This window comes from Klebsiella sp. BIGb0149 (genome assembly GCF_004362605.1).
Taxonomy (GTDB): domain Bacteria; phylum Pseudomonadota; class Gammaproteobacteria; order Enterobacterales; family Enterobacteriaceae; genus Klebsiella; species Klebsiella terrigena.
Genome location: NZ_SNYG01000001.1, coordinates 1 through 228934, shown reverse-complemented (window position 1 = coordinate 228934; position 228934 = coordinate 1). Strand labels below are relative to the sequence as shown.

At 57.7% G+C, this 228934-nt stretch carries 217 protein-coding genes, 1 tRNA gene, 1 other RNA gene, 1 pseudogene and 1 other annotated feature (1 of these 221 cut by a window edge); of the genes and pseudogenes, 107 read left to right on the top strand and 113 right to left on the bottom strand.

From position 1 onward, the window contains the following. Together folD and ybcJ are read left to right on the top strand one after the other, a co-directional pair. Positions 1-234, top strand: the final stretch of a protein-coding gene (gene folD, locus EDF75_RS01110) for a bifunctional methylenetetrahydrofolate dehydrogenase/methenyltetrahydrofolate cyclohydrolase FolD (protein WP_041144398.1). Its footprint begins 633 nt before the window's first position; only the last 234 of its 867 coding nucleotides appear in the window; its start codon lies beyond the left edge, outside the window; its stop codon occupies positions 232-234. Position 235: 1 nt separating this feature from the next. After that, complete coding sequence (gene ybcJ, locus EDF75_RS01105; protein ID WP_045854288.1) at positions 236-448, top strand: ribosome-associated protein YbcJ; 213 nt, start codon at positions 236-238, stop codon at positions 446-448. Positions 449-554: 106 nt separating this feature from the next. Here ybcJ and cysS read toward each other — a convergent pair whose 3' ends face one another. Continuing rightward, positions 555-1940, bottom strand: a complete 1386-nt coding sequence (cysS, locus tag EDF75_RS01100; RefSeq protein ID WP_133596518.1) for a cysteine--tRNA ligase — start codon at positions 1938-1940, stop codon at positions 555-557. Between the two features lie 173 nt (positions 1941-2113). Between cysS and ppiB the strand changes: the two genes are divergently transcribed. The 5 genes from ppiB (at position 2114) to mnmH (ending at position 6215) form a co-directional block, all read left to right on the top strand. Then, positions 2114-2608 (top strand): peptidylprolyl isomerase B, encoded by a 495-nt coding sequence (gene ppiB / locus EDF75_RS01095; protein ID WP_041144395.1) that lies wholly within the window; start codon positions 2114-2116, stop codon positions 2606-2608. 3 nt (positions 2609-2611) lie between these two features. After that, positions 2612-3334, top strand: a complete 723-nt coding sequence (lpxH, locus tag EDF75_RS01090; protein ID WP_133596516.1) for a UDP-2,3-diacylglucosamine diphosphatase — start codon at positions 2612-2614, stop codon at positions 3332-3334. A 119-nt stretch (positions 3335-3453) separates the two neighbouring features. Continuing rightward, positions 3454-3963, top strand: a complete 510-nt coding sequence (gene purE, locus EDF75_RS01085; RefSeq protein ID WP_095094553.1) for a 5-(carboxyamino)imidazole ribonucleotide mutase — start codon at positions 3454-3456, stop codon at positions 3961-3963. Further along, complete coding sequence (gene purK / locus EDF75_RS01080; protein ID WP_133596514.1) at positions 3960-5027, top strand: 5-(carboxyamino)imidazole ribonucleotide synthase; 1068 nt, start codon at positions 3960-3962, stop codon at positions 5025-5027. The genes purE and purK overlap by 4 nt, the downstream gene beginning before the upstream one ends. A gap of 111 nt (positions 5028-5138) precedes the next feature. Beyond that, complete coding sequence (mnmH, locus tag EDF75_RS01075) at positions 5139-6215, top strand: tRNA 2-selenouridine(34) synthase MnmH (RefSeq protein WP_133596512.1); 1077 nt, start codon at positions 5139-5141, stop codon at positions 6213-6215. 60 nt (positions 6216-6275) lie between these two features. Here mnmH and EDF75_RS01070 read toward each other — a convergent pair whose 3' ends face one another. Continuing rightward, on the bottom strand, positions 6276-7421 hold the full coding sequence (locus tag EDF75_RS01070; RefSeq protein WP_133596510.1) for a porin: 1146 nt from the start codon (positions 7419-7421) through the stop codon (positions 6276-6278). A 316-nt stretch (positions 7422-7737) separates the two neighbouring features. Between EDF75_RS01070 and EDF75_RS01065 the strand changes: the two genes are divergently transcribed. After that, entirely contained in the window at positions 7738-8046 is a 309-nt protein-coding gene (locus tag EDF75_RS01065; RefSeq protein WP_133596508.1) for a monooxygenase, read from the top strand. Positions 8047-8132: 86 nt separating this feature from the next. On the opposite strand, the gene ybbP is transcribed toward EDF75_RS01065, so the two are convergent. Further along, the gene (gene ybbP, locus EDF75_RS01060; RefSeq protein ID WP_133596506.1) at positions 8133-10547 is read right to left on the bottom strand and encodes a putative ABC transporter permease subunit YbbP; all 2415 of its coding nucleotides are present in this window, start codon (positions 10545-10547) and stop codon (positions 8133-8135) included. After that, complete coding sequence (ybbA, locus tag EDF75_RS01055) at positions 10544-11230, bottom strand: putative ABC transporter ATP-binding protein YbbA (RefSeq protein WP_041144387.1); 687 nt, start codon at positions 11228-11230, stop codon at positions 10544-10546. Before ybbA ends, ybbP begins: the two co-directional genes overlap by 4 nt. Here ybbA and tesA point away from each other — a divergent pair. From tesA to EDF75_RS01040, 3 genes are read left to right on the top strand one after another with little or no spacing between them, the layout of a single operon-like run. Then, the gene (gene tesA / locus EDF75_RS01050) at positions 11198-11824 is read left to right on the top strand and encodes a multifunctional acyl-CoA thioesterase I/protease I/lysophospholipase L1 (protein WP_095094542.1); all 627 of its coding nucleotides are present in this window, start codon (positions 11198-11200) and stop codon (positions 11822-11824) included. The genes ybbA and tesA overlap by 33 nt on opposite strands. Beyond that, positions 11814-12623, top strand: coding sequence for an SDR family oxidoreductase (locus tag EDF75_RS01045; protein ID WP_166646109.1), 810 nt, complete (start codon positions 11814-11816; stop codon positions 12621-12623). Before tesA ends, EDF75_RS01045 begins: the two co-directional genes overlap by 11 nt. A 58-nt stretch (positions 12624-12681) precedes the next feature. Continuing rightward, positions 12682-13536 carry a thioredoxin family protein gene (locus tag EDF75_RS01040; RefSeq protein WP_133596502.1) on the top strand — a complete coding sequence of 285 codons (855 nt, stop codon included), beginning with the start codon at positions 12682-12684 and terminating at the stop codon, positions 13534-13536. A gap of 53 nt (positions 13537-13589) precedes the next feature. On the opposite strand, the gene fetB is transcribed toward EDF75_RS01040, so the two are convergent. Together fetB and fetA are read right to left on the bottom strand one after the other, a co-directional pair. Beyond that, positions 13590-14372 (bottom strand): iron efflux ABC transporter permease subunit FetB, encoded by a 783-nt coding sequence (gene fetB / locus EDF75_RS01035; protein ID WP_133596501.1) that lies wholly within the window; start codon positions 14370-14372, stop codon positions 13590-13592. After that, positions 14359-15036 (bottom strand): iron efflux ABC transporter ATP-binding subunit FetA, encoded by a 678-nt coding sequence (gene fetA / locus EDF75_RS01030; RefSeq protein WP_133596499.1) that lies wholly within the window; start codon positions 15034-15036, stop codon positions 14359-14361. The genes fetB and fetA overlap by 14 nt, the downstream gene beginning before the upstream one ends. A gap of 137 nt (positions 15037-15173) precedes the next feature. On the opposite strand from fetA, the gene EDF75_RS01025 reads away from it, so the two are divergent. Then, positions 15174-16091 carry an SPFH domain-containing protein gene (locus EDF75_RS01025; protein WP_045854276.1) on the top strand — a complete coding sequence of 306 codons (918 nt, stop codon included), beginning with the start codon at positions 15174-15176 and terminating at the stop codon, positions 16089-16091. Next, positions 16088-16552, top strand: coding sequence for an NfeD family protein (locus tag EDF75_RS01020; RefSeq protein ID WP_133596498.1), 465 nt, complete (start codon positions 16088-16090; stop codon positions 16550-16552). Before EDF75_RS01025 ends, EDF75_RS01020 begins: the two co-directional genes overlap by 4 nt. Here the strand turns inward: EDF75_RS01020 and cueR are convergent. Next, positions 16549-16959 (bottom strand): Cu(I)-responsive transcriptional regulator, encoded by a 411-nt coding sequence (gene cueR, locus EDF75_RS01015; RefSeq protein ID WP_041144379.1) that lies wholly within the window; start codon positions 16957-16959, stop codon positions 16549-16551. The two genes, EDF75_RS01020 and cueR, sit on opposite strands and share 4 nt — an antisense overlap. A gap of 287 nt (positions 16960-17246) precedes the next feature. On the opposite strand from cueR, the gene EDF75_RS01010 reads away from it, so the two are divergent. From EDF75_RS01010 to ybaK, 14 genes are all read left to right on the top strand, one after another. Continuing rightward, positions 17247-19379 (top strand): TonB-dependent receptor plug domain-containing protein, encoded by a 2133-nt coding sequence (locus EDF75_RS01010; RefSeq protein WP_133596496.1) that lies wholly within the window; start codon positions 17247-17249, stop codon positions 19377-19379. A 2-nt stretch (positions 19380-19381) separates the two neighbouring features. Further along, on the top strand, positions 19382-20203 hold the full coding sequence (locus EDF75_RS01005; RefSeq protein ID WP_133597957.1) for a heme/hemin ABC transporter substrate-binding protein: 822 nt from the start codon (positions 19382-19384) through the stop codon (positions 20201-20203). Between the two features lie 20 nt (positions 20204-20223). Then, on the top strand, positions 20224-21561 hold the full coding sequence (hutW, locus tag EDF75_RS01000) for a heme anaerobic degradation radical SAM methyltransferase ChuW/HutW (protein WP_133596494.1): 1338 nt from the start codon (positions 20224-20226) through the stop codon (positions 21559-21561). Positions 21562-21573: 12 nt separating this feature from the next. After that, complete coding sequence (gene hutX, locus EDF75_RS00995; RefSeq protein ID WP_133596492.1) at positions 21574-22068, top strand: heme utilization cystosolic carrier protein HutX; 495 nt, start codon at positions 21574-21576, stop codon at positions 22066-22068. Beyond that, on the top strand, positions 22068-22691 hold the full coding sequence (gene chuY, locus EDF75_RS00990) for an anaerobilin reductase (RefSeq protein WP_133596490.1): 624 nt from the start codon (positions 22068-22070) through the stop codon (positions 22689-22691). Before hutX ends, chuY begins: the two co-directional genes overlap by 1 nt. Positions 22692-22742: 51 nt before the next feature. Then, the gene (locus EDF75_RS00985) at positions 22743-23735 is read left to right on the top strand and encodes a FecCD family ABC transporter permease (protein WP_208113305.1); all 993 of its coding nucleotides are present in this window, start codon (positions 22743-22745) and stop codon (positions 23733-23735) included. Then, complete coding sequence (locus EDF75_RS00980; RefSeq protein ID WP_133596487.1) at positions 23732-24502, top strand: heme ABC transporter ATP-binding protein; 771 nt, start codon at positions 23732-23734, stop codon at positions 24500-24502. Before EDF75_RS00985 ends, EDF75_RS00980 begins: the two co-directional genes overlap by 4 nt. 206 nt (positions 24503-24708) lie before the next feature. Continuing rightward, positions 24709-26103, top strand: coding sequence for an MFS transporter (locus EDF75_RS00975; protein WP_133596485.1), 1395 nt, complete (start codon positions 24709-24711; stop codon positions 26101-26103). Between the two features lie 106 nt (positions 26104-26209). Further along, positions 26210-27265, top strand: a complete 1056-nt coding sequence (locus EDF75_RS00970; RefSeq protein WP_133596483.1) for a LacI family DNA-binding transcriptional regulator — start codon at positions 26210-26212, stop codon at positions 27263-27265. Continuing rightward, a complete protein-coding gene (locus EDF75_RS00965) occupies positions 27255-28232 on the top strand; it encodes a nucleoside hydrolase (RefSeq protein ID WP_133597955.1) in 978 nt (325 codons plus the stop codon). Before EDF75_RS00970 ends, EDF75_RS00965 begins: the two co-directional genes overlap by 11 nt. Positions 28233-28295: 63 nt before the next feature. After that, positions 28296-29009, top strand: coding sequence for an MgtC/SapB family protein (locus tag EDF75_RS00960; RefSeq protein WP_133596481.1), 714 nt, complete (start codon positions 28296-28298; stop codon positions 29007-29009). A 95-nt stretch (positions 29010-29104) separates the two neighbouring features. Then, on the top strand, positions 29105-31606 hold the full coding sequence (gene copA / locus EDF75_RS00955; protein ID WP_133596479.1) for a copper-exporting P-type ATPase CopA: 2502 nt from the start codon (positions 29105-29107) through the stop codon (positions 31604-31606). Positions 31607-31749: 143 nt separating this feature from the next. Next, positions 31750-32544 (top strand): TraB/GumN family protein, encoded by a 795-nt coding sequence (locus EDF75_RS00950; protein WP_133596477.1) that lies wholly within the window; start codon positions 31750-31752, stop codon positions 32542-32544. 201 nt (positions 32545-32745) lie between these two features. Next, complete coding sequence (gene ybaK / locus EDF75_RS00945; protein ID WP_133596475.1) at positions 32746-33225, top strand: Cys-tRNA(Pro)/Cys-tRNA(Cys) deacylase YbaK; 480 nt, start codon at positions 32746-32748, stop codon at positions 33223-33225. A gap of 68 nt (positions 33226-33293) precedes the next feature. Here the strand turns inward: ybaK and ushA are convergent, their stop codons facing one another. Continuing rightward, complete coding sequence (gene ushA, locus EDF75_RS00940; RefSeq protein WP_133596473.1) at positions 33294-34946, bottom strand: bifunctional UDP-sugar hydrolase/5'-nucleotidase UshA; 1653 nt, start codon at positions 34944-34946, stop codon at positions 33294-33296. A gap of 163 nt (positions 34947-35109) precedes the next feature. Between ushA and EDF75_RS00935 the strand changes: the two genes are divergently transcribed. Beyond that, positions 35110-36330, top strand: coding sequence for an MFS transporter (locus tag EDF75_RS00935; RefSeq protein WP_076944705.1), 1221 nt, complete (start codon positions 35110-35112; stop codon positions 36328-36330). Between the two features lie 323 nt (positions 36331-36653). Continuing rightward, on the top strand, positions 36654-38330 hold the full coding sequence (gene ybaL / locus EDF75_RS00930; RefSeq protein ID WP_045854259.1) for a YbaL family putative K(+) efflux transporter: 1677 nt from the start codon (positions 36654-36656) through the stop codon (positions 38328-38330). An 81-nt stretch (positions 38331-38411) separates the two neighbouring features. Here ybaL and EDF75_RS00925 read toward each other — a convergent pair whose 3' ends face one another. From EDF75_RS00925 to EDF75_RS00885, 9 genes are all read right to left on the bottom strand, one after another. Further along, positions 38412-39716: an inosine/guanosine kinase gene (locus EDF75_RS00925; RefSeq protein WP_133596471.1), complete on the bottom strand. Its 1305-nt coding sequence runs from the start codon at positions 39714-39716 to the stop codon at positions 38412-38414. A gap of 63 nt (positions 39717-39779) precedes the next feature. Further along, positions 39780-40742, bottom strand: a complete 963-nt coding sequence (gene hemH, locus EDF75_RS00920) for a ferrochelatase (RefSeq protein WP_133596469.1) — start codon at positions 40740-40742, stop codon at positions 39780-39782. Between the two features lie 127 nt (positions 40743-40869). Beyond that, positions 40870-41514 (bottom strand): adenylate kinase, encoded by a 645-nt coding sequence (gene adk / locus EDF75_RS00915; protein ID WP_128878903.1) that lies wholly within the window; start codon positions 41512-41514, stop codon positions 40870-40872. A 192-nt stretch (positions 41515-41706) separates the two neighbouring features. Continuing rightward, positions 41707-43581: a molecular chaperone HtpG gene (gene htpG / locus EDF75_RS00910; RefSeq protein WP_132511343.1), complete on the bottom strand. Its 1875-nt coding sequence runs from the start codon at positions 43579-43581 to the stop codon at positions 41707-41709. Between the two features lie 159 nt (positions 43582-43740). Further along, positions 43741-44346: a recombination mediator RecR gene (recR, locus tag EDF75_RS00905; RefSeq protein WP_041144365.1), complete on the bottom strand. Its 606-nt coding sequence runs from the start codon at positions 44344-44346 to the stop codon at positions 43741-43743. Continuing rightward, entirely contained in the window at positions 44346-44678 is a 333-nt protein-coding gene (locus EDF75_RS00900; protein WP_041144364.1) for a YbaB/EbfC family nucleoid-associated protein, read from the bottom strand. Before EDF75_RS00900 ends, recR begins: the two co-directional genes overlap by 1 nt. Positions 44679-44735: 57 nt before the next feature. Continuing rightward, entirely contained in the window at positions 44736-46643 is a 1908-nt protein-coding gene (gene dnaX, locus EDF75_RS00895; RefSeq protein WP_133596467.1) for a DNA polymerase III subunit gamma/tau, read from the bottom strand. After that, positions 45339-45403 (bottom strand) — a sequence feature (DnaX frameshifting element). It overlaps the preceding gene by 65 nt. A gap of 92 nt (positions 46644-46735) precedes the next feature. Further along, a complete protein-coding gene (apt, locus tag EDF75_RS00890; RefSeq protein ID WP_041144362.1) occupies positions 46736-47287 on the bottom strand; it encodes an adenine phosphoribosyltransferase in 552 nt (183 codons plus the stop codon). Positions 47288-47437: 150 nt separating this feature from the next. Continuing rightward, on the bottom strand, positions 47438-47815 hold the full coding sequence (locus tag EDF75_RS00885; RefSeq protein WP_041147537.1) for a DUF454 family protein: 378 nt from the start codon (positions 47813-47815) through the stop codon (positions 47438-47440). 69 nt (positions 47816-47884) lie between these two features. Between EDF75_RS00885 and priC the strand changes: the two genes are divergently transcribed. Beyond that, positions 47885-48412, top strand: coding sequence for a primosomal replication protein N'' (gene priC / locus EDF75_RS00880; protein WP_133596465.1), 528 nt, complete (start codon positions 47885-47887; stop codon positions 48410-48412). A gap of 14 nt (positions 48413-48426) precedes the next feature. Beyond that, a complete protein-coding gene (rsmS, locus tag EDF75_RS00875) occupies positions 48427-48600 on the top strand; it encodes a pleiotropic regulatory protein RsmS (RefSeq protein ID WP_072051774.1) in 174 nt (57 codons plus the stop codon). A gap of 39 nt (positions 48601-48639) precedes the next feature. Here the strand turns inward: rsmS and mscK are convergent, their stop codons facing one another. Together mscK and acrR are read right to left on the bottom strand one after the other, a co-directional pair. Further along, positions 48640-51984: a mechanosensitive channel MscK gene (gene mscK, locus EDF75_RS00870; RefSeq protein WP_133596463.1), complete on the bottom strand. Its 3345-nt coding sequence runs from the start codon at positions 51982-51984 to the stop codon at positions 48640-48642. A gap of 142 nt (positions 51985-52126) precedes the next feature. Continuing rightward, positions 52127-52777, bottom strand: coding sequence for a multidrug efflux transporter transcriptional repressor AcrR (gene acrR, locus EDF75_RS00865; RefSeq protein WP_133596461.1), 651 nt, complete (start codon positions 52775-52777; stop codon positions 52127-52129). 142 nt (positions 52778-52919) lie between these two features. On the opposite strand from acrR, the gene acrA reads away from it, so the two are divergent. The 5 genes from acrA to maa all read left to right on the top strand — a co-directional run bounded on the left by acrA (position 52920) and on the right by maa (position 59093). Beyond that, positions 52920-54101, top strand: coding sequence for a multidrug efflux RND transporter periplasmic adaptor subunit AcrA (gene acrA / locus EDF75_RS00860; protein WP_133596460.1), 1182 nt, complete (start codon positions 52920-52922; stop codon positions 54099-54101). A gap of 34 nt (positions 54102-54135) precedes the next feature. Then, a complete protein-coding gene (gene acrB, locus EDF75_RS00855; protein WP_133596458.1) occupies positions 54136-57282 on the top strand; it encodes a multidrug efflux RND transporter permease subunit AcrB in 3147 nt (1048 codons plus the stop codon). A gap of 475 nt (positions 57283-57757) precedes the next feature. Then, positions 57758-58132, top strand: a complete 375-nt coding sequence (gene tomB / locus EDF75_RS00850; protein ID WP_041144356.1) for an Hha toxicity modulator TomB — start codon at positions 57758-57760, stop codon at positions 58130-58132. 26 nt (positions 58133-58158) lie between these two features. Then, positions 58159-58377 carry an HHA domain-containing protein gene (locus EDF75_RS00845; protein ID WP_041144355.1) on the top strand — a complete coding sequence of 73 codons (219 nt, stop codon included), beginning with the start codon at positions 58159-58161 and terminating at the stop codon, positions 58375-58377. 149 nt (positions 58378-58526) lie between these two features. Next, entirely contained in the window at positions 58527-59093 is a 567-nt protein-coding gene (maa, locus tag EDF75_RS00840) for a maltose O-acetyltransferase (RefSeq protein ID WP_041144354.1), read from the top strand. Here the strand turns inward: maa and EDF75_RS27525 are convergent. Further along, entirely contained in the window at positions 59065-59202 is a 138-nt protein-coding gene (locus EDF75_RS27525) for a hypothetical protein (protein WP_371823018.1), read from the bottom strand. The genes maa and EDF75_RS27525 overlap by 29 nt on opposite strands. On the opposite strand from EDF75_RS27525, the gene EDF75_RS00835 reads away from it, so the two are divergent. Next, positions 59192-59659: a YlaC family protein gene (locus tag EDF75_RS00835; RefSeq protein ID WP_133596456.1), complete on the top strand. Its 468-nt coding sequence runs from the start codon at positions 59192-59194 to the stop codon at positions 59657-59659. The two genes, EDF75_RS27525 and EDF75_RS00835, sit on opposite strands and share 11 nt — an antisense overlap. Here the strand turns inward: EDF75_RS00835 and pdxR are convergent. Next, a complete protein-coding gene (pdxR, locus tag EDF75_RS00830; protein WP_133596454.1) occupies positions 59631-61088 on the bottom strand; it encodes a MocR-like pyridoxine biosynthesis transcription factor PdxR in 1458 nt (485 codons plus the stop codon). The two genes, EDF75_RS00835 and pdxR, sit on opposite strands and share 29 nt — an antisense overlap. Positions 61089-61189: 101 nt before the next feature. On the opposite strand from pdxR, the gene EDF75_RS00825 reads away from it, so the two are divergent. After that, positions 61190-61900: a GNAT family N-acetyltransferase gene (locus EDF75_RS00825; RefSeq protein ID WP_133596452.1), complete on the top strand. Its 711-nt coding sequence runs from the start codon at positions 61190-61192 to the stop codon at positions 61898-61900. On the opposite strand, the gene ykgO is transcribed toward EDF75_RS00825, so the two are convergent. The 3 genes from ykgO to EDF75_RS00810 form a co-directional block, all read right to left on the bottom strand. Further along, on the bottom strand, positions 61897-62037 hold the full coding sequence (gene ykgO / locus EDF75_RS00820; protein WP_003859006.1) for a type B 50S ribosomal protein L36: 141 nt from the start codon (positions 62035-62037) through the stop codon (positions 61897-61899). The two genes, EDF75_RS00825 and ykgO, sit on opposite strands and share 4 nt — an antisense overlap. Then, the gene (locus tag EDF75_RS00815) at positions 62037-62300 is read right to left on the bottom strand and encodes a type B 50S ribosomal protein L31 (RefSeq protein WP_133596451.1); all 264 of its coding nucleotides are present in this window, start codon (positions 62298-62300) and stop codon (positions 62037-62039) included. The genes ykgO and EDF75_RS00815 overlap by 1 nt, the downstream gene beginning before the upstream one ends. A 118-nt stretch (positions 62301-62418) precedes the next feature. Further along, entirely contained in the window at positions 62419-63492 is a 1074-nt protein-coding gene (locus EDF75_RS00810) for a LacI family DNA-binding transcriptional regulator (protein WP_041144349.1), read from the bottom strand. A gap of 269 nt (positions 63493-63761) precedes the next feature. On the opposite strand from EDF75_RS00810, the gene EDF75_RS00805 reads away from it, so the two are divergent. After that, positions 63762-65033: a maltoporin gene (locus tag EDF75_RS00805; RefSeq protein ID WP_133596449.1), complete on the top strand. Its 1272-nt coding sequence runs from the start codon at positions 63762-63764 to the stop codon at positions 65031-65033. Positions 65034-65250: 217 nt separating this feature from the next. Here EDF75_RS00805 and EDF75_RS00800 read toward each other — a convergent pair whose 3' ends face one another. From EDF75_RS00800 to EDF75_RS00775, 6 genes are all read right to left on the bottom strand, one after another. Beyond that, complete coding sequence (locus EDF75_RS00800) at positions 65251-65565, bottom strand: glucose PTS transporter subunit EIIB (protein ID WP_041144347.1); 315 nt, start codon at positions 65563-65565, stop codon at positions 65251-65253. A gap of 67 nt (positions 65566-65632) precedes the next feature. Continuing rightward, on the bottom strand, positions 65633-67690 hold the full coding sequence (locus EDF75_RS00795; protein WP_133596448.1) for a beta-galactosidase: 2058 nt from the start codon (positions 67688-67690) through the stop codon (positions 65633-65635). Between the two features lie 131 nt (positions 67691-67821). Beyond that, the gene (locus EDF75_RS00790) at positions 67822-69024 is read right to left on the bottom strand and encodes a glycoside hydrolase family 53 protein (RefSeq protein ID WP_133596447.1); all 1203 of its coding nucleotides are present in this window, start codon (positions 69022-69024) and stop codon (positions 67822-67824) included. 4 nt (positions 69025-69028) lie between these two features. Then, complete coding sequence (locus tag EDF75_RS00785; protein WP_041144345.1) at positions 69029-69880, bottom strand: sugar ABC transporter permease; 852 nt, start codon at positions 69878-69880, stop codon at positions 69029-69031. Positions 69881-69890: 10 nt separating this feature from the next. Continuing rightward, positions 69891-71198, bottom strand: coding sequence for a carbohydrate ABC transporter permease (locus EDF75_RS00780; RefSeq protein ID WP_045854241.1), 1308 nt, complete (start codon positions 71196-71198; stop codon positions 69891-69893). A 133-nt stretch (positions 71199-71331) separates the two neighbouring features. Beyond that, positions 71332-72564, bottom strand: a complete 1233-nt coding sequence (locus EDF75_RS00775) for an extracellular solute-binding protein (protein WP_133596446.1) — start codon at positions 72562-72564, stop codon at positions 71332-71334. A gap of 354 nt (positions 72565-72918) precedes the next feature. Between EDF75_RS00775 and EDF75_RS00770 the strand changes: the two genes are divergently transcribed. Then, positions 72919-74028: an ABC transporter ATP-binding protein gene (locus EDF75_RS00770; RefSeq protein ID WP_133596445.1), complete on the top strand. Its 1110-nt coding sequence runs from the start codon at positions 72919-72921 to the stop codon at positions 74026-74028. Positions 74029-74293: 265 nt separating this feature from the next. Then, positions 74294-75853 carry an EAL domain-containing protein gene (locus EDF75_RS00765; RefSeq protein ID WP_133596444.1) on the top strand — a complete coding sequence of 520 codons (1560 nt, stop codon included), beginning with the start codon at positions 74294-74296 and terminating at the stop codon, positions 75851-75853. A 67-nt stretch (positions 75854-75920) separates the two neighbouring features. On the opposite strand, the gene EDF75_RS00760 is transcribed toward EDF75_RS00765, so the two are convergent. Further along, positions 75921-76274: a DUF1428 domain-containing protein gene (locus EDF75_RS00760; RefSeq protein ID WP_045855408.1), complete on the bottom strand. Its 354-nt coding sequence runs from the start codon at positions 76272-76274 to the stop codon at positions 75921-75923. Between the two features lie 92 nt (positions 76275-76366). After that, positions 76367-76981: a membrane protein YczE gene (gene yczE, locus EDF75_RS00755; protein ID WP_133596443.1), complete on the bottom strand. Its 615-nt coding sequence runs from the start codon at positions 76979-76981 to the stop codon at positions 76367-76369. Positions 76982-77068: 87 nt separating this feature from the next. Here yczE and yczR point away from each other — a divergent pair, with 87 nt between their 5' ends. Beyond that, on the top strand, positions 77069-78496 hold the full coding sequence (yczR, locus tag EDF75_RS00750) for a MocR-like transcription factor YczR (RefSeq protein WP_133596442.1): 1428 nt from the start codon (positions 77069-77071) through the stop codon (positions 78494-78496). A 132-nt stretch (positions 78497-78628) separates the two neighbouring features. Here the strand turns inward: yczR and EDF75_RS00745 are convergent, their stop codons facing one another. From EDF75_RS00745 to yeiL, 3 genes are all read right to left on the bottom strand, one after another. Further along, a complete protein-coding gene (locus EDF75_RS00745; protein ID WP_045854236.1) occupies positions 78629-78844 on the bottom strand; it encodes a hypothetical protein in 216 nt (71 codons plus the stop codon). Next, positions 78841-79098, bottom strand: a complete 258-nt coding sequence (locus EDF75_RS00740) for a hypothetical protein (RefSeq protein ID WP_045854235.1) — start codon at positions 79096-79098, stop codon at positions 78841-78843. Before EDF75_RS00740 ends, EDF75_RS00745 begins: the two co-directional genes overlap by 4 nt. A 474-nt stretch (positions 79099-79572) precedes the next feature. After that, positions 79573-80268 (bottom strand): transcriptional regulator YeiL, encoded by a 696-nt coding sequence (gene yeiL, locus EDF75_RS00735; RefSeq protein WP_133596441.1) that lies wholly within the window; start codon positions 80266-80268, stop codon positions 79573-79575. A 139-nt stretch (positions 80269-80407) separates the two neighbouring features. Between yeiL and rihB the strand changes: the two genes are divergently transcribed. The 3 genes from rihB (at position 80408) to EDF75_RS00720 (ending at position 83426) form a co-directional block, all read left to right on the top strand. Beyond that, positions 80408-81340: a ribosylpyrimidine nucleosidase gene (gene rihB, locus EDF75_RS00730; RefSeq protein WP_133596439.1), complete on the top strand. Its 933-nt coding sequence runs from the start codon at positions 80408-80410 to the stop codon at positions 81338-81340. 76 nt (positions 81341-81416) lie between these two features. Continuing rightward, complete coding sequence (locus EDF75_RS00725) at positions 81417-82667, top strand: NupC/NupG family nucleoside CNT transporter (protein WP_133596438.1); 1251 nt, start codon at positions 81417-81419, stop codon at positions 82665-82667. A 192-nt stretch (positions 82668-82859) separates the two neighbouring features. Next, positions 82860-83426 carry an HD domain-containing protein gene (locus tag EDF75_RS00720; RefSeq protein ID WP_133596437.1) on the top strand — a complete coding sequence of 189 codons (567 nt, stop codon included), beginning with the start codon at positions 82860-82862 and terminating at the stop codon, positions 83424-83426. Positions 83427-83586: 160 nt separating this feature from the next. Here EDF75_RS00720 and arsC read toward each other — a convergent pair whose 3' ends face one another. From arsC to EDF75_RS00700, 4 genes are all read right to left on the bottom strand, one after another. Next, positions 83587-84012: a glutaredoxin-dependent arsenate reductase gene (gene arsC, locus EDF75_RS00715; protein ID WP_095094441.1), complete on the bottom strand. Its 426-nt coding sequence runs from the start codon at positions 84010-84012 to the stop codon at positions 83587-83589. Positions 84013-84027: 15 nt separating this feature from the next. Further along, the gene (locus tag EDF75_RS00710) at positions 84028-85317 is read right to left on the bottom strand and encodes an arsenic transporter (RefSeq protein ID WP_133596435.1); all 1290 of its coding nucleotides are present in this window, start codon (positions 85315-85317) and stop codon (positions 84028-84030) included. A 46-nt stretch (positions 85318-85363) separates the two neighbouring features. Continuing rightward, complete coding sequence (locus EDF75_RS00705) at positions 85364-85684, bottom strand: metalloregulator ArsR/SmtB family transcription factor (protein ID WP_133596433.1); 321 nt, start codon at positions 85682-85684, stop codon at positions 85364-85366. Between the two features lie 185 nt (positions 85685-85869). Further along, positions 85870-86778, bottom strand: coding sequence for a LysR family transcriptional regulator (locus EDF75_RS00700; RefSeq protein ID WP_095094437.1), 909 nt, complete (start codon positions 86776-86778; stop codon positions 85870-85872). 95 nt (positions 86779-86873) lie between these two features. Here EDF75_RS00700 and EDF75_RS00695 point away from each other — a divergent pair, with 95 nt between their 5' ends. Then, positions 86874-87710, top strand: a complete 837-nt coding sequence (locus tag EDF75_RS00695; RefSeq protein WP_243733494.1) for an SDR family NAD(P)-dependent oxidoreductase — start codon at positions 86874-86876, stop codon at positions 87708-87710. A gap of 119 nt (positions 87711-87829) precedes the next feature. Further along, a complete protein-coding gene (locus tag EDF75_RS00690) occupies positions 87830-89077 on the top strand; it encodes an MFS transporter (RefSeq protein WP_241722147.1) in 1248 nt (415 codons plus the stop codon). Positions 89078-89166: 89 nt separating this feature from the next. On the opposite strand, the gene ffs is transcribed toward EDF75_RS00690, so the two are convergent. Continuing rightward, positions 89167-89263: signal recognition particle sRNA small type (gene ffs, locus EDF75_RS00685), an RNA gene on the bottom strand. A 283-nt stretch (positions 89264-89546) separates the two neighbouring features. On the opposite strand from ffs, the gene EDF75_RS00680 reads away from it, so the two are divergent. Both EDF75_RS00680 and EDF75_RS00675 read left to right on the top strand, forming a co-directional pair. After that, positions 89547-89954, top strand: coding sequence for a hypothetical protein (locus tag EDF75_RS00680; protein ID WP_045854230.1), 408 nt, complete (start codon positions 89547-89549; stop codon positions 89952-89954). Positions 89955-90019: 65 nt separating this feature from the next. Beyond that, positions 90020-90331: an MGMT family protein gene (locus tag EDF75_RS00675; protein ID WP_041144334.1), complete on the top strand. Its 312-nt coding sequence runs from the start codon at positions 90020-90022 to the stop codon at positions 90329-90331. A gap of 32 nt (positions 90332-90363) precedes the next feature. Here EDF75_RS00675 and EDF75_RS00670 read toward each other — a convergent pair whose 3' ends face one another. Then, positions 90364-90891, bottom strand: a complete 528-nt coding sequence (locus tag EDF75_RS00670; RefSeq protein WP_041144333.1) for a YbaY family lipoprotein — start codon at positions 90889-90891, stop codon at positions 90364-90366. Positions 90892-91110: 219 nt separating this feature from the next. Between EDF75_RS00670 and tesB the strand changes: the two genes are divergently transcribed. Next, positions 91111-91974, top strand: coding sequence for an acyl-CoA thioesterase II (gene tesB / locus EDF75_RS00665; RefSeq protein WP_133596431.1), 864 nt, complete (start codon positions 91111-91113; stop codon positions 91972-91974). Positions 91975-92039: 65 nt separating this feature from the next. On the opposite strand, the gene amtB is transcribed toward tesB, so the two are convergent. From amtB to EDF75_RS00640, 5 genes are all read right to left on the bottom strand, one after another. Beyond that, a complete protein-coding gene (amtB, locus tag EDF75_RS00660; RefSeq protein WP_166646108.1) occupies positions 92040-93329 on the bottom strand; it encodes an ammonium transporter AmtB in 1290 nt (429 codons plus the stop codon). Positions 93330-93362: 33 nt separating this feature from the next. Further along, positions 93363-93701 carry a P-II family nitrogen regulator gene (gene glnK / locus EDF75_RS00655; protein WP_004858743.1) on the bottom strand — a complete coding sequence of 113 codons (339 nt, stop codon included), beginning with the start codon at positions 93699-93701 and terminating at the stop codon, positions 93363-93365. 242 nt (positions 93702-93943) lie between these two features. After that, entirely contained in the window at positions 93944-95722 is a 1779-nt protein-coding gene (locus tag EDF75_RS00650) for a SmdB family multidrug efflux ABC transporter permease/ATP-binding protein (RefSeq protein ID WP_133596427.1), read from the bottom strand. Beyond that, a complete protein-coding gene (locus tag EDF75_RS00645; protein WP_133596426.1) occupies positions 95715-97487 on the bottom strand; it encodes a SmdA family multidrug ABC transporter permease/ATP-binding protein in 1773 nt (590 codons plus the stop codon). The genes EDF75_RS00650 and EDF75_RS00645 overlap by 8 nt, the downstream gene beginning before the upstream one ends. A 42-nt stretch (positions 97488-97529) precedes the next feature. Beyond that, the gene (locus tag EDF75_RS00640) at positions 97530-97988 is read right to left on the bottom strand and encodes an Lrp/AsnC family transcriptional regulator (RefSeq protein ID WP_133596424.1); all 459 of its coding nucleotides are present in this window, start codon (positions 97986-97988) and stop codon (positions 97530-97532) included. A gap of 115 nt (positions 97989-98103) precedes the next feature. On the opposite strand from EDF75_RS00640, the gene EDF75_RS00635 reads away from it, so the two are divergent. After that, positions 98104-99156, top strand: coding sequence for a PLP-dependent cysteine synthase family protein (locus EDF75_RS00635; protein WP_133596422.1), 1053 nt, complete (start codon positions 98104-98106; stop codon positions 99154-99156). A gap of 59 nt (positions 99157-99215) precedes the next feature. Here EDF75_RS00635 and cof read toward each other — a convergent pair whose 3' ends face one another. Next, positions 99216-100034: an HMP-PP phosphatase gene (gene cof, locus EDF75_RS00630; protein WP_133596420.1), complete on the bottom strand. Its 819-nt coding sequence runs from the start codon at positions 100032-100034 to the stop codon at positions 99216-99218. A 488-nt stretch (positions 100035-100522) separates the two neighbouring features. Between cof and EDF75_RS00625 the strand changes: the two genes are divergently transcribed. Both EDF75_RS00625 and queC read left to right on the top strand, forming a co-directional pair. Further along, complete coding sequence (locus EDF75_RS00625) at positions 100523-102223, top strand: SgrR family transcriptional regulator (RefSeq protein ID WP_133596418.1); 1701 nt, start codon at positions 100523-100525, stop codon at positions 102221-102223. A gap of 66 nt (positions 102224-102289) precedes the next feature. Further along, positions 102290-102985, top strand: a complete 696-nt coding sequence (gene queC, locus EDF75_RS00620) for a 7-cyano-7-deazaguanine synthase QueC (protein WP_133596416.1) — start codon at positions 102290-102292, stop codon at positions 102983-102985. A 101-nt stretch (positions 102986-103086) separates the two neighbouring features. Here queC and EDF75_RS00615 read toward each other — a convergent pair whose 3' ends face one another. The 9 genes from EDF75_RS00615 to bolA all read right to left on the bottom strand — a co-directional run bounded on the left by EDF75_RS00615 (position 103087) and on the right by bolA (position 113585). After that, complete coding sequence (locus EDF75_RS00615) at positions 103087-103485, bottom strand: YbgC/FadM family acyl-CoA thioesterase (protein WP_041144323.1); 399 nt, start codon at positions 103483-103485, stop codon at positions 103087-103089. 110 nt (positions 103486-103595) lie between these two features. Further along, positions 103596-103979, bottom strand: a complete 384-nt coding sequence (locus EDF75_RS00610) for a ComEA family DNA-binding protein (protein ID WP_133596414.1) — start codon at positions 103977-103979, stop codon at positions 103596-103598. 148 nt (positions 103980-104127) lie between these two features. After that, the gene (ppiD, locus tag EDF75_RS00605) at positions 104128-106002 is read right to left on the bottom strand and encodes a peptidylprolyl isomerase (protein ID WP_133596412.1); all 1875 of its coding nucleotides are present in this window, start codon (positions 106000-106002) and stop codon (positions 104128-104130) included. Between the two features lie 213 nt (positions 106003-106215). Beyond that, a complete protein-coding gene (gene hupB / locus EDF75_RS00600) occupies positions 106216-106488 on the bottom strand; it encodes a nucleoid-associated protein HU-beta (RefSeq protein ID WP_002444653.1) in 273 nt (90 codons plus the stop codon). A 207-nt stretch (positions 106489-106695) separates the two neighbouring features. Further along, positions 106696-109050: an endopeptidase La gene (gene lon, locus EDF75_RS00595; protein ID WP_133596411.1), complete on the bottom strand. Its 2355-nt coding sequence runs from the start codon at positions 109048-109050 to the stop codon at positions 106696-106698. A gap of 184 nt (positions 109051-109234) precedes the next feature. After that, the gene (gene clpX, locus EDF75_RS00590; protein WP_041144319.1) at positions 109235-110509 is read right to left on the bottom strand and encodes an ATP-dependent protease ATP-binding subunit ClpX; all 1275 of its coding nucleotides are present in this window, start codon (positions 110507-110509) and stop codon (positions 109235-109237) included. 132 nt (positions 110510-110641) lie between these two features. Next, positions 110642-111265 (bottom strand): ATP-dependent Clp endopeptidase proteolytic subunit ClpP, encoded by a 624-nt coding sequence (gene clpP / locus EDF75_RS00585; protein ID WP_003021624.1) that lies wholly within the window; start codon positions 111263-111265, stop codon positions 110642-110644. Positions 111266-111624: 359 nt separating this feature from the next. After that, a complete protein-coding gene (tig, locus tag EDF75_RS00580; protein ID WP_133596409.1) occupies positions 111625-112923 on the bottom strand; it encodes a trigger factor in 1299 nt (432 codons plus the stop codon). Between the two features lie 344 nt (positions 112924-113267). Then, a complete protein-coding gene (bolA, locus tag EDF75_RS00565) occupies positions 113268-113585 on the bottom strand; it encodes a transcriptional regulator BolA (RefSeq protein ID WP_041144317.1) in 318 nt (105 codons plus the stop codon). A gap of 303 nt (positions 113586-113888) precedes the next feature. On the opposite strand from bolA, the gene EDF75_RS00560 reads away from it, so the two are divergent. The 7 genes from EDF75_RS00560 to cyoE all read left to right on the top strand — a co-directional run bounded on the left by EDF75_RS00560 (position 113889) and on the right by cyoE (position 121295). Then, positions 113889-114467 (top strand): lipoprotein, encoded by a 579-nt coding sequence (locus tag EDF75_RS00560; RefSeq protein WP_123706769.1) that lies wholly within the window; start codon positions 113889-113891, stop codon positions 114465-114467. Positions 114468-114512: 45 nt separating this feature from the next. After that, positions 114513-115988 (top strand): muropeptide MFS transporter AmpG, encoded by a 1476-nt coding sequence (gene ampG, locus EDF75_RS00555; RefSeq protein ID WP_133596407.1) that lies wholly within the window; start codon positions 114513-114515, stop codon positions 115986-115988. A gap of 519 nt (positions 115989-116507) precedes the next feature. Beyond that, positions 116508-117455: a cytochrome o ubiquinol oxidase subunit II gene (gene cyoA, locus EDF75_RS00550; protein ID WP_041144314.1), complete on the top strand. Its 948-nt coding sequence runs from the start codon at positions 116508-116510 to the stop codon at positions 117453-117455. Between the two features lie 19 nt (positions 117456-117474). Next, entirely contained in the window at positions 117475-119466 is a 1992-nt protein-coding gene (cyoB, locus tag EDF75_RS00545) for a cytochrome o ubiquinol oxidase subunit I (RefSeq protein ID WP_041144313.1), read from the top strand. After that, positions 119456-120067: a cytochrome o ubiquinol oxidase subunit III gene (locus EDF75_RS00540; protein ID WP_041144312.1), complete on the top strand. Its 612-nt coding sequence runs from the start codon at positions 119456-119458 to the stop codon at positions 120065-120067. Before cyoB ends, EDF75_RS00540 begins: the two co-directional genes overlap by 11 nt. Continuing rightward, positions 120067-120396 carry a cytochrome o ubiquinol oxidase subunit IV gene (locus EDF75_RS00535; protein ID WP_045854213.1) on the top strand — a complete coding sequence of 110 codons (330 nt, stop codon included), beginning with the start codon at positions 120067-120069 and terminating at the stop codon, positions 120394-120396. The genes EDF75_RS00540 and EDF75_RS00535 overlap by 1 nt, the downstream gene beginning before the upstream one ends. Positions 120397-120407: 11 nt before the next feature. Then, positions 120408-121295: a heme o synthase gene (gene cyoE / locus EDF75_RS00530; RefSeq protein ID WP_045854212.1), complete on the top strand. Its 888-nt coding sequence runs from the start codon at positions 120408-120410 to the stop codon at positions 121293-121295. 50 nt (positions 121296-121345) lie between these two features. On the opposite strand, the gene EDF75_RS00525 is transcribed toward cyoE, so the two are convergent. After that, positions 121346-121603 (bottom strand): hypothetical protein, encoded by a 258-nt coding sequence (locus EDF75_RS00525; protein ID WP_133596406.1) that lies wholly within the window; start codon positions 121601-121603, stop codon positions 121346-121348. A gap of 43 nt (positions 121604-121646) precedes the next feature. Between EDF75_RS00525 and EDF75_RS00520 the strand changes: the two genes are divergently transcribed. Together EDF75_RS00520 and EDF75_RS00515 are read left to right on the top strand one after the other, a co-directional pair. Continuing rightward, positions 121647-122825 (top strand): Gfo/Idh/MocA family protein, encoded by a 1179-nt coding sequence (locus tag EDF75_RS00520; protein WP_133596404.1) that lies wholly within the window; start codon positions 121647-121649, stop codon positions 122823-122825. A 156-nt stretch (positions 122826-122981) separates the two neighbouring features. Further along, a complete protein-coding gene (locus tag EDF75_RS00515; RefSeq protein WP_133596403.1) occupies positions 122982-124346 on the top strand; it encodes an MFS transporter in 1365 nt (454 codons plus the stop codon). Between the two features lie 27 nt (positions 124347-124373). Here EDF75_RS00515 and EDF75_RS00510 read toward each other — a convergent pair whose 3' ends face one another. Further along, positions 124374-124865, bottom strand: a complete 492-nt coding sequence (locus EDF75_RS00510; RefSeq protein WP_041144301.1) for a YajQ family cyclic di-GMP-binding protein — start codon at positions 124863-124865, stop codon at positions 124374-124376. A 198-nt stretch (positions 124866-125063) separates the two neighbouring features. On the opposite strand from EDF75_RS00510, the gene panE reads away from it, so the two are divergent. Together panE and yajL are read left to right on the top strand one after the other, a co-directional pair. Beyond that, positions 125064-125975 (top strand): 2-dehydropantoate 2-reductase, encoded by a 912-nt coding sequence (panE, locus tag EDF75_RS00505; RefSeq protein ID WP_133596402.1) that lies wholly within the window; start codon positions 125064-125066, stop codon positions 125973-125975. Next, positions 125938-126531 (top strand): protein deglycase YajL, encoded by a 594-nt coding sequence (gene yajL, locus EDF75_RS00500; RefSeq protein WP_133596400.1) that lies wholly within the window; start codon positions 125938-125940, stop codon positions 126529-126531. Before panE ends, yajL begins: the two co-directional genes overlap by 38 nt. Before the next feature lie 110 nt (positions 126532-126641). On the opposite strand, the gene thiI is transcribed toward yajL, so the two are convergent. Further along, the gene (gene thiI, locus EDF75_RS00495; RefSeq protein WP_133596398.1) at positions 126642-128090 is read right to left on the bottom strand and encodes a tRNA uracil 4-sulfurtransferase ThiI; all 1449 of its coding nucleotides are present in this window, start codon (positions 128088-128090) and stop codon (positions 126642-126644) included. A gap of 285 nt (positions 128091-128375) precedes the next feature. On the opposite strand from thiI, the gene xseB reads away from it, so the two are divergent. The 4 genes from xseB to EDF75_RS00475 all read left to right on the top strand — a co-directional run bounded on the left by xseB (position 128376) and on the right by EDF75_RS00475 (position 132438). Beyond that, entirely contained in the window at positions 128376-128618 is a 243-nt protein-coding gene (gene xseB, locus EDF75_RS00490) for an exodeoxyribonuclease VII small subunit (protein ID WP_041144297.1), read from the top strand. After that, entirely contained in the window at positions 128619-129518 is a 900-nt protein-coding gene (gene ispA, locus EDF75_RS00485) for a (2E,6E)-farnesyl diphosphate synthase (protein WP_045854206.1), read from the top strand. Between the two features lie 18 nt (positions 129519-129536). Beyond that, positions 129537-131399 (top strand): 1-deoxy-D-xylulose-5-phosphate synthase, encoded by a 1863-nt coding sequence (gene dxs, locus EDF75_RS00480; protein ID WP_133596396.1) that lies wholly within the window; start codon positions 129537-129539, stop codon positions 131397-131399. Between the two features lie 64 nt (positions 131400-131463). Next, positions 131464-132438, top strand: a complete 975-nt coding sequence (locus tag EDF75_RS00475) for an aldo/keto reductase (protein WP_133596394.1) — start codon at positions 131464-131466, stop codon at positions 132436-132438. A 58-nt stretch (positions 132439-132496) separates the two neighbouring features. On the opposite strand, the gene pgpA is transcribed toward EDF75_RS00475, so the two are convergent. From pgpA to nrdR, 6 genes are all read right to left on the bottom strand, one after another. Continuing rightward, positions 132497-133009, bottom strand: a complete 513-nt coding sequence (gene pgpA, locus EDF75_RS00470; RefSeq protein WP_166646127.1) for a phosphatidylglycerophosphatase A — start codon at positions 133007-133009, stop codon at positions 132497-132499. Beyond that, positions 132990-133967 carry a thiamine-phosphate kinase gene (thiL, locus tag EDF75_RS00465; protein ID WP_133596390.1) on the bottom strand — a complete coding sequence of 326 codons (978 nt, stop codon included), beginning with the start codon at positions 133965-133967 and terminating at the stop codon, positions 132990-132992. Before thiL ends, pgpA begins: the two co-directional genes overlap by 20 nt. A gap of 97 nt (positions 133968-134064) precedes the next feature. Beyond that, a complete protein-coding gene (gene nusB / locus EDF75_RS00460; RefSeq protein WP_041144291.1) occupies positions 134065-134484 on the bottom strand; it encodes a transcription antitermination factor NusB in 420 nt (139 codons plus the stop codon). A 22-nt stretch (positions 134485-134506) separates the two neighbouring features. Continuing rightward, entirely contained in the window at positions 134507-134977 is a 471-nt protein-coding gene (gene ribH, locus EDF75_RS00455) for a 6,7-dimethyl-8-ribityllumazine synthase (RefSeq protein WP_041144290.1), read from the bottom strand. Between the two features lie 197 nt (positions 134978-135174). Beyond that, positions 135175-136278, bottom strand: a complete 1104-nt coding sequence (ribD, locus tag EDF75_RS00450; RefSeq protein WP_133596389.1) for a bifunctional diaminohydroxyphosphoribosylaminopyrimidine deaminase/5-amino-6-(5-phosphoribosylamino)uracil reductase RibD — start codon at positions 136276-136278, stop codon at positions 135175-135177. Positions 136279-136281: 3 nt separating this feature from the next. Beyond that, positions 136282-136731 carry a transcriptional regulator NrdR gene (gene nrdR / locus EDF75_RS00445; protein WP_004858609.1) on the bottom strand — a complete coding sequence of 150 codons (450 nt, stop codon included), beginning with the start codon at positions 136729-136731 and terminating at the stop codon, positions 136282-136284. Between the two features lie 148 nt (positions 136732-136879). On the opposite strand from nrdR, the gene EDF75_RS00440 reads away from it, so the two are divergent. Then, positions 136880-137422 carry a SadB/YajI family lipoprotein gene (locus EDF75_RS00440; RefSeq protein WP_076944655.1) on the top strand — a complete coding sequence of 181 codons (543 nt, stop codon included), beginning with the start codon at positions 136880-136882 and terminating at the stop codon, positions 137420-137422. Positions 137423-137712: 290 nt separating this feature from the next. After that, entirely contained in the window at positions 137713-138597 is an 885-nt protein-coding gene (locus EDF75_RS00435) for a nucleoside-specific channel-forming protein Tsx (protein ID WP_045854198.1), read from the top strand. 51 nt (positions 138598-138648) lie between these two features. On the opposite strand, the gene EDF75_RS00430 is transcribed toward EDF75_RS00435, so the two are convergent. From EDF75_RS00430 to queA, 7 genes are all read right to left on the bottom strand, one after another. Next, positions 138649-139344 (bottom strand): helix-turn-helix transcriptional regulator, encoded by a 696-nt coding sequence (locus EDF75_RS00430; RefSeq protein WP_128878946.1) that lies wholly within the window; start codon positions 139342-139344, stop codon positions 138649-138651. Between the two features lie 49 nt (positions 139345-139393). Further along, on the bottom strand, positions 139394-139771 hold the full coding sequence (locus EDF75_RS00425) for a VOC family protein (protein ID WP_133596387.1): 378 nt from the start codon (positions 139769-139771) through the stop codon (positions 139394-139396). Between the two features lie 271 nt (positions 139772-140042). Then, a complete protein-coding gene (gene secF, locus EDF75_RS00420; protein ID WP_045854195.1) occupies positions 140043-141014 on the bottom strand; it encodes a protein translocase subunit SecF in 972 nt (323 codons plus the stop codon). A gap of 10 nt (positions 141015-141024) precedes the next feature. Beyond that, positions 141025-142872, bottom strand: coding sequence for a protein translocase subunit SecD (gene secD / locus EDF75_RS00415; RefSeq protein WP_072051773.1), 1848 nt, complete (start codon positions 142870-142872; stop codon positions 141025-141027). Between the two features lie 25 nt (positions 142873-142897). Further along, positions 142898-143230 carry a preprotein translocase subunit YajC gene (yajC, locus tag EDF75_RS00410; protein WP_041144282.1) on the bottom strand — a complete coding sequence of 111 codons (333 nt, stop codon included), beginning with the start codon at positions 143228-143230 and terminating at the stop codon, positions 142898-142900. Between the two features lie 22 nt (positions 143231-143252). Continuing rightward, positions 143253-144380 carry a tRNA guanosine(34) transglycosylase Tgt gene (gene tgt, locus EDF75_RS00405; RefSeq protein WP_041144281.1) on the bottom strand — a complete coding sequence of 376 codons (1128 nt, stop codon included), beginning with the start codon at positions 144378-144380 and terminating at the stop codon, positions 143253-143255. Between the two features lie 53 nt (positions 144381-144433). Next, complete coding sequence (gene queA, locus EDF75_RS00400; RefSeq protein ID WP_133596385.1) at positions 144434-145504, bottom strand: tRNA preQ1(34) S-adenosylmethionine ribosyltransferase-isomerase QueA; 1071 nt, start codon at positions 145502-145504, stop codon at positions 144434-144436. A 367-nt stretch (positions 145505-145871) separates the two neighbouring features. On the opposite strand from queA, the gene acpH reads away from it, so the two are divergent. From acpH to fba, 7 genes are all read left to right on the top strand, one after another. Next, a complete protein-coding gene (gene acpH, locus EDF75_RS00390) occupies positions 145872-146453 on the top strand; it encodes an ACP phosphodiesterase (protein ID WP_041144279.1) in 582 nt (193 codons plus the stop codon). A gap of 169 nt (positions 146454-146622) precedes the next feature. Beyond that, positions 146623-147225, top strand: a complete 603-nt coding sequence (locus EDF75_RS00385) for a peroxiredoxin (RefSeq protein WP_004858569.1) — start codon at positions 146623-146625, stop codon at positions 147223-147225. A 441-nt stretch (positions 147226-147666) separates the two neighbouring features. Beyond that, complete coding sequence (locus EDF75_RS00380; RefSeq protein WP_133597949.1) at positions 147667-148110, top strand: PTS sugar transporter subunit IIA; 444 nt, start codon at positions 147667-147669, stop codon at positions 148108-148110. Between the two features lie 5 nt (positions 148111-148115). Then, positions 148116-148403: a PTS sugar transporter subunit IIB gene (locus EDF75_RS00375; RefSeq protein WP_041144277.1), complete on the top strand. Its 288-nt coding sequence runs from the start codon at positions 148116-148118 to the stop codon at positions 148401-148403. 20 nt (positions 148404-148423) lie between these two features. Next, positions 148424-149815, top strand: coding sequence for a PTS ascorbate transporter subunit IIC (locus EDF75_RS00370; protein WP_045854191.1), 1392 nt, complete (start codon positions 148424-148426; stop codon positions 149813-149815). Positions 149816-149881: 66 nt separating this feature from the next. Then, positions 149882-150844: a carbohydrate kinase family protein gene (locus EDF75_RS00365; RefSeq protein ID WP_133596383.1), complete on the top strand. Its 963-nt coding sequence runs from the start codon at positions 149882-149884 to the stop codon at positions 150842-150844. Between the two features lie 29 nt (positions 150845-150873). After that, positions 150874-151734 (top strand): class II fructose-1,6-bisphosphate aldolase, encoded by an 861-nt coding sequence (gene fba, locus EDF75_RS00360; RefSeq protein WP_133596381.1) that lies wholly within the window; start codon positions 150874-150876, stop codon positions 151732-151734. Between the two features lie 75 nt (positions 151735-151809). Here fba and EDF75_RS00355 read toward each other — a convergent pair whose 3' ends face one another. The 3 genes from EDF75_RS00355 to EDF75_RS00345 all read right to left on the bottom strand — a co-directional run bounded on the left by EDF75_RS00355 (position 151810) and on the right by EDF75_RS00345 (position 155274). Further along, positions 151810-153678, bottom strand: coding sequence for an amidohydrolase (locus EDF75_RS00355; protein ID WP_133596379.1), 1869 nt, complete (start codon positions 153676-153678; stop codon positions 151810-151812). Between the two features lie 24 nt (positions 153679-153702). Next, positions 153703-154248 (bottom strand): antibiotic biosynthesis monooxygenase, encoded by a 546-nt coding sequence (locus tag EDF75_RS00350; protein WP_133596377.1) that lies wholly within the window; start codon positions 154246-154248, stop codon positions 153703-153705. A gap of 384 nt (positions 154249-154632) precedes the next feature. Continuing rightward, a complete protein-coding gene (locus tag EDF75_RS00345) occupies positions 154633-155274 on the bottom strand; it encodes a hydrolase (RefSeq protein WP_133596375.1) in 642 nt (213 codons plus the stop codon). A 292-nt stretch (positions 155275-155566) separates the two neighbouring features. Between EDF75_RS00345 and EDF75_RS00340 the strand changes: the two genes are divergently transcribed. Further along, positions 155567-156469, top strand: a complete 903-nt coding sequence (locus tag EDF75_RS00340) for a LysR family transcriptional regulator (protein ID WP_133596373.1) — start codon at positions 155567-155569, stop codon at positions 156467-156469. Here the strand turns inward: EDF75_RS00340 and malZ are convergent. The 5 genes from malZ to phoB form a co-directional block, all read right to left on the bottom strand. Beyond that, complete coding sequence (malZ, locus tag EDF75_RS00335; protein WP_133596371.1) at positions 156460-158283, bottom strand: maltodextrin glucosidase; 1824 nt, start codon at positions 158281-158283, stop codon at positions 156460-156462. The two genes, EDF75_RS00340 and malZ, sit on opposite strands and share 10 nt — an antisense overlap. 162 nt (positions 158284-158445) lie before the next feature. Continuing rightward, positions 158446-159819 carry a proline-specific permease ProY gene (gene proY / locus EDF75_RS00330; RefSeq protein WP_133596369.1) on the bottom strand — a complete coding sequence of 458 codons (1374 nt, stop codon included), beginning with the start codon at positions 159817-159819 and terminating at the stop codon, positions 158446-158448. A 123-nt stretch (positions 159820-159942) separates the two neighbouring features. Then, the gene (gene brnQ, locus EDF75_RS00325; RefSeq protein ID WP_133596368.1) at positions 159943-161262 is read right to left on the bottom strand and encodes a branched-chain amino acid transporter carrier protein BrnQ; all 1320 of its coding nucleotides are present in this window, start codon (positions 161260-161262) and stop codon (positions 159943-159945) included. Positions 161263-161671: 409 nt separating this feature from the next. Continuing rightward, positions 161672-162967, bottom strand: a complete 1296-nt coding sequence (gene phoR, locus EDF75_RS00320) for a phosphate regulon sensor histidine kinase PhoR (RefSeq protein ID WP_133596366.1) — start codon at positions 162965-162967, stop codon at positions 161672-161674. Between the two features lie 21 nt (positions 162968-162988). Continuing rightward, a complete protein-coding gene (gene phoB / locus EDF75_RS00315) occupies positions 162989-163678 on the bottom strand; it encodes a phosphate response regulator transcription factor PhoB (protein ID WP_133596364.1) in 690 nt (229 codons plus the stop codon). A 181-nt stretch (positions 163679-163859) separates the two neighbouring features. Here phoB and sbcD point away from each other — a divergent pair, with 181 nt between their 5' ends. Both sbcD and sbcC read left to right on the top strand, forming a co-directional pair. Further along, the gene (sbcD, locus tag EDF75_RS00310; protein ID WP_133596362.1) at positions 163860-165062 is read left to right on the top strand and encodes an exonuclease subunit SbcD; all 1203 of its coding nucleotides are present in this window, start codon (positions 163860-163862) and stop codon (positions 165060-165062) included. Next, on the top strand, positions 165059-168193 hold the full coding sequence (gene sbcC / locus EDF75_RS00305) for an exonuclease subunit SbcC (RefSeq protein ID WP_133596361.1): 3135 nt from the start codon (positions 165059-165061) through the stop codon (positions 168191-168193). Before sbcD ends, sbcC begins: the two co-directional genes overlap by 4 nt. A gap of 69 nt (positions 168194-168262) precedes the next feature. Here the strand turns inward: sbcC and mak are convergent, their stop codons facing one another. Next, positions 168263-169168, bottom strand: coding sequence for a fructokinase (gene mak / locus EDF75_RS00300; protein ID WP_045854180.1), 906 nt, complete (start codon positions 169166-169168; stop codon positions 168263-168265). A 91-nt stretch (positions 169169-169259) separates the two neighbouring features. On the opposite strand from mak, the gene rdgC reads away from it, so the two are divergent. Then, the gene (gene rdgC, locus EDF75_RS00295) at positions 169260-170171 is read left to right on the top strand and encodes a recombination-associated protein RdgC (protein ID WP_041147534.1); all 912 of its coding nucleotides are present in this window, start codon (positions 169260-169262) and stop codon (positions 170169-170171) included. Between the two features lie 81 nt (positions 170172-170252). Here rdgC and ppnP read toward each other — a convergent pair whose 3' ends face one another. The 4 genes from ppnP to aroL all read right to left on the bottom strand — a co-directional run bounded on the left by ppnP (position 170253) and on the right by aroL (position 172567). Then, positions 170253-170537, bottom strand: coding sequence for a pyrimidine/purine nucleoside phosphorylase (gene ppnP, locus EDF75_RS00290; RefSeq protein ID WP_045854179.1), 285 nt, complete (start codon positions 170535-170537; stop codon positions 170253-170255). Positions 170538-170703: 166 nt separating this feature from the next. Beyond that, positions 170704-171381, bottom strand: a complete 678-nt coding sequence (locus tag EDF75_RS00285; RefSeq protein WP_133596359.1) for an AroM family protein — start codon at positions 171379-171381, stop codon at positions 170704-170706. Between the two features lie 340 nt (positions 171382-171721). After that, a complete protein-coding gene (locus tag EDF75_RS00280) occupies positions 171722-171913 on the bottom strand; it encodes a YaiA family protein (RefSeq protein WP_133596357.1) in 192 nt (63 codons plus the stop codon). A gap of 123 nt (positions 171914-172036) precedes the next feature. Next, complete coding sequence (gene aroL, locus EDF75_RS00275; protein ID WP_133596356.1) at positions 172037-172567, bottom strand: shikimate kinase AroL; 531 nt, start codon at positions 172565-172567, stop codon at positions 172037-172039. Between the two features lie 335 nt (positions 172568-172902). Here aroL and EDF75_RS00270 point away from each other — a divergent pair, with 335 nt between their 5' ends. Further along, positions 172903-173604 (top strand): DUF2076 domain-containing protein, encoded by a 702-nt coding sequence (locus EDF75_RS00270; protein ID WP_133596354.1) that lies wholly within the window; start codon positions 172903-172905, stop codon positions 173602-173604. A 1-nt stretch (position 173605) separates the two neighbouring features. Here the strand turns inward: EDF75_RS00270 and EDF75_RS00265 are convergent, their stop codons facing one another. Beyond that, positions 173606-174058 carry a YaiI/YqxD family protein gene (locus tag EDF75_RS00265; RefSeq protein WP_045854174.1) on the bottom strand — a complete coding sequence of 151 codons (453 nt, stop codon included), beginning with the start codon at positions 174056-174058 and terminating at the stop codon, positions 173606-173608. A gap of 116 nt (positions 174059-174174) precedes the next feature. Between EDF75_RS00265 and proC the strand changes: the two genes are divergently transcribed. Then, positions 174175-174984 carry a pyrroline-5-carboxylate reductase gene (proC, locus tag EDF75_RS00260; RefSeq protein ID WP_133596352.1) on the top strand — a complete coding sequence of 270 codons (810 nt, stop codon included), beginning with the start codon at positions 174175-174177 and terminating at the stop codon, positions 174982-174984. 42 nt (positions 174985-175026) lie between these two features. On the opposite strand, the gene psiF is transcribed toward proC, so the two are convergent. From psiF to EDF75_RS00225, 7 genes are all read right to left on the bottom strand, one after another. Continuing rightward, complete coding sequence (psiF, locus tag EDF75_RS00255) at positions 175027-175347, bottom strand: phosphate starvation-inducible protein PsiF (protein ID WP_041144255.1); 321 nt, start codon at positions 175345-175347, stop codon at positions 175027-175029. Between the two features lie 91 nt (positions 175348-175438). Beyond that, entirely contained in the window at positions 175439-176869 is a 1431-nt protein-coding gene (gene phoA, locus EDF75_RS00250) for an alkaline phosphatase (RefSeq protein ID WP_076945460.1), read from the bottom strand. An 87-nt stretch (positions 176870-176956) separates the two neighbouring features. After that, the gene (gene iraP / locus EDF75_RS00245) at positions 176957-177217 is read right to left on the bottom strand and encodes an anti-adapter protein IraP (RefSeq protein ID WP_041144254.1); all 261 of its coding nucleotides are present in this window, start codon (positions 177215-177217) and stop codon (positions 176957-176959) included. A 365-nt stretch (positions 177218-177582) separates the two neighbouring features. Beyond that, entirely contained in the window at positions 177583-178575 is a 993-nt protein-coding gene (gene idnR / locus EDF75_RS00240; RefSeq protein WP_133596348.1) for a DNA-binding transcriptional regulator IdnR, read from the bottom strand. Between the two features lie 66 nt (positions 178576-178641). Further along, on the bottom strand, positions 178642-179931 hold the full coding sequence (locus EDF75_RS00235; RefSeq protein WP_045854169.1) for an MFS transporter: 1290 nt from the start codon (positions 179929-179931) through the stop codon (positions 178642-178644). A 110-nt stretch (positions 179932-180041) separates the two neighbouring features. After that, the gene (gene idnO / locus EDF75_RS00230) at positions 180042-180806 is read right to left on the bottom strand and encodes a gluconate 5-dehydrogenase (RefSeq protein WP_133596347.1); all 765 of its coding nucleotides are present in this window, start codon (positions 180804-180806) and stop codon (positions 180042-180044) included. A gap of 176 nt (positions 180807-180982) precedes the next feature. After that, entirely contained in the window at positions 180983-182182 is a 1200-nt protein-coding gene (locus tag EDF75_RS00225; RefSeq protein ID WP_045854167.1) for a multidrug efflux MFS transporter, read from the bottom strand. Positions 182183-182518: 336 nt separating this feature from the next. Between EDF75_RS00225 and ddlA the strand changes: the two genes are divergently transcribed. Further along, positions 182519-183616, top strand: coding sequence for a D-alanine--D-alanine ligase (ddlA, locus tag EDF75_RS00220; protein WP_133596345.1), 1098 nt, complete (start codon positions 182519-182521; stop codon positions 183614-183616). Positions 183617-183692: 76 nt separating this feature from the next. On the opposite strand, the gene EDF75_RS00215 is transcribed toward ddlA, so the two are convergent. Then, complete coding sequence (locus tag EDF75_RS00215; protein ID WP_045854165.1) at positions 183693-183896, bottom strand: DUF2754 family protein; 204 nt, start codon at positions 183894-183896, stop codon at positions 183693-183695. A gap of 254 nt (positions 183897-184150) precedes the next feature. Between EDF75_RS00215 and EDF75_RS00210 the strand changes: the two genes are divergently transcribed. Continuing rightward, on the top strand, positions 184151-184453 hold the full coding sequence (locus tag EDF75_RS00210; RefSeq protein WP_133596343.1) for a DUF2755 family protein: 303 nt from the start codon (positions 184151-184153) through the stop codon (positions 184451-184453). On the opposite strand, the gene EDF75_RS00205 is transcribed toward EDF75_RS00210, so the two are convergent. The 3 genes from EDF75_RS00205 to EDF75_RS00195 form a co-directional block, all read right to left on the bottom strand. After that, positions 184450-185559, bottom strand: a complete 1110-nt coding sequence (locus EDF75_RS00205; RefSeq protein ID WP_133596341.1) for a DUF1615 domain-containing protein — start codon at positions 185557-185559, stop codon at positions 184450-184452. The genes EDF75_RS00210 and EDF75_RS00205 overlap by 4 nt on opposite strands. Before the next feature lie 18 nt (positions 185560-185577). Then, positions 185578-186798: a peptide antibiotic transporter SbmA gene (gene sbmA / locus EDF75_RS00200; RefSeq protein ID WP_133596339.1), complete on the bottom strand. Its 1221-nt coding sequence runs from the start codon at positions 186796-186798 to the stop codon at positions 185578-185580. 117 nt (positions 186799-186915) lie between these two features. After that, positions 186916-187428 carry an isochorismatase family protein gene (locus EDF75_RS00195; RefSeq protein ID WP_166646107.1) on the bottom strand — a complete coding sequence of 171 codons (513 nt, stop codon included), beginning with the start codon at positions 187426-187428 and terminating at the stop codon, positions 186916-186918. 221 nt (positions 187429-187649) lie between these two features. Here EDF75_RS00195 and ampH point away from each other — a divergent pair, with 221 nt between their 5' ends. Then, positions 187650-188807, top strand: a complete 1158-nt coding sequence (ampH, locus tag EDF75_RS00190; protein ID WP_133596336.1) for a D-alanyl-D-alanine-carboxypeptidase/endopeptidase AmpH — start codon at positions 187650-187652, stop codon at positions 188805-188807. On the opposite strand, the gene iprA is transcribed toward ampH, so the two are convergent. Both iprA and ehaB read right to left on the bottom strand, forming a co-directional pair. Beyond that, entirely contained in the window at positions 188808-189431 is a 624-nt protein-coding gene (iprA, locus tag EDF75_RS00185) for a hydrogen peroxide resistance inhibitor IprA (RefSeq protein WP_133596334.1), read from the bottom strand. A 91-nt stretch (positions 189432-189522) separates the two neighbouring features. After that, positions 189523-192474 (bottom strand): autotransporter adhesin EhaB, encoded by a 2952-nt coding sequence (gene ehaB / locus EDF75_RS00180; protein WP_133596332.1) that lies wholly within the window; start codon positions 192472-192474, stop codon positions 189523-189525. Between the two features lie 503 nt (positions 192475-192977). On the opposite strand from ehaB, the gene hemB reads away from it, so the two are divergent. After that, positions 192978-193952, top strand: coding sequence for a porphobilinogen synthase (gene hemB / locus EDF75_RS00175; RefSeq protein WP_133596330.1), 975 nt, complete (start codon positions 192978-192980; stop codon positions 193950-193952). A gap of 155 nt (positions 193953-194107) precedes the next feature. Next, entirely contained in the window at positions 194108-195808 is a 1701-nt protein-coding gene (gene olsF / locus EDF75_RS00170; protein WP_133596328.1) for a bifunctional ornithine lipid synthase OlsF, read from the top strand. Between the two features lie 32 nt (positions 195809-195840). On the opposite strand, the gene tauD is transcribed toward olsF, so the two are convergent. The 6 genes from tauD to mmuP all read right to left on the bottom strand — a co-directional run bounded on the left by tauD (position 195841) and on the right by mmuP (position 201800). After that, positions 195841-196692: a taurine dioxygenase gene (gene tauD, locus EDF75_RS00165; protein ID WP_133596326.1), complete on the bottom strand. Its 852-nt coding sequence runs from the start codon at positions 196690-196692 to the stop codon at positions 195841-195843. After that, on the bottom strand, positions 196689-197516 hold the full coding sequence (tauC, locus tag EDF75_RS00160; RefSeq protein ID WP_133596324.1) for a taurine ABC transporter permease TauC: 828 nt from the start codon (positions 197514-197516) through the stop codon (positions 196689-196691). Before tauC ends, tauD begins: the two co-directional genes overlap by 4 nt. Continuing rightward, entirely contained in the window at positions 197513-198280 is a 768-nt protein-coding gene (gene tauB, locus EDF75_RS00155; RefSeq protein WP_041144239.1) for a taurine ABC transporter ATP-binding subunit, read from the bottom strand. Before tauB ends, tauC begins: the two co-directional genes overlap by 4 nt. Before the next feature lie 10 nt (positions 198281-198290). Then, positions 198291-199253 (bottom strand): taurine ABC transporter substrate-binding protein, encoded by a 963-nt coding sequence (tauA, locus tag EDF75_RS00150; protein ID WP_041144238.1) that lies wholly within the window; start codon positions 199251-199253, stop codon positions 198291-198293. Positions 199254-199474: 221 nt separating this feature from the next. Further along, positions 199475-200407, bottom strand: a complete 933-nt coding sequence (gene mmuM, locus EDF75_RS00145) for a homocysteine S-methyltransferase (protein WP_133596322.1) — start codon at positions 200405-200407, stop codon at positions 199475-199477. Further along, on the bottom strand, positions 200394-201800 hold the full coding sequence (gene mmuP, locus EDF75_RS00140) for an S-methylmethionine permease (protein WP_133597948.1): 1407 nt from the start codon (positions 201798-201800) through the stop codon (positions 200394-200396). Before mmuP ends, mmuM begins: the two co-directional genes overlap by 14 nt. 236 nt (positions 201801-202036) lie before the next feature. Here mmuP and EDF75_RS00135 point away from each other — a divergent pair, with 236 nt between their 5' ends. From EDF75_RS00135 to eutC, 4 genes are all read left to right on the top strand, one after another. Next, a complete protein-coding gene (locus EDF75_RS00135) occupies positions 202037-203419 on the top strand; it encodes a glycoside hydrolase family 28 protein (protein ID WP_133596321.1) in 1383 nt (460 codons plus the stop codon). A gap of 159 nt (positions 203420-203578) precedes the next feature. Further along, positions 203579-204958 carry an ethanolamine permease gene (gene eat / locus EDF75_RS00130; RefSeq protein ID WP_133596320.1) on the top strand — a complete coding sequence of 460 codons (1380 nt, stop codon included), beginning with the start codon at positions 203579-203581 and terminating at the stop codon, positions 204956-204958. 9 nt (positions 204959-204967) lie between these two features. Then, on the top strand, positions 204968-206341 hold the full coding sequence (locus EDF75_RS00125; RefSeq protein ID WP_133596318.1) for an ethanolamine ammonia-lyase subunit EutB: 1374 nt from the start codon (positions 204968-204970) through the stop codon (positions 206339-206341). An 11-nt stretch (positions 206342-206352) separates the two neighbouring features. Further along, on the top strand, positions 206353-207132 hold the full coding sequence (gene eutC / locus EDF75_RS00120; RefSeq protein ID WP_133596317.1) for an ethanolamine ammonia-lyase subunit EutC: 780 nt from the start codon (positions 206353-206355) through the stop codon (positions 207130-207132). Between the two features lie 106 nt (positions 207133-207238). Here eutC and EDF75_RS00115 read toward each other — a convergent pair whose 3' ends face one another. Beyond that, the gene (locus EDF75_RS00115; RefSeq protein ID WP_045854146.1) at positions 207239-207415 is read right to left on the bottom strand and encodes a hypothetical protein; all 177 of its coding nucleotides are present in this window, start codon (positions 207413-207415) and stop codon (positions 207239-207241) included. Between the two features lie 273 nt (positions 207416-207688). Here EDF75_RS00115 and EDF75_RS00110 point away from each other — a divergent pair, with 273 nt between their 5' ends. The 8 genes from EDF75_RS00110 (at position 207689) to phnE (EDF75_RS00075) (ending at position 214555) form a co-directional block, all read left to right on the top strand. Beyond that, positions 207689-208498, top strand: coding sequence for an ABC transporter substrate-binding protein (locus EDF75_RS00110; protein ID WP_045854145.1), 810 nt, complete (start codon positions 207689-207691; stop codon positions 208496-208498). Position 208499: 1 nt separating this feature from the next. After that, entirely contained in the window at positions 208500-209318 is an 819-nt protein-coding gene (locus tag EDF75_RS00105; RefSeq protein ID WP_133596315.1) for an amino acid ABC transporter ATP-binding protein, read from the top strand. Further along, positions 209315-210067 (top strand): amino acid ABC transporter permease, encoded by a 753-nt coding sequence (locus EDF75_RS00100; RefSeq protein ID WP_133596313.1) that lies wholly within the window; start codon positions 209315-209317, stop codon positions 210065-210067. The genes EDF75_RS00105 and EDF75_RS00100 overlap by 4 nt, the downstream gene beginning before the upstream one ends. Further along, complete coding sequence (locus EDF75_RS00095; protein WP_133596312.1) at positions 210057-210752, top strand: amino acid ABC transporter permease; 696 nt, start codon at positions 210057-210059, stop codon at positions 210750-210752. The genes EDF75_RS00100 and EDF75_RS00095 overlap by 11 nt, the downstream gene beginning before the upstream one ends. A gap of 179 nt (positions 210753-210931) precedes the next feature. After that, on the top strand, positions 210932-211774 hold the full coding sequence (phnC, locus tag EDF75_RS00090) for a phosphonate ABC transporter ATP-binding protein (RefSeq protein ID WP_133596310.1): 843 nt from the start codon (positions 210932-210934) through the stop codon (positions 211772-211774). 23 nt (positions 211775-211797) lie between these two features. Then, positions 211798-212739 carry a phosphonate ABC transporter substrate-binding protein gene (gene phnD, locus EDF75_RS00085; RefSeq protein ID WP_133596309.1) on the top strand — a complete coding sequence of 314 codons (942 nt, stop codon included), beginning with the start codon at positions 211798-211800 and terminating at the stop codon, positions 212737-212739. A 68-nt stretch (positions 212740-212807) separates the two neighbouring features. Continuing rightward, on the top strand, positions 212808-213680 hold the full coding sequence (phnE, locus tag EDF75_RS00080; RefSeq protein ID WP_133596307.1) for a phosphonate ABC transporter, permease protein PhnE: 873 nt from the start codon (positions 212808-212810) through the stop codon (positions 213678-213680). Beyond that, on the top strand, positions 213677-214555 hold the full coding sequence (gene phnE / locus EDF75_RS00075; RefSeq protein WP_133596306.1) for a phosphonate ABC transporter, permease protein PhnE: 879 nt from the start codon (positions 213677-213679) through the stop codon (positions 214553-214555). Before phnE (EDF75_RS00080) ends, phnE (EDF75_RS00075) begins: the two co-directional genes overlap by 4 nt. Before the next feature lie 46 nt (positions 214556-214601). Here the strand turns inward: phnE (EDF75_RS00075) and EDF75_RS00070 are convergent, their stop codons facing one another. The 4 genes from EDF75_RS00070 to EDF75_RS00055 form a co-directional block, all read right to left on the bottom strand. Beyond that, complete coding sequence (locus tag EDF75_RS00070) at positions 214602-215264, bottom strand: HAD family hydrolase (protein WP_133596304.1); 663 nt, start codon at positions 215262-215264, stop codon at positions 214602-214604. A gap of 165 nt (positions 215265-215429) precedes the next feature. Continuing rightward, positions 215430-217220, bottom strand: coding sequence for an aryl-sulfate sulfotransferase (locus EDF75_RS00065; protein ID WP_133596302.1), 1791 nt, complete (start codon positions 217218-217220; stop codon positions 215430-215432). An 11-nt stretch (positions 217221-217231) separates the two neighbouring features. After that, a complete protein-coding gene (locus EDF75_RS00060; RefSeq protein WP_133596300.1) occupies positions 217232-217990 on the bottom strand; it encodes an ABC transporter ATP-binding protein in 759 nt (252 codons plus the stop codon). After that, positions 217987-219555, bottom strand: coding sequence for an ABC transporter permease (locus EDF75_RS00055; RefSeq protein ID WP_133596298.1), 1569 nt, complete (start codon positions 219553-219555; stop codon positions 217987-217989). The genes EDF75_RS00060 and EDF75_RS00055 overlap by 4 nt, the downstream gene beginning before the upstream one ends. Positions 219556-219778: 223 nt before the next feature. On the opposite strand from EDF75_RS00055, the gene EDF75_RS00050 reads away from it, so the two are divergent. Then, positions 219779-220846 carry an ABC transporter substrate-binding protein gene (locus EDF75_RS00050; protein ID WP_133596296.1) on the top strand — a complete coding sequence of 356 codons (1068 nt, stop codon included), beginning with the start codon at positions 219779-219781 and terminating at the stop codon, positions 220844-220846. Here EDF75_RS00050 and EDF75_RS00045 read toward each other — a convergent pair. Beyond that, positions 220843-221787, bottom strand: a complete 945-nt coding sequence (locus tag EDF75_RS00045) for a LysR family transcriptional regulator (protein ID WP_095094211.1) — start codon at positions 221785-221787, stop codon at positions 220843-220845. The genes EDF75_RS00050 and EDF75_RS00045 overlap by 4 nt on opposite strands. A gap of 326 nt (positions 221788-222113) precedes the next feature. Here EDF75_RS00045 and EDF75_RS00040 point away from each other — a divergent pair, with 326 nt between their 5' ends. Beyond that, positions 222114-222677: a C40 family peptidase gene (locus tag EDF75_RS00040; protein ID WP_133596294.1), complete on the top strand. Its 564-nt coding sequence runs from the start codon at positions 222114-222116 to the stop codon at positions 222675-222677. Positions 222678-222765: 88 nt separating this feature from the next. Here EDF75_RS00040 and phoE read toward each other — a convergent pair whose 3' ends face one another. Next, positions 222766-223818 carry a phosphoporin PhoE gene (gene phoE / locus EDF75_RS00035; protein WP_133596292.1) on the bottom strand — a complete coding sequence of 351 codons (1053 nt, stop codon included), beginning with the start codon at positions 223816-223818 and terminating at the stop codon, positions 222766-222768. Positions 223819-224106: 288 nt separating this feature from the next. Here phoE and proB point away from each other — a divergent pair, with 288 nt between their 5' ends. The 4 genes from proB to EDF75_RS00015 all read left to right on the top strand — a co-directional run bounded on the left by proB (position 224107) and on the right by EDF75_RS00015 (position 228026). Continuing rightward, positions 224107-225210, top strand: a complete 1104-nt coding sequence (gene proB / locus EDF75_RS00030; protein ID WP_041144214.1) for a glutamate 5-kinase — start codon at positions 224107-224109, stop codon at positions 225208-225210. A 10-nt stretch (positions 225211-225220) separates the two neighbouring features. Beyond that, positions 225221-226474, top strand: coding sequence for a glutamate-5-semialdehyde dehydrogenase (gene proA / locus EDF75_RS00025; RefSeq protein ID WP_133596290.1), 1254 nt, complete (start codon positions 225221-225223; stop codon positions 226472-226474). 115 nt (positions 226475-226589) lie between these two features. Further along, positions 226590-226662: transfer RNA gene (locus EDF75_RS00020), tRNA-Thr, on the top strand. A 791-nt stretch (positions 226663-227453) separates the two neighbouring features. Further along, positions 227454-228026, top strand: coding sequence for a hypothetical protein (locus tag EDF75_RS00015; protein ID WP_133596288.1), 573 nt, complete (start codon positions 227454-227456; stop codon positions 228024-228026). Positions 228027-228079: 53 nt separating this feature from the next. On the opposite strand, the gene EDF75_RS00010 is transcribed toward EDF75_RS00015, so the two are convergent. Then, the gene (locus EDF75_RS00010) at positions 228080-228346 is read right to left on the bottom strand and encodes a tyrosine-type recombinase/integrase (protein ID WP_279538252.1); all 267 of its coding nucleotides are present in this window, start codon (positions 228344-228346) and stop codon (positions 228080-228082) included. An 80-nt stretch (positions 228347-228426) separates the two neighbouring features. Here EDF75_RS00010 and EDF75_RS00005 point away from each other — a divergent pair. Then, positions 228427-228934, top strand: a pseudogene (locus tag EDF75_RS00005) (transposase); the annotation flags it as partial.

Below are 228934 nucleotides of genomic sequence, written 5' to 3'. Positions count from 1 at the left end.
AAGCCGGGCTTTATTCCGGGCGAATGGATTAAAGAAGGCGCGATTGTGGTCGATGTCGGGATTAACCGCCTGGAAAGCGGCAAAGTGGTTGGCGACGTGGTCTATGAAGATGCCGCCGCGCGCGCGTCATACATCACGCCAGTCCCTGGCGGCGTCGGCCCGATGACCGTTGCCACCCTCATTCAGAACACGCTGCAGGCGTGCGAAGAGTATCACGACATTCAGGAGGCCTAAGATGGCGACTTTTTCTCTGGGTAAACACCCGCACGTTGAGCTCTGCGATCTGCTGAAGCTGGAAGGCTGGAGCGAAAGCGGCGCGCAGGCAAAAATCGTCATTGCCGACGGTCTGGTGAAAGTTGACGGCGCGGTTGAAACCCGCAAGCGCTGCAAGATCGTTGCCGGCCAGACGGTCAGCTTTGAAGGTCAGAGCATCACCGTGACCGCCTGACCGCCGTCGCTGAATAAAAAAATGCCGGGCCCTTAAGGTCCGGCATTTTTATTTCGCTAAAGGCTGCGCTGCCCCCTGGCGTCTCGCCCGGAGTTCAGGCCTGAGACTACTTGCGGCGCCAGGTGGTGCCCTGAGCGCCATCTTCCAGCACGATCCCCATCTCGTTGAGACGGTCACGCGCGGCGTCCGCTGCGGCCCAGTCCTTCGCTTTACGCGCGTCGAGACGCTGCTGAATCAGCGCTTCAATCTCAGCCACTTCGCCGTCATCCGCCTGCGCCCCGCTCTGCAGGAACACGTCCGGCTCCTGCTCCAGCAGGCCCAGCACGCCGGAGAGCTTACGCATATGCGCCGCCAGCGCGTTCGCCGCCTGCGCATCTTCGGTTTTCAGCCGGTTCACTTCGCGCGCCATATCGAACAGCACCGAATAGGCTTCCGGGGTGTTGAAATCGTCGTCCATCGCTTCCACAAAGCGCGCTTCAAACGCCTCGCCGCCGGCCGGGGCTACGCTGCCATCGGTACCGCGCAGCGCGGTGTAGAGACGCTCCAGCGCGGAACGCGCCTGCTTCAGGTTCTCTTCGCTGTAGTTCAGCTGGCTACGATAGTGGCCGGACATCAGGAAGTAGCGGATGGTTTCGGCATCGTAGTACTTCAGCACGTCGCGCACGGTAAAGAAGTTGCCCAGCGATTTCGACATCTTTTCGCGGTCAATCATCACCATGCCGGAGTGCATCCAGTAGTTCACGTATTCGCCGTCGTGCGCGCAGGTGGACTGCGCGATTTCGTTTTCGTGATGCGGGAACATCAGATCCGAACCGCCGCCGTGAATATCAAAATGGTTGCCCAGCTGCTTGCAGTTCATCGCCGAACATTCTATGTGCCAGCCCGGACGCCCGGCACCCCACGGCGACGGCCAGCTCGGTTCGCCCTCTTTCGACATCTTCCACAGCACGAAGTCCATCGGGTTGCGCTTGACGTCAACCACGTCAACGCGAGCGCCGGCCTGCAGCTGCTCCAGATCCTGACGCGACAGCTGACCGTAGTTCGGATCGGTCGGAACCGAGAACATCACGTCGCCGTTGTCCGCCACATAGGCGTGCTCGCGGGCGATCAGCTGCCCGGTGATTTCAATAATTTCCGGAATGTGGTGCGTCGCACGCGGCTCGAGGTCCGGGCGCAGAATATTCAGCGCATCAAAATCGCTGTGCATTTCGCCAATCATGCGATCGACCAGCGCCACGAAGCTTTCGCCGTTCTCATTCGCACGCTTAATGATTTTGTCGTCAATATCGGTGATGTTGCGCACATACTTCAGCTTATAGCCGAGAAAACGCAGGTAGCGGGCTACGACGTCAAAAGAGACAAAAGTACGGCCGTGGCCGATGTGACAGAGATCGTAAACGGTGATACCACACACGTACATGCCAACTTCCCCGGCATGAATAGGTTTAAACTCTTCTTTTTGGCGCGTCAGTGTATTAAAAATTTTTAACATCGAAGATTCCGTGTAAACGTGTGTAGTGATAAGCCGCATATTCTAACCTGAATTCAACCCCGAAGCAGCACACAATGCAAGGTGATCCAACCCCGCGGTTATGCTATAACAGCCCCCTATGTCACGCCCAACCTTGGGTTCAAGCACCACAATCATCGGAACAGGATGCAAAAATGGTTACTTTCCACACTAATCATGGCGATATCGTAATCAAAACCTTTGACGACAAAGCGCCGGAAACAGTTAAAAACTTCCTGGACTACTGCCGCGAAGGTTTCTATAACAACACCATTTTCCACCGTGTTATCAACGGCTTTATGATCCAGGGCGGCGGTTTTGAGCCGGGTATGGAGCAGAAAACAACCAAGTCGCCGATCCAAAACGAAGCCAACAACGGCCTGAAAAACACCCGCGGCACTCTGGCGATGGCCCGTACTCAGGCGCCTCACTCCGCCACCGCGCAGTTCTTCATCAACGTGGCTGATAACGACTTCCTGAACTTCTCTGGTGAAAACCTGCAGGGTTGGGGCTACTGCGTATTTGCTGAAGTCGTTGAAGGCATGGACGTGGTAGACAAAATCAAAGCGGTTTCTACCGGCCGCAGCGGCATGCATCAGGATGTGCCGAAAGAAGATGTTGTGATCAAAAGCGTCACCGTCAGCGAATAATTCGTGGCGACACTTTTTATTGCAGACCTGCATCTGCAAACCGAAGAACCGGCGATCGTCGCCGGTTTTCTCCGCTTTTTACGCGGCCAGGCCCGCGAGGCGGACGCGCTCTATATCCTTGGCGATCTGTTCGAAGCCTGGATCGGCGATGACGATCCTAACCCGCTGCATCAGGAAATCGCCGCCGCGCTCAGCGCATTGACCGACTCCGGCGTCCCCTGCTTTTTCGTCCACGGCAACCGCGATTTTCTTATCGGCCAGCGCTTTGCCCGCGCCTGCGGCATGACGCTGCTGACGGAAGAAAACGTGCTCGATCTCTACGGCCGCCGCGTTTTAATTATGCATGGCGACACCCTCTGCACCGACGATGCCGGCTACCTGGCGTTTCGCGCCAAGGTGCATACGCCGTGGATCCAGCGCCTTTTCCTCGCTCTGCCGCTGTTTATTCGCCGCCGCATCGCCGCGAAAATGCGCGCCAACAGCACCGCGGCCAACAGCAGCAAGTCGATAGAGATCATGGACGTTAACCCGCAGGCGGTCACGGCGGTCCTCGAAAAGCATCGCGTCCAGTGGCTGATCCACGGTCATACCCATCGCCCGGCCATCCACCAAATAGAAGCAAACGGCATGCCGGCCTTTCGCGTGGTCCTCGGCGCGTGGCACAGCGAAGGCTCGATGGTGAAGGTCACCAAAGACGACGTTGAACTGATCCCCTTCCCGTTTTAATTATCGCGCTATTTTCCGCCGCAATCGGCCTACGCAACCGTTTTCCTCGCCCGTTTATCGTGTTATTCTCTGTGGCCTCTAAAGCAGTGTGAAGCACACCCACAGGAGTTTTAAGACGCATGTCTTCCCGCAATAATTCGGCGCGTATCGCCATCGTGATGGGGTCCAAAAGCGACTGGGCTACCATGCAGTTTACCGCAGAAATCCTTGATGCCCTGAACGTTCCGTACCATGTTGAAGTGGTCTCCGCGCACCGTACTCCCGATAAGCTGTTCAGCTTCGCCGAAGGCGCGGAAAGCAACGGCTATCAGGTGATTATTGCCGGTGCGGGCGGCGCGGCGCATTTGCCGGGCATGATTGCGGCGAAAACGCTGGTCCCGGTGCTCGGCGTGCCGGTGCAGAGCGCGGCGCTGAGCGGCGTTGACAGCCTCTACTCTATCGTCCAGATGCCGCGCGGGATCCCGGTCGGCACGCTGGCCATCGGTAAAGCCGGCGCGGCCAACGCCGCCCTGCTGGCGGCACAGATTCTGGCGGTGCACGACGCCGAACTGCACCAGCGCCTGAGCGCATGGCGCCAGGCGCAAACCGATGAAGTGCTGGATAATCCGGACCCACGGGGTGCGGCATGAAGCAGGTTTGTATCCTCGGCAACGGCCAGCTCGGCCGCATGCTGCGCCAGGCCGGAGAGCCGCTGGGTATCGCGGTGTGGCCGGTTGGCCTTGAGGCCGATCCTGAAGCGGTGCCGTTTCAGCAAAGCGTCATCACCGCTGAAATCGAACGCTGGCCGGAAACGGCCCTCACCCGCGAACTGGCGCGTCACCCGGCGTTTGTTAACCGCGACGTGTTTCCCATTATTGCCGATCGCCTGACGCAAAAGCAGCTGTTCGACAGGCTGGGCCTCGCCACCGCGCCGTGGCAGCTGCTGGCGGATAAAAACCAGTGGCCGGAGATTTTCGCGACCCTCGGCGAGCTGGCTATCGTTAAGCGCCGAGTGGGCGGCTACGACGGGCGCGGCCAGTGGCGCCTGCGTGAAGACGACTGCGCGCAGCTGCCCGACGATAACTACGGCGAATGCATCGTCGAACGGGGAATTAACTTCTCCGGCGAAGTGTCGCTGGTTGGCGCCCGCGCCCGGGACGGCAGCACGGTGTTCTATCCGCTGACCCGCAACCTGCATCAGGACGGAATTCTGCGCACCAGCGTCGCCTTCCCGCAGGCCAACGCCCGCCAGCAGGACCAGGCCGAAGGCATGCTCTCCGCCATTATGGACGAGCTGCAGTACGTCGGCGTCATGGCGATGGAGTGCTTCGTCACCGCCGACGGTCTGCTGATCAACGAGCTGGCCCCGCGCGTGCACAACAGCGGCCACTGGACGCAGAACGGCGCCTCCATCAGCCAGTTTGAGCTGCATCTGCGGGCCATTACCGACCTGCCGCTGCCGCCGCCGGTGGTCAACAGCCCGTCGGTGATGATCAACCTGATCGGTACCGATCTCAACTACGACTGGCTGAAGCTGCCGCTGGTGCACCTGCACTGGTACGACAAAGAGGTTCGTCCGGGCCGCAAAGTGGGCCACCTGAACCTGACCGACAGCGATACCGACCGCCTGAGCGCCACGCTCGAAGCGTTGAAGCCGCTGCTGCCGCCGGAGTACGCCAGCGGTATTTTCTGGGCGCAGTCGCAGCTCAGCTAAGCCTTTCGTGCCGGGGGAAGCGCGTTATTCCTTCCCCGGCACGCCTTCAGGCGCGTAGAATCCCTCCTTCGCTTTACAGAAAATCTCGGTTTCACTGCAAAAGGAAGACCCATGAATAATGGGACGGATTACCGCGCCATTCTCGCCGCGGATACCCCACTCATTGACGTACGCGCCCCGGTTGAATTCAGCCAAAGCGCGCTCCCCGCAGCGCTCAACCTGCCGCTGATGGACGATGAAGAACGCGCCGCCGTCGGCACCTGCTATAAACGTCAGGGGGCAGAAGCCGCCCTGGCGCTCGGCCATCGCCTGGTCAATGGCGACCTTCGCGCCCAGCGCATGCGGGCGTGGCGTGAAGCCTGCTTACGCAATCCTCAGGGCTATCTTTGCTGCGCCCGCGGCGGCCAGCGTTCGCACATTGTTCAGCAGTGGCTGCGCGAATCGGGCGTCGATTATCCGCTGATCGTCGGCGGCTATAAGGCGCTGCGCCAGGCCGCCATCCAGCTGACGCAGGAGCTGGTCCAGCGCTCGATAGTGCTTATCGGCGGCTGCACCGGCAACGGTAAAACTCAGCTGGTCGGCGCGCGGCCCGACGGAATCGACCTCGAAGGCCTCGCCCACCATCGCGGCTCCTCCTTCGGACGCACGCTGCGCGAGCAGCACTCTCAGGCGACGTTTGAAAACCACCTCGCGGTAGCCATGTTGAAAAAAGCGGCCAGCCAGCGCCGCTGGGTGCTGGAAGATGAGGGGCATATGATAGGCGCCAACCATCTGCCGGAATGCCTGCGCGAGCGCATGGCGCAGTCGCCGCTGGCGGTGGTGGAGGATCCGTTTGACGTCCGCCTGGCGAGGCTGCGGGAGGAGTATTTTGACCGGATGCACCGCGACTTTATGGCCGCGTACGGTGAAGAGCAGGGCTGGCAGGAGTACAGCGCCTATCTGCACCACGGCCTGTTTGCTATCCGCCGTCGCCTGGGGCTCCAGCGTTTTGCTCAGCTCACCGCCCTGCTCGATGATGCGCTGGCTGAACAGCTGCGCACGGCAAGCACCGAGGCGCATTTTGCGTGGCTCGTTCCGCTATTGAAGGAGTACTACGACCCGATGTATCGCTATCAGCTGGGTAAAAAGGCGGAGAAGATTATCTTTCGCGGAAGCTGGCAGGACGTCGCCTCCTGGCTGGCGCGGTAGCCCGCGTAAACGCAGCGCAAGCCGGGATTTTCGGCGTCGCGCTGCGCGGGAGGTCGCGGTTTAGAAGTCGTAGCGCAGACGCACCAGGTTCATATCGCCCAGGTTGTCGGTGCTCGACGTAAAGACGTGTTCGTAGTCAACGCGGAAGCCATAATCGAGTTGGAAGCTGATCCCCAGACCGTTATCAATGCGCTGGTAGTTACGTCCGTTAACGTATTCCAGGCGGTCGCCCATAAAGTACGGCTGAACGGATTTAAGCGCGTACTGGCCAACCGGGATTTTATACCCCGCGAAGTACTCAATACCCCAGGCATCGCCGGCGAAGTAGTTATTCACATCGGCTTTTTTGGTGGTCAGGAAGTTCTGATACCAGCCGCCGCCGAAGGAGAAGGTCCAGTTATCCGGCGTCCAGCTTAGGGCGGTACCGAGGATATTCTGGTCATAGGTTTTATTCTCAGCGCTCGACGGATCGCGCATTTCGGCACGCGTATAGTTCCACGCCGTACCCCAGGTCAGGTCCTTCATGATGTGGTAGTCCACGCCAACGGAGCCCCCGCCTTTACGCTTATAGCGCAGGCCATTTCCCGGCAGATACTCATTATCTTCAAACAGATAAGAAGCATACAGATCGACGTCACCGGCCGATTTTTTGTACTTGAGCATATTGCGCGAGCGGTAGGAACCATCATAATCGCCGTTGATCCCGTTACCCGGCGCCTGGGCAATCATGTCGTAATCCCAGATATCGGTTTTGGCGCCCACCACATCGTAATAAATACTGTTTTGCTGACCGTAGGTTAGCGTCCCCCAGGTGTCGCTCTTCAGCCCGGTATAGAGCATACGGCGAGAGGTGTTATTGGCGCCTTCCGCATAGTGATTATCCCAGTCGAACAGCGCCGGAATATTGACCCCCAGTTCGTAATAGCTGATCCAGCTGATATCGTCGAACAGGTAATAATCAGCGGCGAAGCGGAAACGGGTGCCGCCGTCGAAGCCGTTACGCTTATAGGAGCCTTTGTCGCCATCGCCGGACATCATGTTGAACTGCGGACGAATACTCCCGCCGACGGTGAAGTTCAGACGGCTTAACGGATCGCCGGCCTGCGGATCTTGTTTCAGCAGCGTTATCTCGGCCTGGGAAGCAAAAGAAGTGACTGCCAGCGCTGCGCCGATCGTTATCGCCAGCGCTTTTATTTTATGTGCCATGCTTTTTCCTTGAGTAATAAGCAACCTTATATTTGCAAGGTGAATATTAACCGTGATTACCAACTCCGTGTTGTCGCTTTTTTACGCTTTCGTGCTCTTAAAAATCAGTGACTTACCATTTTGTGCCGTTAACGGAAAGCCGCCGCAAATTTCATTCAACCGTCATTAACCTGCGCTAGCTGCGTCGCGCCCGCAGGGGCTCGCTTTGCCGTCGCCGATCTATTGCGGGTATAGTTGCCAATGCACGGCGCTCCCGGGGAGTACCGCTCTGCCGACGGCGCGCTGGCGACCCCTACGTCGAGCCCATGGAGGAGTTATGTCGAATAAACTGCTGCAGCTTCACTTTGCCTTTAACGGCCCGTTTGGCAGCGAGATGTCCCGTCAGCTGGTGGAGCTTGCCGAGTCCATCAACCAGGAGCCGGGTTTTATCTGGAAGATTTGGACCGAAAGCGAAAAAAACTACGAGGCGGGAGGTATCTATCTTTTTGCGGATGAGGAGACGGCGCTCGCCTATCTCACGAAGCATACCGCGCGCCTGAAGTCGCTGGGCGTCGAATGCGTGGAGTACAAACTTTTTGATATTAATGAACCGCTGACCGCGCTGAACCACGGCCACGCCCGCTAGCCGGGCGCCTGGCTTAAACGCAACGCAGTAAAAAGCCCGGGGCGCTGATGCTCCACCCCGGGCCTGCAGACGATCCGCCCGCTGAATTACTGGCTAAACAGGCGGAACAGCGCCTTGCCTTTTAACAAACGCAGCCCCAGCCAGCCGCCGCACAGGGAGAGCAGCAGCGCCCCGCAGAGCGGCAGCATCACCCACAGCCGCCAGTCCGGCGACCACGGGAAATCAAAGACTTTGGTTTGCAGCATCGCCAGCGCCACCTCAGCCCCTATCGCCGCCACAATCCCGGAAACCACGCCCAGCAGGGCAAACTCCGCCCATAGCGTGGTGCGCAGCAGCGACTTTCCGGCCCCCAGCGTGCGCCAGACCACCAGCTCCTGATAGCGCTGGCGCATCCCGACCTGAACCTGCGCCAGCAGCAGTAAAATACCGCAGGCGGTCACCAGCACCACCATCACTTCCAGCGCGCGGCTGACCTGCGTCAGTACCTGACCCACCTGACGCAGAATGGCGCCGATATCCAGCAGGCTGACGGTCGGGAATTCGCGGTTCAGCTGCGTCAACATGCCGCTGCCGTTATCCCAGCGGAAGCTAGTCAGCCAGCTCTGCGGCTGTCCGTCGAGCGCGTTCGGCGGGAAGATAAAGAAGAAGTTAGGCCGCAGGCTCTCCCAGTCAACTTTGCGCACGCTGGTCACCTTAGCGCTGAAGTCCTGGGTATCGCCGGTGAAGGTGACGCTATCGCCGAGCTTAACCCCCAGCCGCTGCGCCAGCCCCTCTTCGATCGACACCTCACCGGCTTTTGGCGGCCAGCTGCCGGCCACCAGCGGATTATGATCCGGCCGGTCGTTGCTCCAGGTCAGGTTGAGCTCGCGATTCAGCGCTTCGTCCTTATTGCCCTCCGTCGTCTGGCCGTTAATCTGCGTCAGACGCGCGCGGACGATCGGGTAGAACTCCGTCGCCGCCGTCTGGTGCCCGGCAAGAAAAGCTTTGACCGGCGCGACCTGATCCGGGGCAATATTAATCAGGAAGTAGTTGGGGCTTTCCGGCGGCAGCTGCTGCTGCCAGCGATCCAGCAGATCGCCGCGCAGCACCAGCAGCAGAGCGAGCAGCATAAACGACAGCGAAAACGCCGCCAGCTGGCTGAGCGTCGACCACGGCTGGCGCAGCAGCCGGTTGACCGCCAGGCGCAGCGGCAGCGCCTTCAGCGTCACGCGCTTCAGCAGCCACAGCAGCCCCCATCCCAGCAGGCCGCACAGCAGCGCCAGCACCACCGCGCCGGCCAGTACCGCCCACAGCAGCGGGCTGCCGCCCATCAGCCACGCCAGCAGGATAACCACCACCGCGCAGACCAGCGGAATATAGACCTTCAGCGGCCAGACGTTAGCCACCACGTCCTGACGCAGCACCCGCAGCGGCAGCGTCGCCAGCAGCAGCCGATAGGGACGCAGGCCCACCAGCAGCGAAATCACCACCATCGCGCCAATCGCCCACAGCCACGGCCAGAGGCTGGCGGCCGGCAGCGCGCCCGGGAGAACCGGTTTCAGCATCACCAGCAGGACTTTCTCCAGCCCCATCCCCATCGCGCCGCCGGCAATGACCGCCAGCGCCAGCAGCAGCAGCCACTGCCCGACGATCAGCTTGCGCAGCTGCGCCCGCCCGGCGCCCAGGGTTTTAAGGATCGCCACCAGATCGTAACGGCTGCGGCAGTAGTGGCTCATGGCCACCGCTACCGCCGCCACCGCCAGCAGGAGGGTGAGCAGCGCCGAGAGCAGCAGGAACTGCTGCGAGCGTTCGAGCGATTTACCCAGCGCGCTGTCATCCTGCTGCAGGCCAATCCAGCGGTGTTCCGTCCCCAGCTTTGGCAGCAGCCACCGCTCATATTCCGCCAGCTGCGGCGCGGTTCCGGCAAACTTATAGCGCCAGGAGACGCGGCTGCCGGGCTGCACCGCCCCGGTCTTTGCCACATCGGCGGTATTCATCATCAGCCGCGGCGCCATCTGGAAAGGATTGAACCCGGCGTCCGGCTCCTGAATCACCTCCCCGGCAATGCGCAGCGTGGCGTCGCCGACGTCGATGGTATCGCCGGTTTTTAAATTCAGCAGCGCCATTAATCGCGGGGCCAGCAGCACGCTGCCCGCCTGCGGTTTTAAGCCCGGCGGCTGGGTTTCCAGCAGCCCGTAAAGAGGATAGGTATCATCAACCGCCTTGACGTCGGCCAGCTGCGGCGTATCGCCAGCGAAGGTCATGGTGGCGAAGCTGAGCTGTTCGCCAACCGTTAACCCCAGCCGGCGCGCCTGCGCGAGCCAGTCGGCGGGCACCTCGCGCGAGCTGCGCAGCGTCCTGTCTCCGGCCATAAACTCACGGCTCTGCTGGCTGAGCCCCTTTTCCATGCGATCGCTTATCGACCCCAGCGCCAGCACGCAGGCCACCGCCAGGCTCAGCGCCAGCCAGACGATCAGCAGCGACGGCGATCGCCATTCGCGCCAGAACCAGCGGGCAATCATGCTTCCTCCCGCAGCTGACCATCAACCAGCCGCAGCCGCCGGTCGCAGCGCGCCGCCAGCAGCGGATCGTGCGTCACCAGGATCAGCGTCGTCCCGTGTTCGCGATTGAGCGAGAACAGCAGGTCGGCAATTTTATCCCCGGTCTGCCGATCGAGGTTGCCGGTCGGCTCATCGGCAAACAGCAGCTCCGGACGCCCGTTGAAGGCGCGGGCCAGCGCCACCCGCTGCTGCTCGCCGCCGGAAAGCTGCGCCGGCAGATGGTTCAGGCGCTTGCCCAGCCCCAGCTGCTCCAGCAGCGCCCTGGCGCTGCCCCGGCTCTGGCTGTCGCTCTCGCCGCGCAGCAGCGCCGGAAGCTCGACGTTCTCCAGCGCGTTGAGGGTCGGGATTAGCATAAAGGACTGAAAGACAAAGCCGATGTGCTTCGCGCGCAGCTGCGCCCTCGCCTCTTCGTCCATGCGGTGCAGCGGCTGCCCGAGCAGAGAGACCTCCCCGCCGCTGCCGTCGTCCAGCCCGGCAAGGATCGCCAGCAGCGTGGATTTGCCGGAACCCGACTCGCCAATCAGGGCGATGGTCTGCGCCGGTTTGACAACCAGCTCAACTCCGGTGAGGATGGAAAGCTGATGCTCTCCCTGACCGACGGACTTCTTAAGATGATGAACTTCAAGTATGTTTTCCGCTGGCATTTGCCTTTCCTGTTTCTGGTCCTGTTTACCTGCCGCGCGATGGCGGCGGACACGCTGTTAGTTCTCGGCGACAGTCTGAGCGCCGGCTATCGAATGGCGGCCAACGCCGCGTGGCCTGCGCTACTTAACGATAAGTGGCAGGCAAAAACGCCGGTAGTTAACGCCAGCATCAGCGGCGACACGTCGCAGCAGGGGCTGGCGCGTCTGCCGGCGCTGCTTAAACAGCATCAGCCGCGCTGGGTGCTGGTCGAACTGGGCGGCAACGACGGGCTGCGCGGCTTCCCGCCGCAGCAAACGGAGCAGACGCTGCGCACCGTTTTGCAGGATATCAAAGCGGCGAATGCCCAGCCGCTGCTGATGCAAATTCGCCTGCCCGCCAACTACGGCCGTCGTTATAATGAAGCCTTTAGCGCAATGTATCCCGCACTGGCCAAAGAGTTTGATATTCCTCTGTTACCCTTTTTTATGGAAGAGGTCTACCTGAAGCCGCAGTGGATGCAGGATGATGGAATCCACCCCAACCGCGACGCCCAGCCGTTTATTGCCGACTGGATGGCGACGCGGCTGGCTCCCTTAGTTAATCATGACTCCTGATCCTCAGGGGTTGTTTGCAGGTAAAGTTATGCAAAAAACGGTTTTAGTTACAGGATGTTCCAGCGGTATTGGCCTTGAAAGCGCGCTCGATCTGCAACGTCAGGGCTTTAACGTTCTGGCGGCCTGCCGCAAGGCTGACGACGTTGCGCGGATGCAGGAACTCGGACTGACCGGTATTTTGCTGGATCTCGACGATCCGCTGAGCGTGGAGCGCGCGGCGGCAGAGGTTATCGCCCTGACCGATAACCGCCTGTACGGCCTGTTTAATAACGCCGGCTACGGCGTGTATGGCCCGCTTATCACCATCAGCCGCCGGCAGATGGAGCAGCAGTTTGGCGCCAACTTTTTTGGCGCCCATCAGCTCACCATGCTGCTGCTTCCGGCGATGGAGCCACACGGAGAGGGCCGCATCGTGATGACCTCCTCGGTGATGGGGATCATCTCCAGCCCCGGGCGCGGCGCCTATGCCGCCAGCAAATATGCGCTGGAGGCCTGGTCCGACGCCCTGCGTATGGAGCTGCGCTATAGCGGCATTAAGGTCAGCCTGATTGAGCCGGGGCCGATTCGCACCCGCTTTACGACCAACGTCAACCAAACCCAGAGCGATAAACCGGTGGAAAACCCCGGTATCGCCGCGCGCTTTACCCTCGGGCCGGAGGCGGTGGTGGAAAAAGTGCGCCATGCTTTCGTTAGCGAGAAACCGAAGCTGCGCTATCCGGTGACCCTGGTCACGCACGCGGTGGCCCTGCTCAAACGCCTGTTGCCCACACGGATGATGGACAAAATTATCCAGGGCTGAGTTGAAGCGTCGGCCGTCGCCCCCATGTATACAAAAAATTGATTAAAGAGATGCGCTTATGTCAGTACAGAATATTATCAACATTACCGAAGCTAACCTGCACCAGACGCTGGAACAATCCGTTACCGCACCGGTGCTGTTTTATTTCTGGTCCGCGCGCAGCCAGCACTGCGAGCAGCTGACGCCGGTTCTGGAAAACCTGGCGGCGCAGTACAACGGTCAGTTTATCCTGGCGAAGGTGGACTGCGATGCCGAGCAGATGCTGGCTTCACAGTTCGGCCTGCGCTCGATCCCAACGGTTTATCTGTTCCAGAACGGTCAGCCGGTGGACGGCTTTGAAGGCCCGCAGCCTGAGTCCGCCGTGCGCGCGCTGCTTGATAAGGTGCTGCCGCGCGAAGAAGAGCTAAAGGCCCAGCAGGCGCTGGCGCTGATGCAGGAAGAGAAGTACGCCGAAGCCCTGCCGCTGCTGAAAGAGGCGTGGCAGCTCTCCGCTCAGGAGAGCCAGATTGGCCTGCTGCTGGCGGAAACCCTGATCGCCCTGCAGCGCTCCGACGAGGCCGAAGCGGTGCTGAAAACCGTTCCGCTGCAGGATCAGGATACCCGTTTCCAGGGGCTGGTGGCGCAGATTGAGCTGCTCAAGCAGGCGGCCGATACCCCGGAAATCCAGCTGCTCCAGCAGCAGGTTGAGCAAAACCCGCAGGACGCGGCGCTGGCGGCCCAGCTGGCCCTGCAGCTGCATCAGGTTGGCCGCAACGAAGAGGCGCTGGCGCTGCTGTTCAGCCATCTGCAGAAAGATTTAGACGCCGGCGATGGCCAGGTGCGCAAGATGCTGCAGGAAATTCTGGCCGCCCTCGGCACCGGCGACGCGCTGGCCGCCAAATATCGCCGTCAGCTCTACTCTCTGCTGTACTGATCGTTACGCCACAAAACCCTCCCCGGCGGCGCTGCGCCGACCGGGGAACGCGGCTAGTCGTTCTTTTTCAGCTGCGTCACCACCAGCTGGTGGCGCGGGTTAAAGAATTTCCGGTAGGTCAGATAGCCGGCGATGATGGTTGACAGGCTGGCGGTCGATAGCAGCATAAACGTGACCATTATCTGATATTTAATCGCTTTCACCGGATCTATCCCGGCAAAAATCAGCCCCGACATCATCCCCGGCAGGCTCACCAGCCCCACCGTTTTCGCCGAATCAATGGTCGGAATAAGCGCGGCGCGAATGCTCTCGCGAATCAATCCGGCAGAGGCCATTTTTGGCGTCGCGCCGAGGCTCAGCTTCTCCTGGATCTGCTGCTGCTCGCTGCTGAAGCGCTGGCCCATATTGTTGTAGCACAGCCCCACCGCCACCATCGCGTTGCCGGCGATCATGCCGGCGATCGGGATCACCTGCATCGGCACGAAAGAGATCGACCCGGAGAAGACCAGCACCGCCAGGGTAAGCCCCGCGCCGGTGGTAATGGCGATAAAGGATGAGAGGAAGGCCTTATCGATATATTTGCTGCGCTTTTGCGCATTCCACGCGGCGTTAAAACAGATAAACAGCACCATAAGCAGCGTCAGCAGGGCGTGATTGACGTTGAAGATATATTTCAGCACGTAGCCGACGATAATCAGCTGCACCACCGCCCGGCAAATGCTCCAGACGATATCTTTCTCCAGCGCCAGCTTTTCGCGATAGCTCACCACGATGGCCACCAGCACCAGCACCATCGACAGGGCCAGCGATTCGTTAGTGATATTATGCCCGTTCATTGATGAACTCCTGCCCCTCTGCGCTCGCCGGCTGCAGCGTAATCACCTCATCAGCGTGGTCGATTTCACTCCGGTCATGCGTCACCCACAGCACCGCAATATTCTTTTCCGTCGTATAGCGATGAATAATATCGTTGACGTTGCGCTTATTGCTCTCATCCAGGGCGCTGGTAATTTCATCGAGCAGCAGCACCTGCGGCAAAAACTGTAAATTGCGGATCAGCGAAACGCGCTGCTTTTCTCCGCCGGAGAGTTCGTTGATCGATTTGCCCAGCGTATTTTCCGCCAGCCCGAAGCGGCGTAAATCGGCAATTAGCGCCTGCGGGTCCGGCTGCTGATTGCGAATTTGCCACGGGAAGATCAGGTTGTCATAAACCGAATCGCCGAACAGCGCCGGGGTTTGCGCGCAGTACGAGACCTGCTGGCGGTAGGTTTCCGGCGACAGCGTATTGATATCCTTACCGGAATAAAAAACCTGCCCGCTGGTCGGGCTGAGCAGCGAGGCGATAATTTTTAGCAACGTACTTTTACCGCAGCCGGAGGGCCCGGTAATTAGCTTAAATTCCCCGGCGCCCAGCTCGAGATTAATATTATGCAAAATGACCGACTTATCGATCTGAAAGCCAACGCCGTCAAGGCGCAAGATAGCGTTATTTTCCTTCATTATCGTTCCATATATTTCCCAAAACCCGACTAGTTTACTCCACTTTTCTTTCGCCAGGATGAGGAGAAAGATATACTCGATTTAAACATGCGTCATTTTGCTGACGCCTGGCAGGCAATTAAACAGGAGGTTTTTTGATGCTAATTTTTATCCCCGTTCTCATTTTCGTCGCCCTGGTTATCGTGATTGCCGGAGTGAAAATTGTCCCTCAGGGTTACCAGTGGACCGTTGAGCGCTTTGGCCGCTATACCATGACCCTCCAGCCAGGCCTGAGCCTGGTGGTGCCGTTTATGGACCGCATCGGGCGGAAAATTAATATGATGGAGCAGGTGCTGGATATCCCCTCGCAGGAGGTTATTTCGCGCGATAACGCCAACGTCACCATCGATGCGGTGTGCTTTATTCAGGTTATTGACGCGCCGAAAGCGGCCTATGAGGTCAGCAACCTCGAGCTGGCGATTATCAACCTGACGATGACCAACATCCGTACCGTGCTCGGCTCGATGGAGCTCGACGAAATGCTCTCCCAGCGCGACAGCATCAACACCCGCCTGCTGCATATCGTCGATGAGGCCACCAACCCGTGGGGGATCAAAATCACCCGCGTGGAAATTCGCGACGTGCGCCCGCCGGCGGAGCTTATCGCCTCGATGAACGCCCAGATGAAGGCCGAGCGTACCAAGCGCGCCTATATTCTGGAGGCCGAAGGGATACGTCAGGCAGAAATCCTCAAAGCCGAAGGCGAAAAGCAGTCGCAAATCCTCAAAGCCGAAGGCGAGCGCCAGTCGGCGTTCCTGCAGGCAGAAGCGCGTGAACGTTCGGCGGAAGCGGAGGCCCGCGCCACCCAAATGGTCTCTTCCGCTATCGCCTCCGGGGATATTCAGGCGATTAACTACTTCGTTGCGCAGAAATATACCGACGCGCTGCAGCAGATTGGCGCATCAAATAACAGCAAAGTTGTGCTGATGCCGCTCGACGCGACCAGCCTGATGGGCTCTATCGCCGGGATTAGCGAACTGCTTAAAGAAGGCGCCGGCGAACGGAAAAAACTATGATTGCGATGATACTGGTCCATCCGCACCTCTTCTGGCTGAGCCTCGGCGGGCTGCTGCTGGCGGCGGAGATGCTCGGCGGTAACGGCTATCTGCTGTGGAGCGGGGTTGCCGGCGTTATCACCGGCGCCCTGACCTGGCTACTGCCGCTGGGCTGGGAGTGGCAGGGCACGCTGTTTGCCGCGCTGACCCTGCTGGCGGCCTGGCTCTGGTCGCGCTGGCTGCGCGGCCAGGTGAAGCGGCAGAAGCCGGCAGACGCCCGGCTTAACCAGCGCGGGAATCAGCTGATCGGCCGCATCTTCTCCCTGGAGACGGCGCTGGTTAACGGCCGCGGCCACGTGCGCGTTGGCGATAGCTCATGGCCGGTGATCGCCGACGAGGACCTCCCGGCGGGCAGTAAGGTCGAGGTGCTGGCCGTTGAGGGCATCACGCTGCGGATCAGGCTCGCCCCTCCCCACCGCTAGCTCTGCGCCTTGCGATGGCAGCAGCCGGAGAGATTGTCGATAATCGGACAGTCCGCGCCGTCATCGCCGGGACAGGATTCCGCCAGCGCCAGCAGGTGGCTACGCATGCTCTGCAGCTCGCTGATATGGCGCTCAATATCAGCGACTTTATCCAGCGTTCTGCGCTTGACGTCGGCGCTATGCCGCGACGGATCGTTAAACAGGCCCACCAGCTCGCGGCACTCCTCCAGATTAAAACCAACCTGCCGCGCCTGGCGCAGCAGGGTCAGCTCGTCCAGATGCCGCTGGCTGTAGCTGCGGTAGCCGTTTTCACTGCGCAGCGGCGGCGTCACCAGCCCCTTCTCTTCGTAGAAGCGGATCGCTTTACTGGTTAAGCCGGTTTTTTTTGCCACATCGCTGATATTCATCGCCTCTGCACCTCATTGCTTCTCGCACAGCCCCTATTGTAGGACCATTCGCACAATAACCAACCCTGTGCGCGGGGAAAAAGATATAAGCCATATCTTTTATCAGGTTAACCGCGCCGGCGGTTTTTCATAACGTGATGAGTCTCGCAAAAAACTATTTACGCACCGGTAGAAATTGACCCATATCAAAGGTGCATTCCATTTACCTCTTAGCGTCTGGACGTGTCCTCCACAAACCAATATAAATGCGAATGATAGTAGTTATCATTATAATAAAGGTTACTCTAATGGTGAAAAGGACAAACCGGGGGAGCATGTTACTCTCCAGCCTGTCGCTGTTTGTTGCCGCCAACGTTTCTGCGGCAACCCCGACCAGCACAGCCAAAACGGCCGGCGACGAGACGCTGATCGTCACGGCCAATCGTACAGAATCAAGCCTCTGGGACAGCCCGGCGACCGTTCAGGTTATCGACCGGGAAACGCTCAACAACTCAACCAGCGTCTCTATCGCCGACGATCTGCAGGATATTCCCGGCGTTGAGGTGACCGACAACTCCCTGGCCGGGCGTAAGCAAATCCGCATCCGCGGCGAGGCCTCGTCGCGGGTGCTGATCTTGATTGACGGCCAGGTGGTCAGCTACCAGCGCGCCGGGCAAAACTACGGCGTCGGGCTGCTGATTGATGAGTCGGCGCTGGAGCGGATCGAAGTGGTAAAAGGCCCCTACTCGGTGCTTTACGGCTCGCAGGCCATCGGGGGCGTGGTTAACTTTATCACCAAAAAAGGCGGGGATAAGCCCCTCGCCGGGACGGTGAAGGCCGTTTATAACTCGGCGACCGCGGGCTGGGAAGAGTCCGCTGCGGCCTGGGGCAGCATCGGCCAGTTCGACTATCGCATCAACGGCAGCTACTCCGACCAGGGCAACCGCGATACGCCGGACGGCAGATTGCAGAACACCAACTTTCGCAACAACAGCCAGGGCGTCTGGCTTGGCTACAATCTCGACCGGCATAAATTCGGCCTGTCGCTTGACCGCTACAAAACCTCCACGCAAACCTGGTTTGACGATCCCGAGGGCCAATACGAAGACTTCAGCGTCCGGATCCCCAAGCTGGAACGCGAAAAAATCGGCGCGTTCTATGACTTCGACGCCGGCGGCGATTACCTGAAAAAAATCCACTTCGACGCCTACAGCCAGACCATCGAGCGTGAATTTGAAAACCGGATTAAGACCACCCAGCCGATCCCCAGCCCGATTATTCAGGCGCTGACGGTCAGCAACCAGACCAACACCAACGATAAGCAATATACCCAGGGCGTAACGCTGCAGGGCAACTTCTCCCTGCCGGCAAACAACGAGCTGGTTATCGGCACCCAGTATCAGCATGACAAGGTGAAGCAGGACACCCGCAGCAGCACGCGGCAGACGGCGGCCACCGGCGCCTTCGATATCCAGACCCTCACGCTGTCGCATATTGAGGCGGAGCAAAGCAATGCCTCGGTGTTTGCGCAAAACGACTGGCGCTTCGCCGATGACTGGACCTGGACCGTTGGCGCGCGCCAGTACTGGCTCTCCTCCGAACTTAACCGCAGCGACAGCCAGAGCGGCGCGGTCAGCCAGTCTACGGGCGGCAAGTCGGCCCATGACGATAAGCTGGTGACCTCAACCAGCCTGCGCTATTCCGGCTTTAAAGATATTGAGCTGCGCGCGGCGTACGCCCAGGGCTACGTCTTCCCGACGCTGACCCAGCTGTTTATGCAGACCTCGGCCGGCGGCGGCGTCACCTATGGCAATACCGGCCTGAAGGCGGAACATTCCAACAACTACGAGCTGGGCGCCCGTTACAAAGGCAATATGTGGCTGGTTGACGGGGCGATTTACTACTCCGAAGCCAAAGACTATATCGCCAGCCTCCCCTGCTCGGGTCAGGCGATATGCAGCGGCAACAGCACCTCTTCCCGCGGCGAATATTTCTATTACGACAATATCGATCGCGCCAAAACCTGGGGGATGGAGCTGACGGCAGAGTACAACGGCTGGGCCGTTTCGCCCTATCTGAGCGGCAACCTTATCCGCCGGCAGTATGAAGGCGAGACCGTTAAAACCTGGGATACCGGTGAACCCGCCCTGACGGGAAGAGCTGGCCTGAAGCATACGCTGCTGCTGAACAGCGCCAACGTCACCTCCGATCTCTTCGTGCGCGCCGCCTCCAGCGCCGACGATAAAACCGGCAGCAGGGAGATTCGCTATCCGGGCTGGGCAACGCTTAACCTCGCGTTCAATACCGAGTTTGGCCCGCAGGAGCAGTATCAGGTCAACCTGGCGCTCAACAACCTGACCAACAAACGCTATCAAACCGCCCATGAAACCATTCCGGCGGCCGGATTTAACGCAGCGGTCGGTTTTGCGTGGAACTTCTGATGATGAAAAAACTCTTGTTCGCCCTGCTGGCGCTTTGTGCCGCCGGCGCAGCCTGCGCCAGCGAACGTATCGTCGTGGCCGGCGGCTCGCTGAGCGAGCTGGTCTACGCGCTTGGCGCCGGAAATCAGGTGGTCGGCGTCGATGAAACCACCTCCTGGCCGCCGGAAACGGCCGGGCTGCCGCATATCGGCTACTGGAAGCAGCTCAGCAGCGAAGGCATTTTATCCCTCAGGCCGGACGTTTTTATCACCTGGCGGGATGCCGGGCCGCAGATCGTTCTGGACCAGCTGCGAACGCAGAAAGTGAGCGTCTTGACCCTGCCGCGCGTGCCGGCCACGGTTGAACAGATGTACGCCAACGTTCGCCAGCTGGCGAAGACGCTGCGGGTTCCCGAGCGAGGAGATGCGCTGGTAGGCCAGATTGAGCAGCGCCTGGAGCGCGTTCAGCGCAGCGCGGCGCAAAAGGCGCCGCTCAGGGCGATGTTTATTCTCTCCGCGGGCGGCAGCGCGCCGCAGGTGGCCGGTAAGGGCAGCGTTGCCGACGCCATTCTGACCCTCGCGGGCGCGCGGAACGTGGCTTCGCACGAGCAGTATAAAAGCTACAGCGCGGAATCGCTGATTGCGGCAAACCCGGAGGTCATTGTCGTGACCTCGCAAATGGTCGACGGCGATATTAACCGGCTGCGCGCCGTCGCCGGCATAACCCACACCGCCGCATGGAAAAATCAGCGCATTGTCACCATCGATCAGGCGCTGATCCTCGGAATGGGCCCGCGGGTGGCCGACGCGGTTGAGTCCCTGCACCGGCAGTTTTGGCCCCAATAACTGGATGTGATGTTGACGCTATGAAGACTAACAATGCCCTCGATCTCTCCGCGCACTTCGCGCTGGAGGGAAGCCAGCCCTTTAAAGATCGTCGGGCCACCATGCCGTGGCGCGGTGCGATCCCGGTGGCAAAAGAGCAGCTGGCGCAGACCTGGCAGGAGGTCATCAGCCGCAGCGCGCCGCCGCGTAAAAGGCTGCTGTACCTGCACATTCCCTTTTGCGCCACCCACTGCACTTTTTGCGGCTTTTATCAGAACCGCTATGAGGATGACCACTGCGCCCGCTATACCGATGCCCTGCTGCGCGAAATAGAAATGGAGGCCGATAGCGTCCTGCACCAGTCGGCGCCGATCCACGCGGTTTACTTCGGCGGCGGCACGCCCTCCGCGCTGGCGGCGCAGGACCTGGCGAGAATTATCACCGCGCTGCGGGAAAAGCTGCCCCTCGCGCCGGACTGCGAAATCACCATCGAAGGACGGGTGCTTAACTTCGATGACAACCGCATCGACGCCTGCCTTGACGCCGGCGCCAATCGCTTCTCCATCGGCATTCAGTCCTTCAACAGCAGGGTGCGCAAGAAAATGGCCCGCACCTCCGACGGCCCCACCGCCGCCGCCTTTATGCGGAGGCTGGTGCGGCGGGATCGCGCGGCCGTGGTGTGCGATCTGCTGTTCGGCCTCCCCGGTCAGGACGCAAAGCTGTGGGGGGAAGATCTCAGCATCGCCCGCGATATCGGGCTCGATGGCGTCGATCTCTACGCCCTTAATCTGCTGCCCAACACGCCGCTGGGTAAAGCCGTGGAAAACGGACGCACCGCCGTCCCCACTCCGGCAGAGCGGCGCGATCTCTATCTCCAGGGCTGCGATTTCATGGAGGATGCGGGCTGGCGCTGTATCAGCAACAGCCACTGGGCCCGCACAACCCGCGAACGCAACCTCTACAACCTGCTGATTAAACAGGGGGCCGACTGCCTGGCCCTGGGCTCCGGCGCGGGCGGCTCGGTCAACGGCTATTCGTGGATGGTGGAACGTAACCTGACAACCTGGCACGAAGCGATCGCCGCCGGGAAAAAGCCGCTGATGATGATGATGCGCGCCGCCGAGCGCGGCTTTCAGTGGCGGCATACGCTGCAGGCGGGGGTGGAAACCGCCCGCGTGCCGCTGGACGAGCTGACGCCGCGCGCCGGGGAGCTGGCCCCGCTGCTGGCCCAGTGGCATCAGGCGGGGCTCACCCGCGACGCCTCAACCTGTCTGCGCCTGACCAATGAAGGACGCTTCTGGGCCAGCAATATTTTGCAGTCTCTTGATGAGCTGATTCAACACCTTAACGCGCCGCGCATTGCGGTAGAGCAACCCTAACAGGAGTGATTTATGAGCCATGTTTCTTTAGCGGAATTTTTGCTAACCGAGCCGGACGGCACCCTGGAAGCGATCGCCGATCGTTACCAAACCTCCCTTCTGGAGGTGGTGCAAAACCTCCCCTCTCCGACTCTCGTGTCGAGTGAGAACTTTGACGCCGTCTGGGAAACCGTCAGCGAATGGGGCAAGGTCACCACGCTGGTCCATACCGCCGACGTCATCCTTGAGTTTACCGGCGAACTGCCTTCCGGATTCCACCGCCACGGCTATTTCAATCTGCGCGGCAAAAAGGGCATGACGGGCCATATCAAAGCGGAAAACTGCCACCATATCGCGCTGATTGAACGTAAATTTATGGGCATGGATACCGCGTCGATTCTCTTCTTTAACCAGGCCGGTAGCGCGATGTTCAAGATTTTCCTCGGCCGCGATGAGCATCGCCAGCTGCTCGCCGACCAGGTTAGCGCCTTCCGGGCCCTCGCCGCTTCCCTCAAGGAAACCGCCTGATGAGGCCGTGGTTAATCTTTGGCGCCGGCGGCAGCGGCACGGGCGCAAAGGTGCTTGAACTGGCGCTGGCGGAGCGGCGTCCGCTGCTGGCGGTGGTGCGCAATCCGCAATCCGCTGTCGCCCTTGAGGCGAAAGGCGTGCGGGTTTTCGCCGGCGACGCCTGCGATGCCGACGTGGTGGCTGACGCCTGTCATGCCGCCGGTGCGGATGCGCTGATCGTCTCCTCCATGGGCGGCGCCGAGGACTACCTGGCGCACAGGACCGTTATTGATGCGGCAGAGGCGGCGGGCATCGGGCAAATGATTCTGGTGACGTCGCTGGGCTGCGGCGATAGCTGGCCCTTTTTATCCCCGCGCGCCAAAGCCGCGTTCGGTCAGGCGGTGCGCGAAAAGACCCTGGCGGAAAGCTGGCTGCAAACCAGCGGCCTGGATTATGCCATCCTGCGCCCCGGCGGCCTGCTCAACGGCGAGGCGAGCGGTAAAGCGCAGCGCTTGCAGAACCAGGAGTGCCACGGTTTCGTGAGGCGCGCGGACGTTGCCGCGCATATTCACGAGCTGGCCGCCGCGCCGGCGCTCAACAATCAGATCTACAGCCTGATTGAGCCGGACCTGAAGCCGGCGTAATCCCCTCGCGGCTCGGCTCGTCCGCGCCGCAAAGACGTAATGGAGTTTTGCGTGCTCAAGGATTCACTCTCTTCCGTCGGCGTTCTGACGGGCCTTTCGCTGCTGCTGGTCGCGCTGGTGCTGGTTGGCGCCAGCCAGGGCGCGCTGAACATCAGCTTCAGCGCGCTGTTTGACGAAGAATACCGCGATATCTGGCTGAACATTCGCCTTCCCCGCGTTCTGCTGGCGGTCCTGGTGGGCAGCGCGCTGGCGACGGCTGGCGTCATTATGCAGGGCCTGTTTCGTAACCCAATGGCCGACCCCGGCCTGCTCGGCGTCAGCAGCGGCTCCGCGCTGATGGTGGGGGTGGCGATCGTTCTGCCTTTCTCATTTCCGGTGGTTTTGGCGCTGTACGAGCAGATGATTTTCGCCGTCGCCGGCAGTATGGCGGTCTGCGTGGTGATTTTTCTCATCAGCCGGCGCCACGCTCACGGCGGCATGATGCAGCTCCTGTTAGCCGGGATCGCCATCAACGCGCTGTGCGGAGCGGCGATAGGCGTGCTGAGCTACATCGGCGACGAGCAGCAGCTGCGCCAGCTCACGCTGTGGATGATGGGCAATCTTGGCCAGGCGCAGTGGCCTACGCTGCTGGTCGCCGGCTCGTTTATTCTGCCGGCTATTGTCACCACGCTGTTTCTTGCCGGGACGCTCAACCTGCTGCAGCTGGGTGACGAAGAGGCGCACTATCTCGGCGTTAACGTTAGCCGTAAGCGTCAGCAGCTGCTGCTGCTCAGCTCGCTGCTGGTAGGCGCGGCGGTGTCGGTGAGCGGCGTTATCGGCTTTATTGGTCTGGTTGTCCCGCACCTGATCCGCATGACCACCGGGGCCGATCATCGCTGGCTTATCCCCTGCTCGACCCTGGCCGGCGCCTGCCTGCTGCTGGTGGCCGATACCCTCGCCCGCACGCTGGTGCAGCCGGCGGAAATGCCCGTCGGCCTGCTGACCAGCTTGATCGGCGGTCCCTATTTTCTGTGGCTGATCCTGCGCGGCCGGAGGTCAGCATGATTCTGGCCGAAAATCTGGTTTATACCCTGCAGGGACGTCGCCTGACCGATAATGTCTCCCTGGCGCTGCCCGGCGGGGAGATCGTCGCCATTCTGGGTCCGAACGGCGCCGGGAAATCCACGCTGCTGCGCCAGCTCACGGGCTATCTGCGGCCGCACGGCGGGCGATGTTCCCTGCTGGGTACGCCGCTGGAGGCGTGGTCGATAACCGAGCTGGCGAAGACCCGCGCCGTGATGCGGCAGAACGGGCATATGGCGTTTCCGTTCAGCGTGCAGGAGGTGATCCGCATGGGAAGGCATCCCTGGCGGACGCGCGGCTCCCATGATGAAACGGATCGCATTATGGCGCTGTGCGACTGCCGCGAGCTGGCCGCCCGCGACTATCGACAGCTCTCCGGCGGCGAGCAGCAGCGGGTACAGCTGGCGCGTCTGCTGGTGCAGCTCTGGGAGCCGATCCCGTCGCCCAAATGGCTGTTTCTGGATGAGCCCACTTCCGCCCTCGATATTCACCACCAGCAGCATCTTTTCCGCCTGCTGCGCCGGCTGGTGCGCGAGCGGCAGTTCAACGTCTGCTGCGTCCTGCACGATCTTAATCTCGCCGCCCGCTATGCCGACCGCGTGGTGCTGATGGATAAGGGGCGCGTCGTCGATAGCGGCAGCCCGCAGGCGGTTATGCAGCAGCAGGCGCTAAAAGACCTCTACGGCGCGGATATCAGGGTTTTACACGATCCGGCGGACAACACGCCCTCGATCGTCCTCGATCGCTAATCCCCCCGGAGCGCCATTTCTGGCGCTCTATTTCTGTAACAATTGCCTGTTATAAGTGATCGCATTCGCAATTTTGATTTTTTAGGATTCAAATCTACGCGGGTAGATTTATTAATATGCGCTAAAAACATACTATCTACGCGAGTAGAACACGAAAAGTAAAAAAATCTGCGACCTTTGTCGACAGCTAACTTCAAGGAGTTCTTATGAACACGCTTTCATCCTCTGCCTCCCTGACCGATGACCAGCAGGCTGCCCAGGAGCGTCTGGAAACCCCCGAAGGGCGCCGCGAATTCTGGCGAGCAACCTTTTCCTGCTGGTTGGGTACCACGATGGAATATGCCGATTTTGCGCTGTACGGCCTTGCCGCCGGCATTATCTTCGGCGACGTATTTTTCCCGGAGGCCACGCCCGTGATGGCCCTACTCTCCAGCTTTGCCGCCTACTCAGTCGGCTTCATTGCGCGCCCGATCGGCGCGTTACTGTTCGGTTGGATTGGCGATCGCCACGGTCGCAAAATTGTTATGGTTATCACTATCGGCCTGATGGGATTTTCAACCATGTTGATTGGCTTAATCCCCAGCTACGCTCAAATTGGCGTATGGGCGCCGGTGTGTCTGGTGATCCTCCGATTTTCTCAGGGGCTGGGAGCAGGCGCTGAACTTTCAGGCGGTACCGTAATGCTCGGTGAATACGCCCCCGTGAAGCGCCGTGGCCTGGTTTCTTCTATCATCGCACTCGGCTCAAACAGTGGGACATTATTAGCCTCCCTGGTTTGGCTCATCGTATTACAAATGGATCAGGAGGATTTACTCAGCTGGGGATGGCGTATTCCTTTTCTGTGCAGCATCCTCATCGCCGCTACCGCGCTGCTAATTCGCCGCCATATGCGAGAAACCCCCGTTTTTGAACGGCAAAAAGCGCTTCTACAGGCCGAACGGGAGAAAGCTCTTCGTCAGGGGAAAGAGCTTAAGCAGCGCGATACCCGCAGCTTCTGGCGACGGACCCGAGCGTTCTGGACCATGGTTGGCCTGCGTATTGGCGAAAATGGGCCCTCCTATCTTGCCCAGGGGTTTATCATTGGCTATGTCGCTAAGGTTCTGATGGTTGATAAGTCTGTGCCGACTGTTGCGGTGTTTATCGCTTCTATTCTGGGATTCGCCATTATTCCCCTGGCGGGTTGGCTTTCCGATCGATTCGGCAGGCGCATCATTTATCGCTGGTTCTGCTTGCTACTGATCCTCTATGCATTTCCAGCATTTATGCTGCTGGACTCCCGTGAACCGTGGATTGTTATCCCGACCATCATTACCGGAATGGGGCTCGCTTCGCTGGGTATTTTTGGCGTACAGGCCGCATGGGGCGTGGAGCTTTTTGGCGTCACCAATCGTTATACTAAAATGGCGTTCGCTAAAGAGCTGGGATCGATTATGTCTGGCGGTACAGCGCCCCTTGTCGCCTCGGCGCTGCTCTCATTTTATGGTCACTGGTGGCCTATCGCCCTCTATTTCGCCCTCATGGCCACCATTGGCCTGGTAACCACCTTTTTCGCTCCGGAGACGCGTGGACGGGATCTTAACTTACCCGAGGATGCAATTTGACAAGCGAAGGGGTCGGATACGCGTGCTTTAGCAAAGCTTTTTGGCCCGCAACGCCTTATGCTGTCCGGAAAAGAAAGCGCTCTGAAATGAACCAGGTAGGTATCTTTTGACCCAATCACATTCACCACGCATCACGCGTGCCGATGTCGCCAAAGAAGCAGGAACGTCCGTCGCCGTTGTTAGCTACGTAATCAACAACGGCCCGCGCCCCGTCGCTGAGGCGACCCGGCAACGGGTGCTACAGGCGATTAAAAAAACGGGCTATCGACCGAACGGTATCGCTCGGGCCCTGGCTTCAGGGAGTACACAAACCTACGGTCTTATCGCTCCTGATATTTCTAACCCGTTTATTGCCTCAATGGCGCATGCTCTGCAGCGTGAGGCTTTTGCCGATGGCAAAGTACTGCTGCTGGGAGATGCTGGCGATAGCAGCGGGCGCGAGCGCGAACTCATTAATAATATGTTGCATCGCCAGGTCGATGGCCTGATTTATACCAGCGTAGACCGACATCCCTATATTGAGTTGATTCAGCAGAGCGGCACCCCCTGCGTAATGTTGGATAGTGTAGATGCCGGACTAAACGTCAGCGTTATCCAGGTGGATGAACAACTGGCAGCATGGCAGGTGACGAAACATCTACTCGATCACGGCTACCGCGACATCGGCATTATCTGCGGCCCGCGCGAAATGCTGAACACCCAGGATCGTATTCGTGGATGGCAGCGCGCGCTGGAGGAGTCATCGCTCCCCGTCAATCCATCATGGATTTTCTCAACTGACTATACCCGCGCCGGGGGATATGAAGCGACGCTGCGCATGCTGCAAGGCCAACCTCCGCGCGCGCTATTCGCAACCAATGAACAACAGGCGCTCGGATGCCTGCGCGCGCTGGCCGAACGCGGGCTACGCGTTCCTCAGGATGTGGCGATAGTCTGCTTTAACGCAACGCAAGAATCGGCTTATAACGTGCCTTCCTTAACGGCCGTCCGCCAGCCTGTCGATAAGATGGCCCGCGCCGCAATCGACATGCTAAAAAACTGGGATGGCGAAGTTCGCCGCCTTGAATTTGAGTTTTACTTACGAGTGGGAGAATCGTGTGGCTGCCAGGGACAAGAAATACACCCCGAAAAATGCTCATCAATCTCTACGCATGATTATTGACTGCGACCCCGGCAATGGCGTTCCGGGAGCCAATATCGATGATGGACTGGCACTGGCGCTGGCTATTGCCGCTCCGCAGATCGCTGTGGAGATGATCTCAATCGTTGCCGGTAATACGCCGGTTGACGTCGGCTATGCCGTGGCCAGCGACTTCGTTAGGCAGATAGGGATTTCCGTTCCCGTGCTGCAGGGCGCCGCCCGAGCGCTGAGAGAAGATCCTGGACCATGGCGCGAGAAACTCGATCGTGGCGTCGATCGTTTTGGCTTACGTCAATTATGGTCAGACGTCCCGCCCCCACCTCCTTGCCCGAGGGCGGAACCGCTGGCGCCGCAGGCAATCGGTAAGCTCATCTGCAGTAATCCGGGCGAGATCGTGCTGGTGGCGACGGGTCCGCTCACCAATGTCGCAATAGCGCTGCAGCTCTATCCGGAGATGGTTCATGCGGTTAAAAATATTGTAATAATGGGCGGGGTGTTTAACGTGACAGGCTATATAAAAGACACCAATTTTGGCCTCGATCCCGAGGCTGCTCACGCAGTGTTAACCAGCGGTGCTCCTGTCACCCTTGTCCCGATGGACGTCACCACGCAAACCCAGATGCTTCATGCCGATCTGGATCGTCTAACGACGGTGGGGAATACGCTTAGCCGCTATCTGGAGCAAACTATCCGCCCATGGATCGTTTACTCTATGCAGACCCGTAACCTGCCGGGATGTTGGATCCATGATGTTTTAACGGTGGCCTGGCTGCTCGATCCCTCTCTGTCCACGAAGACCGAAGAGCATCTTGATGTCGCACTTGAGGGGATCACTCGCGGCATGACCTGCCGCTACGGTCGAGACGCCTTACGCCTCGACGTGGGCATTCCTGAACCGCAGGGCAAAACGATACACATTCTCCAAAGCATCGATAACAGCCGACTTCTCTCACTGATTGAATACTATATCCATTCCTACAGCGCTTAGGATTACGGGCCGGGGAAGAGGCTGCACACTCGATGCGATGGTATTATTTTCCGGAGCAAGGAAATGAATACATTAGCGTTAATTTTATCCACCGACGGTGAGTCAATTTTCATTACGCTCTGCAAAGTTTGTCTCGCATTTATTCTCGGTGGGATCTTTGGTCTGGAAAGAGAGTCTCGAGGAAAACCCGTCGGATTTAAAACCTGCGTTATTATTGCCGTCGCCAGCTGCATCCTTACCATCGTCTCGATTCAATCCGCGGAATATTATGCTGAAATATCCATGAACATTCGTAGTGATCCTATGCGACTGGCTGCGCAAGTCATCAGCGGCGTCGGCTTTCTCGGTGCCGGGGTGATCCTCCATCGCCAGGATGACGCCATCTCCGGGCTAACGACGGCAGCAATTGTCTGGGCCTCCGCAGGGATAGGGATTACCAGCGGAGCCGGCTTTTATATACATGCTTTACTTGCTACCGGATTATCCCTGTTGGCGATTAAGCTCAGCTACTCTGTAATTTTTTTGCACAACAAAAATCCGTTACCTGGAAAAGTTAAGATGCGTATTATTGTTGATGAAAAAGCCGGCTTAAACAGCCTCACCAACAATATTAAGCAGCAAAAAAATATCATTGAAGCCATAACAATCCGCGATTTAAAAAATGGGAAAATAGAAGTCAGTCTTAAAGTGGCGCTCGCGAAGAGGATGACCTTACCCGAACTGTACAACCAGCTGGCGGCCATCGAGCATGTTTGCGCTATCGCGCTTGAGCACTGAAACCGACCCGACACAATAAACGCCTTGACCTTCCCCTTGCTGGAAGGTTTAACCTTTATCACCGTCAGCTCATCCACGTAATAAAGGAGTTTGTTATGTCACAAACCATCGACCTGACGCTCGATGGCCTCACCTGCGGCCACTGCGTCAAACGCGTAAAAGAGAGCCTGGAGCAGCGTCCTGACGTTGAGCTGGCGGAGGTCACCACGACCGAAGCCCACGTCACCGGTAGCGCCAGCGCTGAAGCGCTCATCGACACGATTCAGAAAGCCGGATACGGTGCGGAGCTCAGCCACCCAAAGGCTAAACCGCTGGCGGAATCAACACTCCCGTCGGAAGCACTGACAGCGGCCTCTCCTGCGCTTCCGGCAGCCCATGATAGCGATGACAGCCAACAGCTGCTGATCAACGGCATGAGCTGCGCCAGCTGCGTTTCCCGGGTCCAGAAGGCGCTTGCCGCGGTACCGGGCGTCGCGCAGGCGCGGGTAAACCTGGCGGAACGCACTGCGCTGGTCATGGGCAGCGCGTCCGCCGCAGAATTAGTGCAGGCGGTGGAGAAGGCAGGCTACGGTGCCGAGGCTATCGAAGATGACCTGGAGCGCCGCGAGCGCCAGCAGGAAACCGCCATCGCCACCATGAAACGCTTCCGCTGGCAGGCGATCGTCGCCCTGCTGGTGGGCGTTCCGGTGATGGTGTGGGGAATGTTCGGTGACAACATGATGGTCACCGACGACAACCGCTCGCTGTGGCTGGCTATCGGGCTTATCACCCTGGCGGTGATGGTCTTTGCCGGCGGCCACTTCTACCGCAGCGCCTGGAAAAGCCTGAGAAACGCCACCGCCACCATGGATACGCTGGTGGCGCTGGGCACCGGGGTCGCCTGGCTCTACTCGATGAGCGTCAACCTGTGGCCGCAGTGGTTCCCGATGGAAGCCCGCCACCTCTACTATGAAGCCAGCGCCATGATTATCGGCCTGATTAACCTCGGCCATATGCTGGAAGCCCGCGCCCGGCAGCGCTCTTCCCGGGCGCTGGAAAAGCTGCTCGATCTGACGCCACCGTCGGCACGCGTAGTCACGCCCGAGGGCGAAAAAAGCGTCCCCCTGGCCGACGTTATGCCCGGCATGACCCTGCGTCTGACCACCGGCGACCGGGTGCCGGTTGACGGCATCATCTCTCAGGGCGAGGCCTGGCTGGATGAAGCCATGCTGACCGGCGAACCGATCCCGCAGCAGAAAAGCGGCGGAGATCCCCTGCACGCCGGGACGGTTGTGCAGGACGGCAGCGTCCTGTTTACCGCCAGCGCCGTGGGGAGTCAGACCACGCTGGCGCGTATTATCCGCATGGTGCGCCAGGCGCAGAGCAGTAAGCCAGAAATCGGCCAGCTGGCGGACAAAATTTCCGCCGTCTTCGTCCCGACGGTGGTGGTCATTGCGCTGTTCAGCGCGGCAATCTGGTACTTCTTCGGCCCGGCGCCGCAAATCGTCTATACCCTGATCATCGCCACCACGGTGCTGATTATCGCCTGCCCCTGCGCGCTGGGCCTGGCTACGCCGATGTCGATTATTTCCGGCGTCGGGCGGGCGGCAGAGTACGGCGTGCTGGTGCGCGACGCCGATGCGCTGCAGCGCGCCAGCCAGCTGGATACCGTCGTATTCGATAAAACCGGGACCCTGACCGAAGGAAAGCCGCAGGTTGTGGCGGTGAAAACCTTTACAGCTATCGATAAGGCGGCCGCTTTACGCCTGGCCGCCGCGCTGGAACAGGGTTCCAGCCATCCTCTGGCGCGGGCGATCCTCGACAAAGCGGCGGAGAGCGCGCTGCCAACGGTCAGCAACTTCCGTACCCTGCGCGGGCTGGGGGTGAGCGGCGAGGCCGACGGCCATCGGCTCCTGCTCGGTAATCAGGCGCTGCTCAACGAGCAGAATATTACCACCGACGCGGCGGAGGGTGACCTCAACGCTCAGGCCGCGCAGGGCGCCACGCCGGTGCTGCTGGCGGTAGACGGCGAGGTTGCCGCGCTGATCGCCATTCGCGATCCGCTGCGCAGCGACAGCGTGGCGGCGCTGGCCCGCCTGCATCGCCAGGGCTACCGTCTGGTGATGCTCACCGGGGATAACCCGGTTACGGCCAACGCCATCGCCAAAGAGGCGGGTATCGATGAGGTGATTGCCGGCGTCCTGCCGGACGGTAAAGCCGATGCCATCAAGCGTCTGCAAAGCCAGGGCCACCAGGTCGCGATGGTCGGCGATGGCATTAACGACGCCCCGGCGCTGGCGCAGGCCGATGTCGGCATTGCGATGGGCGGCGGCAGCGACGTCGCCATTGAAACGGCGGCGATTACCCTGATGCGCCATAGCCTGAACGGCGTCGCCGACGCGCTGGCGATTGCAAAGGCCACGCTGCGTAATATGAAGCAAAACCTGCTGGGCGCCTTTGTCTATAACTCGCTGGGTATTCCGATTGCCGCCGGGATCCTCTGGCCGCTGACCGGCACGCTGCTCAACCCGGTGGTTGCCGGGGCGGCGATGGCGCTCTCTTCCATTACCGTGGTGAGCAACGCCAACCGGCTGCTGCGTTTTAAACCAAAAGAGTAGCCCCTCGCGCGAATCAGCACCGGATCCTTTCCCGGACAGCGGCACCACGCCCTGTCCGGGCTATCGCACGCCGATCCTCCCGCCCACGCTTGCACCCTCAGGCCGCGCGCGCTAGCATGAGTTCTTCACTTTGCGGAGCGCGTATGGGCCTGTTAAACCGAATAAAAATGCTGTGGCGAGCCGCCGTTGGCCCGTCTTATTCCTGGCCGGCGCTGGATGTTACCCTCCCCGGCGGACGCTATCTGCACCTCGTCGGCAGCATTCATATGGGCACCCGCGATATGGCGCCGCCCCCGGCAAGGCTGCTGAAAAAAATTCGCCAGGCCGATGCGCTGATTGTGGAAGCCGATATTACCGGGAACGAAACGCCCTTCAGCAACCTCCCCTCTTATCCGCCGCTGGCCGAGCGCCTGAGTCCCGAACAGCGCGTTGAGCTGGAAGCCCGCGCCGCGGAGCTGGGGCTGGCAACCGCCCTCTTCGACAGCCAGCCGCTGTGGCAGGTTGCCATGGTGCTGCAGGCGACCCAGGCGCAAAAGCTGGGGCTTCGTCCGGATTACGGGATTGATTATCAGCTGCTGATGGCGGCGCGCGAAAGCCGCGTGCGGGTGATGGAGCTGGAGGGGACCGATAGCCAGATTGCGCTGCTGCGCGATTTGCCCGACGGCGGGCTGGCGCTGCTGGAAGACACGCTGACCCACTGGCGAACCAACGCCCGTCTTCTGCAGGTGATGATCGGCTGGTGGCTGGAGCAGCCGCCGGCAAAAGGGGCGACCTCGCTGCCCACGACCTTTAGCCAGTCGCTGTACGATGTTCTGATGCATCAGCGCAACCTCGCCTGGCGCGAGACGCTGCTGGCTCTGCCTCCGGGGCGCTACGTTGTCGCCGTCGGCGCGCTGCATTTATACGGTGAAGGGAACCTGCCTGATATGCTGACGTAAAAAAATGGCCAATATTTCTATTGGCCCGTCAAAGAGGAATTTCATCATTATTATTATCCCGAGATTCGCACCTCGGATCGTTCGATTGTCGCTCAAAGTGACCATCACTGCCAATACTATTGCGCAAGATGGTACTATTTTTTACACAATCATCAGGCGTATGCTTAACGTACATTAGATCGGTTGGTAAGAAGGATAGCGATGACTCCCGCCGTTAAGTTACTCGAAAAAAACAAAATTGCTTTTACGATCCACAGCTACGATCACGATCCCGGCGAAACCAATTTCGGCGACGAAGTGGTGCGCAAGCTCGGCCTGAACGCCGATCGGGTTTATAAAACGCTGCTGGTGGCGCTCAACGGGGATATGAAGCATCTGGCCGTGGCGGTCACCCCGGTTGCTGGTCAGCTGGATTTGAAAAAAGTGGCCAAAGCCCTGGGCGCGAAGAAAGTAGATATGGCCGACCCGATGGTGGCGCAGCGGGTAACCGGCTATCTGGTCGGCGGAATCAGCCCGCTTGGACAGAAAAAACGCCTGCCGACGGTGATTGACGCCCCGGCACAGGAGTTTGCCACCATGTATATCTCAGGCGGCAGGCGCGGGCTGGATATCGAGCTGGCGGCCAGCGATCTGGCGAAAATCCTGGATGCGAAGTTCGCCGATATCGCCCGCCGCGATTAATCCTCGCAGCCGGATCGCGCTGCGCTTCGCCGGGCTGAACCCACAACCCGGCGAGCGATGCGGTCCCGTTACTGCCAGCTCACCTCGCCTTTCGGCTCAAACACCGCCGCGTCGAGCGGGGAGTTCTTCTGGATATACTCCTTCAGCACCTCTGCGTCGATGAACCCGGTGTTGACGTAGCCTGGCTTAGCGTCGATGTGCGGATAGCCGTCGCCGCCGGTGCCGTTAAAGCTCAGGGTCGCCATGCGGTAGGTTTTCGTCGGATCGACCGGCTGGCCTTTGATTTTCAAATCATTCAGCTTGCCGTCTTTCGCCACAAAGCTGACGTTGGCGAACTGCGGATAGGCCCCGGAATCCGGTTTCATCTGCGCCACGGCGGTGAGATATTCCGTCACCTCCTGGCCGTTCATATCGATGTACACCAGCACGTTGCCGAACGGCTGCACCTTCATCACGTCTTTATAGGTAATATCCCCGGCTTCGATGGAGTCGCGGATACCGCCGCCGCTCATCACCGCAAAATCGGCTCCGCTGCGCGCCATCTGCGCCGCCAGCAGCAGCTGTCCCATATTGGTCTGCACGAAGCGTACCTTGCTGCGATCGCCCTCAAGATGACCGTTGACGCTGCCGATTTTCACCTGCAGCTGCGCTTTGCCCTTATTCTGGAACGGCGTCAGCAGCGATAGCATCTGCGCGTTTTCCGGGATCTGCGGCGTATAGAGCACGCGTTCGCTCTGGCCGTTGTCGTAGGTCACCTTTTTCTTCAGGTTGACCGGGATCAGCTGATAGTGCACCAGCTTCATTTCACCGTTGCGGAATTCAAAATCCGCGCGGCCCACGTATTTACCCCATTCGTGCGCCTGGACGATCCAGATGCCGTTTTGCTTGTCCGGCGCGCACGGCGTACCGGGAACGTAGTCCACCTGCTTTTTATTCTCCGCCGCCATGCATACCGGGTCCTGCGAATGACCGCCGACAATCATCGCCAGCGCTCCGGCAGGGAGGCTGCGCGCCATCTCCACGTCGCCCGGGGCATTCGAACCGTGAGCGCCGTTGTCATAATGGCCCATATGGGTCGTAGCCAGAATGACGTCCGGCTTTTCATTCTGCTGCAGCTCCTGAATCACCAGCTTCGCTTCTTCCGCCGGGTTGCGGAATTCAATATCGGTGAAGTACTCCGGGTTGCCAATTTTCGCCGTATCGTCCGTCGTCAGGCCAATCACCGCGATATTCAGCCCACCGCGCTTAAACAGGGCCCAGGGCTTAAACAGGCGCTCACCGGTGCTTTTCTGGTAAATATTGGCCGACAGGAACGGGAATTTAGCCCACTTCTCCTGCTGGCGCAGCACGCTGAGCGGATTATCAAACTCATGGTTGCCCACCGCCATCGCGTCGTAGCCCACCAGGTTCATGCCGCGAAAATCAGGCTCCGCATCCTGTAAATCAGACTCCGGAACCCCGGTATTAATATCGCCACCGGATAGCAGCAGCACGCTGCCGCCCTCGCTGGCAACCTCTTTGCGAATACCGTCCACCAGCGTTTTTTGCGCCGACAGGCCGTATTCACCGTAATCGCTGCGCCAGAAATGTCCGTGATGATCGTTGGTATGCAGGATGGTGATTTTATAGGTTTTATCCTGCTCATAGGCCTGCGCCGACAGGCTTCCCAGCGATAGCGCCGCCAATAACGCCAGCGCCACGCCCTGTTTCACAAATTGCATCTTTCACTCCCTGATTTAATAACAAGTGCCGAAAGTATAGCGAGTTAAGCCATTAGACAAATATGTTTTCAGAATTGCGGCTTCCTTCAAACCTTAGGCGCGGGTATGTTAGTCAGATAATAATTCCACCTGCATCCTCTAATAAGAACCTTTAAGTGAATCTATGGCAATGAATCAGACCGCTCAACCCTTATCCGGCTCCGCTGCGCCGCCGCAAAAAGCACGCACCTCGTTTCGCATTCTGGGGGCCATCAGCCTTTCCCACCTGCTGAACGATATGATCCAGTCGCTGATCCTCGCGATCTACCCGCTGCTACAGTCGGAGTTCTCCCTCTCCTTTGTGCAGATCGGCATGATCACCCTTACCTTCCAGCTCGCATCTTCGCTCCTGCAGCCGGTGGTGGGCTATATAACCGATAAGCACCCGATGCCGTGGTCGCTGCCCGTTGGCATGTGCTTTACCCTCTGCGGGCTGGTGCTGCTGGCGCTGGCGGGAAGCTTTGGCACGGTGCTGCTGGCCGCCGCGCTGGTCGGTACCGGCTCCTCGGTCTTCCATCCGGAATCTTCTCGCGTGGCGCGCATGGCCTCCGGCGGACGCCACGGCCTGGCGCAGTCGCTGTTCCAGGTTGGCGGAAACTTTGGCAGCTCGCTGGGCCCGCTGCTGGCGGCGGTCATCATTGCCCCTTACGGCAAAGGCAACGTTGCCTGGTTCGTGCTGGCCGCGCTGCTGGCTATCGTTGTGCTGTCGCAAATCAGCCGCTGGTACGCCGCGCAGCATCGGATGAACAAAGGTAAACCTAAGGCCGTCATCGCCAATCCGCTGCCCAAAAATAAAGTTATTCTGGCGGTAAGCATCCTGCTGATGCTTATTTTCTCGAAATACTTCTATATGGCGAGCATTAGCAGCTATTACACCTTTTATCTGATGGATAAGTTTGGCTTATCGATCCAAAATGCGCAGATTCACCTGTTTATCTTCCTGTTCGCGGTTGCCGCAGGAACGGTGATTGGCGGGCCTGTCGGCGATAAAATCGGGCGGAAATACGTAATTTGGGGCTCTATCCTTGGCGTAGCGCCGTTTACCCTTATTTTACCCTATGCCACCCTCGAGTGGACGGGGATTTTGACCATGATAATTGGTTTTATCCTCGCATCGGCGTTTTCTGCCATTCTGGTTTACGCCCAGGAGCTATTACCGGGCCGAATTGGCATGGTTTCCGGCCTGTTCTTCGGCTTTGCATTCGGAATGGGCGGCCTGGGAGCCGCGGTGCTGGGGCTGTTAGCCGATCACACCAGTATCGAGCTGGTCTATAAAATCTGCGCTTTCCTGCCTCTGCTCGGCATATTGACGATATTCCTCCCTAACAATCATCAAAAAGCGTGATTATACGGCAGCCAAAGTGAAAGTTTGGCTGCCGTCACCCCTTACCCCATCAGGATCGCCCGGCATTACCTGCCCCTGTTTTCCGATCTGTGCTTTTTTGCGGGCTAATTCCAGTTTTCGGCATAATTCAATAATTATTCATAAACAAAACGGCTAAAAGTGTCATAAACTATTACTCGGTTTTTTAGGTTTATGCACCAAACCATTCGAGTTGCATCAGGGCCGCGAGCAGGATGAACGCGCGAAGCTAACGCCGAGGCAGCCTGAAGGATGAGGTGCTTAATACCGAAAATGGATTGGCTCACCACATGCAAGGAGACGGAATGCACCACGCAACACCGCTTATCACCACCATTGTCGGCGGGCTGGTCCTCGCTTTTATTTTTGGCATGATCGCCAATAAGCTACGTATTTCTCCACTGGTGGGCTACCTGTTAGCGGGCGTACTCTCCGGCCCTTTTACCCCGGGTTTTGTCGCTGATACCAAGCTGGCGCCAGAGCTGGCCGAGCTTGGGGTCATTTTGCTGATGTTCGGCGTCGGTCTGCATTTCTCTTTAAAAGATTTAATGGCGGTAAAGTCGATAGCCATCCCCGGCGCGATTGCCCAGATAGGCGTGGCAACGCTGCTAGGTATGGCGCTTTCAGCGATGCTGGGCTGGTCGCTTATGACCGGTATCGTTTTTGGCCTGTGTCTTTCTACCGCCAGTACCGTGGTGCTGCTGCGCGCGTTGGAAGAACGCCAGCTTATTGATAGCCAGCGAGGGCAAATCGCCATCGGCTGGCTCATCGTCGAAGATTTAGTGATGGTGCTGACGCTGGTCCTGCTGCCCGCCGTCGCCGGAATGACGGAAAAAGGCGACGTCGGCCTGGCGTCGCTGGCCGTGGATATGGGCATTACTATCGGTAAAGTCGTCGCCTTTATCGCCATTATGATGCTGGTTGGCCGCCGCCTGGTGCCGTGGATTTTGTCGCGCAGCGCCGCGACCGGCTCGCGCGAACTGTTTACGCTTTCGGTGCTGGCGCTGGCGCTCGGCATTGCCTTCGGCGCGGTTGAGTTGTTTGACGTCTCCTTTGCCCTCGGTGCCTTTTTCGCCGGCATGGTGCTCAACGAATCCGAACTCAGCCACCGCGCCGCCCACGATACGCTGCCGCTTCGCGACGCGTTCGCGGTACTGTTCTTTGTTTCCGTTGGCATGCTGTTCGACCCGATGATCCTGCTGGAGCAGCCGCTGGCGGTGCTGGCAACGCTGGCGATTATCATCTTCGGTAAATCGGTGGTGGCCTACTTCCTCGTGCGGATGTTCGGCCACTCTCCGCGCACCGCGCTGACCATCGCCGCCAGCCTGGCGCAAATCGGCGAGTTCGCCTTTATCCTCGCCGGCCTCGGTATGGCGCTGGATCTGCTGCCGCAGGCCGGGCAAAACCTGGTGCTTGCCGGGGCGATTATCTCCATTATGCTCAACCCGGTGCTGTTCGCGCTGCTGGAGAAATACCTCGATAAAACCGAAACCCTCGATGAGCAAACCCTCGAAGAGGTGCTGGAAGAAGAGAAGCAAATTCCGGTCGATATCTGCAATCACGCGCTGCTGGTCGGCTTTGGCCGCGTCGGCAGCCTGCTCGGCGAGAAGCTGATGGCGCAGGGTATTCCGCTGGTGGTTATCGAAACGTCACGCACCCGCGTGGACGAGCTGCGCGAACGCGGCATCCGCGCGGTGCTGGGCAATGCGGCAAACGAAGAGATTATGAATCTGGCGCATCTGGACTGCGCCCGCTGGCTGCTTCTGACCATCCCTAACGGCTACGAGGCGGGAGAAATTGTGGCCTCTGCGCGCGAGAAGTGTCCGAACATCGAGATTATCGCCCGCGCGCACTATGATGACGAAGTGGACTATATTGTCGAACGCGGCGCGAACCAGGTGGTCATGGGCGAGCGCGAAATCGCCCGCGCCATGCTGCTGCTGCTGGAAACGCCGCCGGCGGGTGAAGTGGTCACCGGCTAGGCTCTGACGCCCTCTCGCCTCGGCTGAGGGCGCTCCTGTCCGTCTAACGGTTTCCCTCCCCCTGCGGCGAGGGAAACGCGCCTAGCGCTCCCAGTACGCCTCTTCGAGGCTGTCTTCCCGCTCCGGCAGCCCGCGGGTTAAACGCGGCGAGTGCTGATTCAGTACCTGATAGCTCACGCGGTTCGCGTATTTGCACACCTGCGCCAGAGATGAGTAGGTCAGCCACTTGCACTTGTGCTTGCTGGAGTTGGGGACGTTATTGCGGTGGTAGTTGTTGGCCGTGATATCGTGCAGCAGCGCCGCCAGCGCGCCGTCGCCGGCACCGTTGGTATTCATGATTTTCTCAGGCCCGCCCATGTACGGGGCGATGTGGGAGTAAATACGCAGCGGATTTTGACAATCCTGATGGCGCATCGCGCGGCTGAACTCGTACTGATTAAACTCGGCAATGGCTCCCGGCAGCAGCGGGTGCTGGGTTTTGCGTTTCGCCTCGTCTTCGGTGAAGCTGGCCATATACAGGCCCGCAGGCCCGGCGGTGCATAGCACCAGATCCACCCACTCCAGCGCCTTATCCGAGGCCAGCAGCGGATCGGCAAGCCCGGTCAGCGCCTCGGCCTCTTCTTCGTTCATCGCCAGAATCGAGACATTTTCCTTCAGGAAGTCCTGCCACCACTGCGGGTTGTCGGCAATGACGTATTTGGTGCCCAGCGTCAGCACCACCGGCACGTCGTGTTTTTTCGCATACTCAATCGCTTTCATCGTGGCGTCCGGCATCGGTTCGCCGGGCTTGCAGCGCACCAGATAAGAGGTCAGGACCAGCGCTGAGGCGCCGGCAATCACCTCTTCCGGGATACTTTCCGGACGCAGCTTATTCATGTGCCCTGGGCTGATGGCGAAGGTGCGTTCGCCGGAGTCGCCGATCAGGGTGAAGCAGCGGCCGATCGCCCCGTCCACGCCCTGAAGATAGTTAAGATCGGTACGGCTGGAGGTATTACAAAGATAGCGATAGGCGTAGCCGCCGATGTCGATATTGCTGCACATCACGCCAAGCAGCACCGAGCGATCGTCCGCCAGCACCGAATAGTTGTGCATGGTATTGCCGATGGTGCCACCGGCAAACTGGTGGGTGATAAGATCGTTATGCAGCAGATCCTGATAAAGCGCCTCGGCGATATCATCTTCAATCACCAGCGAATGTCCGGCGCTCAGGCCGTAGCGCTCGATAAACGCCTCATCCACTTTCGCTTCGATATCTACCAGCGTCTGGTCGATGCCGACCACCCAGGAGATAGCGGATTCATTTTCCGGCTGAATTTGCTGCAGCAGCGGATCGCGGGCGTTGACGGGGAAGTAGTGTTTAGATTTGCGTTTACCGGGAAATTTCATAGTGGTGGTTTAGTGGCAGTGGACAGGCGGGGAATAGTAGCATATTCCCCGCGCCGCACGCGATTAGCGATACGCTGCCGTCAGGTTAACCATCATTTCAATATGCGCAGCGTCGGCGTTGAGAGCGGGAATATATTCATATTTCTGCCCGCCGGCCTCGAGGAAGAACTCGCGGTTCTGCACGGCAATCTCTTCCAGCGTCTCCAGGCAGTCGGCGGAAAATCCAGGACAGATAACCTGGACGTGCTTCACGCCCTGCTCGCCCAGCATTTTCAGCGTCTCGTCGGTATACGGAGTCAGCCACGGCTCGCGGCCAAAGCGCGACTGGTAGGTCATCATCACCCGGTCGGGAGAGAGATCCAGCGCGGAGACCAGTTCACGGGTGGTATCGCGGCAGCGCTGCGGGTAAACATCCCCTTCGCGGGCGTAGCGCTGCGGAATACCGTGATAGGAGAGCAGCAGCACGTCCGGCTCGCCGTGTTCGGCAAACGAAGCGCGAACGCTGGCGGCGAGCGCCGCAATGTAGTCCACGTCGTCGGCATAATCACGGATAAAGGAGACTCCCGGGATCGCCCGCTTTTTGCCGAGGATCCGCGCCAGCTCGTCCCATACCGCCGCCACGGTGGAACAGGAGTACTGGGGATAGAGCGGCAGCACCACGATATGGTCAACGCCCTGGGCCAGCAGCTCGTCCACGGCGCTTTCAAGCGCAGGCGAACCGTAGCTCATCCCCAGCGCTACCGGCGTCTCCGGCAGTCGGGCGGCCAGCGCCTGCTGCTGCTGACGGCTGTAGACCATCAGCGGCGAGCCCTCTTCCATCCATACCGCCTGGTAAAGCTTCGCCACCCTCGGGGAGCGCAGAGGGAGGATCGCGCCGCGCAGCAGCGGCCACCACAGCAGACGAGGCGTATCAACGACCCGTTTGTCGCTCAGAAATTGTCGCAGATAGCGCTTCACCGCGTCGGGCGTGGGCGCATCGGGAGTGCCTAAATTGGCCAGCAAGATACCTGTTTTCGTCTGATGCATTACCGCCTCTTAACCATTTGAATCGCAGCCAATTGTAGCTGAAATGGCGCTAAACGGAACCAATCATAGAAAAAGGTAGAATGAGAGGTGTTCTCACCCCGTAATGACGGGATGAGAACGCACGGGATTAGCCGAGGATTTTTTCCAGCTCAACGCGAACTTCAGCCACGGCTTTGGTGCCGTCAACTTTGGCGTATTGGGTGTTGCCCGCCTGCGCTTCTTTCTGGTAGTAGCCGATCAGCGGCGCGGTCATCTGATGGTATTCCACCAGGCGCTTACGCACGGTCTCTTCCTGATCGTCTTTACGGGTGCTCAGCTCTTCGCCGGTCACGTCGTCTTTGCCTTCAACCTTCGGCGGGTTGAATTTGATGTGGTAAACGCGGCCGGAAGCGGCGTGGACGCGGCGACCGATGATGCGATCGACGATCAGCTCGTCCGGTACGTCAAACTCAAGGACGTAATCGACGGCGATGCCCGCTTCTTTCATGGCGTCAGCCTGAGGAATGGTGCGCGGGAAGCCGTCGAGCAGGAAACCGTTGCGGCAATCTTCCTGGGTAATACGCTCTTTCACCAGCGCAATCACCAGCTCATCGGTCACCAGCTTGCCGGCGTCCATAATGTCTTTGGCTTGCTTACCCAGCTCAGAGCCAGATTTCACAGCCGCGCGCAGCATATCACCGGTAGAGATTTGCGGAATACCGTATTTCTCCATGATGAACTGAGCCTGAGTTCCTTTACCCGCGCCCGGAGCGCCAAGCAGAATAATACGCATTACGAAAATCCCCTCAAAAGTCGATTCTATTTTTCAAAAACGCTAAACCATACCACCAGAACGCAGATGGCTCAAGGAAGGCAGAACGGCTGAAACGGTTAATGGTCAGTTTATTTTGGCTGAAGAGGGTATTTCAGAAGGTTTGAGGCAGATACCCTCCCCCGTTTCGGGAGAGGGTATTGAGGGCAGGAGTTAGGATGCCAGCAGCTGGTTCATGCGGCGGATAAACTGGTTAGGATCTTCCAGCGTACCGCGCTCGGCCAGCAGCGCCTGATCGAGCAGCAGCTCAACCCATTCGCCAAACTGAGCATCATCCTGGGTATCCGCGGCGCGTTTAACCAGCTGATGAGCCGGGTTCAGTTCAAAGATGTACTTCACTTCCGGCGCCGCCTGGCCCGCAGCGGCGAACAGCTTCGCCATCTGGGTGCTCATCTCATCCGCATCGGTGGTGACGATGGCCGGCGTATCGGTCAGACGGTGGGTCAGACGAACCTCTTTCACCCGCTCGCCCAGCAGCGTTTTCACGCGGTCAACGAACGGCTCCAGCGCCTTTTCGGCCTCTTTGGTGCTTTCATCGACTTCATCCGCCAGCTTATCCAGCGACTCGTCGGTTTTGGCTACCGACTGGAACGCCTTGCCGTCGAACTCGGTCAGATAGCTCATCATCCACTCGTCAATGCGGTCAGAGAGCAGCAGCACTTCGATGCCTTTCTTACGCAGCAGCTCGAGGTGCGGGCTGCTCTTCGCGGCGGCGTAGCTGTCGGCGGTGATGTAGTAAATCTTCTCCTGCCCTTCTTTCATGCGGGAGACGTACTCTTCCAGCGACACGGTCTGGGCGGCGGAGTCGGTATGCGTGCTGGCGAAGCGCAGCAGCTTAGCAATGGTCTGCTGGTTCGCAGCGTCTTCCGCCGGGCCCTCTTTCAGCGCCAGGCCGAACTGCTGCCAGAAGGTCTGATATTTTTCACCATCGTCTTTCGCCAGCTTTTCCAGCATCTGCAGCACGCGCTTGCTCAGCGCGCTGCGCAGGTTGCGGGTGACGCTGCTATCCTGCAGGATTTCGCGCGATACGTTCAGCGGCAGGTCGTTGGAATCAACGAGGCCGCGGACGAAGCGCAGGTAGTTAGGCATGAACTGCTCGGCGTCATCCATGATGAAGACGCGCTGAACGTACAGCTTCAGGCCATGTTTATGATCGCGGTTCCACATATCCCACGGCGCCTGGGACGGGATATACAGCAGGCTGGTGTACTCCTGCTTCCCTTCAACGCGGTTGTGGCTCCAGGTCAGCGGATCGCTATAGTCGTGGGCAATGTGCTTATAGAACTCGTGGTACTCGTCGTCTTTAATTTCCGACTTATTGCGCGTCCACAGCGCCTGCGCCTTGTTGATTTTCTCCCAGGAGATAACGGTTTCACCGTCAACTTCTTCCTGTTTTTCAATCTCTACCGGCAGCGCGATATGGTCGGAGTATTTGCTGATGATCGAGCGCACGCGCCAGTCGTTGAGGAAATCATCCTCGCCTTCGCGCAGATGCAGGGTGATCTCGGTCCCGCGATCGGCCTTGGTGATGTCGGCAACGGTGTAGTCACCTTCGCCGGCGGACTCCCAGAATACGCCGTTTTCGGCGCTGTCGCCCGCGGCACGCGTGCGTACGGTGACCTTATCGGCAACGATAAACGCGGAGTAGAAGCCGACGCCAAATTGACCGATCAGCTGGCTGTCTTTGGCCTGATCGGAGCCCATCGACTCGAGGAACGATTTGGTGCCGGATTTGGCAATCGTCCCGAGATGATCGATAACCTCGTCGCGATTCATCCCGATGCCGTTGTCGGCGATGGTCAGAGTGCGGTCGTCTTTGTTAAAAGAGACCCGTACGCGCAGCTCACCGTCGCCCTCGTAGAGATCCGGCTGCGACAGCGCGCGAAAGCGCAGCTTGTCGGCCGCATCGGAGGCGTTGGAAATAAGCTCGCGCAGGAAGATTTCTTTATTGGAATAGAGGGAATGGATCATCAGGTGCAGAAGCTGTTTTACTTCTGACTGAAAACCGCGAGTTTCTTGTCCTTTCATCTAGCTTAACCTCAACAATGCCATGTTTAATGGTAAAAAAACCGTTGAGTGTGAGATGGGGACGGGAGGAAAATTTTTCAAGCAACGGCGGCGAAAAATGCCGAATGCGCGAAATAATTCAGGCTGCGGACGACGCGCGCCAGCAGCCTGAATGTCGGACTAAAGCCGGATCTTATGCCGTCCGGCGAGGGAGTGCGACAGCGTGGTGCCGTCAACCATCTCCAGCTCGCCGCCAACCGGCACGCCGTGGGCGATGCGGCTGGCCTCTACGCCGTACTGCGCGCAGAGTTCGGCAATGTAGTTCGCGGTCGCTTCGCCTTCCACCGTGGGGTTGGTGGCGAGGATCACTTCCTGCATCGATTCGTCACGCAGTCGCTGCTCCAGGCGGTCAAGCCCGATGTCATCCGGGCCGATGCCGTCAAGCGGCGACAGGTGGCCCATCAGGACGAAGTAGCGGCCGGAAAACTGCCCGGTCTGCTCGATGGCGTAGATGTCCGCAGGACTCTCCACCACGCAGATCTGCCCGTTCTCCCGGCGGCGCGGATTGCTGCAAATATTGCACACCTCCTGCTCGGTGAAGGTGCGGCAATCGGCACAGTGGCCGATTTCCGACATGGCGCGCGTCAATGACTGCGCCAGACGCATCCCGCCGCTACGATCGCGCTGAAGTAGCGTAAACGCCATACGCTGCGCCGACTTCGGGCCAACGCCAGGCAGGCAGCGCAGTGCTTCCATAAGCTGAGTTAACAGCGGGCTGGTTTGCATCAGAACGGCATCTTAAAGCCAGGCGGCAGCTGCATACCGGAAGAGACGGAGGCCATTTTCTCTTTCTGGGTCTCTTCAATGCGGCGCGCCGCGTCGTTGAAGGCCGCAGCCACGAGGTCTTCCAGCATATCTTTGTCATCTTCCAGCAGGCTTGGGTCGATCTCCACGCGACGGCAGTTGTGCGCGCCGTTGATGGTGACTTTAACCAGTCCTGCGCCGGATTCACCGGTCACTTCCAGCCGGGCAATCTCTTCCTGCATCTGCTGCATTTTGTCCTGCATCTGCTGGGCCTGCTTCATCAGGTTACCCAGGCCGCCTTTTCCACCAAACATAGGCTTCTCTCTCAGTAGGTCATCGTTAAGGATGATGATGGCAAGTCGAACTTGTCATCAAATGGGGCGAATACTCTCTTCATCCAGGTCTGCATCGAAGAATCGGCGCAGCGTCTGGATGTTGTTATCCGCAATAATCGCTTCACGCGCCTGCGTGAGCTTCTCTTCATAAATTGCCTGCCGCCACTCCAGCGGCGTGCGCATCGCGGGATTATCGTCTTCCACGATGGTCAGTTCAACCGCTGCGCCGTATAAAACGCCGAGCGCTTCCGCCAGCTTTTGCTGCGCGCCAGCGGAGTTGAGATGCCGCTGGCTCGGCCGCAGATGCAGGCAGATACGGTTACCGTCCTGCTCTTTCCACGCGTTGAGCGCCACCTGCTCGACCAGCTTCGGCACCGCAAGCTGGTTAACTTCCGCCGCCCAGCTATCGCGTTCGACCGCTTCAACGGCAAGCTTTGCCGCCAGCTCCGGGGTTTTCTCATGCTCCAGCGCTTTCTTCAGCGCCTTCGGCGTGGCGACTTCTTCCTTCACCGTTTCGACGACGGTCGTCGATTTCCAGCGATAGGCTTCTTTCTTCGCCGGGGCCTGCTCCAGCGCCGCTGCAGCAGGTCGTGCCTGCACGCGCTCGGTAATCGAACTCAGACGCTCCAGCGCAGAGTTATTCACCGGCCGCGCGCGTGATGCGGCTGCCGGTTCACTCTTTTTTGGGCTGGGTGCTCCCTGATTACGCTGCAGATGGCTCCGCGCCGCCAGCACCTGACTGGTGTTCTGCGGCAAATTCTGCGGCGGCGGTGGTTGAACCGGCGGCGCCGCTGCGGCCTGCTGCGGTGCGGCGGCTATGGTCGGCACCGGCCGGACCTCCGGTTCGGGCAGCGGCTTATGCGGATGGAAAGCCAGCGCGCGCAGCAGGGTCATCTCAACGCCCATGCGCCGGTCAGGGGCATAGGGCAGCTCTTTACGGCCAATCAGCAGCGTCTGATAGTATAGCTGTACATCGGCAGGCGGGACGGTGCGCGCAAGCTCGCGCATCCGCTGCTCTATCGCGGCCATATCGGCGCCCAGCGCCGAAGGCGACAGCTGTACCATCGCGATGCGGTGCAGCAGGCCCTGCATCTCGACCAGCAGCGCCTCCCACTCTACGCCGCGCGACGCGGCCTCGTTAACGCCTGCCATCACCCGCTCGCCGTCGGCGGCTACCAGCGCCTCAATTAATGAGAGCGCCTGGTCGTCGTCCAGGGTGCCAAGCATCGCGCTGACCGACTCCGTCGTCAGGCGACCATCGCCGCTGGCAATGGCCTGATCGGTGAGGCTCAGGGCGTCACGCAGGCTGCCGTCCGCCGCGCGCGACAGCAGCTGCAGCGCTCGGGCTTCAAAGGCAATCTGCTCTTCGCCGAGGATATGCTCAAGCTGATGGCGGATCTGCTCGACGTCCAGCGCCTTCAGATGGAACTGAAGGCAGCGCGACAGGATCGTCACCGGCAGCTTTTGCGGATCGGTGGTGGCCAGCAGGAATTTGACGTGCGCGGGCGGCTCCTCCAGCGTCTTTAACAACGCGTTGAAGCTGTGGCGCGACAGCATGTGGACTTCATCGATCAGGTAGACTTTGAAGCGGCCACGGGCCGGCGCGTACTGAACGTTGTCCAGCAGATCGCGGGTATCTTCGACTTTCGTCCGCGAGGCGGCATCGATCTCTATCAGATCGACGAAGCGCCCCTGCTCTATTTCACGGCAGTTGTCGCACACGCCGCACGGCGTGGCGGTAATGCCGGTTTCACAGTTCAACCCTTTTGCCAGCAGGCGCGCAATGGAGGTTTTACCTACCCCGCGGGTGCCGGAAAAGAGATAAGCGTGATGGATGCGCCCTAACGACAAGCCGTTCGCCAGTGCGGTCAGCACATGTTCCTGGCCGACGACGTCAGCAAAGGTTTGTGGGCGCCATTTACGGGCTAAGACCTGATAACTCATGGGCTGGCTCTGAAACGCTGGAAGGTGAAATCACGAAGGGGCCATGCTATCACAGCCCCGCCGGATCGGCGAGGCTATGTATCGGGAAATGCTTAGTGACCCGGGAACGGAACCAGGCTGTAGCTGTTGATGCCCAGCTTATCCAGACGCTGCTCGCCGCCCAGATCGAACAGGTTGATGACGAAAGCGGCATCCTGCACCTCACCGCCCAGACGGCGGATCAGCTTCACGGTCGCATCGATGGTGCCGCCGGTCGCCAGCAGATCGTCAACCACCAGCACCTTGTCACCTTCTTTGATGGCGTCAACGTGGATTTCAAGGCTGTCGGTGCCGTACTCGAGCTCGTAGCTCTCGGAGATAGTTTCACGCGGCAGCTTACCCGGTTTACGTACCGGAACGAAGCCAACACCCAGCGCCAGCGCAACCGGTGCGCCAAACAGGAAACCACGCGCTTCGGTACCCACCACCTTGGTGATGCCGGCGTTTCTGTAACGCTCGGTCAGCAGCTCGATGCTCAGGGCATAGGCCTGCGGGTCTTCCAGCAAGCTGGTGACATCACGGAAAAGAATACCCGGTTTCGGATAGTCCTGAATGCTTTGGATGCTGTTCTTCAGATATTCAAGCTGCTGTGCAGTTGCGGTCATAAGTTTATGCCTGATAAAAACGGTGTTACTCACGGACGCGCCAAACGGGCCAGGGAAACATTTGATTAACCTTTGACCAGGCGTACCCGCGCTCGAAAACGCTCGAATTTACTGACTGTCAGCGACAATTGCAACAGGCATTATGGCGCATCAGTGCTTTTGTTGCTTTGCATCAACCACCGGAATACGCCACATAAATATCAGCAGGCAGGCCAGAATCACCAGCAGCATGATGCGTACCCACGTAAGCTTAACCAGCCACAGGGAAATGGCAAAGGTCAGTATAATCATTGCTATCGCCCGGGGCTTAGCGCCGGGCGGCATGGCGCGGTGCTGCTGCCAGTGGCGCAGGTAGCCGCCAAACCACGAGCGATACAGCAGCCAGTGATGAAAACGCGGCGACGAGCGGGCAAAGCACCAGGCTGCCAGCAGAATAAACGGCGTCGTCGGCAGTAAAGGCAGGAAGACGCCCAGCGTTCCCAGAACTACCGCCAGCCAGCCAATGATGATTAAAATAATACGTGGCATAATGCGAATCGTTATCAAGCAGATGTGGCTACTGTAGCACAGTTGCTTCTCAGACCAGGGAGGAGTTATTTGAAAACAACCCGGCTTTTACACTCGCTGGAAGAGCAGCTTGCCCGGCTGGCCGCAGAGGTCGCGCCGCTGGCCAACCACGCAACGCTGAGCGCCCGCTTCGATCGCCAGCTGTTCCGTACCCGCAGCACGCTGATGCAGGCCTATCTGGATGAAGCCCGGCATAATTTTGCCAATTTACAGCAGGCCGTTGCGCACCGGCAGCTGCCGCAGGTTGCGTGGCTGGCAGAGCGCCTGAGTGCGCAAATTGCCGCCATCAGCCGCGAGACGGCAACCTGGTCGCTGCGCAGCTGGGACAGCGCGGCATCGGGGCTGGGCCGCTGGCAGCGACGTCGGCTGAAGCATCAGGAGTATGAGCGTCGCCTGCTGGCCATGCGCAACGATCGCCAGCGGCAGTGGCTGCAGGCGACGACGCTCGATGAGCAGCAGCGCCTGGCGAAAGAGGTGGAGGCCTATGCCGGACGCCTTGCCCGCTGCCGCGATGCGCTGGAAAAAATAGAGAGCGTGCTGGCACGCATGATGCGCTAACGGAAGGAGTGAGAATGTCGCTAGAAAACGCCCCGGATGAAGTCAAACTGGCCGTTGATTTAATCATGCTGCTTGAAGAGAACCAGGTCAGCCCGCGCACGGTGCTCGGCGCGCTGGAAATCATTCGCCGTGATTATGAAAACAAGCTAAAGAACGCGCCGGGATCGGCGCAGAACGAAGAACGGTAGCGGGCTGCGGGGCGGCGCATCGGCCGCCCCGAGAGTTAATTAGCCGAGCGCCGGGGAAGGATCGTCCCCTTTAACTTCACGCTTCAGCTCCGTCACCTCATCACCCTTTTCATTACGCAGATGAACTTCCAGCTGGTTGAAGGCGATGTTGATGTTGTTTTCACGGCACAGGCGGTCGATGGTGCGGTTCAGTTCGTCCACCGTGTAGCTGCGATCGCGCAGTTCGCGAACGTAGAGACGCAGTTCGTGATCCAGCGTGCTGGCGCCAAAGGTCGTGAAGAAGACCGACGGCGCAGGTTCAGGCATGACCTTCGGATGCTCGTGCGCGGCCTGCAGCAGGACCTCCTTCACCTTATCCAGATTCGAACCGTACGCCACGCCGAGGCGGATGACGACGCGGGTAACGGTGTCGGACAGCGACCAGTTGATCAGGCGCTCCGTTACGAACGCTTTGTTCGGAATGATCACCTCTTTGCGGTCAAAGTCGGTAATGGTGGTCGCGCGGATGCGGATCTTGCTGACGGTGCCGGAGAAGGTCCCGATGGTAACCGTATCGCCGATGCGTACCGGGCGTTCAAACAGGATGATCAGGCCGGAAACGAAGTTACCGAAAATTTCCTGCAGGCCAAAGCCCAAACCTACCGACAGCGCGGCCGCCAGCCACTGCAGTTTGTCCCACGATACCCCCAGCGAGCCGAACACCGTCATCGCGCCAATGGCGATAATGGCGTAGTTCAGAATCGAGGTGATCGCATACGACGTCCCCTGGCGCATGTTGAGCCGCGACAGGATCAGCACTTCCAGCAGGCCCGGCAGGTTGCGGATGAGCGCCCAGGCCACCATCGAGGCCACTATCGCAAACAGCAGGCTGCCCATGGTGACGCTTTTTACCACGTTGACGCCGGCTTCGGTGCCGTTGTAGTGCCACAGGGTGATGCTGTCGAGATAGGCAAATACAGTGATCAGATCCGACCAAATGGCCCAGAACAGGATGCCGAACAGCGCGATCATCACCAGCATGGTGATGCGCAGCGTTTGCTGGTTGACCTGCTCCAGCGCAATCGTCGGCTCCTCCTGCGGCTCGGCGCCTTCGGCGCCCTCTTTGACCAGGTGCTGACGGCGAGCCAGCGCGCGACGCCAGGCGATGCGGCGGGCCGCCACGCTCAGGCCGCGCAGCACGGTCTGATACAGCAGATTCCACAGCATCACCAGATAGACGGTTTCAATCCAGCGGCCGGCAAGGCGCAGCGTGGTATAGAAGTAGCCGGTTGCGGTCAGCGCCATCAGCGCGATGGGGACGATCGACAGCACGGTGACGGTCGCCAGGCGCAGGCTGTGCGACTCCTTGTCGCGCCAGCTTTCGCGGCACATCGGCCACACCAGCACCGCGATCAGCAGCAGGTTGATAAAGATAACGAACTGCCCCAGCACATCGTCCATCAGATGCAGCGGAGAGAGTTCGGAGATAACCGACCACAGGTTCAGCGGCAGCAGCGCCAGGCTGACGCGGACAATCTGCCGACGCCAGTGGCTGGTGAGCTGCGGCGGCATATTGAAGTGGCTTACCGCCACGCCGTCTTTTTCCAGAACCTTCCAGCACAGGCCAAACACCAGCCAGAACAGCGCCAGCTTCTTGCTGTAGGCCCACAGCAGATCGCTGATATTGAGCTGCATCGTCAGCAGAATCAGGCCCGCGGCGAGGATCAGCAGCACCACCGGCAGCGCTCTTATCAGATCGATCAAAATCGCTTTTGGCGTATGCAGCTGGGTATCGTTACGCAGCTGCCCGACCTGCGACGCCAGCTTTGCCTGGTAGCTGCGCAGCCACTGCAGGCGCCAGCGGATAAGGCCGGCAATCAGCAGCAGCGGCAGCCCGGCAAGGAAGGCCACAAAGACGGCGGGCCAGGCTTTTTCCCAGTTCACGGTGATTTTCATCGCCTTAAACTGCCCCTTCAGCGCCTCAGGGAAGGATTTGATCCACTCCCAGTCCATGGGCTTGTTGCTGTTAACCCAGAAAATTTGCTGGGTCAGGATAGCTTTCAGGGCGCTGGAGACGCTCATCAGCTGCTGCTGGTTAATCTGCAGGTTGATCGCCATCATCAGCTGATTACCCAGCTGCTTATTGAACTGATCGAGCAGCTCGCGGCGCATATCCACCACGTCCAGCAGGGCGTCGTGGACTTCCGGATTCACGTCGCTGCTGTGCCCTTCTTCCAGTTTTGCGACGTAGGCGTCGCTCTGGAACAGGGCGTCGCGCTGCTGGTTCACCTCAAATTGTTCGAGGCGCAGGTCGGCGATGCGGTTGGTCATATCCTCCAGCTCGTCGGCAGACGGCAGCGTCTGCTGCTGCTGGTAGAGGATACGCGACAGCAGCAGGCTGCCTTTGAGGACCGAAATCTGTTCTTTAATATCGCGTTCCGACTGCAGCGCGCGATCGAGCCAGTTTTTGACCTTGATATTGCGCTGCACCAGCTGGTTGCCGCTTTCAGTCGCCGAAATCAACCTCTGGCTAAGCTGGTGGTTAATCTCCAGCTCCTGCTTCACCAGCGGATTGGCCTGAATGCGTGCGGTTTCATCTGGCGTTACCGCTTCCTGCGCGGTTTTTTCCGTCAGCGTCAGCCGCTTGCTGTTAACGGCTTCCTGCAGCAGCTGCAGCTGATGCTCCAGACGGTTGCTGTTGGCGCTGACGTAGTCCCGCTGCTTCTGCAGCGTGTCCTGCAGGACGGTATTTCCTTCCAGACTTTTACGCTGCTGGTCGATCTGCGCGTTCAGCAGCGCCTGCTGCGTCAGCAGAAGGCTCTGCTGGGTTGGGCGCAGGGCCTCCTCCCCCACCGAGGTGCCGTTCAGCCGGTTACGGATCTGCTGCAATTGCTGGGACGCCGAGTACATCGCGTTCTGCACGCGCTCCGGCTGGGTTTGCAAAGCAACCAGCTGGCTGTTGTACGTCGCCAGATCGTTCTGGGCATTTTGCAGATCGTCGAGGGTCTGGGTGACGCGGGCTTCCAGCTGACGGAGCGACAGCGAGGCCAGCGTTTTGCGCGTGGCCTCATCGTCAGGCACATCGCCGAGCGCGTTCAGGCCATCGACCGCCTGGCGCATTTTCGCCGGGGCCTGATCGACCTGCTGGCGCAGCTGGGCCGACTCCGACTTGATGCGCTCAATTTTATCGAGCGTTTCGAGGGTTTGCGTCAGGTCCTGCTGAACCAGCTTGTCCTGAGGGGTGAGCTCTTTCTGCTTATTCAGCGTATTGAGCTGGCTCTGCACTTCGGAGCGATCGGGTAAATCGGCCGCAAAGGCCCGCGTTGCGCCAAGGCTGCCAACGAAAAACATCAGTACAATTACAAAAGCGGAAATGGCGTTTCGCCAACGAATAGTATGCAGCATAGTGTTAACATGAATGATTGCAGAAGCCGGAGAATACCGGGGGTCGTCGCAGCGCGCAGAATAGCACTTCTACCCGCGCGCGAATAGCGGCGGATAGCGGCATTTTTTCGCGCCGGTTCAGGCCGGGAATTTGCGCGAAGCGCTAGATCGCAGCCTCGGCTGGAGCCCGCAGTGACGGGCAAAACTGATACATCTCGAGAAGCGTCTCGACAAATTCGCGCGCGTCTTTTTGCAGATCGAAAGAGTCCGGCGCAAATAGCCAGTTTTCCATCAGGCCAGAAAGGTAGCTGCGCATTAAAAGCGCCGCCCGCCGGGTTAATAAATTGGCCGGCAGCATCTTCGCCGCAATACATTCGTTGAGGGTGTGCTCGATGCGATCGTAGCTCTCGAGACAGAGGCTGCGCTGCGCCTCCTGGACCACCGCCATCTCGCCAACAAACTCACATTTATGGAAGATGATTTCCATCATCAGCCGCCGACGCTCTTCTGTCACCGTTGCTTCAAGAATATAGACTAAGATCTCACGGACAACTGACAGTGGATCGTTGGGGAATTTTGCCCGATACTCAACTTCGAGGTCACTAATGCTGGCCTCCGAAAGCACCCATATTTCATTAAATAAATCTGATTTATTCTTGAAATGCCAGTAGATAGCCCCCCTCGTCACCCCTGCAGCTTTTGCAATTGCTGCCAACGAGGTAGATGATACGCCTTGCTGCGAAAACAAACGCAGAGCAACGTCCAGAATGTGTTGCCGGGTTTCAAGTGCCTGTTGTTTGGTTTTTCGTGCCATAGGTCGATGAGTTTACAGAGGTTACGTTTACATACATTTGTGAATGTATGTACCATAGCATGACCATAATAGAAACACAGCAGTGGGTTTGTGGTCGTTTGAGCCACTGAACAATTTGAAATTGGACACTCGAGGTTTACATATGAACAAAAACAGAGGGTTAACGCCTCTGGCGGTCGTTCTGATGCTCTCAGGCAGCTTAGCGCTAACAGGATGTGACGACAAACCGGCTCAACAAGGGGCCCAGCAAATGCCGGAAGTCGGCGTTGTGACGCTCAAATCCGCACCTCTACAAATCACCACCGAGCTGCCTGGCCGCACCAGTGCATATCGCGTTGCTGAAGTTCGCCCTCAGGTGAGTGGCATTATTCTGAAACGTAACTTCACTGAAGGCAGCGATATCCAGGCAGGTGTGTCCCTTTATCAGATCGATCCGGCAACCTATCAGGCCAGCTACGAAAGCGCGAAAGGCGACTTAGCCAAGGCGCAGGCGGCGGCAAATATCACCCAGCTGACGGTTAAGCGCTACCAGAAACTGTTAGGCACCAAATACATCAGTCAACAAGACTACGACACCGCAGTTGCTGACGCTCAGCAGAACAATGCGGCCGTCGTGGCGGCAAAAGCTGCCGTGGAAACCGCGCGTATTAACCTGGCGTACACCAAAGTCACGTCGCCTATCAGCGGTCGTATTGGTAAATCGGCCGTAACGGAAGGTGCGCTGGTGCAGAACGGCCAGACCACCGCGCTGGCCACCGTTCAGCAGCTGGACCCGATCTACGTTGACGTGACCCAGTCGAGCAACGATTTCCTGCGCCTGAAACAGGAGCTGGCAAACGGTAAGCTGAAACAGGAAAACGGCAAAGCCAAGGTCGAGCTGGTCACCAGCGATGGTCTGAAGTATCCGCAGGGCGGCACGCTGGAATTTTCTGACGTGACCGTTGATCAGACCACCGGTTCTATCACTCTGCGCGCTATCTTCCCGAACCCGGATAACTCCCTGCTGCCAGGTATGTTCGTCCGCGCGCGTCTGGAAGAAGGCACCAACCCTGACGCACTGCTGGTACCACAGCAGGGTGTAACCCGCACTCCGCGCGGTGATGCCAGCGTAATGGTGGTGGGCGAAGGCGATAAGGTCGAGGTTCGTCAGGTCACTGCAACGCAGGCGATTGGCGATAAATGGCTGGTCACTACCGGGGTGAAATCGGGCGATCGCGTCATCGTCACCGGACTGCAAAAAGTAAAACCAGGCGTGCAGGTGAAAGCGCAGGAAGTAGCCTCTGACGATAAGCAGCAAGCCGCAAGCAGCGCTAAGTCAGAGTAAACCAGGTCTTAACTTAAACAGGAGCCGTTAAGACATGCCTAATTTCTTTATCGATCGCCCCATATTCGCATGGGTGATCGCCATAATAATCATGCTAGCTGGGGGACTTGCGATCCTGAAGCTGCCTGTCGCGCAATATCCAACGATTGCGCCGCCGGCGGTGACAATTTCCGCAACCTACCCGGGAGCTGATGCGAAAACGGTGCAGGATACCGTCACGCAGGTTATCGAACAGAACATGAACGGTATCGATAACCTGATGTACATGTCCTCCAACAGTGACTCAACCGGTACGGTTCAGATCACGCTGACCTTCCAGTCCGGTACCGACGCGGATATCGCGCAGGTGCAGGTGCAGAACAAACTGCAGCTCGCGATGCCGCTGCTGCCTCAGGAAGTACAGCAACAGGGCGTGAGCGTGGAGAAATCCTCCAGCAGCTTCCTGATGGTTGTCGGCGTTATCAACACCAACGGCACCATGACGCAGGAGGATATTTCCGACTACGTTGGCGCCAACATGAAGGATGCGATCAGCCGTACGTCAGGCGTGGGCGACGTTCAGCTGTTTGGTTCCCAGTACGCGATGCGTATCTGGATGGATCCGAACAAGCTGAACAACTTCCAGCTGACGCCGGTCGATGTCATTAGCGCCATTAAAGCGCAGAACGCCCAGGTTGCAGCCGGTCAGTTAGGCGGTACGCCGCCGGTGAAAGGCCAGCAGCTGAACGCTTCGATCATTGCGCAAACGCGTCTGAAATCTGCGGACGAATTTAGCAACATCCTGCTGAAAGTGAACCAGGACGGTTCGCAGGTTCGCCTACGCGATGTGGCGAAGGTCGAGCTCGGTGGCGAAAACTACGACATCATCGCTAAGTTTAACAACCAGCCGGCTTCCGGTCTGGGTATCAAACTGGCGACCGGCGCTAACGCACTGGATACCGCAAACGCCATTCGCGCTGAACTGGCAAAAATGGAGCCGTACTTCCCGTCAGGCCTGAAGATTGTTTACCCGTATGACACCACGCCGTTCGTGAAAATCTCCATTCATGAAGTGGTTAAAACGCTGGTTGAAGCCATTATCCTGGTCTTCCTGGTTATGTACCTGTTCCTGCAGAACTTCCGCGCCACGCTGATTCCAACCATCGCGGTTCCGGTGGTCCTGTTAGGGACATTCGCCATCCTCTCCATCTTTGGCTTCTCGATAAACACCTTGACCATGTTTGGTATGGTGCTGGCGATAGGCCTGCTGGTGGATGACGCCATCGTGGTGGTAGAAAACGTCGAGCGCGTCATGGCCGAGGAGGGGCTCCCGCCGAAGGAAGCAACCCGTAAATCCATGGGCCAGATCCAGGGCGCGCTGGTCGGTATCGCGATGGTGCTGTCGGCGGTATTCATCCCGATGGCCTTCTTCGGCGGCTCAACCGGGGCGATTTATCGTCAGTTCTCCATCACGATCGTTTCGGCGATGGCGCTGTCGGTACTGGTGGCATTGATTCTGACTCCGGCGCTGTGCGCCACGATGCTGAAACCTATCGCTAAAGGCGGTCACGGCGAGCACAAAGGCTTCTTTGGCTGGTTTAACCGCATGTTCGATAAGAGCACCCACCACTACACCGATAGCGTAGGCAACATCCTGCGCAGTACCGGTCGTTATCTGGTGCTGTATCTGATCATCGTTGTCGGAATGGCCTTCCTGTTCGTTCGTCTGCCGAGCTCGTTCCTGCCGGATGAAGACCAGGGCGTGTTCCTGAGCATGGCGCAGCTGCCTGCTGGCGCCACCCAGGAGCGTACGCAGAAAGTGCTGGATGAGATGACGGACTACTACCTCACGAAAGAGAAGGCCAACGTTGAATCCGTGTTCGCGGTTAACGGCTTTGGCTTCGCGGGTCGTGGTCAGAACACCGGTATTGCGTTCGTTTCTCTGAAAGACTGGAGCGAACGTCCGGGCAGCGAGAACAAGGTTGAAGCGATTACCGGTCGGGCGATGGCGCGCTTCTCGCAGATTAAAGATGCGATGGTCTTCGCCTTTAACCTGCCGGCTATCGTCGAGCTGGGTACCGCAACCGGCTTTGACTTCCAGCTGATCGACCAGGGTGGCTTAGGCCACGAAAAACTGACCCAGGCGCGTAATCAGCTGTTTGGTGAAATAGCGAAGCACCCTGACCTGCTGGTCGGCGTGCGTCCGAACGGCCTGGAAGATACGCCGCAGTTCAAGGTGGATATCGATCAGGAGAAAGCGCAGGCGCTGGGCGTCTCCATCAGCGACATCAATACCACGCTGGGCGCAGCCTGGGGCGGTAGCTACGTCAACGACTTTATCGACCGCGGTCGCGTGAAGAAGGTGTACGTGATGTCCGAAGCGAAATACCGCATGCTGCCGGAAGATATTGGCAACTGGTACGTTCGCGGTAGCGACGGGCAGATGGTGCCGTTCTCGGCCTTCTCAACGTCGCACTGGGAGTACGGTTCACCGCGTCTGGAACGCTATAACGGTCTGCCGTCAATGGAAATCCTCGGCCAGGCGACTCCGGGTAGAAGTACCGGTGAAGCCATGAACCTGATGGAAGAACTGGCGGGCAAGCTGCCGGCTGGCGTTGGCTACGACTGGACCGGTATGTCCTATCAGGAACGTCTGTCCGGTAACCAGGCTCCGGCACTGTATGCCATCTCGTTGATTGTGGTATTCCTGTGTCTGGCAGCGCTGTATGAAAGCTGGTCGATTCCGTTCTCGGTTATGCTGGTTGTACCGCTCGGGGTTATCGGCGCGCTGCTGGCCGCAACCTTCCGCGGTCTGACTAACGACGTGTACTTCCAGGTTGGTCTGCTGACCACCATCGGCCTGTCGGCGAAGAACGCGATACTTATCGTAGAGTTTGCCAAAGACCTGATGGATAAAGAAGGCAAGGGCCTGATTGAGGCGACGCTGGAAGCGGTACGTATGCGTCTGCGTCCAATCCTGATGACCTCGCTGGCCTTTATCCTCGGGGTTATGCCGCTGGTTATCAGCTCCGGCGCAGGCTCCGGCGCGCAGAACGCCGTAGGTACCGGCGTAATGGGCGGGATGGTCACCGCGACGGTTCTGGCAATCTTCTTCGTGCCGGTATTCTTCGTGGTCGTTCGTCGCCGTTTCAGCAAGAAAACGGAAGATATTGAGCACAGTCATCCGACCGGGCATCATTAATCTCTGAACTCAGGGCCGCATTTGCGGCCCTTTTTTTATCGATGAAAGCGCACACAATGTGATTGTTTAGCGGATGTTCTGCTATATAATCAGCAAAGATATGACATAACCTATTTTTACCAGATTATTCTTCACGGTTTTACCCTTCGGTCTCACTCAGAATATTCTTAATACCAGCGTTATCCGTGGCTGCCGACGGGTGCATGACAAAATAACCTGCTAAACCAATGATCCATAAGGTGTGCTTTGCGATAGCCATCACCTTGATATGTTGCGGTATAATAGAGTCCGGTGCTTTAAGATAAATTAAGGGTAATAATTGTAATTTTTCGTAATAGCACGGTGAAATCTGTTTAAGAGTGGATTATAGTTAAATCAACAGGATTACAATGTATGTGCCAGGTCTGTTAGTCGTGTTCATCCCACAACGGTGCTTGTTAGTCGTCGTTTAAAACCACTCAAAAGGGGATGTGTTATGGACGAATACTCGCCAAAAAGACATGATATCGCACAGCTTCGATTTCTCTGCGAAACCCTGTATCATGATTGCCTTGCAAACCTGGAAGAGAGCAACCACGGGTGGGTTAATGACCCGACCTCGGCTGTCAATCTTCAGCTTAATGAATTGATCGATCACATTGCTACCTTCGCGCTTAATTATAAAATTAAGTACGCTGAGGATAATAAACTGATTGCTCAGCTCGATGAATACCTTGATGACACTTTCATGTTGTTTAGCAGCTACGGCATTAACAGCGTAGACCTGCAAAAATGGCGTAAATCGGGAAATCGGTTATTCCGTTGTTTTGTTAACGCCAGCCGGGAAAATCCGGCAAGTCTTTCTTGTTAGTATTATTACAATTTAAAGGTGAATTTATGTCTGGTGAACCATTAACCAAAACAGACTATTTGATGCGCTTACGCCGTTGTCAGACAATTGATACGCTGGAACGCGTAATTGAAAAAAATAAATACGAACTTCCGGACAACGAATTGGCTGTATTTTACTCAGCGGCCGATCACCGTCTTGCCGAATTGACCATGAATAAGCTGTACGACAAAATCCCGACGTCGGTGTGGAAATTCATTCGCTAATTCATTTCAGGTAACGACCAGGCGGTAATCAGTCCCCTCCCCTCACTTCGGGTATATTTGTGATATTACTCGCATAAATAGCCAAACGGCGTATCTGAAACCGGTTTCTTTTTTATACTGTGGCCCACCCGCTATTTGAGGAAAGCCCCATGAGTGAAGAGAAGCTTAAGATGATCGCCGGCGAGCTGTATCAGCCCGGAGATGCGACGCTACGCGCGGATCGCCTGCATGCCAGGCAGGAGCTGCATCGCTACAACCATTCGGCGCCGGAAGAACGTGAACTACGCAAAAACTGTCTGACAGCGTTATTTGGTCAGGCGGGCGATGCCTGGATTGAGCCCACCTTCCGCTGTGACTATGGTTACAATATTTATCTCGGCAGTAATTTCTACGCTAATTTTGACTGCGTCATGCTCGACGTCTGCCCGATAAGGATCGGCGATAACTGCATGTTGGCACCCGGCGTACATATCTATACCGCCACTCATCCTCTCGATGCGGTCGAGCGCAACAGCGGCAGAGAGTACGGTAAACCGGTCACCATCGGGAATAACGTCTGGATTGGCGGCCGCGCCGTAATTAACCCAGGCGTGACGATTGGCGATAACGCCGTCATCGCCTCCGGGGCCGTGGTCGTCAAAGACGTTCCGCCGAATGCGGTCGTTGGCGGCAATCCCGCGCAAATCATCAGGATGCTGGAAGCGGAAAAAGAGTAACTGTTATGCTTTTCCGCAACTGATCTGTTACTTTTCCATCTGATTCCCGCAACATAAAATAGCCTTCAGGCTGGGCCTTAGTAGAATTCGGGGACAAAATGACAGAAATACAGCAACTGCTGACCAATACCATTGATGAGCTCAATGTGAAAGAGAAGCGCGACAACCGTCCGCGCTTCAGCATCAGTTTTATTCGCAATCATCCGTGGCTGTTCGTCGCGATGTACGCCGCCTTTGCTGCGACCTTCGTCGTCATGTTCACCTCAGAGACGCTGGTGGATTCCGTATGGCTACTGGTGGTGCTGTTTGTCCTGCTGAACGGCTTCTTTTTCTTTGACGTCTATCCACGCTATCGCTACGAAGATATCGACGTCCTGGACTTTCGCGTCTGCTACAACGGCGAATGGTACAACACCCGCTTCGTCCCGCCTCAGCTGATCGAGCGGATCCTGCAGTCGCCGCGCGTAGCGGGCGAGCAGAAAACGCAGCTGCAAAAAATGATTGCTACCAAAGGCGAGCTGTCGTTCTACGATGTCTTCAGCCTGACCCGCGTCGGCACTGCCTGATAAGACGATTTAACGTCCGCAGCGCCGGATCAAAATGCGAAGCGGACGTATTGCCATATCCCAGCACCAGCCCGCTTCGCGCGCGCCGTGCGTCCAGGTAGAAGCGGCTTAACGCCGCAGGGGCCTGCTGATACTGGCGGGCCTGCTCAACCACCGCCACATCATCAATCCCCTCAACGGCGACCGTCAGGTGCAGCCCGCCCTCGCCGCCGAGAATGTCATAAGGCTGGGTCAGCTCCCTGGCCAGGGCCTCGCGTAGCTGCAGCTGACGCTTACGGTACAAACGGCGCATGGCGGCCAGATGACGGGCATAGTGGCCCTCTTCGATGAAGAGCGCCAGCGCCCGCTGTTCAGCCCGATGGCCGCCCCGCAGCAGCGCGCTAACCGCCCCCTGAGCCGCGGCGGCCAGCGCCGGTGGCATGACCACAAAACCAATCCGCAGCGCCGGGAACAGCGTTTTACTAAACGTACCGAGATAGACCACCGGCGCGTCTTTTACCATTCCCAGCATCGCCGGGATCGGCTCACCGCTGTAGCGAAACTCGCTATCGTAGTCATCTTCCACGATCCAGGCATTATGCTGGCGCGCATACTCCAGCAGCGCCAGACGTCGCCCGGCGCTCATCACCGCTCCGCATGGATACTGGTGCGAAGGGGAAGTGAAAATGAGCCTCGGCGTTTTGCTCTCATCCACCTCCGGACGCATGCCTTCGCTATCGACCGCCATCCCCTTCACCCGCAGTCCGGCCTTCAGAAATACGCTTTTGGCGCCTAAATAGCCCGGCTCCTCTACCCAGGCGGTATCGCCGGCGACGCTCAGCAGGTGGGTACACAAATTCACGCCCTCAAGCGCGCCTTCGGTAATGACAATCTGCCGGGCATCGCAGCGAATCCCGCGCGACAGCGCGAGGTGGCGAACGATAGCCTGCCGCAGCGCCAGCTCCCCGGCCGCATCGCCGTAGCCCAGCAGCGTGCTGCCCTCTTCGCGCAGGACGCGATCGAGCAGGCGTCGCCAGATGGAGAGAGGAAAGTAGTTAATCGCCGGCGTACCGGGAGTAAAGGCCAGCGCAGGAGAGTCGCGCCTGGCCCCCGCCGGGAGCGCCAGCAGCCGCTCCGGCAGCGCAATCGCCGGTAGCGTAACCTTGCTCTCCTGCGCAGAGCTCAGCGCCGCCACGTGCGTCCCCTGCCGGCTGCGCAGCAAATAGCCTTCCATCGCCAGCTGCTCCAGCGCCGCGTTTACCGTATTGCGCGACAGATTGAGCCAGCTGGCGATGGCGCGTGAGCCCGGCAGACGGCTGCCTCCTGCCAGAGTCCCCTGCAAAATAGCGCCACGCAGCGCGTGGTACAGCGTCCGCTGCAGCGTCTCATCGCCCCTGTCTCGCAGGGCATGTTCCAGTAAAGTGAAAAAGGCATCGTCAGGGATATTCATTGCGGCTCCTCGTGGCACCATAAAAATATAATTCAATGGCTCTTTTTATGGAACCAGTAAGGCCTTAGTCTCAGCGCATACCTCCATACAAGGAAAGCAAAATGAGTCAGCATAACCACTTCGGCCAACCCGTTGGCGATGCCCTGCCCGACTGGCAGCCGCGTCCCGCTCCACAGCGGCAGACCCTGCAAGGACGCCTCTGTTATCTGGAGCCGCTGGCCGGAAAGCACGCTGAGGCGCTCTTCGCTGCCCATCAGCTGGCTCCGGATACGCGCAGCTGGACCTGGCTGCTGCGTGAGCCCGATAGCAGCGTCGAAGAGTTTAGCGCATGGGTAACCGGCGTAGCCGAACTTAACGACCCGCTTCATTTTGCGGTGATTGACCGCCAGACCCGGCTGCCCGTCGGCTCACTGGCGCTGATGAGAATTGATGCCAATAATGGCGTTGTCGAGGTGGGGCACGTGCATTTTTCGCCGCTGCTTAGCCGAACGGCAATGGCTACCGAAGCGCACTGGCTGCTGATGCGCTACGCGTTTGATACCCTCGGCTATCGCCGCTATGAATGGAAATGCAACAGTTTGAACGAGCCTTCGCGCCGGGCGGCACGGCGGCTAGGTTTTCACTATGAGGGGCGCTTTCGTCAGGCGCTGGTGATAAAGGGCCACAACCGAGATACCGACTGGTTTTCGATAATCGATACGGAGTGGCCGCAGATTGATAGCGCTATGCAGAGATGGCTGGCCAGCGACAATTTCAGCGCCGATGGCCAGCAGATCCGTACCCTTGAGAGCCTTCGCCCTCAGGCAGGCTAGCGCCTTTTTTTCCGCCCCTGCACGGCCTTAAAGCGGGGGTTGCTTTTGCAGATGACGTACAGCCGCCCTTTGCGTTTGACTATCTGGCAGTCCGGATGGCGCTGTTTGGCGCTGCGTAAAGAATTAAGTACCTGCATTATTCGCTCCTTTTCGCATCAATAAAGCTGCCAAAACGCTTACGGAAACGAGCGGTGCTTCCTTCACTGGAGAAGGTTTTCTGCTTACCGGTGTAGTACGGGTGCGATTTGGAGGAGACGTCAATCGGCACGTACGGATAGGTCACCCCTTCCAGATCGATCTCACGCTCGGTTTTTATCGTCGAACCCACTTTAAAATATTCATTAGCGCTGGTGTCGTGAAACACAACGGTGCGGTAATGCGGATGAATATTCGCTTTCATGATGACCTCATTCGATACGTTATAACATAACAACAAGGTTACGCCGGTAGACAACAAAGATCAACCATGAACAGCAAAGGGATTTAGGCGGCGGGCTGAGACGCCCGTCCGCTGGCTATCAGGAATTCAGCTGATGGGCAAGCGCGCGCAGCTGCTCGGCAATGGCCTGCAGGTTCTTCCCCTGCTCCATTTTGGGCCCGGTGGAGTGACGCACCACCAGCCGCGCCGGAAGGATGGAGGAGGTGTTCAGCTTTTCGCTATCGCCGCTGTCCAGAATGCGGCGCACGGCCTCTTTCCCCTGTAAATCAAGATCCAGTGAAACGGTGGTTAGCGCCGGATAGAAGAAGGAGCTTTCATAGGTATCGTCATAGCCAATGACCGACTTCTCACCGGGGATCGGCACCTGATGCTGATGGAAAGCGCTCAATACCCCCAGCGCCATCTGGTCGTTGCCGACCAGCACCGCGCTAAATTTCGGCGTCTCGCGCAGCATCTGTAAAGCCCCGGCGTAGCCGCTTTGCGCATCCCAGTTGCCGCGGATCACCGTTACCGGCTGCAGGCCATAGCCCTCCAGCGTTTCAAGCCAGCTTTTCAGCCTCAGCCTGGCCGATACGGAGCTTTCCGGGCCGGCCAGCAGCGCAATTTCACGGTGGCCCATCTCATAGAGATATTTCACGCTCGCACGGGTGCCATCGGCCGGGTTAAACGAAACGTTAAACACCGAGCTATAGGGATCAACGTCTAAAAACAAACATACGATGTCGTCATTGTCAGCGGCGATTTTCTGCGCCTGTTCGGTATCCAAAGGGACGTTAATGATCACCTTGTCTACCAGCTGAGACTTCAGCTCATTGATCGAATCCTGGATACTTTGGTTGACGCTCTCATCAATCATTGAGATCAGCACCTGATACCCTTCAACGTTAGCGTAGCGTTTCACCGCCGCCGCCACCTGCGAAGGCGCGTGCAGCGCGAGCGAAATGGTCACCAGACCGACGGTCCGACTTTGCTTACCCACCAGCTGCTGAGCCAGGCGATTTGGCACGTAGCGCAGCAGCTCAATAGATTTCTCCACCTTGTGACGCGTGGCTTCGGATACATTGGCAGATTTATTCAGTACCCTGGACACCGTCTGATAAGAGACCCCCGCATGGCGAGCGACATCTTCTAAGGTTGCACTTTTAGACTTCATGGTCCGGTTCCTTATGTTGTTATCCCTGGATTGTAACAGGGGCTATTTGAAAAAACGCTCCCCGCAACGTTCCCCGGCGAAAAATTGTCAATAAAAGTATTACGCTCACAATACATTAAATTGTGAATGGACTCACCAACCGTAACAAAATGCGCGGTTTTATTTGCAGTTAGTCACACTATCGCGATCGTTCATTTGCCTGAATTTACGTTTAGGCATTTTATGACATCGTTAATGTGAACGTAATACAAAACAATAAGAGGATAGACATGAACACTACGCTGCGCACTCTTTCTGCTGCGTTAACCGCCGCGCTGATTTCACCCTCCGTAATCGCGGCCACCGCTACGGTTCCGGGTATCGATTTTCATGGTTATATGCGCGCCGGGGTTGGGGTCTCCGGTGATGGAAGTCTCGCCGAATGGCAAAAGAATAAGCTTGGCCGCCTGGGCAACGAATCCGATACCTACGGCGAGCTGGAGCTCGGCTCGGAAGTCTATAAAAAGAACGACGTCAGCTTCTACCTTGATAGCATGGTCAGCATGGTGTCAGACGGCTCCAACGATAACGAAACCACGCTTAACGACGACGCGCAGTTTGGCCTGCGTCAGCTCAACCTGCAGATTAAAGGCCTGGTCCCGGGCGACCCGAACGCGGTGATATGGGGCGGCAAGCGCTATTACCAGCGCCACGATCTACACATCATTGATACCAAATACTGGAACATTTCCGGCTCCGGTGCCGGGCTCGAAAACTACACCCTGGGCCCGGGCGCGGTCTCGTTCGCATGGATCCGCGGCGACGCTAACGACGTCGACTACCGCGTCGATGGCGACAGCAACGTCAATATTAACTACCTCGATCTGCGCTACGCCGGCTGGAAGCCGTGGTCCGGCTCGTGGACCGAATTCGGTATCGACTATGCCATGCCGAACACCACCAAAAAGCAGGACAGCTACGGCGGACTCTACGATGCTGAAAACGGCGTCATGCTGACCGGTGAGATAAGCCAGGATATGCTGGGCGGTTATAACAAGCTGGTGCTGCAGTACGCCAATAAAGGGCTGGCGCAAAATATGGTTTCCCAGGGCGGCGGCTGGTACGACATGTGGAACTACGTCAACGACGCCAGCGGCTATCGCGTTATCAATACCGGCCTGATCCCGATAACCGAGAAGTTCTCCATTAACCACGTTCTGACCTGGGGTTCCGCCGACGACATCACCGACTACACCAATAAAACGCGGCTGCTTTCCCTCGTCGCCCGCGGACAGTATCAGTTTACGGAGTACGTACGGCTGATCGGCGAGGTGGGCGGGTTCTACCAGAAAGATAGCTACAAGAACAATACCGACTACAAGCAGGCGGGTGAGAAGTACACCATTGCGCTAGGCCTCGCCGACGGTCCTGACTTTATGTCGCGCCCGGAGCTGCGTATTTTTGCCTCCTATCTGAATGATTCAGAACACGGAAAGCCGTTTGAAGATCAGACTGCCAGCAACACGTGGAACTTTGGTGTCCAGGTAGAAGCCTGGTGGTAATAAATATCGCGTAATATCGTTTTATCTCCAGCTGTAAGGTTGTTAATTACCCTCCGGTAATGAGTATTGCCATTGCTATTTTAATATCCTGAATAATTCGGGTCGCGGGACGGCGGCAGTCATGAAAGCGTTTTTAACGACAGCAGCTGCCCACCTACGGCGTGAAATATGCGGCGTATATCAGGGATAACTCACCGTTGAGTTATCCCTTTTTTATTTAACGACGGGCGGTAAAGTGGCCGTCTAATAATTGACGCAGGGCATCCGACTGTTTGCCAAAAATAGCATGCACCTGCTGTCCAAGAATAATAACGCCCAACGCCCCCTGCTGCTGTAAAGCCTGAGAGTCGACGACCGCCAGATTATTTACCGTGACCCGCAGGCGGGTAATACAGGCATCAACGTTAACAATATTCTCCTCGCCGCCAAAGGCGGAAATGAGGGACTGAACCTGCTGCTTTTCCACATCGCTTAGCGGAACCGTCGGGCGGGGCTGGGAGAAATAGTGCAGGAAGGATTTTAAACTCACCATAATACGCTCCAGATGATAACAGATAAAAAAAAGCCTGCTCGCGAGAGCAGGCATGGGCAGAGAGGAGTTACGCTTTGCGGCTGAGGATGCGGCAATCCCAGGCGCTCAGGCTCAGAGGCGCATCAGCCGCGGCGTCGGAGAGGCAGTCGCGATAGCCCGGCGGGAGCGTCACGCTATGCTGCTGGGCGCTGTAGTTTTGCAGGAACACAAAGGTCGTTTCACCGTCGGTACGCGCCGTTGCCACGACGCCCGGCGGGAAATCCGCGTCGACGGCCCGCGGCAGCGCCAGCTCTTTGCTTATCGAGGCGAAGAAATCGCGCTGGAAGGCCAGGTCGTTGCGCGACGCCACGTGCCAGGCCTTGCCTTTGCCAAAGCGGTTAACGGTGACCGCCGGCCGCCCGGCGTAGAAATCATCCCGATAGGTCGCCAGCGGCTGCGCGCCCTCAGCATGGATAAGCTCGCAGAGGTGGCGCACCTGATAAGGGCCCTGCAGGCCGCTCTCATTGCCCGCCAGCCCCTGAACCAGATTACGTTCGCCCTCATTCAGGCAGTCAATCTCCTCCGCCCAAATTCCCAGCAGGTTGCGCAGCGGGCCCGGGAAGCCGCCGAGGTGGCAAAGATCGCTCTCGTTTACAATCCCGGTCCAGTAGGTGGTCACCAGATGACCGCCGCCGGCAACGAACGCTTCGGCGCGCTCGGCAAAGCCGTCGCGAACCATATAGAGCATCGGCGCAATCACCAGCCGATAGGGGCTTAAATCGACATCAGCATCGATGATATCCACCGCAATGCCCTGCTCCCAGAACGGGCGGTAGTGCTCGTTAACGGTATTTTCATACTCCATACCCATATTGCGCGGCCCCTGGGCATCGTCCAACGCCCAGCGGTTTTGCTGATCGAAAACGATCGCCACTTTAGCATCGGTGCTACAGCCCACCACCTCCGGCAGCTGACTCAGCATCTCACCCAGCCGGGTCACTTCCCGGCCGACGCGGGTATCAAGGTGCCCGACGTGATCGATAATGGCGCCGTGGAATTTCTCCACCGACCCCCGGCTCTTGCGCCACTGGAAGTACTGCACCGAATCCGCGCCGTGGGCCACAGCCTGCATGGAGGAGAGAATGTGCATGCCCGGCTTTTTCAGCTTGCTGGTCGGCTGCCAGTTGGTTGCGCTCGGCGTCGACTCCATTAGCACAAACGGCTTACCGCCCTTCAGGCTACGCATCATGTCGTGATACATCGCGGTGTAGCAGGCCAGCGTCGTCTCATCCTTGTCGCGATGCCACATCGGGTAGCTATCCCAGGAGATGAAATCGAGGTTTTTTGCCAGCTGCCAGTAGTCGTAATCGTAGAAATATTCCATAAAGTTTGTGGTCACCGGCAGGTCGGCATTTGCCGCTTTCAGCGGAGCAACTTCATGGCGGCAAAAATCGCTCACCTGGGCGGTGTTAAAGCGATGCCAGTCGAGGTTGAGGCCGTGGATGGAGACCTCCCCCTGCGGGGACGGAGACTCAATCTGCGACCAGTCGCTATAGGTGTGGCTCCAGAAGGTGCTCCACCAGGCATGATTGAGATTATCCAGCGTCTCATAGCGCGCCTTCAGCCAGTCGCGGAAGCGCTCCTGGCAGATATCACAGTGGCACTCGCCGCCGTATTCGTTGGAGATATGCCAGCCCAGCACCGCCGGATGCCGTGAATAGCGCTCCGCCAGCAGGCTGTTTATTTTGAAGCTTTTTTCCCGGTATACCGGCGAGCTCATGCAGTGGTTGTGCCGCCCGCCGTGCAGCGCCGGCACGCGGTCGCGCCCCACGCGCAGCACCTGCGGATAGGCCTGCGACATCCAGGCCGGCCGCGCCCCGCTCGGAGTGGCAAGAAATACGTGAATGCCGGCGGCATAGAGCTTATCCAGGATGCTATCCAGCCAGCCAAACTCAAATACGCCTTCCCGAGGTTCAAGTTTGGCCCAGCTGAAAATACCCACCGACATGACGTTGCAGTTTGCCTGCTGCATCATGGCAATATCCTGGTCGATAATATCGGGATAGTTTTCCCACTGTTCCGGGTTGTAGTCCGCACCATGCAATAGCGCATTAACCTTCGGACTCAAAGGCGCAAATTTTTTCATAATAAACATCCTGAAGTTTAACATTCATATATTCCCTGAATAACTTGAGCATCGGCCGACGGGAAATTAATCCCATATCGGGGTAGCCAAATGCCGCCGGCGCCTGCGAAGCTCAATACGTCTCGGGGATATTAATTAAAGACTTTCATCGACGGTAATACTTTACCCTGGCAATCAAATAGCGCCTGGTTTTCACGGGCATTGCCCTGCTTCCACTCATCATGAATATATTTCATTCCCGCCGGCGTGGCCCAGGTATTTCCCGGCACGGCAATCCACGTGGGCTCCCAATAAAATATGCCCTTTCCGCGATGGTCGGGAACATCGGCAACGGCCTGCATTAAATCGTGAACGTAATTATATTGTCCCTGCACCGTTGCCGGATAGCCGCCGTCTTTTTCCTCTTTGGCCTGGAAACTATTTTCGGCACTGTCGCAATTCTCCAGGGTATAGGCGTAAGCGGCCTCCACCACGATAACGTCTTTGTTATAGCGTCTGCTGATATCGTCCATATTGGCCTTCAGCGCGCTAATCGGACCATTCCAGTAGGTGTACATCGACAGGCCAATGATGTCGTACGGCACGTTGCGCTTGCTGATTTCGTCAAACCACCAGCGGAAGGTATCGTTTTTGGTGCCTTCAGCCAGATGGAGCATGATTTTGACCTGCTCGCCGCCCTTCAGATTCTCCTTCAGACCATCGATGGCGGCGTTCAGCAGGCCGGCCAGTCGGTCAAACTCGCCGCCGCCCTGCCCCCAGCTTTTGCCTTCCGGCCACAGCATACCGCCGTTAATTTCATTGCCAATCTGCACCATATCCGGCAGCACGCCCTCCTGCTTAAAGCGGGCGATGGTATCGCGGGTATAGTCGTGGATAGTGGTTTTCAGCTGCGGATAATCCATCTTTTCCCAGGCTTTCGGCTTGAACTGCTTGCCCGGGTCGGTCCAGAAATCGCTGTAGTGGAAGTCGAGCAGCAGCTTCATACCCTGCGCTTTTGCCCGCTTAGCCAGCGCCAGCGTTGCCGCCAGATCGTTATCGCCGCCGCCGTAGGCCTGGCCCTGCGCATCTTTCGGGTCAACCCACAGCCGCAAGCGCACGTAGTTAACGCCGTCGGCCTTGAGGATCGCGATGGGGTCCTGCAGCTGGTTGCTGTGGTTATAAAACTTTGCCCCATGCTTTTCGGCATCCAGCAGGGTGGAAATATCCGCGCCTTTGATAAAGTCGGCGGGCATAGTGTTAAAAGAGCGCGTTTGCAGCGTATCGGCAGCATGCAAACTGGCGGAAAAACTGCATGCCAGACAAACAGCAAGCAGCGCGGGCGTTAATCTTTTCATGGGGTTATCCTTTTGTACTGCCAGAGGTCAGGCCGGAAACAAAGTATTTTTGTAATGCCAGATAGAGAATCGCTACCGGTACCGCAATCAGCACCGCGCCCGCCGCATAGGTGGTGTAGCTGGCGCCCATTTTCTGCGCCACCAGGTTATACAGGCCGATCGGCAGCGTGTATTTGTCCGGCGTGCGCAGGATAGTGCTCGATAAAATGAAGTCCCCCAGCGGACCGGTGAACGAAAACAGCGCGACCACCGCCAGAATCGGCTTCGACAACGGCATGATGATTTCGAAAAAGATCCGCAGGCTGCTGGCGCCGTCCATGCGCGCCGACTCGTCCAGATCTTTGGGGATCGCGTCGAGGTAGCCCTTCATCAGCCAGGTGTTCATCGGGATCATGCCGCCAACGTAGATCAGCACCAGCGCCAGATGGCTGTTGATCAGGCCCAGCAGCTGCGAGAGGACAAAGATCGCAATCAGCGCCGAAAACTGGGGGATCATCTGCAGCAGCAGAAACAGCATCAGCCCGTTCTGCCGTCCTTTAAAACGAAAGCGGGAGAAGGCGTAGGCGGTGAAGCTGACGCTGATGAGGGTCAGCGCCATGGTCATGAAGCTGATCTTCATCGAGTTCCAGTACCAGGTCAGATAGTTCACGTTACCGTTGAACAGATCGGCGTAGTGCTGGAAGGAGAGATTCTCCGGAATAATCGAGGTGCTGAGCAGGCTGTTGCCGGCGTTCAGCGACGCCCCAACCGTCCAGACCAGCGGATAGATGATGATCGCCGACACCGCGGCGATAACCAGCCAGGTGAGCGACAGGCGAATCCACTTTTCGCGTTTAATACTGGGTGATTTAGCCATGTTGCTTCCCTTACGCCATCTCGTCATTTTTAAAGGATTTAGTGGCGCGGAACTGCCACAGCGCCAGGCCGACGACAAAAATCGACAGCAGGATGGTAATGGTCGCCGCAATGGCATATTGCGAAGACGACATCGTCAGCTTGTAGATCCACGACACCAGGATATCCGTCCCGCCGGCGTTCGACCCCGCCACCGCAGGCCCGCCGTTGTTGAACAGGTAAATGATGTTGAAGTTGTTAAAGTTGAAGGTGTACTGGGTGATGATGATCGGCGCAATCGAGTACAGCACCAGCGGCAGCGTAATCGTCCGCAGACGGGTCCAGGCGCTGGCGCCATCCATCGTTGCCGCCTCATACAGATCGTCGGGGATCGCCTGCAGCACGCCGGTGGTCATGGCGAATACGAACGGGAAGCCCAGCCAGGTCTGCATCATAATCAGCGCGGTTTTAGTCCAGAACGGGTCGGTCAGCCACGCCTTCGGGCTAATGCCAAAGAAGGAGAGGATCGCGTTGTTAATCACCCCGAACGAGTCGTTAAACATTCCTGCAAACACCAGAATAGTGACGAAGCCCGGCACCGCCCACGGCAGGATGAAAATGGTGCGGATCATCGGCTTGAAGCGCAGATCTTTCTGGTTGACGAGGATCGCCAGCAAAACGCCAACGGTACACTGCAGGGTGGTCGCCAGCAGGGTCCAGACCACCGTCCACTGCAGGACGTCAAAGAACGTCGAGCGCCAGATAGAGAGGGTAAAGATATTAATAAAGTTCTTTAATCCCACCCAGTCCACCAGCTTCGCCGGCGGCGTGTGGTAGAGGTTGTAGTTGGTAAACGCAATCGCGAAACCGAACAAAATCGGGAAGATCACGACAAATACCAGCAGAATGAAGCCGGGGGTAATCATCAGATACGGGAAGCCGTCTTTGAGCAGCATCTGGTACTGCTTGCGAACGCTGTTTAGCGCCACGCCCTCATCGCGCTTTTTGCCGTTAACCCAGGCATCGCGCAGCGAGAGAGAGTAGACCAGCACGCCAAAAGCGACGATCAGTACGCTGATTATCCCTTCCGCCAGCAGGAAAATAGAGTTGTCTCGCGGCACCTCTTCACCGAGGGTGTACAGCCCCCACAGCCCCTGATGCAGGAAGTCGTAAAAAACGCTCATAAAACTGCTCAGCAGCACGAGGAAAACCAGCCCCTTCAGCCACTGACGATGATAAAACTGGCCAAAACCCGGCACCACAGCCAGCAGCAGGCCGCACCACGCATGGCGTCCCGCGCCGCGCGCTGCGGCAATATTTTCGCTGGGATTGATAATCACACACGACTCCTTCTGAAAACGGGAGGTTCCCCGCCCGTTCTGTTACAGCGATACCCTGATCGTTCGCGCTGCGTTACAGCGCGAATCAACGTCGCCAGCCTACGCGTCGCCTGCAGAGTGGCGAACATCGCAATTACTGGTTACTGGCCTGCATCGCTTCAATTTGCATTTTGATCTGTTTTTCCGCGTTATCGAGCGCCGCCTGCGGCGCTTGCTTACCGGTCAGACTCAGCTCCAGCGCGGCGTTAGCCGGCCCCCAAACCTCGCCCATCTCCGGGATCCCCGGCATCGCCGTCGCGCGCGCCGACTGCACCGCCACCGCGCTGGCCTTCTCATCATTTTTGATTAACGGGTCGTCAATCATCGCCTTCAGCGCCGGGATTTCACCGGTGGCGACGTAGCGGGCCTTCGCGTACTGCGGCTGATTGATAAACTCAATAAACTGCTGCGCCAGCGCTTTGTCTTTGCTCCAGGTCGACACCACGTAGCCTTTCACGCCGAGGAAAGAGCTCATTGGCTTACCGTCCGGCAGCGTCGGCAGCGGTACGACGCCGTAGTTGATCCCCGCCGCTTCGTACGGCTGGAAGGCCCACGGGCCGTTGATCACCGCCGCCGCTTTTTTCTCGGTAAACAGCGAGTCGATCGCGTTCAGGCCGTTATCGCCAAGGATCCCCGCCGGGAAGACGTTATCGCTGTAGAATTTTTTCAGGAAGGTCACCGCCTCGACGGCCCCCGGTTTATTCAAACCGACGTCCTGCGGGTTAAAGCCGCCGTTGGCGTTTTTGCCAAAGATATAGCCGCCCATCGGGCCAATCGCCCCCCAGCTGTAGTAAATCTGGTCAAACTTCGCCAGCAGGCCGTATTTGTTCTGCGCACGCTGCGCCTTCGAGAAGTCATACCACGCCTGCAGGCTATCCAGCGGCTTGTCGATCAGGTCTTTGTTATAGATCAGCACCAGCGTTTCTACGGCTTTCGGCACGCCGTAGAGCGCATTATCGAGGCGGAAAGCGCCGATCGATGCCGGCGTAAACGCCTCTTGTTTCGCCTGCTCCAGCTTCAGCGGCGACAGCAGCCCCTGAACCACCGCTCCGCCCAGCTGGTCGTTGGGGATAACCAGTACGTCAGGGCCAATACCCGCCGGGCCATCGAGACGCAGCTTTTCCAGCTGCTGCGCGTAGGGCATTTCCTGCACGCTGACCTTCACGTCGTACTGTTTTTCAAAATCGCTCACCGCGGCTTTGATGCCGTCGGATTTTTTGATGTCTTCCCAGACGTTAAGCTGGCCGGCGGCCTGCGCCTGCAGGCTAACCAGCTGTCCGGCAGCCAGCGTCGTGAGGATAAGTACGGCAAGAGTGTTCTTTTTCATTATCAACCTCATGTGAAGGTATAACAATTTATTGGTTTTTATTAAGCCATTCGACGTTTGTCGATGTTTACATCAGGCACTTTACGGTGTTTTATAACGCTAAAACCCAACTTTCGTGATTTGTTATACGCTACGCTTTGAAGGCGGATAAAACCATATGAAGCTACCAGTTGTGTGATCGTGCTTGCAGAAATGAAACATCGGTGTAGGGCGCAAAAATACTGGAAGTTATAGTCACAGCATGATTTCAGTGCTGTTGATCATCGGTCAGACGAGTTGTTACACGTAATACAAAAACCCGCTGAAACCCTAATCCCAACGGCAAATAACGACTACTAACCCCGGGGAACGTTGATGTCCAATATACGACTGAGGAATGTCACCAAACGGTTTGGCAGTACCGTGACGCTGCATCAGGTTAATCTTGATATCGAAGATGGTGAATTTGCGGTTTTCGTTGGGCCTTCCGGCTGCGGAAAGTCAACCCTGCTGCGAATGATTGCCGGTCTTGAAGAGGTCAGCGATGGTGAGGTGCTGATTGGCGATGAGGTGATGAATGACGTTGTTCCCGCCCACCGCGGCGTGGCGATGGTATTCCAGTCCTATGCGCTCTATCCGCATATGACGGTCGCGGAAAACATGGGCTACGGCCTGAAGGTCAATAAGGTGCCGAAAGACGAGATCCGCCGTCAGGTTGAAATGGTGGCGAAAACCCTGCAGCTCTCGCATCTGCTGGACCGCAAGCCCAAACAGCTCTCCGGCGGCCAGCGCCAGCGCGTGGCGATCGGCCGCGCCATCGTGCGCAATCCGCGGGTGTTCATGTTCGATGAACCGCTCTCTAACCTCGACGCCGAGCTGCGCGTCGAGATGCGTCTGCATATCGCCAAACTGCACCATGAGCTCAAAACTACGATGGTGTATGTCACCCACGATCAGGTTGAAGCCATGACCCTTGCCGATAAGATCGTGGTGATGAACTACGGCAAGGTTGAGCAGATGGGCTCGCCGATGTCGCTGTACTACAACCCGGTCAATAAATTCGTTGCCGGGTTTATCGGCTCGCCGAAGATGAACTTCCTGCCCGCAACGGTCACCGCATGGCAGCCGGGCCAGCTCAGCGTGAAGATGGCGCAGGATCATCACCTGACGCTGAATATCACCACCGCCCCGGTACGGCCCGGCGATAGCGTCACGTTAGGGATCCGCCCTGAGCATCTGTCGACCGACGTTCGCAGCGGGACGGTCGTCGGCTTCCAGTGTGAAGTCGTTGAACGTCTGGGGAACAACACCTATCTGTTCGGCCAGTGCTACGGTCACGATAATGTCAAAATCCTGCTCCCCGGCGACGTGCACTTCCGCCCGTGGCAGAAAATCGACGTCGCCTTCGACGACGGCTTCTGTATGGTCTTTGATGAAAATGACCTGCGCATCAGCGCCGATATTGCCGCCCCGGACGCCCACTAGACCTTCATGATGCGCAACATCTCGCTGTCACGATCGTCGATTAAGCTGTTACGGAATGCTTAACGCTAGCGCGGAAGGCATTCCAGCCCTCGTTTTTTCCGCGCGTTCAACGCTTTGAACGCAGCGGATCGTCCATCTTAGCCCGATATCGGCGGCATCTTCCGGTTCGGGCATTTTTTACATCCAATAATAATTCACCTCCGCCGCGACCTTTTTACTCTATCGGGTATACTCAGCGAACCCCCTCTGACATAAGGATATTCTCATGACGACCCGACATCTGGTGAGTCTGGTTACGGGGGTGCTGATTCTCGCCATTATTTTACCCACCGGGCTGAGCATCTGGCTGGCAACGAGTCAGGCAAAAACGCAGTTTTATAGCGAACTGGATAACTACTCCAAACGCGTTTTAATGCGGGTTCAGCAGGTTGCCGATCGGGCGAAAGAGGCCCTGCAGGAAGCGGAGGCCATTCCCTACGCCCCGTGTAGCCCACAGCATTTACAGGCGATGCGGCGCATTGCCTATACCCATCGCTACGTGCAGGAAGTGCTGTGGCTGCATGATTCAGTCCCGCAGTGCTCTTCGCTTGAAGACCGCAGCGCGCCCGTCAAATTTCCCGAGCCCGATAGCATCACCTCCGACGGCTACCGCGCCTGGCTGACAACCCTCAACGATCTCGGCTTGCAGCGCCGAATGACGGCCCTGGGCAGCGATAACCACATGGTGATGATAGATCCCGCATCGTTTATCGACGTCGTCCAGCTGGGCCCGGATGAGATCCACACCGTTCTGTTTGGCACCCGGCGCGAACGGGCGATCGTCAGTAGCGAAAAGATCGATCCGCTTATCTGGGAGAAAATCAAAAACCAGAATGCCAAAACGCTGACCCTCGACAATACCGTTTTCCGCATTCGCCGCATCCCGGAGCTGGGCCTCGGGATTGCGACCTGGTCTTCGACCCTGCCGCTGCAGGAGCGATGGCGGCATCAGCTGCTGCTGTGGGTGCCCATCGGCTTGTTTACCAGCCTGCTGGCCTCATTTTTAATTCTGCGGCTGCTGCGTCGGCTGCGCTCGCCGCGCTATGCGATGCTGGATGCCCTCAACTCCAACGCCATCCAGGTCTACTATCAGCCGGTTGTTTCGCTGCAGAGTGGCAAAATCGCGGGGGCGGAAGCGCTGGCGCGCTGGAAGCAGCCCGACGGCAGCTTTCTGTCGCCGGATATTTTTATCCCGCTCGCCGAACAAACCGGGCTTATTACCCGCTTAACCGAAGATCTCGTGCGAACCATTTTTGCCGACCTCGGCCCCTGGCTACAGCGGCGCCCGGAGGTCCATATTTCGATTAATCTGTCAGTTGATGATTTGCGCTCGCCACAGCTGCCGATACTTCTGCGCGAACAGCTTCAGCACTGGAATATCGCCGCGCAGCAGATCATTCTGGAGATTACCGAGCGCGGCTTCGTTGACCCGCAAACCACGCTGCCGGTGATCGCCAGCTACCGTCAGGCAGGGCACCGCATCTCCATCGATGATTTCGGCACCGGCTACTCCAGCCTGAGCTATCTGCAGCGGCTGGACGTCGATACCCTAAAAATCGATAAATCGTTTGTTGATACGCTGGAGTATAAACCGCTGACGCCGCACATCATCGAGATGGCAAAGGCGCTCGACCTGGCGACGGTTGCGGAAGGCGTGGAAACCGAACGCCAGCGCGACTGGCTGCGCGATCACGGCGTGATATACGCCCAGGGCTGGCTGTACAGCAAAGCGCTGCCGAAAGAGGAATTTATTCTGTGGGCGGAAAATAACCTGAAGAGAACGTGAACGCCGCGTAGCTGGCTAACACCATCCCCGAAACCGGCGGGCCGGCGGGGATGGTGCTGCTGGCAGATTATTCATCGAGTAGCGGCGCGAAGCCGCCAAAGATCATGCGCTGGCCGTCAAAGGGCATTCCCTCTCCCAGCGCCTTCATCCGCGGGTCCGTCATCAGTTTTGCGTTGGCGCTATCCCTCGCCTCTTTCGACGGATATTCGATCCAGCTGAATACCACCTCTTCATCGTCCTCGGCTTTTACCGCCATCCGAAAGTCGGTGTACTTGCCTTGCGGCACGTCGTCCGCCCAGCACTCCACAACGCGCAGCGCGCCAAACTCTCTGAACAGTGACGCGGCCTTCGCTGCCATCTCGCGGTATGCCTCCTTATTCTCCGCGGGCACGGCAACGACAAAACCATCAACGTACTTCATGAGCATTATCTCCGAAGTGAGCAGCGCAGCCGGCGAACCCGGCCGCATCTGCAGCGTTAAGTTTAGTTCTCATCGCCGAAGACGGCATAAAATCAGGATGCGGCTTCGCGACCGGCGTTAACGGGCTGCGCAGCGACGGGCTGGCGGAACCAGGGCAAACAGAGCTGAATAAGCGGCCCGATGGTCAGCGCATACAGCACGGTGCCGACGCCAAAGGTGCCGCCGGCCATCCAGCCAATCAGCAGGACCGATACCTCGATGGCGGTGCGGATCCCGCGCAGCGACCAGCCGGTACGGGCATGGAGTCCGGTCATCAGGCCGTCGCGCGGCCCGGGGCCAAATCCGGCGCCAATATACATACCGGTTGCCAGGGCGTTGAGGACCACCGCGCCGACCAGCAGCAGGCTGCGCGCCACCACCGATTCAAGCGGCGGCAAAACGGCCAGGGTCGCATTTGCCGCCAGGCCCAGCACGATCACATTGCTGATGGTGCCCAGCCCGGGCATCTGGCGCAGGGGGATCCACAGCAGCAGGACCGCCGCGCCGGTCAGGATCATGACCGTGCCAAAATCCAGACCAAACTGTTTACCCATGCCGAGATGAAAAACATCCCACGGGTCGGCTCCGAGGTTAGCGTGCACAAAGAGCGCAGTCGACACGCCGTACAGAACAAGGCCGATATAGAGCTGCAGTAGACGACGTAACATTTTTTACCTCTGGATGATTGCGGACCTCTCCATCATCGGCAAAAATGGATTGATAATTAATGGCCAGTTTTACAAAAGTGGATCGCTATGGCTTCTCGTCGATTTGGTACGCAATCTTTGGTGCGCCTGCTGGGAAACTGGCAGGAGTCCGCCTCCCGCACCCCGCTCTGGCGCCAGCTGGCAGAAGCCCTGAGGCTACTGATCCTTGACGGCCGCCTGACGCTGGAAACGCGCCTGCCCGGCGAGCGCGAGCTGGCGACGGCGCTGAGCGTTAGCCGCACGACCATCGCCAGCGCACTCGGCCAGCTGCGGGAAGAGGGGTATCTTTACAGCCGCCAGGGCAGCGGCTCGCGCATCGCCCTGCCCCAGCGCCAGGCTGGAACGGTGGAACAGGCCGCCAGCGCCACGTCGGTGAACCTGGCCACCGCCGCCCTCAGCGCCGGGCCGGAAATCCATCAGGCCTACCATCACGCGCTGGGCGTGATGCCTCAGCATCTGACCAGCACCGGCTACGATCAGCAGGGGCTTGCGACGCTGCGCGAGGCGATAGCCCGCCGCTACTGCGATCGCGGTTTAGCGACCCAGGCTGATGAAGTGATGATTGTTAACGGCGCGCTTAGCGGCCTGGCGCTGGTGCTGCGCTTAATGACCGGACCCGGCGACCGCGTGGTGGTCGATGCCCCAACCTACCCCATGGCGATCAGCGCGATTCAGGGAGCCTCCTGCCGGCCGGTTGGCGTGGCGCTGCCCGCCCAGGGCTGGGACTGCGACGGCCTGGCGGCAACCATTGCGCAAACCGCCCCGCGCCTGGCCTGGCTGATGCCGGACTTTCACAATCCCACCGGCCGCTGCATGGATAGCGCCACGCGACAGCGGGTGGCTGATATTGCGGCCCATACGCGCACCACGCTGGTGGTCGATGAGACAATGGTTGATTTATGGTACAACGCCCCGCCGCCTCCGCCGCTGGCGGCCTTCAATCCCGAGGCGCCGGTTATCACCATCGGCTCTGCCGGCAAAAGCTTCTGGGGCGGGCTGCGCATTGGCTGGATCCGCGCGTCGTCCCGAACCATCGCCTCGCTCGTCCAGGCCCGCGACTCCCTTGACCTCGGATCGCCTCTGCTCGAACAGCTGGCCTGCTGCTGGCTGCTGGAAAATGAAAAACAGCTGCTGCCGCCGCGTCGGGCAATGCTGGCCGCCCGCCGGGATATGTGCGGTAAATTAATGGCTGAATATTTTCCCCACTGGCACTTTACGCCGCCGGAGGGCGGACTCTCTTTTTGGGTTGAACTACCGGGGATGCTGGCGACGATACTTTCCGCGCGGGCAGAAAGCCGCGGTATTCATATCGGAACCGGGACGCGCTTTGGCCTCGCAGGGGCTTTCGATCGCTATCTGCGGCTGCCGTTTACGCTGGAGGATGAGGCGCTGCGCAGCGCCTTCACTACGCTACAGCCGCTGTGGCATAGTCTTGCACAGCAGAGTGAAAATACGCGGGCGCGAAAAATAATATAATAAAATATCGACGGGCTGGGTTCAGCCCGTCAAAAATCATCGTCCATGACGGATATGAGATGTTTTTATAAAATTGCAGTTCATCTTGTCATCGCAATATGTCAGCGGAATGACAAAATCAACCGCATTTCATTAATGCTGGCGCGGAATGGGAAAACTTTTTAACGAGATAATAAAACCATCGTCATCTTTTTTTATTTTTGCCCCGGTTTCACACCAGTCGGACGCAATGCGAAAGAACTCATCGCTGCCGATATTCCAGTTCAGGCGAACGTGCTTCACATACCCTGAACGTAACATGTCGCAGGCTTCGCTGTAGCTGCTGGCTGTAGAGAGTTGTTGTTTCATTTTCTCTTCTTCAGAATCTTTCTTAATGCTTTGATTTCTTTAGGGGTTAATGGGGTTGCTTCCTCTTCGGTATGCTGGCTGTCAATGTCCTCTTCCGAAACCCCCGCCTCGTCCGCTGAATCCGCTATTTGAAAAGCGAGTAGCAGCAGTTTCTCCGTCGCAGTACCCAGATTTTCGTTATTTACTTCCGCATAGTGACGCAGCTTCTCTTTTAATTCTGCATCAATTTTTACGTTCAAAACCACTGTGGTCATAGTCACGCTTCCCGTGCAATAAATTCATCATAATTAATACACGAAGTTAACATGTTGATCCAGACATATATTTACGGCTTGTAATCTGGCAACAAATTCCCACTACTAATCTGCCAGTTATTTATGACGAATGCATGACGGATATATTTCATTATTATTTCAAAATTATGACAGCTCATTTTTTGGGTAGCAGAAGAGTCGACTTTGTGCAAAAAAATAAATTCGCTGCCGCTGCCGGGCGACGAGCCTCTTCGGGTCGCGTAGAAGCAGATGAAGAACGGATCCTGACCGATAATCAGCCACTGCGTTGCGTGGAACGGCTTCACTCGATGGAAGGCAACTGCCGACCCCTGCGAGATCCACCCTCAGGCTATCCAGTTTGGTTTCATACCTGTCGCGGGCGGCCTGCTTCCCGTCCCGCAGGCTGGCTCCGTTTGCTGCTTCCGCCTTCGGGCGGCTAGCGCGGCGCGAGCCTCACTCACTGCCGGCAGCTGTCGTATTGGGGTCCATCTCGCGCGCCAGCGCCGTTAGCGCTTTTTTATTACTTATCGCATAGCCGGTATTGAGTTTGAGCAATATTCCCTGAGCGCACAGCTGCGCAATCACGTACAGCAGGTGGCGATAGGTTACGCCAAGATACTCCGCGACCTGCGTATGCTTTTCTTTGTAGTGCGCATCGTGCTCGGTCAGCAAAATAAAAGCTGCCAGGCGATTGAGCAGCGGATAGGCCTGGTTACGCGTCGACGTAACAATATTGCGGTGATTCTTGCCAACCAGCCCGAGGCAGACGTTGCGCAGAAATAACGTATCGTTGAGCAGTGCGCTGCGTAAGATTTTGACCGGCAATGCCAGACACCAGCACTCTTCAATGGCCTGCACCGCGCGAGAGGGATGCTGTTCATCTAACACTTCTATTTCCCCTATAAAACAGGGGGCGCTAAAGAAATCGACCAGGGATATTCGGCCATTGGCTAACGTGACGTAAAGTTTGGTCCGTCCGCGCACCAAATAAAAAAGAAAGGTCGGTAAAGTCCCCTCCCGCACAATGTAGTCTCCGGCCTGGGCATGGAGTAAATGTGTGTTGCGGATCACATCCATTGAAAATTTATCGGCATAGCCAGACTCCTTTATCAATTGATTTTTAAAGGATTCATTCTGTACTTCTTTCATCTGTCGCCTGCCTATATGAGATTTCTCATGCCTGCAATATTTTGCCGCTGATAAGGTGAAAACGTCAACCCTACTTCACCTGCTTATTTCTTCATAAATAATATCCAGGTGAGCCAAAAATAAAAGATGAGGAATAAAAATGACAGCGCGTAAAATAATTCTGGACTGCGACCCGGGTCACGATGACGCAATAGCAATCATGCTCGCCGCAAAACATCCGGCAATTGAATTACTGGGTATCAGCATCGTTTCAGGAAATCAAACGCTCGATAAAACCTTGATTAACGGCCTGAACGTTTGTCAAACCCTGAATATTGACGTTCCGGTACACGCCGGGATGCCGCAGCCGATTATGCGTAAACAAATTGTCGCCGATAACATTCATGGCGAAACCGGACTGGACGGCCCGGTATTCGGCCCGCTCACTCGCGAGGCCGAAAAAAAGCACGCGGTTAACTTTATTATTGATACGTTAATGGATAGCGCAGGAGATATTACTCTGGTCCCGGTGGGGCCTTTAACTAATATCGCGGTCGCGATGCGGATGCAGCCGGCGATTATTCCAAAAATACGCGAAATCGTGCTGATGGGCGGCGCCTATGGTACCGGGAACTTCACCCCTTCTGCCGAGTTTAATATTTTCGCCGACCCCGAGGCCGCTCGCGTGGTCTTTACCTCTGGCGTTCCGCTGGTGATGATGGGGCTCGATTTGACCCACCAAACGGTTTGTACCCCGGATATTATCGCGCGCATGGAGAATGCCGGCGGTCCGGCCGGTAAGCTCTTCAGCGACATGATGAACTTCACGCTGAAGACGCAACACGACAACTATGGCCTGGAAGGCGGCCCGGTGCACGATGCCACCTGCGTTGCCTACCTCATCAACCCCGACGCCTTCAAGGTACAGGAGATGTACGTCGAGATCGACGTCAACAGCGGGCCATGCTATGGCCGCACGGTCTGCGACGAGCTGGGCGTGCTTGGCCAGGCACCGAATACCAAAGTTGGCATAACTCTGGATACCGCCTGGTTCTGGGACCTGGTCGAAGAGTGCGTGCGTAAATATCATTAATTAAACCACCATGGGCAGAATGCAGTCGCCCATACCGCTATGAAACATCCCAAAGATGACATGAAGAGAGATCATTATGGATATACTGAGAAGCATTCTTGGTATGGTGGTACTGCTGGCGATTGCATTTCTGCTATCAGTCAATAAAAAAAATATTAGCCTACGCACCACCGGAGCGGCACTGTTAATACAGATTATTATTGGCGGCGCCATGCTATATCTCCCGCCAGGAAAATGGCTGGCCGAGAAAGCGGCAAACGGAATTCATCACGTATTATCCTACAGCGACGCCGGCAGCGCCTTTATCTTTGGCGCCCTCGCCGGACCGCAAATGGATAAGGTGTTTGACGGTGCCGGCTTTGTTTTTGCCTTTCGCGTCTTGCCAGCCATTATATTTATTACCGCGCTGGTGAGTATCCTGTATTACATCGGCGTCATGGGGTTTTTAATTCGTATATTAGGCGGATTATTTCAGAAGGCCCTGAAGATTAGTAAGATCGAATCTTTTGTCGCGGTGACGACGATATTCCTTGGGCAGAATGAAATTCCGGCAATCGTCAAACCGTTTATTCATCGCCTCAACCGCAATGAACTCTTTACCGCAATCTGCAGCGGCATGGCGTCGATTGCCGGCTCAACGATGGTGGGATACGCGGGGCTCGGCGTGCCGATCGAGTTCCTGCTGGCCGCCTCGCTGATGGCTATTCCCGGCGGAATTCTGTTTGCTCGTTTACTCAGCCCCGCCACGGAAGAGTCGAAGGTCGATTTTGATAATCTCTCATTCAATGAAACCCCCGCGCGCAGCTTTATAGAAGCTGCGGCATCCGGGGCCATCATTGGCCTGAAAATCGCCGCCGGGCTGGCAACGGTGGTGATGGCGTTCGTTGGCATCATCGCGCTGATCAATGGGATTCTGGCCGGCATCGGCGGCTGGTTTGGCTATGGTCATGCAAGCCTGCAGGCTATTCTGGGCGTGGTACTGGCGCCGCTGGCGTGGCTGATGGGCGTTGACTGGAGTGACGCTGCGCTGGCAGGCAGCCTGATCGGCCAGAAGCTGGTGGTGAATGAGTTTGTTGCCTATCTGAGCTTCTCACCCTATCTACACGCACCCGGCCTGTTGGATAGTAAAACTATCGCCATTGTGTCGTTCGCCCTGTGTGGATTCGCCAATTTTGGCTCCATCGGCGTGGTGGTGGGCGCATTCTCCGCCGTGGCGCCGGATCGCACCTCGGAAATAGCCCGTCTGGGCATGCGGGCTCTGCTCGCAGCGACCCTGTCGAATCTGATGAGCGCCACTATCGCCGGTTTCTTTATCGGTATTGGCTAAACGTTAGGCCTCTGCGATGGCGGCCGCTCAGGGCTGCCGTCGGCCAGCGGGCGGGTCCCCTCGGTCACCCGCCCGCTTCCTGAACCACGGCGGTAGCCCCTAACATGCGCGCTCACCGTAAGCCGCCTATGAGCCAGGCAGAAGAAATAGCGCCCATACTCACGATACATTCTCTGAATGAAGGAAAATGCCATGACGGCGTTGGAACAACAGTTAACGTTTCTGCGAGAAATCGACAAACTTAAAACGGTGATACGTCAATCACCGTTGCTTGATAAAAGCCGCAGGGAAAACTCCGCCGAGCACTCCTGGCATCTGGCGATGTACGCCTTAATCTTGAGCGAATACGCCAGCGGCACGGTTAATCCCTCTCGGGTGATAAAAATGCTCCTGCTGCATGACGTTGTCGAAATAGACGTTGGCGATCATCCCATTCATCACGCTTACTCAGGCGAGCTCTATCAGGAGGAGTCAGCGGCCGCGACGCGGCTGTTTGGTTTATTGCCGCAGCCGCAATGCACTGAGCTCAATAATTTGTGGCAAGAGTTTGAGCTGGCAGAAACCGCAGATGCGCGGTTTGCTAAAGCCCTCGATCGCTTTCAGCCCCTGCTGGTGAATATCTTTACCGATGGAGGAACCTGGCAAGAAAACGGCGTATCGCTTGAACAGGTATTAACCCGCTATGGGCCGACGATAAAAAGAGGCTCACCTGCGCTATGGGAAACGTGCGAGAGTTTGATAATGAAGCATTTTTGCTAATATTTGACGACCATGACGCGGGCAGAGCGTAGATACATATTGCCCAGCGGGCGACTTCGGGCTACCGCGCAAAATACAAATCAGCCCACGCCGTCCGCTCAGAACCTCACGCCCAGGGGCGCGGACAACAAGGATGATGCGGGATAGCCTGTGGTTAAACTTAAATCAGTCGCTTGCCATCCTTATCAACGACTTTTTCCCCGTCTTCCTTAATGAACTCTCCCTGCTGGGGCGCAGGCAGAATCTCGAGCACCACCTCTGACGGGCGACACAGACGCGTTCCCAGCGGTGTAACGACGATCGGGCGGTTGATCAAAACCGGATGACTCAGCATGGCTGCAATCAGTTCTTCATCGCTGAAGCGGTCTTCAGCTAAACCAAGCTGGTCGTATGGTTCAACATTTGTCCGCAATAATGCGCGAACACCGATCCCCATTGCGCCGATCAGCGCCTTAAGTTGCGCCCTGGTCGGTGGCGTTTCCAGATAGAGAATCACGGTTGGTTCAACACCGCTATTTTGAATCAAAGCCAGCGTATTACGGGATGTTCCACATGCTGGATTGTGATAAATGGTTATATCAGTCACGGTTCTTCTCCTGTCTTACAGGGAAAGCGACAGGCGCAGAGCCAGCGCGCTAAGGGTAACCAATAACACAGGCAGCGTCATAACCACGCCCACCCGGAAATAGTACCCCCAACTTATTTTAATGTTTTTCTGATCAAGTACATGTAACCAAAGCAAGGTTGCGAGACTGCCTATTGGTGTGATTTTCGGCCCCAGATCGCAGCCAATCACATTGGCATAGATCATCGCTTCCTTGATAACCCCTGATGCCGTACTTCCATCTATCGATAAAGCGCCAATCAGGACAGTGGGCATGTTGTTCATGACCGATGACAAGAACGCAGATAAGAAGCCGGTTCCCAGCGTAGCTGCCCAGATGCCCCGATCCGCAAACTGATTGAGAACAGCGGAAAGGTATTCGGTGAGTCCTGCGTTACGCAGACCATAAACAACCAGGTACATTCCAAGAGAGAAAATAACTATCTGCCAGGGCGCCCCGCGCAACACTTTGCCCGTGTTGATGGAATGCCCGCGTTTAGCAACAAGGAAGAGTATTAACGCCCCTGCTGCGGCAATAGCGCTTACCGGGATTCCAGCAGGCTCCAGCACAAAAAAGCCGGCTAAAAGAAGCAATAACACGATCCAACCCGTTCTGAACGTCGCCAGATCTTTAATAGCCTCTGCTGGTGCTTTCAATCGCGATAGCTCGTAAACGGCGGGAATGTCTTTACGGAAGAACAGATGAAGCACGGCAAGCGTGGCAGCAATAGCGGCAAGATCCACCGGTACCATCACGGAAGCATAATTACTGAATCCCAGCTGGAAGAAGTCAGCGGAAACAATGTTCACAAGATTAGAGACGATCAGCGGTAAACTTGCCGTATCCGCGATAAACCCGGCGGCCATAACAAAAGCCAGCGTTGTTCCTTTGCTGAAACCCAGCGCCAGCAGCATAGCAATAACGATCGGCGTAAGAATCAGCGCCGCGCCATCATTAGCGAAAAGTGCAGCAACGGCAGCCCCCAACAAAACGATGTAGGTAAACAGAATCCGTCCGCGTCCATTCCCCCAGCGGGCAACATGCAGAGCACACCATTCAAAAAAACCCGATTCATCAAGCAGTAAGCTGATGATGATGACCGCGATAAAGGCCCCGGTAGCATTCCAGACAATGTGCCATACAGCCGGAATGTCGTTGACTTGTATAACCCCCGTAACTAAAGCCAGTGCCGCTCCAGTAGAAGCCGTCCAGCCAATACTGAGGCCGCGAGGCTGCCAAATCACAAAGATAATGGTGAGTACGAAGATTGCTCCTGCCAATAACACGACAAACCCCTTAAACATATTCGTTTTAGTGAATGTGTATTTATTATCAGCCGCAGATCGCGGCATTGACGCTATTTAAAGACTCCCGCACGTGATCGCGTTGACTACTCCAGGCAGTTTCGATGATGGAAGCCACCCAGGCAGGCATGTGCGGGGAAAGTCGATAATAAATCCATTTTCCTTCACGCCGATCCAGCACCAATCCGGCCTCTCTCAGCAAGGCTATATGCCGGGAAACTTTGGGTTGAGATTGATGAGTGACCGAGCAAAGCTCGCATACGCACAGCTCCCCCGCCTCTCGCAGCAGTAGAATAATCGTCGTGCGCGTCTCGTCTGCGAGTAGCTTGAAAAGTTGAACAGGTCGCATCCGTAAGCAGCTCCAGTGGAAAATTAATACATATGTTATTCCATATGTATTAAAAGTAAAGTCTGGCGTTGCAGACTCGGAGTAACAATGCGACCGGTTCAGCCACTGCTTGCAGGACTGCGCAAAAATGGCAGGGCCGATTCCAGCCGATAGTGACATTCTCGGGTCAGAGCAGTTTATAATTTCTAATCGACAAGGCGATCAACGAAGTCAAGCAGTACACGGGTTTTAGTGGGGACATATCGGCGCGAAGGGTAGTATGCGTAGAGAGGGAACCGATGATCTGACCACTCGGGGAAAACCTGTACCAGCTGATTTGCGGCCACGTAATCTTCAATACCCAGCTCAAAAAGCTGCGCTATACCCAGTCCGGCAAGACAAGAGCTGTATACAGTCCCCGGATCGTTGACTGTCAGCATACCCTGCGGCTCAACAAGTAGTTTCTTACGACGCTGATGAAACTCCCATGGAAACGGTTTTCCTGTGACGGGCTCCCTGAACAAAATACATTTATGCGGTGGAGACTCCAGCTCGCGGGGATCCGTCGGATGGCCGAATCGCTGCAAATAGTCCGGTGATGCCATAGCCAACACTCTGGTATCAAATAACTTTCTGGCTACCAGCGATGAGGATTGAGGATGGCCAAAGCGCAGAGCAAGATCAAAACCGTCCGCAACCAGGTCACCTGGCTCATCCTTGCTTCGCAATTCAATTTCTAATTCCGGATAACGGTCCATGAAGGCCCCAAGACGAGGGGCCAGAATGAATCTTGCGAACAGGGGATCGACATTGACTCGCAATTTTCCGCGGACACGTTCAGCGTCCCCTGCTGCGCTGCTGGTCGCTTCTGCCAGAGCGCCGATAAGTGGCATGACTTCCTCATAGAAGCGTCGTCCTTCATCCGTCAGACGTACCTGTCGTGTCGTGCGCTCGAAGAGGCGAATGCCCAATCTGGCCTCAAGGCGCGCGATGGCTCTGCTGACGCCGGACTGTGACATATCCACAATCTCTGCCGCTTTTCCAAAACTGCGCGTGTCGACTATTGCAGCCATGACGTCCAGACCTTCCAGAAGCTGCTTGCTGAATGCGCTCATTTATGACTCCGACACATAAATATTGTGATTCCCATGCTATCGCATTTCAAAGCACGGCGGGACAGAATTGCACCAACGCGAAAGAACGTTGCTCCATGAACGAAGCGCTTTCTTTAAATGCCGGGGCGATTGACCGGCACAAACAGGATAACCAGATGGCAAGAATCTTCATCACCGGATCGTCTGATGGCCTGGGCCAAATGGCGGCGAAACTGCTCGTAGCCCAGGGTCACCAGGTCGTTCTGCATGCCCGTAATAAAGCACGCGCAGAATATGCCCTTGGACAGCTCCCGGGAGCCCGGTCGGTACCAGATGCCGATCTTTCGAGTATTGAGGAAACGAAGGCTCTGGCATATCGCAGTAATGATATGGGGCACTTCGACGCCGTGATTCATAACGCGGCAGCGGGCTTTCAGGAGCCAGGGCGCATCGCAACCGTCGACGGTCTGCCCCATGTATTTGCTGTGAACTCACTTGCACCTTACATCCTGACGGCGCTGATCAATGTGCCCAAAAGACTTATCTATATCAGCTCAAGACTGCACCTGGATGGCGATCCGTCCCTGACAGACCTTGCGTGGGAGACACGCCCCTGGAACGGAATGCAAGCCTGCTCTGACCCTAAGCTACATGTTGTGCTGCTCGCGTTTGCCGCTGCCCGTCGCTGGTCCGAAGTCTTATCTAACTGCGTCGAACCCGGCTGGGTTGTAACGAAGATGGGCGGAGCAAATGCCCCTGACGACATCGATCTTGCCTGTCGTACTCAGGCCTGGCCCGCTGCCGGTGCCTCTCCCGCGCGTCGCGTAGCGGGCGACGACGTCTATCACCAGACATCGGCAGAAGCTATGCGTGCGGCATTCGAGCCTACGCTTCAGGATCGCTTCATGAAGAGATGCGCCCGGTTTAGCGGAGTTGCGTTTCCCGCCCACTAATCACGTCCAGGTTATATCCAACCCCGCGGTCGATTTGCCCGGGGAAGGTAGCGCTATGCCTGAAAAAAGCCGCAGCGACGCCAGACCTATTTAATTGTTCATTTTAATGGAGAACATTCATGCACTCTCATGGTACTGAATCTAAAGTCGATTCATCATCGCAGACGCACCACGCCGCTCATCATCGAGGTAGCAATATTTCTCAAGCGCGAGCGGTTGCCGCCATACTCGCATTGAGCATGGGCTGCTTTACCTTTGTCAGCACCGAACTCATGCCTGTCGGCGTATTGCCGGCAATGGCTGAGGGTTTGCATGTATCGCTCGGAGCAGCGGGCTATCTTGTGACGATATTTGCCTTCATGGTGGCCCTCACGGCCGCGCCGCTCACCAGCATATTGGCTGGATTCAACCGTAAAGCGCTAATGGCCGGTTTGCTGGCCGCGTGCTGCGTCGGCAACCTGGTCACCTTTCTGGCGCCGGGCTACTTTGTCGTCTTTCTGGGGCGTATTCTTGTCGCAGCCGCGATTGGGGTATTTTGGTCTACCGCTGTTGTCACGGCGGTACATATGGTTTCTGCCCGTCATGCAGTGAGGGCCACTGCCATCGTTTTTGGCGGCGTCTCTCTGGCAGCAGTGCTCGGGGTTCCTGTCGGGACGATGTTGGGCGATCTGTATAACTGGCGCGCAGTATTCGCCGCGCTCTCCGCGCTGAGCCTGTTAGTTTTCACGCTTATTGTCTGGTCGGTACCCGCCGTTCGCATTTCCAAAGCCGCCAGGCGTGGTGCAATGTCGTCCGTGCTGAAAAACGGGCCGCTGCTTGCCGTATTCGCTATCACCGCCCTGGTCGTGACCGGCAATTTCCTGGCATATACCTACATCTCGCCCTACCTGGAGCAGATCGCAGGACAAAGCCCTGCGCAGATCGGCATGCTGCTTCTCATCTACGGCGCTGCTGGCGTGGTCACCAACTTTGCCATCGGTCCCTTTGCCTCCAGCGCCCCGCGTACAAGCCTTGGCCTGGTCACGGCCCTCTTCATGCTGAGTCTGGCATGTCTGAATTCGGCTGCGGCCAGCACGGCCGCGTTGTTTATTACATTGGCGGCATGGGGAGCCGCATATGGGGCACTGCCCGTTCTGCTGCAAACGCTGGTGTTCCGGGAAGCGTCCCGGATTCCGGGAGCCGCTGACGCCGCGACCTCCATCAATGTCTCGGTATTCAACGCAGCGATCGGTCTCGGCTCTTTGCTTGGCGGAATGTTGATTAACCTGGCCGGTCCGCATCCCATTCCCTATCTGTCTGCATGCTTTGGCCTAGCAGGATTAGGGGCCATTTTTATCAGCCGTGAAGGCAGGTCACGCCAGCATTAAGTTAATCGCATCGAGCGAAGAAAAGAGGATGAATATCAACGTACCGGGGGGAAGTGCGAGGGGAAAACGCTAGCAGAATTGGGTGGGGGCCCTGCCAGCTACATCCCGGCACACACGTCGTCTGCTCTGGCTGCTTCCTTCCGGATCTGACCTGGTAAACAGAGTAGCGTTGCGGGAGAACCAACAGAGCCCCCATTGAGAGCGTTGTTAACCAACGCGCCGGCGCATTATCCCCACTGCGGCGCTGAATTGCAAGCTGGCGTCGCTCGGATGCTGGTTTATTGCGCAAAGCCGCCAATAAGCTGGCTAAAAGCCGCCGTCGTGCGGGCTGTTAATTTTCGAAACAATCCTTCCGGGACAATACGAGGGATTGCGAGCGCCGTCGCGGCAGGATGCTTCATGCTCATCCATACTTTATCAGATACCGAAGCCCTCTTTTTTATCAATAACTTATCAGTATGGGGAATCCATGAGTGAATCACCGCGTTTGACGTCAACTCTGGCGATGCCGGCGATTGACGGCGTGACCGTATCCTTCAAGGGCTTGCACTACCTGCGCCCGGAGCTGGTGCTGGATTTTATCACCATCAGCAGCGGCACGATGCTGGCGGTGACGCCGGTTGCGCTGCTCTACTCCACCGTCGGCGTGCTGCAAAGCGTCGAGTTACGCAGGCTGCCTATTGCGGTCTGCGGGCGCGTGGTTTACCCCATCACCTCGCAGAAGCTCCCTGCCCTGCGCGCAAAGCTGATTATTAACGCTCAGTCGCGGCGGCTTAAGTTTCTCGAAAGCCTGATGGCTTTGACTCCGCATGACAACATACACGGGATGCAGACCCTCGGCCTGGCGCTGGAATTTACCCTCGCGCATTCCGCTTAAGCCGCGGGCTGTACAGCCCGTTATCCAGCGCTTATCCTGAACCTTTCCCGGCAACAGGGCGCCTCATGGATCCTCAAGACACATTTCCTCAGCGGGTATGGCAGATTATCGCCTCTATACCGGAAGGCTATGTCGCCACCTACGGCGACGTCGCGCTGCTGGCAGGCTCGCCGCGCGCGGCCCGCCAGGTTGGCGGCGTGCTCAAGCGTCTGCCGGAGGGCTCAGCTCTGCCGTGGCATCGGGTGGTGAATCGGCACGGCGATATTTCCCTGACCGGGCCGGACCTGCAGCGTCAGCGCCAGGCGCTGCTGGCCGAGGGGGTACAGGTCTCCGGCAGCGGGCATATCGACCTGCAGCACTATCGATGGATTTATTAAAAAAATGCCCCTGAACAGGGGCATGTGAGGTCTTATTGCGCGACGGCCGGCGTGTTCGCCGCTGCGCCATCGCCGGCGACAGGTACCGCGGTTTGCTGTACCGGTACCAGCAGCAGATCGGCACGACTGCCGCCACCGTTGACCACCGTCTGGACCGTATCGGTGATAAACATCAGCTGCCCATTGACCGTAATGGCCGAGCTCAGCAGGATACGCGCGTTAGGCTTTATATCCGCCTGGTTGTACGGCAGAACAAAGTTATACGGCGGCTGCTGGCCTTCGGTACGTACGGCTTTCTGCGCCAGCACGCGCGACGGCGCGTCGGCCAGTGAAGCATCAGACAAGGTCACGGTCAGTACCGCATCCGGCGGCAGGGCAACTTTCTGCCGAATAGAGATAGTCCCGGAAACGTTAGGCTGTTGCTGCGAGGACGTCAGTGACGCGATGCCGTAAGGATCGGCGGCAGCCGCGTTATTTTTCGCACTGTCGCTGTGATTATTGGCACAGGCGGTCAATGCGGTGGCAACGGCTAAAGCACTTAACATATAGGCAAATTTCATGTTGTTCTCCTTTTCATCCCTATATACACAGGAGCATGTCCTACCGACTGAATGGCATGAACATTTGTATCGTGCATAAGTGTGGCACAGATCTCAGATCTCTTCCTGCAAACGACCCCTTATTCAGATTATTACACCCATCGGACCACTTGCGATTCCAGGTTATACTTTGCCTCAATACGCGCCGCGAGAAGCGGTTATCACCGATTGAGGGTAAATATGAGTCAGGCACTAACCAATCTGCTGGCATTGTTAAATCTGGAAAAAATTGAAGAAGGGCTGTTCCGCGGGCAGAGCGAAGATCTGGGGCTGCGTCAGGTTTTTGGCGGCCAGGTCGTCGGCCAGGCGCTGTACGCGGCGAAAGAGACCGTGCCTGCCGAGCGTCTGATCCACTCGTTCCACAGCTACTTCCTGCGCCCCGGCGATAGCCAGAAGCCGATTATTTATGATGTCGAAGTCCTGCGCGATGGCAACAGCTTCAGCGCGCGCCGGGTGGCCGCGATTCAAAACGGCAAGCCGATTTTCTATATGACCGCCTCTTTCCAGGCCCCGGAGCCGGGCTACGAGCATCAAAAAACGATGCCAGCGGCCCCGGCGCCGGACTCTCTGCCTTCAGAGACCGATATTGCCCGTAAGCTGGCGCACCTGCTGCCGCCGCAGGTCAAAGATAAGTTCCTCTGCGATAAGCCGCTGGAGATCCGCCCGGTTGAGTTCCATAACCCGCTAAAAGGCCACGCCGCGGAGCCGACCCGCCAGGTATGGATCCGCGCCAACGGCGCCGTCCCGCAGGACATCCGCATCCATCAATACCTGCTGGGCTACGCCTCGGACTTTAACTTCCTGCCGGTCGCGCTGCAGCCGCACGGCGTGGGCTTCCTTGAGCCCGGAATGCAGGTGGCCACGATCGATCACTCGATGTGGTTCCATCGTCCGTTCAACATTAATGAGTGGCTGCTGTACAGCGTTGAGAGCACCTCAGCCTCCAGCGCCAGAGGATTCGTGCGCGGCGAGTTCTATACCCAGGACGGCATCCTGGTGGCCTCAACGGTGCAGGAAGGCGTGATGCGCAACCGCAATGCATAGGGCGTAACGGCATAAAAAAAGCCTCCCGAGGGAGGCTTTGCTGCTACTGGAGATAACACAAGGATTCAGGCGTTGTAGGCGTTTTCGCCGTGGCTGTTGACGTCCAGACCTTCGCGCTCCTGCTCTTCCGGTACGCGCAGACCGACGGTCATATCAGCAACTTTATAGCCGATCCAGGCGACGATGCCGGACCAGACGATGGTGATGCCGATGCTTTCCAGCTGCACCAGCAGCTGATGCCCCATGGTGACGCCTTCTGCGTAACCCACACCGCCCAGAGACGTCGCGGCAAAGATGCCGGTCAGGATACAGCCGACAATCCCACAGACGCCGTGTACGCCGAACACATCGCACGGGTCGTCAACGCGCAGCCAGCGCTTCAGGACGGTCACGCCCCACAGACCCGCCAGACCGGCAGCAAGACCGACAATCAGTGAACCACCCACGCCGACGTAACCACAGGCTGGCGTAATGCCGACCAGACCGGCGATCGCCCCGGAGCAGGCGCCCAGCAGGGACGGCTTACCGCGGGTCACCCATTCGCCGAAGGTCCAGGCCAGAATCGCAGCGGCAGTCGCCACGACGGTATTCACAAATGCCAGGGCCGCAATTTCGTTCGCCGCGCTCGCAGAACCGGCGTTGAAGCCAAACCAGCCAACGTACAGGATCGCGGTGCCGGTGAAGACCATCGGCAGGTTATGCGGTTTGAACGCCTCTTTGCCAAAGCCCACGCGTTTGCCCATCATGTAGGCACCCACCAGCCCGGCAACCGCGGCGTTGATATGCACGACGGTACCGCCGGCAAAATCCAGCGCGCCGTGCGTCGCCAGCAGACCGCCGCCCCATACCATATGGGCAATCGGGACATAGGAGAGCGTCATCCACACCACCACGAAGATCAGCACCGCGGAGAAGCGAATACGCTCCGCCAGCGCGCCGACGATGAGGCCGACGGTGATACAGGCGAAGGAGCCCTGGAAAGCAACGTGAATGTACTGATAGAAGGAGCCCATCAGCGCTTTCAGCTCAATATTCTTCAATAATACCCAGTCAAAGTTGCCGAAGAAGCTGCCGCCGGTGCCGAACGCCAGCGTGTAGCCGTAAACCACCCACAGAACGCACACCAGAGCAAAGGTGACAATCACCTGAGTCAGCATCGAAAGCACGTTTTTGCCGCGAATCAGGCCGCCGTAAAACAGCGCGATGCCCGGAATAGTCATAAACAGCACCAGCGCGGTGCAAATCATCATAAAGGCGTTGTCGGCTTTATCCGCCACCGCCGGTGCGGCCATGGCCAATCCCGGGAGAAGCGCCAGCGCACCCAGACCTGTTTTCATTGTTGTTGCTATTTTCATCTTCTCAATCCCCATCACTGTGTGGTCTGGTCGTTACAGTGCCGCTTCGTCGGCTTCGCCGGTGCGGATGCGAATAACGCGCTGCAGCTCGGCGACAAAAATTTTGCCATCGCCAATTTTCCCGGTGTATGCCGCTTTACTGATGACGTCGACGACCTCATCCAGCTGATCGTCGGCAATCGCCACGTCAATTTTTACCTTCGGCAAAAAGTTAACGCTGTATTCGGCGCCACGGTACAGCTCAGCATGGCCTTTCTGGCGGCCAAACCCTTTCACTTCAGTGACCGTCAGGCCCTGAATGCCGATGGAAGATAACGCTTCGCGAACGTCTTCCAGTTTAAACGGTTTGATTACCACGGTAACCAGCTTCATAAGTCCCCTCCGATCAGAATTCGTAATGGCAGCAGCTAACACACAGGGAATAAAGCAAAGGCTATGCCAGAAATGAAAAAGGACCGCTAAGCGGCCCTTTTGATGGAGAAAAGCGAGAAACGCCCCGGGAACGCGGGGGAAAGCGCCCGGGAGCGGCTAAAAACGCACCATTTTAGTGCGTGAGAGGTTGCATTTTTGCACCACGCTATATCGCCGCAGAATCACTGCCTGCTTATAGTGCATCAGGCAATCAGGGACTCTTCCTGCGAGCTGGCCGCCAGCTCCTCACCGGCCAGCTGTAGCTGGTACATCTGCCAGTAGCGCCCTTTTTCCGCCAGCAGCTGCTGATGGTTGCCGCGCTCAACCGCCTGGCCGCGATGAAGCACCAGAATCGTATCCGCTTCGACTATCGTCGACAGGCGGTGGGCAATCACAATCAGCGTGGTGTTCTGACGAACCTTTGCCAGCGCCTGCTGGATCGCCTGCTCGGTGCCGGAGTCAATATTGGCCGTCGCCTCGTCGAGGATCAGTATCTGCGGCGTATCGACCAGCACCCTGGCCAGCGCCAGCAGCTGCTTCTGGCCCACCGAGAGGTTGTTGCCCTGCTCGCCCAGCTGGGTATAAAGCCCGCCCTCCATGCCGCGCGCCAGCTCGGCCAGCTGAACGGCTTCCAGCGCGTCCCAGACCTGCGCCTCGCTAATATCGCGGCCGAGAGTGACGTTGGCGTAGAAGGTATCGGCCAGCACCACCGGATCCTGCTGCACCATTGCGACGCCCTGGCGTAATGCGCTGTGGCTTAAAGAAGAGAGCGGCCGGCCGTCAATACGGATCTCGCCTTTGCTCAGCGGGTAGTAGCCCATCATCAGGCTGGCAAGCGTACTTTTACCGCTGCCGGTATGGCCAACCAGCGCCACAAAGCTGCGGGACGGAATTTCAAGGTTGATATCCTGCAGCACCAGCCGATCGCCGCGGTAGGCGAAAGAGAGATCCTCGATCGATACCGTCCCGCTGCGCAGCGGGGCATCGTCCTGCCCCCACGCCTGCCGCGGCCGATCCATCAGCTCGAAGACCCGCTCGCCGGCCACCACCGCCTGCTGCAGCATCGACTGCTGCGTAGTCAGCTCAATCAGCGGCTCGTTCAGCCGACCGAGATAGCTGATAAAGGCGTACAGCACCCCCACCTCAATGGTTCCCGAGGCGCTGAAGCCAAAGAGCATCAGCAGCCCGCACAGCACCAGCGTCGAGAAGAGGCTGAGCAGCGGACGCAGCAGGAAGCCGTCGAGACGCAGCGTTTGCATGCGCGCCAAATAGTGGGCATAGCTGGCCTCGCGCATCCGCTCGCCGAACCGCGCCTGCTGGCGGAACTGCTGGATAACGCCCATACCGTTAATCACTTCATTAAAGCCGTCGTTGATATCTGCCAGCCAGGCGCGCACCCGCCGGACGATAGGCGTGCTGTAGCGCTGATAGATCATCATGACGATCAGCACCGCCGGGAAAATCGCCAGCGCCACCAGCGCCATGCGCCAGTCGAGGCTGAACATCGCCACCAGCATGGCGCCAATCAGCGCCGCGCTGCGCAGCACCGTCGCCACCACGGTAACGTAGAGATCGCGGATCACCTCGGTGTCGTTAGTCACCCGGGAGATAAGCTGCCCGACCGGCTGCGTATCAAATTCGCTCAGCGGCTGGCGCAGCGCGGCATCCATCACGTCGCTACGCAGCTGCTGAACGACGCCGACGGCGGCGCGGTTAAACAGCAGCGACTGGTTGTAGTGCAGCGTCGCCGCGAGGATCTGCAGGCCAAGATAGGCCACCGCGAGGCCGCTAACCAGCTTCAGCGGCAGCGAATTCTTCGCCACCATATTGTCGATAAAGTAGCTGATCAGCAGCGGGCCGCTGACTTCGGCGGCGGCCGCAACCCACATCATTCCGACCGCAATCAGCAGCGGCCTGCGCCACGGCGAGCCGTAGGCCAGCAGGCGTTTTAAGGTCGGCCAGAGTTCGGTAAAACTACGCATCGGCAGCCTCCTCAAGTTCATGAGGGGCATCATCCAGCGCCGCCTCCAGCTGCTGATAGCGGTACATATCGCGATACCAGCCCGGCTGCGCTGCCAGCACGTCATGGCGGCCGCGCTGGGCAATATGGCCATGCTGCATCACCAGAATTTCGCTGGCTTCCGTCAACGCCGATAGACGATGGGCGCTGATGATTACCGTCCGGCCTTCTCCCCACTGCCGCAGGTTATAGAGTATCTGGTGCTCAGTGCGGCCGTCTACCGCCGACAGGGCATCGTCAAGAATCAGGATCTCCGCCTCCAGCAGCAGCGCGCGGGCAATGGAGATGCGCTGTTTCTGTCCACCGGAGAGCATCACGCCGCGTTCGCCCACCTCGGTCTCGTAGCCCTGAGGCAGGCGCAGAATATCCTCGTGAACGCTGGCAAGGCGCGCCACCCGCTCAATTTGCTCGGCCGTCGCGTCGGGCCTGCCGAGCGCGATGTTGTTTGCCACGGTGTCGGAAAACAGGAACGGCGTCTGATTGACCACCGCCAGCCGGCCGCGCCAGCTGTCGAGCTGTAGCCGGGTTAGAGGAATATCGTGAAAACGAATATCTCCCTGGGTGACGTCGAAGTGGCGCTGTATCAGCGCCAGAATCGTGCTTTTCCCCGAGCCGGTTGGCCCGCAGATGCCGAGCATTTGCCCCGGCTGCAGCACAAAATTGACCTTCTCCAGCGACGCTTTGTTGGCCTGAGGATAGATAAATTCGCGCACGGCGACGCTAAGCGTTCCGCGCCCTTCCGGCGCCGCTTCGCTGCCGTCTTTGACCGCCGGCGCCTCTTCCAGCATCGTGCGAATCCGGCTGTAGGCCGCGCTGCCGCGCTCAACGATATTAAACATCCACGCCAGCGCCAGCATCGGCCAAATCATCAGCCCCAGATACATCACAAAGCTGGTGAGCTGGCCCAGAGTCATGCTGCCCTGCAGCACCATCCAGCTCCCGCCGCCGATCGCCAGCAGGTTGGCGGTGCCGATAGCGATATAAATCGTCGGGTCAAAGCGCGCGTCGATGCGCGCCACGCGCATGTTTTTCTTACCGGTATCCTGCGCATCGGCCGCGAACTGCGCCGACTGCCGGTCTTCCAGGCCAAAGGCTTTAATCATGCGGATACTGGTCAGGCTTTCCTGGGTTCGGTCGTTGAGGCTTGAGAACGCCGCCTGCGCCACGCGAAAACGCTCGTGCAGCGCATCGCCGTTGCGCTTAATCACCAGCGCCATCACCGGCATCGGCAGCAGCGCCAGCAGCGTGAGCTGCCAGCTGATTTGCGTTGACATGACGATCAGCACCGCGCAGCCCATCACCAGCGAGTCCACCAGCGTCAGCACGCCCTCCCCCGCCGCGAAGACCACCCGGTCAACGTCGTTGGTGGCGCGGGCGATCAGGTCGCCGGTGCGATGGCGCAGGTAGAAGGCCGGATGCTGGCGGCTCAGCTGGCGATAGAAATCTTCCCGCAGCTCGACGGCCAGCTGATAAGAGGCGCCAAACAGCAGCACGCGCCAGACGTAGCGCAGCAGGTAAACCATTATCGCGATAAGTACCAGCACGCCAATCCACATCCACACCTTTTCCGCGGTGTAATGTTCTTTGGTGACGCCATCAACCACAATCCCCACCACCTTAGGTGGGATCAGCTGTAGGACGGCGATAATGGCCAGCAGAGCAATAGCGCCGAGATAACGGCGCCACTCCCGGCGGAAGTACCAGCTAAGTTGAGCAAATAATCGCAAGCAGTTAAATCCTGAGTGTATAAATCGTCGTGGCAAACGCCGTTAATCAATCGGTAAGGCCGTGGTGTATTTTATCTGTTCCATGGCAAAACTCGAAGTCACATCGGAGAGTCCCGGAACGCTGTTCACCAGCCGTTTATAAAAATCGTCGTAGCGCTTCATATCCGCGACCTGGACCCGCAGCAGGTAATCATACTCCCCCGCCATGCGCCAGAAGCCGAGAACTTCCGCCATTTGCGTCACCTCGCTTACGAAGCGGCAGTACCAGTCGCTGCTGTGATGCTGGGTCTTGATCAGCACGAAGGCCGTCAGGCTAAGACCGAGCTTTTCGGCATCAAGCAGCGCGACCCGCTCGCGCAGGATACCCTCATCTTCCAGCCGCTTCAGCCGTTTCCAGCAGGGCGTGGTGGTCAGATTAACGGCATCAGCCAACGCCTGCAAAGAGAGGGTACAGTCCCTCTGCAGTAAAGAAAGCAGCTTGCGGTCAATTTTATCTAACATAGGTCACCAATAGAGAAAATTTTACTCCTTTTATTGTAATTCAAAGGCTAAATAGCAACAATTTTTCCTTCGACTTCCTTTAAGCTGGGCACAAAATGACAAACAGGAAATGAAGATGAACAGCGCCTGGGTAAAACACGCCATTAGCGAAATCAACGCCGACTATCAGCGCTCCGCCGACACGCACCTTATTCGCCTTGCGCTGCCCGGGTTCCCAGGGATCCAGATCTACCTGAAGGATGAAAGTACCCATCCCACCGGCAGCCTGAAGCATCGCCTGGCGCGCTCGCTCTTCCTTTATGGTCTGTGCAACGGCTGGATTAAAGAAGGGACGACGATTATCGAGTCGTCTTCGGGCTCCACCGCGGTGTCCGAGGCCTACTTCGCGCGCCTGCTGGGCCTGCCGTTTATTGCCGTGATGCCTTCCTGCACGGCGAAGCGCAAAATCGAGCAGATCGAGTTTTACGGCGGTCGCTGCCATTTCGTGGACAGCGCCTGCGAAATCTACGCCGCCTCCGAAACCCTGGCTCGCGAACTGAACGGCCACTATATGGACCAGTTTACCTTTGCCGAGCGGGCGACCGACTGGCGAGGAAACAATAATATTGCCGACAGCATCTTCCGTCAGATGACCCATGAGCCGCATCCGCAGCCGTCGTATATCGTGATGAGCGCGGGAACCGGCGGGACCTCGGCAACCATCGGCCGCTATATCCGCAGCCAGGGCTACGATACTCAGCTGATGGTGGTTGACCCGCAAAACTCGGTATTTCTCGACTACTGGCAGAGCCGCGACGCCGGCCTGCGCAGTCCGGTCGGCAGCAAAATAGAAGGTATCGGCCGCCCGCGCGTCGAGCCGTCATTTATTCCGGATGTGGTTGATGAAATGCTGCGCGTGCCCGATGCCGCCAGCGTCGCAACCGCCCTGTGGCTGGAGACGCTGCTGGGCCGTAAGGTCGGAGCCTCAACCGGTACCAATATGTGGGGCGTGCTGGAGCTTGCCGTCCGCATGCGCGCCGAAGGGCGGACCGGCTCGATTGTGACCCTGCTCTGCGACAGCGGCGAGCGCTACCTCGAAAGCTATTACAATCCGCAGTGGGTAGCGGCCAATATCGGCGACATCGCGCCGTGGCAGGCGCAAATTGCGGCAAGAGTGGCAGCGCAATAAAAAAAGCCAGGCTTAATGCATCATCGCGATGCCCGGCCTGGCTTGCTGGAATGGTCTGATTATTCGGGGGAATAAGGAAGATCGGGTGTATCCAGCCAATGCGTTAAAAAGTGGGAAACGGCCTGGTTGCGGCAGTCTCCGATAACCGGTAAATGCGGCAGTTCAGCCTTGAGCTGCGCCATTGCGTTGCCCATAATCACCCCGCGCCCGACGCTGCCCAGCATCTCGCGGTCGTTCATCGCGTCACCAAACGCCATACAATCCTGCAGCGTCAGGCCAAGATGCTGGCTAAGCACCGCCAGCGCCGCGCCCTTATTACAGCCGTTCGGCAGCACTTCCAGGCACTCAATGGCCGAGAAGCATATATGCGCGCGATCGCCCAGGGCTTCAGTAAGCTGGACTTTCAGCCGCTGGAGATCCTGATAATCGCCGCAGAAGCACACTTTAGTGACCTCGTGCGCCGACATGCGTTTTAAATCACGGATGTGGTAGCGGAAGCCGCTAAAGATATGCGCCTGCAGCAGCTCGGGGATCGCCTGCCCGGTAAACCAACCGCCGTCGTTAAATACGTGCATGCTGGCCGCCGTATCCCAGGCGCCGTGCAGGACGAGTTCAGCGACGCCCGGATCGAGATCGCATTGATGCAGCACCTCCCCCTCCAGGGAGTGGATGCGCGTGCCGTTGCCGGTGATCAGGAACGCGTCGAGCGCGAACTCGCCGATCACGTGGCGCATTTCCAGAGCATGACGCCCGGTGGCAAAGGTCAGGGTTATATCGCGCTCGCGCAGACGTTTCAGGGCCGAAAGCGTGCGCTCTCCCAGACGATGGTCCGGCATTAACAGCGTACCGTCCATATCAAATGCAGCGAGTCTTGCCATGTTTTGCTCCCGGAGGTGAGGTGGGTTTTGCTTGTGTTCCAGTATTGCCTGAGATATACGGAAGTAATAGTGAATAGATATTTTTTGTTGTTCCGGGTTTATAAGCGGCGCATGAGCTGGCCTCAAACGGACGCAATGCAGCCACTACAAGCGCCAGTGATTGTCTTGTCAGGTAAAGTAGGTATACACAAAATCATTCGACCTGCATCAAGGCGGCAAGTGCGCGAATCCCCGGGAGCTTACGCCAGTAAGTGACTGGGGTGAGCAAGCGCGGCCAACTCAAGCAACTCAAGCAACTCAAGCAACTCAAGCAACTCAAGCAACTCAAGCAACACAGAGACAGCCTTGTCAGGTGAGGTGGATATACACAAAATCATTCGACCTGCATCAAGGCGGCAAGGGCGCGAATCCCCAGGAGCTTACGCCAGTAAGTGACTGGGGTGAGCAAGCGCGGCCAACGCAGAGGCAGGTTGAAGGATGAAGTGTATATGAGATTACTGAACAGGCTGAACCAGTACCAGCGCCTCTGGCTGCCTTCTTCCGGCGCTCCGCAGCAGGTTACCGTGGGCGAGCTGGCTGAGCGCTGTTTTTGCAGCGAACGTCATATCCGCACGCTGTTACGCCAAGCGCAGGAGGCCGGCTGGCTGAGCTGGCAGGCCAGTTCCGGTCGCGGCAAGCGCGGCACTCTTCTTTTTCACACTTCGCCTGAGATGCTGCGTAATGAGATGATGGAGCTGGCGCTCAATAGCGGACAGCAGAAAAATGCGCTGGAGCTGGCCCAGCTGGCGCCGGTCGATCTTAAAGCGCTGCTGTCGCCGTTCCTCGGCGGCCAGTGGCAGAACAATACGCCGACCCTGCGGATCCCCTACTATCGCCCGCTCGAACCGCTGCGGCCCGGCTTTTTACCCGGCCGGGCGGAGCAGCACCTCGCCGGGCAGATATTTTCCGGCCTGCTGCGTTTTGATGCGCAAAGTACCTGCCCGATGGGGGACCTGGCCCACCACTGGCAGGTCTCGGCGGACGGATTACGCTGGCATTTTTACATCCGCTCGACGCTGTTCTGGCACAACGGCGACCCGATAGAGACGCCTCAGCTACGCCAGCGTCTGCTGATGCTGCTCACTATACCGGCGCTGCGTACGCTCTTCGCCAGCATCAGCCGGATTGATGTTACCCACGCCCAGCGTCTGACTATTACGCTGCATCGTCCGGACTACTGGCTGCCGTTTCGCCTTGCCAGCTATTGCAGCGTCCTCGCGCATCCGGACGATCCGACGATCGGCAGCGGCCCGTTTCGCCTCAAGCTGTTGAGCCCCGAGCTGGTGCGGCTGGAGAATCATCCCCGTTATCATCTGAATCATCCGCTCATCCAGGCCGTCGAATATTGGATAACCCCGCAGCTTTTCGAGCAGGATTTAGGCACCAGCTGCCGTCATCCGGTGCAGATAACGATTGGCGATGCCGACGAGCTGGCCCATCTTCGTCAGGTCAGCAATAGCATTAGCCTGGGCTTTTGCTACCTGACGCTGCGCCAAAGCCCTCGCCTAAGCAAAGCTCAGGCCCAGCGGCTGGTGGCGCTTATTCATCGCTCTTCGCTGCTGGAAACGCTGCCGCTGGACGAAGATCTGATTACTCCCAGCAACGAAGTGCTTCCCGGATGGTCAATTCCGCAGGAGCCTGAAGATCGGCAGGTCGCGCTGCCCGAGCGGCTAACCCTGCTCTACCATCTGCCGGTTGAGCTGCATACCATGGCCGAACAGCTACGGCAGCGGCTAAGCGAGCTCGGCTGTTGCCTGACGCTTATTTTTCACGATGCCAAAAACTGGGACGGCTGCCAGGCACTGGCGCAGGCAGATTTGATCATGGGCGATCGCCTGATCGGCGAGGCGCCGGAATATACTCTTGAGCAGTGGCTACGCTGCGACGCCATGTGGCCAAATTTACTGACCGGGGCACAGTATGCTCATCTGCAGGCCACGCTTGATGCGGTCCAAACGCAGCCGGATGAGCGCAGCCGCAACGATGCTTTGCGTAACGTATTCAACAGGTTAATGGACAACGCCATCATGACGCCGCTGTTCAATTATAATTATCGCATTAGCGCCCCGCCGGGAGTTAACGGCCTGCGCCTTAACGCGCGCGGCTGGTTTGATTTCGCCAGCGCCTGGCTGCCGGCCTCATCGCCGTGATGAAGCTGGTCGCCGCGCCCATCAAGCGCTACCATACTGCTTTCATTTTAATAGCCAGGAATGACCATGAAACGCGCCGTAGTTGTCTTCAGCGGAGGACAAGATTCAACGACCTGTCTGGTGCAGGCTCTGAAGCAGTATGATGAAGTGCACTGCGTCACTTTTGACTATGGGCAGCGCCACCGCGCAGAGATCGACGTCGCTCGCGAGCTGGCGCTAAAGCTGGGCGCCGTGGCCCATAAGGTGCTCGACGTCACCCTGCTTAACGAACTTGCGGTGAGCAGCCTGACCCGCGATAGCATTCCGGTTCCGGACTACGAACCGGACGCCAGCGGGATTCCGAATACCTTCGTTCCCGGGCGTAATATCCTCTTTTTAACCCTGACGGCGATCTACGCTTATCAGGTTAAAGCCGAAGCGATTATCACCGGCGTTTGCGAGACCGACTTCTCCGGCTATCCAGACTGTCGGGACGAGTTCGTGAAAGCGCTCAACCACGCCGTTAATCTGGGCATGGCAAAAGATATCCGCTTTGAAACGCCGCTGATGTGGCTCAACAAGGCTGAGACCTGGGCGCTGGCCGACTACTGGGGCCAGCTGGAGCTGATCCGTACCGAAACCCTGACCTGCTATAACGGCATTAAGGGTGACGGCTGCGGGCAGTGCGCCTCCTGTAACCTGCGCGCCAACGGCCTGCATCAGTACCAGGCCGATAAGGTCGGCGTCATGGCGCTGATGAAGCAAAAAACAGGGTTGCAGTAAGCATCGCCAGACGCTTCCCCCGCTCGCGCTTCGCTTAGCGGGGTTACAGGTCCATATTAGGGATGGCGCGTGGCGGGAAATATGCGCGCCGGCCCTTTCCGCTACAGCTCCATCTGCTCGAGCTTCTCGCGCAGCTCACCGTCCAGCGGCAGCGCCTTCTGAGTTTTCAAATCGATACAGACAAAGGTAATCATCGCATCGGCGACTACTTCCCCTTCGGGATTCAGGGTTACCGTCTGGCTTAAGGTGCCGCTTTTGCCGTTCAGCTGCTGCAGGTGGCTGGTGACGGTTAACACGTCTCCAAGGACCGCCGGACGGCGATAGTTAATATTGATGTTCACCACCACGAAGGCGATATTGCGGGCGGTCATCCAGTGGAACGCCGCGCTGTTTTCCAGGCCATCCCAGCGCGCCTCCTCGAGGAACTCAAGATAGCGGGCATTATTAACGTGCTGATAAACGTCCAGGTGATAGCCGCGAACTTTAATTTGTGTCTGCATAGCGCAAGTGCCTTTGTCTTATTATCGTTGATGAGGTAAGAGGTCACACCACTCGTATGACCTCTTTAGTCTGGCAAAGATTTACGCTGCTGCAAGCCCCTGGCGCAAAATTACAGGGTGAGGTGCGCCAGGTTTCGCTCTACCAGCGCATGACCCATTCCGGGAACCTGCTTGAGATCGTCGATGGTCTTAAACGGCCCAAACTCTTCGCGATAGCTCACAATCCCCTGCGCTTTCTTCAGGCCTACGCCGTTCAGCGCCTCCATCAGGTCCTGCGCGCTGGCGCTATTGATGCTGACCTTTGTCGTCCCCGACTCCCCCACTTTGGCTGAGTCGGGCGCTTTAGCCCGCACGCTCTCCCTACCTGTCGACACCGACGACTTACCTGTCGCCACCTGCGCCTTGCCCTCGGCAGGCGCTCCCAGCGCCACAGGGCTTCCCGCAGCGCAAAGTAATGCGGCGGCAGCTACGATCGCTTTCACTCTTGGTTTCATGCTGTGTTCTCCTTTTTTGTAGACAGCAGAGCCACGATAGCGAGCGGAGAAAAAGAGGACAAAAGGCGAATGCCAGAAATGGAAAAGGCCGCGAAAGCGGCCTTTGGGGATTACATTACGTTACTTGCTTTTGCGAGTATGCGCGAAATTACTGCTGCTGGTCGATGATATCGCCGAGCTTAATTTTCGCTGATTTACGCAGGCTGCTCATCAGCGCTTCGAAAGCAATCTGGGCATTGTTTTGCGTAATACCCTGCACCATGGCCTGTTTCTGCTCAGCCGGCATGTCGCCTGCTTTAACGGCATCCAGAGCCAGCAGTACCACGTTACCGTTCGCATCGCTGCCCACGCCGTAGCTTGCTTTACCTTCCTGCGGCAGCGGCAGAGCGAACGCGGCCTGGCTCAGCGGATCCTGACCGGTGCGCGCGAGCGTCTGCGCCGCGCCGAAGCTTAAGCCTGCGGCCTTCATCGCGTCATCGCCTTTGCCATCTTTCAGGGCAGCCAGCAGTTTGTCCGCATCGAGCTTAGCCTGCTGCTCAGCTTTGGTGTGCTTAACGATATCCGTCACCTGCGCTTTGACTTCCGCCAGCGGCTTAACGGCCTGCGCTTTATGCTCGCTAATGCGCACAACAAAGGCGCGATCGCCATCAACGGTGATGATATCGGAGTTGCTGCCCGGTGCGCCGTTTTCGCCCACCAGGCCACCGTTAAAGATAGCGTCGGAGACCGGCTTAAAGTTCAGCTCTTCCGGCAGGTTGTCGTGTCCGAACCAGCCCGTTTCGACAACTTTAACGTCCGCTGCCTGTGCTGCGCCGGCCAGAGATTCGTTATCGTTGCTGGCGGCATCGCTCACCTTCTGCTGCAGCGCGTAGTACGCATCAAGCGCTTTTTCCTGCTTCACCTTCGCTGCGATATCCGCGCGAACGTCGGCGAGCGGTTTCACCTGCGCAGGCTGAACGTCAACCAGGCGTACGACCAGGAAACCGACGGAAGATTTGATCACGCCGGAGAGCTGGCCTTTTTCTTTCAGCCCGGCCTCTTTCAGCTCGGGAACCGTTGCCGCATCTTCCAGCCAGCCCATGTCGCCGCCGTTGCGGGCAGAGATAATGTCGGTAGATTTTTCTTTCGCCAGCGTCGCGAAATCGGCGCCTTTTTTCAGTTCGTCCAGTACGGCCTGCGCATCAGCTTCGGTCTTCGTCTGAATCACGCTGTAGCGGTTACGCTGCGGCTGAGTGAACTGATCCTGATGCTGGTCGTACCAGGACTGAATTTCCGCGTCAGAAGCGTTCTCCTGCATGCTCGCTGCATCCATTTTGATGTAGCTCACGCGGAACTGCTCCGGCGCCATGAAGCGCGCCTGGTTCTGCTGATAGTAGGCCTCAACTTCCGCGTCGGTCACCGTCTGCTTCGCCGCCAGCGCGTTGACGTCAATCGTTGCTTCACGCACCACCCGCTGCTGAGAAACCAGCGCCGCCAGCTGGTCGGATTCGCCCGGCAGCATGAAGTCGGTACCGGCAACGGCGTTAATCAGCTGCTGAGTCGTCAGCTGGTTGCGCAATGCCTGAGCGTACTGGTCGGTGGTCATGCCCATCTGATTAACGATGCCGCCAAAACGTTCGTTATCAAATTTACCGTTAGACTGGAAGGCCTGGGTCTGGAAGATGGCCTGCTTCACCTGGGCATCGCTGACGCTGAGGCCGAGTTCACGCGCGTACTGGTCAAGCAGCGATTCGTCGATCAGGCGGTTCAGCACCTGCTGGCGCATGGTTTTCATGTAGTTTTCGTTGGCCGCCAGTTCAGAGAACTGGTCGCCGAGCTGCTGCTGCATGCGATTACGTTCGCTGGCAACGGCATTTTCAAACTGTGAGCGACCAATTTCCTGGTCATTAACTTTCGCGGCATAATTGCTGCTGCCGCCAATCAGGTAACCACTCACCCCGGTCAAAATGAACGAGACAATGATGATACCGAAAATAATCTTGAGCACGACGCTGTTGGCGGCCGTGCGTAGGTTGTCCATCATGGTGTAACAACGCTCCGCTGTAGATGACTTTAGCTCGCGCAGCATAGCACGTGATGGCCGCCGCGCGTGAGGACCTATTTTGACAACAAAATGGGGTGATTGTCAGCCCACAAGTGTCCGCAAACACACATAAAGTCGCTTTCTGGAGAAATAAAAAAGGCACATCTCTCGATGCGCCCTTGTACTTCGTCAAATTCCCTGACGGGAAGCCGATCAGTTGACCGCGTCTTTCAGCGCTTTACCAGCACGGAAACCCGGAACTTTAGCAGCGGCAATAGTAATTTCTTTACCTGTTTGCGGGTTGCGACCGGTACGGGCAGCACGCTCTTTAACAGCAAAAGTACCAAAACCTACCAGCGCAACGTCATCCCCAGCCTGCAGAGATTCAGTAACAGAAGCAATTAAAGCATCTAACGCACGTCCGGCTGCAGCTTTAGAAATGTCCGCACCCGCAGCAATTTTGTCAATCAGTTGAGATTTATTCACTGTTCTCTTCCTCTCTTTATAATTTATATCGCACCAGAATCCTTCGTGGTGCGACCGCGCAGCAGTTATATCAGGACTGTCATGCCCTTACAACAGAGTTGTAGATGACCCCCTGCCAGCGATCTAAGTTAGCTACACAAAAAAAGGCTGGCAAGCACGAATTTACTTACCAGCCCTACTTTTCTTAGCGCAATTTGCGCGAAATCACTATTTCGCCGTGGCAACCTGCATGCCGAACGGCTCATTCTGCAGCGCAAGTGCCAGAACTTCTTCGATTCGTTTCACCGGATGGATATCCAAATCGGCGATAACGTTATCTGGAATTTCTTCAAGGTCACGTTTGTTTTCGTCAGGAATCAGAACAGTCTTAATGCCGCCGCGGTGCGCCGCCAGCAGTTTTTCCTTCAGACCACCGATTGGCAGCACCTGACCACGCAGGGTAATTTCCCCGGTCATGGCGACATCGGCGCGTACCGGATTGCCCGTCAGACAGGAGACCAGCGCGGTACACATCGCAATACCAGCGCTTGGGCCATCTTTCGGCGTCGCCCCTTCCGGAACGTGGACGTGGATATCACGTTTTTCGTAGAAATCTGAGTTAATACCCAGCTTATCCGCACGAGAACGCACCACGGTCAGCGCTGCCTGAATGGATTCCTGCATCACTTCGCCGAGCGAACCGGTGTAGGTGAGCTTGCCTTTACCCGGAACGCAGGCGGTTTCGATGGTCAGCAGATCGCCGCCCACTTCCGTCCACGCCAGGCCGGTCACCTGACCTACGCGGTTTTCGCTATCCGCACGACCGTAGTCAAAGCGCTGAACGCCGAGGAAGTCGTGCAGGTTATCGCCGTTGATGGTGATGTGCTTGAGCGATTTATCCAGCAGCAGCTGTTTAACCGCCTTACGGCACAGTTTGGAGATTTCACGCTCCAGGCCACGCACGCCCGCTTCACGGGTGTAATAGCGAATAATGCCGACGATCGCGCTGTCTTCAACGGTCAACTCGCCTTTTTTCAGCGCGTTACGCTCGATTTGCTTCGACAGCAGGTGCTGTTTAGCGATGTTCAGCTTTTCATCTTCGGTATAGCCGGAGAGACGAATAACTTCCATACGGTCCAGCAGCGGCGCCGGGATATTCATGGAGTTAGAGGTCGCCACGAACATCACGTCGCTCAGATCGTAGTCCACTTCCAGATAGTGGTCGTTAAAGGCCACGTTCTGTTCAGGATCCAGCACTTCCAGCAGAGCTGACGCCGGATCGCCGCGCATGTCGGAGGACATTTTGTCGATCTCATCAAGCAGGAACAGCGGGTTTTTAACCCCCACTTTCGCCATTTTCTGGATCAGTTTACCCGGCATTGAGCCGATGTAGGTCCGGCGGTGACCGCGGATTTCCGCTTCATCACGCACGCCGCCCAGCGCCATACGCACGTATTTACGTCCGGTGGCTTTGGCGATGGATTGACCCAGAGAGGTTTTACCTACCCCCGGCGGCCCAACCAGGCACAGGATCGGCCCTTTGAGCTTATTCACGCGGCTCTGCACTGCGAGGTACTCAAGAATACGATCCTTCACGCGTTCCAGACCGTAGTGGTCGGTATCGAGGATCTCCTGCGCCTGGCGCAGATCTTTTTTGACCTTGCTGCGGGCGTTCCACGGCACCTGCACCATCCAGTCGATGTAGCCGCGCACGACGGTAGCTTCCGCCGACATCGGCGACATCATCTTCAGCTTTTGCAGTTCCGCTTCGGTTTTTTCTTTCGCCTCTTTCGGCATTTTCGCGGCGTCGATTTTACGCTTCAACGCTTCGTTTTCGTCCGGGGCATCGTCCATCTCGCCGAGCTCTTTCTGGATGGCCTTCATCTGCTCATTCAGATAGTACTCACGCTGGGACTTTTCCATCTGCTTTTTAACGCGGTTGCGAATGCGTTTCTCAACCTGCAGCAGATCGATTTCTGATTCCATCATCGCCATCAGATACTCCAGACGTTCGTTAACGTCGGACATCTCCAGCACGGACTGTTTGTCCGCCAGCTTCAGCGGCATGTGCGCCGCGATGGTGTCCGCCAGACGCGCGGGATCGTCGATGCTATTCAGCGACGTCAGCACTTCCGGGGGGATTTTTTTGTTCAGCTTGATGTAGCCTTCAAACTGACCGATAGCCGTGCGAACCAGGACTTCCTGCTCGCGCTCTTCAATAGCAGGCGATTCAAGGTACTCCGCTTTCGCTGAAAAATGCTCGCCGTCGTCGGATAACGCGGAAATACGCGCCCGCTGCAGGCCTTCAACCAGCACTTTTACCGTGCCATCAGGCAGCTTCAGCATCTGTAAAATTGACGCCACGGTCCCGACGGTGAAAAGATCATTTACACCCGGCTCATCCGTTGAAGCTTCTTTCTGCGCAACCAGCATGATTTTTTTATCATGGTCCATAGCCGCTTCAAGACAACGGATAGATTTTTCCCGCCCTACAAACAGGGGTATGACCATGTGCGGATAAACCACCACATCGCGCAACGGCAATACGGGGATTTCAATGCGTTCAGAACGCTCAGGATTCATAGAGCTCTCTCTTAGTTTAAAGTCCGCCAGGTAGCCAGCGGCACGACTCTCGATCGCGTCGCCGTTAATATGTAATCCAGTATATGGGGATGTAATCCACACATTCAACGGCAGGAATGCAGGAAAAATAAAAGGGGAGATAAAATCCCCCCTTTTTGGTTAACTGCTTGAGCGAGTTGGCTAATTATTCACCAGACGCCTGCTGCGCTTCCGGTTTCCCGTAAATCAGCAGCGGCTTGCTTTGTCCGTCGATAACCGAGGCGTCGATGACCACTTTTTCGACGTCTTCCATCGACGGAAGGTCGTACATGGTATCGAGCAGCGCCGCTTCTACGATAGAACGCAGGCCGCGGGCGCCGGTTTTACGCGCCATCGCTTTCTTGGCGATAGCGTCCAGCGCTTCATCACGGAACTCCAGCTCAGCGCCTTCAAGATTGAACAGCGCCTGATACTGCTTGGTCAGGGCGTTTTTCGGCTCTTTCAGGATCTGAATCAGCGCGTCTTCGCTCAGCTCGTTGAGGGTCGCCACCACCGGCAGACGGCCGATAAACTCGGGGATCAGACCAAACTTGATCAGATCTTCCGGCTCAACCTGGGACAGCAGTTCGCCTTCGCTGGCCTTGTCGGATTTCGCTTTTACCGTCGCGCCGAAACCAATTCCGGAACCGGTCTCTACGCGATGAGAAATCACTTTATCCAGGCCGGCAAACGCACCGCCGCAGATAAACAGAATCTTGGAGGTATCAACCTGCAAGAACTCCTGCTGCGGATGCTTGCGTCCGCCCTGAGGCGGAACGGCGGCAATGGTGCCTTCGATAAGCTTCAGCAGCGCCTGCTGCACGCCTTCACCGGAAACATCGCGGGTAATCGACGGGTTATCCGATTTACGGGAAATTTTGTCGATTTCATCGATATAAACGATGCCGCGCTGCGCTTTCTGCACGTCGTAGTCGCATTTCTGCAGCAGTTTCTGAATGATGTTTTCGACGTCCTCACCCACATAACCGGCTTCGGTCAGGGTGGTGGCATCAGCCATGGTGAACGGTACATCCAGCAGGCGAGCCAGCGTTTCCGCCAGCAGAGTCTTACCGGAGCCCGTCGGCCCAATCAGCAGAATGTTGCTTTTACCCAGCTCCACGCCGTTGCTGGTATCGCCATTGCGCAGGCGCTTGTAGTGGTTGTATACCGCTACTGCCAGCACTTTTTTCGCCGGTTCCTGGCCGATAACGTAATCGTCAAGATGGTGGCGAATCTCGTGCGGAGTCGGCAGCGCGCTGCGCTCGCGATGCGGCGCCACTTCTTTAATCTCTTCGCGAATGATGTCGTTACATAAATCAACGCATTCGTCGCAGATATACACGGATGGCCCGGCGATCAGCTTACGCACTTCATGCTGGCTTTTGCCGCAAAAAGAGCAATACAACAATTTGCCCGATCCATCTTTGCGTTTATCTGTCATGAGTCCAAACCTCTTATTAAGTTCTTTGTGCCGCACACGACGACGCAAATGCCATTCTCAGGCGCAAGCCGCTGTTAAGCGTTGTGCCGCCCTACTTCAGACAAGTATAGCGGCACCCTTGCGCCAGGGGCATCAATTACGATGGGTCAAAATGGAATCGACCAGGCCGTATTCCACCGCTTCTGATGCAGACAGGAAGCGGTCACGCTCGGTGTCGCGCTCAATCTGCTCAAGGGATTGACCCGTATGGTGTGCCATCAGTTCATTCATGCGCCCCTTCACTTTCAGAATTTCACGGGCGTGAATTTCGATATCCGTTGCCTGACCCTGATAGCCGCCCAGCGGCTGGTGGATCATCACGCGGGAATTCGGCAGGCAGAAACGCTTGCCTTTTGCCCCTGCGGTCAGCAGGAACGCGCCCATCGACGCCGCCTGGCCCATACAAATGGTGCTCACGTCAGGCTTGATGAACTGCATGGTGTCATAAATCGACATCCCGGCGGTAATCACCCCGCCCGGAGAGTTAATGTACAGGTAAATGTCTTTTTCCGGGTTTTCTGCTTCCAGAAAAAGCATCTGCGCCACGATCAGGTTCGCCATGTGGTCTTCCACCTGGCCGGTCAGAAAAATGACGCGCTCCTTGAGCAGACGGGAATAGATATCAAAAGAACGTTCACCGCGCGAGGTCTGTTCAATGACCATCGGCACCAGGGCCATATGGGGTGCAAAGTTATCTCGTTCGCCACTGTATGACATTTCCGTCTCCTGGATTAATTTTGAATAAACCTGCTGCACTGATTGTAACCTTATGGACGGATTATCAGCCAGAGTCTTCTGCCCGTCATCATTCGAATTACCGCTGCTTAAGCTGAATTCCTGCGTCCTCAATGATGGCGGCCAGACACGCTTCGTCATTATGCATGATTTCACGCGTGCAGTTACGTTCCCCGGTAATGGGGGCGTTGTCGCCATAATTCAAGCATAACAATCTTTTGTCGTAACGCTATCACTGAAATCGGCTTTTCGCACTCGTCCTAACGCCATCATTGTTCTAAAAAAAAACCCGCAGCCTCTCGGCAACGGGTTTTGCTCGAACCTTAAACCGCCGGGCGAAATTACGCCTGCTGGTTCATCAGCTCGCTGAAGGAGGTCGCTTTCTCGGAAACTTTAGCTTTCGCCAGTACCGCTTCAACAGCCTGCTCTTCCAGAGCTACGTTACGCATGTTGTCCATCAGTTCGTTGTTTTTGCTGTAGAACTCAACAACTTCAGTCGGATCTTCGTAAGCAGAAGCCATCTCTTCGATCAGGCCTTTCACGCGGTCTTCGTCAGCTTTCAGCTCGTTGGTACGAATCACTTCGCCCAGCAGCAGGCCAACAACAACGCGGCGTTTAGCCTGCTCCTCGAACAGCTCACGCGGCAGTTCCAGAGCCTGGTTTTCGTTACCGCCAAAGCGCTGAGCAGCCTGACGACGCAGAACGTCGATTTCGCTGTCGATCAGTGCCGCAGGAACGTCGATTTCGTTAGCCTTCACCAGACCTTCGATAGCCTGAGTCTTCACGCGGTTACGCACGGCGCCTTTCAGCTCGCGATCCATGTTTTTACGCACTTCAGCGCGCAGACCTTCTACGGAACCATCTTCAACGCCGAAACGTTTGATGAATTCTGCAGTCAGTTCCGGCAGCTCGCGCTCTTCAACTTTCTTCAGGTTAATAACGAACTTAGCCGCTTTACCTTTCAGAGTTTCTGCGTGGTACTCTTCCGGGAAGGTCACTTCGATAGTGAACTCTTCGCCAGCTTTGTGGCCTTTGATACCGTCTTCAAAGCCCGGGATCATACGACCCTGGCCCATCGCCAGTACGAAGTCAGACGCTTTGCCGCCTTCGAACTCTTCGCCGTCAACGGAACCGCTGAAGTCGATGGTTACGCGGTCTTCTGCATCAACAGCGCCGTCTTTGTCTTTCCAGTTCGCCTGCTGCTTGCGCAGGGTATCCAGCATGGTGTCGACGTCAGCGTCGGTCACTTCAACAACCGGTTTTTCAACTTCGATCGCGTCCAGACCCTGCAGCTCAACTTCCGGATAAACTTCGAATTCTACCGCGTAGGTGAAGTCTTCACCCAGCTTGTATTCGCCCGGAACATAGTTCGGTGCGCCAGCCGGATTGATTTTCTCTTTGATGATCGCGTCAACGAAGTGACGGCTCATCAGGTCACCCAGCACGTCCTGGCGAACGGATGCGCCATAACGCTGAGCGACAACATTCATCGGCACTTTACCCTTGCGGAAGCCGTCAATGCGAACTTTTTTCGCTACGTTGACCAGCTCGCTTTTGACAGCATTCTCGATGCTGTCAGCAGCGATAGTAATCGTTACACGGCGCCCAAGGCCCTGAGTGGTTTCAACTGAAACTTGCATCTTGTTACCTCAAAAAAATCACAGTGCTCGGTCAACTCTGGAAGCGCGTGTAGGTTGCTTCGCAGAACCGGGATGCCCTCTTCACTTCAGAAACACATTCCCTGTCGTCAGAATCATCCCGAAGACATTCATATAAGACGCGGCATTATAGCGGCATCACTTTTGTGAGTCGAGAACGGTTGTCGCCCACTGCTGCGGCATTTTTCACATTTCTCGTGCAAATTTACCTGTAAAAGTGTCCATAGCGCACATTTTCCAGGCAAAATAAAACGGCCCGTAGGCCGTTTTCTGATAAATCTTCACGCAACATACTGGAAAAGCTCCGGCGGTTGCAAATAGGATTTCTACGCGATGCTTCCAGCCCCGCGACAGGCAGGGGAGGCAAAGACGGTGTCCTGGAGTCCTTCCCACTCTTTAATCGTATAGGTATGCAGCGCCAGCGCGTGCACGGGGCCAGACAGCTCCTCGGTCAACGTACCGTAAATCATACGGTGACGGCTGAGAAAACGCTCGCCGGTGAAACGATCGCTCACCAACACCACTTTAAAATGACTTTCGGAGCCCGCGGGAACATTGTGGCGATAACTTTCATCCACGACTTCGAGATACACGGGGTCGAACGCTGCCCTAAGTTTTGCTTCGATCTGTTCACGTATCATCATGAATTTTCTCCTCCGACAACGCTGAGATGCCGCCATTCCTTTTAAATGTTAGCCGCTTTTACCGTTTCCATTACCGGAAAACAACAAAAAATTAGCATTTCTCTGATATTTTCATTCAAAAGTATCAAGTTTACTGGCTCTGCCTGGCGTAATGTCCGTGCGGATCGCCATAAAAATGGGAAGACGGCCAGAAAACGCACAGCGAGATGAATTTACATACGTTGCCACTTCCCCTCGCCGTTGGCGATGTTATGATGACGGCAATTTTCCTCATAACAACACCATGCCTTGAGACCCCTGAACATGTTTAAGAAAATTCTTTTCCCACTGGTCGCAATGTTTATGCTGGCAGGATGCGCCACACCGCCGACCACTATTGATGTCTCGCCGAAAATGTCCCTGCCTCAGCAGGATCCGAGCCTGATGGGCGTTACCGTCAGCATTAACGGCGCCGATCAGCGTCCGGACCAGGCCCTGGCCAAAGTGACCCGCGATAATCAGCAGGTCACCCTGACCGCCTCCCGCGATCTCCGCTTCCTGCTGCAGGAAGTGCTGGAGAAACAGATGACCGCCCGCGGCTATATGATTGGGCCGAACGGCGCCGTCGATCTGCAAATCATCGTGAATAAACTGTACGCCGACGTTTCCCAGGGCAACGTGCGTTACAACATCGCCACCAAGGCGGATATCGCCATCATCGCCACCGCGGCGAACGGCACGAAGATGACCAAAAACTACCGCGCCAGCTATTCCGTGGAAGGCGCATTCCAGGCTACCAATAAGAATATTGCCAATGCGGTGAACAGCGTTCTGACCGACACTATCGCCGACATGGCGCAGGACACCAGCATCCACGACTTCATCAAGCAAAACGCGCGTTAATAAAATCATGAACCCGGCCAGCGGTCGGGTTCGTGCTACAGGCCCATGTCCAGTCACTACTTACGTATTTTTCAGCAGCCTAAATCAGCTATTTTGCTGATCCTCGGCTTTGCTTCCGGTTTGCCTCTCGCCCTCACCTCCGGCACGCTGCAGGCGTGGATGACCGTCGAGAATATCGATCTGAAAACCATCGGTTTCTTTTCGCTTGTTGGCCAGGCCTACGTCTTCAAGTTCCTGTGGTCACCGGTCATGGACCGCTACACGCCGCCGTTTCTCGGCAGGCGCCGCGGCTGGCTGCTGCTGACGCAGTTTCTGCTGCTTATCGCCATCGCGGCCATGGGCTTCCTTGAACCCTCGACGCAGCTGCGCTGGATGGCGGCGCTGGCGGTGGTTATTGCCTTCTGTTCCGCATCGCAGGATATCGTCTTCGACGCGTGGAAAACCGACATTCTGGCCGCCGAGGAGCGCGGAGCCGGCGCCGCGGTTAGCGTGCTGGGCTACCGTCTGGGGATGCTGGTTTCCGGCGGCCTGGCGCTATGGCTGGCCGACCGCTGGCTGGGCTGGCAGGGCATGTACTGGCTGATGGCCGCGCTGCTGGTTCCGTGCATCATCGCCACCCTGCTGGCGCCGGAGCCCAGCGACACGATCCCGGTACCGAAAAGCCTTGAGCAGGCCGTCGCGGAACCGCTTCGCGATTTCTTCGGCCGCAACAACGCCTGGCTGATCTTACTGTTAATCGTCCTTTATAAGCTCGGCGACGCTTTTGCGATGAGCCTGACCACCACTTTTCTGATCCGCGGCGTCGGTTTTGACGCCGGCGAGGTGGGGATGGTGAATAAAACGCTGGGGCTATTTGCCACGATCGTCGGCGCCCTGTACGGCGGCGTATTGATGCAGCGACTGACCCTGTTTCGCGCCCTGCTGATTTTCGGCCTGCTGCAGGGGGTCTCCAACGCCGGCTACTGGCTGCTGTCGATTACCGATAAGCATATCTACTCGATGGCCACGGCGGTATTTTTTGAAAACCTGTGCGGCGGGATGGGGACCGCGGCGTTTGTCGCGCTATTAATGACGCTGTGCAATAAATCGTTCTCCGCCACCCAGTTTGCGCTGCTGTCGGCGCTCTCTGCCGTCGGGCGCGTGTACGTCGGGCCGATTGCCGGCTGGTTTGTTGAAGCCCACGGCTGGCCGACGTTTTATCTCTTCTCGGTCGTGGCGGCCGTTCCCGGCATCGTACTGCTGCTTATCTGTCGGCGTACCCTGGAACATACCCAGCGCACGGAGACGTTTATGCCGCGCACGCATTATCGGCAGGCCTATTCCCTGGCCCTGATCGTGTTGGCTATCGGCTGCACCATGCTGGCGGTCTGGCTGCTGCTGCTGGTGCTGAACGCCCTCGATTACACCGCTTTCTCCTTCTTAACCGGCCTGCTGGAGATTGCGGCGCTGACCGCCATTGGCGGCATTTTGCTCGGCAGCCTGCTGGACTATCTGGCGCTGCGCAAAACGGAGCTGGCTTAGGTTACCGCGTTCTGCGGGGCCCAGCGCGCCTGGGCCCGCGTCTGTCGGCGGTGGGAATAAGCCGTTTTAATCACTAAACGTAATTATAACGGCTTATTAACGATTTTATATTTTCCTTTTTTCATTTGTTGTTTTGTGCGCTTTACATTTTGGGAAATTATTGACAACTTTTATTCAATTCATTAAATAATTTAAACGATTCAGCAAAGGCCGTTTATTTCCTCTTGCCGTCGATGTCTTTTATTTGATAATTAAATGTTAATTAGTTGTGCTATTTTCTCGATAGTTATACCCATTACCCCATAAGCAACTTCATTCTTATCCCTTTCGTTATAGATCCAGCGCAAATCAGGCTTTGCAAGCGACAGCGTCACACTCGGTTACATATGTGACAAAGCAAGCAGAACCCACTAACACGGAACTGACACAGCTCCAATCATGTTTACAGTAATGCAACCTTCCCGTAAAATGCCCGCACACTTTAAGCGCCACCAGATTCCGTGGAATTGAGGTCGTTCAATGAGACTTAGGAAATACAATAAAAGTTTGGGATGGATGTCATTAATCGCAGGTACTGTATTACTCAGTGGTTGTGATTCTGCGCTCCTTGACCCAAAAGGACAGATTGGACTGGAGCAACGTTCTTTGATACTGACGGCCTTTGGCCTGATGATGATTGTCGTTATTCCCGCCGTCTTAATGGCAGTAGGATTTGCCTGGAAGTATCGCGCGAGCAATAAAGATGCGAAGTATAGCCCGAACTGGTCACACTCCAACAAAGTTGAAGCTGTGGTCTGGACGGTTCCTATCCTGATCATTCTGTTCCTGGCCGTTCTGACCTGGAAAACCACTCACGCATTAGAGCCAAGCAAACCGCTAGCTCACGAAGAGAATCCGATCGTCATCGAAGTTGTTTCGATGGACTGGAAATGGTTCTTTATTTATCCGGAACAGGGTATTGCTACCGTCAACGAAATCGCCTTCCCGGCGAACGTACCGGTACACTTCAAAGTGACCTCTAACTCCGTGATGAACTCGTTCTTTATCCCACGTTTAGGCAGCCAGATTTACGCAATGGCCGGGATGCAGACTCAGCTGCACCTCATCGCGAACGAAACTGGTACTTATGACGGTATCTCCGCAAGCTATAGCGGCCCGGGCTTCTCAGGAATGAAGTTCAAAGCTCTCGCCACGCCGGATCGTGCATCCTTCGATCAGTGGGTAGCGAAAGTAAAACAGTCTTCGAACACCATGGACTCCATGGCTGCCTTCGAAAAAGTGGCTGCGCCTAGCGAATACAACAAAGTGGAATACTTCTCTAACGTGAAGCCAGATTTGTTTAAAGACGTTATTGGCAAATTCATGTCTCACGGCAAGAGCATGGACATGTCCCAACCTGAAGGCGAGCACGCAGCGCACGAAGGAATGGAAGGCATGGACATGAGCCACGCGGAAACCGCTCACTAAGGGACCGAGGAAGAAAACGATGTTCGGAAAACTAACACTGGATGCAGTGCCCTATCACGAACCTATTATCGTGATTACGGTAGCTGCAATCATCATCGGGGGACTGGCGCTTCTGGCGGCAATCACTTACTTCGGTAAGTGGTCCTACCTATGGAAAGAGTGGCTGACTTCGGTTGACCACAAACGACTCGGTATCATGTACGTCATCGTAGCAATCGTTATGCTGCTGCGTGGCTTTGCTGACGCCGTCATGATGCGTAGCCAGCAGGTGCTGGCCTCGGCCGGGGATGCGGGCTTCCTGCCTCCTCACCACTACGATCAGATCTTTACCGCCCACGGCGTTATCATGATCTTCTTCGTAGCGATGCCGTTTGTTATCGGTCTGATGAACCTCGTTGTTCCGCTGCAGCTCGGCGCGCGCGACGTGGCGTTCCCGTTCCTTAACAACCTGAGCTTCTGGTTCACCGTTGTTGGCGTTATTCTGGTTAACCTCTCTCTGGGCGTCGGTGAGTTCGCGCAGACCGGTTGGCTGGCCTACCCGCCGCTATCGGGAATCGAGTACAGTCCGGGCGTTGGGGTCGATTACTGGATCTGGGCTCTCCAGCTGTCCGGTATCGGGACAACCTTAACCGGTATTAACTTCTTTGTGACCATTATCAAGATGCGTGCCCCTGGCATGACGATGTTCAAGATGCCCGTGTTCGCCTGGGCTTCTCTGTGCGCCAACATCCTGATTATTGCTTCCTTCCCAATTCTGACCGTCACCGTCGCGCTGCTGACCCTGGACCGCTACCTGGGCACCCATTTCTTTACCAACGATATGGGTGGCAACATGATGATGTACATCAACCTGATTTGGGCCTGGGGCCACCCGGAAGTGTACATTCTGGTTCTGCCGGTATTCGGCGTGTTCTCCGAAATCGCGGCAACCTTCTCGCGTAAGCGTCTGTTCGGCTATACCTCGCTGGTATGGGCAACCATTTGTATTACCGTTCTGTCGTTCATCGTTTGGCTGCACCACTTCTTCACCATGGGTGCCGGTGCGAACGTCAACGCCTTCTTCGGTATTACAACCATGATTATCGCCATCCCGACCGGGGTGAAGATCTTCAACTGGCTGTTCACTATGTACCAGGGACGTATCGTCCTGAACTCTGCCATGCTGTGGACTATCGGCTTCATCGTCACCTTCTCCGTAGGCGGCATGACCGGTGTACTGCTGGCGGTTCCGGGCGCGGACTTCGTTCTGCACAACAGCCTGTTCCTGATTGCCCACTTCCATAACGTTATTATCGGTGGTGTGGTCTTCGGCTGCTTCGCCGGTCTGACCTACTGGTGGCCAAAAGCCTTCGGCTTCACGCTGAACGAAACCTGGGGCGTACGCGCGTTCTGGTTCTGGATCATCGGCTTCTTCGTGGCGTTTATGCCGCTGTACGTGCTGGGCTTCATGGGGATGACTCGTCGTCTGAGCCAGCAAATCGATCCGCAGTTCCACCCGATGCTGGTTGTTGCAGCCTGCGGCGCGGCGCTGATCGCTTGCGGTATCCTCTGCCAGCTGATTCAGTTCTACGTCTCCATCCGCGATCGCGAGCAAAACCGCGACCTGACCGGTGACCCGTGGGGCGGCCGTACTCTGGAGTGGGCAACCTCTTCACCTCCGCCGTTCTATAACTTTGCTATCGTTCCGAACGTCCACGAGCGCGATGCGTTCTGGGAAATGAAAGAAAAAGGCGAAGCGTACAAGAAACCTGCAGGCTATGAAGAGATTCATATGCCGAAAAACAGCGGCGCCGGCATCGTTATTGCTGCCTTCGCTACGGTGTTTGGTTTCGCGATGATCTGGCATATCTGGTGGATGGCGATTGTTGGCTTTGTCGGCATCGTTGTTACCTGGATTATTAAGAGCTTTGACGAAGACGTGGATTACTACGTGCCTGTTGCAGAAGTCGAAAAACTGGAAGGTCAGCATTTCGATGAAATTAACAAAGCGGGGCTGAAAAATGGCAACTGATACTCTTGCGCATAACGCCCACGGACACGACCACGGGCATCACGATACAGGGCCGATGAAGGTATTCGGCTTCTGGATCTACCTGATGAGCGACTGCATTATCTTCGCCACCCTGTTCGCTACCTATGCCGTTCTGGTGAACGGCACGGCGGGCGGCCCGACCGGTAAAGATATTTTCGAACTGCCGTTCGTTCTGGTTGAAACTGCTCTGCTGCTGTTCAGCTCCATCACCTACGGCATGGCGGCTATCGCCATGTACAAAAACAACAAGAGCCAGGTCGTTTCCTGGCTGGCGCTGACCTTCCTCTTCGGGGCAGGGTTCATCGCGATGGAACTCTATGAATTCCATCACCTGATTGTTGAAGGTATGGGTCCGGATCGCAGCGGCTTCCTGTCAGCGTTCTTCGCGCTGGTAGGCACGCACGGTCTGCACGTCACCTCCGGTCTGATCTGGATGGCGGTGCTGATGTTCCAGGTTTCGCGTCGCGGCCTGACACCAACTAACCGTACCCGTATCATGTGCCTGAGCCTGTTCTGGCACTTCCTGGACGTGGTGTGGATCTGCGTGTTCTCTGTTGTTTATCTGATGGGGGCAATGTAATGAGTCATTCTACCGATCATAACGGCGCTTCTCACGGCAGCGTTAAGAGCTACATGACAGGATTTATCCTGTCGATCATTCTGACGGCCATTCCGTTTGCTATGGTTATGAGTGGCTCCGCATCGCATGCGGCTATTCTGGGAACTATCCTGGTCACTGCTGTTGTGCAGATCGTGGTACACCTGGTGTACTTCCTGCATATGAACAGCAAATCTGACGAAGGTTGGAACCTGACCGCGTTTATCTTCACCGTAATCATCATTGCTATCGTTGTTATCGGCTCCATTTGGATTATGTGGAACCTGAACTACAACATGATGATGCACTAAGAGCGGCGAGTATGTTTAAGCAATACCTGCAAGTAACGAAACCTGGCATCATTTTCGGCAACCTGATCTCGGTGATCGGCGGTTTCCTGCTGGCCTCTAAAGGCCACATCGACTATCCGCTGTTCGCCTGGACGCTCCTTGGCGTGTCCCTGGTGGTCGCCTCGGGTTGTGTATTCAACAACTACATCGACCGTGATATCGATCGCAAGATGGAACGGACGAAAAACCGGGTGCTGGTCAAAGGGCTGATCTCGCCAGGAGCTTCGCTGGTATACGCCACCTTGCTGGGTATTGCTGGCTTCATGCTCCTGTGGTTTGGCGCTAATCCCCTGGCCTGCTGGCTGGGGGTGATGGGGTTCGTGGTTTATGTCGGCGTCTACAGCCTGTACATGAAGCGCCACTCCGTCTACGGCACGCTGATTGGTTCTCTCTCCGGCGCTGCGCCGCCGGTGATTGGCTACTGTGCGGTTACCGGTAATTTCGATAGCGGTGCCGCCATTCTGCTGGCTATCTTTAGCCTGTGGCAGATGCCTCACTCCTATGCCATCGCGATTTTCCGCTTCAAGGATTATCAGGCGGCAAATATTCCGGTTCTGCCGGTAGTGAAAGGTATCTCGGTTGCCAAGAACCATATCACCGTCTACATCATTGCTTTCGCCGTCGCGACGCTGATGCTCTCTCTGGGTGGCTACGCCGGGTATAAATACCTGGTCGTGGCAGCCGCGGTGAGCGTCTGGTGGCTGGGTATGGCGCTGCGCGGTTACAAAGTGGCCGATGATAAAGTCTGGGCACGCAAGCTGTTCGTCTTTTCCATCGTCGCTATTACCGCACTGTCGGTGATGATGTCCGTCGACTTTATGGTGCCGAACTCGCACAATCTGCTGGCCTACGTCGGATAAGATTGGCTCTGTGACAAACCCCGCTTCGGCGGGGTTTTTTATTTGTACCGCTAGCTAATCAGCATCGTCTGCACCTCCCTGCTTATCTCACGCCCGCCGGAGGTGTCGCCCCGTATCGCCCGGCAAATAGCCTTCTCTTTCCTTTCCTCTCCCCCCCTGCCCTTCATTTCTTCACGGATATCGCCATTTTTCGATCGCCCTCGCACAAACGAAAAATAAATTTCAAATTTATAATAAAATGAAATAAACAATTCCATAATGTGGATGCCGAAATATGCCCCATCGACGGCGCAAGCGGCAGGAATCACTCAACGTCCCCTCTGACACCCGTGTTTTTGAAAGGAGAGCTCCATGTTAAACGGCATGAAACCCCTGCCCCGTTCCCTGCGTTGGGGGATGATCGGCGGCGGCGGCACCAGCCAGATTGGCTACAGCCACCGCTCTGCGGCGCTGCGCGACAACGTATTCACCCTGCTGGCGGGCGCGCTCGATATCGATGCCGAACGCGGGCGCCGGTTTGGCCAGCAGCTCGGCATCGCGCCAGAGCGCTGCTACGCCGATTATCAAACCCTGTTCCGCGAGGAGGCGCTGCGTCCCGATGGCGTCGAGGCGGTGTCGGTCACCACGCCAAACAATACCCACTTTGCGATCGCCAAAGCCGCGCTGGAGGCCGGGCTGCACGTTATCTGCGAAAAGCCGCTGTGCTTCACCGCCGCCGAAGCCAACGAACTGCTGGCGCTGAGCCGCCGGCAGAAAAAAATCGTCGGCGTCACCTACGGCTATGCCGGATATCAGATGGTCCAGCAGGCGCGGCAGATGATCGCCGAAGGGCTGCTCGGCCAGATTCGGGTGATCACCATGCAGTTCGCCCACGGTTTTCATAACGAGGCGGTCGAGCTGCAGGCGGAATCGACCCGCTGGCGGGTGACGCCGGAGTACGCGGGCCCGAGCTACGTGCTGGGCGATCTCGCAACGCACCCGCTGTTTATCGCCGAAACCATGGTGCCGCAAATCAACATTAAGCGCCTGATGTGCGCCCGCCAGAGCTTCGTTAAGTCCAGGGCGCCGCTGGAAGATAACGCCTTCGTGCTGATGGAGTACGACAACGGTGCGGTCGGTTCGATGTGGACCAGCGCGGTCAACAGCGGCGCCATGCATTCGCAAAAGGTGCGCGTGGTCGGGGAAAAGGCCAGTATCGAATGGTGGGATGAGCGCCCCAACCAGCTCAGCTACGAGGTGCAGGGCGAACCGGCACGGATCCTTGAGCGCGGAATGCCCTACCTTAGCCGCGAGGCGCTGGCGGACGATCGCATCGGCGGCGGCCATCCTGAGGGCCTGTTCGAAGCCTGGGCAAACCTCTACCGCCGCTTCGCTATTGCCATGGATGCAACGGATCGCGGTGACGCTGAGCTGCTGGTAGACTTCTGGTACCCGAACGTCGAGGCCGGCCTACACGGCGTCTACTGGGTTGAACAATGCGTCAAATCCGCCGACGCCGGCGGCCAGTGGGTTGACTTTAATTTACAATAAATGCTGCATCCCGGTGGGGCTTCCTCCACCGGTTCCTTTATTTCTACCGCACTTACCTCGCCGCGCAACAGACCGGTAATATCTGTTAAACAAACATTTATTTACGCTTCCGGCTCCCCCCACTACACTAGGCGCAGTTTTTAGATTGAGGTGGTAATGAACGATAACAAAATGACGCCAGGCGAACTGCGCGCGACCTGGGGTTTGGGAACCGTATTCTCGCTGCGTATGCTCGGCATGTTTATGGTTCTGCCGGTTCTAACCACCTACGGTATGGCATTACAGGGCGCCAGCGAGGCGCTTATCGGTCTGGCGATTGGTATTTATGGACTGGCCCAGGCCCTGTTTCAGATCCCGTTCGGCCTGCTTTCCGACCGTATCGGGCGCAAGCCGCTGATCGTAGGCGGCCTGCTGATCTTCGTTATCGGCAGCGTTATCGCCGCGCTCAGCGACTCCATCTGGGGCATTATTCTCGGCCGGGCGCTGCAGGGCTCCGGGGCGATTGCCGCCGCGGTCATGGCGCTCCTTTCCGATTTAACTCGCGAGCAGAACCGCACCAAAGCGATGGCCTTTATTGGCGTCAGCTTCGGCGTAACCTTTGCTATCGCCATGGTGCTGGGGCCGATAGTCACCCACCAGCTGGGCCTGCACGCCCTGTTCTGGATGATCGCCGGACTGGCGTCAATCGGCATTCTGCTCACCCTGTGGGTGGTGCCCAACAGCCATAATCACGTCCTGAACCGCGAATCAGGCATGGTAAAAGACTGCTTTAGCAAAGTCCTCGCCGAGCCAAAGCTGCTGAAGCTCAATTTCGGCATTATGTGCCTGCACATCATGCTGATGTCGACATTCGTCGCCCTACCCGGCCAGCTGGAGGCCGCAGGCTTCCCCGCCGCTGAGCACTGGAAGATTTATCTGGTGACCATGCTTATCTCTTTTGTCTCGGTCGTGCCGTTTATCATCTATGCCGAAGTGAAGCGCAAGATGAAGCAGGTCTTCGTGTTCTGCGTTGCGCTGCTGCTGGTCGCCGAAATCGTCCTGTGGGGCGCGGGCGGATACTTCTGGGAGCTGGTCGCGGGGGTTCAGCTGTTCTTCCTCGCCTTTAACCTGCTGGAAGCGCTGCTGCCGTCGCTGATTAGCAAAGAGTCGCCGGCCGGGTATAAAGGCACCGCGATGGGCATCTACTCCACCAGCCAGTTTCTCGGCGTGGCGATCGGCGGCGCGCTCGGCGGCTGGGTTGACGGCTTCTTCGATTCGCAGACCGTGTTCCTGCTCGGCGCGCTGCTGGCGATGCTGTGGCTGCTGGTTGCCGGAACGATGAGCGAGCCGCCGTACGTCAGCAGCCTGAGAATTGAAATCCCGGGTGAGGTGGCCGTAGATGATTCGCTGCAGACGCGTCTGCTGGCCCTCGACGGGGTGAAGCAGGCGCTGGTGGTTGCCGAAGAGCGTTCGGTCTACGTCAAAATCGACAGCAAGCTGACCAATCGCTTCGAGGTTGAGCAGGCGATAAAAGGCAGTTAAAAAAAGCGGGGATAACCCGCTTTTTTATTAGTCGCGGAAGTTCTTGAACTGGAACGGCTGGCCTAAATCGCCGCCGCGCACCAGCGCCATTACCGCCTGCAGATCGTCACGCGCCTTGCCGGTCACGCGGATCTCTTCGCCCTGAATCTGCGCCTGCACCTTCAGCTTGCTGTCTTTGATGAGCTTAACGATTTTTTTCTGCATCGTGCTCTCAATGCCCTGCTTCAGTTTGGCATCGACAAACCAGGTTTTACCGCTGTGCACGAACTCTTCCGGCACCTCGAGAGAGCTGCCCTCGATGCCGCGCTTCAGCAGCTTAGCACGCAGAATATCCAGCAGCTGGTTAATCTGGAAATCAGACTCGCTGAGAACCTTGATGGTCTCATTTTTTTCGTTCAGCTCAAAGCTGGCTTCCACGTTGCGAAAATCAAAACGCGATTCAACTTCACGGGTCGCGTTCTCTACGGCGTTTCGAACTTCCTGAAGATCGACTTCAGAGACAATATCGAAAGATGGCATCTTTTCCTCTCCTTTCGTTTCTTTTGCGTTGCATAATACCTGCAACACGGCATAACTCAACTGGTTATCCCGCAAGCATAGCTGACGGCGCTATGCTCCAGGTTTTTCCAGCCGCGGCGGCATTGGCTGCAGCAGGAAGGACAACGAGTATATACTTTAGCTATGAGTGCCTGGGATTGTCGCAGGTGAGGAGGATTAATGAAGGTAACCGTACTCGGATGCGGTGCGCTTGGGCAGCTATGGCTGACCGCGCTGTGTAAACGTGGACACGAAGTCCAGGGGTGGTTGCGCGTCCCACAGCCTTTCTGCAGCGTCAATCTGGTCGAGAGTGACGGCAGCATTTTCAACGAATCGTTAACCGCTAACGATCCCGATTTTCTCGCCAGCAGCGACCTGCTGCTGGTTACCCTGAAGGCCTGGCAGGTCTCTACGGCGGTAAAGAACCTCGCCGAGCGCCTGCCCGCCTCCTCCCCGATACTGCTTATCCATAACGGCATGGGCACCGTCGACGAGCTCAAAGGCGTCACCCAGCCCCTGCTGCTGGCCTCAACTACCCAGGCCGCGCGGCGCGACGGCAACGTTATCGTCCACGTGGCGAACGGCACCACCCATATTGGCCCGGCGAAAGCCTATCCGCAGGACTACAGCGCGCTTGCCGATACGCTGCAAAACGTCCTGCCCGACGTGGCCTGGCACAATAATATCCAGCCGGCCCTCTGGAGCAAGCTGGCGGTCAACTGCGTGATTAATCCGCTGACGGCGCTACGAAACTGTAAAAATGGCGATCTGCGCGATGCGGCGGGGGAAGTAGAGACTATCTGCCGGGAAGTTGCCGCGGTGATGGAGCGCGAAGGCATACATACATCGCCGGAAAATCTGCTATTTTATGTCCATCAGGTAATTGAAAGTACGGCAGAAAATATCTCTTCGATGTTGCAGGACATCCGCGCTCAGCGTCATACGGAAATCGACTATATCACCGGTTTTCTGCTCAAGCGCGCCCGCGCCCACGGCCTTGCCGTACCGGAAAACGCCCGCATGTTTGAACTGGTCAAGCGTAAGGAGAATGAATATGAGCGCGTCGGCACTGATTTGCCTCGCCCCTGGTAGCGAAGAGACGGAAGCGGTCACCGCTATCGATATATTAGTACGCGGCGGCGTGCAGGTCACCACCGCCAGCGTCGCCGGCGACGGCAGCCTGACCGTTGTCTGCTCGCGCGGCGTTAAGCTGCTGGCCGATGCGCCGCTGGTCGAAGTTGCCGACGGCGACTATGACATTATCGTTCTGCCCGGCGGCATCAAGGGCGCGGAATACTTCCGCGATAGCCCGCTGCTGGTCGAAACGGTCCGGCAGTTCCATCTCTCCGGGCGGATCGTCGCCGCCATCTGCGCCGCTGCCGCCACGGTGCTGGTCCCGCACAACCTTTTCCCCATCGGCAACATGACCGGCTTTCCGGCGCTGAAGGAGCAAATTCCCGTCGGGCAGTGGCAGGATAAGCGCGTGGTCTGGGATCCGCGGGTTAACCTGCTCACCAGCCAGGGGCCGGGAACGGCGATTGATTTTGCGCTCAAGATGATCGATCTGCTGGTCAGTCGTGAAAAGGCGCACGAGGTCGCTTCACAGCTGATAATACCGGCGGGAATATATAACTACTACGAAGCCTGATCCGCTACGGGTCAGGCTCGGTCGCCCGGACAAGGCATCGCTGCCGTTATCCGGGACTTCCCCCGCTCGCGCCGGGCGGCGCTTAACGGGGTGACCGTCACGCTTCGCGGCTACGGACGATAGACCTTCACGTTCTCAAAGCCCTGCTCGCGCAGATAGAGCGCCTGCAGGCGACTCATTACGCCACGCTCGCACCACAGCAGCCAGGTTTTGCTCTGGTCGAGGTTGCCGAACTGGGTGCTCAGCTTGTAGAACGGCAGCGAAACCACGTCGACGCCTTCCACCTTCAGCGGTTTTTCATCCTGCTCGTCAACCGAGCGAATATCCAGAATCACGTCGTTGGGGCCAAAACCGCTGACGGTTTCAACTTCAACCACTTCCTGCTGAGTCTGCTGGGCGATCTCGCGAATATCGACGTTATTGGCTTCCGCCACCACCTTCTCAAGGATGCTGAAATCGAAGTTCTGCTCTTCCGCTTCGATCTTCGCCTTCACCGCCTTCACGGTCGGGCTCTTCGAGATCACGCCGCAGTATTCCGGCATGGTGCGGGCAAAGTCTTCGGTACCGATTTCGCGCGCCAGGTTAATGATGTGCTCTTTATCGTGAGAGATCAGCGGACGCAGGATCAGCGTATCGGAGACGTTATCGATCAGCCGCAGGTTGGTCAGCGTCTGGCTGGATACCTGACCCAGCGCTTCACCGGTCACCAGCGCCTGCACGCCGTAGCGTTCGGCTACCTGAGAGGCCGCGCGCACCATCATGCGCTTAAGCACGACGCCCATCTGACCATCGTCAACTTTTTCGAGGATCTCACCGACTACCGGCTCAAAGTTAATCGCCACAAAACGCACGCGGTGGGAGCTGCCAAAGCGGTTCCACAGGTAGTGCGCAACCTGACGAACGCCGATTTCGTGCGCCGCGCCGCCGAGGTTAAAGAAGCAGTAGTGTACGCGACAGCCGCGACGCATCAGCATGTAGCTGGAAACGCCGGAGTCGAAGCCGCCGGAAATCAGCGACAGCACGTCTTCCTGGGTGCCGATAGGGAAACCGCCGATGCCTTCATAGCGCCCCTTCACCAGCAGCAGGCGATCGTTTTCGATCTCCAGATTGACGGTGATATCCGGGTTGGTCAGCTTAACGCGGGCGGTCTCGATATGCTGGTTGAGGCCGCCACCGACGTAGCGTTCCACTTCGATAGAGGTAAACTCATGCTTACCGCGACGCTTCACGCGCACGCAGAAGGTTTTGCCTTCCAGCGTCTCGCGCCACAGCGGCAGCGTTTGCTCGAAAATATCGTGCAGCGAAGTGAAGGGGACGTCTTCGACTTCGAGAATATGGTGAATACCGGGAATTCGGGTCAGCGCATCGCGAATAGCCGGACGCTGATTTTCGTCTTTCGCGCGAACTTCGATATGATCCCAATGACGAACGACGGCGAGCGTCTCATCATAGTTTTTGAGAACGTTACGAATGTTCCCGGTTAAGATTTTAATGAAGCGCAATCGCACAGATTGGCTTTTGATGGTGATTTCCGGGAACAATTTAATGATAAACTTCATGGCGACAATAGTTCGTTGGCAAGCCCGACAGGGCTTTAAGCAAAAGATGTACTGCAGTGCACCGCGGTGCCTGCATCCAGGGCGCGAAGTATACCACTAATGGAAGCTTTTCACCTGGCATTGCGTGTTTTACGCTAAATCATCTGCCGCAGCCGGGACGACAGGTTCGCCGGGAGCGCATCGGGCTTAGGCCGGCGCCGCTTGCCGGATAAGGCGCATATTTGCTTAACCACGTGACTTCGTTACCATACTGCTGTCGCGACATAACAAGAGTCTATATTCACTATGCCAAAGAAAAATGAGGCCCCGGCCAGCTTTGAAACCGCCCTGAGCGAGCTGGAGCAGATCGTCAATCGTCTGGAAAGCGGCGCTCTGCCGTTAGAAGAAGCGCTCGGTGAGTTTGAGCGCGGCGTGCAGCTGGCGCGTCAGGGACAGGCAAAGCTGCAGCAGGCCGAGCAGCGCGTACAAATTCTGCTGGCAGAGAGCGAAGATACGCCGCTGACGCCTTTTACACCGGACGCTGAATAGATGGATTTCCCGCAACAGCTTCAGGCCTGCGTTGAGCAGGCCAACGACGCGCTGCGCCGTTTTCTTGCGCCGCTGCCGTTTCAGAACACTCCGCTGGTTGAAGCCATGCAGTACGGCGCATTATTAGGCGGCAAGCGCCTGCGCCCCTTCCTGGTGTACGCCACCGGCGACATGTTTGGCGTCAGCCGCGCAACCCTGGACGCGCCGGCCGCGGCCGTTGAATGCATCCACGCCTATTCGCTGATGCATGACGATCTGCCGGCCATGGACGATGACGATCTGCGTCGCGGCCTGCCTACCTGCCATATTAAATTTGGCGAAGCCAACGCAATTCTTGCCGGAGACGCCCTACAAACGCTGGCGTTTTCTATACTAAGTGATGCGGCGATGCCGGAAGTACCGGATCGCGACCGGCTGGCGATGGTTTCCGAGCTAGCTCAGGCCAGCGGCGTTGCCGGCATGTGCGGTGGTCAGGCGCTGGATCTCGAAGCCGAAGGCCATCAGGTTGACCTTGAGGCGCTCAAGCGCATTCATCGCCATAAGACCGGGGCGCTGATTCGTGCGGCGGTGCGCATGGGCGCCCTGAGCGCCGGCGAACGCGGCCGTGCGGCGCTGCCGGCGCTCGATCGCTATGCGGAAAATATCGGTCTCGCCTTCCAGGTCCAGGATGACATTCTTGACGTGGTAGGGGATACTGCGACCCTTGGCAAACGTCAGGGAGCCGATCAGCAGCTGGGCAAAAGTACCTACCCCGCGCTTCTGGGTCTTGAGCAAGCCCGGAACAAAGCGCACGGCCTGATTGAAGACGCCCGCCAGTCGTTAAATGAGCTGGCCGCGCAATCTCTGGATACCACGGCACTGGAAGCGCTCGCGAATTACATAATTCAGCGTGATAAATAAACAATAAATGAGTCTCTGATGAGTTTTGATATTGCCAAATACCCGACCCTGGCGCTGGTAGATTCCACCCAGGAGCTGCGTTTGTTGCCGAAAGATAGCCTGCCGAAGCTGTGCGACGAACTTCGGCGCTATCTGCTGGACAGCGTCAGCCGTTCCAGCGGGCATTTTGCCTCCGGCCTCGGCACGGTCGAACTGACCGTGGCGCTTCACTACGTCTATAACACCCCTTTCGACCGCCTGATTTGGGACGTTGGCCACCAGGCCTACCCGCATAAAATTCTGACCGGCCGCCGTGACAAAATCGGCACTATTCGGCAGAAAGGCGGGCTGCATCCGTTCCCGTGGCGCGGCGAAAGTGAATATGACGTGCTGAGCGTCGGACACTCATCGACCTCCATTTCTGCGGGCATTGGCGTCGCCATTGCCGCCGCGAAGGAAGACAAGCAGCGGCGTGCGGTCTGCGTCATTGGCGACGGGGCGATCACCGCCGGGATGGCGTTTGAGGCCATGAACCACGCGGGCGATATCAAACCCGACCTGCTGGTGGTGCTGAACGACAATGAAATGTCGATTTCTGAGAACGTCGGTGCGCTGAATAATCATCTCGCGCAGCTGCTTTCCGGCAAGCTGTACTCGACCCTGCGCGAAGGCGGCAAGAAGGTCTTCTCAGGCGTTCCGCCGATTAAAGAGCTGCTCAAACGCACCGAAGAACATATCAAAGGCATGGTGGTTCCCGGGACTCTGTTTGAAGAGCTGGGCTTTAACTACATCGGGCCGGTGGACGGTCACGACGTGCTCGGGCTGGTCAATACGCTGAAGAACATGCGCGATCTGAAAGGGCCGCAGTTCCTGCATATTATGACCAAAAAAGGCCGCGGCTATGAGCCAGCGGAAAAAGACCCGATCACCTTCCACGCGGTGCCGAAATTTGACCATACCAGCGGGGTGCTGCCAAAAAGCAGCGGCGGCCTGCCCTCTTATTCGAAAATTTTCGGCGACTGGCTGTGCGAAACCGCGGCGAAAGATAGCAAGCTAATGGCCGTGACGCCGGCCATGCGCGAAGGCTCGGGGATGGTCGAGTTCTCGAAAAAATTCCCTGACCAGTATTTCGATGTGGCTATCGCCGAGCAGCACGCGGTGACCTTTGCCGCCGGGCTGGCAATCGGCGACTATAAGCCGGTGGTGGCCATTTACTCCACCTTCCTGCAGCGCGCCTACGATCAGGTGATTCACGACGTCGCTATCCAGAAGCTGCCGGTGCTGTTTGCCATCGACCGGGCCGGCATCGTCGGCGCCGACGGGCAGACGCACCAGGGCGCCTTCGACCTCTCCTTCCTGCGCTGTATTCCGGAGATGGTCATCATGACGCCGAGCGACGAGAACGAATGTCGCCAGATGCTGTATACCGGCTATCACTACGGCGACGGCCCAAGCGCGGTGCGCTATCCGCGCGGAACGGGTACCGGCGCGACGCTGGAGCCGCTGGCCTCGCTGCCGATCGGTAAGGGCGTGGTGAAGCGCGAAGGCGAGAAAATTGCGATCCTTAACTTCGGTACCATGCTGAAGGAAGCCGCGCAGGTGGCGGACAAGCTCAACGCCACGCTGGTGGATATGCGCTTTGTGAAACCGCTTGATAACGCGCTGATTTTGCAGCTGGCCGCCGGGCACGAGGCGCTGGTCACGCTGGAAGAGAACGCGATCATGGGCGGCGCGGGCAGCGGCGTTAATGAGCTGCTGATGGCGCATCGCCGCGCGGTGCCGGTGCTGAATATCGGTCTGCCGGACTTCTTTATTCCCCAGGGAACCCAGGAAGAAGTTCACGCCGACCTCGGCCTCGATGCCGCCGGTATCGAAGCTAAAATCACCGCCTGGCTCGCATAACCCTCCGAACGGCTCCTGCTATGCTTAAAAGAAACCCTTTTTAGCGCATAGCAGGAGTATATCAATGCAATATATCACCCCTGAAGCAACCAACCTGCGGGTTTCCCGACTGTGTCTCGGCTGCATGACCTTCGGCGAGCCGGACCGGGGCAAACACGCCTGGACGCTACCGGAAGAGAGCAGCCGCCCGCTGATCCAGCGCGCTCTGGAAGGCGGCATCAACTTTTTTGATACTGCCAACAGTTACTCCGAAGGCAGCAGCGAAGAGATCGTTGGCCGCGCCCTGCGCGACTTTGCCCGCCGCGACGAAGTGGTGGTTGCCACCAAGGTTTACCACCAGGTGGGGGACCTGCCGGAAGGCCTCTCCCGCGCGCAAATTCTCCGCTCTATCGACGACAGCCTGCGGCGCCTGGGCATGGAGTACGTTGACCTGCTGCAAATCCACCGCTGGGATTACGCCACGCCCATTGAAGAGACCCTCGAGGCGTTGAACGAGGTGGTTAAGGCGGGTAAGGCGCGCTATATCGGCGCTTCATCGATGCATGCCCGCCAGTTTGCCCAGGCCCTGGAGCTGCAGGAGCGTAACGGCTGGGCGCGCTTCGTCACCATGCAGGATCATTACAACCTGATATACCGCGAAGAAGAGAACGAGATGCTGCCGCTGTGCAATCGCGCAGGGGTCTCGGTCATCCCCTGGAGCCCGCTGGCGCGCGGCCGTCTCACCCGCCCGTGGGGAGAAACCACCGCGCGGCTGGTCTCCGATGAGTTTGGCCAGTCGCTGTACAGCGCCAGCGATAGCAACGATGAGCTGATCGCGGCGAATCTCGCGGAGGTGGCGGAGGAGTTGGGCGTCGGGCGGGCGCAGGTGGCGCTGGCGTGGCTGCTGAGCAAACCCGGCGTGGCCGCGCCGATTATCGGCGCCTCGCGTCAGGATCAGCTGGACGAGCTGCTGAACGCCGTCGATTTAACGCTGACGCCGGAGCAGGTAGAAAAGCTGGAAGCGCCGTACAGGCCGCATCCGGTGGTCGGATTCAAATAGCCCGCCGGCGGCGTTAAGCCAGAACCCCGGCAGTCAGCGCACCGCCGGGGTTTTAGCGTCAGATAAGGCCGATCGGCCAGTGATGGCCGATGACGTAGAGCACGCCCGCCGAAATCACGCCGGCGACGATATCATCGACCATGATCCCCATTCCGCCGTGAATATTACGGTCGAACCAGCGAATCGGCCACGGCTTCCACATATCGAAAATGCGGAAAATGACGAATCCGCCGGCCACCCACTGCCAGTCAAGAGTCGGCAGCGCCATCAGGGTTATCCACATCCCGACAAACTCATCCCAGACGATGCTGCCGTGATCGTGAGTGCCCATATCTTTGGCCGTGCGGTGGCAGATATAGACCCCAATACAGATGCTCATCATCACCACCAGCGAATAGAGCTGCCAGGGCAGAAACGTCATCAGGTACCAAAACGGAATCGACGCCAGCGACCCCATAGTCCCGGGGACGATGGGGCTTAGCCCGCTGCCGAAGCCGGTCGCCAGCAGATGCCAGGGGTTAAGCAGGTTCAGCCGACTTTTTGCGATATCTTTACTGCGCGCCAAAATGATCGTACCCCTTTAAATCAAGCTTCACCGGCTTGCCCCCCTGCAGAAACTGCAGGCCGTCAGCCTCGGCGCAAACCTGCCCGATGCAGGTAAATCGCGCCCCGAGCTGGCCGATAGCCACGTCGAGCGCGCCGCGATTGAGCTCCGGTACGGTAAAGCACAGCTCATAATCTTCGCCGCCGGCAAGCGCCCAGCGCAGGGCCGTCTCCGGCGCAACCTGACGCTGCATCGCCTCGGATAGCGGCATCGCGTCAAGGTCGATGCGCGCCCCGCAGCCGCTGGCTTTGAGGATATGGCCCAGATCGGAGACCAGCCCGTCGGAAAGATCGATAGCCGAGCTCGCCAGATCGCGCAGCGCCTGGCCCTGCAGCACGCGCGGCATCGGGCGCAGATGGCGCGCCAGCAGATAGTCGGCGTCGGCGGCGTCAGCCACCGCCAGCCGCTCCTGCAGTATCGCCAGCCCGGCGGCGCTGTCGCCGGGCGTACCGGTCACGTAAATCCAGTCGCCGGGCTTCGCCCCGGAGCGCTTCAGGGCGCGTCCCGGCGGCACAAAACCGTGGATTCCCAGCGTCATCGACAGCGGACCGCGGGTGGTATCACCGCCGATCAGCTGCATGTCGTAATAGTTGAGCAGCATAAACAGGCTATCGCTGAAGGACTCCAGCCACGCCTCGTCCACCTCCGGCAGCGTCAGCGCCAGCGTTAGCCACGCCGGCTCCGCGCCCATCGCCGCGAGGTCGCTCAGATTAACGGCCAGCGCTTTATAGGCCAGATCGGCAGGATCGATATCAGGTAAGAAATGGTTGCCCGCCACCAGGGTGTCGGTGCTGATTGCCAGCGTTTTTTTCTCGGGAATATTCAGGAGTGCGCAGTCGTCGCCAATGCCGGTTTCCACATCGAGACGCATGCTTTTTACGCGATCAAAATAACGGGCAATCAGGGAGAATTCGCCGCATGCCATACGTTATGCCTCAGCAAAAGAAAAAAATGAGAGCCTACCGAAATAGGCTCTAAGGCCGGGTTCACGAGGATGAGTCCTGCAAAGCCCGACCTGGAGTTTACTTTTTGTTGGGACGAATTGCCGGAGCTGCTTTATCCAGCACGCCGTTGACAAACTTGTGACTATCTTCAGCGCCGAAGGTTTTCGCCAGCTCAATGGCTTCATTGATGGCGACTTTGTACGGCACATCGTCACGTTTTGACAGTTCGAACAGCGCGATACGCAGTACCGCCTTCTCAACCTGGCCCAGCTCTTCAAGCAGGCGGGACAGGTACGGCTTCATCAGGCCGTCGAGGTATGCGCTGTTAGTCGCCACTCCGGACAGCAGTTCGCGAAAATACGGAACGTCGACATCTTTAACGTCCTGTTCCGCCAGGAACTGGTATTCAACATCAGAGATGTCGTTTTTCGACAACTGCCAGGAGTAAAGCGCCTGGACAGCACACTCACGGGCGCGGCGACGAGCAGCAGGTTTCACGGAATTCCCCTTACAAAAAAATTCAGGCCTTGATGGCTTTCAATACGTTAATCATTTCCAGCGCGGTCAGCGCAGCTTCTGCGCCCTTGTTACCGGCTTTGGTGCCAGCGCGTTCGATGGCTTGCTCAATGCTTTCGGTGGTCAGAACACCAAAGGCTACCGGAACCTCGCTTTCCTGGGCGACGTGCGCCAGGCCATTGCTTGCTCCGCCAGCCACATATTCAAAGTGCGCGGTACCGCCACGGATCACCGTACCCAGCGCAATTATCGCGTCATATTTACCGGTTTTTGCCAGTGCGCCAGCCGCCAGCGGCAGCTCATACGCGCCTGGAACCCAAACAACGGTAATATTGTCATCTTTTACCTGACCGATGCGCTTCAGGGCGTCGATAGCACCTTCCAGCAGGCTGTCATTGATAAAGTTGTTGAAACGCGCAATGGTGATGGCGACGCGAGCGTCCGGGGTAGCAACGTTAGCTTCAATAATGTTCATACTCTTCCTTCGGGTTCATTTGGCCCCGCAAGGGGGGCGGATTCTACCATAATATTTTATACACTTCATCCTGCAAACTGCTCTGACGTGAGCTGCGGCTGACCCGGCCACTATTCAGGCTGCGTCCCTCGCTGACCGTCTCGTCGCATGCTGAATAACCAGGCGTACCGGCGCGGTTTCCCCGTCTGGCAGGGCAATCACGCGCTGACTAAATGCAGGCAAACGTCCGGCCCTACATGACGTATCTCGTTGAATTTGAAATGGGGAGCGTCGGCCAGCTTCTCAAGCCCCGGCAGCGCGCAGAGCCCGCGCGCGTCGCTTCCTAACAGTTTAGGCGCAATGTAGAGGATAAGCTCGTCCACCAGCCCCGCCTGCAGCAGCGCCCCGGCCAGGGCAGGACCGGCCTCCACCCAGATGCTGTTAACCTGCTGCTTGCCCAGCTGCATCATCAGCACCACCAGATCGAGATGGCCTTTATGCTCCGGGATCTGCAGAGTGCGCACGTTCTCAGGCCACTCGCGGGAGTCCTGATGGGTGCGGGCAAACAGCGTTTCTCCCGCCTGCTGCACGATGCGGTGCTGCGGCGTTACGCGGTTTTGGCTGTCGATGACAATACGCAGCGGCTGGCGCAGATTCTCCTGCGGATAGCGCGCCTGAATATCAGGAGTGAGCTCGTCCCAGCGCACGGTCAGCGCCGGATCGTCCGCGAGGACGGTGGCGCTGCTGGTGAGGATCGCATGGCTTTGCGCGCGCAGGCGCTGCACGTCGCGTCGCGCCTGCGGGGAGGTGATCCACTGGCTTTCGCCGCTGGCCATTGCCGTGCGGCCGTCAAGCGAGGCGCCCATTTTTAGCTGAATATAGGGAAAGCCGGTGCGCATCCGCTTCAGGAAGCCCTTATTCAGCGCTTCTGCCTCGCCCATCAGCAGGCCGTGGCTGACGTCGATACCTTCCTGCTGCAGGCGATACAGACCGCGCCCGGCCACCTGCGGGTTGGGGTCCTGCATCGCGGCCACCACCCGCACGACGCCTGCGGCAATCAGGGCATCGCAGCACGGCGGCGTGCGCCCGTGATGGCTGCAGGGCTCCAGGGTGACGTAGGCGGTGGCGCCTTTGGCCCTTTCACCGGCCATGCGCAGCGCGTGCACTTCGGCATGCGGCTCGCCGGCGCGGTAGTGGAAACCTTCGCCAACAATTTCGCCGTCTTTAACAATGATGCAGCCGACGTTCGGGTTTGGATGGGTGGTGAAGCGACCGCGCGCGGCGAGCCTGAGCGCGCGTGCCATGTATATTTCGTCACGCATGGCTTAATCCTGTAAGCGGGCGATCTCTTCGCCGAATTCTTTGATGTCTTCAAAACTGCGATAGACGGAAGCGAAGCGGATGTAGGCGACTTTATCGAGCTTCTTCAGCTGCTCCATCACCAGGTTACCGATCATTTTGCTGGGAACTTCGCGTTCACCGGTGCCGCGCAGATGCGTTTTGATGTGGTTGAGCGCCATTTCTACATCGTCGGCGCTGACCGGACGCTTTTCTAACGCTTTGAGCATCCCGCTGCGCAGCTTATCTTCGTTGAAGGGTTCGCGAACGTCGTTGCTTTTTACCACTCGCGGCATCACCAGCTCGGCCACTTCGAAGGTGGTAAAGCGTTCATTGCAGACCAGGCACTGCCGGCGACGACGTACAGAAGAGCCCTCCCCCACCAGGCGAGAGTCGATCACTTTAGTATCTACGGCGAAACAGAAAGGGCAGTGCATAGCGCGTCCTGGCATCAAGTTAAACTGGCAGGTAGTTTACCGCGAAGTGACCCGACTACAAAGAAAGAGCTTTTGAGACAAAGGATCTATAGTGCGCTTATGCAAACGATCTACCATTAAGCATCCCTCTGTTAACGGAATCCCGACCATGACAAGACGTTATTTGCAGCTGGCGATTGTGGGTAGCCTTTTTACGCTCAGCGCCTGCGCTCAGCAAAGCGAAGTTCGCCAGATGAATCAGAGCGTGAGCACGTTGAGCAAGGAGATGACCCAGCTCAATCAGCAAACGGTGAAAATTACCCAGCAAAACGCCCTTAACGCGAAGTCCAGCAGCGGCGTTTACCTGCTGCCCGGCGCGAAAACCCCGGCGCGGCTGAACAGCCAGATAGGCACCCTGCGGATGTCGCTGCGCGATATCGCTCCCGACGGCGACGGCACCCGCCTGACGCTGCGTATCCAGGGCGAATCAAACGATCCGCTGCCGGCGTTTAGCGCAACCGTGGCCTCCGGGCAGATCAGCGGCACCACCGAGAGCTACCGGGAGGTCAACGTCCGCGACCAGCTGATTAGCGCCCCCGCCAGCATTCTGGCACCGAGCGACGTCGATATTCCGCTACGCCTCAGCGGCGTCACGCCGGAGCAGCTAGGCTTCGTACGCATCCACGATATTCAGCCCGCAGACGCGCAGTAAGCTCCCCGCCGGGCGTTTCTGACGCCCGGTTTTCCCCGCAAAAATCCACTTACAATTTTTCGCAACAGTTCAGAAAAAATGGGCATCAGTGATGAATTTCAGTGGCATTCTGTCAAGAAATGCATAGAATCGTGAACGCAATCGATTACGCATGTTTTCGATCTGTGAAACAACACATATTTTTGTGAGCAATGATTCCTATAATAGACGCCACAGAAATACGAAATATTTAGATACGCTTCGGCAAATTTCTTCACGCCTTTCGGCTCAATTTAAACAGTGGCATCAATATGAAAAAAACATTACTGGCAGCAAGCGCCGTCGTGGCGCTCTCCGCATCTTTCACTGCCGGCGCGGCAGAAAACGACAAACCGCAGTACCTGTCTGATTGGTGGCACCAGAGTGTAAACGTGGTGGGTAGCTACCACACCCGTTTTGGGCCACAAATCCGTAACGATACCTACCTGGAATACGAAGCCTTTGCCAAGAAAGACTGGTTTGATTTCTATGGTTACATGGATGCACCGGTATTCTTCGGCGGTAACACCAACGCAAAAGGTATCTGGAACCACGGTTCCCCGCTGTTTATGGAAATTGAGCCGCGTTTCTCTATCGATAAGCTGACCAATACCGACCTGAGCTTCGGTCCGTTTAAAGAGTGGTATTTCGCTAACAACTACATCTACGACATGGGCCGCAACGCGTCCGGTCGCCAGAGCACCTGGTATATGGGTCTCGGTACCGACATCGATACCGGCCTGCCGATGAGCCTCTCCCTGAACGTCTACGCCAAATACCAGTGGCAGAACTACGGCGCATCCAACGAAAACGAGTGGGATGGCTACCGCTTCAAGGTGAAATACTTTGTTCCGCTGACCGACCTGTGGGGCGGCTCGCTGAGCTACATCGGCTTCACCAACTTTGACTGGGGCTCCGATCTGGGCGATGACAACTTCTACGACCAGAACGGCAAACACGCGCGCACCAGCAACTCCATCGCTTCCAGCCACATCCTGGCGCTGAACTACGCACACTGGCACTACTCGGTAGTGGCTCGTTACTTCCATAACGGCGGTCAGTGGGCTAACGACGCGAAGCTGAACTTCGGTGACGGCGACTTCAACGTTCGCTCTACCGGCTGGGGTGGTTACTTCGTGGTGGGTTACAACTTCTAATCCTGCCCGATGGTCCCCGGCCTCTGCGCCGGGGATATCGATTGAGCCGCATTATGCTTCGCGATCTTCGCACCTCACCTTACGCAGAAAATCACTCAATGAACGGTCTGCCCGCTCGCTGAAAAGGCGCCCGGTAGCCGCCACTTCCAGACAGCGGTCGAGACGAAAGCAGCGGTAATCATCGCGCAGCTCGCACCAGCTCACCAGCAGCCAGCGCTCGCCCCAGAAAAAGAGCCCCAGCGGCAGCACCTCACGCTGCGACACCTTTCCTGCTTCGTCGCGATAGTGCAGCGCCAGCACCCGCTGACCGGAAACCGCCCGATGCACCAGATCGAACTGCGTCTTGCTATAGCCCTGAACACCAAAGTCCGGCGCAAACAACCGCGACTGCTCGGCCTTGCGCCGGCTCTCCTCAGGCAAAATCGCCAGCACCTTTTCCTGAGCCGACTCCAGCGCCTGGGACAGCGATTCGCCTCCCCAGGTTTGCAGCAGCCGAATGGCGGCCACCAGCGCCTCCGACTCCTGGGTCGTCAGCATTAGCGGCGGCAAGCTGTAGCCGGCCAGCAGGCGATATCCGCTGCCGGCCTCGCCCTCCACCGGCACGCCGGAGAGCGACAGGTCGCGGATATCCCGGTAGATGGTGCGCTCCGATACGCCGAGCCGCTCCGCCAGCAGTCCGGCGGTGGTCAGCCTTCTTCCCCGCAGGATCTGCACGATTTGAAAAAGGCGGTCGGCGCGTCGGCTCATTCTCTTTTCTCTTATTGTTTAGGGCCTGTCCCGCAGGCCTCACTGAGCATCACTGGGACAGGTTCTTCGGCTGATGCAGGCCAATCCGATTACCTTCGCTGTCAATAAACAGCGCGATGGCGCCAATATCGTTCGACAGCTCAAGCGGGCCAAAGACGCAGCTGCCGCCGGCAGAGCTTACGCGGTCGAGCGTCGCGGACAGATTGTCGGTATGCAGATAGATAATACATCCCTGAGCAGCAGGTTTAACCCCGTCAAATTTTGCCAGCGCACCGCCGGGAGCCGGTTCCTGGTACGGGAACACGGCCATTTCAGCACCATCCATATTTTCCCGACGCAGCGTCACCTGCAGCACCGGCTCGTAAAACGCCACCGCGCGATCCATATCGGCGACCGGAATTTCAAACCAGTTAATTACGTTGTTCATACATCCTCCTGTCCATTGTTTGGCTTCAGGAGAAGTCTACGACAGGGCTACTGACAGCGTAGTGTCAGCAGCGTTCGGCTTCCACGGCGGTTAACCCGCCGTGCAGGCCGTGCCGGAGGGTCGATTGGGGAGTGCGAAGAGGGTTACGACGGCCCCGGGCGTTACTCCATGTCACAACGTGCGGATAATGGAGAGTAGCCAAAACTGGCGACGCTGTAATAAAAAAATCCCGGCCTTGCGACCGGGATTGCGTTATCAGAACGGAACTGCCTTACGGCAGAATTGACGGCTGATCCGCCCCTTCTTTCTCCACTTTCTGCTGCAGCATATGCTCGCGCTTCATGCCCAGCTTCAGCGCCAGCGCGGACGCCACGTAGATAGAAGAGGCCGTACCGATGGAGACACCGATCAGCATCGTCAGCGAGAAGCCTTCGAGAACCGGACCGCCAAAGAGATACAGCATCAGGATCACCACTAACGTGGTCCCGGAAGTGATCAAGGTACGGTGCAGCGTCTGGGTCAACGACACGTTGAAGATCTCGTACGGCGTACCGCGGCGGATCTTACGGAAGTTTTCACGAATACGGTCAGATACCACGATGCTGTCGTTCAGCGAGTAGCCGATAACCGACATCAGCGAGGCAACGATGGTCAGGTCAATCTCGATATGGAACAGCGAGAGGATACCCATCGTAATGACCACATCGTGCGCCAGGGCGATGACCACCCCGGCGGCAAGACGCCATTCGAAACGGAAGCCGACGTATACCAGGATACAGATCAGCGCCGCCAGCAGCGCCATCGCACCGCTTTGCGCAAGATCGGCCCCGACGCTCGGCCCCACGAACTCGATTCGTTTAACCGTCGCGTCCTGGCTGGTCGATTGGTTAATCACGCTCACGACCTTGCTGCCCAGCTCCTGGCTGACGTTGGTATCATGTACCGGCGGCATACGTACCATGATGTCGCGGCTGCTGCCGAAGTTCTGCAGCTGCGGCTCTTCAAAGCCCGCCTTCTGCAGCGCTTCGCGCATCTGGTCCAGATCCGCGGGTTTTTCGAGGGTAATTTCAATCACCGTACCGCCGGTGAAATCGAGACCCCAGTTAAACCCACGCACGCCCATCACGACAATGGCGGCAATCAGCAGAAAACCGGAAATGCCGAAAGCCCAGTAGTCCCAGCGCATAAAGTCATAGACTTTACGGCCGTGGTTCAATTGTTCAACAGTATATTCCTGTGCCACAACGCACTCCTCAGATAGACAGCTTTTTAACGCGCTTGCCGCCGTACAGCAGGTTCACGATGGCACGGGTGCCGACGATAGCGGTAAACATCGAGGTTGCCACACCGATACCGGTGGTAATAGCAAACCCTTTAATTGCACCGGTACCGACCGCGTACAGGATGATAACTTTGATCAACGTCGTAATGTTCGCATCGAAGATCGAGCTGAATGCGCCCCTGTAACCTTCATCAATCGCCTGCTGAACGGAACGTCCGTTGCTCAACTCTTCTTTAATACGCTCGTTGATCAGAACGTTCGCATCGACCGCCACCGCAAGGGTTAAAACGATACCCGCAATCCCCGGCATACTCAGCGTCGCCCCAGGCAGCAGGGACATGATACCGACGATCAGCACCAGGTTAGCCACCAGCGCGGAGGTCGCAATCAGGCCGAATTTCTTATAGAAGAAGATCATGAACAGGATAGACACCACCAGACCGGCCAGACACGCTTCCAGGCCCTGCTTGATGTTCTGCATACCCAGGGTCGGGCCGATAGTCCGTTCTTCAACGATCTGAATCGGCGCGATCAGCGCACCGGCACGCAGCAGCAGAGAGAGCTGACGCGCTTCGTTCGGGTTGCTGATACCGGTAATACGGAAGCTGTTACCCAGGCGAGACTGGATATTGGCGATGTTAATCACCTCTTCCTCTTTCGCCAGAATGGCGCGACCGTTGGCATCTTTCTTACCGCTGTCTTTGTACTCCACAAACAGGGTCGCCATCGGCTTACCGATGTTGTCCTTGGTGAAGTTAGACATGATGTTACCACCGGCGCTGTCGAGCGAGATGTTAACCTGCGGCTGGTTGAACTCGTCCATGCTGGAAGTGGAGTCGGTGATATGGTCACCGGTCAGAATCACGCGCTTGTACAGCACAACCGGCTGACCTTCACGCGTACTTTTCACTTCAGAATCGCCAGGAACGCGGCCGGAAGCGGCTGCGGAGCTGTCAACGTTGCTGTTAACCAGACGGAATTCCAGGGTCGCGGTGGCGCCAAGAATCTCTTTCGCGCGCGCGGTATCCTGAATACCCGGCAGCTCAACCACGATGCGGTCGGCACCCTGACGCTGAACCAGCGGCTCGGCAACGCCCAGCTGGTTTACACGGTTACGCAGAATGTTGATGTTCTGCTGCACGGCGTATTCGCGGGCTTCTTTCAGACGCTCGTCGGTCATCACCGCTTTCAGGCCGGTGCTGCCCTGAGTTGAGATAACCAGGTCGCGGTGACGCGGGCTAAGATACGAGATTGCCTGATCGCGCGCGGTAGCGTCACGGAAAGCGATGCTCAGACCAAAATTGTCTTCTTTACGCACGGTGGAGTAAGGAATGCCTTTATCACGCAGCTCGCTGCGCAGGCTGTCGATATTTTGTTCCTGCAGTTTGCCCAGCGCGGTGTCCATATCGACTTCCATCAGGAAGTGTACGCCGCCGCGAAGGTCAAGACCCAGCTTCATCGGCTCGGCATGGATGGCCGCCAGCCAGCGCGGGGTTGCCGGAGCAAGGTTCAGCGCCACGACGTATTTATCACCCAACACGTCCACCAGCACTTCGCGTGCGCGGAGCTGGACATCGGTGGTGTCGAAGCGCGCAAGAATTGCGCCCTCTTCCAGTGCCACAGACTTAGCGGTAATTTTTTCTTCTTGTAACGTTTTCTGGACCTGGATCAGCGTTTGCTCACTGGCGGCGACGCCGCGCGCGCCAGTGATTTGAACGGCCGGATCCTCACCATACAGGTTGGGGAGCGCATACAGCAGGCCGACGACAATGACGACGACCAGCATGACGTACTTCCACAAAGGATAACGGTTTAACACGGCAGTTCCCTTAGGGAAAAGTGGATTACAGCGCCTTCATGGTGCCTTTCGGCAGAACGGCGGCTACGAAGTCACGTTTGATAACCACTTCAGTGGTGTCGTTCAGTGCGATAGCGATGTATCCGCTTTCGGCAACTTTAGTGACGCGACCAACCAGGCCACCATTCGTCAGCACTTCATCACCTTTGGCGATGGAGCTCATCAGATTTTTATGTTCTTTGCTGCGTTTCTGCTGTGGGCGCAGGATCATGAAGTAAAAAATCAGACCAAACACCACCAGCATCAGGATCAGAGACATCGGGCTGCTCTGCGCTGCGCCACCGGTTGCTGCTGCCGCATCAGAAATGAAAAAGCTCATTGAAATTCCCTCATTATTAAAATTAATCAACGTTCAAAGGAGGAACGGTTCGTCCCTGACGTTGGTAAAAATCGGCCACGAAGCTCTCTAATTTACCCTCTTCAATAGCCTTGCGTAAACCAGCCATTAAGCGCTGATAATAACGCAGGTTATGAATGGTGTTGAGGCGCGCGCCCAATATTTCGTTGCAACGATCGAGATGATGCAAGTAAGCGCGTGAATAATTGCGACATGTATAGCAATCACATTCGGCATCCAGCGTCGCCGTATCGCTTTTATGCTTCGCATTACGGATTTTTACGACGCCATCGGTGACGAACAGGTGACCGTTACGCGCGTTACGCGTAGGCATAACGCAGTCGAACATATCGATACCGCGACGTACCCCTTCAACCAGATCTTCCGGCTTGCCGACGCCCATCAAATATCGCGGCTTGTCGGCCGGGATCTGCGGGCAGACGTGCTCGAGAATACGGTGCATGTCCTCTTTCGGCTCGCCGACAGCCAAACCGCCGACAGCGTAGCCATCAAAGCCGATATCTACCAGACCTTTAACGGAGATATCACGTAAATCTTCGTAAACGCTGCCCTGAATGATGCCGAAGAGCGCGTTTTTGTTGCCCAGGCCGTCAAAGCGGTCACGGCTGCGCTGCGCCCAGCGCAGGGACATCTCCATTGAGCGTTTGGCATAGTCCCAGTCCGCCGGATACGGCGTACATTCGTCGAAGATCATCACGATATCGGAACCGAGATCGAACTGAATCTCCATCGATTTTTCCGGATCGAGGAAGATAGGATCGCCGTTGATGGGGTTGCGGAAGTGTACGCCCTGCTCGGTTATCTTGCGGATATCGCCGAGGCTGAAGACCTGAAAACCGCCGGAATCGGTGAGAATCGGCCCTTTCCACTGCATGAAGTCGTGCAGGTCGCCGTGCAGCTTCATGATCTCCTGACCAGGACGCAGCCACAGGTGGAACGTGTTGCCCAGAATGATCTGCGCGCCGGTGGCTTCAACTTCCTCCGGCGTCATTCCTTTAACGGTACCGTAGGTCCCAACGGGCATAAATGCAGGCGTTTCAACCACGCCGCGCTCAAACACCAGGCGACCGCGGCGGGCGCGACCGTCGGTGGTATCCAGTTCAAATTTCATTATCACTCCTGCGTCAGAAAAACAGTCTGACGTTAAACACTCATGTCGCGGAGTTATTCCCCGACACGCTCAAAAATAGCCCGCGGATTGTACGTGATAAACATCGCGTCCCCGTAGCTAAAAAAGCGATATTTTTGTTCTACCGCAGCCTTATAGGCGTTCATGGTGTGCTGATAGCCGGCAAACGCCGAAACCAGCATAATCAGAGTAGATTCAGGCAGATGGAAATTGGTAACCAGCGCATCCACCGCTTTGTACTGATATCCCGGATAGATAAAAATCTTCGTGTCGCCGAAGAAAGGTTCGATCAGATCGTTTTTTGCCGCCTGGGCCGCGCTCTCCAGCGAGCGTACCGAGGTCGTTCCCACGGCGATAACGCGGCTGCCGCGCGCTTTGGCGGCCAGCACCGCGTCAACCACGTCCTGCGGGACTTCGGCATATTCGGAGTGCATGATGTGCTCTTCGATGCTGTCCACGCGCACCGGCTGGAACGTCCCCGCGCCAACGTGCAGCGTCACGAACGCCATCTCAACGCCTTTCTCGCGCAGCTTTTCCAGCAGCGGCTCGTCAAAGTGCAGGCCCGCGGTCGGCGCGGCTACCGCGCCCGGCCTGACGCTATAAACGGTCTGGTACAGCTCGCGGTCGGCTTCTTCATCCGGGCGGTCGATATAGGGCGGCAGCGGCATATGGCCGATGCTGTTAAGAATATCCAGCACCGGACGCTCGTCGTTAAACTCGACTTCAAACAGCGCGTCGTGGCGTGCCACCATCGTCGCCTGGATGCTTTCATCATCGCCCAGCAGCAGCTCGGCGCCCGGCTTCGGCGCCTTCGAGGCGCGGATGTGCGCCAGGATGCGTTTGTCATCCAGCATGCGCTCGACCAGCACTTCAATCTTGCCGCCGCTGGCCTTACGCCCGAACAGGCGCGCCGGGATCACCCGGGTATTGTTAAAGACCAGCAGATCGCCGGGATTAAGCTTATCGAGCAGATCGGTGAAGGTGCCGTGCGTCAGCGCGCCCGTCGGCCCGTCTAACGACAGCAAGCGGCAGCTACTGCGCTCAGGCTGCGGGTAGTGGGCAATCAGGGATTCGGGTAGTTCAAAGGAAAAATCGGTAACGCGCATGACGGTGGCTCAGACTAAATAAAGAGGCGGGTAGTCTAGTGCCGGGGCGTTCTCCCTGCAACCTTTACCCCGCAGCACGGTTATAATACTCTAAATAATTCGCGCTGCAGGACAAGACGCCTGTGCCTTGAACAGCGCCTGCGCTGGCCCCATCAGGGCGAGGCCGTCGGCCGAGTCATGCGGCAACCGGGAGGCAAATTCGTCAGCAACGAATTTAACCTGCCGAGGTCTGGCCTCCGGTGAGGGGCATGGATATCCTTCATTAATCCCGGGCGCTTAGTCAACTCGGTGACCGGGAAGAACAAGGCCCACGAATGGACCGAGTAAGGAAGCCAACGCACATGCAACCGGAAGTACAACGAGTATTATGAATTTTCTCGCACACCTGCACTTAGCCCACCTTGCCGACAGCTCGCTGCCGGGCAACCTGCTGGCCGATTTCGTCCGCGGTAATCCGCAGTCGGACTATCCCCTGGAGATCGTTGACGGCATCTTTATGCATCGGCGAATAGACGTCATGACCGACAATCTGGCGGAAGTTAAGGCTGCCCGGGAGTGGTTTCGTCCGCAGACCCGGCGCGTGGCGCCGATTACGCTAGACGTCATGTGGGATCACTTTCTCTCGCACCACTGGGACCGCATCTCACCCGATATGCCGCTCAGCGAGTTCGTCCGCTATGCTCATGCCCAGGTGGCAACCATTTTGCCGGATTCGCCGCCGCGCTTCGTCAATCTCAATGAGTACATGTGGTCCGAGCGCTGGCTCGAGCGCTATGAGGATATGGCGTTTATCCAGCGCGTCCTTAACGGAATGGCCAGCCGTCGCCCGCGCCTCGACGCCCTGCGCGACTCCTGGCAGGACCTCGATACCCACTACGACAAGCTGGAGCAGCAGTTCTGGCTTTTTTATCCGCGCATGATGGCGCAGGCGAAAAATCGCGAACTCTAGCGGTTGCGTTTGCTGACAAAAAGGCTATCCTGAAGGTCACACTTCGATATCCATTGATAGGTAAAACCTATCTCATCGATTGTCAGCCTCACGTTGAGTTCGCTCGCTCCCGCCCCTATACTTGCCCGCGTTGCGTTTCAATTAACCTTAGTATTAACAGGAGAATCATATGGTTCTGGTAACTCGTCAGGCTCCGGATTTTACCGCGGCAGCAGTTTTAGGTAACGGCGAAATCGTTGAGAAATTCAACTTCAAACAGCACACCAACGGTAAAGCCACCGTACTGTTCTTCTGGCCGATGGACTTCACCTTCGTTTGCCCGTCTGAACTGATCGCTTTTGACAAACGTTATGAAGAATTCCAGAAGCGCGGCGTAGAAGTTGTTGGCGTTTCCTTCGACTCCGAATTCGTTCACAACGCATGGCGTAACACCCCGGTAGACCAGGGCGGTATTGGTCCGGTTAAATACGCGATGGTTGCTGACATCAAGCGTGAAATCCAGAAAGCCTACGGTATCGAACATCCGGACGAAGGCGTTGCGCTGCGCGGCTCCTTCCTGATCGACGCGAACGGCGTTGTTCGCCACCAGGTGGTTAACGACCTGCCGCTGGGACGTAACATCGACGAAATGCTGCGCATGGTTGACGCGCTGCAGTTCCACGAAGAGCACGGCGAAGTATGCCCGGCACAGTGGGAAAAAGGTAAAGAAGGGATGGCCGCTTCTCCGGAAGGAGTCGCTAAATACCTGACCGAGAACGTTTCCAGCCTGTAATCGGCTGCCGTTCATAAAAAAGCTCGCTGCGGCGAGCTTTTTTGTTGCTTTGCGCCTCCCTTTTTTACTGCTGGAAATACGCGGCGGATACCGGCAAAGGGCTAAAAACATCCCGGTGCGCCTTTTTTTGTAATCCCGTTCAAACTTTGCTGAAAAAACAGCCTGATATTTGTGACAGGCATTGCATTTTTCCGTTTTAAATTAAGATGCAAGCTCATTTCCCCACACCTGCCTTTCCGCCTCTGGAAAATTCAAAGTCAATAAGCCTTTGATATATAAAGATATAATTAATTTTATTTTTTCAGATAAAATATTTCCAATATCCCTTCGATGTGATCAACTTCAATATTTAAAAATCCATATGTGATCTGAAGCCTAATTTTTGTTGATATATTTGTTCATGATCTAGTTCAGGAATACGAACGCATTAAGGATCGGATGATGGACATTATTTTTAACCCTACATTAATTGCGCTTAAGCAAAATATTTCCACAGCCGAGCAGGCGATCGAATTCGCAGGAACGCTGCTTGTCCGGCAACACATTTGTCGCCCGGAATATATTAATGCGATGGTCGAGGTGTATCGGGATTTTGGTCCGGCGATTGTTATCGACCACGGCCTGGCGATGCCCCATGCCCGACCGGAAAAAGGCGCATTGCAAACGGGTTTTTCCTTAGTCACCACCCAACGGCCGATCGCATTTGGCCACGAGGAGTTTGATCCGGTGAAAGTCATTATCGCCATCGCCGGGGCGGATGCGAATAGCCATATAAAAATGATCCAGCTGATAGCCTCGCTGATTGAGTCAGATATTGTCACGTTTCTTCAACAGGAGCATGACGCCAATTCAGTATTACATTTCATCCAAAAGCAAATGGAGTAGTCATTATGTTAGTTATCAGAACGGTTTGTGGTAACGGTATTGGCAGTTCATTAATGGCTGCGAATAATGTCAAAAAAATATGTGATGAATTAGGTATTAAAGCCGACGTGGCCTCCGTTGATTTTGCCAACGCGGTAGGAGAAAAAGCCGACCTCTACGTCACAATTAAAGAGCTGGCAAACCAATTTCCTGCGCGCTGCAACGTCGCCATTATTCGCAGCTACGTGCACAAGGCGAAAATCGCCGAGGATATTACTGAAGCACTCACCAAAATTGCTGCAACTCACTCTTAATCATTATTGAGGGAACGACCATGCAGGCTATTCTTAGCTTCTTAGCGGAAATATTTAGTCAACCCGCGTTTCTGATGGGGATTATCGCATTTGTCGGTTTAGTGGCGCTGCGCTCCCCGGGTAATAAATTACTGACCGGTACCTTAAAGCCAATATTAGGCTATTTGATGTTAAGCGCCGGCGCCGGGGTTATTGTGGCAAACCTCAACCCTCTCGGCGGCATTATTGAAGCCGGATTTAATATTCGCGGCGTGATCCCTAATAATGAGGCCATTGTTTCCGTCGCGCAAAAAATGCTGGGCGTGGAAACCATGAGCATTTTGCTCTTAGGCTTTATTTTCAATCTGCTCATTGCCCGCTGCACCAAGTATAAATATATCTTTCTTACCGGGCACCACTCTTTCTTCCTGGCATGCCTGTTCTCCGCGGTGCTGCAGGCGGCAGAATTCCACGGCTGGATGCTGGTGTTAATCGGTGGATTCCTGCTGGGCTCATGGTCGGCCATTTCTCCGGCAATCGGTCAGCGCTACACCAAACAGGTTACCGAAGATGGCGGCATTGCGATGGGGCACTTCGGCTCGCTGGGCTATTACATCTCGGCCTGGATCGCCACGAAAACCGGTAATCCGGCAAATTCATTTGCCGATACTGAAATCTCAGAGAAATGGGGCTTTCTGCGCGACACCACGGTCACCACCGGGATCGTGATGTTTGTTATCTACTTCGTCTGCAGCGCCGTCGCGGGCACGGAGTACCTGCGGACGATAACCGACCAGAATATGCTGATCTTCTCTATCCTTACCGGCCTGCAGTTCGCGGTCGGCGTCGCCATCGTCTACAACGGTGTACGATTGATCCTCGGCGATCTCGTCCCGGCATTCCAGGGGATCAGCCAGAAGCTGATACCGAACTCCATCCCCGCCGTCGACTGTGCCGTATTTTTTACCTTTAGCCCAACCGCCGTTGTCGTGGGGTTCATCAGCTCGTTCGTTGGCGGCCTGGTCGGCATGCTTTTCCTCGGCGCATTTGGCATGGCGCTGATAATCCCCGGCATGGTGCCGCACTTCTTCTGCGGCGGAACCTCCGGAGTCTTTGCCGATAAGCTGGGCGGCAAACGCGGCTGCGTTATCGCCTCATTTATCGGCGGCATATTCCTTGCGTTCCTGCCGGCGATGCTGCTTCCGGCTTTGGGTAGCCTCGGCTTTGAGAACAGCACCTTCGCCGACTTCGACTTTGCTGTCTGGGGCATCATCATCGGTAATGCATTCACCCAGTTTGGTCAGATAACGATTTATCTCATCTGCCTGGCGCTTCTGGTCGCGCTGCTGGTGCCATTCTGCTTCCGCTCGGTGCGCGTGGTCGGTGACACCCTCAGCTATGAGGAGCTCACTGCGGATAAGAAAAATGAATAAGCGGTTTCATTTTTCCCTGCGGGAAGGGACTTCCTCCCGCAGCTGACAAAATAATCAGGAGTTGTTATGGCTATCTTGTCCATTGGGTTTTCATGTTTCGATCAGTTCTTTTTTCTTAACGAATGGCCGCAGGAGAATACCAAAAATTTCTGCCACGACTTTATCGAGAGCGGCGGCGGCCCGGCAGCAAATGCGGCGTGGCTGCTGGGCCTGTGGGGGGAAGATGTTTACTACATTGGCCATTTGAATAAGGACCTCTACGGCCAGCGTATTATCGATGAGTTTGCCGAGGCCGGGGTTGATACCAGCCAGGTGGTCTTCTCCGATGAAATGATCACCCCGCTGGCGTCGGTGCTGGTGAATCGGCTGTCGGGCTCAAGGACGATTATTACCCGTAAAATGCAAACACCGCCTTCGCTGACCTACGACCAGAAGCTGAAAATTGATGATTTAGCGGCGCGGCTCATTGAGTCAGAGGAACCGGTAACGCTATTAGTTGATGGGCATGAAGCAGAACTCAGCGAATATATCATCAAGAAACTGCCAGCCGCAAAGGTAGTTATGGACGGTGGTTCGCTGCGCGCCAGCAATATTAAACTGGCAGCCTGGACCGATTACTTTGTTGTTAGCGAGCATTTCGCCAGAGACTATATGAGCTATCGCGCCCTCGAGACCGAAGCGGAAATTAAAACGGCGCTGATCGAGCTAAATAAAATTTGCCGCGGTGACGCCTTTATTACGCTGGGGGAAAAAGGCTGTGCGTTCTTAAAAAGCGGCATGCTGCAAATTGTTCCGGCCTGGCTCTGCAATGTGGTCGATACTACCGGCGCCGGGGACGTATTCCACGGAGCCTTTACCTATGGCGTGCACTACTCGTGGCATATCGACAATATTATTTTGTTTGCCAGCCTGACCGCGGCAATCTCTATTGAGAAAAAGGGCGTGCGTGAATCAATGCCCGACCTTGCCATCGTCCATAACTCGCTAAATAACTACGAAAGAAACTTAACGCAATATTTTGGTGAATAATTTCCGTTAATAAATATCGAGAGGTGATCATGTTAGTTTCTATGAAGGACATGCTTCAGCATGCCCTGAGGGACGGTTATGCCGTAGGGCAGTTCAATATTAATAATCTGGAATGGGTCGCTGCCGTATTAAGCACCGCACAACAGCTGCGCTCCCCGGTTATTTTAGGCGTCTCCGGCGGTACCGTTAAGCATATGCTGGGATTAAAATGTATTCATGACATCGTGGTTAACGCGATTGATTATTTACACATTGATATTCCGGTCGCGCTGCATCTCGATCACGGGACCACCCGTGAAGCCTGCGAAGCGGCTATTGAGGCCGGATTCAGCTCCATCATGTTTGATGGTTCGCACCTGCCGTTCAGCGAAAACCTGGCCATCACCCGCCATCTGGTCGAGCTGGCGCATGCCAGAGGCATTTCGGTTGAAGCTGAGCTGGGCACCATTGCCGGAAGCGAAGACGGTATCGTTAACTCGACGGTGATCTATGCCGACCCGCAGGAGTGCTACACCCTGGTCAGCGAAACCCAGGTCGATTGTCTGGCAGCGGCGTTAGGCTCGACCCACGGGCTGTACAAAGGCAAAGCAAAGCTCGGGTTTACGGAGATGAAGGCAATTGCGGAGCGGGTTAAGGTTCCGCTGGTACTGCACGGCGGCACCGGCATTGCCGACGAGGATATGCGTAGGGCCATTGCCTGCGGCACGGCCAAAATTAACGTCAATACCGAAAATATGTACGCCTGGTGCCAGGAGGTGAAGGCCATACTATCTGCCGATACCGGTCATGATGTGAACGACCCGCGTAAAGTGATCGGCCAGGGGCTGAAACCGGTGCGCGAAATGATTGCGCGGCGCATTGAGCTGTTCGGCTCACAGAACCGCTATTAGCCAATTTTCACTTTATCGACGCCACTTCAGGGAGAACCCAGCCCCGGACAGATCCGGAGGCTGGTTAATCTGGGGCTAAAACGCGAAGCAGGAGCAGCCCAGCACGCCCCAGAACGCCTGCTCATCGGCAACCGGGATCGACGACCGCCGCGCAATATCGTGCTGGTGGCCGTGGACGCCGCAGCTGCCGCAGCACTGGTGCATCTGCACGATGGCGCCGATTTTTGCCGCAGCGGGCGGCGCCGAGCGGTAGTGGCCCGGAACCTTGACCACCGGAGACCACTCCGGCAGTACCGGGATGGGCGGCGGCGCCAGCGGCGAGAAGTGTCCGGCGGCATAAACCACTTTGCCATCAACCACCGTCAGCACCGATTCTATGCCTTTTATCTCCTCTTCCGGCACGCTGAAATAGTCCTTCGACAGCACCACCAGATCGGCAAGCTGATCCTGCTCAATACGCCCTTTTTTACCCTGCTCGCTGGAGAACCAGGCGCTGCCCGCCGTCCACAGCTCCAGCGCCACGTCGCGCGGCAGGCGGTTGCTCTCATCGTACATTGCCATGCCGCCGACGGTGCGTCCGGAAACCAGCCAGTAGAGCGCGGTCCACGGGTTGTAGCTCGCCACGCGGGTGGCGTCGGTGCCGAGCCCCACCGGCACCTCCATTTCCAGCATTTTCGCCACCGGCGGGGTGTGCTTCACCGCATCGATGCCGTAGCGGTCGACAAAATACTCCCCCTGGAAGGCCATCCGGTGCTGTACCGCAATCCCGCCGCCCAGCGCCTTCACGCGCTCAATATTGCGCTCGGTGATGGTTTCCGCATGGTCAAAGAACCAGTGCAGGCCGTTAAACGGAATCTCGCGGTTCACCTTCTCAAAGACGTCCAGCATCCGGCTGATGGATTCGTCATAGGTGGCGTGCAGGCGGAACGGCCAGCGGTGCTCCACCAGGTGGTGCACCACCCGCTCCAGTTCGTCCTCCATTCCCGCCGGCAGATCCGGACGCGGCTGCAGGAAATCTTCAAAATCCGCCGCCGAAAAGACCAGCATCTCGCCGGCACCGTTGGCGCGGAAAAAGTCGGTCCCCTGCCCCGGCTTCAGCATATCGGTCCAGCGTTCGAAATCATCCAGCTCCTGCTTCGGACGCTGGGTAAACAGGTTATAGGCAATGCGCACGGTCATCTGCTGGTTAGCGTGCAGCTGCTCAATAATTTCATAATCTTCCGGGTAGTTCTGGAAGCCGCCGCCGGCGTCAATCGCGCTGGTCAGCCCGAGACGGTTCAGCTCGCGCATAAACTGGCGCGTCGAGTTCACCTGCAGCTCCAGCGGCAGCCTGGGCCCTTTCGCCAGCGTCGCGTAGAGGATCATGGCATTAGGTTTCGCTATCAGCATCCCGGTCGGGTTGCCGTTGCTATCCCGCACAATTTCGCCGCCCGCCGGATCCGGCGTCTCTTTGGTATAGCCTACGGCCTTCAGCGCCGCGCGGTTAAGCAGCGCGCGATCGTAGAGATGCAGCACGAATACCGGCGTATCCGGCGCCACCTGGTTGAGCTCTTCCAGCGTCGGCATGCGCCGCTCGGCAAACTGGAATTCGCTCCAGCCGCCGACCACCCGCACCCACTGCGGCGAAGGCGTGCGATCGACCTGCTCTTTGAGCATCCGCAGCGCATCCGCCAGCGAGGGAACGCCTTCCCAGCGCAGCTCAAGGTTGTAGTTCAGCCCCCCACGGATCAGGTGCAGGTGGGAATCATTCAGGCCGGGGATCGCCGTATGGCCCTGCAGATCGACGATCTGCGTGCCTTCGGCGGCAAAGTTCATGATCCGATCGTGGCTCCCGGCGGCGAGGATCTTACCGTCGGCGATCGCTACCGCATCGGCCAGCGGGTTTTGCCGATCGAGGGTGTGGATCCGACCATGGGTCAGGATCAGTGTGGCAGTTTGTGGCATAACGCTCTCCTTGAGGAGGCTGACTCAGTTTTTCTTTAACCAGCCAGCAAACAGGCGGGTCACGATGGGCATCCAGAACCAGACCACCAGCGCGACGACGCAGGCATCGTTTATCAAATGCAGCGGCAGGCTTCCCCGCATCGAGGGCAGCAGCATGCCGGTCAGCCAGGGCACCAGGTTGGTGCTGGGGAAGATAACCAGTAGGGTTATCAGAAACTGCTTCCAGCGCAGCGGCTGGCGCACGTTGGCCGCCGGCGGGGTAAACCAGAAAGCCGGTTCGGTACGGACCTCCGTGCGATCGCCCTCGCTAAGCAGCGGCGCAATTTCGGCAACCAGTTCGCGGCGCGTTTCCGACTGCGTCCAGGCGTAGAGGTGCTCAATGGTGTCGAAGCGAATAATCACGCTCCATAAATTCTGCCCGGCCCCCGGGCGAATGACGTTAGCGCCAAGGTGCCCGGGAAACTCTGCCGCCACGGGCATAATTTTTCCGAGCCACTCTTCATAGCGCTTACCGTGTTCGGGATCGAGCATATGACTGATAACCAGCGTTACCGATTTCTGTTGCGCCATGAGGAGCTCCTTGCTGCAGGGAAGCGGCGGGATTTCCCGCCATCAGCCATAAATGACAATACACAAAGTCATTCAATCTGCGCCGGGGCGGGCAAACGAAGCCAGCAAAGAGGCAGCTTGAAATACACAAAATCATTCATGCTGCGCCGGGGCGGGCAAACGAAGCCCAAAGAAGCAGCCTGAAGGACGATGACAATACACAAAGTCATTCAATCTGCGCCGGGACGGGCAAACGAAGCCAGCAAAGAGGCAGCTTGAAATACACAAAATCATTCATGCTGCATCGAGGCGGCAAGGGAAGAAATCCCCAGGAGCATAGGTAACTATGTGACTGGGGTTTCTGAGTGCAGCCAACAAAGAGGCAGCCTGAAGGATGAAGTGTATTTAGGCCTGGCGCTCCGGCGCGCCGTGCACCATGGTGTACGCGTAATCCACGCCCATGCCGTACGCGCCGCTATGTTCGCGAACCAGGTCCATCACCGCGTCGTAGGTCTCTTTGCGCGACCAGTCGCGCTGGTACTCAAGCAGCACCTGCTGCCAGGTCACCGGCACCGCGCCGGCCTGCACCATGCGGTCAATCGAGCGCTCATGCGCATCGACGGAGGTCCCACCGGAAGCGTCGGTCACCACGTACACTTCATATCCCTCTTCCAGCGCCATCAGCGCCGGGAACGTCAGGCAGACTTCGGTCCACAGCGCGGAGATAATCAGCTTCTTACGCCCGGCAGCCTTAACCGCCTTAACGAAACCCGCATCTTCCCAGGAGTTCATTGAGGTACGTTCTATCGGTTTAACCTGCGGGTGCACCGCCAGCAATTCCGGCCAGATATAGCCGCTAAAGCTTTTTGTTTCCACGGAGGTATAAATAACCGGAACATTAAAAATCTTGCCCGCTTTAGCTAGCGCAACGGTATTATTTTTAAGCATCTGGCGATCGATATTGGCGACACCAAACGACATCTGCGGCTGGTGGTCAATAAAGATAAGCGTTGAGTTGGTTGGATCAATCAGTTCCCGAATAGACATAGCATACCTTCTTAATCAATGAGTTAAAAAGAGAAAATCAGCGCTGCTGTGGGTCTGGATCCTGACGGATAAAGCATGGTGAGTATAGTCAGTAATTTCTAACGAGTTATTAAAGAAATTTTTCTGATTTATTTCAAAAATAAAAGGCAAGAAATAAAAAATACGCTATTAGCGAAGAGGGCGATAATGATGTTTATCAAAAAATTGCGGGTAACGGTTCTAAATTATTCACTGGTATTGAGCAACTGGCTTCGGTAAAACAGAGGGATTATTTATTACCGGTAAGCCGCCGATGCGCCTGAATCTTGATGTCCTGCAGATCCTCGATGCCCTGGAGACCCATGGCTCCTTCGCCACCGCCGCGGAATCGCTCTATAAAACGCCCGCCGCCCTGAGCTACATGATCCAAAAGCTGGAAAGCGATCTCGGTATCACCCTGCTGGATCGCAGCGGACACCGGGCGAAGTTTACCGATACCGGCACAATGGTGCTGGAAAAGGGTCGGCTGCTGCTCAACGCGGCAAAGGATCTGGAAAAGCAGGCGCTGCAGCTGAATGCCGGCTGGGAGCGGGATCTGGCCATCGCCCTGGACGCCTCCTTCCCTTTCGATCGTCTACTCCCGCTTATCGACGCGTTTTACGCGCAAAATCCGCAAACCCGCCTCAATTTTACCCACCATACGCTGGCGGGCGCCTGGGAAGAGCTGACCCGTAACGGGGCGGATATCATTCTTGGCGCGATCAACGAACCGCCGACCTCCGCCGAATGGTCATGGAAAATGCTCGGCACGCTGGATAACGTATTTGTGGTCGCGCCCGGCCATCCGCTGGCGGAAACGGTACAGCCGCTGACCAACAAGCAGCTCAGCCTGCATCGCGCGGTGGTGATCAGCGATAGCGCCCGCCACTGCCACCCGCTCAACAGCAACCTTCTCACCGAGCAGCCGCAAATTCGCGTCGATGATTTTGCCAGCAAGGTCGCGCTGCTGCGGGCCGGGATCGGCTGCGGTTTTCTCCCCCGCCACGTCGCCCAGCCGTGGCTGGCGAGCGGCGAACTGGTGGAGAAAACCGTCATCTCTTTTCGCGAAAAGGATATCGCCTACATGGCCTGGCGTACGGATAACGACGGCCTGGCCCAGCGCTGGTGGCGGGAAGCCATTCTCGAAGAACCGTTTCTACACCAGCTTTATCCCTGACGGCTGAACCACACGCTGGCGGCGATGGCCGGAAGCGTCAGCACGCCGTCGTGCAGCGCGCCGCAGCCCTCTTTGAGCTGCCACTCGCCCACGTCCAGCAGCGGTGAATCCTCAACCACCACCTCACAGGCTTCGCCGCGGTTGATCGCCACCAGCACGCGCTGATTTTTATAAACCCGGGCAAATACCACCACGTTTTCTTCGGCATAAATCACCTGACACCCGCCGTAGCGCAGCGCCTGGTTCGCCTTGCGCAGCTTCGCCATGCGTTTATACAGGCCCAGCAGCGTCGCGTCCTGCAAAGCCGGGTCCCACGGGAAGGGTTTGCGGCAGAACGGATCGTTATTGCCATCAACGCCCACTTCGTCGCCGTAGTAGATGCACGGCACGCCCGGCCAGCAGAACAGCCAGACCACCGCCAGCGGCAGACGCGCGACGTCCTTACCCAGCAGCGACTTAAAGCGCGCCGTATCGTGGCTATCAAGCTGGTTAAACATCCGCAGCTGCTGCTGGTGCGACAGCCCGGCGCGGTAGTTATCCATCCACGCCACGCAGGTTTGCGCATCTATCTTCTGCGGATCGTAAGAGATATCGGTATTCGCCAGGAAGCCCCACAGCGGGAAGGTAAACCCGCGGTAGTTCATCGCCGCATCTTCGGCATCGGCCTGCAGCCACTGGCGCGCGTCGCCAAAATGTTCCCCAAAAACAAAGGATTCTGGCTGCGTCTCCTTTGCCGCCTGGGTTATACCGGCGATATGGCGCAGGTTATTACGCGCCCCGCCGCCTTCCCCCAGCATATGCACCACGTCCAGACGCCAGCCGTCCATGCTCCACGGCGCCTTCAGCCAGTGGCGCACGATGCTGTCTTCCCCGGCGTAGATTTCGTTGATCAGGCTGGTCGATCGATAATCCAGCTTCGGCAGGCTGGCGTAGCCCAGCCAGCTGTGCGCTTCGCCCTCGGGGGAAAAGGTGAACCAGTCGCGCCACGGTGAATCCGCGCTGTGGCAGGCGCCGCCGCTGCCGCGCTGGTGGCGGTCAAACCAGACGTGTGAATCTCCGGTGTGGTTGAACACGCCGTCGAGGATCAGGCGCATCCCCTCCCGCTGCGTATTGTGCCGCAGGCGCAGCAGCGCGGCGTCACCGCCGAACTGCGGATCGACGCGACGATAATCTTCGGTATCGTATTTATGCACGCTCGGCGCGACAAACACCGGATTCAGGTACAGCGCCGTGACGCCCAGCTGCTTGAGATACGGCAGCTTCTCGCTGATACCGTCCAGATCGCCGCCGTAGAAGGTTGAGCCGCCCGCCTCGCCGGTTAACGGTTCATCCCACTGCTTCTGAACGATATCCTGTCCCGCAGCGTGGTGATGGTAGGGCCGATCCTGCTCGGTCTGGCGCGGTTCGCTGCGCGCAAAGCGGTCAGGAAAGATTTGATAAAAGACCTGATCGGCAACCCACTGCGGGCCGCTGTCCGGCAGATCGACCGCAAACTGCTCCAGCCGCGCCGGCGGGAAGCGGTTAAAGCCCTGCGGGGTAAACCAGCGCTGCCGGTCGGCCCACAGCAGCTTGAAGCTATAGCGCCGACGCGGCTGGCCGCTGGCCAGATTAATCTCACCGCGCCACGCGACGACGCCCGGCCGCGGCTCCTGGCGCAGGCGGTGCATCGGCAGCGAAAGCTCTTCGTTGTCTTCTTCCGCACGCAGCGTAACGCGCTGCGGCAGCTCATCGCCGCTGACCCATAGGGTGATCAAGAGTCGTCCCTGCTGCTCCTTGATAAACGGGGCAACAGGCAGGTGCCATGCCTTTAACATCGTTATTCCTCTCTGTACAGAATGGGCACACCTTGCCACAGCGCCCAGGGGTATGACTCATCATCGGCAGAATTATTGGGGGAGGAGAGCGGAGGAGGATATCGGAAAAGCGGAAATATCCTGCCGGACAGCGCGCGCATATCCGGCAGGCGAGCGGCCCGCCTAGCGGGCCTGCGCCAGCTGACGGTCGCGGCGGGTTTTCAGCTTCCAGCCGACCAGCAGCAGCGCTATCCAGGCGAAGCCGACGTACAGGGAAATACGCGTATCCGGATGGTAGCCAATCAGCGCAATGATAAAGACGAGGAACGCCAGGCCTACCGCCGTGGTCGCCACGCCGCCCGGCACTTTAAACTTCAGCGCCCTGGCCTCTTCCGGCGGCAGACGACGGCGGAAGGCAATCTGCGACAGCAGGATCATAATCCACACCCACACCGTCGCAAAGGTCGCCAGGGAGGCGATCACCAGGAAGACATTTTCCGGCATGATGTAGTTCAGGTAGACCGCGAACAGCAGCGCGATGGTCATCACCATCACCGTCACCCACGGCACGCCGCGGCGCGACGTTTTGGCGAACATTTTCGGCGCGCTGCCCTGCTCGGCCATGCCGTGCAGCATGCGCCCGACGCCGAATACGTCGCTGTTAATCGCCGACAGCGAGGCGGTCAGCACCACGAAGTTGAGGATGCTGGCGGCAAACGCGATGCCCATATGCTGGAAGGTTAAGACGAACGGGCTGCCGTTAGTCCCAACCTGGTTCCACGGATAAATAGACATAATCACGAACAGCGTGCCAACGTAGAACACCAGAATACGCATCGGGACCGAGTTGATGGCGCGCGGGATGGATTTCTCCGGATCCTGCGCTTCCCCGGCGGTAATACCGATGATTTCAATCCCGCCGTAGGCGAACATCACCATCTGCAGCGACATCACCATTCCCAGCCAGCCGTTGCTGAAGAAGCCGCCGTTGCTCCACAGATTATGGATGCCGGTCGGCTGGCCGCCGTTGCCGATGCCCCAGATAATGATGCCGAAACCGGCGAGGATCATGATGATAATGGTGGCGACTTTAAAGAAGGAGAACCAGAACTCCAGCTCGCCAAACACCTTCACGCTCATCAGATTGACGGCGCAGATAATCAGCACCACGCTGAGCACCCAGATCCAGTGCGGGACCGTCGGGAACCAGACGCCCATATAGATGCCGAAGGCCGTCACGTCGGCGATGGCAACAATCAGGATTTCAAAACAGTAGGTCCAGCCGGTGATGTAGCCCGCCAGCGGGCCGAGGTAGTCCTGCGCGTAGCGCGAAAATGAGCTGGCGGCGGGGTTATGCACCGACATCTCGCCCAGCGCGCGCATAATAATGTACGCCGCCGCGCCGCCGATAATATAGGCCAGCAGCACGCTCGGGCCGGCCATTTTAATCGCATCGGCCGAGCCATAGAACAGGCCGGTACCAATTGCCGAACCCAGCGCCATAAAGCGGATATGCCGGGTACTTAGCCCGCGCTTAAGTTTGTTACTACTTTCCATCGTATTCCATGCCGTTTTTCTCCTTTAGCCTTCGTCGGGCGAAGATCAAAAGAGGATTACCTGAAAAACAAAAAACCACGGGACCTGAAGTCCCGTGGTTTAACACTGATTTTTAAACGTCGGCTAGTGCGCGCTGGATGTCACCTGACGCCCCGCGGCGCGGTCCCAGACCACCGCCAGAACCACCATCACGGCGGTCGGCATCAGCCAGGCCAGACCCTGCTCTGCCAAAGGCAGACGCGCGGTCCACGCCGGCAGCATATCGGCAAAGGCCGACGTTTTAATGCCGTCAATGATACCAAACATCAGGCTGATAAACATGGCCGGCGCAATAACGCGGGACGAATTATGCCACCAGTTGCGGGTAAAGCTTAATACCACCAGGGCGATACACGGCGGATAGATAGCCGTCAGCACCGGGATCGAAATCTGAATCAGGTGGCTCAGCCCGAGGTTGGAGACCGCCATCGAGAAGATGCCGAGAATAAACACCAGCGAGCGGTAGGAGAGCGGCAGATACTGGGCGAAAAACTCCGCGCAGGCGCAGGTCAGGCCAACTGCGGTCACCAGGCAGGCAATGAAAATCAGCGCCGCCAGCATAAAGCTTCCCGCGCCACCAAAGGTGTGCTGGACGTACGAGTGCAGAATGGCCGCGCCGTTAGCCGACTGATCGACCAGGGTCGCGCTGTCGGAGCCGAGGCGGAACAGGGCCAGGTACAGCAACGTCAGGCCAACGCCCGCCATCAGGCCGGCCCACACGGTATAGCGGGTCAGCAGGCGCGCTTCGTTAACGCCGCGAGAGCGGGCGGCGTTAACAATGACGATCCCGAAGACCATCGCGCCGAGGGTGTCCATCGTCAGATAGCCGTTGACGAAGCCGTTTGAGAACGGCGCGGTGCGGTAGGCCTCCAGCGCGTTGCTGATCGGGCCTGCCGGCCAAATAATCGCCGCGACGGAGAGAATAATCAGGGCAATGATTTTCAGCGGAGCGAGGAAATTGCCGACGGTATCCAGCAGCTTGCCGGGATATAACGAAACGAGGATCACCAGGGCGAAATAGATAACGCTATAAATCAGCAGCGGCATCGCGCCGTCGCCGGTCAGCGGGGCAATCCCCACTTCAAAGGAGACCGTCGCGGTACGCGGAGTCGCGAACAGCGGTCCTACCGCCAGGTAGCAGACGACGGCCAGCAGAATTCCCGCCACTTTGCCAATCGGGGTGCTCAGGCTTTCAACGCCGCCGCCGACTTTCGCCAGCGCCACGACCGTCAGCACCGGTAAACCCACGGCGGTGATCAGAAAGCCGATAGCGGCGGTCCAGACGTGTTCACCAGCCTGTAAACCAACCATTGGGGGGAAGATGATGTTGCCTGCACCGACGAACAGCGCGAAGGTCATAAAGCCCAACGCGATGATGTCGCGAGATTTTAACTGATGGGTCATAAATTCATACTGCCTGTGGATGTGGTGGTGTTAAACGGAAAAATACCGTGCCTTCCCTTAGGGATGATACAGCGGCTATTGCCGGAAACTCAGCGAGATATGCTCCCGAAGCGGCGTGGGAAAGAATTGTTTTTTGAAATACCACGCAAAAGCAGTCTGTCTACGACTGCATGGGGCGCAATTTAAACGCTTATAACGTTTTAAAGCAAGGCGGGATCGTAAAAGCAGATGATTATGCTAAGTCTACAATTTCAACCAGCGTTATTAACCATAATGAAGGAAAACATGTGGCTAATCATGCGAACAAAAAAGCAGCAGACGTTCGTTAATTACGCAGCTGAAAATTGACTGCAAACGAAAATGACCAGCCGGAGCTGGTCATTGACAAGTTATGTTGACAGCGCGGCGCCTAGCCGCTTTTTTTGGCAATTAAACGTTCCGGCAGCAGGAAGCTAAACCGCGTTCCTTTACCGGGCGTGCTCTCAATATCCAGCCGGCTGTCGTGATGGTTGACCGCATGCTTAACGATAGCCAGCCCCAGGCCGCTACCCCCGGTTTGCCGCGAGCGCGCTTTATCCACGCGATAGAAGCGCTCGGTGAGCCGCGGAATGTGCTCGGGCGCGATCCCCGGGCCGTTATCCTCAACGCTAAACAGCGCGCCGTGCGGCGCTTTCTGCCAGCTGACGGTAATCTCCGTGCCCTCCGGAGTATGGTTGATCGCGTTATACACCAGATTCGAGATCGCGCTGCGCAGCTGCTCATCGTTACCGAGTACCTGCAGCGACTCATCGACCACAAAGTGCAGGGTATGCTTTTTCTGGCTGAGCGTTTGCGCCTCGCGCTCGACAACCCGCAGCATCATCGGCACGTCGATTTTGTCGTTCATTGCCAGAACCGGGGCCGCCTCAATACGCGATAGCGTCAACAGCTGTTTAACTAACCCCTCCATACGCTGGGTTTGCTCACGCATAGTATGCAGGGCTTTTTCCCGCGTCACCCCTTCCAGCACCTGCTCCTGCATCATCTCCAGATACCCCTGCAGCACCGTTAGCGGCGTGCGCAGCTCGTGGCTGACGTTAGCAAAAAAGTTGCGCCGCGCCCCTTCAAGCTGGTGCATCTGCGTCACGTCGCGCGCCACCATCAGCATCTGCTTGTCGCTGTAGGGCATCACGCGAATTTCCAGATGCCGGGAGTTATTAAGGATCAGATTGAGCGGTTTACTGAAATCCTTGTTTTTTAGGTAGTTGGCAAATTCAGGGTAGCGCAGGAGGTTAAGGATGTTTTGTCCGCTGTCGTCCGGCCAGCGCAGATTGAGGATCTGCTGTGCGAGGCCGTTACACCAGAAGATCGCCCCCTCCTCCGTGGTCAGCACCACCGCATCGGGCAGCGATTCCGCCCCGCTGCGAAAGCGTTTGATCAGGCTGCCCAGCTCGCGTCGGCGTTTTTTATTACGCATCTGCATCTGATGGAGGCCGTACAGCAGCGGTTCCCAGCTGCCGCTCCCCGGCGGTGGCGTCATGCTGCGGTCCACCCACAGCCACCACGAAAGACGTAATAAATTCCAGAAATGCCAGATAAGAAGTCCGGTCACCGCCGCCAGTAAAAACCACGGCAAATGACCAAATACCGCCCCGAGAATCAGGGCCGGGATACAAGATAAGAAAAGCTCAAGCGCCAGCCTTTTCCATGACAGCCGTTCCAGCACGGTTCACACTCCTGTCGACATTCAGAAACGGGCGGAGAAACGATATCCCGTGCCGCGAACCGTTTGTACCATCCGGTCATGGCCACTCTGTTCCAGCGCTTTACGCAGACGGCGAATATGCACGTCTACCGTTCGGTCTTCTACATACACGTTGGTCCCCCAGACGTGATTCAGCAGCTGCTCGCGGCTGTATACGCGTTCCGGATGGGTCATAAAGAAGTGTAATAACTTAAACTCGGTCGGTCCCATGTCCAGCGGGTTTTCGCCGGTCATCACGCGATGGGAGGAGGGATCGAGGCTCAGCCCCTGCATTTCAATCACCTCTTCCACCGCCATCGGGGAAATGCGCCGCATCACGGCTTTGATTCGCGCCACCAGCTCTTTCGGCGAGAAAGGCTTGGTGATGTAATCGTCGGCGCCGGTCTCGAGGCCGCGAACGCGATCTTCCTCTTCACCGCGAGCGGTCAGCATCACCACCGGAATATCGCGGGTCATCGCCTCACGCTTAAGCTGCTTAATAAACTGCAGACCCGATCCACCCGGCAGCATCCAGTCAAGGAGAATCAGATCGGGCCAGGGTTCATTGAGCTGGTTCACCGCGCTGTCAAAATCTTCCGCCTCGACGGGCTGAAAGCCGTTTTGTTCCAGAACAAAGCAGACCATTTCGCGGATTGGAGCTTCATCTTCAACGACCAGAATTCTTCTCGCCATTATTTACCCTGTATTTTTTAGCCATCAGTATAGAGTGCGGCGCCATTATGCGTCAGTTTTGTGACAGATTTATGAAAAAAATGGTCGTCTGACGATCGAGGATTTTGAATTATGACACGCACTTAACTCCCCCTGCGTCGATGGTATAATGGCGGCAACGCTCTTAGGCAACGGAATATTTATGCGCATCATTCACACCTCTGACTGGCATCTCGGGCAAAACTTTTACAGCAAAAGCCGCGCCGCTGAGCATGCGGCCTTTCTCGACTGGCTGCTGGCCAGCGCGCAGGAGCACGAGGTCGATGCCATTATTGTCGCCGGCGATATCTTTGATACCGGCTCGCCGCCGAGCTACGCCCGCGAGCTGTACAACCACTTCGTGGTTCAGCTCCAGCAAACCGGCTGTCGGCTGGTGGTGCTGGCGGGAAACCATGATTCGGTCGCCACGCTGAATGAATCGCGCGACATCCTGGCCTTCTTAAAAACCACGGTCGTGGCGAACGCCGGCCATGCCCCCTTCTTTCTGCCGCTGCGCGACGGCTCGCCGGGGGCAATATTCTGCCCGGTCCCCTTCCTGCGCCCGCGCGAGCTGGTCACCAGTCAGGCCGGACACTCCAGCGGTGAAAAGCAGCAGCTGCTGCTCACCGCCATCAGCGACTACTATCAGCAGCAGTACCAGCAGGCCTGCGCCCTGCGCGGCGACCGGCCGCTGCCGATTATCGCCAGCGGCCACCTGACCACCGTCGGTGCCAGCAAAAGCGACGCGGTGCGTGAAATCTACATCGGCACCCTCGATGCCTTCCCGGCCAGCCGTTTTCCTCCCGTCGACTACATCGCGCTGGGCCATATCCACCGGGCGCAGATCGTCGGCGGCTGCGAGCATATCCGCTACAGCGGCTCGCCAATCTCCCTGAGCTTTGATGAGACCGGGAAAAGTAAAAGCGTCAATCTGGTGACCTTTACCGACGGCCAACTGGCGGACGTGAGCCCGCTGGCGGTGCCGATAGTCCAGCCGCTGGCGGTGCTAAAAGGCGATTTTGCCAGCATCAGCGAACAGCTTGACCGGTGGCAGGATAGCGCGGGGCTGCCCGCCGCCTGGCTGGATATTGAAATCACCAGCGACGAATATCTGCACGATATTCAGCGCCAGATCCAGGCCCGCTGCGAAGCGCTGCCGGTGGAAGTGCTGCTGGTGCGCCGCAGCCGCGCCCAGCGCGAGCGTATTCTGGCCGGCGAGCGGCGGGAAACCCTCAGCGAACTGCGTGTTGAGGAGGTTTTTGCCCGTCGCCTGGCGCTGGAGGATCTCGAAGAGCCGCAGCAGCAGCGCCTCGAGCAGCTGTTTAACGAAACGCTGCACGGCCTGAACGATGAGGAGCACCTGTGAAGATTCTGAGCCTGCGTCTTAAAAACCTTAACTCCCTGAAAGGCGAGTGGAAAATTGATTTCACCGCCGAACCCTTCGCCAGCAACGGGCTGTTCGCGATCGTCGGGCCGACGGGGGCCGGGAAAACGACGCTGCTGGACGCTATCTGCCTCGCGCTGTACCACGAAACGCCGCGCCTGAGCAGCGTGTCGCAATCGCAAAACGATCTGATGACCCGCAATACCGCCGAATGCCTGGCTGAAGTTGAGTTTGAGGTCAAAGGCACCGCCTACCGCGCCTTCTGGAGCCAGAACCGCGCGCGCAACCAGCCCGACGGCAACCTGCAGGCGCCCCGCGTCGAGCTGGCCCGCTGCGACGATGGGCAAATTCTTGCCGACAAAGTCAAAGACAAGCTGGAGATGACCGCCTCGCTCACCGGCCTCGATTACGGCCGCTTTACCCGCTCGATGCTCCTCTCCCAGGGCCAGTTCGCCGCCTTTCTTAACGCCAAACCCAAAGAGCGCGCGGAGCTGCTGGAGGAGCTCACCGGCACCGAAATTTACGGTCAGATCTCCGCCCAGGTGTTTGAAAAGCACAAGCTCGCCCGCAGCGAGCTGGAAAAGCTGCAGGCCCAGGCCTCCGGCGTGCTGCTGCTAAGCGACGAGCAGCAGCAGGCGCTGCAGCAAAGTTTGCAAGTACTTACTGCTGAAGAACAGCAGCGCCTCGCCGAGCAGGCGCGGGAGCAAAATACGCTGCAATGGCTGCTGCGCCAGCAGGAGCTAAGCCGCGACCAGATCCAGACCGAGGCGCGACTGCGCGAGGCGCAGCAGGCGCTGGAGCAGGCCCAGCCGCAGCTGGCGGCGCTGCAGCAGGCGCAGCCTGCCGACCAGCTGCGTCCGCTGTGGACCCGACAGCAAGAGCAGGCCGAGGCGCTGGCGCAGACCCGCCGTCAGGTGGAAGAAGTAAATACTCGCTTACACGATCGGCTGAGGCTGCGGGCGGGCATTCGTCTCGCGGCGCAGCAGCAAACGAGCCAGCTGCAGCAGACGCAGCAATCGCTCGCCGAATGGCTGAAGGCCAACGACCGCTATCGTCAGTGGGGCAATGCCCTGGCGGGCTGGCGGGCGGCGTTCCAGCAGCAGGCGCGCGACGCGCAGCAGCAGGCCGGGCTGGAGCAGCGGCTGGCGGAAACCCGCCGTCGGCTCGGCGAACTGCCGCCGGCGACGCTGGCGCTGGATGCCGAGCAGGTTCGCGACGACCTTGCCCGCCACGCCGCCGCCCGCCCGCAGCGTCAGCAGCTGGCAACCCTGCACAGCCGTCTGCTGCCCCTGCGCCAGCGCCTCAGCCAGCTGCAGGCGACGGAGCAGGCCGGCCGCGAGGAGCAGGAGAAGCTGGAAACGACGCTGACCCAGCGGCGCCAGGCCTACAAAGAGAAAAATCAGCAGTTCAGCGATGTGAAAGCCATTTGTGAACTGGAAGAGCGGATTGCCGGACTGGAAGAGGAGCGCGCGCGCCTGCAGCCCGGCGCGCCTTGCCCGCTCTGCGGCTCCTGCGAACACCCGGCCGTCGCCGAATATCGGGCACTGACGCCCGGCGTGAATCACGCCCGCCGCGAGGCCCTCGAGCGCGAGGTTAAACGGCTGGCGGAAGAAGGTGCCCAGCTGCGCGGCGAGCTGGATGCGCTTTTGAAACAACAGCTTAAACAAAAAGAGGAGCGAGACTCGCTGCTCCAGCAGGAGCAAGCGCTTACCTCTCAGTGGCAGAGCGTCAGCGGCGAACTGCAGATTGACCTGCGGCCGGAGGATGATATTCCCGGCTGGCTCGACGCTCAGCAGGAGCGGGAGCAGCAGCTGTATCAGCATCAGCAGCGGCTGGCCTGGCAGGCGCAGCAGCAGGAGTGCGAGCTGCAGCTCCGGCAGCTGCAGCAGGATCTGGCCCAGCGTCACAGCGCCCTCAACGCCGAGCTCGCGGCGTTTGCCCTCAGCGCGCCTGAGGCGGAAACGGCGGCGGCCTGGCTGGCCGCGCGCGAAGAGGAAACCCGCGGCTGGCAGACCAGGCACGACGAATCTGCCGCCCTGCAGGAGCGCCTGCAGCAGCTGATCCCCCTGCTGGAGACGCTGCCGGAGACGGAAGAGGCGGTCCCGCCCGCGCCGCTTGAGGGCTGGCGCCAGGTGCACGACGACTGCCTGGCGCTGCAGAGCCAGTGGCGCACCCTTGGCCAGCAGGAGAGCCAGCAGCAGCGGCTGCTGGCAGAAACCGAGGGCCAGTTCGCCGCCGCCCTCGCCGCCAGCCCCTTTGCCGACCGGCAGGCGTTTCTCGACGCCCTGCTCGATGAAGAGACCCGCCAGCGCCTGGAACAGCTCAGGCAGACGCTGGAAAATACGCTCCAGCAAAACGGCGCTCTCGCCCTGCGGGCCCGGGAGGCGCTGGCGCAGCATCGGCAGCAGCCGCCGGCGGAGGCCGACATCACCCAGCCGATGGAAGAGGTCGAGGCCCGCTTACGGCAGCTGGCCCCTCTGCTGCGGGAAAACAGCGCCCGTCAGGGGGAGATCCGCCAGCAGCTGAAGCAGAACGCCGAGAATCAGCAGCGCCAGCAGGCGCTGCTGCAGGAGATCGCGCTCGCCGCGCGGCAGGTGGAGGACTGGGCGTGGCTCAATTCGCTGATTGGCTCGAAAGAAGGCGATAAATTCCGTAAATTTGCCCAGGGGCTGACGCTGGATAACCTTGTCTGGCTGGCTAACCATCAGCTCAACCGCCTGCACGGCCGCTATCAGCTGCAGCGCAAGGCCAGCGAAGCGCTGGAGCTGGAGGTGGTCGATACCTGGCAGGCGGACGCGGTGCGCGATACCCGCACCCTCTCCGGCGGCGAAAGCTTCCTCGTCAGCCTTGCGCTGGCGCTGGCGCTATCCGATCTGGTGAGTCATAAAACGCGCATTGATTCGCTGTTCCTTGACGAAGGGTTCGGTACGCTCGATAGCGAAACGCTGGATACCGCGCTGGACGCGCTGGATGCCCTCAACGCCAGCGGCAAGGCGATCGGCGTGATTAGCCACGTCGAAGCGATGAAGGAGCGTATCCCCGTGCAGATCAAGGTGAAAAAAATTAACGGGCTGGGATACAGCCGTCTCGATAAGGCCTACGCGGTAGAGTAAAACTCCACCCGGCCTCCCGGCAGCGCGGTGCCGCCGGGAAGCCGGAGTCGAGAGCCTCTCCTCAGCCGCCTACAGCGGCCACAGCCAGGCCGCGCCGCGCACGCCGCTGGAGTCACCGTGCAGCGCTTTACGGATCGGCGTTTCACACTCGCCGCCAAACACCCACCCTTTCACCAGCGCGGGCACCGTCTGGTACAGGCGCTCGACGTTGCTCATTCCGCCGCCGAGTACGATAACGTCCGGGTCGAGGATATTCACCACGTGGGCCAGCGACTTCGCCAGCCGCATCTCGTAGCGGCTCAGCGCCAGCTCCGCCAGCGGGTCCTGCTCGCCAACCCGCTGCACGATCTCGCTGCCCTTTAACGGCTGGCCGCCCAGACGCCGATAGTCGGTGGCAAAGCCGGTGCCGGAGATAAAGGTTTCAATACACCCCTGCTTTGCGCAGTAGCACGGGACCTCCGCGCGATAGCGCAGCTCGTCCTCATCCATCCACGGCAGCGGGTTGTGCCCCCACTCTCCGGCGGCGCCGTTGCCACCAATATGCGAACGACCGTTAAACGCCACGCCGGCGCCGCAGCCGGTGCCGATAATGACCGCAAATACGGTCTGAGCGCCCGCCGCGGCGCCATCCACCGCTTCCGATACCGCCAGGCAGTTGGCATCATTCGCCAGCCGCACTTCGCGATTCAGCCGCTGGCTCAGGTCCTTATCAAACGGCTGACCGTTGAGCCAGGTGGAGTTGGCATTTTTCACCACGCCGGTGTACGGCGAAATCGAGCCGGGGATCCCCATTCCAACGCTGCCGCGCTCTCCGGTCGCCTGCTCTGCCATATCGACCAGGGCGGCAATATTCTCTATCGTTTGCCGATAATCGTCCCGCGGCGTCGGCAAACGGTGGCGAAACAGCTGCTCTCCCTTATCGCTCAGGGCAATGACTTCCGTTTTCGTGCCGCCTAAATCAATACCAATACGCACTGTATGCTCCTCTCCCCGATTAACAATGCAAGCATAGCGACAATTCGCTATCATGCCCGCTGGATTTAACGACAAAGCCGTGGAAATTATCATGCTGTGGTTCAAAAATTTAATGGTTTACCGTCTCAGCCGCGACATTTCCCTGCGCGCCGAGGAGATGGAAAAACAGCTGGCCGAGCTGACGTTTACGCCTTGTGGTAGCCAGGATATGGCGAAAACCGGTTGGGTATCGCCGATGGGATCGCACAGCGATGCGCTGACGCACACGACAAACGGGCAGATCGTTATCTGCGCGCGCAAAGAAGAGAAGATCCTGCCGTCTCCGGTGATCAAACAGGCGCTGGAAGCGAAGATCTTCAAGCTGGAAGCCGAGCAGGGCCGCAAGCTGAAAAAAACCGAAAAAGATTCGCTGAAAGACGAAGTGCTGCACTCGCTGCTGCCGCGCGCTTTCAGCCGCTTTAGCCAGACCATGATGTGGATCGATACCGTCAACGGTCTGATCATGGTGGACTGCGCCAGCGCCAAAAAAGCGGAAGATACGCTGGCTCTGCTGCGCAAAACCTTAGGCTCGCTGCCGGTTGTCCCGCTGGCGCTGGAAAACCCGATCGAGCTGACGCTCACCGAATGGGTGCGCTCAGGCACCGTGGCGCAGGGCTTCCAGCTGCTGGATGAAGCCGAGCTGAAGGCTATGCTGGAAGACGGTGGCGTGATCCGCGCGAAGAAGCAGGATCTGGTCAGCGACGAAATCGCCGTGCACATTGAGGCCGGGAAGGTCGTCACCAAGCTGGCCCTCGACTGGCAGCAGCGTATTCAGTTCCTGATGTGTGACGATGGCTCCATCAAGCGCCTGAAGTTCTGTGACGAACTGCGCGATCAGAATGAGGATATCGATCGGGAAGATTTTGCCCTGCGCTTTGACGCCGACTTTATTCTGATGACCGGCGAACTGGCCGCGCTGATTCAGAATCTGGTGGAAGCCCTGGGCGGAGAAGCCCAGCGCTAATCAGCTGAATGACATCCGCAGAATCACTCGATTACGCGGATCGTCATCCTGCCGCACGGCGGCAGGATGACAAAATCTGCATTACAGATAGCGGCACAGATAGGACGTTGGCTCAGCAACCTGCAGGTGGAACTCGCTGCTGCCAGGAACGTTGAATACTTCACCGGCGCTATAAACTTTCCACTCGGTTTCCCCAGGTAGCAGAACGTTCAGCGCCCCGCTGACCACGGTCATCTCTTCCGGCTGTGCGGTGCCAAAGGTATATTCCCCTTCCGCCATCACGCCCACGCTCGCGCGGCCCGTACTGCTGCTGGTGAAACCAATCGATTTCACTTTTCCATCGAAGTATTCATTACTTTGAAGCATAAACAAGCCCTTATGATCTTTTGTTGAAACCTCAATATAGGGGGCGCTCCTCGTTTCTGTCACGTAAAATTAACGTCTGATACCTGTCCTGTGACGCAGGATAGCCGCAGCGCCCGCCTTTGCCCACAGGCCTGGCGCCTCGCAATACGCGCGGCCGCAAAATGGCTTAGACCAAAAGCTCTGCCGCCAGCCGTGAAACCAGCACGTTAGACAGCAGAACCGGCACGTCCAGCGCTTTTTGCAGCACGTCCCGGTGATGCTGATGGTAGCCGAGACAGTCCAGCACCAGCACGTCGGCGCCCTGCTCCAGCAGCACCCTTCCGGCCTCCAGCAAATCGCTGTCGCTGCCGCTAACCGGGTTCGCCAGCGCGTAGTACGGCGCGCTGTTGAGCGAGAGCCATTTTTGCTGCTGCAGCGGCAGAACGTCCTCAACGGGAACGATGACCCCCACCTGATGGCCGTCGACGATCGACGCCACCAGCGGCGGGATAATGCGCTGCGGCTCCAGCAGAATAGCGTTGCGCGCCGTAAAACCGCTCAGCATGTCGGAGCTCAACAGCAGAATGACGTCATACTCCTGCCGGTCGAGCACCGCGATAAGATGTTTTAAATCACGTTCAATCTTCCACCGCGAGACCTCGGCCATCCGGTTGTCATTGAGCAAGGTCAGCAGGCACTCGTCGTCGGGATCAACGGCATAATCTTCCATCACCTCTTCACGCGTCATTTTACCCAGCAGGCTAATATGCGTGATCTGCTCTTCCCTGATATGTTCGGTTAACAGCGGCAGAACCTCCGCTACCGGCACCACGCCAACGGTTAAAATGGCCATTGTTGTACTCATATCATCTACCTTTTCACTTCCACGCCTTCAGCACAGGCTTACCGCATAATATCCGCCCCCCTGGTGGCTAAAAATCAACCGTCCAGAAGCGTAGCAGCTTAGCGCTCCAGTAGAGTGTAAAGATTCCAGATGATTCAGGAACACTCCTGAAAAATCCGCACCTTAGGTATTCATTAGTACGCGTGATGAATTAAAAATGTGACAGGTGTCTGGTTTTACTCTTTGGCTGAGAGAAACAGCGCACCGCGCAGGTACGGAAATCAGCGGCGAGCGACAGGGTCAGCGGGGGCAAAAATACCTGCCAGCGGTGGCGCTGACAGGCTACGGCGCAGAAGGCGGGCTAGGATTTATCAGGATCCTCATAGCGCCGTTTGGCATCCAGCGCTTCGCTTTCGACAGGATGTTCGCTAATCAGTGAATCGGGGGTGGGATAATCGGCGCGGAGTTGATACCAGGTTTCAGTCTGGCCCTTCTGACCTTTCTCAACGGCGACGACGCGCACTTCGCGCGGATATGGCGGTCGGTCTGGCATGGCTCTTCCCTCTTTTACCGTACGAGCCATAAAGTATAGATAGCCGCGCTCCGTTTGCCCCAGGTAAAGTCCGAACTCGCTCCGTTATCCGCCAGCAGGCGGCTCTTTCGCCACCCTGAAGGGTTAATTATCAACCGCACAGGCGCTCTGCAGCGTCGCCACGATCTGCCCGACCACCTCATCCGGCTCGGCGGTCGCATCGATAATATGGTGCGCGGTCGCCCGGTACAGCACCTCTCTTTGCGCCAGCACTTCGCCAACCTCATCGCGGATCGGTTTGCCGGTCAGCGTCGGACGCTGTTCGGTTTTCGGATAGGCTTCAAGGCGGTCAATCAGCGCAGATACCGAGGCCTGGAGATAGAAAACCACGCCGTTCTCACGCATAAACTGACGGTTCTCTTCAATGAGCACAATGCCGCCGCCGGTGGCAATAACCGTTTCCGGGCGGGTGACCGCTTTTAGCGCCTGCGACTCCAGCTCACGAAAGCGATCCCAGCCCTCCTGCTCAACGATCGTCGCGACCGTACGCTGCTCTAGCGCCTGCAGGGCATGATCGGTATCGGTAAACTGGTAATTGCGCGCCCGCGCCAGCGCGTGGCCGATCGTCGTTTTACCGCAGCCGCGTGGACCGATGAGATAGATTGGCTGTGTCATTACCGAAGACCCTCTGGTTCCGCATTTTGCGGGAAAATGAATACGAAAAGTGCGCAATGATACCTGCAAAGCGGCGTCACGATAACCGTAAAATAAACGTTACAAATTATCAGGCGATCCCTTTCATCATAGAGAGCAAAGGGATTTTGCATGTAAACCTATCATTGCATTAAATGTTGCGCCAGATTTACCTCGACTCAGGGATTATTTTTTAGCCGCTGGCAGGCGTAAACGGTAACACATTTATGCAAAGCTTTACGCTGCAACATATTTACAACATGGGTGGTCCAGACGCACTCTGACCGTAATTTATCAGTGTGACAGAGGAATGTATCATGCAATCTGAAGAACAACGCCTTATCGATGGGCTGTTTTCCCGACTAAAAGAGGCCGGAACGCAGAGCGCATCGCGCGATGCCGGCGCCGAGGAGCGGATTGCGCAGCACATCAAAGAGCAGCCGGCCGCCCCCTACTACATGGCGCAAACGATCCTGATTCAGGAAGCGGCGATTAAGCGGCTCAACGATCGTATCCAGGCGCTGGAAGGCCAGGTGACGCAGCTGCAGGCGGCAAAACCGAGCAGCGGCGGATTTCTCTCCGGCCTGTTCGGCGGCGGCCAGTCGCCATCGCGCGGTTCTGACCCTATTCCGGGCGCGGATCAGTACGGTCGGCCGCAGGCCGGCGCGCAGCCGCAGTATGCCCCGCAAATGCAGCAGCAGAACTACGCTCCTCAGGCGGCTCGCGGCGGCGGCTTTATGGCCGGTGCGCTCCAGACCGCGGCGGGCGTGGCGGGCGGCGTGGTGCTCGGCAATATGCTGACCAATATGTTCAGCGGCTCGCACCCGCAGGAGATCGTCAATATCATCGAAGAGCAGCCGCAGGCAGACCTCACGCAGACGGCGGATAGCAGCGCGTCGGACGATCTCTTCCGCCAGGACGACGGTCAGTTCCTTGCGGATAACAGCACCTACAGCTCCGACTTCGACGCCGGTTTCGGCGATGACGACATCGGCAGCGACGACGATAGCTGGGTGTAGGCTACCGACCTTTCGCTTCTGTAAGCCACTTCTCCAGCGCGGCGGCAAACTGCTGACGGTCGCGCTGCGATAGGGTATCCGGGCCGCCGGTTTGCACGCCGCTGGCCCGCATCGTTTCCATAAAATCACGCATCGTCAGGCGCTCGCGAATGGTGGCCTCGCTGTAGCGCTCCCCGCGCGGATTGAGCGCCGCGCCGCCTTTGGCCAGCACTTCGGCGGCCAGCGGAATATCGGCGGTAATCACCAGATCGCCCGGCTCGCACAGGCGAACGATTTCATTATCGGCGACATCAAAGCCCTGCGCTACGCGCAGGGTACGGATAACGCGCGACGGCGGCACCCGCAGCGCCTGGTTTGCCACCAGCGTCGTTGGCGTTTGCGTGCGCTCGGCGGCACGAAACAAAATCTCTTTAATCACGTTTGGACAGGCGTCCGCATCAACCCAAATAGCCATTCCAGCTCCTGTTGACGAAAAAGGGGGCTATTATTGTCACCTGCTTTTGTCCCCCGGGAAAGCTCCGGAGTGATAAGCTAGATAGCTCACGACAAAATAAGCACAGGAGAAGGGTGATGGAGAAGAAAATTGGCTTTATCGGCTGCGGTAATATGGGTAAGGCCATTCTCGGCGGCCTTATCGCCAGCGGGCAGGTACAGCCGGGGCAAATTTGGGTCTACACCCCGTCGCCGGATAAAGTAGCGGCCCTACGCGACCAGTACGGTATCAACGCGGCGCAGAGCGCTCAGGACGTTGCCCAGGTTGCAGATATTGTGTTCGGCGCGGTAAAGCCGGGGATCATGGTTAAAGTGCTGAGCGACGTGGCCTCCAGCCTGAATAAAGATTCTCTGGTGGTCTCCATCGCGGCGGGCGTCACCCTCGATCAGCTCGCGCGCGCGCTGGGACACGATCGCAAGATCGTCCGCGCCATGCCTAACACGCCCTCACTGGTCAACGCGGGGATGACCTCCGTCACGCCAAACGCGCTGGTCACCAGCGAAGAAACCGCTGAAATTCTGACAATTTTCCGCTGCTTTGGTCAGGCTGAGATTATCTCTGAGGCGATGATCCATCCGGTGGTCGGCGTCAGCGGCTCGGCGCCGGCCTACGTGTTTATGTTTATCGAAGCGATGGCTGACGCCGCCGTGCTCGGCGGCATGCCTCGGGCTCAGGCCTATAAGTTTGCCGCCCAGGCGGTGATGGGCTCGGCGAAAATGGTGCTGGAAAGCGCAGAGCATCCGGGCGCGCTGAAGGATATGGTGTGCTCGCCGGGTGGAACCACCATCGAGGCGGTTCGGGTACTGGAAGAGAAAGGTTTCCGTTCAGCGGTGATCGAAGCGATGGTGAAATGCATGGAAAAATCGGAGAAGCTTAGCCGCTCCTGAAGCCGGGCATAATCGGGTGAGGCCCGGCCTCACCCGTTTCCACTACCCCTGTTTTTTCAGGCAGGCGCTCATAAATTTCTTACGATCGTCCCCTTTCAGCGACTGCTGGGTCGCCTGACCGTTACACTCGCCCATTTTTTGCTGCTGAGGCGTTAACCCTTTGTTCTCCGGAGCCGGCGCATCTTTCTTCAGACAGCTGCTCATGAACGCCTTACGCTCATCCCCTTTCAGCGCTTTCGCCGACGCATCTTTGTTACAGACCGTCATTTTTTGCTGCTGGGGCGTCGGCGTTTTTTCCGCGGCACTGACCGCAGTGGCAAAGACCAGGCCAAACAACAGGGCAACCAGTAATGTTATTTTCATCGCACCATCCTTCTGTGAGTCAATCCCTGTAAGTCTGGTCGCTGACGGGAAAAAAACCAGCCGGCGGCTGAAATTCGCCGCCGGCACGGGCTTATTTCAGGCCCAGAGCCTCTTTCATGGTATAGAACAGGTCGGTCTGATCGGTTAGGCCGACGACGTTCCCGGCGTGCGGGCCGTAGGCGGCGATACGCAGCTGCGTCCCGGTATGCTCCATCGACTCACCCTCGGAGTTACCGTAGCTCATCACCATCACCGCACCGTCTTTGGTGGTCAGGGCCTGCGTCAGGCCCGGCGCTTTAGAATCTGCGGGGATGATCTGGCTGGAGTGCGCGTGGTCGGCGGTTACCACCACCAGGGTATTGCCATCTTTTTTGGCGAACTCCAGCGCTTTCTGCACCGCTTCGTCAAGATCGACGGTCTCGCCAATCTGGCCGCACGGGTTCGCCGCGTGATCCTGTTTGTCGATGGAGGCACCTTCAACCTGCAGGAAGAAGCCCTTCTCGTTGCTGCTCAGCAGGCTGATGGCTTTATCCGTCATCTGCGCCAGCGTTGGCACCGAGGCATCGCGCTTCGCGTTCGGCGTACAGGTTACCGCCGGCTTGTCGATATTGCCGTGCAGGGAGGCTTTAGGCCCTTCCCAGCGAACCGGCATATTACCGTCAGAAAACAGCCCCAGCAGCGGTTTACCCTGGTTGGCTTCGCCGACCGCGGCCAGCGAAGCGGCGTCGGTAACAATCTGGTAGCCGCGAGCGACCGCCTGGTCATGCAGCGTTTTGCCCTGCCATTCACCGGCGGTGGCGGTTTCGGCGAAGGTTTTAGCCCCGCCGCCTAGCGTCACGTCGGCGCGGGCGTTCAGCAGCTGCTCGGTAATCGAACCCTTGCCGCCCTTTTCCAGCGCGTTGCCCGGACATTTTTCGCTGGTAACGCTGGGGCCATAGCACTTACGTGAGGTCACGTGCGCCACCAGAGCGGCCGGCGTGGCGTCCTGCAGTTCGGCGGTAGAGACGTTGCCGGTAGCAAAGCCGGCGGCTTTCGCCAGCTCAAGGATGGTCTGGTGATCTTTCTCGTGGATATCGACGCCCAGCGCGCCGTTATAGCTTTTGACGCCGGTGGTCCACGCCGTCGCGGACGCGGCGGAATCGGTCACATAATCCGGCTTGCCGGTTTTCTTATCCAGAGAATAATGGGTGTATTGACCGGTCAGCGGCAGCGCATCAATACCTTTGAAGAAGCCGCCCGCGCCTTCGGCATAATTGCGTGCGGCAGTAATTTCTGAATCACCCATTCCGTCACCAATCAGCAAAATAATATTTTTAGCTGGCTTGTTGATTAATGAGGCCTGTAACGCGGCAGTTTGGTCGCCGCTTAAACGACGAGCGCCGCCGGGAGCGGTGATATCTCCCTGGGCGGCACGATTATCGAGCGCCGGGGCGGACGGGGTATCAGCATGAATAACCGGGGAGGCCAGCAGAGGCAGCAGGGCAATAAAGAGGGCGCTTAATTTCACTTTTGTCGTCTCCATGTAAAAATACTTAAAAAACAAAACGAGGGAGACTTTATAAAAGCGATGTGACAGTAAAATGACAGCATCCATGCCTTGTCACAGGCGCTAGCTACGAGGATGCCGCAACAGCTTTTTTATATATTGCTGCAACCGCTGGGCATCGCGCTCGTCAACCAGCGGACCGGGGCTGGCCTGCTCGATAGCCTGTTCAATATCGTTAATTAACGCCTGCTGAGCGTCCTGCTCCATATGCCTTAGCAGCGCCGTGACCACCACTTCCAGCGCCTCAACCTGCACCGTCAGCTCCTTTGTTTCCTCTTCCTTTTGTGCCAGATTTACCAGTAGCTCGGCAATGAGATTCTTCACAACGCTTTATCCTTAGGCGAGGTCAGTGAGTTGCTATTTATGTCATACATTAGCCGTCGGATACCAGAATTATTTTTTTAAAATGATTACTCGCCGCAATCAATATTTAGCGAAACGTTTTGCTCATTACTTATTTGGCGCGAGGGGTCCCCTGAATACCGGCGTAATAATCTTCATAACTAAATTTAATAGATAAGAGTTAAAAGGAATATTGCTATTCCAGCGCCCGCGAAAATAAATTCGGTTGCAGAAAGGCGGCCAACCTGGCAGGAGCATAGCCCGCAATCTGAGGGGGCGAGGCCGGTGGATGAGTCGGGAGCCGCAGGGTCAAGGCATCAGCAATTTCAGGGATAGCGGATATATAACTATAACGTATCGCCATAATATATCTGATAGCCCAAATTCACGCTGTCCGGTGCATCTTTACCGGCAAGTCTGGCAAGCAGTATTTCGCTGGCCGTTTTACCGATGTCATAACGTGGAGTAATGACGCTGGCTATTTTCTGCAAACTTGCGCGGCCAATTTCCAACCCGTGAAAACCAGCAATAGCCATATCCTGCGGCACCGTTTTACCCTGAGACTGACATTCAAGCAATACGCCAACCGCCAGATCGTCATTGGTACAAAAAATCGCGTCGATACCCGGGCACGACTGCTGCATTTTCAGGAACATCTGCCGCCCAAGGGCGACCGAAGAAATAGTACGCGGAGCCATGTGATACGCCTTCAGGCCATGAGCCTGCAGCGCCAGTTCGGTACCGCGAAAACGGCTCAGATCGCGGGGATCGTCCATTGAGCCAAAGAAGGCAATTGACCGTTTGCCGCTTTCGAGAAAAGCGTTGGTCATATCCCGTGCGGCCTTTTCGTTATCGAAGCCCACCTGAATATCAAGCTGCGGGCCACCGAAGTCCATCAGTTCCGCAACCGGAATACCGCTCGCGCGTACGTATTGGATCATGCGATCGCTATGCTGCTTGCCGGTCAGGATCAGGCCATCGATGTTATATGAAAGCAGGTTGAGCACTTCGCGCTCTTCGCGCTGGGGGTCATATTCGTAGTTAGCGATCAGGGTCTGGTACTGATGCGCGGAAGTCACCGACTCAATACCGGCCAGCACGTCGGCGAAAATCTGATTGCGAAACGAGGGGATAAGCACGCCGATTGTTTTACTGCGCGCGTTGAGCAGGATTTCCGGTGCCCGGTTGGGGATATAGTTATTCTCTTCCATGACTTTAGAAATAAGCTCGCGGCTACGCTGCGACACCTGGCCTGGGTCGCGCAAATAGCGGCTCACCGTCATTTTATTAAGCCCCGCCAGGTTGGCGATATCCTGTAATGTCATCCGGCTGTTTTTCATCAGGTTCTCTACGACAAACGACTTATGTACTCGCAGAGAACCTTACCACAGCAGCTACGTTTTATGTTAACCCGCAACCTTTTTTGCCGTCAGCAGCGATGAAGAGGGTTCATTATTGGCCCGCACGTTATACATCAGCACCACCGAGGCCAGCAGCGCGATAGCCATAAAGGTGTAAGAAACGCCGGGACCGCCCGTAACGCCATTCAAATAGCCAACCAGCCACGCGCCGAGGAAAGCACCAAGCGCCCCGAAGCTGTTAATCAGCCCCATAGAAACGCCGGAGACGTTACGCGGCAGCAGCTCAGGAATCAGCGCAAAGAAAGGACCGTACGGCGCGTACATGCAGGCGGCGGCAATCACCAGCAGCGCATAAGAGAACCAGAACGCCTGGTTGCCCACCATCCACGAACCGAAGAAGGCAATAGCGGCGATCAGTAACAATGGCCAAATGAACAGCTTACGATTCTGGAACTTGTCCGACAGCCAGGAGACCGTCAGCATTAATATAATGGCAGCCAGATACGGCACGGCCGCCAGCCAGCCTACCGCCACAATATCCATCTGTGCGGCATTTTTCAGAATCGACGGCATCCACATCATAAAACCGTACACGCCGATGCTCCACAGCGCATGCACGGCGCACAGCATAATGACGTTGCGCGATCGCAGCGCCTCGCCATAGTTACGTACCGGCTTGATATGGCTCTGTTCGCTATCCATCGCCTGCTGTAGAGCCTGTTTTTCCTGCTCGTTCAGCCAGGAGACCTCTGAAGGTTTATCGCGAACCAGTATCCACCAGCATACCGCCCACAGAACTGCCGGAATGCCTTCGATAATAAACATCTCCCGCCAGCCCCAGGACTGAATCAGGTAGCCGGAAACGATAGACATCCACAGCACGGTGACCGGATTACCGAGGATCAGGAAGGTATTGGCACGCGAACGCTCGGTTTTGGTAAACCAGTTGCTGATATAAATCAGCATCGCCGGCATCACCGCCGCCTCGACCACGCCGAGGGTAAAGCGAATAGCCATCAGCATCGGAATATTACTGACAAATCCGGTCGCCGCCGCGCAGACGCCCCATAATATAAGGCTGCAAAAAATCATTTTGCGCACGCTGCGCTTTACGGCATATATCGCGCCGGGAACCTGAAAAAAGAAATAGCCGAGAAAAAAGAGCGCACCAATCAGCGACGCGGTCCCTTTGGTTATACCTAAATCATTTTCAATTCCCGCCGCGGCGGCAAATCCGTAATTCGCGCGGTCAAGATATGCCAGACTATAGGTAATAAAAATGATGGGCATTAAATACCACCAGCGACGCGCTGGTAACTTCGCGAGCATTTGCATAAGCAATCCTCAGATTATGTTCGTAGGCAAACGGGTTTAATTATGACTTCAGCTTAATTTTATTAACTGCGCCTAAAGCAGCAGCGATACAATCTGGATTAGGGTGGAAATTAGACGGCGGCAAGCATTCCTCCATCGACAAACAACAGATGACCGTTGACGAAGTTTGCCGCCGGAGAGGCCAGGTACACCGCAGCACCAATCAGCTCCTCCGGTTTTCCCCAGCGGGCTGCCGGCGTACGCTGATACAGCCATGCGGAAAACGCCTCGTCATTCACCAGCGCAGCCGTCATTTCGGTCGCAAAATAGCCGGGGGCAATGCCATTAACCTGAATATTATATTCCGCCAGCTCCACGCACATTCCACGGGTAAGCATTTTGACCGCTCCTTTCGATGCGGCATACGGAGTAATGGTTTTTCGCCCTAATTCGCTTTGCATCGAGCAAATATTTATTATTTTACCCGCACGGCGCGTCATCATATATTTAGCGACCTGCTGCGAGACGAGGAACACCCCTTTCTGGTTAACTTCAATAACCCGATCCCACTCCGCTTCGGGGAATTCAGTAAAAGGATATCGGCGCTGGATCCCGGCGTTATTAATTAAAATATCAATCGCCCCAATTTCCTGCTCAATACGGGTAATCCCGCGCTCGACCTCCTCCGCCCTGGTCACATCAAATGCGCATCCCACTGCGCAATAACCCCGATCAACCAGCGCCTGCGCGGCCTGGTCCGCACGCAGCTGGGTCCGATCGTTGATAATTATCTCCGCGCCGTACTCTGCAAGGCCGCCGGCCAGCAGATTACCAATCCCCTGGGCAGAACCGGTGATGAGCGCTCGCTTCCCCGATAAATCGAATAAATTTCTCATAAAACCTCTTTTAAGATAGCTGTTACGCGTAACTGTATACGCGTAACAGTTACAAATAGAAGGGGAAAAGAGGTGAAAATGATCATTTTGTGATCGGAGATACATTTATCAGCGGGAGGGATCGGTAACCGGCATTTACGCTGTGACGTAAATACCGGCAGAAGGGAGGAGTGTGATTACGCCGTCGCCTGGCGGCTGCGCCGCAGCATAACCGCCAGCTGCCAAAGGTTAATCAGCACGATAATCGCCGTGGCGATAAACACCCAGCGGAAGCCGGCCATTGCCGATACCGAGGCGCCAATCAGCGGCCCGACGACGTTCCCCAGATACATAAACGACTGGTTATAGCCGAAGATGCGTCCGGTCACGCTATCGCTGCAATATTTGAGCAGCAGCGTTTGCACCGCCGGCAGCATCGCGCCGTCGGCAAAGCCCAGCATGAAGCGCAGCACGCCCAGCTGCAGCGGCGTGGTCACGAACGACATCGCAAAGAACATCACCACCGCGCAGCACAGCGTCGCCAGCAGGATCCGCGAGGTGCCAATCCGATCGCCAAGCTTGCCTAAACGCGGGGCCGAGATCAGCGCCGAAACGCCCGGCACGGCGGCAATCATGCCGGCGAGGAAGGCAATATTATTGCTCTCCGGGGCCATCGATTTGATAAACAGCGCCAGAATCGGCCCGATTGAACCGTTGCACAGCTGAATCACGAGGGTGGTGAAGAACAGGCTAATGACCAGGCCAGGATAGGGCAGCGAAGCAAATACCTCCCTGCCGCTTAGGCGATCCGCCTTATTGACCTGCGGGCGCACGCCCTCTTTAATCAAGAACAGCGTCACCAGGAAGCTCACCGTCAGCAAAATGGCGGTAATGATAAACACCATTCGCAGACCAACGTGGTCGGCGAGGAAGCCTCCCAGCAGCGGCCCGCCGATGACGCCGCTAATCTGCGCCGTCGATAGCGTACTGAGCGCCCAGCCGCTGCGTTCGCGCGGCACCTGAGAGGCCACCAGCGCCATCGCATTAGGAATATAGCCGGAAGTCAGCCCCATCACCGCACGCAGGATAAACAGCTGCCAGACGTTGGTCGCAAAGGCCTGAAGCAGGATGGCAATCGCCATTCCCAGGGAGGCGCGCAGCAGCATCAGCTTGCGCCCTTTGCGATCCGCGAGGCTGCCCCACATCGGCGAAACAATGGCCGATACCAGGAAGGTGACGCTAAACGTCAGGCCTGACCACATCGACAGCGCCTCGTGAGAGGTGACGCCCAGCTGAGAAACATAGAGCGGCAAAAACGGCAGAATTTGGCTGATTGCCAGGCCGGTAAAAAAGCAGCCGAACCAGACAGAGATGAGATTAACCTTCCAGGATTCCATAACTACGCGTATTCATTAGTTTTTTGTGAATTATTATCTAGCTTAGCAAGTTCCCTCCGCCGGCGTATTACCAGAGATGCGCTCGCGATGAGTTTAGTGTTTTATCATTCTATATCCCAATTTATAAAATATTATCAGAGCTAATCGCCTGAGCCTCAGGGCGTTGTGCTGACTTCGCGTCGCCGCCGCGCATCGACTCCCGCCCTCGCCTGCTTATCCGCAGCGGCGGTTGCACAGCTTTTAACCCCCCGCAATCTGCCGCAGAGATTCTGGCAGCCATGCCGTCATCACGCATGCTATGTTATGTGCTTTGATGTAATCAGGATGGAAGTTGAAATGGCTAAGATGAGGGTTGGGATCGTTTTTGGCGGCAAGTCGGCAGAACATGAAGTGTCGCTGCAGTCGGCGAAGAACATCGTGGAAGCAATTGATAAATCGCGCTTCGACGTCGTTCTGCTGGGGATTGATAAACAGGGTCTCTGGCACATTAACGATGCCGGTAACTATCTGCTGAACCCGCAGGATCCTGCCCATATTGCGCTGCGTCCCTCCGATGTCACGCTGGCGCAGATTCCCGGTCGCCAATCCGGGCAGCTGATTAATGCCGACAGCGGCCAGCCGCTGGCCGCCATCGACGTCATTTTCCCGATAGTGCACGGCACCCTGGGAGAAGACGGCTCGCTGCAGGGCATGCTGCGGATGGCTAACCTGCCCTTCGTCGGCTCGGACGTGCTCGGCTCCGCCGCCTGCATGGATAAAGACGTCACCAAACGCCTGCTGCGTGACGCCGGCCTGTCTATCGCGCCGTTTATTACCCTGACCCGCGCTAACCGCCAGCGTTTTAGCTTCGCTGAAGTGCAAAACACGCTCGGCCTGCCGCTGTTTGTCAAACCGGCCAACCAGGGCTCTTCGGTGGGCGTGAGCAAGGTGAACAACGAAGAGCAGTATCAGCAGGCGGTCGACCTGGCCTTTGAATTTGACCATAAAGTAGTGGTTGAACAAGGAATCAAGGGCCGGGAGATCGAGTGTGCGGTACTGGGTAACGATGAACCTCAGGCCAGCACCTGCGGTGAAATCGTCCTCAACAGCGAATTCTACGCCTACGACACCAAGTACATTGACGACCAGGGAGCGAAAGTCGTCGTTCCGGCGGCCATTGACGGTGAAGTTAACGATAAAATTCGCGATATCGCCGTTCGCGCCTATCAGACGCTCGGCTGCAGCGGCATGGCGCGCGTCGACGTATTTCTGACGGCAGATAATGAAGTGGTTATCAATGAAATCAACACGCTGCCAGGGTTTACCAATATCAGCATGTATCCCAAACTGTGGCAAGCCAGCGGACTGGATTATACCAGCCTGATCACCCGCCTGATTGAGCTGGCGCTGGAGCGTCACGCCGCCGATCGCGCGCTGAAAACCTCGATGAACTGATGAAATTGCCCCGGCGACGCAGCGCTTGCCGGGGCGACAGCTTTACGGCCCGGGTGGCCGCGAAACCGTCAGCGCCCTAGGCTTGCTCCGCCGGACGACGGCGAATAATAAACCCCGCCAGCCAGAAGCTAATGACCCAGGTCACCAGCCCCACGGCATAGGATTGCCAGCCCTGAGTTTCAAATCCCAGCAGCCCCACCACGCCGTTCAGAATAAAAATTAACCCCAGCGCAATAGCGTAATAGTGCCAGTCACGGCGAATTTTCTCAGTGAGCTTCATGACAACTCCAACGGCAAAAAAAGCATCTTCGCACAGGTGCAATCCACGGTCTGTAGCGGCGTTGAGAATTATTTAACAGTGGGAGATGGCTCTCTCTTTGCCAAACTTTTAGCACGCTAGCAAAGCGGCAAGTTCAGGAGTATTCCTGGCCGAAAATTACCAGCAATCTGATACTGGATAGCGCCCCCCGCTGCCAAAATAATCGCCGTGTAGCCGGTGTAAAAAACGGCTGAGAAGTGGAGTACGGAGGTTATATGGCAGAGTTTGCCTTTTCAAAAACGCTCTTTGGCAAAAAAAGAAGGAGCCCGCTGACCAGCAGCAATATCGCCTACGGACTGTTTGTGCTGTTCTGCTTCTGGGCCGGGGCGCAAATGCTGAGCATGCTGGTGCACGCACCCGGCGTTTTTGAACACTTAATACAGGTCCAGAATACTCACCATCCGCGCGTAGAAATCGGTCTGGCGGTGGGGACAATATTTGGCCTGGTCCCCTTTCTGATTGGCTGCCTGCTGCTCGCTTTTCTCGGGCTGTTCCTGCGCTGGCGCAATAATCGCTAACGACGCGCCATGCAGCTGGCGCGCCGCTCATCAACCCGCTTCGCGAACCAGGCGGTGGTCAGATTTCGCGTAATTTTAGGGCTTTCGAGCTGGATCCCGGGGAGTATTTCCCGCGGTACGGCCTTGCCTGCTTTCTTATCAGCAAGGCGGAAAACCTGCTGATAGAGGTCGGTTTTCTCAAACGCCAGGCTGTCGCCTTTCTTCAGCTGTCGGTGAATATCGTCATCACTCATCGCCAGCCGTCCGGCGACGCGCCGCACCGCCAGCTCGGTGGTCCCCGGCTCGTCGCTGTCGTAGCGAATCAAATCCCCGTCCAGCGCCAGCTTCACGCCGCTAACGTTGCTGACCGCATGCTGAAATGCGGCATTGCGGCTGGCGTACCAGCCGGCGTTGAAATCAGCAAAACGATACAGCGGCGCGCTATAGTTCGCCGGGTAGTTCAGCAAATGCCGGGTGCCAAACCACAGGCCGCCGCGCAGGCTAAAGACCTCCTTGCGCACGGAGCCCTCCATTTTCCACGGATAGCCGTCGGTGTGCTGCTGGGCAAAGGCGATGCTGACCTGCATCGGGCCGCCGGTATGCACCGGGTTGAGGGAGCCAAACAGGGTCTGGCCCATCGGTACCATGTCGATAAAATCGTCAAAAACGGCGCTCAGCTGCTTCTCCGTTTTCACACTATCCAGGCGCTCGCTGTAGCTTTTGCCGTTCGGCGAAGGAATTTTTAGCGCGGTATGCACGACGAACAGCGGAATGTGCATTTTCTCCGCCCGGCGGTCTATCTCCTGCCAGGCGATTTTATTCAGCCCCGGCACCACCGGGTCAGACTGATAGTTGGACTCCTGCTGGGCCACCGCGAGCACCGAACAGACGTTTTCTTCCGTCGGTGCCAGCTTCTGGCTTTCGAAGGCTTTAGCTATCGCCTGCGCCCATTCGTCACGGTCCTTCACGCTGGCCGGCATTTTTTGCCGGACTACGGCGGCAACGTCCACGGGCTTTTCGCCTTTTTTTAGCGCCGGCCCCTGATTACTGGTACAGGCGCTGAGAACCATCCCCGCCAGAAGCGTCAGGGAGAGCGAAACAATACGAGTAGAGGCTGCTGCCGCCATAATCCTTCCTTGAGATAATTAACCGAGCGTTTGCGTGACTTCATTCAGCTCTTTGCCATCGAGCTCACGCTCAAAGCTGCGCAGACGTTTGTAGATGGACATCAGCTCCACCAGCGTCGTCCAGGAGCTGATCAGGTACTGGAACGAACCGCGCACCTGGCCGAATACGTTGGTTATCTGCGTCATCAGGCCCAGCGTAATGGTACCGGCAACGATCGACGGAAACAGCAGGAACAAACCGAAAACGTTATCGACCTGCAGATAGAGAATGCGCGCGATGTTGAAGTACATGTAGTGGAAATAGAGGCGGAAATAGTTGCGGCGTACGGCACCGAACAGCTCGCGTACGGTCGGCGGCGTCGCGCGAGCTGCGTCGTCTTCGCCGTACACCAGCTCTTTACGATAGGCCGCCTCAACGCGCTGGTTTTTAAACTCCAGCCCCGGCAGCTTGATCCCCACCACCGCCAGCATACCGGTTCCCATCAGCGACCAGACGATCGCCGCAATCACCAGGCCATACGGCAGGTGGCCAACAATCGGCAGGTCCGGCACGTGCTCGGACAGGGTGACCAGCACCGGCAGAAAGGCAATCAGGGTCATCACCGCGTTGATAAAGCTGACGCCCATATCTTCAAGGGTGGAGGCAAAGCGCATGGTATCTTCCTGCACACGCTGGGCCGCGCCTTCGATATGGCGTAAATGGTGCCAGTGCGCCATGTAGTGTTCGTTCATCGCGGTACGCCAGCGGAAGACGTAGTGGCTGACGAAAAAGTTGTTCATCACGCCGATAATCACCGCAATAACCGCAATCCCGAGGAATACGCCAATTTCTTGATAAAACTGGTTAATGCTGACCTTATGCGGCGTGGCCAGCGCGGCCTGTATCAGATCGTAGAACGGCGCGTACCAGGCGTTAATCGCCACCCCGACTTCGACCATAAACCAGGTGACGAAGATAATCAGCGCTGTGCCGAGGATCGACCAGTACTGCCAGCGATGCGGACTGTAGATAAACCAAAACAGAGCGAACACGCCGACGCAGAACATATAGTAAACGTAGAACAGCAGATAGTTCAGCGACCAGAAGCGTGCGGCGCTGATGGCCACGTTTTGCGATGCGCCGGCTATCCGCAGCAGCCAGTCGCCGCCGCCCGCCTGCCAAAAGATCACCGCCAGCAGCGACCAGATAAAGGCAGAGATAAAAAACGGCCCCGGTTTGGGGAAAAAAGATTTAAACATCATGCTCTCCTGCTAACTTCTTATCATTCTGATTATGCTGTGTACCACGACAATGCCCGCCGCAGAGAAGCAGCGGCAAGGAAAGGCGACCGAATTATGAGACCGGATATCAGCAGCTTAGTTCGTCTGCCAGGCGCCAAGAATTGTTTCTGTGGATTTCACGCGTACGGGATTGCCGGGGACGGTCAGCGTACGCCAGACCTCGTTATAGTGGGCAATCAGCGTTTGCGCCTGCGCCGCCGGGCGGTTAGCGGTAGTATGCGCATCCTCGGCAACGGTTATCGCATAGCCGCGGCTGGCGCCGTTCTTGATGGTGGTATCAACGCAATAGTCCGTTGCGCAGCCGCAAATCACAAACTGCGTAATGTCCTGCTCGCTCAGCGCCTGCGCGAGGCGGGTCTGGTAAAACGCATCGCAGGCGGTTTTAGTGACAAAAATTGCATTTTCCGGCTGCTCCAGCTCAGCCAGCAGCGCAAAACCTTCGCTTCCCTCTTCCAGCCCACCATCCTCAGCGTGCTGAATAAAAATCACGCGATCCGCGGCGCGGATCAGGCGGTTAATTTGTGCGACGCAGCGCTCACGCTCAATACGCGGGGTCGCAAAAACGCCATTTTGCATATCCACTACCATTACTACCCGCTGAGCGGCCATGTATCTCTCTCTTACAACCTGATTAACCAAACAATAATCATACGCGCCCGCCGGGTAAAGCGGGTATCGAAAGCGTAAAAAATCGTTTTTTACGCACCGTTACGTTTTTCCATGAAATATTGTCGTCATTGCGCTTCGCTGTGCGCCGCTTCGTAGTATAAATACGCTCTATATCTCTTTTCATCATATGGATACCCCCGTTGAAACGTAGTCTGCTCATTTTTGCTGCGCTGTGCGCGGCGTCGTGGACATCGGTCCAGGCTGCTCAACCGAGCGTCGACCCGGAATTTGCCTCCGATGTTGTCGACCGTTACGCCAACCATATCTACTACGGTAGCGGTGCCACCGGCATGGCGCTGGTCGTCATCGACGGTAACCAGCGCGTTTTTCGCAGCTTTGGCGAGACGCGTCCGGGCAATAATGAACATCCTCAGCTGGATTCCGTTATCCGCATCGCCTCACTGAGCAAGCTGATGACCAGCGAAATGCTGGTGAAAATGCTCGATCGGGGGGTGGTGAAGCTTAACGATCCGCTGAGCAAATACGCTCCGCCGGGCGCTCGGGTGCCGAGCTATCAGGGTACGCCGATTACGCTAGTTAACCTGGCGACGCATACCAGCGCCCTGCCGCGTGAACAGCCCGGCGGCGCGGCGCACCGCGCGGTCTTCGTCTGGCCAACTCGCCAGCAGCGCTGGGAATGGCTGTCGACGACGTCGTTGAAAGCCGCGCCCGGCTCGCAGGCCGCCTACTCCAACCTCGCGTTTGATCTGCTGGCGGACGCCCTCTCGAACGCCGCGGGCAAGCCTTATCCGCAGCTGTTTGAAGAGCAAATTACCCGCCCGCTGGGCATGAAGGACACCACCTTTACGCCATCGCCGGATCAGTGTGGCCGCCTGATGGTCGCCGAGAAGGGTGCCAGCCCGTGCAACAACACCCTGGCGGCGATCGGCAGCGGCGGCGTTTACTCCACCCCGGGCGATATGATGCGCTGGATGCAGCAGTTCCTCTCCTCTGATTTTTACACCCGCGGCCAGCAGGCTGACCGCATGCAGACGCTGATCTATCAGCGCAGCCAGCTGACCCGCGTTATTGGTATGGACGTGCCGGGGAAAGCCGATGCGCTGGGCCTTGGCTGGGTTTATATGAAGCCGAAGAACGGGCATCCGGGCATTATTCAGAAGACCGGCGGCGGCGGTGGATTTATTACCTACATGGCGATGAACCCGCAGGCTAACGTGGGCGCCTTCGTGGTGGTCACCCGTTCCTCGCTGACGCGCTTTAGCAATATGAGTAACGGCATCAATGACCTGGTTAGCGAACTCAGCGGCGAAAAACCGCTGACCGTTCCCGAATCCTGATTAATATTCTGAAGGCAAATGGTTGATGCTGACCAGTTTGCCTTTATCCATCTCGATATAGCCGCCCTTACGCAGAGCAGCAAGCACTTCGGCAACAACGGAGCGCGAAATACGCGTTTTTTGATGAATATAATTCATAACGCCAATACGGAAGCGTAATTGTTCGTCCCAGTCAATCATCGACAGCAGCGTTGCGCGAATTTGCTCATAGGAGTTATTACCGATTAGCTGCAGGTCGCGTAGTTCCATAATGCGGTTATGCCATACCAGCCAGCAGAATGCGTCGCGCCACAAATTATTCTGGTCGATTATTTTAATCGCCTGGGAGGAAGGCAGGTGGTATCCGCTGCACTCTCCCTCGGTCATTAATTTATATTTCACCTCATTTTTCATTACCCCATCGGCCAGCCCGATAATAAAAGGGGCCTGAGCGATACCCACAAGGATATTTTCACCTCTGCGCAGCGAGATTACGCCGGCCAAAATAACCACCGTTTTGTCGCAATGTATATCGTTCGAAAATATAATCTGCTTTTCACTGCAAAAATCGAAGCGCGTGCCGTATTTTGACAGGCATTGATCCAGCTGATCAAATTCATTAAGCGGTTTACTCAGCGATAGCATTTATGCATTCCTGACAATAATGCCCGTCAACTCCTTGACGGGCATACTTTTAGATTAAATAACCTTTAATGTTTTATCACTGCAAACTATCTTACCAGGTGTATTTAACGCCCACGTTAGCAGACCAGTCCTGATCCACATCCCCGCCGCCGAGGTAGCTCACATCGGAGTAGGCGCTGAAGCTGCGGGTAAAGCTGAACTGCGTACCCAGCCCAACGCGTACCGCAGAACCTTCGGTGCCGTTATCGATAGCATCCCCGTTGACCTTAGCGTTGTTGTCGGCATCGTCATACACGTAGGCCAGCTTGAAGTAAGGCGTAAGCGCCTGATCGCTGCCGTAGCTAAAGGTGTAGCCCGCATCAACGCCCAGCTCATAGCGCATGCTGTCGTAAGACTGTTCGCCTACCTTCATGCCGTTGCTCAGGCGGTAGTCGTCCCCGGACTGGAACAGGCCGGATACGCTGCCGTACGGGGTCACATAGCCCGCATCGCCCAGCTTCCAGTCGTAGCCCAGCTTCAGACCAAAGCCCCAGGCATCCGTGGAAGTCCTGCCATCGACGTACTGGCCGTTGCTCATGCTGGCAGACAGCTCGTTGTTGAAGCGAGAGTAGTTCAGAGAGCCGTCAACGAAAACGTTGTTCGCAAAGCGGGCGGACGAGTAGACGTAGGCCGTCTGGCTGTCCTGATCCACCTGACCGCTGCGATCGCTCAGGTCGCCTTTCACGAAGCCCGCTGCGGCCCCGACGATCCACTGGGCGTGGTTACCCTCAATTTTGCTATCCAGACCCAGCATGACGCCGTTGACGTTCTGATCGTAGCTGATGGTGCCGTTATCGCCGTTGAAGCTGCCGCCGAAGTAGCTGCCCCAGACGCCGCCGTTATCCGCCAGACCGTGCCGGGAGTGGGTCAGACGCGTCGCCACGGTATCCTGCTGCAGGTTCCAGATATTGCTGTTCGCGGACGGGATGCTGAGCGCCATATTTGCGTAATCGGTCAGCGACCGCTGCTGCATAACCACCACGTTGCCTTCCTGCTTAGCCTGCCAGGTGTAGGCACCCAGATCGGCTTTGTTTGCCGCAGAGAAGGTAGCGGTGCTGCTCTTGTCGTTAACATAGACCAGCTCTTTGCCTTTGTAATCAGCAATGGAGCCCGTACCTACCGCGTTATCAATACGCACTTTATAGTTGCCGGTGGCGGCCGCAACGTTATCGCCCGCGTTATCCACTTCAGACTGGTCAAAAGAGGTGTCGGAGTCACCGTTGCCGTTGATGGTCAGGTGACCATCAGAGTTCATGGCGATGATGCCGTAGCCGTAGTTTGGCTTAGCGGTATCGTTAGTGCGATCGTTGGTTAAATCGGCATTCAGCACGAAGCGATTGCTGTGAACGTTTAACACGCCAGCATGTACGTCCCCGCGGGCATCCGTCGAGCTGGTCAGGTTCAGCGTATCGGCCTGCAGCGCGTACGCCGTGCTGTTGCCCACATCGAGAATACCATCGTGGGTGACGTTGACGATGTTGGCATACAAGGCAGCATCATCCACGCCCCAACCGGCGGAGACATCGTCGGCAATTGTGACGATACTGTTGTCGATTGTCAGCGCGTGGGTCGCGACGTGGCCATCTTCCGCGATCTTCAGAGCAGAACCGCCGGTCAGAGAGATGGTGTCAGAGACCAGGGTGGAATCCGCTACGTTGACCACAGAACTGCTGTTGATGCTTAAAGTATCAATCAGCGACGTTTTGGTGGTATCCCACCGTGAACCGCCGTTCAGCGTCACGTTGAACAGACCGCTCTGATAGACTTCATTGCCGGCAACGTGGCCGTTTTCATTGTAGGCCGTATCGCTGCTGTTGATCCCATAGGTTGACCATGGCCACAGGCTGTTCGCCGCGACATCAATCAGCGTTGCGGTCGCTTCAGTGCCTTCGCCAAAGCTGTCGTAAACGCCATCGCCATCGGAATCGATCTGATGCGTGGAGATCGCGGCCCCCACCCACTTGCTGCCGTTATTCAGCGTGACATCCATGCGGTCGGTGCCGTCCCAACCGTTAGTATCTACGGCAGAATTGGTATCCCGATAGCTGTCCGCACCGCTCGGGAAGAAATTGTGGTCAAAGTTACTGGCAAAAAGGATGTCACCCATCAGGGTAGAGTTAGTGAGGTTAACCGTCGTCTGCATCGCGTTATCCGCATTCGGATTGGCGATAGCGGAGATCGCGACGTCATCAGTATTGAAGCCGGCATCGCCGTTCACGTTCAGGCCGCTACCGCCGTAATCGCTGGCGTTATTGTTGTTGCCGAACCAGCCGGAGGTGCCTTCATCCGCCCATGATCCGGACGTCACGGTAGAATCCGTCACGCTAATCGTGTTGTGAAACACTTTGCCGCTGTTGACGCCGGTGCTGACGGTATTGTCGTCAATATCCCCCCACTCATAGCCCTGGGTTAGGGTTATGCCGGCAACGTGGGAGTTATTTTTGACGACCAGATCGACCTCCTGATCAAGCGTAATGGCCGTCCCCAGATCGTAAACGTCAACAACGTGCGTATCTACGGAGCCATCGGCGTGCGTGCCGTTGTAGGTATAGTGCTCGTAGTTATCATCAATGGTCGAGTTATCAACGGTCAGCGCCAGGCGGTCATAAACGTAGCCGGTAGCGTCACGCCCCACGCAGTCGGTGGTCATGCACTCGGAGGTGATCATCCCGTGAATGGTGCTGTTTTTAATAGTCAGGCTATTGCTGTTCGCGTTGGTAGCAAGACCATCGTCCAGATAGTAAGTCGAGATCACGCCATTAACGACGGACTTATTGATGACCGGATAAATGTCACCGTTATAAAGACTATCCGTCGCATAGTTATTCCAGCCTACATAGCCATTATAATAAACACCGTCGACATAGTTCGCGTCGTTATAATGTTTAAATGTCGTGTAGTTGGTTCCAGATATATCAGTAACAGCACTTGCCTGAGAGGTGATTGCCAAAGTGCAGGCTAATGCTAATTGTGAAACTGCAAATTTCTTTTTCCAAGGGTGCATTGTCATCCCTCCTCAGGGACGTAATATCGTTGATCCATCAATTATCAATACGTAGAAGAACATTATTATGCTTCGCGGAACGATTATGCGGTGTCAGCGAGGAAAGGTTCAATTATTCTTTAGCCAAAGTCCGAAACCGGACAATAATTTAACCAGCACAACTCCCGGAAATAAAAAACAAACACTCTAACTTCAGTTAATTAGCCATGAAATAAACACCAGATATAAAATAAACAAATACATTAGCAAACAAACAAAATAACAATGAATAAACAGAGCAAAACCTTCACCATATTAAATATATAACTCCCATTAATTCCTAAAACATCCAATAAAAAACAGCCACTGAAAATATAAATATTCGCCATGCGCATTCAATTCAGCAACCCATTATTATGGCCAGCACCGTCCGACCGACGGGAGATTTTAAGCCACTTTCGTAAAACGTCCGCCCTCAGGTTCGGGTATACTGCGGTCTTTCATTTCACAAAATCAGGCAAACCATGACAGATTTAATCACTCGCCCGCGCCGCTTGCGTCAGTCCGCTTCGCTACGAGCCATGTTTGAAGAGACAACACTGAGTTTGAATGACCTGGTGTTGCCGATCTTTGTTGAAGAAGAAATCGACGATTACAAAGCCATCGAGGCCATGCCCGGCGTGATGCGCATCCCGGAGAAACACCTGGCGCGTGAAATCGAGCGTATCGCCAACGCCGGTATCCGCTCGGTGATGACCTTCGGTATTTCCCATCACACCGACGCCAACGGCAGCGATGCCTGGAACGAAAACGGCCTGGTCGCGCGGATGTCGCGTATCTCTAAAGATGCGGTACCGGAGATGATCGTGATGTCCGATACCTGCTTCTGCGAATACACCTCCCACGGCCACTGCGGCGTACTCTGCGAGCACGGCGTAGACAACGATGCCACCCTGGTGAACCTCGGCAAGCAGGCGGTTGTTGCGGCAGCGGCCGGCGCTGATTTTATCGCGCCATCCGCCGCGATGGACGGCCAGGTGCAGGCTATTCGCCAGGCGCTGGATGCCGCCGGGTTTACCCGCACCGCCATCATGTCCTACTCCACCAAGTTTGCCTCTTCGTTCTACGGCCCGTTCCGCGAGGCGGCGGGTACCGCGCTGAAGGGCGATCGTAAAACCTATCAGATGAGCCCGATGAACCGCCGGGAAGCAATTCGCGAGTCGCTGCTCGATGAAGCCCAGGGCGCTGACTGCCTGATGGTGAAACCGGCCGGCGCCTATCTTGATATCCTGCGCGATATCCGCGAGCGCAGCGATCTGCCGATCGGCGCTTACCAGGTCAGCGGCGAGTACGCGATGATCAAATTTGCCGCTCAGGCGGGCGCCATCGATGAAGAAAAAGTGGTTCTGGAAAGTCTGGGAGCCATTAAGCGCGCCGGCGCAGATCTGATCTTCAGCTACTTCGCCCTTGATCTCGCCGAGAAGAAAATCCTGCGCTAAACCCGTCTTGCGGGCGACAGGCTGCGCGCGCAGGCCGGGAATTTTCCTGACCTGCGCCGCGCTTTCGGGTCTGCCAATACCGAATCTTCACCCAACTGCAATATAAGCGACACTTCCGCCTTCTACTGTCTCGGCAGGACGGAGGAGGAAGCGCTATGTTTAGTCTCGATCATGTACTCGACGACCTGTGGCCTCAGGCCAGGCCCGCCGCCTGGCAAAAGAAGCTGCTAAAAAAACTGCTCCATGAGGAAGAGTTTCAACAATTTGCCGCCCGCCATCGCCACCTGAAGGGGCTCGATACGGTCGAACAGGTGCTGGAACACCTGAATATTCGCTGCGCGATCCCGGCGCACGATCTGGAACAAATTCCCGAGCACGGCCCGCTGGTGATCGTCGCCAATCATCCTACCGGTACCCTCGACGGCCTTGCGCTACTCTATGCCGTCTCCCGCGTTCGCCGCGATGTAAAAGTCGTGACCAACCGCCTGTTGACCCACCTTGAGCCGCTCAGCTCGCTGTTCATTCCGGTCGATAATATCAACGGCCGTACCGCTAAAGCCGCGCTGCAGCAAATGGATCGCCAGCTGCAAAACGGCGGCGTGCTGATCTTTTTCCCGGCAGGTGAGGTCTCGCGCCTGACGCGCCGGGGGATCCGCGATAAGAAATGGCACCCCGGCTTTATCAAGCTGGCGACCAAATATCGTGCCCCGCTGCTGCCGGTGTGGATCCGCGCGCACAACAGTGCCCTGTTCTACGCCAGCACCCTGCTCTCAGAAAACCTGCCGCTGCTGCTGCTTATGCAGCAAATGTTCCGTCGCCGCAACAGCAGCCTGCCGATCGGCATTGGTCAGCAGATTGCCTGGTCCAGCTGGTATAGCCCGCAGATGTCTCCCCGGGAGCTGGCGGACCGCTGCTATCGCCACGTCGAGCTGATGGGCAAAGGTCTGGCGGGCCTCTTCAAAACGGAAAGCGCCATCGCCCGCCCTGAAGATCGCGCGCTGATAAAACGCGAGCTGCACCGCGCGGAGTGCCTGGGGCATACCGCCGATGGCAAAACCATCTATCTGTGGCAGCGCAACGGTCAGGACGACGCCCCGCTGCTGCGCGAGCTCGGCCGCCTGCGGGAGATCGCCTTCCGCGCGGTGGGGGAAGGTAGCGGCAAGCGTCGCGACGTCGACGGCTATGACGACGATTATCTGCACCTGATTCTGTGGGATGAGGAAGATCTGGAGATCGTCGGCGCCTATCGCTTTATGCCCACCGCAATGCAGCTGGAAAAGCGCGGGCTGGAGGGGATTTACAGCTATAGCCTGTTCCATTACGACCAGCGGATGGACGACATTCTCCAGTACGGCATTGAGCTGGGGCGCAGCTTTATCCAGCCGCGCTACTGGGGACGGCGCGGGCTGGATTATCTGTGGTCGGGGATCGGCGCCTACCTCGCACGCTACCCGCACTACCGCTATCTGTTCGGCCCGGTGTCTATTTCCGGCGGCCTGCCGCCGGCGGCCCGCGATCTGCTGGTGGCCTTCTATCGGCTGTGGTTCCCGGCGACCCACCCGCTGGCGGAGTCGCGGCGTCCCTATCCCGCTTCGCTACCGGACGTGCTGGCGCAGTTTAGCGGCGAGGATTATGCCGAGGATCTCACCCGGCTGAAGTCGCTGCTCGGCAATCTCGGCTGCGCCATTCCGCCGCTGTATAAGCAATACTCCGAAGTGTGCGAGCCGGGCGGCGTGCAGTTTATCGACTTCGGCAGCGACCCTGACTTCAACAACTGCGTGGACGGGCTGGTGCTGGTGGATTTGACGTTTTTAAAAGCCAACCGCTATCAGCGCTATATCGGCGCGCATCTGTAATCAGCCCGGCCTGCGGCGCGCTGCCGCAGGTTTTAACCGGCGCGATAGTACGGCTTATCGCCGAGGATCGTCGCCCGGTGCATAATGCGCCGCTGCGGCAGATAGTCGGCGTTGGCGTAATGCTGGGTCACGCGGTTATCCCAAATCGCCACATCGTTCGGCTGCCAGCGCCAGCGCACCTGAAACTCCGGTTTCGTTATATGGCTAAACAGGAAGTTCAGCAGCGCCTCGCTCTCTTTCTCGGTGACGTCAACAATACGCGTGGTAAAGCCTTCGTTAACGAACAGCGCCTGCCTGCCGGTCACCGGATGCGTGCGCACCACCGGATGCAGCAGCGGCGGGTTCTTCTCCACCGCCTCCAGCCAGCGCCGGTGCTCCTCTTCGCTGCCGCGGTATTTATACTCCTGGAACGATTTACGGAAATCATGCTCCGCCCGCAGGCCGCTCAACAGCTGGCGAAAAGGCTCGGAAAGCGCTTCGTACGCCGCCACGCCGCTGGTCCACAGGGTATCACCGCCGGTGGACGGCAGCTCTTTCGCCGCCAGAATCGCGCCGGCGGGCGGCGTCTCGATAAAGGTGACATCGGTATGCCAGTTGTCGTTATCCGGCGGATTATCATCATGGGTGTCGAGCACGATAATTTCATCGACGCCCGGCGCGTGGGGATAGACCGGATGTATATGCAGGTCGCCAAAGCGCAGCGCAAAGTCACGCTGCTGCTGCGGGGTAATATTCTGCTCGCGCAGGAACACCACCTGATGGCGCAGCACCGCGTGATACAGCTGCTCAAACTGGTTATCGCTCAGCGGACGCGCGAGGTCCACGCCGGCTACCTGCGCGCCAATATAGGGCCCCAGCGGGATAATGCTCAGACGTTCACTCATTGTACTTCTCCATGCCAGGGCGTCAGGCGGCGCTGCAGCGCGCGCAGCCCCAGTTCCAACAGAAACGCAATTATCGCAATCACCGCAATCCCGGCCAGCACCACGTCGGTTGCCAGGAATTCGCCGGCGGATTGCACCATAAAACCTAATCCGCGAGTGGCGGCGATCAGCTCCGCGGCCACCAGCGTTGACCAGCCCACGCCAAGACCAATGCGCAGCCCGGTGAGGATCTCCGGCAGCGCGCCGGGTAAAATAACCAGCCACAGCACCTGCGCGCGGCTGGCGCCTAGCGACTGGGCGGCGCGAATGCGCACCTGCTGGGCGCTTTTCACCCCCGCCAGCGCCGACATCGCCACCGGGGCGAAGATCGCCAGATAGATCAATAAGATCTTCGACGTCTCGCCGATGCCGAACCAGATAACCATCAGCGGGAGATAGGCCAGCGGCGGCACCGGGCGGTAGAGCTCAATTAACGGATCGAGAATGCCGCGCACCGTCGGGCTGAGCCCCATGGCGATCCCCACCGGAACGCCGAGCAGCACCGCCGCCAGCAGCGCTATCACGATCCGCGTCAGGCTCGCCGCCAGATGCTGCCAGAGGGTGGCATCCATAAAGCCCTGCGGGCCGGCAATGGTTATCAGCTTGTGCAACACCTGGCCCGGCGGCGGCAGAAACAGCGGGCTAACCAGCTGTAGCGCCGCGACGGCCCACCAGATAGCCAGCAGCACCGCCAGCGTCGCCGCGCTCAGCGTCAGCTGGCGGGAAACCGGCCAGCGCCACTTCAGCGGCCGCCGACGCGGTTTATCGTTGATGACCACGCTCATGAGAAGGCCTCCCGTTGTTCAAATACCCGGCTCAGCACGTATTCACGCTGCTCGATAAAGCGCGGATCGGATTTAATGCTGCGGCAGGACTCGCCGGCGACGAAGCGGCGGCCAAAGTCGAGCGGTAGCCGCTCCAGCACCCGCCCCGGGCCCGGCGACAGCAGCACCAGCTCGGTGGCCATAAACACGGCCTCTTCAATATCATGGGTGATAAGCAGTACCTGCTTGCCGGTCTCGTGCCACAGGCCGAGCAGCAGGGTTTGCATCTGTTCTCGGGTAAAGGCGTCCAGCGCGCCGAACGGCTCATCAAGGAGCAGCAGCTGCGGATTGGCCGCCAGCGCTCTGGCAATCCCCACCCGCTGGCGCTGGCCGCCGGAAAGCTGCCAGATAAAGCGTTTTTCCGCCCCTTCGAGACCCACCTTCTTCAGCATCTGCGCCGCCGTTTCCCGGCGGAGCGCTTTGTCCACGCCCGCCAGCTGCAGCCCCAGCGCCACGTTATCCTGCACGTTACGCCACGGCAGCAATCCTTCATGCTGAAAGACCACGCCGCGTTCGGCGCCCGGTCCCGTTACGCGCTGCCCTTCAAGGACGATGCTGCCGTGCTGATAAGGCACGAATCCGGCAATCAGGTTCAGCAGCGTGGTTTTACCGCAGCCCGACGGTCCAAGGACCACCAGCAGTTCGCCGCTGTCCAGCGTCAGGTTGATATCCGCCAGCGCCGGTTTGCCGCCGTAGTCGGCAAAGAGATGCGAGATTTGCAGCATCGTGACCTCCTTATTTCACAAAACGGTCGGTAACGTACTGGCTGTAATCGGCGCCGGCATCGGGTACTTTGCCCTGCTCTTTGAGGAACTTAGCCGTATCGATAATCGCTTTGTTCACCGGTCCGTTCAGCTCCTGCGCCTGCTGCGCCGCGGTCAGGTAGGTATTGCCCTTCACCAGCCCCGGGACGTCCGCATCCGGCACGCCGCTTAAGCGCGACAGCTTGCTGATATTTTCCGGCTGCTTCAGCCATGCATCAGGGTTAGCGATGTAGGGCTGCTGAGCGTCGATAGCGCTCTTCGCAAAGGCTTTCACAATCTCAGGATGCTTCTCGGCAAAGTCTTTACGCACCACCCAGACGTCCAGCGTCGGCGCACCCCACTCGCCGACCTGAGACGAATCGGTCAGCACCTTGCCCTCTTTTTCCAGCGCGTTGACCGCAGGGGCCCAGACGTAGGCGCCGTCGATATCCCCGCGCTGCCAGGCAGCAATAATCGCCGGCGGCTGCAGGTTGATAATCTGTACCTGGCCCGGCTTAATGCCCCAGTGCTTCAGCGCCGACAGCAGGCTGTAGTGGGTGGTGGAGATAAACGGCACCGCGATGCGCTTACCAATCAAATCTTCGGGTTTAGTAATGCTCTTTTTCACCACCAGCGCTTCGGAGTTACCGAGCTTTGAGGCCAGCAGGAAGACTTCAATCGGCACCTGCTGACTGGCGGCTACCGCCAGCGGGCTGGAGCCGAGATTGCCAATCTGGACATCGCCGGAAGCCAGCGCGCGTACGATGCTCGCCCCGCTGTCGAACTTGCGCCAGTCAACGGTCGCACCGCTCTCTTTGGCAAAGGTATTGTCAGCCTGAGCGACTTTCGCCGGCTCGGCAGAGGTTTGATACGCCACGGTGACGTTGACCGCCTGCGCCTGAAAAGCGGCGAAAGCCAGGGCGGCGAAAAGTGTAATGCGCGATGCGTGTGCCATAGTGTCTGCTCCCCTTCGTTGTTATGGGTGCAGTATTTCCGGCCTGATGCGTTTGATGAAGTAATTAAAAATTCTGGCTAATAGCCAATCGTCATTAGAAAAAAACTGGCAAACGATAGTTAAAAATGGGGATTGAGTAGCAGAAGCGCTGGCCCGGTAAGCATAGCGCGAGCGGGGAGATCCCCGGCCGGCGACGCGCTGCGCCGCGGCCGGGAGACCGGTCAGCGTTTGGCCGCCAGCGCGGCAATATCTTTCGGCGTGGTGCGGCAGCAGCCGCCAATCAGTTTTGCCCCCGCCGCCAGCCACTGCGGCAGATACTCGCTCAGGGCGACGCAGGACTCGCCGTGATGGTGCCAGGTTTTACTCACCGCGTCGTAATGTTCCCCGGAGTTGGGATAGACCACCAGCGGCAGCGCGGTCAAACCGTGCAGGTGCTGCAACGCGGCGGTGGTGTTCTCCAGGGCAATACAGTTAATGCCCAGCGCCACCACCTGCGGATAGTGCGCAAGCGCCGCCACCACTTCGCTCAGCGGCGTGCCGTCGCTGAGATGCCCGGCGTCGCGCAGGGTAAACGAGAACCAGGCGCGAGCGCGCGGGTACGCCGTCAGCAGCGCCGCCAGCGCCTTAATTTCGGCAAAGGACGGCAGGGTTTCGCAGGCCAGCAGATCGGCTCCGGCATCGAGAAGCGCTTCCACGCGCGGGCGATGGAAGGCCTGAAACTCTTCCGCGCTGCGCTGGTAATCGCCGCGATATTCCGAACCATCGGCAAGATAGGCACCGTACGGCCCCACCGAACCGGCGACCAGCAGCGTGCCGGCCTGCGGATTTTCCGCGAGGCAGGCTTCCCGCGCCTTGCGCGCCAGCTCAACGCTTTTCCCAATCAGCGCTTTCGACTGCGCCTCGTCCAGCCCGCAGGCGGCGAAGCCCGCCGGGGTTGCCTGATAGCTGGCGGTGATCGCGACCTGCGCTCCGGCGCGGAAATAGTCGAGGTGCACGTCGCGAATCAGCTGCGGATTTTCCAGCAGCACCCGCGCCGACCACAGGCTATCGGCCAGATTACAGCCGCGCGCTTCCAGCTCCGTCGCCATCGCGCCGTCGAGCAGCACAAAAGGCTCGCGGGCGAGGATAGAGGTTAACGGGTTATTCTGCGACATGCTGTTGCTCCCTGTTAAGTTGTCGTGCGTGGGTCAGATACCAGGCACCATAGCACAGCGCCACGAAGGGAATTCCGCACCACAGCGCAATGCGCTGGCTGGGGTCAAACGCCAGGCCCACGCAGGCCACCAGGCATAAAATGAACCCCAGCACCGGCACCAGCGGATACCAGGGCGCGCGATAGTGCAGCTCGCTCAGGGCTTTACCCTGCTGGAGATGGCGACGGCGAAACATAAAGTGCGAGGCGCAGATGCTGAGCCACACCGCCACCACCGCAAAGCCGGAAATCGCCGACAGCGCGACAAACACCGTATCTGGCGCAATTACGCTGGAAAACAGCGCCAGCACGCCGCCGAGCATGCTCACCGACAGCGCGGTCAGCGGCACGCCGTTCCTGGTCACTTTGGCAAAGCACGCCGGCAGGGTCCGCTCGTTCGCCAACGACCACAGCATCCGTCCGGAGGCGTAGAGGCCGGAGTTGGCCGCCGACAGGATCGCCGTCAGGATCACGAAGTTAAAGATATCCGCCGCGTAGGGGATGCCCACCTTTTCAAAGACCAGCACAAACGGGCTTTTCTCCACTCCCGCCTGCTGCATCGGGATCAGCGCCGCCAGCACAAACACGGTGCCGATAAAAAAGATAATCAGCCGGGCGATGGTGGTACGAATGGCGATCGGGATGACCTTATGCGGGTTTTGCGTTTCACCCGCCGCGATGCCGATAAGTTCGGTCCCGGAGAAGGCGAAGTTCACCGCCACCATGGTCATCAGGATCGGCAGGCCGCCGTGCGGGAACCAGCCTTCAGAGGTCAGGTTACGCAGCCCCGGCGCCGGCGAGCCGTCCTGCATCGGGATAATGCCGAATATCGCCGCCCCGCCGAGAATAATAAAGGCGATGATGGTGACGACTTTGACCAGCGAAAACCAAAACTCGCCTTCGGCAAAGAAGCGGGTAGAGATGACGTTAAGGAAAAAAATCACCGCGCAGAACACCACGCACCATACCCACACCGGCACCTGCGGAAACCAGTACTGCATACAGAAACCGGCGGCGGTAAAGCTCGATCCGAGCGCCACCGTCCACGTCAGCCAGTAGAGCCAGGCTACCGTGTACCCCGTTGCCGGGCCGAGATAGCGGGCGGCGTAGACGTGAAACGCGCCGGTCTCCGGCATCGCCACCGACAGCTCGCCAAGGCACTGCATCACCAGCCAGACCACCAGCGCGCCAATCAGATAGGCCAGCAGCGTCCCCGCCGCCCCGGTGGTCGAGATGATATAGCCGGTATTAAAAAACAGACCGGTGCCAATCACGCCGCCCAGCGAGAGCATGATCAGGTGGCGGGTTTTCATGGTGCGCTTCAGCGGCTCACTCTGCTGCGGTGTACTTTGCATATTACCTTCTAAACGTATGGACATCTAAACATCCAAAGAGGTGCAGTTATACCGCGCCGCAGCTGAAATTGCAAAACAAGCGCCGCTTTCCACGCCGTTTTACGGGCGTTTGCCCGAAAAATGAGCGCGGGTTCTGGGCATTTAAATGACAAAAAGCAAAACGTGATCGGCATAAACACAAAAATAAAACAATGTTGCTATTTTTACAAAACACAACACCTAAAAAGGATAATCAGATGACAACCCGCCCCTTTCCTCTGTTGGCTGCCGTCGCTATCGTCGGCGTCATCCCCTTTCATACGGCTCTCGCCGCCAGCAAGGTGACGTTTGCGGATAAAGTCTGCGACGTCACCCAATACGGCGCAGAAGGCCACCGCCTGCAAATTGCGCTGAATACCGACGCCATTCAAAAAGCGATCGATGACTGCGCCGCCGCAGGGGGCGGCACGGTGCGGGTCCCGAAGGGAAACTATCTGAGCAATCCGCTGTTTTTGAAGAGTAATATTCGGCTCAGGCTGGAGAAAGACGCGACCCTCGTCGCCTCAAGCGAAATCGCCGCCTGGCGCGCGGATGAAAAAACGCAGTATGCCGCAGCGGAAAACGGCTGGCTGCCGTTTATCAGCATCGCCGATGCGCAAAACGTCGCTATCGTGGGTGAAGGGACCATCGACGGCCAGGGGGCGGTATGGTGGGAGCGCTGGCGAGAAAACATTCGCGCCAGCGGCAAGAAAGGCGGCACCGACCGGCCGCGGCTGATCTACATCACCCGCTCGAACAACGTGCTGATCGACGGCGTGACCCTCACCCACTCGCCCAGCTTCCACATCGTTACCCGCTACGCGCACGATGTCGACATTAACGGCACGCGAATTTTATCCCCGTGGCATGCGCCGAATACCGACGCCATCGATCCTATCGACAGCCAGAACATCCGCATCACCAACAACTATATCGACTGCAATGACGACCATATCGCCATCAAAGCGGAGAAAGCCGATCCGCGCTTCCCCGAAGGGGTGGTCGAGAATATTTACATCGCCAACAATACGCTGAAGCAGGGGCGCGGTATCTCTATCGGCAGCGAAAGCGCCGGCGGCGTCAATAACGTGCTGGTGGAAAACAACGCCTTCGAAGGCTCGATGTACGGTATTCGCATTAAGAGCCCGCGCGGCAAAGGCGGCGAGGTGAAAAATATCGTTTATCGCAACACCAAAATGCATAACGTCGAGGTGCCGCTGGTCTTCTCCGCTTACTACCAGGCCGCGCCTATCGTGCAGGCCGAGGTCGACAAGCAGCTGCAGGCCGGAGGATTTACCCTCGGCGAGCAGATCTATCCGCCGGACAGCGACCCGCAACAGCCGTTCGACAAATATCGGACCCCGCACTTCAGCAATATCACCGTGGAGAATTTAACCTCCACCGGCGATAGCAAAGCGGCGGCCTATATTATCGGCACCCCGGAAGCGCCGCTCAGCGGGTTCCACTTTAGCAACGTCAACATCGACGCCACCCGCGGCCTGCGAATTCGCCACGCCGAGCTGGAGACCCGCGGCCTCAACCTGAAGGTAAAAGAGGGCCCGGTGATTCAACAGGACGCGGGCGCCGTCGTTCGCGACTAGCGCTACATTTGTGGGCAGCTGCACCAGGACGCATATCTTTGCGCGCGCAGGCTGCCCTTTTTTGGATCGTCCCGCGGCTAACCCCCCGCGTTTATCAGGGCTCTGACCTGGCACTCTCCTTGCAACCACCCGATATCTTTATCTGGCGAGGTCGCAAAAATGACAGAGCAAACCACAACGCTAAAAAGAACGCTCGGCAGTTTCCGCCTGTGGGGGATCGCCGTCGGGCTGGTTATTTCCGGGGAGTATTTTGGCTGGAGCTACGGCTGGTCCCAGGCCGGGACGCTGGGATTTCTGATCGTGGCGCTGGCGGTTGCCGCCATGTACTGCGCCTTTATTTTTAGTTTCACCGAGCTGACGACCGCGATCCCCCACGCCGGCGGCCCGTTCGCCTACGCCTACCGCGCTTTTGGCCCCACCGGCGGCTTTATTGCCGGCTTCGCGACGCTGATTGAGTTCGTCTTCGCCCCGCCGGCGATTGCCATGGCGATTGGCGCCTACCTCAACGTCCAGTTTCCGGCGCTGGATCCGAAATGGGTGGCCTGCGGCGCCTACGTTATATTTATGACGCTGAACATTCTCGGCGTCGGTATTGCCGCCACCTTTGAGCTGATTGTCACCCTGCTGGCGATTTTCGAACTGCTGGTGTTTATGGGCGTGGTCGCTCCGGGCTTCTCGTGGAGCCACTTTACCGCCAACGGCTGGGCCGGGGCGGAGAGCTTCAGCGGGCTGGCGCTGCCGGGAATGTTCGCGGCCATTCCTTTTGCTATCTGGTTCTTTCTGGCTATTGAAGGCGCATCGATGGCCGCCGAAGAGGCTAAAGATCCGCAGCGTACCATCCCCCGCGCGCTGGGCGGCGGGATCCTGACCCTTACCGTGCTGGCGATCGGCGTTATGGTGTTTGCCGGCGGCGTCGGCGACTGGCGGGCGCTCGCCAACATCAACGACCCGCTGCCGCAGGCGATGAAAATGGTGGTTGGCAGCAGCAGCGGCTGGCTGCATATGCTGGTATGGCTGGGGCTGTTCGGCCTGGTGGCGTCGTTCCACGGCATCATCATGGGCTACTCCCGGCAGATCTATTCTCTGGCGCGGGCCGGCTACCTGCCCGCCGGCCTGGCGGCGCTCAACCGCCGCACCCGCACGCCGCATCTGGCGATCCTCGCCGGGGGCGTGGTGGGCATTGCCGCTATTTTCTCCGACTCGCTGATCACCATCAGCGGGATGCCGCTCACCGCCTGCATCGTCACGATGTCGGTATTTGGCGCTATTGTTATGTATATCACCTCGATGGCGGCGCTGTTCAAGCTGCGCCGCAGCGAGCCGAAACTGATTCGCCCGTTCCGCGCGCCGCTCTATCCGTGGGCGCCGGCCTTCGCCCTGGCGATGGCGGTGCTCTGCCTGGTGGCGATGGTCTGGTACAATACGCTGCTGGCGCTGATTTTTGCAGCCATGATGCTCGGCGGCTACCTGTGGTTTCGTAAAACCGCGGCGGCCCGCGAGCGCGCGCCGGTGGATCCGCAGCTGCGTATAGTCTCCTGAGGAGGCGGCATGTATAAAACAACGCTATCAGGCCAGGTCTGGCGCTTTGATAGTCTGAAGACGTTAATGGCGAAGGCCTCTCCGGCACGTTCCGGGGATGCCCTCGCCGGCATTATCGCCGATAGCGCCGAAGAGCGGATGGCGGCGAAAATGGCGCTGGCGGAGGTGCCGCTAAAGGCGATCCTCGACAGCCTGCTCATCCCCTACGAGCAGGACGAAGTCACCCGGCTGATTATCGACACGCACGATAGCCGCGGCTTCGCGGCGATTAGCCACCTGACGGTGGGCGACTTTCGCGACTGGCTGCTTGACGACGCCACCGATACCGCCACCCTGCAGCAGGTGGCGCGGGCGATAACCCCGGAGATGGCGGCCGCGGTCAGCAAGCTGATGCGTAACCAGGACCTGATCCTCGCCGCCAGCAAATGCCGGGTAACCACCCGCTTTCGCAATACGATTGGCCTGCCGGGGCATCTTAGCGTGCGTCTGCAGCCCAACCACCCGACCGACGATCTGAAGGGCATCGCCGCCAGCATGCTCGACGGCCTGCTGTACGGCGCGGGCGATGCGGTCATTGGCATCAACCCGGCCAGCGACAGCCTGCCGGTGCTGGCACAGCTCAACCATATGCTCGACGATATTATTCAGCGCTTTGCGATCCCCACCCAGTCCTGCATTCTGACCCACGTCACCAACACCCTGCAGCTGATTGAGCGCGGCGCGCCGGTGGACCTGGTGTTCCAGTCGGTGGCGGGCACCGAGGCGGCCAACGGCGGCTTCGGTATCAATCTGGCGCTGCTGCAGGAGGCCAGGGAGGCCGCGCTGAGCCTCAACCGCGGCACCCTCGGCAATAACGTGATGTATTTTGAAACCGGACAGGGGAGCTGTCTTTCGGCTAACGCCCACCACGGCGTCGATCAGCAAACCTGTGAAGCCCGCGCCTACGCCGTCGCCCGCCATTTCGATCCGCTGCTGGTCAATACCGTGGTGGGATTCATCGGCCCGGAATATCTCTATGACGGGAAGCAGATTATTCGCGCCGGCCTCGAGGATCACTTCTGCGGCAAGATCATGGGGCTGCCGATCGGCTGCGACGTTTGCTATACCAACCACGCCGAGGCGGATCAGGATGACATGGACACTCTGCTGACCCTGCTGTGCGCCGCCGGGCTGACCTTTTTAATCGGCGTACCCGGCGCGGACGATATCATGCTCAACTACCAAAGCACTTCGTTCCACGATGCCCTGTACGCCCGCCGCCTGCTGGGCCTCAGGCACGCGCCGGAGTTCGCCGCCTGGCTGACGAAAATGCAGATAACCGACCCGGACGGCGCGCTGCGCCTGACCGACGCCCGCCATCCTCTGCTTTCCATGATGGCGTAAGGAGAACCGGTATGAATCGCCCCGACGCCTGGAACCCGCTACGTGAATTTACCGATGCGCGCATCGCGCTGGGCCGCAGCGGCGCCAGCCTGCCAACCCGCGAGGTGCTGAATTTTGGCCTCGCTCACGCCCGGGCGCGCGACGCCATCCACCAGCCCTTTGACAGCCAGCAGCTGGTCTCCCCGCTGGCGGAGCTGGGCCTCTCGTCGCTGACGGTGCACAGCGCCGCCGCCGATCGGCATATCTATCTTAACCGCCCGGATCTGGGGCGACGGCTGAACGATGAGAGCCGCGCGGACCTCGCCGCCAGCGGCGCGCGTCCTGCCGACCTGCTGCTGGTGATTGGCGACGGGCTCTCCTCTTACGCGGTGCAGCGCCAGGCCCTGCCGCTGATCCGCGCCCTGCAGCCCTATCTGCAGACGCTGGGGCTGAGCCTCGCGCCGGTGGTGCTGGCCCATCAGTCTCGGGTCGCGCTGGGGGATGATATTGGCGAAACGCTGCGGGCTCGCGCGGTGGCGATACTGATTGGCGAACGGCCGGGGCTTTCGTCACCGGACAGCCTCGGGGTTTATCTGACCTGGCAACCGCATCGTCAGCGGCTGGAGTCGGAGCGCAACTGTATTTCGAATATTCGCCCGGAAGGGCTGGGCTATGATGCCGCCGCCTTTAAGCTGGCGTGGCTGCTGGAGCAGGCTTTTCTGCGCCGGCTGACCGGCGTGCGTCTGAAGGATGAAAGCGATAATCCGGCACTGCATGGCAGGGTGAAACCCCTGGCCATCGGGAAAGATTAAAGCTGCTCGGGGCTGCGGCAGATGAGTTCGGTCGCCGCAACCGCAAGCAGCCTTGTGCTACACAAAGCACACCTCGTTCCAGTAGGCTTCACGCGTCCTGCGCCGCTCAGTATGTTTTATCATGGCGAAACCACCGCGTTTCGACATTCCCCATATCAATGCCGTACAGGCTGGCGACCGGTAATATGGCCTCCATCATTCGCTGGGTATCCTGCTGTCCGGCTTCAGCGTGAGATAGCGAAGCCAGCCAGCGCGTCATTCGTTGCCATAGTGCAAGTTTCATTTTTTCCTCCGTCGGGAAGCATTTCCCCTGGGTCTATTTCAACCACAGCCTGCACCGCTCGGGAAATATCAATTCCGTCTTTTCAATCCCGGAAGATGCATATTACGCGTCTTCTCCAGAGCCGCCGGGCGGGAGTCGCCCTGCGCCAATACCCATGAGCTTGCTAAGTTCTTTTTCGCTATAGATAAGAACTTTTTCTTCTTTGCCGTCAGCGGCCAATTTGTGGGAGCGTAATAATCACAAAACATATACAGGGACTCAGGGGATATAATAATGCGCAAGACAAAAACAAAAATTGCACTGGCGCTGGGCATTCTGGTGCTTGCCGCGCAGGCTCAGGCCGACCAGCTGGCAGACATCAAAGCCGCCGGCGTGGTGAAAGTCGCCACCTTCGACGCCAACCCGCCGTTTGGCTCGGTTGACCCGAAAACGCACCAGATCGTCGGCTATGACGTTGATTTCGCCCAGGCGCTGGCTAAATCGCTCGGCGTGAAGCTGGAGCTGGTTGCCACCAACCCGGCCAACCGTATTCCGCTGCTGCAGTCCGGCAAGGCCGATCTGATCGTTGCCGATATCACCATCACTCCGGAACGCGCGCAGGTTATTGATTTCTCAACGCCGTATTTTGTCACCGGCCAGCAGTTCCTCGTGCCGGCTAAATCGGCGGATAAGCTTGACGACTACGGCAAAGCGCGCATCGGGGCGGTAAAAGGCACCACCGGCGAGCAGGCGCTGCACCAGCGCTTCCCGCAGTCGCGCGTGCTCTCCTATGACGATATTCCGCTGGCGCTGACCGCACTGCGTAACGGCAACGTGCAGGCGATTACCCAGGACAGCACCATTCTCGCCGGCCTGCTGGCGGAAGCGCCGGATAAGGCCAACTTTAAAATCATCCCCGATCTGCTGAGCAAAGAGGAGATCGGCGTCGGCGTGAAGAAAGGCGAGCCGGCGCTGCTGAAGGCGGTGAACGACGAGCTGGTGAACCTGGAGAAATCCGGCCAGGCGGCAAAAATTTACGACGTCTGGTTCGGCCCGGCGACCAAAACCCCACAGCCGCGCGCGTTTACCATAGAAGCTAAATAATATGTTATCGGGTTTATTTTCACGCTCCGCGGCCTCGGCCGCGGATTTTTCACATCTGCAGAACGCCAGTATCGAACTGCGTAAAGCGGCAAAAAGCTACGGCGATCATCGAGTGCTTAACGGCGTCGATCTGCAGATAAATCCCGGAGAAGTGGTAGCGATCCTCGGCCCTTCCGGATCGGGGAAATCAACGCTGATCCGCCTGATCAACCAGCTCGAAACCCTGAGCGACGGCGAGATTCTGATCGATGGCAGGCCCACGCGTCAGCTCACCGCCGGCGCGCTTCGCCAGCTGCGCAGCCGCGTCGGGTTCGTGTTTCAGCAGTTTAATCTCTACGCCCACCTGACGGCGCAGGAAAACATCACCCTGGCGCTGGAGCGCGTGCACGGCTGGGCAAAAAATGCCGCCCGCCAGCGGGCGCTGGAGCTGCTGCAGCAGGTGGGTCTGGAGGATAAGGCCAGCCAGATGCCGGCCCAGCTCTCCGGCGGCCAGCAGCAGCGCGTGGCCATCGCCCGCGCCCTCGCCTCTTCGCCACAAATTATTCTGTTTGACGAGCCAACCTCAGCGCTCGACCCGGAGATGATCGGCGAGGTGCTGCAGGTGATGAAAACCCTGGCGCACAGCGGCATCACCATGGTGGTGGTCACCCACGAGATGCAGTTTGCCCGCGAGATTGCCGACCGGGTGGTGTTTATCGACGGCGGCGATATCCTCGAAGTGGCGCCGCCGGCGGAGTTTTTCGCCCGGCCGCAGCACGCCCGCACCCGCCGCTTTCTGCAAAAGGTGCTTAATCCGCTGCACCAGGAGGGCCTCGAGTGACGCCGATTCTCGACTGGCACGGCGTACTCAGCGGGCAGCCGCTGCAGTGGATCGTCTCCGGGTTTCTCACCACCGTATGGGTCAGCCTTGCCGGGATGGCGCTGGCGACCGTGCTGGCTATTCTGCTGCTGGCACTTCGCCTCGGCGGCGGCAGGCCCGGGCGCTGGCTGGTGGCCTGCTGGGTTTCGCTGTTTCGCAACACCCCGCTGCTGGTGCAGCTGCTGTTCTGGTACTTTGCCGCCTGGAACCTGCTGCCCCTCGGCGCCCGTGATTTTATCAACGCCGACCATTCCTGGTCGATTCTGCCGGGTAACGTCTGGTGGCTGACGCCGGAGTTTATCTGCTCGATGTGGGGGCTGGGGGTCTTTACCTCGGCGTTCCTGATCGAAGAGATCGCCTCCGGGCTACGCGCGGTCGGCAGCGGCCAGCGGGAAGCGGCCGTCTCGCAGGGATTTACCCCGTGGGGCGAGCTGCGCCATATTCTGCTGCCGCAGGGGCTGGCTAATGCCTGGCAGCCGATTGTCGGCCAGTATCTGAACCTGATGAAGCTCTCTTCGCTGGCGAGCGGCATTGGCTTTGCCGAACTGACCTATCAGGTGCGGCAAATTGAGAGCTATAACGCCCACGCGCTGGAAGCCTTTGCCGTCGGTACCGCGCTGTATCTGGCGCTCGGCGTGGCGCTGGGGCTGCTGCTGACGCGCCTCGGCCCGGGTCATAGTCCGCACAGGAGAGCCCAGCATGAACGCTAATCTGGCGGTTATCGCCGACAATCTCGATTACCTGCTGTGGGGACGCCTGGCGGAAGGCATTCCCGGCGGCGTGGCCCTGACGCTGATGATGGCCGTTGGCGCAGCGGCGCTGGCGCTACCCGGCGGCGTTCTCCTGGCCGCCGTCGCCTGGCGCTATGGCGGAACCGTCCGTCGGCTGCTGTTTTTGTGGGCCGAAATCATTCGCGGTATTCCGCTGATTTTCGTCATTTTTTGGCTCTGGTATCTGCTGCCGATGCTCACCGGCAGCGATCTGCCCGGTGCCGTGACGGTGACCCTGGCGCTGGCGTGGTTTACCGCCGCCTCGGTGATGCACTCGGTGCTGGCCGGCCTGCAGTCGCTTCCCGCCGGCCAGTATGAGGCGGCGCGGACGCAGGGCTTTTCCGCCGGACAGGCGCTGCGCCTGATCCTGCTGCCGCAGGCGCTGCGCAACGTTCAGCCTTCGCTGGTGGGGATTTTTATCGGCCTGCTGAAGGATACGTCGCTGGCGTTTATCGTCAACGTCCCGGAGCTCACCACCGTCGCCGGCCAGGTGAACAACCGCGTCCAGATCTACCCGCTGGCCATTTTTGTCTTCACCGGCGCGGTCTACTATCTGCTGTGCTGCGGCCTGAGCCTGCTGGCAAGCCGCCGTTTTCGCTGGCGCAAGCGGCTGAAGCCGGCATAAAAATCGCCGCCGCTCCCGGCGCGTCGCCTCCCTGCCCTTCGTCATCGGAGGGCACTATTTTCGTCCTTTCCGCGGCGACAAATCGCCACCGTTCACTATTTGTTCGCCTTACCGTCATATAACGATCATAAAAAACGCCATTAATAGTGCCCAGTTTAATGACGAACCTGGACGCTGTTATGAATAGTTCTCTCGCTGCGGTAACCGATACCGATTACCCACAATTTAGTCAGCCAGATACCGATCGGCAGCGGAAAGTCTTAAGCGTGCGCGGCCTGAGCAAGTCCTACAGCGCGCAGCAAACCGTGCTGGATGGCATCAGCTTCGATCTCCACGCCGGCGAGCTGGTGGGCGTTATCGGCCGCTCCGGCGCGGGCAAATCAACCCTGCTGCACGTGCTTAACGGCACCCACAGCGCCACCAGCGGCGAGATCCTCAGCTATCCGGAAGTCGGCACCCCGCACGATGTCGCCAAACTTAAGGGCCGGGCGCTGAACGCCTGGCGTAGCGAATGCGGGATGATTTTCCAGGACTTCTGCCTGGTGCCGCGCCTTGATGTGCTGACAAACGTCCTGCTCGGCCGCCTGAGCCAGACCTCGACGCTGAAGTCGCTGTTCAAAGTCTTCCCCGATGCCGACCGGGCGCGCGCCATCTCCCTGCTCGAATGGATGAACATGCTGCCGCATGCGCTGCAGCGGGCGGAAAATCTCTCCGGCGGGCAGATGCAGCGCGTGGCTATCTGCCGGGCGCTGATGCAGAACCCCGGTATTTTGCTGGCCGATGAGCCGGTCGCCTCTCTCGACCCGAAAAATACGCAGCGCATCATGAACGTGCTGCGCGAAATTAGCGAGCAGGGCATCAGCGTGATGGTCAACCTGCACTCGGTCGAGCTGGTTAAAGAATACTGCACGCGGGTTATCGGCGTGGCGCGGGGCAACATTATTTTTGACGACCATCCCTCTCAGCTGAATCAGGATATTCTGCATCGGCTGTACGGGGATGAAATTAGCCAATTGCATTAATTTCCACTCACACGGGCAAAATAATGAAACAATATATCACTGGCGCAGTTCGTTTATCCGCAGCGATCGCGGGCATTATGATGGCATGGCAGGCAAGCGCTGCCGGGCAGCCGAAAGAGTTAAATCTGGGGATCCTCGGCGGCCAGAACGCCACCCAGCAAATTGGTGATAACCAGTGTGTGAAAGACTTTCTCGATAAAGAGCTGAACGTCGATACCAAATTACGCAACTCTTCCGACTACTCCGGCGTTATTCAGGGCCTGCTGGGCGGCAAGGTTGACGTGGTATTGAGCATGTCACCCTCCTCGTACGCCTCGGTTTATATTAATAACCCGAAAGCGGTCGATATTGTCGGCATCGCCGTGGATGATAAAGACAAGTCTCGCGGCTACCATTCGGTGGTTATCGTTAAAGCCGACAGCCCGTATAAATCGTTAGACGATCTGAAAGGCAAAGCCTTTGGCTTCGCCGATCCGGATTCAACCTCCGGCTTCCTGATCCCGAACCAAACCTTTAAGCAGAAATTTGGCGGCACCACGGATAATAAATATAACAACTTCTTCTCCAGCGTGACCTTCTCCGGCGGCCACGAGCAGGACATTCTGGGCGTGCTGAACGGCCAGTTTGCCGGCGCGGTGACCTGGACCTCTATGGTGGGCGACTACAACAGCGGCTACAGCGTGGGCGCGTTCAACCGCCTGATTCGGATGGATCATCCGGATCTGATGAAGCAGATCCGCATCATCTGGCAATCACCGCTGATCCCCAACGGCCCGATCCTGGTGAGCAACGCGCTGCCGGCTGATTTTAAAGCCAGGGTCATCACCGCGATCAAAAAGCTGGATACCGATAACCACGCCTGCTTTATCAAAGCGATGGGCGGCACCCAGCATATCGGCCCGGGCAGCGTTGCCGATTTCCAGCAGATTATCGATATGAAGCGCGAGCTGGTGAGCGCCCGTTAATCCCGCCTCCACGCCGCCTCCCGGCTTATCAAGCGCGAGGCGGCGGTATGCTGAAGACCCCTTGACGTATGAATATTTCGAATACCGAATTTGAACGCTATTACCAGCAGGTGCGCGCGCGGCAAAAGCGCGACACCTTTAGCTGGTCGCTGCTGCTGCTGGTGCTTTACTTCGCCGCGGGCAGCGCGGCTGAATTTAATCTCTTCACCATCTGGCACTCCCTGCCAAACTTTCTCGATTACATGTTTGAGACGCTGCCGACGCTCCACGTCAGCGATCTGTTTGCCGATTCGCATACCAAAGGGTCGTTCGCCTACTGGGGCTACCGCCTGCCGATCCAGCTGCCGCTGATTTGGGAAACCCTGCAGCTGGCGCTGGCCTCTACCCTGGTCGCCGTAGTCATCGCCACCCTGCTGGCCTTTCTTGCCGCCAACAACGCCTGGTCACCGCCGCCGCTGCGTTTCGCCATCCGCGTTTTAGTCGCCTTTTTGCGTACCATGCCGGAGCTGGCGTGGGCGGTCATTTTCGTGATGGCCTTCGGTATTGGCGCGATCCCCGGCTTTCTGGCGCTGATGCTGCACACCATCGGCAGCCTGACCAAGCTGTTTTATGAAGCGGTGGAAAGCGCTCAGGACAAGCCGGTTCGCGGGCTGATGGCCTGCGGCGCCTCGCCGCTGCAGCGGGTTCGCTTCGCCCTGTGGCCGCAGGTAAAACCGATTTTTCTCTCCTACGGCTTTATGCGCCTGGAGATCAACTTCCGCTCCTCAACCATTCTTGGGCTGGTGGGCGCCGGGGGGATCGGCCAGGAGCTGATGACCAACATTAAGCTCGATCGTTACGATCAGGTCAGCATCACGCTGCTGCTGATCATCATCGTGGTCTCGCTGCTGGATATGCTGTCCGGCCGCCTGCGACAGTGGGTTCTCGAGGGTAAAAAATGAGTCAGTGGCAAAACCAACCGGATATCGCCGCCAGCCGCCGCCAGCATAAGGCGCTGTATCAGGCCCAGGGACGCTATTTGCGCTACGTCGGCCTGCTGGCGCTGCTGAGCGTGCTCTATTACGTCTGGTTCTTTATGCAGTTTGGCATCAGCGGGGAGCAGCTCACCACCGGGCTGCAGCAAATCAGCCGCTATCTGCTGCGCATGTTCGTGTGGCACGACTTTTTTAACTGGCCGTTCCGCTACTATTTCACGCAGATCGGGATTACCCTGGCGATCGTCTTCGTCGGGACGATCACCGCCACGGTCATCGCCCTGCTGCTCTCTTTCCTCGCGGCGCGCAATATTATGCGCGGCTTGATTCCGGGGATTATCGCCCTGCTGATGCGTCGGCTGTTTGACGTCCTGCGCGGGATCGATATGGCTATCTGGGGGCTGATTTTCGTGCGCGCCGTCGGCCTCGGGCCGCTGGCCGGGGTGCTGGCGATTATTATGCAGGATACCGGCCTGCTCGGCCGCCTGTATGCCGAAGGCCATGAGGCGGTAGACCGCTCACCGGGGCGGGGATTGACCGCCGTCGGCGCCAACGGCCTGCAGAAACACCGCTTCGGCATTTTCACCCAATCCTTCCCGACGTTTCTGGCCCTGAGCCTGTATCAAATCGAGTCCAACACCCGCTCCGCAGCGGTACTGGGCTTCGTCGGCGCCGGCGGGATCGGCCTGATTTACGCGGAAAATATGCGCCTGTGGAACTGGGACGTGGTGATGTTTATCACCCTTCTGCTGGTGGTGGTGGTGATGGCGATGGATATGCTCTCCGCCTGGCTCCGTCGGCGCTATATCGGCGGCAGCGTAGTGCCGCTGTTTAAATCCTGATAGCGCCAGCCTCCCCGAGGCGGCGCGCTGCGCCCGCCCGGAGAGATCAAAGCTGCCAGTGAAGCACCGGCCACCGGTGCTCCTCATTCGCCGCCGTCAGCTGCGGGCAAGGGTTGACCAGCCGCACGCGGTCGGCGTGCAGGCACAGCGGCAGATCGTTAATTGAATCGGTATAAAACGTCACCTCTCCGGCGAATTGCGGGTAGGCCTGCCGCCACTCAGCCAGCCGAATCACCTTCCCGTGCTGATAGCTCGGCGTGCCGGCAATCACGCCGGTATAGCCGCCATCGGCCATCTCTACGTCAATGCCTAACGCCTGCTCGATGCCCAGCTCATCGGACACCGCCTGCACCAGCAGGCTGACCGAGGCCGAGATCACCAGCATCTGTTCGCCGCGCGCCCGTAGCGTGCGGATAACCTCCCACGCCTGCGGGTAGACGCGGGGCAGGATCTCCTCGCGCACGCAGCGGGCGACCAGGCCGTCAACTTCCGCCTGCGGGACGCCGATCAGCGGGGCCTGGATCAGCGCCACGTAGTCGGCGATATTCATCTCTCCGCGATCGTAATCCGCCATCAGCATCGCTTCTCGCGCCAGATAGTCCGGGTCGCTAATCCATCCTTCCCTCACCAGAAAACGGCTCCATACCGTACTGCTGTCACCCTTAATCAAGGTGTTATCCAGATCGAAAATCGTGAGAGTTTTGGACATCGTTAATTTTCCCTAATCAGTAAACAGGCTCGCCAGAGCATGCTTAAGAAAGATGACAGCAGAATGATCCGCCCAGCCTGTCCGCCGTCACGCCACCGCCTCAAGGTAGCAAACGAAATATCCGCCCATCAACCCGGGCCGGCATAAAGCCAGCCCGCAGCGGCTCTACGACGCCAGCGCGCCCTTCAGCCAGGCCAGCAGATTTTCAACCGACAGTTGCGCGGGCGCCCGCGCCGTCGGCTGCCCCCGCTCGATCAGCAGCAGCGTCGGCAGACCGCGAACCCCGAGGGTCGTCGCCAGATCCTGGTGGCGATCGGCATCGAGATAGCGCCGGTTCAGCGCCGCGATCCGTTGCGCAACCTTTTCCTGCGCCAGCAGCTGCCAGAGTTTACGGCAGTGCACGCAGCGCTCAGCGCCGACAAACAGCAGTATTGGCCGCTCGCTTTCCAGCTCCTCCGCCGCGCTCAGCGGAGTGAAGGCGCTTTCCGCCACCCGGAACAGCTTCGGGCTGCGGCGCAGGGTATCGTTGTCGGTCGCCACGCACAGCGCATCGGCGCTTTTGCTGTACGGCTGCACTCCCGCGACCCGCACCACGCTCTGCGCCGGGCCCGCGGCCGCCGCGCCGGGCTGGCGTAACGTCCGCACGTCCACCGCCGCGATCGGCGTCTCCTGCGGCTGCGCCAGCTGCGGTATCCAGGCGTAGGGGATGCGGTAGGCGCGGTAGACCATATTGTTATTCAGCGTCTTGCCCCAGAACGGTGAAATATATTCCCAGACGATCTCATGGTCGCGGGTCACTTCAAAAACGCGCCCGTTCGAGCCTTCGTTAATCAAGGTATTGCCGTTTTCCAGACGCTGCATATTGCTGATATAGGGGCTGTAGAAGCGGTACGAGTCGGTTGGCTGCGGAAGATCCGCTTCATAGGGCGAGTAGCGCCACTCGATATCAAGGGTCAGCGGGTTGATCTCAAGGATCCGCGAGTAATCGCGCCAGGCGTTTTTCACCCCATCCGCCGACGCCGGGTTTGGCGCGCCGTATCCGGCCCAGCCGCCGTTATCGAAGATGAGAATATTGCCCGCGCCCGGCAGCCCGTGGGGGATCATATGCGCGTGATGCTGGCCGATAATCCAGCCGATGTGCTTGAGCTCCGGCTTACTGTAGTCCGGGCCAAGCTGCCAGACGATGCGACCGCTCTGCTTATCAATGATGGCGATAATGTTGGATTCGCGGGCGTCCCAGATAATATTGTCGGGATGGAAGCGCCGATCCCCGGCGTCATACCATTTATTCGGCCCCAGCGCCGACATCGAGTTGATATGCATCCAGTCGCCCATTCCGCCGCCGCTGGCGCGCATATTGGGGTTGTTGTACAGCGCGGTGCGCGCCGCATCGTCGAAGCCAAGCTCGTGGAAATGGTCGCTGCAGCGCCACTCCCAGACCACGTTGCCCTGCCAGTCGACTTCAATAATCGTGTCATCCAGCAGCAGCTTGTCGGAGATGTCGGCATTCACCAGGTTGGTGTGGGCGAGGATCAGCGTATTTCCCCCCTCCACCTGCGGCTCCAGGCCCGGCGCGTAGTAGCCTACCGGGTTGCCGGCGCGCTGGTAATCATGATGCGCGCGGGCCATCCAGCGCGTTTCGTTGCCGGGATCGCTGACCCGTTCGTAGCGATCGAACCTCCAGGTCACGTTCCCCTCCCAGTCCACCTGGATCAGGTCGAGCATATCCTGCATGCCGTAGCGCGGATCGCGCTCGCCGCTGTGGCCGAGTATCGCGCCGCCGGGCAGGATTTTATTGGGAAATCCGTGCAGTTCAGGCCATTCGCGTACCACCTGACCGTTCATATCCACCAGCACCGCGCCGCGCTCGGTGGCCTGGAAAAGGGTGTAGCCGCTCCAGGCGCGCGTGGGATCGTAAACGGTGGCGCCGGTCGGGTAAATGGAAGGATGTCCCATGGTGTTGCTCCTTAAATAACGGTATCAGGCAGAGAAGTAATCAGATTGCGGATCTGGCGGCAGGCGGCGGTAAAAGAGGCCTCTTCGCGCCGGCGCGGATGGGGGAGCTCAAGGCTCACCACTTCGCGTATCCGTCCCGGGCGCGGCGACAGCACCACCACCCGGTCGGCCAGCGCGACCGCCTCTTCCACATCGTGGGTCACCAGCAGCGTGGTGGTTCCCGCGCTCCGGTGGATCTGCAGCAGCTCCTGCTGCAGGGTATGGCGCGTCAGGGCATCCAGCGCGCCGAAAGGTTCATCCAGCATCAGAATTTGCGGGCGGCCGACGAGGCCGCGGGCGATCGCCACCCGCTGCGCCATGCCGCCCGAGAGCTGGGCGGGCAGCGCGCTGGCAAACTCGGTGAGCTGGACGCGCTCCAGCATTTCCAGCGCCCGCTGGCGTTTCGCCGTCCGGCTCAGCGGCTCATCCGCCAGGCCGAGCATCACGTTGTCGATAACGTTAAGCCACGGAAACAGGCGCGGCTCCTGAAACACGATGCCGCGCTCTTTGCCGACGCCGGTCACCGGCTCGCCGTGGATGCGAATCTCGCCCTGGGTCGCGGATTCGAGGCCGACCAGCATCCGCAGCAGCGTTGATTTACCGCAGCCGCTGCTGCCTACCAGCGCCACCAGCTCGCCGGCGGCGATATCCAGGCTGAAGTTCTGTAGCGCCGTCACCTGCTGCCAGGATTTACGGACGCGGTCAAAAGAGACCAGGGGTGAAGTGGTCATAGCGACTCCTGTTGGCGCCAGCGGGTGGCGCGAATTTCCAGTAAACGTCCGGCTTTATCCAGCGCAGCGCCGGTGACGCCGATCAGCACCATGCCGCAGAGAATGGTCGGCATATCCAGCAGCTGCTGGGCATTGATCATCAGGCTGCCGATACCGACGCCGGAGGACATGAAATACTCCGCGCCGATATTGCCAAGCCAGGCGTAAATCAGCGCCAGGCGCAGGCCGGCAAAAATACCCGCGGCGGCGCCGGGGAGGATCAGCCTGCGCAGGCGCGTCAGGCCGCTCAGGCGCAGCACCCTGGCAACCTCATCCAGCTGCGGGCTGCGCTGAAGAACGGCCTGCAGGGTGCTGAAGAACATCGGAAAAAAGGAGGCCAGGGCGATGAACACGATTTTGCCGCCGTTATCGTTGCCGACCCACGCGGTCAGCAGCGGGAGCCAGGCAAACAGGGCGATATGGCGCAGGACGTTAAGCGTCGGGGTAAAGATCGCTCCGGCGCGCGGGCGCAGCGCCAGCAGCAGTCCGCAGAGCAGCCCGCCGGCGATACCCAGCGCGCCGCCGGCAAACGCCCGTCCCAGGCTTGCGAGCATCGCCGCGGCAAGCTCGCCGCTGGCCGCTCCCTGAATAAAGCGCTCGGCCACCGCCAGCGGCGACGAGAAAAGTACGCTATCGATCCAGCCCTGCCCGCTGGCCAGCTGCCATAGCGCCAGCAGCACCAGCGGCAGCTGTAACGCCCGCCAGCTGGCCTGCGGTTTCCAGGCCAGGCGCCCGGTGGCCGGCTGCGGCCAGAACACCAGCCGGGAGCAGGCCCGGTTGGCCGCCCACTCCATCGCCATGCCGCTGAGGCCCACCGCCGCGATGGTGACGAAGACGATATCCAGCTGAAACAGCTGGCGCCCCCAGACCATCAGGTAGCCAATCCCTTCGGAAGAGGCCAGCAGCTCAACGACGATCAGCGATACCCAGGCCTGCGAAAGCGCCAGCCGCAGGCCGGTAAACCAGCCCGGCAGGCTCGCCGGGATCACCAGCCAGCGCAGCCGCTGCCAGCGGGAGAAGTTCATGACCCTTGCCGCTTCGCTCAGCGTCAGCGGTACGCCGCTGACCGCCTGCTGGGTATTGATGGTCATCGGCACCACGGTGGTTTTGACGATAACCGCCAGCTTGAGGCCGTTATCAATGCCGAAGATCACCATAAACAGCGGGATCCAGCCCAGCGTCGGAATTTGCGCCAGGGCGTAAAACAGCGGCTCGATCCGCTGGGCGGCAGACGGAACCAGGCCGAACAGCGCCCCGAGCAGCGTTCCGGCCACGGCTCCCAGCAGCAGGCCCAGCGCCAGATGCCGGAGGCTGAATCCCCACTGCGCCAGCAGATCGCCGCTCAGCAGCGACAGCGCGGTATCGGCAACGACCGACGGCGCGGGCAGGATCTGCTCCGCCATCCAGCCTTCGCGGGCGTCGACGTACCACAGCAGCAGCAGCAGCGCGGGCAGCAGCCACGGCCAACCGTTTAGCCTGAACTGCGGCCTGCCCGGTGCGCCTGTTTTTAAGATCATCTGCGACATATCGGTCCACTTTTGCTGAAGTTATAGCGCTATAAAAACGTTCCTTGCGCCCTGCCGCCATTGCGTTAGACGAATAATCCCGATGCAGCGAATGCATTTCAGCCTGCCGGGCACGCGGCCCCTGGCTTAGCTTTTTTTCAGCTTTGCTCTGCGCATAAAAGCATTTAACACCCGGCCCTTCGGCTCTTTAGGGTGAGAAAAAAACTCAGAGGAGCAATAACTTATGATGAAAGCATTTTTTAGCCGCACCCTGCTGGCGCTGGTCGCCGCCGTGGGCCTGCTGGCCGGCGCGCAGGGCGAGGAGCTGCGCACGATCCGCATCGGCGTGCCGGATCAAAGCGCGGGCAGCAAGCCGTTTATCGAAGGGCCCGTCGGCATGGCGTTTATCCGCCATCAGCTGGAAGAGGTGTTTAAGCCGCAGGGCGTGGAGGTGCAGTGGAAGTTTTTCAAAGGCGCGGGCCCGGCGGTAAATGAGGCGCTGGCCAACCGGCAGCTTGATTTTGTCTACCTCGGCGACCTGGCGGCGATTATCGGCAAAGCCAACGGGCTCCCGACGCGCCTGCTGCTGGGCAGCCGCGGCTCCGAATCTTACCTCGCGGCCACCGCCGCCTCGGGAATTAAAAATCTCGCCGACCTGAAGGGCAAACGGGTGGCCGTCTATCGCGGTACGGCGGATCAGCTGGCCTTCGATCGCGCCTTACAAACCGTCGGTCTTAACGAACGCAGCATGCAGGTGATTAATCTCGACTGGAACGCCGGCAAAGCCGCGCTGGCGGCCGGTCGCGTCGATGCGGTGTGGGGCGGCGTCTCGCTGCTGGCGCTGCGCGGAGATAAGATAGAGGTGGTGGTGAAAAGCGGCGATTCCGGCCGTCAGAACACCACTCAAGCCGGCTTCCTCGGGACGCAAACCTTTATTGCGGCCTGGCCGCAGGCCACCCAGCAGATTATCGACGTGCTGGTGAAGAACGCCGCTGAAATCAGCGACCCGGCCAACCGGGACGCCTGGGCGGCAGAGATGGCGCAGCAGAGCCAGATCCCGCAGGTGCTGTTCCTGGAGGAGCTGCAGCCGCAGGATCTTAACTTCACCACCTCCCCGCGCATCGACCCGTTCCTCACCGACAGCTTCAGCAGCAGCGTCGGGCAGGCGCAATCCGGCCGCCTGATCCGCAGCGCTTTTGACGTCGGCCAGTGGGCGGACGGACAGTTTGTCGAACGGGCGCTAAAAACGCAGGGCCTGGAAAAGCGCTGGCCGCAGTACGATGCCAAAGGCCAGCCGGCAAACGGCGGTTAGCCCCTCTCCTCCCGATCCAGGAGCTGCAGCTGATGCAGACGGTCGGCGTGCAGGATAACCTCTATCAGCTTTGCCACCAGCGGCGGCTGCGCGGCGTGAACCGGGGAGATAATCGCAAACCGGGTCTGCATCAGCCGCCACTCGTCCGGCAGGTCGCTTAGCTCGAGCTTGACCAGCCGGTGGCTGTGCTGGCAAAGCGCGAAGCCGTCTTCGCTGGCGAAGCTTATCGCGTCGGTATGCGCCAGGGTTGAGAGCAGCGCGTAGATATGGTCGCACTGAATCGCCGGGGCAAAGTCCTGCTGCTGGCTGAGGGTCGCCAGCACTTTGCGCACTCCGGGCGGCAAGTACGGCGCGGCAAAAGGATAGCGCAGCATCTCCTGGATAGAGACCGGCCCCCGCTTTGCCAGCGGATGGTCGGCGTGGCAGACGAAGAAGCAGCGCTGCGGGCTGAGCGGCTGGACCCGCAGCTGCGGATCCAGTTCGGCCTGCCAGCTGTCGGCCACCACAAAAGGATAGTGCTGGGTGGTGAGCGCATGATGCAGGGCAAACCAGTTATCAATTTGAAAGCGCACCCGCGCCTGCGGCAGCAGACGGTGAAACTCACCCACGGCGGCCGGGATCAGCCTCGCGGAGGGCGCCGGGCCGCAGCCAAACGCGACCTCGCCGTTTTGCGCATCATCCGCCTCCCGCAGCTGGCTGCTGAGCTCGACGTTCAGCTCCTGAAACCGCCGGGCGTACGGCAGCAGCTTTTGCCCGTGCAGCGTGAGCGTCGGCAGCCTGCTCTGACGGTCGAATAACGGATGGCCGACGCTCTGTTCGAGCGCCTGAATGCTGCGGCTGAAGGCCGATTGCGACAGGCACACCGCCTCCGCCGCACGATTAAAGGTGCCGTACTCAACCAACGCCACAAAGTTGCGCAGTTGGCGAAAATCCAGATGCATAGACCCGCCCCGTTCTCTCTTTTATGCCACAAAAGTACTGGAGGGCGGGCCGGCGGCGCAATGCCGGGATGATGAGGATCTTTCACCTTGTCGTTAGCCGCAATCCTCGCACCCGCAAAGTTTCCGTGAAATATTGTTTAATAGTGAAATTATTTATTAATAAATGAGATTGAAATGTTAACGCTAATATTCCCTGCGCCGCCGGCATGACAAATTATGCATGCGCCTAACGTAAGGTTTCGTAAATATCATCTCATCCCATTCTGGCAATATGGTGAATACGCTATAAATAATTCCGTTCTATAGCTCACTATGAAAATAATGATATGACGCCAAAGCTTGTGCACGCCTTATTATTTGTTCCTTTTTTGATTTTGGCAGGATGTTCATCCCCGGCTAAGCACCCGAAAACCGCGGCCCACCATGATTATGCGCCTATCGACGGCGGTTCAGATGACCTGATCCCGGTCCTCGCCGCGCTGCACGATCAGATGCATACCTGGCACGGAACGCCCTATGAATGGGGCGGCACCGATCAAAGCGGAGTCGACTGCTCCGGCTTCGTCTGGCGCACGCTGAAGGATCGCTTCAACCTGCCGATGGACAGGGTTACGACCAAAGAGCTGCTGCGGATGGGCGAGCGGGTCAAGCCTCAGCAGCTGCGCCCCGGAGACCTGGTGTTCTTCCGCATTAACGGCGGCATGCACGTCGGCTTCTACGACACCAACCACGATTTTCTCCACGCCTCGGCCAGCCAGGGCGTAATGCGCTCCTCGCTGGACAATCCGTACTGGAAGTCGGCTTTCTATCAGGCGCGCCGCCTGCCGAAAGAGTATAACGCTCAGATAACGATGAACGACGATCGCCAACACCTGGCTAAAAACCGCTAATGCCGAATAAGAAAAAGCCGCTGCGCAAAACGCAGCGGCTTTTTTTACCCTCTACCCGGCAGCGCTTGCTGGCCGGGCGTCAGGATAATCAGAACTGATAGGTCATGCCCACGGCAACGATGTCGTCGTCGCTAAGACCCAGCTTGTTATCGCTCTTCAGCTGGTTGATTTTATAATCAACGAAGGCGTTCATGTTTTTGTTGAAGTAGTAGGTCAGGCCGACGTCGATATAGTTGACCAGGTCTTCGCTACCTACGCCTTCGATATCCTTACCTTTTGACAGCACGTAGCCCAGGGACGGACGCAGGCCAAAATCGAACTGGTACTGTGCCACCGCTTCAAAGTTCTGCGCTTTCGTCGCAAAACCGCCGCTGATCGGGGTCATTTTGCGGGTTTCAGAATACATGGTTGCCAGGTAGATATTGTTGGCGTCATATTTCAGGCCGGTAGCCCAGGCTTCCGCTTTTTTACCCACGCCGCGTGCCAGCTGGTTCTGGGCATCGGTACGGTCAGAGCTGGTGTAGGCTGCGCTGATGGCGAAATCGCTGCCGCCGAAGTCATAGCTTAAAGACGTACCGAAGCCGTCGCCGTTCTGTTTTTTAGCGTCACGGTTTTCGTTTTTACCCTGGTACTGGAGGGTCAGATCCAGGCCATCAACCACGCCGAAGAAGTCGGTATTGCGGTAGGTTGCCAGGCCGCTGGAGCGCTTGGTCATAAAGTTGTCGGTTTGCGCGGAAGAGTCGCCGCCGAATTCAGGGAACATATCGGTCCAGGCTTCAACATCGTACAGCGCGCCGAGGTTACGGCCGTAGTCGAAGGAGCCGAAGTCCTTCAGTTTTACGCCAGCGAACGCCAGACGAGTCTTCTGGGAAGAGTCGCTTTCGGTTTTGTTGCCGGAGAATTCGGACTCCCAGCGACCGTAGCCGGTCAGCTGATCGTTAATCTGGGTTTCGCCTTTGATGCCGAAACGAACGTAGGTCTGGTCGCCGTCCTTGCTGTCATCATCGCTTAAATAGTGCATCGCTCTGACTTTGCCGTACACGTCCAGCTTATTGCCGTTTTTGTTAAAAACTTCGGCTGCCTGGGTAGCCGAAGCAGCAATAAGACCCATCATCATTAATGCCAGTGAGCTCTTTTTCATTATTCAGTCCTGGTGATTTATTTATACGCGCTAATCAATTCCGGGCGAAGGCCCCGTGAAAACAGGAGGTTTTTTAACGCTCCAGTATTAAAAATTTATGACAATGTGGAACTTTTTATAAAAAAGGGTATTTAAATGTTTCCATCATAAAATTGTCATCTTCCCTCTCCAGAATGCCCGATCCCGCGCAATAAAACGGCGCGCTAAAAACGCCGCGGTTGGCAAGCGGCCTGAGTCCTGTTACAACATCACCTCGATATCGATATTCCTTTTGAACGGCAGAGAATCATGAGTGATAGCCAGACGCTGGTGGTAAAACTGGGCACCAGTGTTTTAACGGGCGGATCCCGCCGCCTGAACCGCGCCCATATCGTCGAATTAGTGCGCCAGTGCGCGCAGCTGCACGCCATGGGCCACCGCATTGTTATTGTGACCTCCGGGGCCATCGCCGCCGGTCGTGAGCACCTCGGCTACCCGGAACTTCCCGCGACGATTGCGTCGAAGCAGTTGCTGGCGGCGGTAGGACAGAGCCGTCTGATCCAGCTGTGGGAACAGCTGTTTTCCATTTACGGTATCCACGTTGGCCAGATGCTGCTGACCCGCGCGGATATGGAAGACCGCGAGCGTTTCCTTAACGCCCGCGATACCCTGCGCGCCCTGCTGGATAACAACATCGTGCCGGTCATTAATGAAAATGACGCCGTGGCCACCGCCGAGATTAAAGTCGGCGATAACGATAATCTTTCGGCGCTGGCCGCTATTCTTGCCGGCGCAGATAAGCTGCTGCTGCTGACCGATCAGCAGGGCCTGTTCACCGCCGACCCGCGCAATAATCCGCAGGCCGAGCTCATTACGGACGTGCACGGTATTGACGACGCCCTGCGCGCAATTGCCGGCGACAGCGTTTCCGGCCTCGGCACCGGCGGGATGGGCACCAAGCTGCAGGCCGCCGACGTCGCCTGCCGGGCGGGCATCGATACCATCATTGCCGCGGGCAGCCGGCCTGGGGTGATTGGCGACGTGATGCAGGGCGTATCGGTCGGTACGCGTTTTCACGCGCAGGAGTCGCCGCTGGAGAACCGCAAGCGCTGGATTTTCGGCGCCCCACCGGCGGGAGAACTCACCGTCGATGCCGGTGCGGTGCAGGCGATTCTGGAGCGAGGCAGCTCGCTGCTGCCGAAAGGTATCAAAGTCGTGACCGGCAACTTCTCGCGCGGCGAAGTTATCCGCATCCGCAATAGCGACGGCCGCGATATTGCTCACGGCGTCAGCCGCTACAACAGCGATGCGCTGCGCCTGATTGCCGGCCAGCACTCGCAGCAGATTGATGCGATCCTCGGCTATGAATATGGCCCGGTCGCCGTCCATCGTGACGATATGATAATCCGTTAAGGAGCTGAAAATGCTGGAACAAATGGGCATAGCTGCCAAGGCGGCCTCTTACAAACTCGCGCTGCTTTCCAGCCGCGAAAAGAACCGGGTGCTGGAGAAGATTGCCGACTATCTGCAGGCCGAGACCGAGACAATTCTGCGGGCTAACGCCGAGGATCTGGCGGAAGCTCGCGCCAACGGCCTGAGCGAAGCCATGCTCGATCGCCTGGCGCTCACTCCGGCGCGCCTCGACGGGATAGCCAACGACGTTCGCCAGGTGTGCAGCCTGGCCGATCCGGTGGGACAGGTCATTGACGGCGGGCTGCTCGACAGCGGCCTGCGCATTGAACGCCGTCGCGTTCCGCTGGGCGTTATCGGCGTGATCTACGAAGCGCGGCCAAACGTCACCGTCGACGTCGCCTCCCTGTGCCTGAAAACCGGCAACGCGGCGATCCTGCGCGGCGGGAAAGAGACCTGGCGCACCAACGCCGCAACGGTGAAGGTTATCCAGCTGGCGCTGGAAGAGTGCGGCCTGCCGGCCGCGGCGGTCCAGGCGATTGAGAGCCCGGACCGGGCGCTGGTCAGCGAGCTGCTGAAGATGGATAAATATATCGATATGCTGATCCCTCGCGGCGGCGCGGGCCTGCACAAGCTGTGCCGCGAGCAGTCAACGATCCCGGTGATCACAGGCGGTATTGGCGTGTGTCATATCTTTGTTGATGAGTCCGCCGAGATTGAGCCAGCGCTGAAGATCCTCGTCAACGCTAAAACCCAGCGTCCGAGCACCTGTAACACCGTCGAGACTCTGCTGGTGCATGAGAACATCGCCGGGCGTTTCCTGCCCGCGCTGAGCAAGCAGATGGCGGAAAGCGGCGTGACGCTGCACGCTGACGCGCGGTCGCTGCCGGTACTGCAGGACGGCCCGGCGAGCGTAGAGCCGGTGAAGGCCGAGCAGTACGACGACGAGTTTCTGTCGCTGGATCTGAACGTCAAAGTCGTTGCCGACCTCGACGACGCCATCGCGCATATCCGCCAGCACGGTACCCAGCACTCGGATGCCATCCTCACCCGCACCCTGAGCCACGCAAATCGTTTTATCAACGAGGTGGACTCTTCTGCGGTGTACGTGAATGCCTCCACCCGCTTTACCGACGGCGGCCAGTTTGGCCTCGGCGCAGAGGTGGCGGTCAGCACCCAGAAGCTGCACGCGCGCGGCCCGATGGGCCTTGAAGCGTTGACGACCTATAAGTGGATTGGTTTCGGCGACGATACTATTCGTGCTTAAAGCCAGACGGGTGATGCAAAAGTAGCCGGTTGATTCATAAGGCCATTGACGCATCACCCACTTAGTTTTAACCTTTTATCCCGTGGTTCACCCCGGTGAACGCGTCCTCTTCAGGGCCGATATAGCTCAGTTGGTAGAGCAGCGCATTCGTAATGCGAAGGTCGTAGGTTCGACTCCTATTATCGGCACTCACACAACAAAATCCATTAAAAACAATAACTTAAAGAGTATTATTCTCTCAAGTTACGATCTTCTTTTAAGGGATTCTATGACCAACAGTTGCCGCTATGGTTAACAGTGGCTACTCAGGGATGTTAGCACGTAGCGGCCTGTAGTTGTAAAGCTCGAACAGGTACAAAGCGTGAACAGTCCCCACGAACCGCTATCAACTCGAAGCTGATGACGCTGCCAACGTCTCTAATCAATCCCAAAACTTTCAACTGTCCGCACTTTGCACGGTGTCCCGTTCCTGCCTGTCGTGATGACACGCAGCGGATAAACGAGCGAATGTTGGGATCCCAACTTGACCGGGGAAAGAGTCAAGCTCTACGTGGTGTTCACCGAGCCATAAATGATCGGTACTCGATAAGAGACAGTTGAACTGTGATCATTGGAAATGCTTTGCGGTAGACCGGAACAGACTGTAGATGTCGCTGTGCTCCGCTTGTCTCTATGTACCCAACCCGGTGCATTAGGCAGGCTTTGCCTGTTTTCAGCAGGAAGGCCGCGGAGGCCAGGAAATTTATCTGATGGTGAAGCCTGACCCAACAGTAAGAAAGGGGCCTGCAATAGGCCCCTTTTACATCTTTTTACTCCCCACAACTCAGAATCGCTGAAACCTCATCAAAAATTTTCATAGCTATATTGCGATCGAGATTGTTTCGTAGCATCGTAAGTAGTTTCAGAGAATCTTAGTTTCAGGCTACTTGAGCACTAAGCTAGTACAGATTCTAAATCAATCATCACGGGGCAGAGACATATGAAAAAACCAAGAGTGGAATATGATCTAGAACTCGATCCACATGCAGATTATAAGATGGCGTGGATTTATGAAAGGGATAGAAGAAATTTCGAATCAGTAACAAAATGGTTATATCTTGGAGCTGATCTTAAAGATAGTGGATTTGCTAAGGTCGGTTTGACAATGGATGATCTTACAAGTAGGTCATACAGTTCAGCCAATCCTAACTATTACTTGTTTTGCGCATTTAAATGTAGGGATGATATTACAAGAACCGAGATTGAAAGTATTGAACTACGCGCATTAGCATATCTTGAACGCAAATTTGCTAATGAAGATGGTACTTCAAATCGAGTGTGTCATGCAGAGTCTGGACGCTTGTCTGAATGTTTTAATAACATTAATTTTACGGATTTTTTTATTAGCTATCATAACTATCTGCTTGATAATCATAGAAATGAATTTTTAGTCAACGGATTACATGATGAGCTTGACAATTGTGAGGGTGAGTTTCTTGATTGCGAGTTTAGCCCAAGATTCACGCAACAGGAAAAACAAAAATTTATTAAGATGATACTTCGTTGGCCATGAATATAAATTGTAATCTTAGATCGACATGGCCCGATGATGCCTAATTGCCATCATCACCATTCCGATCCGAGAGAAAATTCTCCCGCTAATGTGTCCGCTGTCTCCTGCGTGAACCCGATATAGAACAGTGTTGAAGCTGGGTTAGCCTGGCCCAACAATTTTGTAATGTGCTCCAGTGGTGCTCCGTTCTCAAACAATATACGGCCTTTGCTCTTGCGTGGTGTGTGACTCCCCACATCCAGGAAGCCTGCACGGCGTCCGCATTTGCCGTACTCCGTCAAAACCGCGTTGTGTGAAACTGGCTGGCGCTTCGACCTCAGGTCGGACAGTGACCTGCTCCCCGTTGATTAACACACTGCGATGCTAGTAATGTCTTCATAAGCCACATGAGGACATCCCCATGAAGAAGCGTTTTTCCGACGAACAGATCATCAGTATTCTCCGCGAGGCCGAGGCTGGCATTCCCGCCCGTGAGCTTTGCCGTAAGCATGCTATTTCTGACGCGACCTTTTACACCTGGCGTAAGAAGTTTGGTGGCATGGAAGTACCGGAAGTAAAACGCCTTAAGTCGCTTGAAGAAGAGAACGCCCGTCTCAAGAAGTTGCTTGCAGAAGCCATGCTGGATAAGGAGGCGTTACAGGTGGCGTTGAGCCGAAAGTACTGACGACAGACCACAAGCGGGAAGCTGCTGTAGTGATGTGTGAAGCGACGGGTCTGTCGCAACGCCGGGCCTGCAGGCTGGTTGGTTTGTCCCTGTCGATCTGCCGCTATGAGGCGCAGCGTCCGGCGGCTGATGTGCATTTATCCGGACGTATCACTGAGCTGGCGCTTGAGCGCAGGCGTTTCGGTTACCGCCGTATATGGCAACTACTGCGTCGGGAAGGCCTGCATGTTAATCACAAGCGCGT

Coding starts and splice junctions, on each gene's coding strand:
- EDF75_RS01045 (WP_166646109.1), top strand. CDS start 11,814: ATGACTCCTGATCCTCAGGGGTTGTTTGCAGGTAAAGTTATGCAAAAA.
- ykgO (WP_003859006.1), bottom strand. CDS start 62,037: ATGCAGGTACTTAATTCTTTACGCAGCGCCAAACAGCGCCATCCGGAC.
- tauA (WP_041144238.1), bottom strand. CDS start 199,253: ATGGCACACGCATCGCGCATTACACTTTTCGCCGCCCTGGCTTTCGCC.
- EDF75_RS00280 (WP_133596357.1), bottom strand. CDS start 171,913: ATGCCAGACCGACCGCCATATCCGCGCGAAGTGCGCGTCGTCGCCGTT.
- EDF75_RS00900 (WP_041144364.1), bottom strand. CDS start 44,678: ATGTTTGGTGGAAAAGGCGGCCTGGGTAACCTGATGAAGCAGGCCCAG.
- yczE (WP_133596443.1), bottom strand. CDS start 76,981: ATGTTACGTCGTCTACTGCAGCTCTATATCGGCCTTGTTCTGTACGGC.
- EDF75_RS00510 (WP_041144301.1), bottom strand. CDS start 124,865: ATGCCATCTTTCGATATTGTCTCTGAAGTCGATCTTCAGGAAGTTCGA.
- queA (WP_133596385.1), bottom strand. CDS start 145,504: ATGCGCGTTACCGATTTTTCCTTTGAACTACCCGAATCCCTGATTGCC.
- EDF75_RS00775 (WP_133596446.1), bottom strand. CDS start 72,564: ATGAAAAAGAACACTCTTGCCGTACTTATCCTCACGACGCTGGCTGCC.
- hemH (WP_133596469.1), bottom strand. CDS start 40,742: ATGCATCAGACGAAAACAGGTATCTTGCTGGCCAATTTAGGCACTCCC.
- EDF75_RS00055 (WP_133596298.1), bottom strand. CDS start 219,555: ATGTCGCAGATGATCTTAAAAACAGGCGCACCGGGCAGGCCGCAGTTC.
- eat (WP_133596320.1), top strand. CDS start 203,579: ATGACAGAGCAAACCACAACGCTAAAAAGAACGCTCGGCAGTTTCCGC.
- EDF75_RS00205 (WP_133596341.1), bottom strand. CDS start 185,559: ATGGCGGCAGCAGCCTCTACTCGTATTGTTTCGCTCTCCCTGACGCTT.
- tauB (WP_041144239.1), bottom strand. CDS start 198,280: ATGCTGCAAATCTCGCATCTCTTTGCCGACTACGGCGGCAAACCGGCG.
- tesA (WP_095094542.1), top strand. CDS start 11,198: ATGATGAACTTCAAGTATGTTTTCCGCTGGCATTTGCCTTTCCTGTTT.
- pdxR (WP_133596454.1), bottom strand. CDS start 61,088: ATGAATATCCCTGACGATGCCTTTTTCACTTTACTGGAACATGCCCTG.
- ehaB (WP_133596332.1), bottom strand. CDS start 192,474: ATGCACCCTTGGAAAAAGAAATTTGCAGTTTCACAATTAGCATTAGCC.
- EDF75_RS00110 (WP_045854145.1), top strand. CDS start 207,689: ATGCGCAAGACAAAAACAAAAATTGCACTGGCGCTGGGCATTCTGGTG.
- EDF75_RS00975 (WP_133596485.1), top strand. CDS start 24,709: ATGAACACGCTTTCATCCTCTGCCTCCCTGACCGATGACCAGCAGGCT.
- ppiD (WP_133596412.1), bottom strand. CDS start 106,002: ATGATGGACAACCTACGCACGGCCGCCAACAGCGTCGTGCTCAAGATT.
- EDF75_RS00770 (WP_133596445.1), top strand. CDS start 72,919: ATGTCCAATATACGACTGAGGAATGTCACCAAACGGTTTGGCAGTACC.
- EDF75_RS01025 (WP_045854276.1), top strand. CDS start 15,174: ATGCTAATTTTTATCCCCGTTCTCATTTTCGTCGCCCTGGTTATCGTG.
- fba (WP_133596381.1), top strand. CDS start 150,874: ATGTTAGTTTCTATGAAGGACATGCTTCAGCATGCCCTGAGGGACGGT.
- EDF75_RS00135 (WP_133596321.1), top strand. CDS start 202,037: ATGACAACCCGCCCCTTTCCTCTGTTGGCTGCCGTCGCTATCGTCGGC.
- apt (WP_041144362.1), bottom strand. CDS start 47,287: ATGACCGCAACTGCACAGCAGCTTGAATATCTGAAGAACAGCATCCAA.
- yczR (WP_133596442.1), top strand. CDS start 77,069: ATGGCTTCTCGTCGATTTGGTACGCAATCTTTGGTGCGCCTGCTGGGA.
- EDF75_RS00065 (WP_133596302.1), bottom strand. CDS start 217,220: ATGGGACATCCTTCCATTTACCCGACCGGCGCCACCGTTTACGATCCC.
- EDF75_RS01005 (WP_133597957.1), top strand. CDS start 19,382: ATGAAAAAACTCTTGTTCGCCCTGCTGGCGCTTTGTGCCGCCGGCGCA.
- EDF75_RS00635 (WP_133596422.1), top strand. CDS start 98,104: ATGAACAGCGCCTGGGTAAAACACGCCATTAGCGAAATCAACGCCGAC.
- EDF75_RS00520 (WP_133596404.1), top strand. CDS start 121,647: ATGTTAAACGGCATGAAACCCCTGCCCCGTTCCCTGCGTTGGGGGATG.
- ampG (WP_133596407.1), top strand. CDS start 114,513: ATGTCCAGTCACTACTTACGTATTTTTCAGCAGCCTAAATCAGCTATT.
- EDF75_RS00640 (WP_133596424.1), bottom strand. CDS start 97,988: ATGTTAGATAAAATTGACCGCAAGCTGCTTTCTTTACTGCAGAGGGAC.
- EDF75_RS00380 (WP_133597949.1), top strand. CDS start 147,667: ATGGACATTATTTTTAACCCTACATTAATTGCGCTTAAGCAAAATATT.
- tomB (WP_041144356.1), top strand. CDS start 57,758: ATGGACGAATACTCGCCAAAAAGACATGATATCGCACAGCTTCGATTT.
- EDF75_RS00800 (WP_041144347.1), bottom strand. CDS start 65,565: ATGGTGAGTTTAAAATCCTTCCTGCACTATTTCTCCCAGCCCCGCCCG.
- EDF75_RS00720 (WP_133596437.1), top strand. CDS start 82,860: ATGACGGCGTTGGAACAACAGTTAACGTTTCTGCGAGAAATCGACAAA.
- phoA (WP_076945460.1), bottom strand. CDS start 176,869: ATGGAGACGACAAAAGTGAAATTAAGCGCCCTCTTTATTGCCCTGCTG.
- tig (WP_133596409.1), bottom strand. CDS start 112,923: ATGCAAGTTTCAGTTGAAACCACTCAGGGCCTTGGGCGCCGTGTAACG.
- htpG (WP_132511343.1), bottom strand. CDS start 43,581: ATGAAAGGACAAGAAACTCGCGGTTTTCAGTCAGAAGTAAAACAGCTT.
- mmuP (WP_133597948.1), bottom strand. CDS start 201,800: ATGCAAAGTACACCGCAGCAGAGTGAGCCGCTGAAGCGCACCATGAAA.
- clpX (WP_041144319.1), bottom strand. CDS start 110,509: ATGACAGATAAACGCAAAGATGGATCGGGCAAATTGTTGTATTGCTCT.
- EDF75_RS00435 (WP_045854198.1), top strand. CDS start 137,713: ATGAAAAAAACATTACTGGCAGCAAGCGCCGTCGTGGCGCTCTCCGCA.
- phnD (WP_133596309.1), top strand. CDS start 211,798: ATGAAACAATATATCACTGGCGCAGTTCGTTTATCCGCAGCGATCGCG.
- EDF75_RS00070 (WP_133596304.1), bottom strand. CDS start 215,264: ATGTCCAAAACTCTCACGATTTTCGATCTGGATAACACCTTGATTAAG.
- EDF75_RS00560 (WP_123706769.1), top strand. CDS start 113,889: ATGTTTAAGAAAATTCTTTTCCCACTGGTCGCAATGTTTATGCTGGCA.
- phoB (WP_133596364.1), bottom strand. CDS start 163,678: ATGGCGAGAAGAATTCTGGTCGTTGAAGATGAAGCTCCAATCCGCGAA.
- EDF75_RS01020 (WP_133596498.1), top strand. CDS start 16,088: ATGATTGCGATGATACTGGTCCATCCGCACCTCTTCTGGCTGAGCCTC.
- EDF75_RS00040 (WP_133596294.1), top strand. CDS start 222,114: ATGACGCCAAAGCTTGTGCACGCCTTATTATTTGTTCCTTTTTTGATT.
- EDF75_RS00885 (WP_041147537.1), bottom strand. CDS start 47,815: ATGCCACGTATTATTTTAATCATCATTGGCTGGCTGGCGGTAGTTCTG.
- tauC (WP_133596324.1), bottom strand. CDS start 197,516: ATGAGCGTGGTCATCAACGATAAACCGCGTCGGCGGCCGCTGAAGTGG.
- EDF75_RS00690 (WP_241722147.1), top strand. CDS start 87,830: ATGCACTCTCATGGTACTGAATCTAAAGTCGATTCATCATCGCAGACG.
- EDF75_RS00725 (WP_133596438.1), top strand. CDS start 81,417: ATGGATATACTGAGAAGCATTCTTGGTATGGTGGTACTGCTGGCGATT.
- cueR (WP_041144379.1), bottom strand. CDS start 16,959: ATGAATATCAGCGATGTGGCAAAAAAAACCGGCTTAACCAGTAAAGCG.
- ppnP (WP_045854179.1), bottom strand. CDS start 170,537: ATGCTTCAAAGTAATGAATACTTCGATGGAAAAGTGAAATCGATTGGT.
- EDF75_RS00610 (WP_133596414.1), bottom strand. CDS start 103,979: ATGAAACCAAGAGTGAAAGCGATCGTAGCTGCCGCCGCATTACTTTGC.
- phnC (WP_133596310.1), top strand. CDS start 210,932: ATGAATAGTTCTCTCGCTGCGGTAACCGATACCGATTACCCACAATTT.
- cysS (WP_133596518.1), bottom strand. CDS start 1,940: ATGTTAAAAATTTTTAATACACTGACGCGCCAAAAAGAAGAGTTTAAA.
- EDF75_RS00960 (WP_133596481.1), top strand. CDS start 28,296: ATGAATACATTAGCGTTAATTTTATCCACCGACGGTGAGTCAATTTTC.
- cyoB (WP_041144313.1), top strand. CDS start 117,475: ATGTTCGGAAAACTAACACTGGATGCAGTGCCCTATCACGAACCTATT.
- EDF75_RS00950 (WP_133596477.1), top strand. CDS start 31,750: ATGGGCCTGTTAAACCGAATAAAAATGCTGTGGCGAGCCGCCGTTGGC.
- EDF75_RS00210 (WP_133596343.1), top strand. CDS start 184,151: ATGGCAGAGTTTGCCTTTTCAAAAACGCTCTTTGGCAAAAAAAGAAGG.
- rihB (WP_133596439.1), top strand. CDS start 80,408: ATGACAGCGCGTAAAATAATTCTGGACTGCGACCCGGGTCACGATGAC.
- EDF75_RS00700 (WP_095094437.1), bottom strand. CDS start 86,778: ATGAGCGCATTCAGCAAGCAGCTTCTGGAAGGTCTGGACGTCATGGCT.
- copA (WP_133596479.1), top strand. CDS start 29,105: ATGTCACAAACCATCGACCTGACGCTCGATGGCCTCACCTGCGGCCAC.
- ybaL (WP_045854259.1), top strand. CDS start 36,654: ATGCACCACGCAACACCGCTTATCACCACCATTGTCGGCGGGCTGGTC.
- EDF75_RS00215 (WP_045854165.1), bottom strand. CDS start 183,896: ATGAAGCTCACTGAGAAAATTCGCCGTGACTGGCACTATTACGCTATT.
- chuY (WP_133596490.1), top strand. CDS start 22,068: ATGAGGCCGTGGTTAATCTTTGGCGCCGGCGGCAGCGGCACGGGCGCA.
- bolA (WP_041144317.1), bottom strand. CDS start 113,585: ATGATGATACGTGAACAGATCGAAGCAAAACTTAGGGCAGCGTTCGAC.
- EDF75_RS00340 (WP_133596373.1), top strand. CDS start 155,567: ATGCGCCTGAATCTTGATGTCCTGCAGATCCTCGATGCCCTGGAGACC.
- proY (WP_133596369.1), bottom strand. CDS start 159,819: ATGGAAAGTAGTAACAAACTTAAGCGCGGGCTAAGTACCCGGCATATC.
- ispA (WP_045854206.1), top strand. CDS start 128,619: ATGGATTTCCCGCAACAGCTTCAGGCCTGCGTTGAGCAGGCCAACGAC.
- acpH (WP_041144279.1), top strand. CDS start 145,872: ATGAATTTTCTCGCACACCTGCACTTAGCCCACCTTGCCGACAGCTCG.
- EDF75_RS00535 (WP_045854213.1), top strand. CDS start 120,067: ATGAGTCATTCTACCGATCATAACGGCGCTTCTCACGGCAGCGTTAAG.
- fetB (WP_133596501.1), bottom strand. CDS start 14,372: ATGAACGGGCATAATATCACTAACGAATCGCTGGCCCTGTCGATGGTG.
- EDF75_RS00935 (WP_076944705.1), top strand. CDS start 35,110: ATGGCAATGAATCAGACCGCTCAACCCTTATCCGGCTCCGCTGCGCCG.
- EDF75_RS00625 (WP_133596418.1), top strand. CDS start 100,523: ATGAGATTACTGAACAGGCTGAACCAGTACCAGCGCCTCTGGCTGCCT.
- ybaK (WP_133596475.1), top strand. CDS start 32,746: ATGACTCCCGCCGTTAAGTTACTCGAAAAAAACAAAATTGCTTTTACG.
- EDF75_RS00345 (WP_133596375.1), bottom strand. CDS start 155,274: ATGTCTATTCGGGAACTGATTGATCCAACCAACTCAACGCTTATCTTT.
- fetA (WP_133596499.1), bottom strand. CDS start 15,036: ATGAAGGAAAATAACGCTATCTTGCGCCTTGACGGCGTTGGCTTTCAG.
- EDF75_RS00370 (WP_045854191.1), top strand. CDS start 148,424: ATGCAGGCTATTCTTAGCTTCTTAGCGGAAATATTTAGTCAACCCGCG.
- EDF75_RS00385 (WP_004858569.1), top strand. CDS start 146,623: ATGGTTCTGGTAACTCGTCAGGCTCCGGATTTTACCGCGGCAGCAGTT.
- EDF75_RS00695 (WP_243733494.1), top strand. CDS start 86,874: ATGAACGAAGCGCTTTCTTTAAATGCCGGGGCGATTGACCGGCACAAA.
- EDF75_RS00845 (WP_041144355.1), top strand. CDS start 58,159: ATGTCTGGTGAACCATTAACCAAAACAGACTATTTGATGCGCTTACGC.
- tgt (WP_041144281.1), bottom strand. CDS start 144,380: ATGAAATTTGAACTGGATACCACCGACGGTCGCGCCCGCCGCGGTCGC.
- EDF75_RS00805 (WP_133596449.1), top strand. CDS start 63,762: ATGAACACTACGCTGCGCACTCTTTCTGCTGCGTTAACCGCCGCGCTG.
- ybbP (WP_133596506.1), bottom strand. CDS start 10,547: ATGATTGCCCGCTGGTTCTGGCGCGAATGGCGATCGCCGTCGCTGCTG.
- EDF75_RS00440 (WP_076944655.1), top strand. CDS start 136,880: ATGACAAGACGTTATTTGCAGCTGGCGATTGTGGGTAGCCTTTTTACG.
- EDF75_RS00060 (WP_133596300.1), bottom strand. CDS start 217,990: ATGACCACTTCACCCCTGGTCTCTTTTGACCGCGTCCGTAAATCCTGG.
- acrA (WP_133596460.1), top strand. CDS start 52,920: ATGAACAAAAACAGAGGGTTAACGCCTCTGGCGGTCGTTCTGATGCTC.
- EDF75_RS00825 (WP_133596452.1), top strand. CDS start 61,190: ATGAGTCAGCATAACCACTTCGGCCAACCCGTTGGCGATGCCCTGCCC.
- idnO (WP_133596347.1), bottom strand. CDS start 180,806: ATGAGAAATTTATTCGATTTATCGGGGAAGCGAGCGCTCATCACCGGT.
- EDF75_RS00615 (WP_041144323.1), bottom strand. CDS start 103,485: ATGCAGACACAAATTAAAGTTCGCGGCTATCACCTGGACGTTTATCAG.
- EDF75_RS00980 (WP_133596487.1), top strand. CDS start 23,732: ATGATTCTGGCCGAAAATCTGGTTTATACCCTGCAGGGACGTCGCCTG.
- amtB (WP_166646108.1), bottom strand. CDS start 93,329: ATGAAAATAGCAACAACAATGAAAACAGGTCTGGGTGCGCTGGCGCTT.
- EDF75_RS00680 (WP_045854230.1), top strand. CDS start 89,547: ATGAGTGAATCACCGCGTTTGACGTCAACTCTGGCGATGCCGGCGATT.
- dxs (WP_133596396.1), top strand. CDS start 129,537: ATGAGTTTTGATATTGCCAAATACCCGACCCTGGCGCTGGTAGATTCC.
- EDF75_RS00355 (WP_133596379.1), bottom strand. CDS start 153,678: ATGCCACAAACTGCCACACTGATCCTGACCCATGGTCGGATCCACACC.
- EDF75_RS00375 (WP_041144277.1), top strand. CDS start 148,116: ATGTTAGTTATCAGAACGGTTTGTGGTAACGGTATTGGCAGTTCATTA.
- sbcD (WP_133596362.1), top strand. CDS start 163,860: ATGCGCATCATTCACACCTCTGACTGGCATCTCGGGCAAAACTTTTAC.
- EDF75_RS00760 (WP_045855408.1), bottom strand. CDS start 76,274: ATGAAGTACGTTGATGGTTTTGTCGTTGCCGTGCCCGCGGAGAATAAG.
- EDF75_RS00835 (WP_133596456.1), top strand. CDS start 59,192: ATGACAGAAATACAGCAACTGCTGACCAATACCATTGATGAGCTCAAT.
- hutX (WP_133596492.1), top strand. CDS start 21,574: ATGAGCCATGTTTCTTTAGCGGAATTTTTGCTAACCGAGCCGGACGGC.
- cof (WP_133596420.1), bottom strand. CDS start 100,034: ATGGCAAGACTCGCTGCATTTGATATGGACGGTACGCTGTTAATGCCG.
- ribH (WP_041144290.1), bottom strand. CDS start 134,977: ATGAACATTATTGAAGCTAACGTTGCTACCCCGGACGCTCGCGTCGCC.
- ribD (WP_133596389.1), bottom strand. CDS start 136,278: ATGCGTGACGAAATATACATGGCACGCGCGCTCAGGCTCGCCGCGCGC.
- EDF75_RS00670 (WP_041144333.1), bottom strand. CDS start 90,891: ATGAAATTTGCCTATATGTTAAGTGCTTTAGCCGTTGCCACCGCATTG.
- acrB (WP_133596458.1), top strand. CDS start 54,136: ATGCCTAATTTCTTTATCGATCGCCCCATATTCGCATGGGTGATCGCC.
- ddlA (WP_133596345.1), top strand. CDS start 182,519: ATGGCTAAGATGAGGGTTGGGATCGTTTTTGGCGGCAAGTCGGCAGAA.
- panE (WP_133596402.1), top strand. CDS start 125,064: ATGAAGGTAACCGTACTCGGATGCGGTGCGCTTGGGCAGCTATGGCTG.
- EDF75_RS01070 (WP_133596510.1), bottom strand. CDS start 7,421: ATGGCACATAAAATAAAAGCGCTGGCGATAACGATCGGCGCAGCGCTG.
- EDF75_RS00785 (WP_041144345.1), bottom strand. CDS start 69,880: ATGGCTAAATCACCCAGTATTAAACGCGAAAAGTGGATTCGCCTGTCG.
- EDF75_RS00270 (WP_133596354.1), top strand. CDS start 172,903: ATGCAATCTGAAGAACAACGCCTTATCGATGGGCTGTTTTCCCGACTA.
- EDF75_RS00795 (WP_133596448.1), bottom strand. CDS start 67,690: ATGAAAAAATTTGCGCCTTTGAGTCCGAAGGTTAATGCGCTATTGCAT.
- EDF75_RS00015 (WP_133596288.1), top strand. CDS start 227,454: ATGAAAAAACCAAGAGTGGAATATGATCTAGAACTCGATCCACATGCA.
- EDF75_RS00430 (WP_128878946.1), bottom strand. CDS start 139,344: ATGAGCCGACGCGCCGACCGCCTTTTTCAAATCGTGCAGATCCTGCGG.
- EDF75_RS00925 (WP_133596471.1), bottom strand. CDS start 39,716: ATGAAATTTCCCGGTAAACGCAAATCTAAACACTACTTCCCCGTCAAC.
- hemB (WP_133596330.1), top strand. CDS start 192,978: ATGACAGATTTAATCACTCGCCCGCGCCGCTTGCGTCAGTCCGCTTCG.
- proA (WP_133596290.1), top strand. CDS start 225,221: ATGCTGGAACAAATGGGCATAGCTGCCAAGGCGGCCTCTTACAAACTC.
- aroL (WP_133596356.1), bottom strand. CDS start 172,567: ATGACACAGCCAATCTATCTCATCGGTCCACGCGGCTGCGGTAAAACG.
- malZ (WP_133596371.1), bottom strand. CDS start 158,283: ATGTTAAAGGCATGGCACCTGCCTGTTGCCCCGTTTATCAAGGAGCAG.
- phnE (WP_133596307.1), top strand. CDS start 212,808: ATGAATATTTCGAATACCGAATTTGAACGCTATTACCAGCAGGTGCGC.
- EDF75_RS00515 (WP_133596403.1), top strand. CDS start 122,982: ATGAACGATAACAAAATGACGCCAGGCGAACTGCGCGCGACCTGGGGT.
- EDF75_RS00225 (WP_045854167.1), bottom strand. CDS start 182,182: ATGGAATCCTGGAAGGTTAATCTCATCTCTGTCTGGTTCGGCTGCTTT.
- ybbA (WP_041144387.1), bottom strand. CDS start 11,230: ATGCCAGCGGAAAACATACTTGAAGTTCATCATCTTAAGAAGTCCGTC.
- mnmH (WP_133596512.1), top strand. CDS start 5,139: ATGAATAATGGGACGGATTACCGCGCCATTCTCGCCGCGGATACCCCA.
- nrdR (WP_004858609.1), bottom strand. CDS start 136,731: ATGCACTGCCCTTTCTGTTTCGCCGTAGATACTAAAGTGATCGACTCT.
- mscK (WP_133596463.1), bottom strand. CDS start 51,984: ATGCTGCATACTATTCGTTGGCGAAACGCCATTTCCGCTTTTGTAATT.
- adk (WP_128878903.1), bottom strand. CDS start 41,514: ATGCGTATTATTCTGCTTGGCGCTCCGGGCGCGGGTAAAGGAACTCAG.
- xseB (WP_041144297.1), top strand. CDS start 128,376: ATGCCAAAGAAAAATGAGGCCCCGGCCAGCTTTGAAACCGCCCTGAGC.
- EDF75_RS00095 (WP_133596312.1), top strand. CDS start 210,057: ATGAACGCTAATCTGGCGGTTATCGCCGACAATCTCGATTACCTGCTG.
- dnaX (WP_133596467.1), bottom strand. CDS start 46,643: ATGAGTTATCAGGTCTTAGCCCGTAAATGGCGCCCACAAACCTTTGCT.
- EDF75_RS00810 (WP_041144349.1), bottom strand. CDS start 63,492: ATGAAGTCTAAAAGTGCAACCTTAGAAGATGTCGCTCGCCATGCGGGG.
- acrR (WP_133596461.1), bottom strand. CDS start 52,777: ATGGCACGAAAAACCAAACAACAGGCACTTGAAACCCGGCAACACATT.
- EDF75_RS00540 (WP_041144312.1), top strand. CDS start 119,456: ATGGCAACTGATACTCTTGCGCATAACGCCCACGGACACGACCACGGG.
- phnE (WP_133596306.1), top strand. CDS start 213,677: ATGAGTCAGTGGCAAAACCAACCGGATATCGCCGCCAGCCGCCGCCAG.
- thiL (WP_133596390.1), bottom strand. CDS start 133,967: ATGGCATGCGGCGAATTCTCCCTGATTGCCCGTTATTTTGATCGCGTA.
- EDF75_RS00050 (WP_133596296.1), top strand. CDS start 219,779: ATGATGAAAGCATTTTTTAGCCGCACCCTGCTGGCGCTGGTCGCCGCC.
- EDF75_RS01065 (WP_133596508.1), top strand. CDS start 7,738: ATGTCGAATAAACTGCTGCAGCTTCACTTTGCCTTTAACGGCCCGTTT.
- EDF75_RS00765 (WP_133596444.1), top strand. CDS start 74,294: ATGACGACCCGACATCTGGTGAGTCTGGTTACGGGGGTGCTGATTCTC.
- clpP (WP_003021624.1), bottom strand. CDS start 111,265: ATGTCATACAGTGGCGAACGAGATAACTTTGCACCCCATATGGCCCTG.
- EDF75_RS00675 (WP_041144334.1), top strand. CDS start 90,020: ATGGATCCTCAAGACACATTTCCTCAGCGGGTATGGCAGATTATCGCC.
- rsmS (WP_072051774.1), top strand. CDS start 48,427: ATGTCGCTAGAAAACGCCCCGGATGAAGTCAAACTGGCCGTTGATTTA.
- eutC (WP_133596317.1), top strand. CDS start 206,353: ATGAATCGCCCCGACGCCTGGAACCCGCTACGTGAATTTACCGATGCG.
- EDF75_RS00790 (WP_133596447.1), bottom strand. CDS start 69,024: ATGAAAAGATTAACGCCCGCGCTGCTTGCTGTTTGTCTGGCATGCAGT.
- phoE (WP_133596292.1), bottom strand. CDS start 223,818: ATGAAAAAGAGCTCACTGGCATTAATGATGATGGGTCTTATTGCTGCT.
- EDF75_RS00965 (WP_133597955.1), top strand. CDS start 27,255: ATGATTATTGACTGCGACCCCGGCAATGGCGTTCCGGGAGCCAATATC.
- EDF75_RS00425 (WP_133596387.1), bottom strand. CDS start 139,771: ATGAACAACGTAATTAACTGGTTTGAAATTCCGGTCGCCGATATGGAT.
- glnK (WP_004858743.1), bottom strand. CDS start 93,701: ATGAAGCTGGTTACCGTGGTAATCAAACCGTTTAAACTGGAAGACGTT.
- EDF75_RS00105 (WP_133596315.1), top strand. CDS start 208,500: ATGTTATCGGGTTTATTTTCACGCTCCGCGGCCTCGGCCGCGGATTTT.
- cyoA (WP_041144314.1), top strand. CDS start 116,508: ATGAGACTTAGGAAATACAATAAAAGTTTGGGATGGATGTCATTAATC.
- yajL (WP_133596400.1), top strand. CDS start 125,938: ATGAGCGCGTCGGCACTGATTTGCCTCGCCCCTGGTAGCGAAGAGACG.
- yeiL (WP_133596441.1), bottom strand. CDS start 80,268: ATGAAAGAAGTACAGAATGAATCCTTTAAAAATCAATTGATAAAGGAG.
- cyoE (WP_045854212.1), top strand. CDS start 120,408: ATGTTTAAGCAATACCTGCAAGTAACGAAACCTGGCATCATTTTCGGC.
- purE (WP_095094553.1), top strand. CDS start 3,454: ATGTCTTCCCGCAATAATTCGGCGCGTATCGCCATCGTGATGGGGTCC.
- EDF75_RS00350 (WP_133596377.1), bottom strand. CDS start 154,248: ATGGCGCAACAGAAATCGGTAACGCTGGTTATCAGTCATATGCTCGAT.
- EDF75_RS00265 (WP_045854174.1), bottom strand. CDS start 174,058: ATGGCTATTTGGGTTGATGCGGACGCCTGTCCAAACGTGATTAAAGAG.
- EDF75_RS00125 (WP_133596318.1), top strand. CDS start 204,968: ATGTATAAAACAACGCTATCAGGCCAGGTCTGGCGCTTTGATAGTCTG.
- EDF75_RS00745 (WP_045854236.1), bottom strand. CDS start 78,844: ATGAAACAACAACTCTCTACAGCCAGCAGCTACAGCGAAGCCTGCGAC.
- thiI (WP_133596398.1), bottom strand. CDS start 128,090: ATGAAGTTTATCATTAAATTGTTCCCGGAAATCACCATCAAAAGCCAA.
- proC (WP_133596352.1), top strand. CDS start 174,175: ATGGAGAAGAAAATTGGCTTTATCGGCTGCGGTAATATGGGTAAGGCC.
- psiF (WP_041144255.1), bottom strand. CDS start 175,347: ATGAAAATAACATTACTGGTTGCCCTGTTGTTTGGCCTGGTCTTTGCC.
- EDF75_RS00815 (WP_133596451.1), bottom strand. CDS start 62,300: ATGAAAGCGAATATTCATCCGCATTACCGCACCGTTGTGTTTCACGAC.
- recR (WP_041144365.1), bottom strand. CDS start 44,346: ATGCAAACCAGCCCGCTGTTAACTCAGCTTATGGAAGCACTGCGCTGC.
- ppiB (WP_041144395.1), top strand. CDS start 2,114: ATGGTTACTTTCCACACTAATCATGGCGATATCGTAATCAAAACCTTT.
- EDF75_RS00365 (WP_133596383.1), top strand. CDS start 149,882: ATGGCTATCTTGTCCATTGGGTTTTCATGTTTCGATCAGTTCTTTTTT.
- queC (WP_133596416.1), top strand. CDS start 102,290: ATGAAACGCGCCGTAGTTGTCTTCAGCGGAGGACAAGATTCAACGACC.
- EDF75_RS00475 (WP_133596394.1), top strand. CDS start 131,464: ATGCAATATATCACCCCTGAAGCAACCAACCTGCGGGTTTCCCGACTG.
- tesB (WP_133596431.1), top strand. CDS start 91,111: ATGAGTCAGGCACTAACCAATCTGCTGGCATTGTTAAATCTGGAAAAA.
- idnR (WP_133596348.1), bottom strand. CDS start 178,575: ATGAAAAACAGCCGGATGACATTACAGGATATCGCCAACCTGGCGGGG.
- proB (WP_041144214.1), top strand. CDS start 224,107: ATGAGTGATAGCCAGACGCTGGTGGTAAAACTGGGCACCAGTGTTTTA.
- ybcJ (WP_045854288.1), top strand. CDS start 236: ATGGCGACTTTTTCTCTGGGTAAACACCCGCACGTTGAGCTCTGCGAT.
- EDF75_RS00650 (WP_133596427.1), bottom strand. CDS start 95,722: ATGCGTAGTTTTACCGAACTCTGGCCGACCTTAAAACGCCTGCTGGCC.
- EDF75_RS00235 (WP_045854169.1), bottom strand. CDS start 179,931: ATGCAAATGCTCGCGAAGTTACCAGCGCGTCGCTGGTGGTATTTAATG.
- EDF75_RS00705 (WP_133596433.1), bottom strand. CDS start 85,684: ATGCGACCTGTTCAACTTTTCAAGCTACTCGCAGACGAGACGCGCACG.
- EDF75_RS00285 (WP_133596359.1), bottom strand. CDS start 171,381: ATGAGTACAACAATGGCCATTTTAACCGTTGGCGTGGTGCCGGTAGCG.
- olsF (WP_133596328.1), top strand. CDS start 194,108: ATGTTTAGTCTCGATCATGTACTCGACGACCTGTGGCCTCAGGCCAGG.
- EDF75_RS01010 (WP_133596496.1), top strand. CDS start 17,247: ATGGTGAAAAGGACAAACCGGGGGAGCATGTTACTCTCCAGCCTGTCG.
- iprA (WP_133596334.1), bottom strand. CDS start 189,431: ATGCTATCGCTGAGTAAACCGCTTAATGAATTTGATCAGCTGGATCAA.
- brnQ (WP_133596368.1), bottom strand. CDS start 161,262: ATGACCCATCAGTTAAAATCTCGCGACATCATCGCGTTGGGCTTTATG.
- rdgC (WP_041147534.1), top strand. CDS start 169,260: ATGCTGTGGTTCAAAAATTTAATGGTTTACCGTCTCAGCCGCGACATT.
- EDF75_RS00195 (WP_166646107.1), bottom strand. CDS start 187,428: ATGGTAGTGGATATGCAAAATGGCGTTTTTGCGACCCCGCGTATTGAG.
- yajC (WP_041144282.1), bottom strand. CDS start 143,230: ATGAGCTTTTTCATTTCTGATGCGGCAGCAGCAACCGGTGGCGCAGCG.
- lon (WP_133596411.1), bottom strand. CDS start 109,050: ATGAATCCTGAGCGTTCTGAACGCATTGAAATCCCCGTATTGCCGTTG.
- tauD (WP_133596326.1), bottom strand. CDS start 196,692: ATGAGTGAACGTCTGAGCATTATCCCGCTGGGGCCCTATATTGGCGCG.
- mmuM (WP_133596322.1), bottom strand. CDS start 200,407: ATGTCGCAGAATAACCCGTTAACCTCTATCCTCGCCCGCGAGCCTTTT.
- purK (WP_133596514.1), top strand. CDS start 3,960: ATGAAGCAGGTTTGTATCCTCGGCAACGGCCAGCTCGGCCGCATGCTG.
- ushA (WP_133596473.1), bottom strand. CDS start 34,946: ATGCAATTTGTGAAACAGGGCGTGGCGCTGGCGTTATTGGCGGCGCTA.
- maa (WP_041144354.1), top strand. CDS start 58,527: ATGAGTGAAGAGAAGCTTAAGATGATCGCCGGCGAGCTGTATCAGCCC.
- EDF75_RS00740 (WP_045854235.1), bottom strand. CDS start 79,098: ATGACCACAGTGGTTTTGAACGTAAAAATTGATGCAGAATTAAAAGAG.
- EDF75_RS01040 (WP_133596502.1), top strand. CDS start 12,682: ATGTCAGTACAGAATATTATCAACATTACCGAAGCTAACCTGCACCAG.
- EDF75_RS00115 (WP_045854146.1), bottom strand. CDS start 207,415: ATGAAACTTGCACTATGGCAACGAATGACGCGCTGGCTGGCTTCGCTA.
- hutW (WP_133596494.1), top strand. CDS start 20,224: ATGAAGACTAACAATGCCCTCGATCTCTCCGCGCACTTCGCGCTGGAG.
- EDF75_RS00045 (WP_095094211.1), bottom strand. CDS start 221,787: ATGCATCTGGATTTTCGCCAACTGCGCAACTTTGTGGCGTTGGTTGAG.
- sbmA (WP_133596339.1), bottom strand. CDS start 186,798: ATGTTTAAATCTTTTTTCCCCAAACCGGGGCCGTTTTTTATCTCTGCC.